This window comes from Streptomyces viridochromogenes (genome assembly GCF_001270495.1).
GTDB lineage: Bacteria > Actinomycetota > Actinomycetes > Streptomycetales > Streptomycetaceae > Streptomyces > Streptomyces viridochromogenes_A.
Map to the genome: position 1 here is coordinate 1 of NZ_LGUR01000196.1, position 228105 is coordinate 228105.

Here is a 228105-nt window from a genome sequence, read left to right on the forward strand (position 1 = left end):
GGGGTGGGGGGTGGGCACTGAACGGATTCCTTCCCACGCGCAAGACACAGAAGTTCCGATCACCGAAAAGGACCGGGCGACTACCTCTTCGGCACCAGCGCGGGGAGCACGAATTCACCAACGCCCATCCGCCCCGGTTTCCCCGGAACGCATGAGCCCCGGCCTTTTCCACCCCCCACGGGTAGTTCACCCTTGCACAGCAAACGGATGGCCAACAAGACACTCGGGCAACATCCGCACCTTTGAAAGAAAGTCAGATGCCGCGGCAACTCTCCACACCTGCGTGAGCTTTCACCATTCACTGCACCCCGTGTGAAACTCACGCACACGCCGGAGCACCACGCACGCTCCCCGGCGCGTCCGCGCGCGTAGTCCACTGGAACCGGCCCTCTCGGAAGGCCCCGCGCGGGAACGGCGGCTCTCCCGCGCGTCATGGGCCGCCGACCCCGTTCCTCCCGCCCTCGGTCGGCGGCCCCGGGGCGGGAGGAACGGGGACCGCCACGGGGGTGGCCGGACCCACCGGGCGGCAGGGCTCAGATCTGCCAGGAGCGCAGCCGGTCGGCCGCGCCGTACACGTCGGTCTTGCCGGAGATCAGGTCGCGCGCGAGGTCGACGAGGGCGCCGTACGGCGGGTCGATGCCGACGTCGCTGACGAACATGTAGGCCACCGCGGACGCGCAGGCGAACCGGGCGTTGGCCGAGGGAAGCGGCTTGAGCAGGGCGAGGGTGTGCAGCAGGGCGGCGGCCCGCCAGGCCGGGTCGGAGTCGACGCCCAGGCGGGGCGGATCCACGCGATGGCGGGCGACGGCGGCGACCAGCGCGGAGAAGTCGTTGATCGTGGGCTGGTCCGGCAGGACTTCTTCGTGACGCTGGAGCAGCCAGGGCACGTCGATATGGATGACGGGTGCCATCGGTCAGGCAGCCCGCCCCTCGCCCTTGGCCGACGGTTCGTCGTCGGGAAAGGCCGCCGCGAACTCGTCGGCATGCGACGCGAAGAACCGGCGGAACGCCTCGGCGCCCTCCTGCAACGCCCGGTGTCGCGCTATGTCGGCCGCTGCGGCCTCGCGCACGAGGGCCTTCATCGACGTACCGCGTTCCTTGGCGATCTGCCGCAGGTCCTCAAGCTCGCGGTCGCTGAACTCCACGTTGAGAGCTGGCATGTCTCTCACGGTACCGCTCGGGTACTTGCTCGTAAATACGCGCAGGTCAAGTGTGACGTACGTCGGTACCAGGAGGCTAAGGAACGACCTGCGCGGCGTGCCGCCACCCGCTGCTGCTCGCTGCCGCACATGCGCTTCACCACCGAGACGTGGGTCACATTCACCCCAGGGATGTCACATTCCGGCCCTCGGCGGGCCTCGCAGTTATGAGCGCGCACTGGGAGGCCACCGCATGTCCGACACCCCCGTACCCGTCACCGACGACGCGACCGGCGTCTTCGTCGAGCATCGCGAGCTGATGTTCGGCGTCGTCTACAACATGCTCGGCAGCGTCGCCGACACCGAGGACGTCCTCCAGGAGACCTGGCTGTCGTGGACGGCCCACAACGCGGGCGCGCCGCTCGACGGGGTCGACAACCCGCGGGCGTATCTCGTGCGGATCGCCGTGAACCACGCGCTGACACGGCGGGCCGCGATCAGCCGCCGACGGGAGACGTACGTCGGCCCGTGGCTGCCGGAGCCGCTGGTCGCGGTCGACGAGGGCGACGGCGCCGAGGACCCCGCCCTGCGCACCGAGTCCGTGTCGCTGGCGATGCTGGTCGTCCTGGAGTCGCTGTCTCCGCTGGAACGCGCGGTGTTCGTGCTGCACGAGGTGTTCGGGTACGCGCACCCGGAGATCGCGGAGATCATCGACCGCAGCCCGGCTGCCGTACGGCAGCTGGCGCATCGCGCGCGGGGGCACGTGCACGCGCGGCGGCCGCTGTACGAGGCGCATCCGCGGGTACGGCGGGAGGCGACCGAGCGGTTCGTGCGGGCCGCGGTGGGCGGGGACATCGCCGCGCTGATGGAGGTCCTGGCACCCGACGTCACGGTGTGGACGGACGCCGGCGGCAAGCGGAAGCCGGCGGCACTGCGGCCCGTCCACGGCCGGGACAAGGCGCTCCGGTTCTTCGGGGCGTACGGGAAGAAGGGTGGTGCGGGCCAGCTGGAGCTGCGCTACCGGCGGGTCAACGGTGACGACGCGGTGGTGCTGTTCCAGGGCGGGGAGCCGTACGCCGTCCTGGTCCTGGATCTCACGCCGGACGGTGACCGGGTGTGCGGTGTCTATGTCGTCAGCAACCCCGACAAGCTGACGCACGTGCGCCGGGAGGAGGCGTGAGCGCCCGGGAGCTGCCCGGGCCCGGCCGGGGCGAGCGGGTCGCGGACTTCTTCGACGGGCGTCTCGGCATCCACTCCCTCGGCCGGAAGTACCTGCGCAAGGTCTTCCCGGACCACTGGTCTTTCCTGCTCGGCGAGATCTGCCTGTACAGCTTCGTCGTCCTGATCCTGACCGGCGTGTACCTCACCTTCTTCTTCCATCCGTCGATGAACGAGGTGACGTACCACGGCAGTTACCTCCCCCTCAACGGCGTCCGCATGTCCGAGGCGTACGCGTCCACGCTGGACATCAGCTTCGACGTGCGGGGCGGGCTGCTGATGCGGCAGCTGCACCACTGGGCGGCACTGGTCTTCGTCGCCGGGATGCTCACGCACATGATGCGGCACTTCTTCACGGGGTCGTTCCGCAAGCCTCGGGAGATCAACTGGCTGTTCGGCTGGTCCCTGCTGTTCCTCGGCCTGTTCGAGGGTCTCTTCGGCTATTCACTGCCGGACGACCTGCTGTCGGGCACGGGCCTGCGGTTCGTGAACGGCGCGCTGCTGTCGGTGCCGATCGTCGGGACGTATCTGTCGATGTTCCTGTTCGGCGGGGAGTTCCCGGGCCATGACATCGTGGCCCGCTTCTACTCCCTGCACATCCTGGTGATTCCCGGCATCATGGCGGCGCTGGTCGTGGCGCACGTCCTGCTGGTCGTCTACCACAAGCACACCCAGTTCGCGGGCCCCGGCCGCACCGAACGCAACGTCGTCGGCGCCCCGTTCATGCCGGTCTACCTGGCGAAGGCCGGCGGCTTCTTCTTCCTGGTCTTCGGCGCGCTCACGCTCATGGCGGCGGTGGCCTCGATCAACCCTGTCTGGTCGTACGGCCCTTACCGCGCCGACCAGGTCTCCACGGGCGCCCAGCCCGACTGGTACCTGGGCTTCGCCGAGGGACTGGTGCGCGTCATGCCGGGCTGGGAGATCACCCTGTGGGGCCACACGCTGGTCCTCGGGGTGCTGATCCCGGTCGTCATCTTCCCGCTGCTGCTGGTCTTCATCGGCGTGTATCCCTTCCTGGAGGCCCGGGTCACGGGCGACAAGAGCGAGCACCACCTCCTCGACCGCCCCCGCAACCGCCCCGTCCGCACGGGGATCGGCGCGGCCTGGATCAGCCTCTATCTGATCCTCCTGGCGGGCGGCGGCAACGACATCGTGGCGACCAGGCTCCATCTGTCGATCAACACGGTGACCTGGGCGATCCGCGTCGCGGCGCTCGTCGTCCCGCTGATCGTGTTCGACGTCACCCGCCGCGTCTGCCTCGGACTCCAGCTCCAGGACAGGGAGCGGGTGTTGCACGGCCGGGAGACCGGTCTGATCAAACGGCTTCCGCACGGCGAGTACGTCGAGGTGCACCAGCCGCTGGACCAGGCCGCGCTGCACACCCTGACCGCTCACGAGCGGCCGGGCCGACTCGTGGAGCACGAACCGCGGAGTGACCAGTAGGTGGCCTGTCACCGAACACCGGGTACACGGGCCGTGTATTCCTGACATGCCCTACAACCTCCGGTGATGTCCCGGGTGTCACACCCATGCCGGACCACCACCACGCGGTCCCGGCACGACAACGGACCTCTTCACCAACGGAGTTCACGTGCGCATGCGCTCACTGGCCGCTCGACCGACCGCCGTCGCCGTCCTCACCCTGCTCACCGGCGCGCTGGTCGCACCGTCCGCCCACGCGGCGGACCGCGACTACACCATGACCCTCACCAGCTCCACCGCCACCACCGACTTCGCCGACCGGACGGTCGACCTGGCCGGGACGCTGACCCGGCCGGACGGAACGCCCGCCGCGGACACCCCGGTCCAGCTCGAACAGTCCGTCCTGTTCGACACCTGGAACCCCTGGGGCGACCCCATCGACCCGACCGAATGGGAGACCCGCAGCCTGGGCACCGTCCGCACCGACGCCGAGGGACGGTTCACGCTCGACGACGTCCCGGCGGACCGCTGGGACGACCGGCCCAGCCCCTACCTCTCCCCCCGCCACGAGGTGCAGTTCCGCGCCATGTACGACACGGACCCCACCGACGGCCAGATGGCCTTCGCGGACACCGCCGTGAGCGTCGAGCCGGTCGCGAGCTCCCTGTCCTACCGGGTCAGCAGGGTCGTCGTGCACCCCGGCGCCGGCCTCACCGTCACCGGCAAGGTCACCTGGCCCGCCGGGCACGGCCCGGTCGCCGGGACCCGGGTCTACCTGCGGCAGTACTTCGAGAGCGAGTACAACGCGCAGACCACCACGGACGCCGACGGCAACTTCACCATCAACACCAGGATCCGGGCGTACGACCACGAGTTCGTGCTCTTCTCGGCCCCCAAGGACTACTACGTTGCGGGCGCGAGCAAGGTGCTCCCGGTGAAGAACATCACCCGGTAGCCGCGGCCGGCCACCGCCGACGAGCCCGCCACCGCTCTCCGCGCCGACGGGCTCGTCAGGGTCTGCCTATCCCTGGCCTGCCACGAAGGAGGCCATCCGGGTCAGCGCGGAGTTCCAGTTGACCGTGTGTTCGTTGGTCGACCAGGACTGGATGTCGTCGATGTAGCAGAACTGACCGACGCAGCCCTGGAGTTTGCTCTGTGCGTAGGGATCCTGAATGCTCGAGTTCGGCCCGCCGGCGAGCGTGCCGACCGGCGGGTTGGGCTGGCTCGGGTCGAGCTGGTGGGCGTACCAACGGGCATGCTGGTTACGGGAGTTGACCTCTCCGTAGCCGGTCACGTACGAGATGTTCAGCGCGTTGCGCCCGAGGAGGTAGTCCATGCTCTGCAACGCGCCGTCACGGTACTTCGAGGCACCCGAGATGTCGTACGCGGTGGCGATGACGACGGCGTTGTGCAGGATCTGGTGGTTGGAACCCCAGTCGTAGAGGTTGCCCTCGGGGGCGTACGGCATCCCGTACGGCTGTGACTTCAGGGTTGCCAGGTAGCGGTCCGCGCCCTTGATCACGGACTGGCGCACCTTGTCCCGGCCGGGCAGCCCGCTCGGCACGGTCGCCAGGTCGAGCCGGGCGGCGGCCGCCGTCCTGGCCCAGTCGTAGCCGAGGGCGCCGAAGATGTCGGCCGTGTGGACGGGCGAGTTGAGGACGTGGTCCGCGAACTCCTTCTCACCTGTGCTGAGATACAGCTCGGCCGCCGCCCAGTAGAACTCGTCGGTGACGTTGTTGTCGGCGTAGGTGCCGCCGCCGATGCCGTCGCTCTCGGAGGCGTAGCGGTCGGGGTGCGCGAGCGCCGCCGACCACGCCGTGCGGGCGGCCGCCAGCGTCTTCGCCGCGAATCCCTTGTCGTACGGCTTGTACAGGCGTGCCGCCTGCGCGGCCGTCGCCGCCAGGTTCAGGGTCGCCGCGGTGGACGGAGGGTGCAGTTCGCGCTTCTGCGGGTCGTCGCTGGGCAGCAGCGGCAAGCCCGTCCACTGCTCGTCGTGGATCTTGTGGTGCGCCATGCCGGCCAGCGGCTGCCCCGCCGGCACCTGCATCTTCAGCAGGAACTCCAGCTCCCAGCGGACCTCGTCCAGGATGTCCGGCACCTTGTTGCCGCTCTCCGGGATGGCGAGGGTGCCGTCGCCCAGCTTCCTCGGTTCCCCGGTGCGGGCGAGCGTCTCACGCTCGTACGTGCTCAGCAGTTCCCACACCGAGATGCCGCCGTTGACGACGTACTTGCCGTGGTCGCCGGCGTCGTACCAGCCGCCCGTCACATCGAGGGTGTAGTCGCACACGCCGGGCTGACACGGCACGTCGCCGTCACCCTGGTTGGGCGCGACGTCGACATGTCCGGCGGGGCGGGCGTAGCCCGGGCGCAGGTCGTCGCGGATCGCGATGCCGCTGCGCTGTGTGTAGTAGTACTTCACGGCGTCCAGGCGCAGCCGCTCATAGGCGGCCGTCCCGATGTCGAAGGGGCGGCTCGCCTCCCCGTCGGCGACCAGCGTGAAGTCCTTGCCCTGCTTGCGGTAGGCGCCGAAGTCGATGGCGTGGACGTTCTGCGCGGAGGACGCGTCGGTGCCGCGCGGCACGGTCCGGCCGTGGGCGACCACGGCGCCGGAGGCGTCCTTCAGCTGCCAGGGCAGCTTCTCGGTGGCGTCGGTGACCAGGGTGGCGTTCTTCGGCCCGGCGGGCAGATAGGCGACCTGGTTCACACGCACCCGCGGCCCGGTGTCGGGCTCGTACACCTCGGGCGGGACCCCGCCCAGCAGCGAGACGTCGTCCATGCAGAAGCGCCACGCGTCCGCGCTGCCGCCGAGCTGGAAGGCGACCTGCCCCTGCGGGGTGTCGACGGGCGAGGTGAAGGTGTACGCGTACGAGTTCCCGGAGACGCTCAGTTCCGGCGTCACCTCGAAGTAGGTGTCGTACGGCGCCGCCGACAGTCCGACGATCGCCCGCACGACGTGCCCTTCGGGCGTGCCGTCCGCGGTGAAGGAGAACCGGTACGACTCCCCCTTCACCAGGGCGATGTCGTTCTGGCCGACGGCGGCGTCCCAGCGGTTGGTGGTGCCGCCGGGCACGTCGGCACAGAGCTGCCCGCCGGACAGGCCCGCGGTGACGTTGCTGCTCGCCCACCACGGGTCGGTGGTGGTGTCGAAGGTGCCGTTCTTCAGCTGCTCGACTTCTTCGGCGCCGGCCGGTGTGGCCGGGAGCGCGGTGAGGCCCGCGGCCAGCAGGGCCGTCAGGGTCAGCAAGGTGGTTCTGCGTCGTTTCACGTCTGGGCTCCTCGGGGGAGGGGCGGGTTACGCTCGGGGTGGGAGCGCTCCCAGAGGCGGACGCAGCCATGGTTGTTGGCGACATGACACTACGTCAACGGTCCGGACGGTCGTGTTCGGCTGCGGCGCCGTTGTGGCTGGTCGCGCCCACGCGGCGGTAGCGCAATATCGAAACAGCCCCGCGCCCCTTCGAGGGCGCGGCCGGACCCGGCGTCCGGACCGTGACGTGGCTCAGGTGGCCGGTGCCTCCAGCTTGCTGATGCGTATCGCCCCTCGGGGCTCCCCCGGGTGGGCACTGGTCAGGGTCAGTCGCAGCCGGGAGCCTCGTACCGCGTCGAAGGTGATGATGGTCGGCGCGTCGGAGGCGGTGGCCCAGCCCACGGACGCGCCCTCTACCGGCACGTACCGTCGGCCGTCCCACACCTCGGCCACGACCGACGCGGGCAGCGTGTGCGTGGCGTCCACGGTGAAGGAGACCTCCGCCCGGTCGATGGTCCGCGCCCGCCCGAAGTCCACGCAGACCCAGTCCTCCACCCTGGCCCCGTCGAAGGCCGGCAGCAGGGCCGTGGCCGACTTGAGGAAGCCGTTCGACCAGCCGGTGGCCGGGTCGCCGTCGAGCATGGCGGCGGGGAGGGTGTCGGGGCGGCCGGAGTAACTGGCGTCCGCATAGGGGTAGTTGGTCGGCGCCGGGTGGTCCGGCTCGAACTCCGCGGCCGGGGTGAGCGCTGCCGAACGGGCGGGAGACGTCCGCACGGTCACGCTGCCCCTCCGCAGGCCCTCGGCCCGTGCGGTCACCTTCAGGGCACCCGCCTTCGTACCGGACCGTACGATCGCCAGTGCCTTGCCGCAGAAGGCCGTACGCGTACTGGCCTGGTAGCGCTCGGCGCTCTCCTCCCGTCCGTTGTCGAGCCCGGCGAGCGAGCCGCCCGTCACCTCGAAGGTGATCAGGTCCTCGGCGTCGGGCACCACCACACCCCGGGCGTCGACGACCTCGGCGGTCACGAAGACCAGTGAACGGCCGTCGGCGGCAAGGGACTCGCGGTCGGCGCTCAGCCGTACGGCCCTCGGCGCACCGGCCGTGCGCAGTACGTCGGTGGCGACCGCCTTGCCGCCCCTGCGGGCCACCGCCTTCAACTCACCTGCCCGGTACGGCACTTTCCAGGTCAGATGAAGCTTGCCCGCGCTGCCGTTCGGGCTGGTGTAGCTGCCGGGGTAGGGGCCGTCGGTGAAGGTCTTGTCGTCGCCGGTCGCCTCGGTCGTCTCCAGGTAGGCCCGGCCGTCGACGGTCTTCTTGGTGTCGAAGGTCCGGGTGCCGAGGGACCTTCCGTTGAGGAACAGCTCGACGGTGTCGACGTTGGAGTACGCCCACACCTCGACCGTGTCGCCCTCCCGGTGGTTCCAGGTCATCGGCAGCAGATGGACCATCGGCTCGCCGACCCACTGGCTCCGGAACAGGTGGTACATGTCCTTCGGGAAGCCGGCCGTGTCGACCGCGCCGAAGAAGGACGCCTTCACCGGGAAGACGTCGTACGGGGTGGGCTCGCCGATGTAGTCGATGCCGGACCACAGGAACTGCCCGGCGAACCACTTCCGGTCCCGGTCCTTCTTGTGCCCGTACTCGCCGCTCATGGTCCAGGAGGCGAGGTTGTTGTCGTACGACGAGGTCGCGCGCTTGCCCGGGGTGTGGTTCTCGCCGGTGTTGAGGCGCTCGGGCTCCTGGTAGGCGCCGCGGGTGGACGTCTCGGAGGACGACTCGGACTCGAAGAGGAACAGGTGGGGATAGCGGGCGTGCAGGGCGTCCACCGACTTGGCGGTGTTGTAGTTGAGGCCGAGGCCGTCGAGTTTGGCCAGGATCAGGTCGCCGGGCGAGCCCGGGGCGGGCACGCTGCGGTGGCGGTGGGAGCCGATGACGACCGGGCGGGTGTCGTCGGAGGCCTTGACGGCGGCGATGAGCCGGTCGGCCATGGCGAGTCCGGAGGTCGAGGTGAACTCGGAGACCTCGTTGCCGATCGACCACACGAGGACGGCGGGCGAGTTGCGGGCCGCCAGCACCATCTCGGTGATGTCCTTGTCGGCCCACTCGTCGAAGAAGCGCCCGTAGTCGTACCGCGTCTTGGGCGAACGCCAGCAGTCGAACGCCTCCACCAGCATCACGATGCCCATCTCCTCGCAGACCTGGATCATCTCCGGCGAGGGCGGGTTGTGGGAGGTGCGGAAGGCGTTGACGCCCATCGACTTCATGATGGCCATCTGCCGCCGGATCGCGTCGATGCTGACGGCGGCGCCGAGGGCACCCAGGTCGTGGTGGAGGTCGACGCCCTTGATCTTGCTGTAGGTGCCGTTGAGGTGGAAGCCGTCGTCCGGGTCGAAGCGGAAGGTGCGGAAGCCGAAGGCGGTGCGGTAGGTGTCGGTGGTCCGGCCGCCGACGCGCAGTTCGGTCTTCAGGGTGTAGCGGTGGTGCGGGGTCTCGAAGTCCCACAACCTGGGCCTCGGGACCGTGAGTTCATGGGTCTCGGTGGCCCGGTCGGTGACGGGGACCGTGGAGGACGTACGGGCGACCGTGCGGCCGTCGGGACCGACGATCCGCGAGACGACCTCGACGTCCGTGCCGCCGCCGGAGGTGTTCACCACCGAGGTCCGGACCCGGACGACGCCCCGCTCCTCGGTGATCTCCGGCGTCGTGACGTACGTACCCCAGCGCTGAACGTGCACCGGCTCGGTGACGACGAGGCGGGCCTCGCGGTAGATGCCGCTGCCCGAGTACCAGCGGCTGCTGGGCAGGCGGTTCTGCACCTTGACCGCGAGCACGTTCTCAGTGCTGCCGTCGGTGTGCACGAGGTCGGTGAGGTCGAGGGCGAAGCCGGTGTAGCCGTAGGGGTGGCGGCCGACCTCCCTGCCGTTGCAGTAGACGTAGGAGTCCATGTAGACGCCGTCGAACTCCACCGATATGCGCTTGCCCGCGAGGGCGGGCGGCAGGGTGAAGGCGAGGCGGTACCAGCCGAGGCCGCCGGGGAAGAAGCCGGTGCCGCTGGTGGTGCCGTGCTCGGTGGTCGGGGCGAACTCGATGCTCCAGTCGTGCGGCACCGCGACCTCGCGCCATCCGGAGTCGTCGTGGCCGGGGTCGGCGGCATCGGCGTACTGCCCGGTCGGGTCGGTGATGCCCCCCGGGTTCACCAGGGCGAAGCGCCAGCCGTCGCGCAACGCGACCGTGCGGCGGCCGGACGCGGCATCGGCCGCCCCGGCGACCTCCGCGGCCCGTGCCGTCGAGGTACTCAGCAGTGCTCCGGCCGCCGGGGCGGCCGTGGAGGCGAGCAGTAACGATCTTCGAGTGACTGTCATGGCGCCGGCTCTCCCTCATCAGGGCCCAGAAGTACTCACAACTGATCGTGAACAAACAGATTCTGACGGTGAGGGATGCGGAGCAGTCAAGAGTGCGCCCGAGAGTTCCGGTACGGATGGGTCGCCGAAGCACTAGGCTGGAGCCCGAGTGTCACGCTTGATCACCGTGAGTGTGCGCGTTGGAGTGGCGAGCATGAGCCCGGAGTATCCGTTCGACGAGGCCGCGACGGCCCGGGCGGTCATCGACGACAGCGGCGAACTCGTCGAGTGGAACGCCGGCGCCGAGCGGCTGCTGGGCCACCGGGCCGCCGAGGTCGTGGGGCGCCCGGCCGTGGATCTGCTGGCCGACGAGGAGGGACGCCCCGCCCCGCGGGGCGACCGCTGGCACGGCATCCTCACGCTGCGCCGCCGCGACGGGGGCACGGTCTCCGTATGGCTGCTCGCCCACCGTCTGCGGCCCCAGGGCGCAGGGCCCCACCACTGGCTCGTGGTCACACCGCTGGAGGGGGACGGCCCACGGCTGCCCGACGATCCGCTGGACAGCGTCGGGCTCCTCGCGTCGCCCTGCGCCATCGCGATCTACGACGAGCGGCTTCGACTGCACAGGATCAACCCGGTCATGGCGGAGGTCCTCCAGCTGTCCGAGGAGCATGTGCGGGGTCTACGGGCATCGGAGCTGACCGGCAGACGGCAGAGCGTCGACATCGAACGGCACCTGCTGCGCGTGCTCACCACGGGCCGCGGCACCGACGTACGGACCTACGTTCCGGTCGGCGGCGACAGAACGCACGCCTGGCTGGCCCGCCTGGCCCCGATCACCGACGCCAGGGGGCGGGTGCGCGGCGTGTCCGTCGCCGCGCACGACTTCACCGAGCAGTACCTCGCCCAGGAGCGGCTGCAACTGGTGAACGAGGCGAGCGTCCGCATCGGCACCACCCTCGATGTCACACGGACGGCACAGGAGCTGGCGGACATCTGTGTCCCCGCGCTCGCCGACTTCGTCAGCGTCGACCTGCTGGACCCCCTGGAGCACGACGGCGAGGCACTCACCGGCCGGCTCACCGCCCCGTTCGGCCTGCGCCAGACCGCCCACCGGTCGGTCAACACCGGCAGCCCCGAAGCCGTGGTCAAGCCGGGACATGTCGATGTGTATCCCACCCCCTCGCCGCAGGCGGACGCGCTGCTGGCCGGCCACACCCTCGTCGCGTCGACCGCGACCGGCGACCTCGCGCAGTGGCTCTCCTGGGATCCGGCACGGGCCGAGCGGATCCAGGAGTACGGCATCCACACCACCATGTCGGTGCCGATCCAGGCCCGCGGCACCACCCTCGGCGTCGCCGTACTCACCCGGTTCGAGAACCCCGAGCCGTTCACGCCCGACGACGTGCTGCTGGCCGAGGAGATCACGGCCCGCGCCGCCGTCTGTATCGACAACGCCCGCCGCTACTCCCGCGAACGCGAGACCGCCCTCGCCCTCCAGCGCAGCCTGCTGCCCCGGTCCCTGCCGCGCACCGCCGCGCTCGAAGCGGCCTCGCGCTATCTCCCGGCGGCGCGCTCCGATGTGGGCGGTGACTGGTTCGACGTGATCCCGCTGTCCGGGATGCGGGTGGCGATGGTCGTCGGGGACGTCGTCGGGCACGGCATCCAGGCCTCGGCCACCATGGGTCGGCTGCGCACCGCCGTGCGCACCCTGGCCGACATCGACCTCGCGCCCGACGAACTGCTCACCCACCTCGACGACCTGGTCGTCAGGCTGTCCGAGGAGGCGGGCACCGACGGCGTCTCGGGGGAGGTCGGCGCCACCTGTCTGTACGCGGTGTACGACCCGGTCTCCCGGCGCTGCACGATGGCCCGGGCCGGACACCCCTCGCCCGTCATGGTGCCGCCCGGCGGCGCCCCGCGGGAGATCGAGCTGCCGGCCGGACCGCCACTGGGCCTGGGCGGGCTGCCCTTCGAGTCGGCCGAGGTCGAGCTGCGCGAGGGCACGGTGCTCGCCCTCTACACCGACGGACTGGTCGAGACCCGCGAGCGGGACGTCGACGCCAGCCACGCGCTGCTGTGCGACGCGCTGTCGGCGTTCTCCGACTCGCTGGACGAGACGTGCGACCGCGTCCTGCACGCCCTGCTCCCGCCGTCCGGCGCCGCGGACGACGTGGCCCTGCTGCTGGCCCGCACCCAGGGGCTGCCGTCCTCCCGGGTGGCGACCTGGGACATCCCGGCGGACCCCGCGCTCGTCGCGCCCATCCGCAAACAGGTCCTGGAGCAGCTCGGCGTATGGAGTCTGACCGAGGCGTCGTTCACCGCCGAGCTGGTGGTCAGCGAGCTGGTCACCAACGCCATCCGCTACGGCATCCACCCCATCCGGCTCCGGCTGATCCATGACACGGCGACGCTGATCTGCGAGGTGTCCGACACCAGCCACACGGCACCGCACCTGCGCCGCGCCAAGACCTTCGACGAGGGTGGCCGCGGACTGCTGCTGGTCGCTCAGCTGACCCAGCGCTGGGGCAGCCGGCACACGGCGGACGGCAAGACGATCTGGGCGGAGATCGGGCTCCTCGACGAGGAGTGAGTACGCGGCGGAAAAGCGGTGAGTAGCCGGCGGAAAAGCGGGGAGTCGTGACAGACATGGGACGTGCACGGACCTTCCACTCCTTACACCGGGTGACTCCCCTCGTGACCGCCGTGGCGCTGCTGGGCCTGCTGGCCGCGTGCGACGGCGGTGCCGACTCCACGGGCGCCGCACGGACACCGGCCGCCACGAGCGGCCGTACGACCGGTTCGGCCACGGCGGACACCGGGAGCCCCACGACCGGGCCGGACACGACCGGACCGGGTACCGCTGACACCGTCGGCACCGAGAGCCCGGTGACCCAGTCGGGCGCCGCCGCCCCGCGCTGTCGTACGTCCGAGCTGCGCGCGTCGATCGGACGCCCCAGTCCGGGGGCCGGACAGCGGAACTTCCCGATCGTGCTGACCAATACGGCCGACCGCGTCTGCACCGTCCGCGGCTATCCGGGTGCCGCCTTCGTCGACGCGTCCGGCAAGCAGCTCGGACCGGATCCGAAGCGCTCCCCCGACACGCCCACGACCGTCACGCTGGCCCCGGGCCGCAGCGCCTGGGCCGGGCTGTCCTTCGCCAGCCCCGAGATCAGCGGTGCTCGTACCGCCCTGCCGACGGCGCTGCTCGTGACGCCGCCCGACGAGCGGGATCCGCTCAAGGTGACCTGGACGGCCGGTGAGGTGCCGGTGGCCGGGAACGAGTCCGCGGTGCGCCTGACGGTTGTCCAGCCCGGCACCGGCGGCTGATCGGTCCGGTCAGCCGCGGCCGCGACCGCCGTATCCGTAACCGCCGTAACCGCCGTAACCGCCGTAACCGTCACCCCCGTACCCGTACCCGCTCCCGTACCCGCCGTCGGACCCGTTCTGGCCGTCCCAGGAGCAGGAGTACGGGTTGGAGTAGCAGGACGCGTCGGTCGGGGACGGGCTCGTGGCCGTCGGCTGCGGCGCCGGGGTGGTGGACGGTGTCGGCGTGCGGGTCGGCGTCTTCGACGGTTCAGGGGTGGGGGTCGGGGTCGGCGTGTTCGCCGCCTCCGCCTTCGAGTCCCAGTTGACGACCTCCAGCTGGAGTTCCGTCTTCGACGTGTCGATAACCCAGTGCTGGGCCTCGGTGTCGTCCTCGCGGCTCTTGAGGACCAGGGCGCCCGAGCCGTCGGTGGCGGCGGGGCTCAGGGCCAGGTCCTGGTTGAAGCGCGGCACCAGGGTGCCCTGGAGGGTGAAGTCGTAGCGGACGTTCTTGGTCTCGGAATCGGCGGCACCCTTGCACGGGGCCAGCCGGACCGAGTACCCGAGGTGGGAGTCGAGGCAGAGATCGGGGTTCGCCGCGCTGCGCACCAGCCCGTCGGTCTCGTACGACCACTGCTGGCCGGGCGCCGAGGAGCACTTGGTGAGTTCGGTCTCGGCGTCCTTGACGGCCTTTGCGCCGACGATGCCGACGCACAGCCCGGACCCGATGTTGTGCAGCCGCCCCCGCAGCTCGCCCTTCGCGGCCTCGGCGGCGCCCGCCCAGGACGGGTTGCTGGTGGCGGATCCCGCGTCGGCGCCAGGGTCGGCGTCGGGTGCCTCGGTGGGGCGGTCGTTCGCGGTCGGAGCGGACCCCTCGTCGGATCCGCCCGCTGACCAGATGACCAGCGGCACCACGACCAGGGCGCTGACGGTCGCCACGGCCGCGGTGAGGTTGCGGCGCCGGGAGGCACGGCGGGCGGCCTTGAGGGCCGCGCGACCGGAGCAGGTGCGGTCGGCGCCGGTGGGTGGGGCCGTGGTGGCGTCGGTCTGCCGGGCGGACCGACGGGCGGCCCGGCGTCCGGCGCGGGGGCCCGTCCCCGCGGGGGAGCCGCCGGACGCCGCGGCGGCGAAGGACTCGCCTGCGGGGGCGAAAGGCGGACCGGCGGGCGCGGGTATCTCCCCGCTGGAGGCGAAGGCCGCCGCCCCAGGGGCGAAGCCATCACTCGCAGGAGCGGGGGCATGTGCCGGAGGGGGCGGGACATCCGCCGGAGGGACGAAGTCGGCGGCGTCGGAGAAGAACGACTCGCCCGCGATCGGCGCGGCGGATTCCGGGGCCGGCGGCGCCTCGGCCGGCGCCTCGGCCTGGCGCGCTCTCGCGTCCAGGTAGGGTCTCGCGCCCCAGCCCAGCACGGCCTCGGCCAGTGCGACGCCGAGCCCTTGGTTGAAGAAGGTCAGCTGGTCGGCGGTGTCACTGCAGTGCCCGCAGCGCTCCAGGTGCTCGCGCAGGTCGGGGTCCACGTCGACGCCGCCGCGGCGGTAGGTGACGTCCAGCATCCGCAGGTACTGCCGGCACTCGTGCTCGGGGGCGAGTTCGCGGTGGACCTGGAGGCACTCCTCGCGCAACCGCTCGCAGGCCCGGCCCAGTTCGACGCGGGCGGACTCCTCGTCGAGGCCGAGGAGCCCGGCCGGTACGGCCAGTGGTTCGGCCTCGACCTCGGTGTGCCACAGCAGACAGCGGGCCGCCTGGGGAAGCCGCTGGAAGGCTCCGGTCAGCAGCCGCCGGTTCGCCGGGGGCAGCAGTCGGGCGGCGACGCGTTCCGCGCCCTCCGTCTCGGACCGCAACTCGGGGTGGAGCAGCTCGCGCCTGTGGTCGGTGTCCCACTCGGCGGCGATCCGGCGCACGGTGACGAGCAGTTGGGGGCGCCACGCGGCCGTCGGACCGGTCTGCCGCAGGGTTTCGCCGAAGAGCCGGGTGAAGGCCGCGGTGGTGAGCATGCCCGCGGACCGGGCATCGGCGGTGCACAGCCGTGCGTAGGCGAAGCCCGCTTCCCAGTGCCGGTCGAGAAGTTCACCGACGGGGTGCAGCGCCGGTGTCACCCCCGTCCACTTCTTCAGTTCGGCGCTCAGTTGAGCGTCCGTCACATCGAAGAGGCGGGCGTCGTCAGGCGAATTCGACAGGCCTGCGTCAGGCACGACGGTATTCCTCCGGAGGGCATTCGGCATTGAAGGTCCATACCAAGGGGTATGCTCCGGGCGCGGCTCTTGTGAAGCCTGGGGCACTGGGGAGCGAGGCACACCTTTTCACAGGTCAGGGGCAGAGAACAAGCGATTCCGGTTTTTGTGCATTGCGTGCGCGACGCTCACCGTTTGACGAATGGTCAATAGCAGTCCGCGGCGATTACGGCATATCAGCGGGGGCAATTGGAAATGGTATCCACTCAGCTCCGCCAGAGCGCGAGCGAAAACCATTGAACGGCCGATCTCCGACTTTCATGCCTGGTCATACGGACGTACGGACCTTCACCCCGCCTTCACAAGTCATGCGCCAACCATTGGACCGCTCCCCCGGTACGCGCCCGGCGGCCTCCCGTACCGCTCACGGAACACACGGTTGAAGTGAAAAGGACTCACGAACCCCGAGGCCGCTGCCACGCGTTCCACGGACAGGTCGGTGCTCTCCAGCAACCGGGCGGCGTGCCGCAGACGTGCCTCGCGCAGCACGCGCATCGGTGACTGCCCGAGCTGCCGGGTGAAGAGGTGGGCGAACCGGGAGGGCGAGAGCGCGACATGCTCGGCGAGCGAGCGCACGGTGTGCGGTGCGGCCGGGTCGGCGGCCATCAGCGCCTCGGCCCGGCGCACCCGGGCGTCGATGCCGGGCCGGGGCGGCTGGGCCCGTGCGGTGCCGGCGGTGAGCAGGACGACCTCCTCCAGTGAGCACAGGGCGAGTTCACGGGCCGCGGTGCCATGGGCCACGGCGACCGCGTCGCCCCCCGGCGCCGTCGCGGGCGGCGCCTCGGTGCCCGTCCAGCGGGCGTCGGCGAGCATCCGGCGAAACGCCGCCTCGACGCGGCCGTGCACCGAGTCCGGCGTCGGCGTGACGACGTACATCCCCTCCCCGGCGTCGTACGGACGCAGCCAGGACCGCCACGAGGTCCGCGCCTGGCAGTGCGCCCACCAGAACCGCCAGTGCCGCGCTCCCGGATCCACTGCGTAGCCGTGCGGAACGCCCGGCGCGAGCACCACCAGGTCCCCCGCCCCGGCCGTCGCCTCGGCGCTCCCGTGCCACAGCCGGCCCCGCCCACCGGTCGTCCACGTGAACAGCCAGCTGTCGGCGCCCCGCGGCCGGCTGATCCCGTACGTCGGCGGCTGGTCGAAATGCCCGACCACGACCAGGCCGGGCGGTGGTGCGGGCACACCGGGCGCAGCAGTCCCGGGCAATCCGTCAGCGCTCACAGTCATCCTCCTGGGACGTGCGTCGGCCTAGCGTGGTCCGGAGAGGACACCTGACCGAGGAGTGGACACATGACAGCCGACATGACAGCCACGGGCATGGGCGCCACCGGCACTCCCATCCTGCCCGAGACCTGGCTCAGCCGGTTCCGCGAGGACGGGTTCACCGTCGCACGCGGGCTGTTCGGGGGCGACGAGATCGACCGGTTGTGCGATCGGTTCGCGGCGCTGCACGCGGCCGGGCCCGTGCCCGGGCACTTCGAGCCGCGCCCGTCGGACAGCGACCCGCTGCACGCGTACCCGAGGGTGATGCAGCCGCACGAGTTCGACGAGCTGTCACTGCGGGTGCTGCTGGACTCCCGGCTGCGCGGCGTGCTGGAGGCGCTGCTCGGGGAGGAGGTGCTGGCCGCGCAGAGCATGTTCTACTTCAAGCCGCCCGGTGCCCGGGGGCAGGCGCTGCACCAGGACAACTTCTATCTGCGGGTCGAGCCGGGCACGTGTGTGGCGGCGTGGATCGCCTGCGATGTGATCGACCGGGACAACGGCGGACTCGAAGTCGTCCCCGGCACCCATGAGATGGACCTGTTCTGCCCGGAACTGGCGGACGCCGAGGTGTCCTTCGCGCGGGAGTTCGTTCCGCCGCCGCCCGGTCTGGTGGCCGTACCCGTGGACATGGAACCGGGAGACGTTCTGTTCTTCAACGGGAGCCTGGTGCACGGGTCGCAGCCGAACCGTACGGTGGATCGTTTTCGGCGGTCGTTCATCGGGCACTACGTGGGGCGTTCGACCGAGCGGATCGGGGCGTACTACCGGACGGTGTCGATGAGCGGTGATCGTGTGCCGTTGGGCGAGAGCGAAGGGGCGGGGCCGTGCGGCAGCGAGTTCGCGCCCTACGGGCCCCACTGAGTTGTCGGCTGCGGGTGCGTCGTGGCCGGTCGCGTGAGGAAGGGGCGTTTCAGTGGCCGATGACCGGGTGGGGGCTGTATGGCTGCTGTAGCTCCTCCAACTCCTTGTCGGTGAGCCGGAGTTCGACCGCCGCCGTCGCGTCCTCGATGTGGTGCGGCTTGGCGGCGCCGATGATCGGGGCCGCCACCGTGTCCTGGTGGAGCAGCCAGGCGAGGGCGACCTGGGCGCGTGAGACGCCGCGTTCCTCGGCGACGCGGGTGACGGCCTCGACGACGACGCGGTCGTTGTCGGCGTAGAGACGGCTGCCGAAGTCGTCGCCGGCGCTGCGGTCGGTGACCGTGCCCCAGTCCCGGGTGAGCCGGCCGCGGGCGAGCGGGCTCCAGGGCAGCACGCCGACGCCCTGGTCGGCGCAGAGCGGGAGCATCTCGCGCTCCTCCTCGCGGTACAGGAGGTTGTAGTGGTTCTGCATCGAGACGAACCTGGTCCAGCCGTGCCGCTCGGCCGTGTACTGCATCTTGGAGAACTGCCAGGCGTACATCGAACTCGCCCCGAGATAGCGGACCTTGCCCGCCTTGACCAGGTCGTGGAGGGCCTCCATGGTCTCCTCGACCGGGGTGTGCGGGTCGAAGCGGTGGATCTGGTAGAGGTCGACGTAGTCGGTGCCGAGGCGGGCGAGGCTGTGGTCGATCTCCGTCATGATGGCCTTGCGGGAGAGTCCGGCGCCGTTGGGGCCGGGCCGCACCCGGCCGTGCACCTTCGTCGCGAGCACGATCTCGTCCCGGCGGGCGAAGTCGCGCAGCGCCTTGCCGACGATCTCCTCACTGGTGCCGTCGGAGTAGACGTTGGCGGTGTCGAAGAAGTTGATCCCGGCGTCCAGGGCCTGCCGGATCAGCGGTCGTGAGGCCTCCTCGTCGAGGGTCCACTCGTGCACGCCACGGTCGGGGAGCCCGTAGGTCATACAGCCCAGACAGATCCGCGACACGTCCAGGCCCGTCGAACCGAGCTTCACGTACTGCATCGTTGCTGCTCCTGCCTTCGGGGTGGGGTACCAGTGGAGCCTACGGCGCTCAGTGGCGGTCCAGCAGGTCGAGCGCGCGCTCCCAGCCGAAGTCCGGCCGGACACCGTCCTCCCCCGCCGCGCCGGTGTACGGCTCGCCGAAGCGCACGCCCATCCCGCGCAGCCGTATCAGGCTGTCCTGGTAGGCGGGATGGGCGGCCAGCGCGTCGGCCACGCAGGGCAGGACGGCGATGGGGACGCCGAGGCCGTACGCCTCGCACAGGGTGCCCAGGGCGAGGGTGTCGGCGATGCCGGCGGCCCACTTGTTGATCGTGTTGAAGGTGGCCGGTGCGACGACGACGGCGTCCGGCGGCGGGAAGGGGCGGGGATCGGCGGGCGTGCGCCAGGCCGAGCGGATCGGGCGGCCGGTGAGGGCCTCGACGGCGGCGGTGTCGAAGAAGCCGTTCATGGCGACCGGTGTCGCGATGACGCCGACCTCCAGGTCCCGCTCCTGCGCGGCCGTGATCAGCTTGCTGACGTCCGCGGCGATCCCGGCGGCGCAGACGACGACGTAGAGGAAGGACTTCCGGGCCTGTTGGGTCACCCGGGAACACTACTCAACGGCTTCAACCGGTCTGACTCAACGGGTTCGACCTGCCTAGCGCACCGGGAAGGACAGCCCGCGCTCGTTCTCCGGGCGCGGCCCGAAGATACGGCGCTCCTTCTCCTCGATCGGTACGTCGTTGATGCTCGCCTCGCGCCGGGTCATCAGCCCGTGCGCGTCGAACTCCCACAACTCGTTGCCGTACGACCGCCACCAACGCCCGTCGGTGTCCTGGCACTCGTACTGGAAGCGGACCGCGATGCGGTTGCCGTCGAAGGCCCACAGGTCCTTGCGCAGCGCGTACTCCTGCTCGCGCGCCCACTTGGCGGTGAGGAACGCGACGATCTCGGCGCGGCCGGTGACGAAGGTGTCGCGGTTGCGCCACACCGAGTCCTCCGAGTAGGCGAGCGCCACCTTGTGCGGGTCGCGGGTGTTCCAGGCGTCCTCGGCGGCCTGCACCTTCCGTGCGGCGCTCTCGCGGGTGAACGGCGGCAGGGGCGGGCGGTCGGTCATGTCATCCTCCGGGGCCGGAACGGCGGTGCGGGCGAGCGGAGAACGTGCGTTCTCCGCCTTGGCTGCTACCGTAGGAGAACGCTCGTTCTCGCGTCAAGGAGTGGTCGTACATGGACAGCGCAACCGCCCGGGAGCAGGCACTGGACGCCGCGGAGAAGCTGTTCTACGGGCGCGGCATCCAGTCCGTCGGCATGGACGACATCCGGGGCGCGTCCGGCGTCTCGCTGAAGCGGCTCTATCAGCTCTTCCCGGCGAAGGAGCAGCTCGTCGTGGCGTATCTGGAGCGGCGCGACGTGCGCTGGCGTGGGCAGCTCGCCGCGTACGCGGAGCGGCAGCCGGACCCCGGGCGGCGGATCCTCGCCGTCTTCGACTGGCTGGAGGAGTGGTTCGCCGAGGAGGACTTCCGCGGGTGCGCCTGGATCAACTCGTACGGCGAGCTCGGCGCCCGGTCGGAGCGGGTGGCCGACCAGGTCCGGGCGCACAAACAGGCGTTCCGCGACTACCTCGCCTCACTGGTGACCGCGGCAGGGCTCCCCGACGCGCTGACCGGGCCGCTGTTCCTGCTGGCCGAGGGCGCGATGGTGACGGCGGGCATAACCGGCGGTACGCGACCGGCGGCGGAGGCAAGGGAGGCGGCGCGGTCGCTGGTGGCGGCGCGCTGAGATCGGGCGGGCGGACCCGGCATCGGATGCGGGCCCGCCCGGCGCTGGGGTGAATCGAGCGAGGTGGTCGAGCGGGGTGTCCGGCGTCAACTCCCCGTTTCCGACACGGTGATGGCGCTGACCGGGCAGGCCCGGACGGCCTCCCGCACCATCGGGTCGCCGCCGCCGTCCTCGCGGCCGGGCAGCAGGGCGCTGAAGCCGTCGTCGTCCTGGGTGAAGACGGACGGGGCGACCAGAGCGCACTGGCCGGCGCCGACGCAGAGGTCGTGGTCGATGTCGATGTGCGTTTCGTGTGATTCGCGCGTTTCGTTGTGCATGACCGGAGCCTCTTACCAGGTCACGGGGAGTTCCAGCATCCCCTGGATCGTGTCGCCGGGTTTGAAGGGGATTTCCTCCGCAGGGACGGCAAGGCGCAGGGTGGGCAGGCGGTCGAAGAGGGTGCGCAGGGCGATCTCCATCTCGGCCCGGGCCAGGTTCTGGCCGAGGCACTGGTGGATGCCGAAGCCGAAGCCGACGTGGTGGCGGGCCGAGCGATGCCAGTCGAGGGTGTCGGGGTCGGGGTAGAGGGACTCGTCGCGGTTGATGACCGAGGTCGAGAAGACCACGCCCTCGCCCGCCCGGATCGTCCCGCCGTCCGTCTCGATGTCCTCGACGGCGACCCGCAGCAGGCCGTCGGCGATCGACAGCATCCGCATGAGCTCCTCGACCGCGGCGGGCAGCAGCGACGGGTCGGCGCGCAACTCGGCCAACCGGTCCGGGTGCTGGAGAAGGGTGTAGGTGCCCAGGGAGATCATGTTGGCGGTCGTCTCGTGGCCGGCGACCAGCAGGATGGTCGCGAGGGCGATGACCTCCTCCTGGTCCAGCTCACCCGCGCGCAGTTGCTGGTGGACGAGTTCGTCCAGGACGCCGTCGCCGGGCTCCGGCTGCTTCCGCTTGCGGTCGATCAACTCGGCGAAGTACGCCTCCAACCGGTCGCGGGCGGCCATGGTGTCGGCGGCCGTCGGGCCGCGCAGCAGGCGCCGCGACTGCTCCTCGAAGAAGTCGTGGTCGGCATAGGGGACGCCCAGCAGGGCGCAGATGACCATCGAGGGAACGGGCAGGGCGAAGTCGTTCACCAGCTCGGCGGGCGCTCCGTGGGCGATCATCGCGTCCAGCCGTTCGTCCACGATCCGCTGGATCTCGGGGCGCAGCTCGACGGCACGCCTCAGCGTGAAGCTGGGAACCATCATCCGGCGCTGGACCCGGTGTTCGGGGTCGTCGACGCTCAGCAGCGCGCCTTTGCGCATGCGGAGACCCGCGAACCGTGCGGTGGTCGCGGGGAAGTCGGGCCGGGTGCGGTCGGAGGACAGCCGTCCGTCGGCCAGCAGGGTGCGGGCGAGAGCATGTCCGGTGACCAGCCAGACCGGTCGGCCGTCGTAGAGGGAGATCCGGGCCAGCGGGCGCGCGTCACGCAGGCGGTCGTAGGCCGTGGGCGGGTGGTAGGGGCAGGTCCGGCTCTGGGGGAAGACGACGGTGTGCGGTTCCGTCATGTCCGTCATGGAAGACCTCGCAGACGAAGAGTGCGTCGTGCCGATCTTCATTAGATGCCTCAGGCATCTAGGGGGCGACGCCAAGTTCGGCCAGATCAGGCGCACGGACAATCTGGCCGGGGATCGTCGCACAGAGCTTCGGTCGCGGGGCGTGCGCCCGGCACTCCGGAGAAATTCCCTTGTCGGCACACCGCCGCCACCCGCAGAATCCGGCCATGTCTACGACCATCGCCTTCCTGCCGCTGACCGACACCGTTCGCCCGGTGGCGCGCCGGCAGCAGCCCGGCCGACCGTGGAGGCCCGCGCTTCCCACGTCGTGACCGCCGCGCTCGTCGCGGGGCTGCTCGCGGGCTACGGCATCGCCGTCCCGGTCGGCGCGGTCGCGACCTACCTCGTCTCCCTCACCGCCCGTACCTCCCTGCGGACGGGGGTCTGCGCCGCGCTGGGCGTCGCGACCGCCGACGGGCTCTACGCGCTGGTGGCCACCCTCGGCGGCTCCGCGCTGGCCACCGCGCTGCGCCCGGTGCTGGTGCCGCTGCGCTGGGCCTCCGCCCTGGTTCTGGCCGCCCTCGCGGTGCGGGGCGCGGTCATCGCCGTACGGCACTACCGCGACCACCGGCAGTCCACCCGCTCCGCTCCCGCCGCCCCTCCCCCGAGTCCGGCGCGCGCCTACCTGGCGCTGCTCGGCATCACTCTGCTCAACCCCACCACCGTGATCTACTTCGTGGCCCTCGTCCTCGGCACGCGCACGACGGACCCGGCAGCGCCCCCGGAACAGGGCGTTTTCGTCCTGGCCGCGTTCGCCGCGTCGGCGAGCTGGCAGGTGCTGCTCGCCGGGGGCGGGGCGCTGCTGGGACGCGTACTGACGGGGTACCGGGGGCGGTTGGTGACGGCGCTGGTGTCGAGCGGTGTGATCCTGGCGCTGGCCGTGGGGATGCTGGTGTAGCCGCGGCAGGATGATTTCCGTCCGTGCCGTTGTTGCAGTAGGGCGTCAGTCAGCATCAGGACACGACGATGGGACCGAGGCCATGCCTCTCGACGGCGAGTACGAGCCGAGCCCGACCAAGTGGGTACGCGACCAGGTGGAGTTGTACGAGAGCTCCGGCGGCACCCAGGGGACGACCCTGCAGAACACGGGGAGGCCGGTGATCCTGCTCACGACCCGGGGTGCCAGGAGCGGCAAGATCCGCAAGACGCCGCTCATGCGCGTCGAGCACGAGGGCCGGTATGCCGCGGTGGCCTCGCTGGGCGGGGCGCCCAAGCACCCGGTCTGGTACCACAACGTCAAGAGCGATCCCCATGTGGAACTCCAGGACGGGCCGGTGAAACGGGACATGCGGGCCCGCGAGATCACCGGCGCGGAGAAGGACGAGTGGTGGGAGCGGGCCGTGGCGGCGTATCCGCCGTACGCCGACTACCAAGAGAAGACCGATCGGGTGATACCGGTCTTCGTGCTGGAGCCGTTCGACGAGGACTGACCGGAGTCTCACCGGGGTCGGAGCCGGGCCCCGGCAGCAGCCGGTCGGCCTCCGGAAACTTTTTCTCTTTCAGGACGCATGAACCCCCGTGTGCCGGGCACACGTGCGTCAGGCCCCGCCGCGCTCCCCCGTCGCGGCGGGGCTTCCCTGTGCCTCGCGCGCGGAGCGTTCGGTCACGTCGAGGAAGATCTGGTCCGCCTCGGCCACGGTCCGGGCGATGGACCGCTTGATACGGACGGCGACCTCCTCCACCTGCTCGCTGTCGAAGCCGGGCATCAGATCGACACGGGCCGCCACCAGGGCCGTTTCGAGCCCGGTCTTCATCGTGAACAGGGCTTCCACACTGTCGATCTCGGGCTGGGCCTCCAGCAGCGCCCGGATCCTGGCGGCCGCCTCGGGGTGGGCGGCCTCTCCGATCAGCTGGTCGCGGGCCTCGCGGCCCAGCCGGTAGGCGACGTAGACGAGCAGCGCGCCGATCGCGAGCGACGCCGACGCCTCCCAGACGACCTGCCCGGTGACCATGTGCAGCGCCATGCCGGCGAAGGCCAGGGTCACGCCGAGCACCGCCGTGCCGTCCTCGGCGACGACCGTGCGCAGGGCCGGGTCACGCAGCCCCTTCGCGACACCGCCCTGCCCGCGCACCTGGTACAGCGCCCGCACCAGCGACAGACCCTCGGCGGCGAAGGCGACACCGAGCACGATCAGGCCGGCCACATAGCCGCCGAACTTCTCCTCGGAGCCGCCGCGCAGCGCCTCGACGCCCTGGAAGAAGGAGAAGCACCCGCCCATCACGAAGATCCCGACGGCCGCGAGCAGGGACCAGAAGAAGCGTTCCTTGCCGTAGCCGAAGGGATGGCGGGCGTCGGCGGGGCGTCGACTGCGGCGCAGGGCGGCCAGGAGGAAGACCTCGTTCACGCTGTCCGCCACGGAGTGCGCGGCTTCCGACAGCAGCGCGGGCGAGTGGGCGACGACTCCGCCGACCGCCTTGGCGATCGCGATGACGAGATTCGCGGTGAGAGCCACCAGGACGGTGACACGGGTCCTGTGGTCGGCCTGCGGCGCGTTGGGCGTACTGCTCATTTTCCCCCGGCTGCCCCGGCCGATCCGGCTCACACCGTGCGGTCGGCGGAAATCGGGGGACTCGGTGAGATCAGGAGACGTCTGGCAGAGAGGAGCCGGGTCATGAGCGGCGGGGGCAACACCGCCTACGGGAGGAAGTCCTTCCAACGGTCGAAGGCCCACTTCGCGGACCGGATCACCGTGGACGGCCGGGAGGGCTGGCCGGTGGCGGCCGGCCGGTACCGTCTGGTGGTCAGCCGCGCCTGTCCGTGGGCGAGCCGGGCGGTGATCTCCCGGCGGCTGCTCGGCCTGGAGGACGCCCTGTCCCTGGCGATCGCCGACCCCATCCAGGACGACCGCAGCTGGCGCTTCACGCTGGACCCCGACGACCGCGACCCGGTGCTCGGCATCCGCTTCCTCAGCGAGGCCTACGACCGGCGGGAGACCGACTACCCGGGCGGCGTCAGCGTGCCCGCGATCGTGGACGTGCCCAGCGGCAGGCTCGTCACCAACGACTACCAGCGGATCACGCTCGACCTCGCCACCGAGTGGGCGGCGCTGCACCGCGAGGGGGCACCCGACCTCTACCCCGAACCGCTGCGGGACGAGATCGACGCCGTGATGGCGGACGTCTTCGAGGACGTCAACAACGGGGTGTACCGGGCGGGCTTCGCCACCGGTCAGGAGGAGTACGAGACGGCCTGCGCGCGTCTCTTCCGGCGGCTGGAGCTGCTGGCCGAGCGGCTGGCCGAGCAGCGCTATCTGGTCGGCGACACGATCACCGAGGCGGACATCCGGCTGTTCACCACCCTGGTCCGCTTCGACGCCGTCTACCACGGCCACTTCAAGTGCAACCGCTGGAAGTTGACGGAGGATCAGGTCCTGTGGGCGTACGCCCGCGACCTCTACCAGACGCCCGGATTCGGTGACACCGTCGACTTCGACCACATCAAGCGGCACTACTACCAGGTACACAGCGGCATCAACCCGACCGGCATCGTGCCCCTCGGGCCGGATCTGCCGGGCTGGCTGACCCCGCACCACCGTGCGGAGCTGGGCGGCAGGCCGTTCGGCGACGGGACGCCGCCCGGGCCGGTTCCGGAGGCCGAGCGGGTCCCGGCGCACGGACGGCCCTGACCGACGAAGGAGGCACAGGCACATGGCCAAGAAGAGCAAGCAGAAGAAGGCGAAGCTCCCTCTCGCCTACAAGCCGCTGGGATTCGCCCTCGGTTGGGCGAGCGGCGCGCTGGCGGGGCTCGCCTTCCGCAAGACCTGGATGGCGATACGGCACGAGGAGGACGCCCCCGACGCCCTGGACCGGGACCGCGGCTGGGGGGAGATCCTGCTGGCGGCCGCGGTCCAGGGCGCCCTCTTCGCGATGGCGCGCAGCCTGGCGGACCGCACCGGCGCGAAGGCGATCGAGCGCTCGACGGGCGTGTGGCCGGTCAGCGAGAAGGGCGGCCGGGACTGAGCGGCCGCCGGGGCCGCCCCGGCGGCCCCGGCGGCCCTGGTGTGGCTCAGCCCTGCTTCGGCGCCGTGGAGGCCCTGCGGTGCAGGGTGAAGGAGTGGCCGGCCGGGTCGGCGTAGCCGCGTTCCTCGTAGGGGCCGGCCGCGTCCTTCGTCTCCACCGGACGGCCGCCCAGCCCGACGATCCTGCGCTCCGCCTCGTCCAGGTCCGCCACGACGAAGTCCAGGTGGGCCTGGAGGGAGTTCTCGGGGCGCGGCCAGCTCGGCGGGGTCGCGTTCATGTCGCGCCGGAATGCCAGCCGCGTGCCGTCGGCGCCCCTGATCTCCACGCGGTTGGCGGTCGCGTCCGTCTGTTCGCCGTCCAGCAGTTCCTTGTAGAACACGGCGAGCTTCTCGGGCTCGGCACAGTCGAGCACCACGAAACCCGCTGTCACCAGTGGCATGACTCCTCCGAAGGGTCAGGGGCGCGGGACGGTCCTGTCCCGCGCCCTGTCCCCCACGGGTGTCCCGGCCAGGGCGTTTCAGTCCGCCACCAGCCACTGCCCGTCCTTCATCAGCTCCCGCCCGGCGATCTCGTCGGCCTCACGCCAGGCCTGCACCCGCTGTGGACGGACACGGAAGTACAGGTAGGGCGTGGCGAGTCGGCGGGGGTCGAAGCCGGTCCTGGACGCGAAGCGGTCGGCCTCCTCCTCGGGGAGCTGAGAAGGGGCGATCGTGTCGGCCGTGCCCTCGATCATGACGACGTCACGGGTCGGCCCGACGCCGAGGCGCGCTCTGCCGGTCAGCCTCAGGTTCCGGCCCGTCGGGCTGTTGGCCGGCGTGGCCAGCAGCAGGGTCGAACCGTTCCAGAGGAAGGACAGCGGGACGAGATACGGCACGCCTCCGTCGACCTCGGCCGTGGCGACCCACACGTCCTCGTCGTGTTCCAGTCGGTTCAGGGTGTCCTGCTTGCGCTGCTTGGCGGGGCGTGCGGGCGGGCGGGTCATCTGCGGACTGCCTCCTGTCGCGGCAACTGTCGACGGACGTTTCCAGTGTGACTGCCCAACTCGCGGCCGGTCCCGGGTTTCCGCTCCTGGTGTTCCGCCAGCCGCACCGCCGCCGCGCTCAGCAGCAGGTCCAGGACCGCCGGATAGGAGCTGTGCGCCATGTCCGCCACGAGATGGCGGGCCGTCGCGGCGATGTGCGGGTGGGTGTCGGCGGACAGACGCGCGTACGTCGCCCGCCAGACGGCCGCCTCCGCCTCCCGCGCGGCCTTCGGCATCGCCGCGCTCGCCGAGTCGAGGGCGCCGTGGGCGAGTGCCTGGTCGACGAAGGCGTGGTAGATCCGCACGGCCTCGCCGTCGGGGAACCCGGCCTCGCGCAGCACGCCGAGGATCGTCTCGACCGCCTGGATCTCGTACGCCCGCCCGGTCACCCGGTACGAGCTGAGCACCGCCGCCCGGGGGTGTGCGAGCGCCCCGGCGTGCATGCGCAGGCCGAGATCCCACAGGTCGGCGCGCCAGTCGCCGGTGGGCCGCCAGGTGCGCAGCGTACGGCCGATGAGTTCGTCGGCGATGGCGAGCATCAGGTCGTCGGTGGTCCGGAAGTAGCGGTACAGCGAGCTGGGGTCGGCGCCGAGCGCCCGGCCGAGGCGGCGCACCGAGAGGGCGTCGGCGCCGTGTTCCTCGATGAGCCTCAGGGCCGTCTCGACGATCAGTCCCTCGGACAGCACGACGCCCTGCTTGGTGGGGCGCCTGCGCCGCCGGGCGGCGGGCGGGACGACACGCTCACTCATGGACTGCCTCCCATGGACTGCCTCCCTCGGTCCGGTGCCCGGCACCTTATGACAACACCGTTGACCTGTTAACCCTCCGGACAGTTTCATGTCCGCTCATCGGGGCCGCCCAGGCCCCCGGTGCGAGCGGAGAGGCCATGTCCGACCAGCCCCACAGCGTCGACCCAGCGGCGCAGCCCGCGCTGCGCAGATCCCTCGGTGTCCTGGACGGCATCGCCATCGCCGCCTCCAGTACGGCCGCGACCACCAGCATCGGCATCGGTCTCGGGGTCACGGCGGGGGTGGTCGGCCTGCATCTGCCGGCGATCATGCTGCTGGCGTTCCTGCCGGTCCTGGGCATCGCGGGCGCGTACTCCCGGCTCAACAAGGTCGAGCCCAACGCGGGCAACGGCTATGTGTGGGTGGGCCGTTCACTCACCCCGTGGCTGGGCTTCATGGTGGGCTGGGTGAACATCGTGGCCGTGGTGGCGTTCCTCGCGTACACCACGGCGGTCACCGGCTCGGCCCTGCTCCAACTGGCCGGGGACGCGGGACTGCACCGGGTGGGCGGCCTCGCGCTGGACCCGGGTTCGACCGCGCAGACGACGGCGGTCGGCATCCTGGTCCTGGTCGCGGTCACGCTGACCGCCGTGACCGGCATCCGCGCCGCCGCCCGTCTCCAGGCCGGGCTGCTGGTCTTCGAGTACGTCGTCCTGCTGGGCTTCTGCGGGTACGGCATCGTGACCGGACCGCACGACTTCAGCCTGAGCTGGTTCGACCCGTTCGCGATCCCCTCGGCGACGGCACTCGCGCAGGGCCTGCTGCTGTCGGTGTTCTGCTACTGGGGTTTCGAGTCGGCGTTCAGCGTCAACGAGGAGGTCCGCGACCCGCGCGACGCCTCCCGGGCCGGGATCACCACCCTGTGCACCATGCTGGGGCTGTTCCTGCTCGGCTCGATCGCCTTCCAACGCGTCCTGTCCGAGGAGGAGTTGGCCGGCCACGGCGCCGAGGGCCTGGCCTTCTTCGGCGAGCGGTTGGCGTCCCAGCCGTGGGCGGCGCTCCCGCTGATCGCCCTGATGTTCTCGGCGGTCGCCTCGCTGCAGGCCGGGGTGATCCCGACGGCCCGGGCGATGTTCGCGATGAGCCGCGACCGTACGCTCGGGCCGGTGTGGTCCAAGGTCAGCCCCCGGTACGGGACTCCGGCCGCCGGCACCGTGCTCATCGGCGTACTGGCGGCGCTGGTCGCGGCGCTCGCGCTGATCATCCCCCGCCTCGCCGACATGATCATGGCGACGGTGAGCGCCGTGGGCATCGTGGTCGCCCTGTCCTACGCCCTCACGGCCGTCGCGGCCGCCGTACGCTTCCGCTCGCTGCTGCGCGAGGACTGGCGGGAGGGCATACGGGCGGTGGTGTTCCCCGCGCTGAGCGCGGCGGCCCTGCTCGGCCTCGGTGGCTATCTGGGCTGGTCGTTCTACACGTCCGCCGACCACTTCGAGGTCAGCGCGGACAACGGATGGTTCCTGCTGTCCACCCCGCTGGCGATGATCGCGTCGGGCTTCGTGGCCGCCGCATGGGCCAAGTGGGTGCGCAGATCGCCGTACTTCCGCACCGGCAAGGGGACCGACGCCGACGCGCCCCGGCTCCTCGCCACGTCCCGATGAACCCCGACCAGGAAACGGAACATGCACGCAGATCTCCTCTTCACAGGCGGCCCCGTCCTCACTCCCGAGGGCCGCACAGCGACGGCCGTGGCCGTCACCGGCGACCGCGTCACGGCCGTAGGACGGGAGGAGGTGCACGATCTCGCCGGGCCGCGGACCGAGGTGGTGGACCTCGCCGGGCGGTTGCTGATGCCCGGGTTCCAGGACGCGCACGTACATCCGGTACCGGCCGGACTGGAGCTCTCCCGGTGCGATCTGACCGGGGCGAGGACGGCGGACGAGACGCTCACCGCGGTGCGCGCCTACGCCGACGCGCACCCCGGGCGGGAGTGGATCACGGGTGGCGGCTGGTCGATGGAGGCCTTCGAGGGCGGTACGCCGACGAAGGAGCTGCTGGACGCGGTGGTGCCGGACCGACCGGTCTATCTGCCCAACCGCGACCATCACGGCGCCTGGGTCAACAGCCGCGCCCTCGCGCTCGCCGGCATCACCCGCGACACGCCCGACCCGGCCGACGGGCGGATCGACCGGGACGTCTCGGGTGAGCCGAGCGGAACCTTGCAGGAGGGGGCGATGCAGCTGGTGGGGCGGCTCACCCCACCGGCGACACCGGCCGACCTGACGGCGGCCCTGCTGCACGCCCAGCGGCATCTGCACGCGCTCGGCATCACCGCCTGGCAGGACGCGCTGGTCGGGGACTTCCTCGGGATGGAGGACCCGGCGCAGGCGTATCTGGCCGCCGCGCGGGACGGCTCGCTCACCGCCCGCGTCGTCGGCGCGCTGTGGTGGGACCGCGAGCGGGGCGCCGAGCAGATTCCCGAACTGGTCGAGCGGCGGGCCGCGTTGAGCCACGGCAGGTTCCGCGCGGGCAGCGTCAAGCTGATGCTGGACGGCGTCGCCGAGACCGGAACGGCGGCGCTGCTGGACCCCTACCTCGACAAGTGCGGCTGCGCCACCGCCAACCGGGGCACCAGCTTCATCGACGCCGGGCAACTGCCCGAGTACGTCACCGAGTTGGACGCGCTCGGCTTCCAGTGCCACTTCCACGCCCTGGGCGACCGGGCCGTACGCGACGCGCTGGACGCGATCGAGGCCGCGCGCGCCGCGAGCGAAGCGCGATGGGGGTCCCCCCGGCCGAAGGCCGGCGGAGGGCCGAGCGACACGCGGCCCCACCTGGCCCATCTCCAGGTCGTCCAGCCCGCCGACGTGCCGCGCTTCGCCCGGCTCGGGGCGACCGCGAACATCCAGCCGCTGTGGGCCGCGCACGAACCGCAGATGGACGAGCTGACCATTCCGTTCCTCGGGCCCGAACGGGCCGCGTGGCAGTACCCGTTCGGCGCGCTGCTGCGCTCCGGCGCCCGGCTCGCGGCGGGCAGCGACTGGCCGGTGAGCAGCCCCGATCCGCTCCAGGGGATCCATGTGGCGGTCAACCGCGTGCCCCCGGACGGCGGCGGCACACCGGTGTTCCTGCCCGGCGAACGCATCGGACTCGCCGAGGCGTTGAGCGCCTACACGGCGGGCTCGGCGTATGTGAACCACCTCGACGACACGGGCGAGGTGCGCGCCGGAGCGCTCGCGGACCTCGTGGTCCTGGACCGCGATCCGTTCGACGGGCCGATGGAGGCGATCGCGGAGACGCGGGTGTCCCTCACTTACGTCGGGGGCACGCGCGTGTACGCCGCCCCAGGGGCGTGAGAAGTCACGCGGACCGCCGTCCGGCTACCGCGAAGCCGCCTGGAACGTACGGCGATACGCCTGCGGTGACACCCCGATGGCGGCGTGCAGATGCTGGCGCAGGGAGGCACCCGTGGCGAAGCCGACCTGGCCGGCGATCCGGTCCACCGACAGATCACTGGACTCCAGCAGATGCCGGGCGCGGGCGACGCGCTGCTGGATCAGCCAGCGGCCGGGGCTGAGGCCGACCTCGTCGTGGAAGCGGCGGGCGAAGGTGCGCAGGCTCATCCGGGCGTGGGCGGCGAGGTCGGTCAGCGTGAGGGGTTCGTCGAGGCGCTCCAGGACCCAGGCGCGGGTGGCGGCGGTGCTCGCGGCGCCGCTCTCCGGGACCGGCTGCTCGATGTACTGGGCCTGGCCGCCGTCCCGGAACGGGGGCACGACGCAGCGCCGGGCCACCGCGTTGGCCAGCTCGTGGCCGTGGTCGACGCGGACGATGTGCAGGCAGACGTCGATGCCGGAGGCGGCGCCGGCCGAGGTGAGGATCCGGCCGTCGTGGACGAAGAGGACGTCCGGGTCCAGGTCGACGTGCGGGTACCGGCGCCGGAACAGGTCGGTCACCTGCCAGTGCGTGGTGGCCCTGCGGCCGTCCAGAAGGCCGGCCGCGGCGAGGACGAAGGCTGCGGTGCAGATCGACACGATGCGTGCGTCCGGGCGGATCAGCGCGAGCGCGGCGGCGACCTCGGCGGACAGCTCCGTGGGGACGTACGGGGGCGCCATGGAGGCGACCACCACGGTGTCGGCCGTGGCGAGGATCTCCGGGCCGTACTGGACTCCGATCGTGAAGTCCGCGTTGCTGTGCACCGGCCGGCCGTCGACGCTGCAGGTCAGCACCTCGTACCGGCCGTCGGCCGCGCCGAAGATCCGGCTGGGGATGCCCAGCTCGAAGGGGTAGACGCCATCCAGGGCCAGCACCACCACCCGCTCGGCCCGTTCCACCTGTCGTTCACCACGCATGGCACGATCCTATCGAAGGTTGGCAATCGTGCCATTCTCCTGCGCTGCGGGCCCCGGCAGGCTGGTCGACCATGAGCACTGTGAACACGATGCGAGCCATCAGCCAGGACGTCCTCGGCGGTCCCGAGGTCCTGAAGGAAGTGGAACTGGAGCGCCCGACGCCGCGCCCGAACGAGGTACTGGTCCGCGTACGCGCCGCCGGCGTCAACCCGACCGACTGGAAGCACCGCGCGACCGGCGGTTTCCTGGGCGAGCCGCCCTTCGTCCTGGGCTGGGACGTCTCCGGCGTGGTCGAGGCGGTCGGCGTCGGCGTCGCCCGGTTCCAGCCCGGCGACGAGGTCTTCGGGATGCTGTCCTACCCGTTCGGCCACGGCTCGCACGCCGAGTACGTCACCGCCCCGGCCCGCGCCTTCGCGCACAAGCCGGCCTCGATCGACCACACGCAGGCGGGCGCTCTTCCGCTGGTGTCCCTCACCGCCTGGCAGGCCCTGGTGGAGTACGCCGACGTGCGTCCGGGGCAGCGGGTGCTGATCCACGCGGCCGCCGGCGGGGTCGGTCACGTGGCCGTGCAGATCGCCAAGGCACGGGGCGCGCATGTGATCGGCACGGCGAGCGCGGGCAAGCACGAGTTCCTGCGGAGCCTCGGCGCGGACGAGGTGGTCGACTACCGGGAGACGGACTTCGCCGAGGCCGTCAAGGACGTCGATGTCGTGCTGGACACGCTCGGCGGTGACACCAGCACGCGTTCACTGCGCGTACTGCGCCCGGGCGGCCTCGTCGTCTCGATCCTGCCGGGCGGTTCGGACGACCTCTACCAGGAGGCCGGGCGGCTGGGTGTGCGGGCGCTTCGGATGCTCGTGGACGCCTCCCACAGCGGCCTGACGGCGATCGCGGAGCTGGTGGAGGCGGGGAAGCTGCGCCCCGCGATCGCCGGCGCCTTCCCGTTGGCCGATGCCGCCGAGGCACACAGGCTCGGCGACACCGGCCGGACCACGGGGAAGCTGGTCCTGGTGGTGGACTGACCTCGGTCAGAAGGTCAGCACGGGCTTGATCGCCTTGCCCGCGCCCATGTCCCGCACCGCCTGGTCGATCTCCGCGAAGGGATACGTGCTGATCAGGCGGTGCAGCGGGAGCCGCCCTTCCTTCACCAGCCGGACCAGGGCGGGGATGAAGGTCTGCGTCTCGGCGTCGCCGAGGGTGAGGCCGACGACCTGCTTGCCGCCGAGCAGACCGTTGACGTCCAGGGCAACTTCGGTACCGAAGGGCGGGGCTCCCACGACGACCAGGGTGCCGCGGGCGGCGAGCGCGTCGACGCCCTGGCGCAGGACGCCGACGTTGCCCGTGGTCTCGACGACGCCGTCGGCGCCCAGTCCGCCGGTGATCCCGGCGAGCGCCTCCCCGAGGTCGGCCTCGGCCGCGTTGACGGTGTGGGTGGCGCCCAACTCCTTTGCCAGGGACAGGCGTTCGCCGACTCGATCGACGGCGACGATGTTGGTGGCGGGGGTCAGGGCGGCGGCCATGACGGCCGACAGGCCGACGGCTCCGGCGCCGAGGACGACGACCGTGCTGCCGGTGAGGGGCTTGAGCACGTTCCAGACGGCGCCGACTCCGGTCTGCACGCCGCAGCCCAGCGGGGCGATCGAGGCGAGCGGCACCTCCGGGTCGACCCTCACCAGGCTGCGCTCGTCCACCAGCGCCCGCTCGGCGAACGAGGACTGCCCGAAGAAGTGACCGCCGAGGTCCTCGCCGCCCCGGCTGATCGTGCTGGTGCCGTCGGCCCGGCGGCCGCCGAGGAGGTTCAGCGGCAGCCAGGTCGCGCAGTACGCCGGGTGCCCGCCGCGGCAGTTGCGGCAGTCGCCGCAGGAGGTGAAGGACAGCACGACGTGGTCGCCCGGTGCGACGCCGGTCACGGCCGGGCCGACGGCCTCGACGACGCCCGCGCCCTCGTGGCCGAGGACGCCGGGCAGGGGGAAGGGCAGTCCGCCACTCGCCACTCCGAGGTCCGTGTGACACAGGCCGGTCGCCACCATGCGGACGACGGCCTCGTGCGGTCCGGGTTCGGCGAGCTCGACGTCGGAGAGGGTGAAGGGTGCTCCGCCGGACTCGACGACGGCGGCGCGGGTGGGGATGGACATCGTACGAACTCCTTGGCAGGGCGCTCAGTCGAGCGAGACGACGACGGACTTGGTGGTGGTGTAGGCGTCGAGCGCCTCGGGCCCGTACTCGCGGCCGAAGCCGGAGTCCTTGACGCCGCCGAAGGGGACCGCGGGGTCGAGCATCGCCCAGTCGTTGACCCAGACGATGCCTGCCTGGAGCCGGTCGGCGACCCGGTGGGCGCGGGCCAGGTTGCCCGTCTGGATGCCGGAGGCCAGGCCGTACGGCGTGGAGTTGGCGAGCTCGACGGCCTCGTCCTCGGAGTCGAAGGGCTGGACGGTGAGAACGGGGCCGAAGATCTCCTCCTGGATCACGCGGGAGTCGTTCGGCAGGTCGGCGATCACGGTGGGCTTGTAGTAGTAGCCGCCGTCGAGGTCGAGGCGCTCTCCGCCGCAGACGATGCGGCCGCCGTCCTTGCGGGCCAGGTCGACGTACTCCTCGACCTTGCGCAGATGCCGCTCCCCCGCCATCGGGCCGACGACGGTCTCGGGCTTGCGGGGGTCGCCGAGCGGAACGCCGGGCACGGCGTCGGCGAGGATGCCGAGCAGCGTGCTGTAGACCGGTCGCGCCACCAGCAGCCGCGGGCCGCCCATGCAGAACTGCCCGGTGTTGAAGACGAAGCCCTTGATGACCGCGCCGACGGCCTTCTCCAGGTAGGCGTCCTCGAAGACGACGTGGGCCGCGTTGCCGCCGAGCTCCATGGTGACCGGCTTGAGCGACTCCCCGGCGATGGCCGCGACCTTCCTGCCGACCCCGGTGGAGCCGGTGAAGGCGACCTTGTCCACCCCGGGGTTGCGCAGCAGCGCCTCGCCGGCCGCGGGGCCGCCGGTGACGACGTTGACCACGCCGTCGGGGACGCCGGCCCGCTTGAAGAGGTCGGCCATGAACAGGGCGCTGAGCGGGGTCTCCTCGGCCGGCTTGTGCACCACCGTGTTGCCCGCCGCGAGCGCCGGGGCGATCTTCGAACCGGCGAGGATCAGCGGGAAGTTGTACGGGGTGATCGCCGCGACCACGCCGAGCGGCCGCCGCCGGACGTAGGCGAGGGCGTTCATGGGGGTGTCGCGGACGGAGCCGTCCAGGGCGTGGGCGAGGGCGGCGAAGTGCTCGTAGTCGTTGGCCGCGTTGGTCATGTCGACGGCGTGGGCGAGCGTGATCGGCTTGCCGACGTCACGGCTCTCCAGTTCGGCGATGGTGTCGGCGTCCTCCCGGATCAGCTGGGCGACCCGGTGCAGCACCCGGCCCCGCTCGCGGCCGCTCAGCCCGGACCAGGCGCCGTCGTCGAAGGCGTCCCGAGCGGCGCGCACGGCCGCGTCCACGTCGGCGGCGCCGGCGTCCGCGACCGTGGTGAGGACCGCACCACGGGACGGGTCGACCACCTCGGTGCGGGCTCCGTCGGCGGCCTCGCGCCACTGGCCCCCGATGAACAACCGACCGGGTTCGATCTCGTAGGTGGTCATCGCCACTCCCCAGCTCCATCGCCAAGATTTCAACCAACAGGATTCCTGTTGGTCCGCAGTCTCATTACAGACAGGTTTCCTGTCAATGCTCTAGGCTGAACCCATGCTCGACACCCAGGTGACCAAGGCAGCTCCGTCGCTTCTCTACATGGTGAAGCAGGTGGAGCTGGTCGTGCGCTCCCACCTCGATGAGCTGGTCAGGCCGTCCGGGATCACCGCACTGCAGTACACGGCGCTCACCGTCCTGGAGCGGCACGACGGACTGTCGGCCGCGCAGCTGGCCCGCGACTCGTTCGTGACGGCCCAGTCGATCGCCGATCTCGTGCGGTCCCTGGAGAGCCGTGGGCTGGTGCGCCGTGAGCGCAATCCCCACAACCGCCGGGAACTGCTCATCCTGCTGACGGACGCCGCCCGTGAGCTACTGGCGCGGCACGCGGGGCCGGTGCGGGAGCTGGAGGAGCGGATGGTGCGGGACCTCACGGCCCACCAGGCCGAGCAGTTCCGCCAGGCGCTCTCCCGGGCCTGGCATGCGCTGTCGTAGCCACGGTCCGCACATCTCGCACATCTCCCGCGAAACCTCTGTCGCAATTCGAAGACATATGTCAATCGAACATGCTCAAATTCGGTCGTTCGAGGGTAACTTGCAGTGCGGGGACTGGATTTGGGCAGCCCGCCGTAAGTGAGCAGGTCGGAGGCGATGTCGTCGTGCAGCAGGATCCTGCGCCGTTCAGCCGGCATCTGCGCGTCCACCGGCACCGAGGGCACACGGTGCTGGAGTTCCGCGGTGAGATCGACATCTCGGCGGCGGTGGAGATAGCCCCGTACCTGGACCGGGTGACGGCCCGCCCCGACGCCAGGCTCGTGATCGACCTCAGGAACGTCGAGTTCTTCGACTGCTCCGGACTGCGACTGCTCTACCGGGCCCGCAGCCGGGTGCTCGACCACGGCGGGCAGTTACACCTGGTCTGCACCCACCCGCTCACCCTGCGCGTCCTGAGGATCACCGGCCTGTCCAGGCTGCTGCCGCCGCATCCGACGCCGGACGCGGCCCTGAACCAGCCGGAGGCCACGTCCGGCACGTTATGAGGCGGTTCCCCGCGCGTCGAACAGGGCGCTGACGGACTCCCCGTTGTGAATGCGGCGCACGGCCTCGGCGAGCGCGGGCGCGATGGACAGGACGCGCAGCTTCTCGGTGCGCTCCTCCGCGGGGACCGGCACGGTGTTGGTGCACACGATCTCCAGTACGTCCGGCTGCTCGCCGATCCGCTTCAGCGCGCCGGCCGCGAACAGCCCGTGCGTACAGGCGACGCGGATCGAGCGCGGCCCCATCTCCCTCAGCCGGTCGAGGAGTTCGAGGACGGTGCTGCCCTTGGCGATCTCGTCGTCCAGGACGATGACGTCCCGCCCGGTCACCTCCCCGATGACGGAGCTGATGCTGACCTGGTCGTCCGCGAACCGCTGTTTGGCCCCGGCGGCCACCTGGGCGCCGATCATCCGGGCGAACGCGGCGGCCTCCTTGGCGTTGCCGAGATCCGGCGAGACGACGGTCGTACGGGAGAGGTCGTACTGCCGGAAGTGCGCGGCGAGCTCCCGCAGCGCGTGCAGGTGGTCGACCGGCACCGTGAAGAAGCCGTGCACCTGCGGGGCGTGCAGGGTCATGGCGAGGACGCGGCTCGCGCCGGCCGCCACCATGAGGTCGGCGACGAGGCGGCCGCCGAGGGAGATGCGGGGCGCGTCCTTCTTGTCGGAGCGGGCGTAGGAGTAGTGCGGCATGACGACGGTGATCCGGCGGGCGGACGCCCCGCGGGCGGCGTCGCACATCAGCAGCAGTTCGACGAGATGCTCCTGGACGGGCCGGACCAGGGGCTGGATCAGGTAGACGTCCCGTTCGCGGCAGTTGGCCTGGAGCTGCACCTCCAGGCAGTCGTTGGCGAACCGGCTCACCCGGGTGGGGCTGAGCGGCACCCCCAGGTGAGCGCAGACCTCCGCCGCCAGTTCGGGATGGGCACTACCGCTGAACACGGCGATCTCTCGCACGAACCGCTCCTCGCATGATCATTCCGGGTGGCGGACCCATGCTACTGACGTCAGCAGAAACGTTGCGGCTCCCCCGCGGGCGAGCACCTGTGGCGATGGCCTCACCACGACACGGGCAACCGGAGCGGGCGATCGAACCGGGCAATCGGTCAACGGGCCGGTCTGGCAAGGGATTTGGGGGTACTTGGTTGAAGAGGGAAGGAGGAACGTCGCCATGACGACCCCCATCAAGCGCGTCAACAAGCGCATGCCCGGCTGGGCGAAGGCGGTGAGCGCCCTGATCCTGGTGCTCGTCGTCTTCTTCGCCGGGATCCGGCTGAGCGTGATCCCCGGCCTCAAGGACCTGTTCGGCACCGAGACCAACGACCGTTCGGGTCCCGCACTGCTCCAGTCCATCCAGGACATGAGCCGCTACGACGCCGCCTCCGGCAACTTCCAGATCGTCGTGGATCTGGAGAAGGACGCCAAGTTCCTGCCCGACGCGATCCGCGGCACCCGCACGCTGTACGTCGGCGCGGGCACCGTGGACGCCTATGTCGACCTCGGCAAGGTCGGCGAGGACGACGTCACGGTCAACGACGACCGTACGTCCGCCACGCTCCGCCTGCCGCACGCCGCCCTCGGCAAGCCGGCCCTCGACCCGGACCGCTCCTACGCCGTCTCCAAGGAGCGCGGCCTCCTCGACCGCCTCGGGGATCTCTTCTCGGACAACCCGAACAGCGAACAGGCCGTGCAGCAGCTGGCGGTCAAGCACATCGGCGACGCGGCCAAGGACAGCCGGCTGACGGCACGCGCCGAGACCAACACCACCGACATGCTCGAAGGGCTGCTGCACTCCCTCGGTTTCAAGGAGGTGGAGGTGACGTACGGGACCTGACTCCGGCGGCCCCGGGCCCGGCTACGACGGCAGGCCCGGCAGGGCCAGCGCGCCGAGCAGCGTGGCGCCCACCAGCACCCAGGCCACGTAGTCCCCGACGTGCCCGGACTGCAGGCGCCGCAGTGGACGTGCCCCCGCCGGGGCCGACAGGAGCCCCGGACGGGTGACGGCCGCGGCCGCGAGGCCCAGGGCCAGCGCGGTCGAGGCGAGATCGAGGAGCACACCGGCCGGGCTCCAGTGCGGTGCGGGCACCACGGCGCCGCCGGACCCGGCCTCGTTGACGGCGTGGGCCACGACCTCGCCGAAGCCGGGGGCCACGCCGACGGCGAGCGCGCCCGCGAGCAGCACGGCGGGGACAGCGGTCATGGTGTCGGGGACGCGGCTGAGCCGGTGCCGGGTCTCGGGACGCTCACCGGCGCCGGTCGTCTCGTAGTCGGTGTCGTCCTCGGGTGTGGGGCCGAGCCCGAGGAACACGCGGGCGGCCACTCGCAGTACGGCCCCGGCGGTGACCGCGCTCGCGGCGACGTACAGCACGACGAGCGGGCCGCCCACGGCCTCCTCCGTGACCGCCTTCCCGAACCCCGTGCCGAAGGGCGGGAGTCCGGCGAGTGCGAGGCCGGCCACGGCGAACAGCGCGGCGACGCCCCGCAGTTCGCGGGCCCGGCCGTGCAGCGCGTGTTCGTCGACGGTGCCGTACCGGTCGAGGAGGATGCCCGTGCAGGCGAACAGGGCGGCCTTCACACCGGCGTGCCCGAGGACGTACAGCGCGACCCCGTCGTCGGCCTCCGGGGTCAGTACGCCGATGCCGATCAGGAACAGCCCGGTGTGGGCGACCGTCGAGTACGCCAGCAGGCGTTTGATGTGCCGCTGGTACCAGCACATGACCGCGCCGAGCACCGCCGTCACCGCGCCGAGCACGAGGAGCACCCGCTCCAGGTCGGCGGCCGGGAGGCCGCCGGGCCCCGCGAAGACGGTGCCGTACACGCGCCAGACGCCGTACACGCCGAGTTCGACCATGACGCCGGACAGCAGCATGCAGACGGGCGTGGGCGCGACGGCATGGGCGTCCGGGAGCCAGAGGTGGAAGGGCACGGCGGCGGCCTTGACCAGCAGGCCGGTCAGCACGAGGACGAAGGCGGCGAGGACCAGAGCGTCCGGCGGCCCGTGCGCGTCGAGGCCGCGGCCGATCTGCGTCATGGCGAGTTCGCCGGTGCGGGCGTAGAGGAGCCCGATGCCCATCAGCATGGCGTACGCGCCGAGCGAGGTGACGACCCCGAAGGTCAGCGCGCCCTGCACGGCCTTGGCCTCCTCGACCCGGGTGCCCGTCAGCGCGTAGGCGACGACGCTCATCAGCTCGAACCAGACGAAGGCGTTGAACAGGTCGCCCGCGATCGCGAACCCGCACATGCCGGCCTGGAAGAGCAGCATCAGCGCGGGGAACGAACCGGCGTGCCGGCGCGGGGGTTCCTCGAAGTAGTGCCAGGAGTACGCCAGGGCCGCGAGGGTCAGCAGGGAGGCGAGGGCCGCCATGCCGAGCCCCGCGCCGTCCCCGACGAGGACGATGCCGACAGTGCGCCCGTCGACGGGCGTCCAGCCGCCCACCCATTCGGTCATCGGCGGCGAGGAGTTCAGCAGCAGCACGATCGCGAGCCCGGCCGTGCCCGCCGAGACGGCACAGCCCACCGACTCGGCCAGGACGCGGGGCACGCGGCGTCCACCGGCGACCAGGAGTGCGGCCCCGAGGAGCGGTACGGCGACGAGCAGCGGCAGCAGGTCGTTCATCAGCCGCGCAGCTCGGACAGTTCGTCGGGGTCGACCGTGCCGTGCCGCTTGGAGACCTGGATGACGAGCGCGAGCAGCAGGGCGGTGACGGTGGCGCCGACGACGACGTCCGTCAGGGCGAGGGCCTGGACGACCGGGTCGACGACGGGGCGTGCGCCGGGTTCGAGGTCGGAGAAGACGGGCGCGGTCGCGCCGTCGCGGTAACCGACGGCCAGCAGCAGGACGTACGTGGCGGACTGGCAGACGGACAGACAGCCGACGGCGTGGATCAGATTGCGGCTGGTGGCGAGGCCGTAGCAGCCGACAAGGAAGATCCATACGGCGACGAGGTACGGCAGGACGTCCGTCACGGCGCTCTCACTTCCCGCTCTCCTCCTCGATCTCGACGGCCTGGTCCAGGAAGCGGGCGAGCAGCACGACGACCGCGCAGGCGACCTCCATGCCGACGGCCGCGTTCAGCAGCGGCACGGTGCCGCCGGAGGACAGCGTGTTGAACGTGCCGTACGGCAGCAGGGTGTTGGCCAGGAAGGCCGTACCGCCGACGAGGCCCGCGAGGCCGGTGACGACGTAGGCGGAGGCCGAGACGGCGTCGCCGACCTCGTACAGGCCGACCGGGCGGATGCGTTCCAGGGCGCGGTAGTCGGCGCCTAGGGAGAGCAGGTGCAGGGCGGTCGCGGCGACGACGCCGCCCTGGAAGCCGCCGCCGGGGCTGAGCTGGCCGTGCGCGATGACGTACAGGCCGGTGGCCAGGGCGATCGGCAGGACGATCAGGGCGTAGCGGCGTACGGGCGGGGCCACGTCGGCGGGTTCGGGGCGGGCGCGGTGCTCGTCGCGGGTCTGCCGCAGCAGGACGACGCAGCCGACGACGGCCGCGAACAGGATGGTCATCTCGCCGAGGGTGTCGAAGGCGCGCTGGTCGAAGTTGACGGAGGCGATGGTGTTGGCGGTGTGCCGGGCGAGGGACTCGCGGACCGCGCGATCGCCGTACGGGTGGCTGTCGCCGCCGAAGTCCGGCAGCCGCAGACTCGCGGCGACGAGGAGCACGGCGAGGCCGGTGCCGCCGACGGCGACGAGCCCGAGCCGGGTGCGCGGGTTCATCGCTCACGCCCCTTGCGCCGCTTGACCTTGCGGACCGCGAGGAGCAGCAGCAGCGGGGTGAGGGCACCGCCGACGGCCAGTTGCGACAGGGCGACGTCCGGCGCCTGCACCGCGGTGAACAGTACGGCGAGGACGACGCCGAGGACGGCCAGTACGAGGGCCTGGCGCACGGGGTCGCGGACCAGTACGGCCACGGTGGCGGAGCCGGCGACCAGCAGCAGCGCGACGACGATGACCGCGTCAGCCACCGCGCACCCCCGCGATGCCGCCGGACAGCGCGCGGGAGGCGATGACGTTCCCGCCGATCAGCAGGGCGCCGACGAGGAGGAGCTTCGCCGTCGCCCGGCTCGGTCCGACCGCCACGCACAGGGCCAGCACCACGGCCGCGGCGAGTGCCGCGGCGGCCCAGGTGACGCCCCGGGCGCGGGGCGGGTCGTCGGCCAGTTCGTCGGTCAGCAGGCGGGCGAAGACCAGGGTGCCGACGGGGCCGAGCAGGGCGAGGACCAGGGCGAGATCGACGTACGCGGGGCGGTCGTATCCCTGGGCGAGCAGGATCAGTCCGGTGCAGGCCGGCGCGGTGGACAGGTTCTGGGCCACGACCCGGCGCCGCAACGGTCCGGTGGCGACGCCCCAGAGGGTGGCCCCCAGTCCCCCGCCGAGCACGACGGTCGCCGCGAGGAGCCAGCCGTTCATCGTCCGGCCACCACCCGGCGGGCGGCGACGGCGGCGAGCGCGGCCACGGCGGCGACGCCCGCGCCGACCACGAGTTCCAGCGTGTCCACGGCGGTGATGAGGACCAGCCACAGCAGGGCGAGCGCGGCCCACCAGGCCAGGAACTCGGCTGCGGCGAGCAGCGTTGTACGCCGGTCCATGCACGCCACCTCCGCGGGTCGAATGTCCGTTACTTCCGTTCCGCGTCATCCAAACACCGCCTCGGACGACAGGGGCGGCGGCGCGCGCGGGCCTCCGCCCGGAGTGCCCCGACAGCGTGAAGGAAAACCGTGGGCGGCCGTGACCGGGAGCCGCACGAGGGGCATCGTGGCGCCGGTCCGGGGTAATCCCCTTACTACGAAGGGAAGTTGAAGACTGGAGGATCGCATGGCCCGTGGAACCCCACGTTCGCGTGCCGCTTTGCACCCCGGCACTCCCAAGTCCGCAGGCGCCACCAAATCGGGGGGCGGTGCCAAGTCGGCGGGCACCAAGTCGGCCGGCAGCGCGAAGTCCCGAGGCACCGCCAAGGCCGCGGTCGGCGCCAAGTCCCGGCGCGCCACCCGGCGCGCCACCAAGTCCGAGCGCACCGCCAAGCCCACGCCGCCCGCGCGATCCGAGCGGCACCCGTTGCGCTTCCTCGCCCGTCTGCTGGCGATGGTGTGCGCCTTCGCGTTCATGGTCGCCTTCGCCGTGGTCCTGGCGAAGCTCACCTTGCAGCCCTCCCCGGCGTCGGAGGCCCTGACGCACACGAACCTGCGGCCGGGCCGCTCGCTGCGGGCGTATCTGGACCAGCCCGAACTGCGTGACGCAGTCCGGCAGATCGGGGGCAATCTGCTGCTGGGCGTTCCGTTCGGCATCCTGGTTCCCGTCGTCGCCCCGAGGACGCGCGGCGTCCTGCGGGTACTCCTGCTGACGGCGACCGTCATGCTCCTCGTCGAGTTCGCCCAGGGCGCCTTGGTCACGGGGCGCGCTTTCGACATCGACGACGTCATCCTCAACACCACCGGGGCCCTGATCGGATACCTCCTGCTGGGACGGCGACTGAGCCGCGCGGTGCACGCGCGGGGGCCGCGCGCCGAGAAGGCGTAGGGCCTGTCCGGCGGGCCCTACCGCAGGACCAACTGGACGATGGCCACCGTGCCGACCACCACGATGAACGTGCGCAGCACGGCAGGGCGCAGGCGGCGCCCTGCCGTGGCCCCGAGATGGCCGCCGGCCGCGGACCCGATCGCGAGGAGGGCCACGGCCGTCCAGTCGAAGTCCGCGACGACGAGGAAGAAGAGGGCGGCGACGGAGTTGACCACGGCGACGAGCACGTTCTTGACCGCGGTGAGGCGTTGCAGCCCGTCGTCGAGGAGCATGCCCATCAGGGCGACGTAGATGATGCCCTGGGCAGCGGAGAAGTAGCCGCCGTAGACGCTGGCCAGGGTCAGTCCGACGAGCAGCAGGGGGCCGCCGTCGGGGCGCGTGGACCTCCCCTTCCGTGCCCGGCGACCGCGCACCCTCTTGCTGATCAGCGGCTGGAGGGCGACCAGCACGAGTGCGAGCCCCACCAGAACCGGCACGATCCGTTCGAACGCCGAGGCGGGCAGGGCGAGGAGCAGCGCGGCCCCGGCGAGCCCGCCGAGTAGGGCGCCGGCGCTCCACTTCAGGACGCGGCGGCGCTGGCCGCGCAGTTCCGCGCGGTACCCGATGGCTCCGCTGATCGAGCCCGGGATCAGACCGAGCGCGTTGGAGACCGTGGCGGTGACCGGCGGCAGGCCCGTGGCGAGCAGGACGGGAAACGAGATCAGCGTCCCCGACCCGACGGCGGCGTTGACGGCTCCGGCGGCCATGCCCGCGCCCAGGATCGCGAGCAGTTCACCGATGTGTGCGGCGTTCATGGCGAGAAGCCTAGGAATTCGACGGTTCGGTGGTGGACGAAGGATGGTGGCGGGCGAGCACACCCGGCCCGATCAACTCCTGGTCCGCACCAAGGTATTGACGCCCTCTTATCTCACTCCTTAAATCAAGTGGCGACATCTTCACCCCCCACCTCGGTCGGCGCACCCGTGTATCGGGGCGCCGTACGGAAGGGAGCACGATGGCCTCCCCACGCCTGCTCCGCACGTGTCTGCTCGCCGCCCTGTCGGCCGTCCTGGTCGCGTCCGCCGAGATCGGGCCCGCGCAGGCGGATCCGCCGGAGGTCGCGGCCGCCGCCGTGACGTTCTCCGACTCCTTCGACGGGCCCGCGGGCGCCGCGGTCGACTCGACGAAGTGGCAGATCGAGACCGGCGACAACGTCAACAACCACGAGCGGCAGTACTACACCTCGGGCAACAAGAACGCGGCGCTGGACGGCCAGGGCCGTCTGGTGATCACGGCGCGCCGCGAGAACCCCGCCAACTACCAGTGCTGGTACGGCACTTGCCAGTACACCTCGGCCCGGCTGAACACCGCCGGGAAGTTCAACGCCCAGTACGGGCATGTCGAGGCGCGGCTGAAGGTGCCGCGCGGGCAGGGCATGTGGCCCGCGTTCTGGATGCTCGGCACACCGGTCGACTGGCCGGATTCGGGTGAGATCGACATCATGGAGAACGTCGGCTTCGAGCCCTCGACCGTGCACGGCACGATCCACGGCCCCGGCTACTCCGGGTCGGGCGGCATAGGGGCCGCCTACTCCCTCCCCAACGGGCAGGCCTTCGCCGACGCCTTCCACACCTTCGCCGTCGACTGGGCGCCCGACTCGATCACCTGGTCCGTGGACGGCAACGTCTACCAGCGCCGTACCCCCGCCGACCTGGGCGGCAGGCAGTGGGTCTTCAACAAGCCGTTCTTCCTGATCCTGAACCTCGCGGTCGGCGGCTACTGGCCCGGCGACCCGGACGGCTCCACGGTCTTTCCGCAGCAACTGGTGGTGGACCACGTCTCGGTGACCACCGGCGACAGCCCCGCCGGGGGCGCGATCCGGGGACTGGCCGGAAAGTGTGTGGACGTGGCCGGGGCGAACTCCGTCAATGGCACACCCGTCCAGCTCCACGACTGCAACGGCAGCGCCGCCCAGCGCTGGACCGTGGGCTCGGACGGCACGCTCCGCGCGCTCGGCAAGTGCCTGGACGCCACCGGCAACGGCACCGCGGACGGCACGCCCGTCCAGCTGTGGGACTGCACGGGCGGCCCCAACCAGAGATGGGCCGTCAGCTCGGCACGCGACATCGTCAACCCGCAAGCCGACAAGTGCCTCGACGTGACCGGCAACAACACGGCCAACGGCACCCGGCTGCAGATCTGGACCTGCACGGGCGGCGGCAACCAGAAATGGACGGTCGGCTGACCCGGCCGGCCGGCTACCGGTGGTGCCAGGTGAACTTGTCTCCGCCGACCCAGCGGACCACCTCCGGGTCGTCCAGGTCGTGCACCGTGATGCCGAAGGCGGCGGCGTACTCCAGGACGTCGGTGATGGTCCTCGCCTGACCGACGACCATGCCGTCGATCTCCATGATGCGGAACGGAGGCGTACCCGGCTGAACCCCGAGCACCATGATCCGCGGGTGTGACATGTGCGGGCTCGCGATTTCGGTCATGCATAGAGCGTAGAGCGCAACCCGCGTCAACGGTTCCTTCAGGCCACGCCCGCCGACGGGAGGGCCCACCCTCCGCCCGCCCGTCGTGCGGCGCCGGTGAGCCTGGGGAACTCTGGAGGAGGAGGTGGCGATGGACCCCGTCGAGGCCCTGGAGCGGATCGCCTTCCTGCTGGAGCGGGCCCTGGCGCCGACCTACCGCGTCCGCGCCTTCCGGACGGCGGCCCGCGTGCTGGCCGGACTGCCCGAGGGCGAGGTGCGCGAGCGGGCGGAGGCCGGGTCGCTGGAGTCGCTCAAGGGCGTCGGCCCGAAGACGGCCCAGGTGGTCCGGGAGGCACTGGCCGGCGCGACGCCGGGCTATCTGGAGAAGCTGGAGGGCGAGGCCGGGGAGTCCGGCGGGCCCGACGCCCGGGTCGGCGGGCGGCTGCGGGCGCTGCTGCGCGGGGACTGCCATCTGCACTCCGACTGGTCGGACGGCGGCAGCCCGATCGAGGAGATGGCCAGGACGGCGGCCGAACTCGGGCACGAGTGGGCGGCGCTGACCGATCACTCGCCGCGGCTGACCGTGGCCCGCGGGCTGTCTCCCGAGCGGCTGCGCGAGCAGCTGGACGTGGTGGCGGGGCTGAACGAGACCTGGGCGCCGTTCCGGCTGCTCACCGGCATCGAGTGCGACATCCTGGAGGACGGCTCGCTGGACCAGGAACCGGAGCTGCTGGACCGGCTGGACGTCGTGGTGGTGTCCGTGCACTCCAAGCTGCGCATGGACGCCCGCGCCATGACCCGGCGCATGGTGGCCGCCGTACGCGATCCGCACGCGGATGTGCTGGGGCACTGCACGGGCAGGCTGGTGACCGGGCGGGGGCGGCCCGAGTCGGAGTTCGACGCGGACGAGGTGTTCACCGCGTGCGCGCAGTCGGGCACGGCCGTGGAGATCAACAGCCGTCCGGAACGGCTGGACCCACCGCGCCGGCTGCTGCGCAGGGCCGTCGAGGCGGGCGTGCTGTTCTCGATCGACACCGACGCGCACGCACCGGGCCAGCTGGACTGGCAGATCCTCGGCTGTGCCCGCGCGGAGGAGTGCGGGGCGCCGGCCGAGCGGGTGGTGAACACCTGGGGCCTGGCGGAACTGCTGGCCTGGACCCACGAGGGCCGTACACCGGCCCGAGTGGCGGGCGTCTGACGTGGTACTCGTGCGGCAGGAGCGGGAACGAGACGCGCGAGGAAGGGGCGGCACATGGAACGGGCGGCCGTGTTCGACGTCGACGGCACCCTCGTCGACACCAACCACCTCCATGTGACGACCTGGTGGGAGGCGTTCCGGCAGGCGGGTCACCAGGTGCCCATGCACGCCGTCCACCGGGCCGTGGGCCTGGGCTCCACCGATCTGATCGCCCACCTCCTCGGAGACGACCGGGACAAGGACCGGGACGCCGAGTTGAGCGCCGCCCACAAGGCCCTGTACGGCCAGTTCTTCGACCGGCTGCCCCCGCTGCGCGACGCGGGCCGGCTGCTGCGGCGTCTCCAGCACCAGGGCTGGCGCGTCGTCCTCGCGACCTCGGCGGGGGGCGCGGAGCTGTCCGCGCTGCGCCGGGCGATCGCCGCGGACGACGCGATCACGGCCACGGCGAGCGCCGACGACGTCGAGGAGGGCAAGCCCGCACCGGAGCCCGTCGAGCACGCCCTGGAACTGGCCGGGGTGCCCGCCGAGCGCGCGGTCTTCGTCGGCGACACCGTGTGGGACATGCGGGCCGGCACCCTGGCCGGGGTGCGTTGTGTGGGCGTCCTGTGCGGCGGCATCCCCCGCGCCGACCTGCTGGACGCGGGCGCGCAGGCGGTCTACGAGGACCCGGCCCACCTGCTGGCGACCCTGGCGGACAGCCCCCTGGCCGACGTGCCCGGCGGCCCGGACACGCACACCGGACGACTCGTGTGACGGTGATACGACGGCGATCGGTACGACAGCCAGAGCCTCGGGGGTGCCCGCGTGATCGACACGCTACGGCGGGAAGGGAACTACGTCGGCCGGGCCGCGGGGGCGGCTTGGCGCGGGCCGGGCCGGGAGCGGGACCTGGTCGTACAGTCGCTCAAGGCGGCGGGCGCGGCACTGCTCGCCTGGCTCGTGGGGAGCGTGTGGCTGGGTGATCCGATGGCCCTGATGGCGTCCTGGGCCGCCCTGCTCCTGGTGCAGGCCACCGTGTACAGCTCACTGCTCCGGGCGGCGCAGCAGTTCGCGGCGATCTGTGCCGGGACCGTGCTGGCGTCGGCCGCGCTGGCGGTCACCGGGAGCACCCTGGGCGCGCTGGCCCTGTCGGTCCCCGTGCTGATGCTGCTGGCCAACTGGCCGCGCTTCGGCGACCAGGGCGTCTTCGGCGCGACCACCGCGCTGTTCACCCTGGCCACGGGGGCCGCCGGGGCGTCCGCCGTCGGGCACCGGGTCGGGCAGGCCGCTCTCGGCGCGGTGATCGGGGTGGCCGTCAACGCGCTCGTGCTGCCGCCGATCCATCTGCGGGACGTGTGGGAGAACCTCGCGGCGCTGGCCCGGGAGGCGGGGGACCTCCTGCACACCGTGGCCGCGGACCTGCGGGCCACCGAGTGGACCGCGCAGAGCGCGGCCGGCTGGTCGAGTGCGGCCGCGCGTCTGGAGCACCGGCTGGAGACACTGCACTGCGCACGGCGCTGGAGCCGGGAGAGCCTGCGGCTGACCTCCGGACCCCTGCGCGGGTTCCGGCGTCCCGCCGCGCCGGCGCCGCCGGAGGCGGAGGACGAACGCTGGAGCCGTGTCACCGGGCACCTCAGGGCGCTCACCCGGACCCTGGTCGTCGCGGCCGACGAGGACCGCACGCCGCTGCCACCCCACGGGCCGGCGCTGCACACGTACGCCCGGCTGCTGGAGCTGATCGGCGACGCGTGTCACGCGGAGAGCCGCCGTCTGCTGGGCACGGTCGATGCCGACGGAACGGACGACGAGGTCGAGGCCGCGATGGCTCGGCTGCACCAGGAGCTGCAGGACGGGCTGCGGGAGCACGCCGGGCAGGGGGCGGCCCGGACCACGGTCCTCGGGACCCTGCTGCTCCAGGCCGAGAACGTGTGGAGCGAGACCGTTCCGGCAGGTCAGCGGGGGTGACACAGATCACCTGGCCTCCGTCCCCCGCGCCGGAACACCACAAGGTCGTTGCCCGTTGAACCACACGTGGGTGCGGATGGGACAGTGTCCCCGGGCCTCACCTTTTGCCCACAGGGACGATCGTTCGGCTGAAGCCCTGTGGAGCCTTTCGCCGAGAGGCGACCGCCATCCGCACCCACCTCTGACCGCCCCGACCGTGATTCCCCCGTCCGGTCGGGGCTTTCTCCTGTCCGGGCGCGCGCTGCCGGGTCGCCTTGACTTCGAGAGCACTCCAATTCGTAGCGTTCCCGGCATGAGCACTGCACAGCACAAGATCGGCTCCGGCTTCGGGGCGACCAGCACCGCCGACGACGTCCTCCACGGCATCGACCTGACCGGGAAGCTCGCGCTCGTGACCGGCGGCTACTCGGGCCTCGGCCTGGAGACCACCCGGGCCCTCACCAAGGCGGGCGCCCGGGTCGTCGTCCCCGCCCGCCGCCGGGCCGCCGCCGAGGAGGCTCTGACCGGCTTCACCGGAGTCGAGGTGGACGAACTGGACCTCGGCGACCTGGAGAGCGTGCGCGGCTTCGCCGAGCGGTTCCTCGACTCGGCACGCACGATCGACATCGTGATCGACAACGCCGGGATCATGGCCTGCCCGGAGACCCGGGTGGGACCCGGCTGGGAGGCCCAGTTCGCGACCAACCACCTCGGTCACTTCGCCCTGGTCAACCGTCTGTGGCCGGCGATCGAGCCCGGGGGCGCCCGCGTCGTCTCGGTGTCCTCGCGCGCCCACCACTTCTCCGGCATGCGCTGGGACGACGTCCACTGGCGGGACGGCTACGACAAGTGGGAGGCGTACGGGCAGGCGAAGACGGCGAACGTCCTGTTCGCCGTCCACCTCGACAAGCTCGGCGCCGACCACGGCGTACGGGCCTTCTCACTCCACCCGGGCGGCATCCTCACCCCCTTGCAGCGCCACCTCCCCAAGGAGGAGATGGTGGAGCGCGGCTGGATCGACGAGCAGGGCAACCCGCTCAACCCCGAGGGCTTCAAGTCCCCGGCGCAGGGCGCCGCCACCCAGGTGTGGGCCGCGACCTCGCCGCAGCTGGACGGCATGGGCGGTGTCTACCTGGAGGACTGCGACATCGCCGAGTCCGCGGCCGACGGCGACGCGCGCGGCGGTGTCAAGGACTGGGCGGTCGACCCGGAGCAGGCGGCGCGGCTGTGGACGCTGTCGGCGGAGCTGAGCGGTGTGAACGCGTTCGCCGCGTAGCTCGCGGGCCCGGAGCGTGCGAGCGCCACGGAGCGGGGTACTCGGACGCTCCCGTCCCCGCTCTTCGGGAGGAGCCGCAGGTGAGCAGCGCAGCGGCCCGCAGGATCGTGGTCACCGGCGCCACGGGCAACGTCGGTACGAGTGTGGTGCGGCTTCTCTCGGCGGACCCGGAGGTCGGCTCCGTAGTGGGGCTGGCCCGCAGGATTCCCGACTGGTCGCCCCCGAAGACGGAGTGGGTGGCCGTCGACCTGGCGTCCGAGGAGGCGGACCCGAGGGCCCTGTTCGAGGGTGCGGACGCCGTCATCCATCTGGCCTGGGCGTTCCAGCCCACGCACGATCCGGCGAGGACCTGGCGGACCAACGTGCTGGGCGGCATTCGGGTCTTCGAGGCGGCGGCCGCGGCCAGGGTGCCGGCGCTGGTGCACGCGTCGTCGGTCGGCGCGTACTCACCGGGTCCCAAGGACCACGCCGTGGACGAGTCGTGGCCGACGCACGGCTGGCCCGACGCCGCGTACTGCCGCGAGAAGGCCTATCTGGAACGCACGCTGGACTCCTTCGACCGCGCCCACCCCCGGATGCGGGTGGTGCGGATGCGGCCCGCCTTCCTGTTCAAACGGGAGTCGGCGAGCGAGCAGCGCCGGATCTTCGGGGGACGCTTCCTGCCGGGGCCGCTGGCCCGACCCGAGCTGCTGCCGTTCCTGCCCGACATTCCGGGACTGCGGGTACAGGCCCTGCACACGGACGACGCGGCGACGGCGTATCAGCTCGCGGTGAAGTCGGATGTGCGCGGCGCGTTCAACCTCGCGGCCGAGCCCGCGGTCGACGCGGCCCTGCTGGGCCAGATGCTCGGTGCCCGCCCGGTCCGCCTCCCGCGCCCGGCGGCCCGCTCGGCGATCGCCGCCGCATGGGGGCTGCACCTGCTGCCCGCTTCGCCGCATCTCTTCGACGCGGTCCTCAGGCTGCCGCTGATGGACTGCACACGGGCCCGTACGGAACTGGGCTGGCGGCCGGAACGTACGGCGACCGAGGTGCTGGAGGAGTTCCTGAAGGGCCTCCAGCACGGTGCGGGCGCGCCGACCGAGCCGATGCGGGGCCGTAAGGTCGGCTGAGCCGCGGGCTCGGTGCGGCGGACCTGCCTCAGCCGGACGGCTCCTCGGGTGCCGGATGCTCCGGATGGACCGCGCCCGACTGGGGCGCACCCTTCCGGCCCGTGCCCGCCTCGTCCGTGTCGGGTACGTCGTCCGCCTCGCCGGTGTCGTCCGCGGGCTCGACCGGCACCTCCCAGGGGTCCTCCCCCTCGTTCGCCTGCTGGTCCGGCAGATCGCGCGGTACCGGCTCGCCGGTGTGTTCCGGCGTCTCGTGACGGTCATCGGCCATGGTGCACCTCCTTCGCGTCGTCCAAGGTCAGGGCCCCGCGAGTACCGCCCCCGCGACCGGCGAAACCTCAGTGCGGGACGCGCGCCGCAGGGGCCGTGTGCCATGCGGGCCGCGGCTGCTCGGACGCCGGCTCGGCGCGTCGGCCGCCGCGCGCGAAGAAGTCGGCGAGCGGCAGGATCGCGGCACCCACGGTGACCGCGTCCGGGCCGAGCCGGCCAACGTCGATGGTGACCTTCTGGGCCGGATGCCGCAGGGCGTACGCGGCCGCGTGCCGGCGTACGGCGGGCAGGAAGCGGGTGCCGAGCCGGAGACCCGCCCAGCCACCGATCAGGATGCGCTCGGGCTGGAAGAGGTTGATCAGGTCGGACAGGCCCGCGCCCACGTACTCGGCCGTCTCCTCCAGGACGGCGACCGCCACCGGGTCGGCCGCGCCGCCCTCGGCCGGATACGCGCCGGCCAGCATCGCCGCCAGCGCCATCTCCTCGTCGGCGCCCTCCGGGACGCTCCCGCCCTCCTCCTGCCAGCGCGCGAGCAGCGACTCGGCGCCCGCGTACGCCTCAAGGCAGCCGAGGGCACCGCAGCGGCAGCGGCGCCCCCTGACCCGTACCGTCAGATGCCCCCACTCGACGGCCCGCCCGTGCTCCACCTCGGGGGTGACGAGGCAGGCGCCGACGCCGGAGCCGAAGAGCACGACGAGCGCGTTGCGGGCGCCGCGTCCGCCGCCGAACCACATCTCGGCTTGGCCGAGGGTCCTGGCGCCGTTGTCGATGAAGTAGGGGACGGTGTCCGGCAGCGGGGAGCCCGCACGCAGAAGCTGTTCCAGCGGTACGGCGTCCCAGCCGATGGTCTGTCCGTGTACGACGGCGCCGAGCCCCGGCGTGTGTTCGACGATGCCGGGGACGCCGATGCCGACGCCTAGGAGCCGGTCCGGTCCGATGCCGGCGCCCGAGAGCACCTCGGCGACACCGTCGCGCACATGGCCGACGATGCCGTCGACCTCGTACCGGGCTTGCGTCAACGGCCGTTCCGCGCGGGCGAGTTCGGTGAGGGTCAGGTCGAAGAGCCCGATCCGCACCCGGGTCTCCCCCACGTCGACGCCGATCATGTGACCGCTGCCGGGGGCGACCCGCAACAGGATGCGGGGGCGGCCGCCGTCGGAGTCGACGCTGCCGGCCTCCTCGACCAGGCCGTCGGCGATCAGCTCGGCGACGACGTTGCTGACGGAGCCGGAGCTGAGCCCCGTCGCCGGGCCGAGTTCGAAGCGGCTGAGGGGACCGTCGAAGTAGAGGCGCTGGAGTACGGCCGTACGGTTGCCCCGCCTGAGGTCCCGTACCGTGCGCCCGTTCCGCCCCGCCATGCGGCTCCCTCCCGACCAGCCCTGTTCCCCACCTGCTCGAACGCTCCCCATTGTGGACCACGAGCCGGTCTACGAGGTCAGGTCCTCGATCTCGGCCAGTGCCGCCACGAGCTCCGGGGCGACCGTGTCCTGGACCCAGCGGTGCTGTGCGGCGTCGACGGCCCGGGGAACCGTCTCCGTGAGCATGATCAGGTAGAGGTAGGAGCGGTAGAGGGCCAGGCGGAGGCGGGCCGCGGCGTCGAAGTCGGCCCGGCCCGCGGCCTCCCGGTATCCGGCCAGGAATGCCTCGTCGCGCTTGATGTCGCCCAGCAGCGCCAGGGAGACGAAGTCGGCCAGCGGGTCGCCCCAGAACATGCGCTCCCCGTCGATAAGGCCGCCGATCCGGGCCTGTCCCGACGCCCGGTCCACCAGGATGTTGCCCGGCCACAGGTCGAAGTGGACCAGGCACGGGACGGTGACCTCGTCGAGCGCGTCGTAGCCGGCCCGGAGGGTGTCCGCGACGGCGTCGGCGGGGCGGGGCAGCCCGGCCCGGTAGCGGCGGGCGTCGTCGAGGACGGCGTCGAGCATGCCGGTGAACGCGGTGCGCCAGTCGGCCACGAGCGGACCGAGGGCACCGGACGGATAGCCGAAGGCCGGTCCGGTCACCCGGTGCAGACGGGCCACCTGACGGCCCAACTCCGTGCGCAGAGTGGTCCGTTCGGCGTCGGTGAGCTCGCCGTTCCAGGGCTCGCCCGGACAGGCCGTCATCAGCAGCTGCTCCCCACCGGCCACCACACGCGGTGCGGGCACGTCCGCCTTGGCGGCGCCCCGGTAGAACTCCGCCTCGGACACCAGCAGCCGCCTCTCGTGGCTCAGTCCCGGGGCGGTGGACGGGGGCGGCACCTTCAGCACATAGCGGCGGCCGTCGGTGAGGAGGAGTTCCTCGACCGTGTTGTAGGTGCCGCCGGACAGCGGGCGGAGGCGGGCGAGGTGTTCCGGCGGTATACCCGCCCCGTCCAGGACCTGCCGGGCCCGTTCCCAGGAGTCCACCACCGTGCGCCCACCCCTCCCCGTCGATTCCCGTTCGCCTCAGCCGGCCGCGTACACGTCCTCGACGTAACGGCCGTCCGCGATCAGTGTGTCGAGCCACTGCCCGGCCGCCGTGTCGTCGGCGCCCGGCGTGCGTTCCCGGTACAGCGTACGGAACGCCTCCCGTACGCCCGGTGCCATGCGCGAACCGTCGCCGCACACGTACACCCGGGCGCCCGCGCCGAGCAGGTCCCAGACCTCGGCGGCCTCGGCGGCGATACGGTGCTGTACGAAGGTCACACCGTCCTGCGGGGCGGCGCTGAAGGCCGGGCGGAGCGAGACGGCACCGGCGGCCTCGGCGGCGCGCAGTTCCTCGGCGTGCAGGAAGTCGGCGTCCGGGGCGTCACAGCCGAAGTAGCAGAGGGCGGGGGCGAGTTCGGCGCCGGTCTCGAGGGCCGCCGTACGGTCGGCGATCGTGCCCCGGAACGGGGCGAGCCCGGTGCCCGCGGCCACCATGACGACCGGGGCGCCGGCGTCGATCCGGAAGGCCTCCCGGCACGGCTGGACGCGGGCGTACACCGTGTCGCCGGGTTCGAGGTCGGTGAGGTGGCCGGAACCGGTGCCCCGGTAGCGGCCCTTGCCCGAGCGGGCGGGGGCTTCCAGCAGGGAGATCATCAGGTCCGCGTGACCGGGGTCGACGGCCGGCGAGGAGGAGATGGAGTAGTGACGGGGGCGCAGCGGGGTGAGGATCTCCAGGAGCCGCGGCCAGTCGAGGGCGCCGCGCAGGGCCGGGTGGTCCTCGATCACCTCGACCAGGGTGCGCGGATCGCCGGTCAGGTTCGCCAGGGCCGTGCGCTCCGGCGGGCACGGGTTGGCGGCGGCGAGGGCGGCGAGCTGGGCGGCGCTCGGGCGCTCCTGCAACTCGACGTGGAGAGTGAGGAGTTGGCGTACGGTCAGCGGCCGGTCGAGCGCGAGGCCGTCCCGGCGGGGGCGGATGGCCCGGATGTCCAGGACGGTGTCGAGGTCGACGCCGAGCGCGGCGGCGGCGCGGTCGACCAGGGCGGGGGCGTTGGCGGGCAGGACGGTGAGGTGGTCGGCGGTGCGGTAGGTGACACCGTCCGGCAGGGCGACGCGGACGAAGCGCTTGCGGCGGGCGTAGCCGGGGGCGGTGAGGTCGTGCGCCTCGGTGACCTGCATGGGGACCACGCCGTGCCGTTCCGCGAGGGCGTCCAGGGGGCCGCCGGTCAGCGTGCGGACCTCGTACGCCGTCGTCGGCTCGTCGTCGGCGGTGGCGGCGGTGGCGTCCGGGTCGCCGTACCGATCGAGCAGCGCCGTACGAAGCCGGGCCGTGAAGTCCCGTACCGCGCCGGTCAGATCGCCTGAGGCGTCGGCGGCGGCGCGGTCGACGAGGCGGGTGGCGCCGAGGTCGGAGAGTCGCTCGTCGAATCGGGTGGGGACGTGCTGGTAGGTGGCGGCCCAGTTGCGGTCGCCCACGCCCAGGACGGCGTACGTGACGTCCGTGGCGTCGGCGGCCTCGTCCAGCCAGGCGGTGAAGGCGGTGGCGTCGTCGGTGGGGCGGCCGTTGTAGGAGGCGGCGGTGATCACGACCGGGCGGTCGGTGGGCAGGCCGCCGGCGTAGTCGTCGAGGGGCGCGACCCGCGTCTCGCAGCCGATCGCGGCGGCCTCGTCGGCGAGCTGGGCGGCGAAGTCGCGGCAGGTGCCGTAGTTGCTGCCGTGCAGGAACAGGGCGCTGGTGCCGGGCCGGACGCGGGCGGTCAGCACGGCAGTGTCGGACACGGCCCGCGTGGCCGCGGGAGCGGCGCCCGGCAGCGGGGTGTGCACGCGGTCGGCGCCGGTGCGGGGAGTCAGGGTGAGGGTGAAGCCCTCCGGCTTGAGGGTGAGGGTCTCCTTGACCGTGAGGCGGTAGTCGGCGTGGTCGTGCAGCCGGTAGCGGTGCACCAGCATCGCCAGCAGCATGGTCGCCTCGTGCAGCGCGAACTGCCGTCCGATGCAGGCCCGTTCACCGGTGCCGAACGGCTTGAAGGCGTGCACCGACCGGGCCTCCTCGGCCTCCGGCGTGAAGCGCGAGGGGTCGAACAGCTCGGGGTTGTCGCCCCAGACCGGCTGCCGGTGCAGCATCGGCGTGAGGACCAGGGCGGCCTGTCCGGCGCGCAGCGCAACGCGGCCGCCGAGCAGGGTGTCCTCGCGGGCCTGCCGGGAGAACACGGCGGCCGTGGGCCACAGCCGGAGCGCCTCGTTGAGGACCTGGCGGGTGTACGCCAGCTTCCCGACCTCGTCGTACGTCGGCTCGGGGTCGGCCTGGTCGCCCCACAGCTCGTCGACCTCGCGCCGCACCAGCTGGAGCGCGGTCGGGTGCTTGGCGAGGTAGTACATGGCGAAGGACATCGCGCCGGAGGTGGTCTCGTGGCCGGCGATCAGGAAGGTGATGACCTGGTTGCGGATGTTCGCGGTGTCGAGGGTGGTGCCGTCCGCCGGGTGCTCGGCGGTGAGCATCAGGCCGAGCAGGTCCTGGGCGGCGCTCTGGTCGGTGCCGGTGCGGGCGGCGATGACGTCGTCGACGACCTGGGCGAGATAGGCGGAGTCGTCACGGAAGGCCGCGTCCGCCGCCGAGTAGTCCTGGCCCGGCACACGGGCGAGCCGGGTCATGCTCCACTCCAGGCAGCGGACCATCGACTCGACGAAGGGGTGCGGCTCGGGCCGCCCGAAGGAGCCGAAGTCGTAGCCGAATCCGGCGAGCCCGATGGTGTCCAGGGTCATCCGGGTCATGTCGTCGGGGACGTTCACCGGCCGCCCGGCGCGGGCGTCGCGGTCCCACGAGTCGATGAGCCGGCGCGCCACCTTCAGCATCACCGGGTGGTAGGTGCGCATCGAGCCGAGCGCGAAGGCGGGCATGAGGATGTCGTGCGCCTTGGCCCAGTTGGGCTCGTCGTTGTACGCGGTGAACAGGCCGTCGGCGGCGAATTCCCGGACGTTCTCCAGCCCGGGCCCGATGTGCTTGGCGAACCGCTGCTCGTCGGCGAGCTCGGCCACGAGGTCAAGGTCGCCCACGAACAGGGTGTCCCGCCCGTACAGCCGCCGCACGAACACGGGCCCGTGCTCGCGCATCAGGTCCATGGCCTGCTGGATCGGGGTGCCGCCGGGTCCGGTGGCGGTGATGTCGGCGACGGGGACACCGGGGAGGGTGCCGGCGGTCCGGGGGTGCAGCGCGGTGGGGGGCATGGCGCGACAACTGCCTTTCGCGGTACGGAGGTCCTGCGATCAAGCGTGATCGACGGGTCCCGGCCGGCCGCTCCCCGGCACTACATGATTGTGTAGTGCCGGGACGGACCTCGCCCTTGCGCCGAGCGATCGGAGGTGCTCGTGGACTGGCTTCACCCGGAGGCCGTGGTGTGGCGCAACCGCGCCCTGATGGTCTTCGACCGCGTCTCGGTGCCGATCGCGGTCTGCGATGTGTACGGCGCCGTCCTGCTGGCCAATCCTGCGATGGCGGCGGAGTGCGGTACGACGCCGGGGCGGCTGCGCGGCCGGGACGTGCTGGAGCTGTTCCGGCCGCAGGAGGCGACCCAGGTGGAGCGGATCGCCGAGGCACTGCGGCTGCGGCACCGCTCGCGGTACCAGGTGTCGGTGCGCTGGACGACTCCCGACGGCGCGGAGCGGTTCGGCGAGCTGACCGCGGACCCGGTGAGCGACACCGTGGAGGAGACTCCGACGCTGCTGGTGATGCTCCGCGTCCTGGGCGACCGCGAGGCATCCGAGCGCAGGCCCGTGCAGGTGGCGCCGGTGGAGGCCCGCATCCTGGCACTCCTCGCCGGGGGCGCCACGACCGCGCGGGCCGCGCGGGAGACCGGGCTCACGGTGGACGGCGTGAACTACCACCTGCGGCGCCTGTCGGCACGGTGGGACGCGGCGAACCGTACGGAGTTGGTGGCCCGGGCCTATGCGCTGGGCGTGCTCGCCTCGGGGGTCTGGCCGCCGACGCCGGCCTCCTCGGACGAGCCGGAGTAGGCCGTGCCTGCGCCCTCCGGGGCGCCGAAGCGGGCGAGGGTGTGCCACACCATCTTGAGGTCCTGGAGCTCGTGGCGGCCCGTGCGGGCGGCGTCCCCGATGACGCGCGGGTCGATGCGGCCGCCCTCGGCGATCCGGGCGCCCAGACGTGCGTACTCCTCGCCCCGGTAGTCCGCGTGGCGGCGCAGTTCCGGCACGGTGAGCCGGTAGCCGGGGTGCCACTCGACGGGGCAGGGCAGCAGGCGGGCACCGGCCTCGACGGGCGTGCCGCGGTAGCAGGCGTCCAGGACCACGGCCTCGATGTCGCGGGCGAGGACGACTCCGCCGTGGACCTGCGCCTCGATGTAGTCGTTGAGGGCGTCCTGCTCGTCGGCCTCGGCGAGCGCGACGAGGTGGGTGCCCGCGGCCACTCCGAAGTCGGTCGGTTCGGCGGCGCTGTCGGGGTAGCAGAAGGTGGCGCGGGCGAGGGCCCCGGCGGTCAGCCGGAAGTGCGAGGAGCCGAACCGCGGGGCGGCGCCCACCACTTGGCGCCGGAAGTTCAGGGCGCCGTAGACGGGCCGCTCGTGCGCGGTCGCGTCGTCGTACACCCCGCCGAAGATCCGGCTCTCCCAGCGCCACCGGTCGCCGCCGGGGTGGGCGGTGAGCCCGCCGTTGCTGGTGCCGGTGACGAACTGCGAGTGGTACGTACCGTCTTCGGCCAGCGCGCGAAGGATCGGCAACCCTCGCACCAGCCGGTCCGGATGGAAGTTGAGGGTGATGCGTACGTCGGGGTCGAGAGCCGGCCCGGTGGAGGCTGCCGCGACGTGCCGTAGCGCGGACCGGGCCCGAGGTGACGCGACATCGCCGTAATTCACTGGCTCCCCCTCATCCAGCCTGTCTAGCCTAGCCGCGAACCTAGAGGCCCTAGGTTTGGTTTCCGCGTCCGCATCGACTCCCACCCAGGAGGCTCCCATGAGGCCACTCACCGACCAGGACATCCGCACCTCTTTTATCAACTGCTCGAAGGGTGAGGCCAAGCGCCTGCCGCTCCCCCGCGATCTCGCCGAACGCCCGTGGGACGACCTGGACTTCCTGGGCTGGCGGGATCCGGGGGCGCCCGATCGCAGCTATCTGGTGACCGAGCGGGAGGGGCGGCCGGTGGGCGTCACCTTCCGCTTCCCGTCCTCGCAGCGCGGCTTTCTGCACCGCAGCATGTGCTCCCTCTGCCTCACGACCCATCCGGGCGGCGGCGTCTCGCTGATGACCGCACGCAAGGCGGGCACCGCCGGCCGCGAGGGCAACTCGGTCGGCGTGTACATGTGCACCGACCTCGCGTGTTCCCTCTACCTCCGTGGCAAGAAGGTCCCTGAGTCCGGGGCCCGCTTCGAGGAGAGTCTGACGCTGGAGGAGCAGATCGCCCGCACCACGGGCAACCTGTCCGCCTTCCTCGACAAGCTGCACGCCTGACGGTCCCTACCGGTCCCGCAGCCGCGCCGCCCCCACCTGGTGGAGGTGGATCAGTACGTCGTAGCTGCGGGCGAGCGCGATGTCGTGCGGGCCGTCCGGGTAGGCGGTGCCGATACTGCGCGTCGGCCGGGCCCGGCGCAGCCAGTCGTGGGCCGGCGCGCCGACGGACCGCAGGTCGAGCACGTAGTCGCGGTGCCGTACCCGGTCGAGGGTCCGCTCGTTGCCGTCGGGGCCCGCGGGTCCGAGCGTCCAGCGGCGGATCACGTCGTCGTCCCGGCCGGGTGGGCGCCGGCCGCGTACGCCTCGACGGCGTCGTACGACTCGGGGCCGCTCCAGGCGATGTCGTCGCCCATGAAGCGGACGGGGTCGCCGGGGTGGCGGACGTTGTACGCGCGCATCCATTCGAGGAGCCGCAGATAGTCCGTGTTGTTCCACCACAGGTAGTCCCGCTGGAACTCCTCGCGCATGATGCGCCGGGGGTCGCCCTTGCCGTGGAGCACGTAGTCGTCGAGGCGCAGGCCGGTGCTCCAGGGGGCCTCCACGGCGAAGGTGCGGAAGCCCTTCTCCACGACGAGATGGCGCAAGACACGGTCCTTGAGCGCGAGGAACTCGTGCGAGCTGTGTGTGGCCTCGCCGAGGCCGACGACCCGGGCGTCGCCGATCATGCGGTCCAGCGGGCGCAGATCGCCGGTGTCGCCGCCCGGTTCGACGGTGCGCAGCGGGTGGGCGGCGCGGTCGAGCGCCTCGACGACCGGTCCGGCAGGTCCGGCCGGAGGTGCCGCCGTGGCCGGGATGCCGGTCGTCAGGGCGGCGAGGATGATGAACAGGGTCAGCACTGATCCGGTCCGTTGCCGATTCATGATCCAAGGCTTGCGCTTCCGGGCGGGCCGGGACCATCCGGCGGTCCTCCGTCCCCGGGTGCGGACAACCACGGGGTGACGGCGGGGGTTTTCCCCAGTCCCGGAGCCGGCCGGGTGCCCGGCCTCGCGTCGTCCGGCCTCGCGTCGCGCGGGTGTCGACGATCACCAGCCCGGCCCCTTGCCCTGGGACGGCCGCTGCGATCAATCTGGGGGTCCTTGCGGACCGTTACGTTCCGCAAGCAGGGTGTGGGAAGCATCGGTGGAAAGGGAACAGCCCGAGGATGCGAGAGGAACGTGAGGGGACGCTGTCCCTGGAGCGGCTCGGGAAGCTGCGCCGGGACCCCGTGGTGGTCCAGACGCTGCGCTCGGCGGCAGCGGCGACGATCGCCTACGTCATCGCGCTGCGCCTGAGCCCCGAGGCCGCGCCGCTGACCGCGCCCCTGACCGCGCTGCTGGTCGTCCAGGTCACGCTGTACGCCACGCTCACCAACGGAATCCGCCGGGTGAACTCCGTAGTGGCCGGCGTCCTCGTCGCCATCGCCTTCAGCCTCCTGGTCGGCCTGACCTGGTGGAGCCTCGCCCTGTTGATCGTGGCCTCACTGGGGGTCGGGCATCTCGTCCGGGTCAACGAGTACGTGCCCGAAGTGGCGATCAGCGCGATGCTGGTCCTCGGGGTCACGACCGTCGGGGACACCGCGTGGGCGCGGATTCTGGAGACGCTGATCGGCGCGGTGGTCGGGCTCGGCTTCAATCTGCTCCTCGCACCGCCGGTGTGGGTGGACGAGGCCGGTGAGTCGCTGGAGGGACTGGCCCGTCGGCTGCGGCAGTTGATGCTGCGCATCGGCGAGGAGGCAGCCGGCCGTACACCGTTCGAGCAGGCCGCGGCCCGGCTGCACGAGGCGCGCCGGCTCGACCACGACATCGTCGAGGTGGACGCGGCACTGCAGCAGGCCGAGGACAGCCTGCGGCTCAATCCGCGCGTGCGCGACAGTCTGCTGCACCGCGTGGTGCTGCGCACCGGGCTGGACACGCTGGAGATCTGCACGGTCGTTCTGAGGGTGCTCGCCCGCACCCTGACGGACCTCGCGAAGGAGCGTGAGCCGGAGCCGCTGTTCGCGAAGGAGACGGGCACGGTCCTGGAGCAGTTGCTGTCCGAGATCGCCGACGCGGTGGTCAGCTTCTCGGTGCTGGTCACCACGCATGTCAGCAGCAACGCCGACGCGGCGGAGTCCCGCCTCGCCGCGGAGTTGCGCACGGCGGCGGGCACCCGCGACAAGCTCGCCCTGCTGCTGCGCGAGGAGGCCGAGCGCGAGGAGGGGCACTGGCAGTTGCTCGGCGCCGTGCTCACGGAGGTCAACCGCATCCTCGACGAGATGGACACCGAGCACCGCTCGCGTCGGCTGCTGGAGGAACTGGACCGCGTCTCGCAGGAGCAGCGGGCCCGGATGCCGCGTCTGACCCGGCTGCGCGAGCGCATGGGCGTGCAGGAGCAGCTGTGGCGGAACCGTACGGGGTTCGGCGGACGTTCTTCGTGAGGGAGTGCCGGGACGGGGCCGGCGCCTGACAGGACGTGGGGGCGGGGCGGATGGCGGACACCACCGTGCGGATCGACGGAAACACGCTGCGGCTGCCGGGCGGAGTGGCGGTGCGGTTCATCCGTACGCTGCGGCTGCCCGAGACCGGCACGCATCCGCTGCCGCCGGGGCTCGGCGAGTTCCCGGTGCGGCGGGTGGCGGACTACGCGGACACCGTTCCGGAGGCATGGCGGGCGCGCGGCGGTGTGATGCTGCCGGTGTATCTGCGCGAGGCGATGTGGCTGAGCTTCGGGGGGACGACGGAACCGGCCGCCCTCCAGGTCGGCGTGGGCAAGGTGTGCGCCGTCTCGGGGAAGCCGTGGAGCGACCGGCTCACCCGCGAACCGCAGAACTACGTCGTACTCCCCCGCCAGCCCTGGCTGGACGGCATCAACTCAGGGAAGGGCACGGTCCGCCAGTTCGTGGCGGTCCCGCTCGGGCTGGGCGCGACCGTCGAGGGCCAGGTCACCGGCGAGGAGGTCTGGGGCGGCGTACAGCTTCAGTCGTTCGCGCTGAAGGAGCCCCAGCTGGCCAGATGGCGTGCGGAGGAGCGGCGTCGGGCGGAGGCGGCACGGGCGATGCCGCAGTACGGCGGCTATGGCGCCGCCATGCCCATGTCGGCACCGCCCGCCCCGGGTGCGGTCCCGGCGCCCGCCGCCGCTCCGGCGGGCCGCCCGGCCAGGGCCGCCGCGGCGATGGGTCTGGGCGTCGGTGGTTCGATGCGCCAGGAGGTCTACGAGGACGACCGTCCGCTGTCGGACTGGGCCGAGCGTCCCGCCGGCCGGGTCTTCGTCCATCTGGTGACGCCTCCGGAGTGGCGCCGCATCACCGGAGAGGCTCCCCCGCCGTCACCGGTGGACCGGGCCGCGTACACCCGGGCGGGGCTGCCCTGGTTCGACTACTACGACCAGGACGCCGAGGATCTCGCCCCCACGGACACCCTGGAGGCGGTGAAGCCGGTCGGTGACTGGCTCGGCGACGACCACGAGCCCTGGCAGGCGCCCGCGCCGGGCCAGGTGACGCCACTCAAGGACGCACAGGGCAAGCCGGTGCAGGACGGTGACTGGTAGGCGGAGCGAGACGCCCCTCCCGTTGCACTCTGCGCAACACCCGTTGCCCCACTTGCGCTCGGCGGGTGATCCACGCCAGGGTGGCTGTCGCGACCACGACGACCGACGACCTGAGGTGTGGACATGGGCAGTGGTGGGCTGAGCAGGCGCCGATTCACCGGAACCCTCGCGGGATCGGCCGTCGGCGTGACACTCCCGGCGACCACGGCGTGCGACGACGCGCCCGCCCCGGCGGACACGGCCGACAGGGCGGCCGAGGCGACCACCCCCGAGAGCCGTCCGAGCGCCCAGACCGAGGGCCGTGAGCCGTCCGGCCCGCACCCGCTCTACCTCGGCACCTACACCTCCGCCGAGGGCGGCGGCAAGGGCATCGGCTACGCCACGTACGACGCCATGACGGGCCGTATCACCGACGGCGGAGTCCTGGCGGAGACCGGCGACCCCTCGTTCCTCGCCCCGCACCCGAACGGCCGGACGCTGTACACCGTCAACGAGCGGGAGGACGGCGGCGTGACCGCCGTGCGGCTCGCCGACCGGAAGGTCCTGGGCACCAGGAGTTCGGGGGGTGCGGGCCCCTGCCACCTCTCCGTGCATCCGAGCGGGCGCTGGCTGCTGAGCGCCAACTACAACTCCGGCAGCGTGTCCGTCCACCCCATCGCCGCCTCGGGCGCCCTCCGCGAGCACACCGACGTGATCAGGCACTCCAGCCCGCCCCCCGGCCCCGATCCCGAGCGCCAGGACGGTCCGCACGCGCACCAGATCGTCACAAGCCCCGACGGCGGCCACGTACTCGCCGTCGACCTGGGCACGGACACCGTCTACACCTACCGCCTCGACCAGGCCAAGGGCACCCTCACCGAGGTGTCCCGGGCGCGCTCCCGCCCAGGCGCCGGGCCGCGCCACCTCACCTTCCACCCGGGAGGGCGGTACGCCTATCTGGCCAACGAGCTCGACAACACCGTCACGGTGTGCGCCTACGACCCGGCCACCGGGCGCGTCACGATCGGCGACCCGCAGCCGACCGGCACGGGCGACGTCACCAGCTATCCGTCGCAGATCCTGGTGACCGCGGACGGCCGGTTCGCCTACTTCGCCAACCGTGGGCACAACAGCCTGACGCGGTACGCCATCGAGGGGAAGGGCGCCCGGCTCCGGTTCCTCGACACGGTGCCGGTGCACGGCGACTGGCCGCGGCACACCGCGTTCTCGCCGGACGGGAGGCTGCTGTTCGTGGCGAACCAGCGCTCCAGCTCGGTCACCGTCTTCCATGTCGACCGCGGGAACGGTGAACTGCGGCTCGCGGGTGAGCCGTTCGCGTCACCCGTCGCCGTCTGTGCGCTGCCGCTGTAGGGCGCGCGGGCAGGAGGCGGCACTGGCCTGGGCGAGCAGGACGTGCATGCGCTCGGTGAGCTGGGCGACGTCGTCGGCGGGCCGGTGGAACGGCAGCCGTACGTCGCCGTCGGTGCGGGCGCGCTCGATGCGCAGCGTCAGTCCGTGCCGGTCGACGGCGAGGGGCTGGACGCGGACGGCGCCGTGCAGGCTGTCGGTGTCGACGAGGCGGGTGAGCCGCTCGACGGCGTCCGGGTGGCAGTCGGCGAGGTGGGTGAGCAGCCGGGCCTCGGCGGTGGCCAGCGGGTCGGGCACGGCGGCGGCGAACTCGTCGAGGTCGACGACCACGGCACCGGACGGCTGCCGCAGCACCACGCGGGTCGCCCGGAAAGCGAGTGCGCCGTCCTCCGGGGTGAACCAGCCGGACATCCAGAGCCGTGTGCGGATCCGCTTACGCACGGGCACGGGGGCGACGTCGGCGAACTCCAGGACGGCGGACGGCTCCCCGCGGGGCGCGCAGATCGCCGCCGTGACGAGCACGCTGTCCTCCGGCACGTCCAGCAGGACACGGCCGTCGTCGGTCACCGTGTGCGCGCCGACGAGTTCCTCCCGGCAGCTCTCCGCGGTCACCCCGCAGGACCACGCACCGGCGAGTACCGACCGGGCTCGTTCCGCCGCGGAAGGTGCCGCCGTCCAGGCTTGGCTGTCACCCATCCCGTACCTCCTTAGGTAAGCCTTGCCTAACCTACCGAAGATCGAGCCGCACGCCAACCAGCCACGCGTTCCTGTGTGATCTCTTTGCGGGGGCTCAGGGTGTGATGACACCCAGCAGGGCGCGGGCGCACAGGTCGCGCACCTGGTCCCGGGAGAGGTCCGAGCCGCGCAGCCACTCCAGGCAGACGGCCGTGGTGAACGCCAGCCAGCCCCGCACGGCGAGCCGGACGTCGGGCCGCCCCTCGAAGACCGGCCCGAACTCGGGGTCCGCCGCCATCGCCGCCAGAATCTGCTTCTCCTGCGCGGCCAGCGCCCGTTGGTAGACCTTGCGTACGGCGCGGTCGCCGGCCGCGTCGGCGCGGTGGAAGGCGCGATAGCCGTGGGCGTGGGCTTCGACGTACTCCAGATACGTGTCGAGGCCCGCGGCGAGCTGCTCGCGGACCGGGACGCCGGGCACGGCGGCCGTCATCCGCAGCATGCGCTCGCTCTCCCGCTCGACGACCGCCGCGAAGAAGTCACGCTTGGTCGGGAAGTAGTGGTAGAGCAGCCCGCGCGAGACGCCGGCGATCTCGGCGACCTGCTCGATCCACACCTCGTCGTACGGGCTCTCCGAGAACAGCCGCGCCCCGACGGTCAGGAGCTGTTCACGGCGCTCCTGGGTGCTGAGCCGGCGGCGTGTGCGCTCGCCCTGGTTGGCGGCCATACCCGCACTTTACTTGACGTCGATTCAGCAGCGGGATGAGACTGAACACGCTATTGAACCCATGTACAACACGCTCAACCTGCCGATGCAGCAAGGGAGATCGCGTCATGACGGAGACGACGACGGCAGCCGGACTGCCGAAGGGATTCCGCAGCGCCGAGCAGGGCTGGCCGGAGCTGCGACGCATACCCCGGCCCCCGTACCGGCTCCCCCTGCTCGGCGACGTGCTCGGAGCCAGCCGGACCAAGCCCCTGCAGGACTCGCTGCGCCATGCCCGCCGACTCGGACCGATCTTCCGGCGCAGGGTCTTCAACAAGGAGATGGTGTTCGTGTGGGGCGCCGCGCTGGCGGCCGACATGGCGGACGAGTCGCGGTTCGCCAAGCACGTGGGGCTCGGCGTCGCCAACCTGCGACCGGTCGTCGGGGACGGACTGTTCACGGCGTACAACCACGAGCCCAACTGGCAGCTGGCCCACGACGTCCTGGCGCCGGGGTTCAGCCGGGAGGCGATGGCGGGCTACCACCCGATGATGCTCGCCGTGGCGGACCGGCTCATGGACCGCTGGGACCGCGAAATGGCTGCGGGCCGGGCAGTGGACGTGCCCGAGGACATGACCAAACTGACCCTGGAGACCATCGCGCGCACGGGATTCGGGCATGACTTCGGCTCCTTCGAGCGGACCCGGCCGCACCCCTTCGTCACGGCGATGGTGGGCACCCTCACCTACGCGCAGCGGCTCAACACCGTGCCGTCGCCGTTCCTGCTACGACGTGCCGCGCGCCGCAACGACGGGGACGTCGCGTACCTCAACCGAACGGTCGACGACCTGGTCCGCGCCCGTACGGCCGGCGGCGGGGCGGGCGACGGCGACCTGCTGGACCGGATGCTGGAGACGGCCCATCCGGAGACGGGCGAGCGGCTGTCGCCCGAGAACGTCCGCCGCCAGGTGATCACCTTCCTGGTCGCCGGGCACGAGACGACGTCGGGGGCACTCTCCTTCGCCCTGCACTACCTCTCCCGGCACCCCGACGTCGCCGCCCGCGCCCGTGCCGAGGTCGACCGGGTCTGGGGCGGCACGGCGGTGCCGGGCTACGACCAGGTGGCCAAGCTGCGCTATGTCCGCCGGGTCCTGGACGAGTCGCAGCGGCTGTGGCCGACGGTGCCGGCCTTCACCCGGGAGGCCCGCGAGGACACCGTGCTCGGCGGGGTCCATCCGATGCGGCGGGGCGGCTGGGCGCTGGTGCTCACGGCGATGCTGCACCGTGATCCCGAGGTGTGGGGCGCGGACGCCGACCGGTTCGATCCGGACCGCTTCGAACCGCAGGCCGTACGGACGCGTCCGCCGCACACCTTCAAGCCGTTCGGGACCGGGGCGCGGGCGTGCATCGGCCGCCAGTTCGCGTTGCACGAGGCCACGCTGGTGCTGGGCCTGCTGCTGCGCCGGTACGAGTTCAGGGACGACCCGGGCTACCGGCTGCGGGTGACGGAGCGGCTGACGCTGATGCCGGAGGGGCTGCGGCTGCGCCTGGAGCGGCGGGCGGGCGGCGCCGCGCACGCGGCCCCCGTCTCGTCCGGGCACACCGAGAGCGCGCCGTCAGACCTTCGCTGTCCAGTGCACCGGGTGGCCGACTGAGCCGGGCAGCCGGGTGCCCGTGCTGCCCCGGGCCGCGTTCAGCTGGGGCTGGGTCACGAAGAACGCGCCCGTCAGATCGGCGTCCGTGAGGTCGGTGTCGCGCAGGTCGGCACCGATGAGGTCGGCCCCGCGCAGATCGGCGCCGGTCAGGTCGGCGGCGATGAGGTAGGCACCGCGCAGGTTCGCGCCGCGCAGGTCGGCGCCCTTGAGCCGGGCACCCATCAGATCCGCGCCCCGGCGGTTCTTCTTACGGCCGCCGAATCCGGCCCGGGCCAGCTCGCTGGCCTTGAGCAGCAGCACGTTGACGTCCTCGCGGTGCGCGGCCACGTCCAGCGCGGCGAGTTCCTCCGGGGTCTGCCGGGTCAGCTCCTCGGTCCTGTCCAGGATCCGGCGCAGATCGGCGTGGAGGGGGCGGGCGGCGGGCAGGGTGAGCGCCTCGGTGAGGTACCAGAGCAGTTCGTGGAGCTGGCGGACGACCGGGAAGACGTCGGACATCTGCCGGGCGTGCGCAGGGGAGCCCGTCCGCCAGTCCTGACCCGCGAAGGTGACCTGCGAGACCTTCTGGCCGGCGCCGAAGCAGTCGTAGACGGTGCAGCCGGTGAAGCCGGTCTGCCGGAGCCGGTCGTGGATGCCGCACCGGTGGTCGTCGCGGAGGTTGTGGCAGGGCTTCCCGGCCGCCTTGTCGACCGCGAAGTCGGCGGAGGCGGCGAAGGGCAGGGCCACACAGCACAGCCCGAAGCAGCTGGCGCAGTCGCCGCGCAGGTCGGTCCGGTCGAACATCTGATCTTGCATACCGTTCAGCATACGGAACCAGGAGGTCACCGGTGAGTGTCATACGCACCTACCGACCCCCGTGCCGGGCTCAGCCGGCGAGGTCCGGCAGATCGAGGCCGGCCAGGCGCGCCGGGTCGGCCAGGATGTACATCTCGGTGATCCGGCCGTCGACGACGGTGACGCCCATGACCGACTGCGGCCGCCCCTCGGGGGCGTTGAGCACCCCGACCGTGCCGTTGACGGACACGAGCCGCATGTACCGTGCGAACTGCCGGAAGAGCATGGCCTGTTCGGCCACCGGCTTCGCACCGCGCACCACCTTGGACGCCGCGGCACCACCGACCAGCGGTCCGGAATCGACCCGCAGCACGATGCCGGGGTCGAGAACGGCGAGCAGCGCCTCGAAGTCCCCCGCGCGGGAGGCGGCCATGAAGGCGTCGAGGACCTGCCGCTGTCTGCCGGGATCGGTTTCGCCGGACGGTGCGGCGCCTTTCACCCGGCGCCGGGCGCGACTGGCGAGCTGCCGGGTGGCGGCCGACGAGCGCTCCACGATCGGCGCGATGTCGTCGAACGGCACCGCGAACATGTCGTGCAGCACGAACGCGATCCGCTCGGCGGGTTCCAGTGCCTCCAGCACCACGAGCAGGGCCAGCCCCACCGAGTCGGCCTGGAGCACCTCCTGCTCCGGGTCGATGGTCGACAGCGGCCTGATCACGGGGTCCGGGACGAAGGTGTCGTCGAGGGGCTCCTCGTGGCGCCGCGTGCGGGAGCGGAGCAGGTCCAGACAGACCCGGCCGACCACCGTGGTCAGCCAGCCACCGAGGTTCCCGATGTCGTCCGCGTCGCTCCGGCTCAGCTTCAGCCAGGCCTCCTGGACGGCGTCCTCCGCCTCGGCCAGGGAGCCCAGCATGCGGTAGGCGACCGCCTTGAGACGGCCACGGTGCTCCTCGAAGCGGTCCGCCAGCAGTTCCGTGTCGTTCACCATGCCCCCGTCACCATGCCCCCCCGTATCCATGCCCTGGCACCATGCCCCCCGTGCTCCTCTGGCCGCCGGTCAGAACTCTCGGCCGAACAGTTCGAACGCCACGGCCGGCTTCCCGCCGAACCGCTCCCCCGTCGCCTCTGCGTTGCCCGTGAGGAAACGGCGGGCGTACGCCTCCGGGTCCTCGTCCGTCAACACCTCGATGTAGGTGCGGTGTTCGAGCAGCGAGCGCACCCCGCGCTCCAGGCCCGCCGACGCGTCCACCGCGTGCGTGGGTGTGCTGGACCCGGCGACGGCGACCCAGCGGACGCCGTCCCAGGGCTCCAGGCCCTGCTCGACGAGCTCGGGGAAGATCCAGCGGTTGCCGGCGTCGCCGGCCGCGTCCAGCGTGGCACGGCCGACCGCCACATGGTCCGGGGTGTTCCAGGCGACGCCGCCCCAGGTGTCCCGGTGGTTGAGCGTGATCACCAGCTCGGGCCGGTGCCGACGGATCGCGGCGGCGATGTCGCGGCGCAGGGCGATGCCGTACTCGATCACGCCGTCCCTGTGGTCGAGGAACTCCACCGCCGACACGCCCACCACCGCGGCGCTCGCCCGCTGCTCGCGCTCCCGCAGCGGGCCGCACTTCTCGGGTTCGAGTGTGTCGATGCCGGCCTCGCCGCGGGTCGCGAGGACGTAGGTGACCTCGCGACCGCCGTCGGTCCAGGCGGCGATCGCCGCCGAGCAGCCGTACTCGAGGTCGTCCGGGTGCGCGACGACGGCGAGCGCACGCTGCCAGTCGTCCGGCATGGGCTTCAGCTGAGTGATCGTCGGCTCCGTCATGGGGGTCAGCCTAGGACACGCTCCGCGGTCTCCCCAGCGCGTTTTGGGCGCTCCCCGCTCTTGTCAAGACACGAATATCCGAGACATGACGTGCGGGCCTTCGATCATGCCTAGTTGATACCAGAACCGCACCACGACACGGACGGAGATCAGCGACAATGAATTCCGGGGACCATTTCGACGGAATCTCCATGGCCCGCGTGGTCACGGAACACGTACGGCAGACCGGGAAGCACTTCCTGTCGGAGCGCATGCTGACCGAGTTGAGCAGTATCCGAAGTCGGCACTCCATGCACTGCTCTTTTCTCGATGCATTTCTCGAATGCCTGCTGGACAAACACGAGGGACGCTACTGGAACCGGACCTATCTCGCGCTGCCACTCCTGGAGCTTCTCCTGGACGACCAGCAATCCGAGCTGAGCCCCGACCGGCTGTCCACCCTGCTCGTGTCCGACGCCATACGATTCGAGGTGGAGACGGCCGGCGGGTCCCCCGAGCCGCCTTCCCGCGGCCGTCCCGATCCGGTGACGCTGCGCAAGCGGCTGCGGCATGCCGTGCGCTTCGTGGGCGACGAGCTCAGCGGACCGGACGCCGCGGACCTGGCGGATCTCGTCGACCGGCTGCCCAGGCCGCCGACCACGGCTGCCTGCCGGTGGTTCGACGTCACCGTCCATCCCGTGTACGTGCTGCATGACGAATACTTCTTCATCCGCCTGCTCCAGACCCACGAAATGCTCTTCACGGCGATCTCGACCGATATACGGACAGCGATCGGGGCACTACGAGACGGGAAACTGGAAGCGGGCCTGGAGCGCATCCATCACGCGACCGCGGTTTTCGAGCGCGCCGCGATACTGTTCCGGATCATCGCAACGATGCGGGCCGATCAATTCTCCACGTTCCGGAAATTCACTCAAGGGGCCAGCGCCATTCAGTCCGAGCAGTACAAGAGGTTCGAGATTCTGTGCGGCCGTCCATCTGCCCCGCGTCTCCACTCGGCTGCCTTCACAAGTGTGCCCGCCGTGCGGGACGAGGTGGAAAAGGCCGCGCGGGACACTGTCACTCAGGCATATCTCGACCTGCGCGGCGCGGGCGCGTTCGGCCAGGCCGAGTGGGATCTGCTCGACGCGGCACTCAGCGGGCTGGAGGCCAGGCACCAGCGCTGGAAATCCACCCACCGCAGTATTGCCGTGCGCATGCTCGGCGATGCGCACGGCTCCGGTTACACCGACGGCGTTCCGTACCTGACCGAATGTGTGGAGAATCGGCTGTTCTGGCAGCTCAGCGCGCGATGAGCCAGGGCCGCGCGCTGATGCCCAGGTGTCCCGCCGTCCGGCCGTCCCGCCGTCCGCCCCCGTCAGGCCTCGTCGCGCGTCAGCGCCAGCAGCCGGTCCAGGACGCGGGGGCCGCCGGCGCGTACGCCGTCGTGCTCGAACTCGTCGGTGACCCAGGTGCGCAGACCGCGGATCGTGCGGGCGGTGGCGAGGGCGTGGGCGGTGTCGACGTACATGTCGTCGTGGTAGACGGCCGCCGCGACCGGCACCTCGTTGGCGGCGAGACGCGCGGGGTCGTACAAGGGCGTCCAGTCCGTGCGGGCGGCGAGGAGTTCGGCGGTCTCACGCAGCGGGCGCAGCGCCGGGTCGCAGTCGAACATCCAGGGGTGGATGGTCTCGCCGGTGAACAGCAGCGGCCCGTCCCCCGCGAGGGTCTTGGCCGCGTCGAACTGCGGGAACTCGGCGCGGACCCGCTCGGCGGACCAGGCGGTGGGGCGGGCGTCCTGACCGTAGATCGCCTCGTGGACGAGGGCGTACAGCGGGTGGGCCGCGTACGACAGCAGTCCCTGGACCTCTTCCTGGAAGGCGTCGGAGAGGGCCGGGCCCTGCGGGGTGCGCACGAAGGCGTCCTCCAGCAGGTAGTGCAGACGGTGGCTGCCCTCGCTGCCGCCGAGGACGATACCGAGGGACTGGAATGCCTCGGCGGTGAGGCGGTATCCGTTCGGCAGGACCACCTCGTTCGTGAGGAGGTGGTCGGCGATACGGCGGGCGCGCTCGACGTCCTGCGGGTAGCGGGCGTAGTGCGCGGCGACCTTGCGCTCGATGCGCGGGTAGGCAGCGCGGTAGACGTCGTCGGCGTGCGCGTCGAGGGAGGGCAGGCCGCCGGTGATGACGGCGGCGGTCAGGCCCTCGGGGGCGGTGGAGAGGTAGTTGACGGTGCAGAAGCCGCCGAAGCTCTGGCCGAGGACGGTCCAGGGGGCGCCGCCTGTCACGTCCCGGCGGATCGCCTCGCAGTCGCGGACGATCGAGTCGGCGCGGAAGTGCGTGAGGTAGTCGGCCTGTTCGGCGGGGCCGCCGCGCAGCGGGAGCGTCTGGCGGTTGGCGGGGGTGGAGTGCCCGGTGCCGCGCTGGTCGAGGAGCAGGACGCGGTAGTCCTTGAGGGCCCGGCCGAGCCAGGCGCCCTTGCCGACGAAGCGGTTCGCCCCGAAGCCGGGGCCGCCCTGGAGGTAGACCAGCCACGGCAGGTCCTGGTTCGCCTTGTCGGTGGCGACGACCTCACGGGCGTAGAGCTCGATCGTCTCGCCCTTCGGGGCGTCGTGGTCGAGAGGCACGGTGAAGTGGCGGTCGGTGAGGACGACGCCGGGCTGGCGGTAGCTGACGCTCAACAGGGCTCCCGGGACGGAGGGTTTTCGGGCCGCGTCCCAGTTGAGCACATGTTCGTCCGGTGACCGAGCCCCAGGATCATGAAATCGTACTGAACGGCGGATCAGTGGGCCGAGAGATCAGCGGGCCGACAGGCTGGACCGCCGTACCACCAGCTCCGGTTGCAGGACGACCCGCCGGTGCTCGTGCTTCTTCGCCCCGGTCTCCTCCTCGGTCTCCTCCAGCAGCATCTCCGCCGCGAGGGTGCCCATGGTGACCGCGGGCTGCCGTACGGAGGTGAGGGGCACGGCCGCGGCGGCCGCGAACTCGATGTCGTCGTAGCCGACGATCGCGAGGTCGTCGGGGACGCCGACGCCCGCGGCGTACATGGCCTGGAGGACGCCGAGGGCGAGCAGGTCGTTGGCGCAGAAGACGGCGGTGGGGCGGTCGGCGAGACCGAGCAGGCGGGCGCCGGCGTCCCGGCCGGCGGCGACGTCGAGCCGCTCGGTGGGCAGTTCACGCAGGGAGTCGGGGCCGAGGCCGGCCTCATCCAGTGCCTTCAGCGCGCCGGTGCGGCGGTCTCGGACCTGGTTGAGGCCGGGCGGACCGCTGACGTACGCGATGGAGCGGTGCCCGGCGTCGACGAGGTGACGCACGGCCAGCGCGCCGCCCGCGACGTCGTCGACGGAGACCGAGCACTCGGTGGTGCCCTCGGCGACGCGGTCGACGAGGACGAAGGGGATGTTGTGCCGCCGGAACGTCTCGATGTTGCGGCCGGTGGCGTCGGCCGGGGTCAGCAGGACGCCACGCACCCGCTGCTCGGCGAAGAGCGACAGATAGTCGGCCTCCTCACTCGCGCTCTGTGCGCTGTTGCAGACCATCACGCCGAGCCCGGCGTCGCGCGCGGTCCGCTCGGCGCCGCGCGCCACGTCGACGAAGAAGGGGTTGCCCATGTCGAGGACGAGCAGCCCCATGATCCTGCTGCGGCCCGCGCGCAGCTGGCGCGCGGACTCGCTGCGGACATATCCCAGCCGGTCTATCGCGGACTGCACCCGCGCCCGGGTCTCGGCCGCGACCGCGTCCGGGCGGTTGATGACGTTCGAGACCGTGCCGACGGACACTCCGGCGGCGCGGGCGACGTCCTTGATACCCACCGACTGGGTCATCGGGCAGGGACCTCCTGGGAGACGAGGGGCGGCGGGAAGGCACATTACCGTCATGCCGCCCACAACGGCTGTGGTCAGGCGGGCAGGCGGAAGTTGAGGTTGCGCAGCGCCGAGGGCGTCGTACCGCTGGACTTCTCCTGGTACATGATCGACAGGAAGTTGTCCTGCGCGATGCGCGTCTCGTCGATCACGACCTCGCCGAAGGCGTTGAGTCCCGCTGTGACGCCGTCGTACAACACCGTCCAGTCCGTGTATCCGGAGGACTTGGAGGCTCCGGCGACCCGGCAGAACGGGAAGATCGCGTACGCGTTGTCGTACTTGTCGAGGATCAGCTTGGTGCGCTGGCTGGAGTTCAGCGGGACCGGGATCTCGGTCTTCTGCCAGGTACCGGAGGCGTTCTTGCGGACGTGGAAGGCGCGGCCGTTGGCGGTGCGGTCGGCGACGTAGTTGGTGGTGCACTGGCCGAAACGGCCGGGGACGTAGCTGATGATCGCGTGCGGCAGGCCGGCGGAGTCGGTGAACTGGCTCTCCTGGTTCATCAGGGAGTGGTCCGCGTTGATCGCGTCGATCACCAGGCCGCTGTCGGTGACGGCGACCTTGTCGGAGCCGCCGGTGGTGCCGACGACGGTGCCGGCGTTGTTGCGCCAGGTGCGGCCGCGGTCGTCGGAGAAGACGTAGCCGGTGTCGTGGTTGCTGATCCCGCCGCCGTTGCACATCACGGCGCCGTTCTGCTCGCGCCAGGTGAAGAAGGCGTGCAGGCGGCCGTTGCGGTCGTAGTCGATGCCGTGCAGGTACATGTTGCGGGCGGTCGAGGAACCGTGCTCGCTGGTGTACGTGCCGGTGGAGCTGGACCACTCGCCGAGGTTGGTCCACCGCGAACCGTCGTACTCGGCCAGGGCGTTGCGGCCGTTGCCGGACACGGCGACGCGGTAGCTGAGCTGGAGCTTGCCGTCCGGCGTGGAGACGAACTGCGGGTAGGTGAACTGCGAGGTGAGCGCGAGGCCGTCCATCGTCGACTGGGGTGCGCCGAAGCGGCTCGCGGTCCAGCTCAGGCCGGCCGGGTTGTCCACGAGACCGGCGACCGACTTGACGTAGGTGAAGCCGTCGCTGTGCGAGTCCATGTTGAGGTGGAGGCGGCCGTCGACCTTCGAGATCCCCATCGAGATGACGTTGTGGGAGTCGTTGTAGCGGAGCGTGTGGCCGACCTTGACCGTGGACCAGGTGCTGGAGCCGAGCGCACGGCGGCCGACGACGGCGTTGCGGTCGGCGGTGTACCAGACCGCGTACTGGTAGCCCTTGTAGGACAGCAGGCCGTTCTTCTGGAAGGCGTTGTTGTTGACCAGGCCGTCGTACGACACGAAGAAGATGGCCTGGGTGTCGAGCGTGGTGGTGCCGGTCAGGGTGAGGGACGGGCCGGGGTCGGCGGCACGGGCGGTGCCCGAGGTCAGGACGGGGGTCATCACGGCTCCGGCGAGGGCGGCGCCCAGCAGCGTACGTCTTTTCATGGTTGCGGCTCCTGAGGGGGGGGGCGTTCAGGCGAGGTGGAACACTTCGGTGAGTGGCTTCATGGCCTCGTCGGGGCGGGCGCCGTCCAGCGACTCGAAGAACGGCGCCATCTCCTTCTGCCAGCGGGCGTTGACCTCCGTGGCCTCCATGCCGGCCTGGGCGGCGGCGAAGTCCTCGGTCTCCAGGTAGCCGACCAAGAGGCCGTCGTCCCGCAGGAAGAGCGAGTAGTTGTGCCAGCCGGTGGCGGAGAGCGCCTGGAGCATCTCCGGCCACACGGCGGCGTGCCGCTCGCGGTACTCGTCCAGGCGGTCCTGGCGGACTTTCAGCAGGAAGCACACGCGTTGCATCAACAACCCTCCAGATCCTAGAAGTTGAACTGGTCGATGTTCTTGGCGTCGAAGACGGTCGGCTTGCCGAGGCTGATCACGCCGTCCTTGCCGATGGTGTACTCGCCCATGTCACCGGCCTTGAAGGTCTCGCCCTCCTTGCCGGTGATCTGCCCGGACGACAGCGCGACGGCGGTACGGGCGGCCAGCTCGCCAAGCTTGGCCGGGTCCCACAGCTCGAACGCCTCGACGGTGCCGTTCTTGACGTACTTGCGCATGTCGTTGGGGGTGCCGAGACCGGTCAGCTTGACCTTGCCCTTGTACTTGGAGCCCGACAGGTACTGGGCGGCGGCCTTGATGCCGACGGTGGTCGGGGAGATGATCCCCTTCAGGTTCGGGTACTCCTGGAGCAGGCCCTGGGTCTGCTGGAAGGACTTCTGGGCGTCGTCGTCACCGTAGGCGACCTTGACGAGCTTGATGTCCTTGTACTTGGGGTCCTTCAGCTCCTCCTTCATGAAGTCGATCCAGACGTTCTGGTTCGTCGCGGTCTGTGCGGCGGACAGGACCGCGATCTCGCCCTTGTAGTCGATCTGCTCGGCGAGCAGCTGCACCTCGGTGCGGCCCAGGTCCTCGGCGGACGCCTGCGAGACGAAGGCGTTGCGGCAGTCGGGGGTGGTGTCGGAGTCGTAGGTGACGACCTTGATGCCGTTCTTCATGGCCTGCTTGAGCGCGGTGCACAGGGCGCCCGGGTCCTGCGCGGAGACGGCCATCGCGTCGACCTGCTGCTGGGTGAGCGTGTTGACGTAGGAGACCTGGCCGGCGGTGTCGGTCGCGCTGGACGGGCCGACCTCCTTGTAGCTGGAGCCCAACTCCTTCAGGGCCGCCTCGCCGCCCTTGTCGGCGGAGGTGAAGTAGGGGTTGTTGACCTGCTTGGGCAGGAAGCCGACGGTCAGGCCCTTCTTCAGCTCGGCGTTCGGGTCGGCCTTGCCGCCGGTGGCGGCCGAGGCGCCCTCGTTCTTGACGTCCTCCTTGGTGGTGCCGCCGCAGGCGGTGGCGGCCAGGGCGAGGGAGGTGACGGCGGCGAGGGCCGCGCAGGTACGGCGGATGGATGCCTTGCGCATGGTGGTTCCTCTTTTACGAAGGTGAGGTGGAGCGCCCCGTAAGGGGCGCGGGGAACTGCGCGACCAGCCACATACGGCCGGAAGAGGGAAGACGGTCTTGCTAGCGGAGCGCTTGCGCTCTGCGCCCGGCCCTGGCGACGGAGATCTGCCGAGCGACCCTGGGGCCGAGCACGGACAGGACCAGCAGTACGCCGGTGACGACGATCTGCGACTGGGCGGAGACGTCCTGGAGGCTCATGACGTTCTGGAGCGCGCCGAGCAGGAACACTCCCGCAATCGCACCGCCCAACGTGCCCTTGCCCCCGTCGAAGTCGATACCGCCGAGCAACACGGCTGCCACGACCGACAGTTCAAGCCCGGTGGCGTTGTCATAGCGAGCGCTCGCGTAATGCAGCGCCCAGAAGATCCCGGTGAGCGAAGCCATCAGCCCCGTCACCGTGAACAGGATCAGCTTCTGCCGCTTGACCCGGATCCCGGCGAACCGGGCGGCCTCCTCACTCGCGCCGGTCGCGAAGATCGACCGGCCGAACGGGGTGGCGTGCAGCGCGACCACGGCGATGGCGAGCAGGACCAGGAAGGGCAGGAAGGCGTACGGGATGAAGGTGTCGCCGATGCGTCCGGCCGCGAAGTCCAGGTACTGGGTGGGGAAGTCGGTCACCGCGTCGGAGCCGAGCACGATCTGCGCGATGCCGCGGTAGGCGGCGAGCGTACCGATGGTGACGGCGAGGGACGGCAGTCCCAGCCTGGTCACCAGCAGACCGTTGATCAGTCCGCAGACCACACCGAGCAGCAGGCAGATCGGGATGATCGTCTCGATCGTCATGCCCTGGTTCCACAGGGCGCCCATCACGGCGCCGGAGAGACCGGCGGTGGAGGCGACCGACAGATCGATCTCGCCCGAGACGACCAGGAGCGTCATCGGCAGGGCGATCATCGCGATCGGAAGGGTGTTTCCGATCAGGAACGACAGGTTGAGAGCGTTCCCGAAACCGTCGACCGTTCCGAAGGACAGCAGGAGCACGACGATCAGAAGAGCGCCGACGACCGTGTCCCACCGGATCGCTCGGCTCAGGGAGAAGTCAGCCATGGCGGGCGTTCCTCTTCTTCAGGGCGTTGGCCACGCGCAGCGCGACGATCCGGTCGACCGCGATGGCGAGGATGAGCAGGATGCCGTTGATGGCGAGGACCCAGACGGAGCTGACGCCGAGGGCGGGCAGCACGCTGTTGATGGAGGTCAGCAGCAGCGCGCCGAGCGCCGCGCCGTAGACGCTGCCGGAGCCGCCGGTGAAGACGACGCCGCCGACGACGACCGCGCTGACGACGGTGAGCTCGTAGCCGTTGCCGGTGCCGGAGTCGACGTTGCCGAACCGGGCCAGGTACATGGCGCCCGCGAGTCCTGCGAGCGCACCGCAGAAGGTGTACGCGGCGAGGATCCGCTTGCGGACGGGGATGCCGGCGAGGCGGGCGGCCTCGGGGTTGGAGCCGAGGGCGTACAGCTCGCGTCCACTGCCGTAGTGCTTGAGGTAGTACGCGGTCGCCACCAGGACGGCGACGGCGATCAGGGCCAGCCACGGCACCGCGGAGATACCGCCGGAGCCGAAGTCGACGAAGCCGTCCGGGAGGTCGGCCGCGGTGATCTGGCGGGAGCCGACCCAGATGGAGTCGATGCCGCGGATGATGTAGAGCGTGCCGAGGGTGACGACGAGCGCGGGCACCTGGCCGAGGCTGACGAGCAGGCCGTTCAGCAGGCCGAAGCCGACGCCCATCACGATCGCCAGCAGCACGGCGACCACCGGGTTGCCGCCACCCTGGAGGTACGTACCGGCGGCGAAGGCGCTGATGCCGAGCGTGGAGCCGACGGAGAGGTCGACGTTCCTCGTGATCACCACCAGGGACTGGCCGGTGGCGACGAGGACGAGGATCGTCGCGTTCAGGAGCAGGTCCTTGATGCCCTGTTCGGTGAGGAACTGGCTGTTGCCCAGCTGGGTGACGACGATCATCACCACGAAGACGGCCAGGATGGCGAGTTCGCGCATCTTGAAGACGCGGTCGACGAGGCGGGTGCCGCTGGACTTGGGTACGTCGGTGACAGGGGCCTCGTCGGGAGCGGTCACCGTCATGCGGCGGCCCTCCCCGTTGCTGCGGCCATCACGGTTTCCTCGGTGGCTTCGGAGCGGGGGATCTCGGCGGTCAGGCGGCCTTCGTGCATCACGAGCACGCGGTCGGCCATGCCGAGGATCTCGGGCAGGTCGGAGGAGATCATCAGGACGGCCACGCCGTCGGCGGCCAGCTCGCTGAGCAGCCGGTGCACCTCGGCCTTGGTGCCGACGTCGATACCGCGGGTGGGCTCGTCGACGATCAGCACCCTCGGGCCGGTGGCGAGCCACTTGGCGAGGACGACCTTCTGCTGGTTTCCGCCGGACAGGGTGTTCACGGTGTCGGCGATCCGCGCGTACTTGACCTGGAGCCTGACGGCCCAGTCGAGGGAGCGGCTGCGTTCGGCGCCCCGGTCCATGAGGCCGGCCTTCACGGTCGTACGAAGGCCCGTGAGGCCGATGTTGCGCTCGATGGACATGTCCATCACCAGGCCCTGGGCCCGCCGGTCCTCGGGGACCAGGGCGAGGCCGGAGGCCATGGCGGTGGACGGGGCGCCGTTGGTGAGCTTGCGACCGTCCACCTCGACCTCGCCGGCGTCCCAGCGGTCGATGCCGAAGACGGCCCGCGCGACTTCCGTACGGCCCGCGCCGACCAGACCGGCGAGGCCGACGATCTCGCCGCGCCGCACGTCGAAGGAGACGTCGGTGAAGACGCCCTCGCGGGTCAGCCGGCGCACACTCAGGGCGACCTCGCCCGGCTTCACGTCCTGCTTCGGGTACAGCTCGTCGAGGTCACGGCCGACCATCCGGCGTACGAGGTCGTCCTCGGTCATGCCGTCCAGCGGCTCGCTGGCGATCCAGGCGCCGTCCCGCAGGGTGGTCACCCGCCGGCAGATCTGGAAGATCTCCTCCAGCCGGTGGGAGATGAAGAGGACGGCGGCGCCCTGTTCACGCAGGGTGCGGACGACTCCGAAGAGCCGGGCGACCTCGCTGCCGGTGAGGGCGGCGGTCGGCTCGTCCATGATCAGGACGCGGGCGTCGAAGGACAGCGCCTTGGCGATCTCGACGATCTGCTGGTCGGCGATGGACAGGCCGCGCGCGGGGCGGTCGGGGTCGAGCTCGACGCCGAGACGCTGCATCAGCGCCAGGGTCGCGGCGTGGGTCGCCCTGTGGTCGATCCGGCCGAGGGCGCGCCGTGGCCGGCGGCCCATGAAGATGTTCTCGGCGATCGAGAGGTCGGGGAAGAGGGTCGGCTCCTGGTAGATCACGGCGATGCCGGCGTCGCGGGCGTCACCGGGGCCGTGGAAGACGACGGGCGCACCGTCGAGCAGCACCTGGCCCGCGTCGGGGCGGTGCACTCCGGCGAGCGTCTTGATCAGGGTCGACTTGCCCGCGCCGTTCTCTCCGGCGAGGGCGTGCACCTCCCCGGGAAACAGCTCCAGGGAGACGTCCCGCAGGGCGCGGACCGCGCCGAAGGACTTCGAGATGTCCCTGAGCGCCAGAACCGGGGCCGGACCCGTGGTGGACGGGTGGGTCATGGGGGCTCCTCGACGACGCCGGCGGGACGGCCCTCTCGGCGTCGTGAAAGGTTTCAACTTGGTTGCCGGGACGTTAGGCACGCAGCGCATGTCACGTCAATGGGTCCGTGTCGAAAAAGTTTCGATGAACAAAGGTCACGGCGAAGTCACGAGAAACAGCCTTGGCCGTGGGGGTTGACACCCCTTCGGGCGGCTCATACGTTCCCGTCTTGAATCGTTTCACAGCGAAGCGGTTCCGATGTCTACCGTCCGACTACCGTCCCGACGTCACAGGAGCCCTCAGTGACCGAGCTCGCCGCGGTGAAGGCCGCACTCAAGACCCAGGCAGTCGAAACGCCGTCGTGGGCGTACGGGAACTCGGGGACGCGGTTCAAGGTGTTCGCCCAGCAGGGCGTTCCGCGGACGCCGTGGGAGAAGCTGGACGACGCGGCTCAGGTGCACGCGTTCACCGGTGTGGCCCCGACCGTGGCGCTGCACATTCCCTGGGACAAGGTCGACGACTACGCGGCGCTGGCCAAGCACGCCGAAGAGCGTGGTGTGAAGCTGGGCGCGATCAACTCCAACACCTTCCAGGACGACGACTACAAGCTGGGCAGCATCTGCCATCCGGACGCGGTGGTGCGGCGCAAGGCCGTCGATCATCTGCTGGAGTGCGTCGACATCATGGATGCGACGGGCTCCGCCGATCTGAAGCTGTGGTTCGCGGACGGCACGAACTATCCGGGGCAGGACGACCTGCGGGCGCGGCAGGACCGGTTGGCCGAGGGCCTCGCCGAGGTGTACGAGCGGCTCGGGGACGGGCAGCGGATGCTGCTGGAGTACAAGTTCTTCGAGCCGGCCTTCTACTCGACGGATGTGCCGGACTGGGGGACGGCGTACGCGCACTGTCTCAAGCTCGGGCCGAAGGCGCAGGTCGTCGTGGACACCGGGCACCATGCGCCGGGGACCAACATCGAGTTCATCGTCGCGACGCTGCTCAGGGAGGGGAAGCTCGGGGGGTTCGACTTCAACTCGCGGTTCTATGCGGACGACGACCTGATGGTGGGGGCCGCGGACCCGTTCCAGTTGTTCCGGATCATGTACGAGGTCGTGCGTGGGGGTGGGTTCTCCCCCGAGGTCGCGTTCATGCTCGACCAGTGCCACAACATCGAGGCGAAGATCCCGGCGATCATCCGGTCGGTGATGAATGTGCAGGAGGCCACCGCGAAGGCGTTGCTGGTCGACCGGGCGGCGTTGGCCGCGGCGCAGACGTCTGGTGATGTGCTTGAGGCGAATGCCGTGCTGATGGATGCGTACAACACGGATGTGCGGCCGTTGCTGGCCGAGGTGCGGGGGGAGATGGGGCTCGATGGCGACCCCATTGCCGCGTACCGCCGGTCCGGGTGGGCCGAGAAGATCGTGGCCGAGCGGGTTGGTGGGGAGCAGGCCGGGTGGGGGGCCTGATTACCGGGTCTCGACTGCCAGGTTCGACCGGTTGCAGGCTGCGGGCCGTGTGTGGCTGGTCGCGCCCACGCGGCGGAGCCGCATATCGATACAGCGCCGCGCCCCTGAAAACAGCTCCCTTCACCCTCTTCTAGATAGGACTGAAAGTCATGGCACCCCATCCCGAAGCCGCCGCCCTTCTTTCCCGCTCTCACCGGCTCGGCTCCGACCCCCGTAACACCAACTACGCCGGCGGAAACGCGTCCGCCAAGGGCACCGATACCGACCCCGTCACCGGTGGTGACGTGGAGCTGATGTGGGTCAAGGGGTCCGGGGGTGATCTCGGGACGCTCACCGAGGGCGGGCTGGCCGTGTTGCGGCTGGACCGGATGCGGGCGCTTGTCGATGTCTATCCGGGCGTCGAGCGTGAGGACGAGATGGTCGCCGCCTTTGACTACTGCCTGCATGGGAAGGGTGGGGCGGCGCCGTCCATCGACACCGCCATGCACGGGCTCGTCGACGCGGCGCATGTCGATCATCTGCATCCCGACTCCGGTATCGCGCTCGCCTGTGCCGCCGACGGGGAGAAGCTGACCGCCGAGTGTTTCGGGGACAGCGTGGTGTGGGTGCCGTGGCGGCGGCCCGGGTTCCAGCTCGGGCTGGACATCGCCGCGGTCAAGGAGGCGAACCCGCAGGCCGTCGGGTGCATCCTCGGCGGGCACGGGATCACCGCGTGGGGTGACACCTCCGAGGAGTGCGAGCGGAACTCGCTGCACATCATCCGGACCGCGGAGGCGTTTCTCGCCGAGCGCGGGAAGCCGGAGCCCTTCGGGCCGGTGATCGAGGGGTACGCGGCGCTCGGCGCCGTCGAGCGGCGGGAACGGGCCGCGGCGCTGGCGCCGGTCATCCGCAGCATCGCTTCCCAGGACCGGCCGCAGGTGGGTCACTTCACCGACTCCGAGGTCGTCCTCGACTTCCTCGCGAGCGCCGAGCACCCGAGGCTGGCGGCCCTGGGCACCTCGTGCCCGGACCACTTCCTGCGGACCAAGGTGCGGCCGCTGGTCCTGGATCTGCCGCCCACCGCCCCCCTCAACGATGCCGTGGCCCGGCTCCGGGAGCTGCACGCCGAGTACCGCGAGGAGTACGCCGCCTACTACCGGCGGCACGCCCTGCCCGACTCCCCCGCCATGCGCGGCGCCGACCCGGCGATCGTGCTGATCCCCGGGGTCGGCATGTTCAGCTTCGGCAAGGACAAGCAGACCGCGCGGGTCGCGGGCGAGTTCTACGTCAACGCCATCAACGTGATGCGCGGGGCCGAGGCCGTCTCCACGTATGCGCCCATCGAGGAGTCCGAGAAGTTCCGGATCGAGTACTGGGCGCTGGAGGAGGCCAAGCTCCAGCGGATGCCGAAGCCCAAGCCGCTCGCGACGCGGGTCGCGCTGGTGACCGGTGCCGGCAGCGGGATCGGGAAGGCGATCGCGCAGCGGCTCGTCGCCGAGGGCGCGTGTGTGGTCGTCGCCGACCTCAACGCCGAGAACGCCCAGGCCGTCGCCGAGGAGCTCGGCGGGCCCGACAAGGCCGTCGCCGTGACGGTCGACGTCACGTCGGAGGAACAGATCACCGCAGCCTTCAAGGCCGCCCTGCTGGCCTTCGGCGGGGTCGATCTGGTGGTCAACAACGCCGGTATCTCCATCTCCAAGCCGCTGCTGGAGACCTCGGCCAAGGACTGGGACCTCCAGCACGACATCATGGCGCGCGGCTCGTTCCTCGTGTCGAGGGAAACGGCGCGGGTGATGATCGCTCAGAAGCTGGGCGGTGACATCGTCTACATCGCCTCCAAGAACGCCGTCTTCGCCGGACCGAACAACATCGCCTACTCGGCCACCAAGGCCGATCAGGCTCATCAAGTGCGGCTGCTGGCCGCCGAGTTGGGTGAGCACGGCATCCGCGTCAACGGGATCAACCCGGACGGCGTCGTGCGCGGGTCGGGCATCTTCGCCGGCGGGTGGGGGGCCAAGCGGGCCGCCGTGTACGGGGTCGAGGAGGAGAAGCTGGGTGAGTTCTACGCCCAGCGGACCATCCTCAAGCGGGAGGTGCTCCCGGACCACGTCGCCAACGCCGTCTTCGCCCTGACCGGCGGGGACCTGACCCACACCACCGGGCTGCACATCCCGGTCGACGCCGGCGTCGCGGCCGCCTTCCTGCGGTGAGCGCGGCCGTGAAGTCGTACGCCGCGGTCGACCTCGGGGCGTCCAGCGGGCGCGTCATGGTGGGCCGCGTCGGCCCGGACTCGCTGGAGCTGAGCGAGGCCCACCGTTTCCCCAACCGGCCGGTGCGCGTGCCGGAGGGGCTGCGCTGGGACGTGCTCGCGCTGTACGCGGGAGTGCTGGACGGGCTGCGGGCGGCCGGGCAGGTCGACTCCGTCGGCATCGACAGCTGGGCCGTGGACTACGGGCTGCTGGACGCCGACGGGGCGCTGCTCGGCAATCCCGTGCACTACCGGGACTCCCGGACGAAGGGGGTCGCGAAAAAGGTGTGGGCGACCGTCCCGGCGGCGGAGCTGTACGCCGCGACCGGGTTGCAGTACGCCCCGTTCAACACCCTGTACCAGCTGACCGCCGCCCGGGAGACCGCTCAACTGGCGTACGCCAAGCGGCTGTTGCTCGTCCCGGACCTGCTGTCGTACTGGCTCACCGGCCGGCAGGGCACCGAGCTCACCAACGCCTCCACGACCCAGCTGATCGATCCCCGGACGCGGGACTGGTCGTACGACGTCGCCTCGCGGCTGGGTGTCGACCTGGGCCTGTTCGCGCCGCTGCGGCAGCCCGGCGACTCCGCGGGGGTGCTGCGCGGGGAGGTGCTGGAGGAGACCGGGCTGAGTGGTCCGGTGCCGGTGACGGCGGTCGGGTCGCACGACACCGCGTCCGCCGTGGCCGCCGTTCCGGCCGACGGGGAGCGGTTCGCGTACATCTGCACCGGCACCTGGTCGCTGGCCGGGCTCGAGCTGGGCGCTCCCGTACTGACCGAGGAGAGCCGGGCCGCCAACTTCACCAATGAGCTGGGGCTGGACGGCACGGTCCGGTATCTGCGGAACATCATGGGGCTGTGGCTGCTCCAGGAGTGCGTACGGGCCTGGGGCGAGCCCGATCTGGGCGCGCTGCTGCTCGACGCGTCCAAGGTGCCGGCGCTGCGGTCGGTCGTGGACGCGGGGGACGCGGCGTTCCTGGCGCCGGGGCGGATGCCCGAGCGGATCGCCGAGGCGTGCCGCGCCTCGGGGCAGCCGGTGCCCGCCTCGCCCGCCGAGATCACGCGCTGCATCCTCGACTCGCTCGCCCTCGCCCACCGGCGGGCCATCAGGGACGCCGAGCGGCTGGCCGACCATCCCGTCGACGTCGTGCACGTCGTCGGGGGCGGCACCCGCAACGCCCTGCTGTGCCAGCTGACCGCCGACGCGTGCGGGCTGCCGGTGGTGGCGGGGCCGACCGAGGCCGCCGCCCTCGGGAACGTCCTGGTCCAGGCACGTACCCACGGGCTGGTCGGGGACCTCGGCGATGGCCGGCGCCTGCTCATCCGTACGCAGCCGCTGACCCGGTACGAGCCGCGGGGGGACGCGGCGCGCTGGAGCGAGGCGGAGGCCCGGCTCACCCGAGGGTGAACCTCATCCCACGGGTGAAACTCACCCGACGGTGAGCGGGGTCTCCCCCGGGCCGCGCGCCCGCACTACCCTGCACTCATCCGATGATCGATCACTAGGAGCCGCGATGCGTGTCGCCCTGTTCCTGACCTGTGTCAACGACACGCTCTATCCGGACACCGGGCGCGCCGTGGTGAAACTGCTGACCAGGCTGGGCGTCGACGTCGACTTCCCGATGGCCCAGACCTGCTGCGGGCAGGCGCACTACAACACCGGCTACCGCCATGAGGCCGAGCCCCTCGCCCGCCATTTCTCCGATGTCTTCGGGGAGTACGAGGCGATCGTCACCCCGTCCGGGTCGTGCGGGGCGATGGTGCGCGAGTTGTATCCGCGGATGGGTGCGCGGGCCCGTGCCGAGGGGCGCGGGGACACCCTCGCGACGACCCTGGCACCGGTGGTGCCGAAGACGTACGAGCTGACGGAGTTCCTGGTGGACGTGGTGGGGGTGACCGACGTGGGCGCCTACTACCCGCACAAGGTGACCTACCACCCGACCTGTCACGGCCTGCGCGGGCTGGGGCTCGCCGACCGGCCCCGGCGCCTCCTCCAGGCCGTCAAGGGACTGGAGTTGGTGGAACTCCCGGGTGCGCAGGAGTGCTGCGGGTTCGGCGGCACCTTCGCGGTGAAGAACTCCGATGTCTCGGCGGCGATGGGCGCGGACAAGGTGCGCAACGCCGAGTCGACGGGCGCCGACGTGCTGTGCGCGGCGGACAACTCCTGTCTGATGCACATCGGCGGGACGATGGCGCGGCTGCGGACGGGCATGCGGCCGGTGCACATCGCGGAGATCCTGGCGAGCACGGAGGAGGAGCCGGCCGTATGAGCGGGACGTTCGTAGGAATGCCGGCGTTTCCGAAGGCCGCGCACGAGGCCGTGCACGACACGACCCTGCGCGGCAATCTGCGCCACGCCACGCACACCATCCGCGGCAAGCGGGCCAAGGCCGTCGCGGAGGTGTCCGACTGGGCGGAGCTGCGGGAGGCCGGGAAGCGGATCAAGGACCATACGCTGCGTCATCTCGACCGCTATCTCGTGCAGTTGGAGGAGTCGGTCACGGCGGCGGGCGGTACGGTCCACTGGGCCGCGGACGCCGACGAGGCCAACCGGATCGTGGCGGACCTCGTCAAGGCGACCGGTGAGTCCGAGGTCGTCAAGGTCAAGTCGATGGCCACGCAGGAGATCGGGCTGAACGAGGCCCTGGAGGCGGAGGGCATCCGCGCCTACGAGACCGATCTCGCCGAGCTGATCGTGCAGTTGGGCAGGGACCGCCCCTCGCACATCCTCGTCCCGGCGATCCACCGCAACCGGGGCGAGATCCGCGACATCTTCCGCAAGGAGATGAGCGAGTGGGGCCGCCCGGCTCCGGACGGCCTGACCGACACGCCCGCCGAACTGGCCGAGGCCGCCCGCCTCCACCTCCGCGAGAAGTTCCTGCGCGCCAAGGTCGGTATCTCCGGCGCCAACTTCATGGTCGCCGAGACCGGCACGCTGGTGGTCGTGGAGTCCGAGGGCAACGGGCGGATGTGCCTGACGCTGCCGGAGACGCTGATCTCGGTGGTCGGCATCGAGAAGATCGTGCCGACCTGGCGGGACCTGGAGGTGTTCCTCCAGACCCTCCCCCGCTCCTCCACCGCCGAGCGCATGAACCCGTACACGTCCATGTGGACCGGTACGACGGACGGTGACGGGCCGAGGACCTTCCACCTGGTCCTCCTCGACAACGGCCGCACCGACACCCTCGCCGACGAGGTCGGCCGCCAGGCCCTGCGCTGCATCCGCTGCTCGGCCTGTCTCAACGTCTGCCCGGTGTACGAGCGGGCGGGCGGGCACGCCTACGGCTCGGTCTACCCGGGCCCGATCGGCGCCATCCTCAGCCCTCAACTCCGGGGCGTGTCCAGTGAGATCGACGCCTCGCTGCCGTACGCGTCGTCGCTGTGCGGCGCCTGCTACGAGGTGTGCCCCGTCGCCATCGACATCCCCGAGGTGCTGGTGCATCTGCGGGAGCGGGTCGTCGAGGGCGGCCAGGTGACCTCGAACGGCAACAAGGTGGTGCTGAAACCCGCGAAGGGCCATGCCGCCGAGCGGGCCGCGATGCGGGCGACACGCTGGGCGTTCAGCCACCCGGGCGCCCTGCGGACGGGACAGCGGCTCGCCTCACGCACCCGCCGGCTGCATCCGCGCACGCTGCCCGGCCCCGGCAAGGCATGGAGCGAGACCCGGGATCTGCCGACCGTGCCCGCGGAGCCGTTCCGGGACTGGTGGCAGCGGACGCAGGGCGGAAAGGACGGTGCCAAGTGAGCAGCAGGGAACGGATCCTGGGCCGGGTGCGGCGCGCGCTGGCCGACGTACCGGACGCGCCCCGGGACGAGCCGCCGTACGAGGAGGCGGTTCCACGGGACTATCTGCGTGAGCACGGGCAGCGCAGTGTCGCGGAGACGGTCGATCTGCTGGCCGAGAACCTGGCGGACTACCGGGCGATCGTGCACCGCTGTATCCCCGCCGATCTCGCGGCGACGATCGCCGGGATACTGGCGGCGCGGGGCGCGAAGACGGTACTCGTGCCGCCGGGGCTGGAGTCGGAGTGGCTCGCGGCGACCGACGCCGAGCGGATCGCGGACCGGGCGGAGAGCACGCCGGACGAACTGGACCGGGTCGACAGCGTGGTCACCGCATGTGCGGTGGCCGCCGCCGAGACCGGCACCATCGTCCTGGACGGCTCCCCCGACCAGGGCCGGCGCCGCATCACGCTCGTTCCCGACCACCACATCTGTGTCGTACGGGTCCCCGAGCAGGTCGTTTCGTCCGTCCCGCAGGCCCTCGAACGCCTCGATCCCGCCCGCCCGTTGACCTGGATCTCCGGCCCGTCGGCGACCAGCGACATCGAGCTGGACCGGGTCGAGGGGGTGCACGGCCCGCGCACCCTGGAGGTCGTGCTGGTCGGCGGCTGAGCGGCGCGGCTCAGATGTCGCGCCGCTCCAACGGCCGTACGGCGGGGCCCTGGACGACCCGGCCGTCCGGGTCGAAGCGGGAGCCGTGGCACGGGCATTCCCAGGCCCGCTCCGCGCGGTTGAACGCGACCAGGCAGCCCAGGTGGGTGCACTTCGCGGAGACGGCGTGGACGGTGCCGTCCTCGTCGCGGTGGACGGCGCAGCGCTTGCCGGAGACGTGGACGACGGCGCCGTCGCCGGGGGCGATGTCGTCCACCGAGCCGGCCGAGGGGCCCGGCAGGTGCTGGAGCCGGTCGCCGACGAAGTGGCGTGCCACGTCGGACTGGTGCTTGACGAAGTCCTTGCCCTCGCGGACGACGGACATCACCCGGCGGGGGTCGTACAGATCGCGCCACGGGTTCTCGCGGCCGGTGATCAGATCGCAGAGCAGACGGCCGGCCATGATGCCGCTGCTCAGGCCCCAGCCGCCGAAGCCGGTGGCCACGTAGCAGTGCCGGCTCGCGGGGTGCAGGGGGCCGACGAGCGGTACGGAGTCGGTGGAGTCGTTGTCCTGGGTGGCCCACCGGTGGGTGAAGGTGAGCTCCCCGAAGCGTTCCGTCGCCCAGTCGGACAGGCCCTTGAAGCGGGCCTCGACGTCGCCGCCCGTGCCCGGGGTGAAGTGCTCGCCGGTGACGATGAGCAGGCGTTTTCCGTCCGCGTAGGGTGCCGTGCGCACCGAGCGGGTGTTCTGCTCGGGGGTGATGTACATGCCGCTCGGGGCGGCGGCCGCGTCGATGGGGGCGGCGACCACCAGTTCCCGCCGCGTCGAGAGGCGGGTGAACAGCAGGGCCCGGTCGAAGATCGGGTAGTGGGTGGCGACCACGACGCTCCCGGCCCTCACCTTCACCCCGTCCTCGGTCGTCAGCACACAGGGTTCGCCCTCGGAGAGACCCACCACGCGCGTGTGCTCGTACACCTGGCCGCCGAGGCGCTTCAGGTCGGCGACCAGTGCCAGCAGGTACTTGCGGGGATGGAACTGGGCCTGCCCCTCGACGCGCACGGCGCCCGCCACCGGATACGGCAGCTCCGTGTCGGACACGTACTCGGCGGCCAGGCCCGCCTCCCGGGCCGCGTCGGCCTCCGCCCGCAGTTCGTCGGTACGGTCGCCGTCCTCGGCGTAGGTGTAGGCCGCCGTCTCCTCCCAGTCGCAGTCGATGCCGAGCTCGTCCGCGACCTCGGCGGCATGCCGGATGGCGTCCGTCTGGGAGGTCGCGTACAGGTGGGCGCCGTCCTTGCCGCGGGTGCGGCGCAGGCGATCGTAGATCAGGGTGTGCTGGGCGGTGAGCTTCGCGGTGGTGTGCCCGGTGACGCCGGTGGCGAGCCGGTCCGCCTCCAGCAGGGCGACGCCGTGTCCGCGCCGGGCCAGTTCCCAGGCGGCGGAGATTCCGGCGATGCCCGCACCCACGACGGCGACGTCGATCGTGAGGTCGCCGTCCGGTGGGGGTGCGGGGTCGCCGGGCGGTGCCGTCTCGATCCAGTACGACGCGTGGGTGCGGGTCGGCTCGTCCATGCCGGCCGAGTTCCCCCGCCCGGCCCCGTCACACGAGGTCACACGAGGGACCGCGGGCCAGGCGAAGGCCCGCAGGTCAGCCGATGGCGGCGGTCACCCGGTAACGGCCGGAAGGCAGCCGGTAGCTCGCGACCCCGCCCTCGAAGCCCAGGTCGTCGACGCCGGGCACCCGGGACAGCGGTGTCCGGGCCTCACGCACCGTGGCCGGGTCGGCCGTGGGGATGCGCAGAGTCGCCGTACTGTTCGCGGGGACCACGGCCCGGTAGGTCAGTTTCCCGCCGTCGGTCCGCCACTCGCTGACGATCTCGCCGTACGGCGAGAGATGCGAGCCGGCGACCCGGGTGACCCGCCCGGTCGGGTCGAGGTGCGGGCGCAGGAAGAAGTGCTGGAAGCCCGGGTGGGCCGGGTCCTTGGCGATGCCCGCCATGCTCTCGTACATCCACTCCATGATCGCGCCGTAGGAGTAGTGGTTGAACGAGTTCATGTCGACCGGGCCGAAGCCGTCCTCCTTGGAGTACGAGTTCCAGCGCTCCCAGACGGTGGTGGCGCCGTTGCGCACCGAGTACAGCCAGGACGGCATGGCGTCCTGGTGCAGCAGCCGGTACGCCAGGTCGACGCGGCCCTCGTCGGTGAGGACGGGGGCGAGGACGTTCACGCCGAGGAAGCCGACGGAGAGGGTGTTCTCGGCGTACTTCACTCGGGTGCTGTCCGGGTGGGCCTCCTTGTACGCCTCGTCGTTGCCGATGTTCTCGGCGAGCAGTTCGACGAGGCGGCGGCGCTGGGCCTCGGTGTCGTAGAGGCGCAGTTTGAGGACCCAGAGCAGGGCTGTCTGGCTGTTGTCCTCGGGCTTGCCGCCGATCCACGGGGGTGCCTCGCCCAGGCTGGAGCGGACGGTGACCTCGCCCGTGGTGGCGTCGGTGACGAGGTACTTGGCGACGAACGCCCGCTTGACGCGGGAGAAGAGCTCCTCGTACGTACGGGCTTCGGCGGTACGGCCGGTGGCGCGGGCCATGTCCGCCATCAGCCGGGCGCTGTGGCCGTAGTAGACGTCGCTGATGAGCTGGGTGCTGGTGTCCTGGAAGGCCAGCCAGTCGCCGAAGATGGCGCCCTGTCCGGCGTAGGCGTCGCCGGTGCGCTGCCGGATCCAGTCCAGGTACTTGGTCATCGCGGGCCAGCTGCGGTCGATGACGGTGGTGTCGCCGGACATCTGCCAGATCGTCCAGGGGACGACCACGCCGCAGTCGGCCCAACCGCTCGCCGGTATGGGCTGGTTGTAGCGGGCGCCGGGCGCGATCCACGTGAACTGGGCGCCGTCCGCGCCGTAGGTGCGCTGCGAGTCGATCAGGGTGTCCTGGAAGTGGCTCAGGAAATTGACCGCGTCGGCGTTGTAGAGGCCGGTGTTGGAGAAGAGCTGGGTGTCGCCGGTCCAGCCGCAGCGCTCGTCACGCTGGGGGCAGTCCGTGGGGACCCACAGGTAGTTGCCGCGCTGACCCCAACGGACGTTGCTGATCAGCTGGTTGACGTCCGTGTCGTCGGTCGTGATGGTGCCGATGTCGCGGAGGGCGGAGGTCGCGACCCGGCCGGTGAAGCGGGTGAGGGTGACGGTCTCGGTCGTGGTGACGGACACGTAGCGGAAGCCGTAGAAGGTCAGGGAGTCCTCGTGGCTCTCGCCGTCGGGGTCGCCCTTGAGGACGTAGGTGCTGGTCGCCTTGGCGGTGCGGAGGTTGGCGCGGTAGACCGAGCCGACCGGGCCGTCCGCGCCCGCGCTGTCGTCGTTGAGCATCTCGCCGGGTTTGAAGGCGACTTGGGCGCCGGCCGGGCCGCGCAGGGTGTAGCGGGGCACACCGACCATGTTCTGGCCGAGGTCGATCACGGCCGTGTCGCCGGGGTGCAGGGTCACGGCGGCGGTGGCCGCCGAGCCCGGGTCGGTGACGGTGCGGGCGGGGTCGACGACGATACGGCCCTTGCCGTTGGGGCTGCCGTCGTGGCCGGTGACGCCCGTGTAGACGGTGACGGAGTACGGCCTGCGATCCCATTGCGGCATGAGACGGGCGCTCTCACCGGGATAGGCGACCAGCTTCGCGTCGGGGAACCTGGTGCGGAGGTCGTGTTCGGTCACGCCTGCCCAGCCGGAGGCGTCGAAGCCGCCCGCCGTCCAGCCCGGGAGCTCCTTGCGGGCGTCGTAGGTCTGGCCGTCGTAGATGTCGTCGGCGCGGTAGGGGCCGGTGTCCGTGGCCTTCCAGTCGTCGCCGGGTGCGGTGACGATCGTCTGCTCGGATCCGTCGGCGTACCGGACGAGGAGCTTCGCCTTGAGGGCCAGGGGGTTGCCGTCGGCGGAGTAGTAGGCGCTGTTCTCGGAGATCCGGCCGTTGTACCAGCCGTTGCCGAGCACGGCGGCGAGGGTGACGTGCCCTGTGTGCCGCTCCCCCGCGACCAGGTCCGTGACGTCGTAGGTGAAGTAGTTGACGGTGCTGTCGTAGTTGGTCCAGCCGGGGGCCAGGAGTTCATGGGTGGTGCCGTCGCCCTGCGGTACGGCGACGCGGTGACCGTTGACATGGGCCTCGTACACGCCGAGGGCGGAGATGTAGAGCCGGGCGGCGCGTACTTGACGCCCGGTCAGGCGGGCCTGGTGGCGCAGGAGCGGTGCGCCGGGGGTGTGGGGCCGCTTGCCCGCCATGGTGATCCACCGGGCGCCGTCCCAGCCGGCGATGCCGTCGCTGCTGAGCAGGCCGGTCTCGAAGTGGGCGGTCGGGGCGGGGACGGCGCGGCCGGTCTCGTCCCAGACCGTCACCGTCCAGTGGTAGCGGGTGGAGGCGTGCAGGTCGGGGCCGTCGTAGCGCACGGCGACCGAGGCGGGTGAGGTGACGCGGCCGCTGTTCCAGACGTCCGCCCGGGCGGGGGTCAGGCGGTCGGGTGCGGTCGCGACGAGGATCCGGTACGCCGACTGGCGGCGACCGCGTACCGGGGACGCCGTGCGCCAGCCGAACCTCGGGTGGGTGGCGTCCACGCCGAGGGGGTTCGCTCTGTGCTCGACCGTCAGGCCCTCGACCGCGGTGCGGTGCGCGGTCGGTGCGGCCGACGCGGGGCCGCCGACGATCCCGCCCGCCATCACCACCGGTGCCGCGCCGAGTGCCGTGGTGAGCACCGTCCTTCGACGCACCCCTTCGCCCTTCGTGCTGTCGACTCCGTCGTTCATGCCGGTAGTCCCTTCGACTGCTCGGAGTTGGAACGATTCAGCTCGATCGACGGTTGAAGCTAGTGGCAGAAGTGACGGGAGTCCATGACGTAAGCAGGACAAGTTCTGTTGCAGATTCCACCAGAAGCACCCAGTCGTCGAGCGTGTGATTGAAACCGTTCAAAACATTGGGGCACTGGCTGCCGCCAACGACGACACGGCCGGGGGGGGTGTCGCCAAGTACACCTGGCGATACGGGTCCTGCGCCCAATGTGGTCAAGTCGCCGTCTCCGTAGCTTCTTCGGCAGGGCACAGGGGGTGCCGGACGGAGAGTGATGACGATGTTTCGGACAGGCTCGCGGCATACGCACGACAAGGGACCCGCCGCCGAGGCGCTCCGGTTGGTCAAGGTCACCAAGACCTTCGGTGCGCGGGACAGTGCCGTCACCGCGCTGGACGGGGTCACCCTCGGCCTGGGGCGGGGCACGTTCACCGCGGTGATGGGGCCGTCGGGTTCCGGCAAGACGACGCTGCTGCACTGCGCGGCGGGTCTCGACCGGCCGGACAGCGGCATCGTGCGCGTGGACGGTACCGAGCTGACCGCCGGCGGCGAGGCCGAGCTGACGAGGTTCCGGCGCGGTCGGATCGGGTTCGTGTTCCAGCAGTACAACCTGCTGGAGACACTGACGGTCGCGCAGAACACGGTGCTGCCGCTCAAGCTGGCCGGGCGGCGCGTCGATCGCGGGCGGGCCCAGGAGGTCCTGACGTCCGTCGGCCTGGGTGACCGGCTCGGGCACCGGCCCGGTCAGCTGTCCGGCGGTCAGCGGCAGCGCGTGGCCATCGCCCGCGCGCTGGTGACCGAACCTCGGGTGATCTTCGCGGACGAGCCGACGGGCGCCCTGGACACCCGCAGCGCCCGCGAAGTGCTGCGGCTGCTCCAGCAGGCGGTGCGGGTGCACGGCCGGACGGTGGTGATGGTGACCCACGACCCGGTCGCCGCCTCCTACGCGGACTCGGTGCTGTTCCTGGCGGACGGCCGGCTGGCGGGCCGGATGGACGCGCCGACGCCGGACGCGGTGGCCGAACGCCTCGCGCACCTGGGCGACAACGTCGCGACGGGGGTGTGAGCGATGTTCCTACTGGCCATGCGGTCGATACGGCACCGCCCCGGACGGTTCCTCGCGACGCTGCTGTCCGCGTTCCTGGGCGCGGCGATCATCATGACGTTCAACTCGATGCACGACACGGCGGCGCAGGACGGCGTCGACCCGACCAGCGCGGACACGCTGTCCACCGCGGCGGGCGTCGTCGGCGGTTACGGCACCCTGCTGGTTTTCTTCGCCGTCGCCTCGACCCTGACGGTCAACGTCCGTCAGCGCGCCGCCGAGTTGGAGCTGTTGCGCTGCTCGGGGGCGACCCCGGCACAGCTCAAGCGGATGCTGGTCGGCGAGGCGGTGGTCGTGGCCCTGGTGGGCGCGGCGCTGGCGATCGGACCGGCCGTGCTGGGCGGCCGGGCGCTGCTGGAGGTGTTCCAGGACAGCGGCCAGGTCGCCGGGTCCGTCGACCACTCCTTCGGCCCGATCGCGTTCATGACGGGCATCGACATCACCCTGCTCGCGTCGGCGGGCGCCACCTTCCTCGCCGTACGGCGGGCGACGCGCGGACGTGAACGGCGGGGCGGGGCACGGAAGTTCCTCGCGTACGCCGCGCTGCTCACCGGAGCGGCGTCGGTCTTCTCCACCTTCGTGTTCTCGGCGACGGACGCGACCCTGATGGCGCCGCCGGCCTATGGGGCGATCCTGCTGTCGGTGGGGTTCGCGCTGATGGCGCCGCGGCTGCTGGAGGCCGTTCTGGACCGGCTGCCGCTGAACGGGGCGAGTGGGTGGCTCGCGGTGCGGAACCTGCGGGAGCGGGCCGGTCAACTCGCCGGGATCCTGATGTCGCTGATCCTGTTCACGGCGGTGGCCACGGCCACGCTCACCATGCAGGCGGTGGAGAGCGACGCCGTGGCGGCCTCGGGTCTGACGAAGTCGATCGAGGCCAAGAACCTCGAGACGCTCAACTTCACGGTCGTCGGCATCATCGTGGTCTTCGTCTGCGTGATGCTGGTCAACTCGCTGTACGCGGCGACGAGTTACCGCGTCCGGGAGTTCGGTCAGCAGCGCCTGGCGGGGGCGACCCCGGGGCAGGTGCTCGGGACGGTGGGCACCGAGGGGATCGTCCTCACGGTCACGGGTGTCCTCTTCGGCACGCTGGCCGCGCTGGCGGGGATCATTCCCTTCACCGTGGTCCGCACCGAAGGGGCGCTGCCGGGCGAGGTCTACGGCATCGGGCTCGCGGTGGCCGTGATCGCGGCGGTGGTGACGCTGGGCACGATCCTGGCCACGACCCGGCGGACGCTGCGCACTCCGGCGGTCGGGGCGGTCGCGGTGGCGAGCTGAGAAACGACCGGGACGGCGGGGGCGGCTGCTGCGGCGGCCGCCCCCTTCCCTCGGCTCATGGGTGACAGATCTGGTGAACAAGCGCTTAGATAGGTACTCGGACAGGCCAGGAAAGACACCCGCCCGCCAAGCTGGAGGCCCCGTTGTTCACATCCGTCGACGATGTCTCCGCACGTCTGGCCGAGACCGGCTATCTCGCCTCGCCCGCGGTCGCCACGACCGTCTTCCTCGCCGACCGCCTCGGCAAGCCGCTCCTGGTGGAGGGCCCGGCCGGGGTCGGCAAGACGGAGCTGGCCAAGGCCGTGGCGGAGGTCGCCGGGGCGCGGCTCGTCCGGCTGCAGTGCTACGAGGGGGTCGACGAGTCCCGGGCGCTGTACGAGTGGAACCACGCCAAGCAGCTCCTGCGCATCAGCGCGGGCCGCGACGAGACATGGGACGAGACGCGCACGGACATCTTCAGCGAGGAGTTCCTGCTCACCCGGCCCCTGCTGACGGCCATCCGCGGGGACGACCCCAAGGTGCTGCTGATCGACGAGACCGACAAGGCGGACGTCGAGGTGGAGGGTCTGCTGCTGGAGGTGCTGAGCGACTTCCAGGTGACCGTTCCCGAGCTGGGCACCATCACCGCGACACGCCGCCCGTTCGTCGTCCTCACCTCCAATGCGAGCCGTGAGCTGTCGGAGGCGCTGCGCCGCCGCTGCCTCTTCCTCCACATCGACTTCCCGGACGAGGAGTTGGAGCGCCGGATCGTACGGCTGAAGGTGCCGGGCCTCGACGAGGCGCTGGCCCGCTCGGTCGTCCGGGTCGTGGGCGCGCTGCGGGCGATGGACCTGCGCAAGGCGCCGTCGGTCGCCGAGACCATCGACTGGGCGCGCACGCTGCTCGCGCTCGGCGCCGACACGCTGGACGAGACGGTCGTGCGGGCCAGCCTCGGCGTGCTCCTCAAGCACCAGGACGACGTCCTCAAGGCGTCGGCCAAGCTCGACCTGGACGCCCTGTGACCACGCCCCCGGGCGTGGGCGTCGGCGTTGGTGTGGCCGAGCGGTTGACGTCCTTCGTCGCGGCGCTGCGCGCGCACGGCGTCCGGATCGGCACCGGCGAGACGGTGGACGCGGCGCGGGCGGTCGAGGCGCTCGGCTTCGCGGACCGGGAGCGGCTGCGCGAAGGGCTGGCGGCGACGCTGCTGCACGGCACCGGTCAACGGCCGGTGTTCGATCCGGTCTTCGACCTCTACTTCCCTCGCGGTGTCGGCGGCCCGGAGCAGCGGACCGCGGGGCGGGAGGACCTGCGCGACCGGCTGGCGGCCGCCCTGACCGCCGACGACCGGGCGATGATGGCGCGGCTGGCGGTCGAGGCCGTCGACGGTTTCGGGGGGTACGGTTCCTCGCCGGAGTCGGACGGCTGGTCCTCGTACCAGACGCTCGAACGGCTGCGCCCGCAGACCCTGTTCGCCCGCGTCCGTGACAACGTCCGTGGGCAGGGCCGGAGTTCGGGGTTCACCGACCGGCTGCTGGAGGACGAGATCCGGCGGCGCATCGAGGCGTTCCGGGCGCTGGTGGCCGCGGAGGCGCGGCGCCGGGTGGCCGAGCGGCGGGGCCGGGACGAGATCGCCCGGCGGGCGGTGACGCCGACCGCCGACCGGGTCGACTTCCTGTTCGCCGGGAAGGCTCAGCTGGCCGAGCTGCGCAGGGCCGTATCGCCGCTCGCCCGCAAGCTCGCGACCCGGCTCGCCGCCCGGCGCCGCCGCGCCTCCCGGGGCTCGATCGACCTACGGCGGACCCTGCGCGGGTCGCTGTCGACCGGTGGGGTGCCGATGAAGCCGGTGCTGCGCAGACGGCGTCCCGTGCGTCCCGAACTGGTGCTGCTGTGCGATGTGTCGGGGTCGGTGTCCGGTTTCTCGGACTTCACGATGCTGCTGGTACAGGCGCTGCACGACCAGTTCAGCAAGGTGCGTGTGTTCGCCTTCGTCAACCGGATCGACGAGGTGACCGGGCTGCTCGAACGCGGCACCGCTGACCCGGAGGGGCTCAGTGCCCGCATCGACGCCGAGGCGAAGCTCACGGGCTATCACGGCAGCAGCGACTACGGCATGGCGCTGGGCGAGTTCGCCGAGCGCTACGGCGACACGGTCGGCCCGCGCGCGACCGTGTTCGTCCTCGGTGACGCCCGTACCAACAGAAGCGACCCGAACCTGCCGGCCGTACGGCAGATCACCGAACGGGCGCGCCGCGTCTACTGGTTGAACCCGGAGCAGCGTTCCCGCTGGGGCACGGGCGACTCCGCCGCCCCCGCCTACGCCGAGCTGGTCGAGATGCACGAGTGCCGCACCGCCCGGCAGCTCAGCGCGCTGGTGGCGCGGCTGCTGCCGGTGTGAACGCAGTGACCGAACCCGGGAAGCCGGTCGGCGTCCTCCGGGCAGGGCCAGGGTCACCCCCGGAGAAAATCAGGGTTCGTCCCCGATATCCGGTTCCGAGCACCTTCCGTAGGCTCGTCGCAGACGGAGGGGGATCCGATGAAGGCATTGATTCAGGACCGGTACGGCTCGGCGGACACACTGGAGTTCGGGGAGACCGACTCCCCGGTGCCGGCCGTCGACGAGGTGCTGGTCCGGGTGCACGCGGCCTCGGTCAACGCCTACGACTGGCACCTGATGCACGGCGACCCGAAGATCGCCCGTCTGGCGTTCGGCCTCGCGAAGCCCAAGGCGAGGATCCGGGGCCGGGACTTCGCCGGCCGCGTGGAAGCGGTGGGCAGCGGGGTCATGGGGTTCAAGCCCGGCGACGAGGTGTACGGCGAGGCCGACGGCGCGTTCGCGGAGTTCGTGTGCGCCAAGGACAGCATGGTGGGCCCGAAGCCGGCCAACCTGACCTTCGAGCAGGCCGCCGCGATACCCCTGGCGGGGAACACCGCCCTCATCGGACTGCGGGACGTGGCCCGACTGCGGCGCGGCCAGTCGGTCCTGGTCAACGGCGCGTCGGGGGGCGTGGGCACATTCGCCGTGCAGCTCGCCAAGGCCTACGGCGCGGAGGTGACCGCGGTGTGCAGCACACGGAACGTGGACCTGGTCCGCTCCCTCGGCGCGGACCACGTCATCGACTACAGGCTGGAGGACTTCACCCGGGGCGGCCGGCGGTACGACGTGGTGCTGGACCTGGTGGGCAACCACTCGCTGGCCGGATTCCGGCGTGCGCTCACTCCCACCGGCACGCTCGTACTGTCCGGCGGCGGCGTGTACGAGGGCGGCAGCGTCGTCGGACCGATGGGTCTCTTCTTCAAGCGGCGGCTGGCGGCGCTCTTCTCGCGCCAACGGCTGCTCGAACTCCCCGCCAGGCAGAGCAGGGCGAACCTCGCGGCGCTGTGCGAACTCGCCGAGTCAGGAAAGATCGCCCCGGTCGTCGAGCGGACGTATCCGCTCAGCGAGGCGGCCGAGGCGATCCGGTACGTGGTCGTGGAGCACGCGCGCGCGAAGGTCGTGGTCACCGTGTGAGGTGCCGGCGGCGCGGGCCGGCCGACGCTACTTCGACTTCGCGTACTCCCTCGCCGTCTGCCCCTGGAAGTCGTAGACCACGACCTGCTCGTCGCCCACGACCCAGGCGTCGTGACCGGGCGAGCAGACGAAGACGTCGCCGGGGCCGACCTCGGCCTCGCCGCCCTCGTCCATCTGGATGTGCATCCGGCCTTGCACCATGTAGCAGTTGTGGTGCATCTGGCAGCTGTCGGTGCCCGCGATCGAGGCCACGGACTCGGTCCAGCGCCAGCCGGGCTCGAAGGTCGCCACGGCGAAGTCGAGATCCGTCATGTGGACGGCTTCGAGGTGGCCGCGGGGGAAATCACGCCGCTCGTCCGGCTTGTCGAGGGGCTTCACTTCCAGCATGACGCGCTCCCTTCCGGCCACGGTCCACCGCGGCCGGGACCGGACTCCCCGGCGGCCCTGGGCACCGCTCGTCGGCGGCCGGCCCTGTACCACTCCATCGTCCGCCGGTCCACCCGGGGCCGCCATTCGGGGTACGCCCGCTCAGACCCTGTTCCCGCAGAGTTCGGCAAAGCGCTCGGCGTCCACGTTGCCACCGGAGATGATCACGCCGACCCGGCGCGGCAGCGGGCCCGCCCGGCCGTTGAGCAGGGCGGCCAGCGGGGTGGCACCGCTCGGCTCGACGACGATCTTCAGGCGTTCGAAGGCGAACCGCATCGCGTCCCGGATCTCGTCGTCGCTGACCAGCGCGATCTCGTCGACGAGCCGTCGGTTGACGGAGAAGGTGAGCTCACCGGGCGTGTGCAGGGCCTGTCCGTCGGCGATGGTGTGCGGCACCGGAATGCTGATGCGCCGCCCCGCCTCCAGGGATCGCTTGGTGTCGTCCCCGGCCTCCGGCTCGACGCCGATCATGCGGATGCCCGGGTGCAGGCCCTTGGCCACCGTGGCGCTCCCGGCGATGAGCCCGCCACCGCCGACCGGCGTCAGCATCGCCCCCAACTCCCCTGTCTCTTCGAGGAGTTCGAGAGCGGCCGTGCCCTGTCCGGCCATGATGTGCGGGTGCTCGTACGGCGGGATGACGGTGAGGCCGCGCTCGGCGGCCAGGGCCTGGGCGATCGCGACACGGTCGCCGGTGTAGCGGTCGTAGGTGACGATCTCGGCGCCGTAGCCGTAGGTGGCGGCCCGCTTGGACGGCGGGGCGTCCTCGGGCATGACGATGACCGCGGTGGTGCCGAGTTCGCGGGCGGCCAGGGCGACGGCCTGGGCGTGGTTCCCGGAGGAGTAGGCGGCGATACCGCGCGCGAGTTGCTCCGGTGTCAGCCGGGAGGCCGCGTTGTAGGCGCCGCGGAACTTGAAGGCGCCGACGCGCTGGAAGTTCTCGCACTTGAGGAAGACCTCGGCACCGACGAGGGCGTCGAGGGTCCGGGAGCGCAGCACCGGGGTGCGGTGCGCGACGCCCTTGAGCCGTGCGGCGGCGTCGCGGACGTCATCGAGGGTGACCGGTGGGGTGGTGGTCGTCACGCGTGTCCTCCAGGGGGTGTCGGGTCGGTCGCGGCCCGGTCCGTCGCCGTCCCGGCCTCGGCGCGCGCCTGCGACAGATAGCTGTAGGCGGACGCGCGGGAGATGCCGAGCCGTGCCGCGACCTGCTCGATGGCCCGCCGCACGGCGAACACGCCCCGCTCGTCCAGACCGCGGAACAGCTCCAGGCGCTGGGCCCGGTCGAGCCCGGCCCAGCTCCCGTTCTGCCGGAGCTGGTGGGCGTCGAGGATGGCGTCGACGACGGAGTCGATGTCGTTGCCGAAGGTGGTGACCGGCACGTCCGCCGAGGTGCGGCCGACGCCACCGGCACCGCCGACGCCGGCGAGGGCGCCGAGCAGCGCGTGGGCGTCGTTGACGGCGGTGACGTCCAGGTTCACGCAGAGGGCGCCGAACACGGTGCCCGTCGAGTCCCGCAGCACCATGGTGGACGCTTTGACCAGTCGGCCGTTCCTGGTCCGGGTGAGGTAGTTCAGCTCGTCGCCCGCCCTGTCACCGCGCGCGACGATCCGCATGCCGATCTCGCTCATCGCCCCGCCCACGGCCCGGCCGGTCACCGAACCGGCCACGGCCACCACGGACTCCTCCGGCCGCCGGTAGTCATGCAGGACCACCTCGCTCATCGGCCCGAACGTCGCCACCAGCCCGTCGACGACCGGCCTCAGTGCGGCGACGATCGCGTCCCGCTCGGCTTGCAGAGCCCGCTCGGCCTCCATCGCCCACTCCCGTCCACCCGGTCGCTTCACTTCTAGACTACACGTCCAGACACTGTACTGACAGTCCAACAAATCGGGGGGTGCACCGCTCGAAACCAGGGGGCGGGTGGGCGTGGGCCGGTCGCGCAGTTCCCCGCGCTCCTCGGGTGGGCCGCAGCGGACACACCTTCAAGAGCGACACGGATCTTGACGGGCTCGGGAATGTTACCGGTAACATTCCCGCCATGACAGTGACGTCGGCGCCGCCGCACCCCCGGGTCTTCAGCCCGGCCGCCGTGGTCGCCTCCTGCGTGGGCTTCATGCTCATCGGTGTCCTCCAGGCTCTGTACGGCCCCGCGATTCCCGCCTTCCGCGCGGAGTTCGGGCTGTCCCCGTCGGCCGCCGGTCTCGGGCTGAGCGCGCACTTCGTCGGCGGGGTGGCCGGCGTGCTCGTCTTCGACCGGCTCTACGGCCGGATCGGCAACCGGCGCATCCTCGGCGCCTCGTATCTGCTGATGGCCGTCGGTGCGGCCGGCTTCGCGCTCGCGCCGAACTGGCCGGCCGCGCTGGCCATGGCCCTGCTGGCCGGGCTCGGCTTCGGCGGTATCGACTACGGCCTCAACCAGCTGTTCGCCGTCGGCTTCGGCCACCGCTCGGCCGCGATGCTGAACATCCTCAACGCCCACTTCGGCATCGGCGCGATCCTCGGCCCGGCACTCATCGGCGTCGTCGGCTCCGTGCACTACCCCGCGGTCTTCCTCGGCTTCGCGCTGGCCAACCTGCCGCTCCTGCTCTGTCTGCGCGGCGTACGCGACCGGGCGCCGCAACCGCCGGAGACGGCCGGGGAGTCGTACGGCGGCCAGGTCCTCGCCCGCAGTCTCGGCTCCGTGCTCGCTGTGTTCGTCACCCTGTACGTCCTGCACGTCGGTATCGAGGCCGGCGTCGGCGGCTGGGAGCCGACCCACCTGGAGACCGTCGGCTACGGAGCCGGGTTCGCCGCCACGGCCACGTCCGTGTACTGGCTGATGATGACCGTCGGCCGCTTTCTGGTCGCCCCGGTCGCGCTGCGTTTCTCGGCCCAGGCCATCATCACGGTGTCGTGCGCGGGCATGACGGTCTGCCTGCTGCTCGCCACGGTCCCGGCGCTGGCCCCGTACGCGTACGCCGGTGTCGGCCTGTTCATCGCGCCGATCTTCCCGACCGGACTGCCCTGGCTCAACCGGGCGGCCCCGCGGGCGCGCAGAGCGGGAGCGGTGGTCATCGCCGCCTCCATGGTCGGCGGCGTGGTCGCGGGCCCGGCCCTGGGCAAGGCCATCGAGTGGTCGGGGATCCGCACGGTCCCGCTTCTGCTGTCCGGGGTTTCGGCTCTGTGCCTGGCCGCCACGCTCTGGCTGATCCGCAGTACCCGAACGCCCTGAATCCGCCGCGTACTTCCCAGCACCCCAAGCCCCCCGACACCTCCCAGCGAAGGGAAGCTTCCGCATGTCCGCTCTGACGACCTCCCCCGACGGTTTCCTGCTGCACGGCGAGCCGTTCCGGATCATCTCCGGCGCGATGCACTACTTCCGGATCCATCCCGACCAGTGGGCCGACCGGCTGCGCAAGGCCCGCCTGATGGGGCTCAACACGGTGGAGACGTATGTGCCGTGGAACCTCCACCAGCCCGACCCCGACGGGCCGCTCGTCCTCGACGGGTTCCTCGACCTGCCCCGCTATCTGAGCCTCGCCCGCGACGAGGGCCTGCACGTCCTGCTGCGCCCGGGTCCGTTCATCTGCGCCGAGTGGGACGACGGCGGGCTGCCGTCCTGGCTCATCGCGGACACGGACATCCGGCTGCGCTCCAGCGACCCGCGCTTCACCGGGGTGATCGACCGCTACCTCGACATCCTGCTGCCCCCGCTGCTGCCGTACATGGCGGCGGCGGGCGGCCCGGTGATCGCCGTCCAGGTGGAGAACGAGTACGGCGCCTACGGTGACGACACCGCGTATCTGCTCCATCTCGAAGAGGCCTTCCGGGCCAGGGGCGTCGAGGAGCTGCTCTTCACCTGCGACCAGGCCAACGCCGAGCATCTGGCGGCCGGCGCCCTGCCCGGCGCTCTGGCGACGGCCACCTTCGGCAGCCGGGTGGACCAGCACCTGGCGGCACTGCGGGCGCACCAGCCCGAGGGCCCTCTGATGTGCATGGAGTTCTGGATCGGCTGGTTCGACCACTGGGGCGGCCCCCACCATGTGCGGGACGCCGCGGATGCCGCCGCCGACCTGGACCGTCTGCTGTCCGCGGGCGCCTCGGTCAACATCTACATGTTCCACGGCGGCACCAACTTCGGCTTCACCAACGGCGCCAACCACAGGCACACCTACGAGCCCACGGTCACGTCCTACGACTACGACGCCCCGCTCACCGAGTACGGCGACCCGGGGCCCAAGTACCACGCCTTCCGCGAGGTCATCGCCCGCCACGCCCCGGTCCCCGACGAGGCCGTGCCCGCCCCGGCGCCCAAACTCCCGGCCACCCCGGTCGAGCTGGGCCGCCGGGCCCCGCTCCTCCCGCACGCGGACACCCTTGCCAAGCCGGTCCGTACCGAGGACCCGGCGACGATGAACGACCTGGGCCTGCACGCCGGTTACGCGCTCTACCGCACGACAGTCGGGGCGGCGGGCGACGGACTGCTGCACTTCGTGGGCGGGGTCGGCGACCGCGCCCAGGTCTTCGTCGACGGCGCCCCCGTCGGCGTACTGGAACACGAACGCCGCGAAGAGACCCTGCCCGTCCGTGTCCCGCGGCCCGGCGCCACGCTGGACGTCCTCGTCGAGAACATGGGCGGCGTCAACTACGGCCCCCACATCGGCGCCCCCAAGGGCCTCCTCGGCCCCGTCACGTTCAACGGCACCCCGCTGCGCGGCTGGGACTGCCACCCCCTCTCCTTCGACACCCTGGACGCGGTGCCCTTCGAGGCGTCCGACGCGACCACGGCCGCCGAACCGGGCTTCCACCACGGCACCTTCGACGTCGAGACCCCGGCCGACGCCTTCCTCGCCCTGCCCGGCTGGACCAAGGGCCAGGCCTGGATCAACGGCTTCCACCTCGGCCGCTACTGGAACCGCGGCCCGCAGCACACGCTGTACGTCCCCGCGCCGATCCTGCGCCCCGGTACCAACGACCTCGTCCTGCTGGAACTGCACGCCACCACCGGCACCCGCGCGCAGCTCACCGACACGGCCGACCTCGGCCCGGAGAACGACTGATGGCCCGCCCGCACCGCCTGCGCGTCACCACGCGCCCCGCTCCCCCGGCGACCGGCCATCTGCCCTTCGCCGACGCCCCGAACGCCCCCGACCCGATCCGGGTGACCAGCCGCTGGCTCACCCGCGGGGGCCGCGCCTGGTTCCCGGTCTCCGGTGAGTTCCACTACTCCCGCTACCCGGCCGCGGAGTGGGAGGAGGAACTGCTGAAGATGAAGGCGGGCGGCGTGACCGCCGTCGCGAGCTATCTCATCTGGATCCACCACGAGGAGGCCGAGGGCCGCGTCCGCTTCGACGGCAACCGCGACCTGCGCCGCTTCGCCGAGCTGTGCGCCCGCCACGGCCTGGACTTCATCCCCCGCATCGGCCCCTGGTCCCACGCGGAGGTACGGGGCGGCGGCCTGCCCGACTGGCTCCTGGCCCGCGACTGCACGCCCCGCACCGACGACCCGGCCTACCTGGAGCCCGTGCGCGGCTGGTTCACGGCGATCGCCGAGCAGCTGCGCGGCCTCGACCGCGCCCACGGCGGCCCGGTCATCGCGATCCAGATCGAGAACGAGTTGTACGACCAGCCGGGCCATCTGCTGACGTTGAAGCGGATGGCCCAGGAGGCCGGACTGAGCGCGCCCCTGTGGACGTCGACCGCGTGGGGCGGCGTCCAGCTCCCGGGCGACGAACTGTTCCCGCTGTACGGCGGCTACCCCGAGGCGTTCTGGACCGAGGCGGACGGCGGCTGGCCCGACACCTGCCGCAAGCACTTCTTCTTCACCCACCAGCGCGACGACGAGGGCATCGGCGCCGACCTGCGCCCGACCACCGTCCGGGGCGGTGACCCGGACGCCTTCGCGGACCGGTTCCCCTGGGCCACCTGCGAGCTGGGCGGCGGCATGGCGGTCGCCTACCACCGGCGGCCGCGCCTGGACGCGGCCGATATCGGCGCGCTCGGCCTCACCAAGATCGGCTGCGGCTCGGTGTGGCAGGGCTACTACATGTTCCACGGCGGCACGAATCCGGCCGGGGAGCTGTCCACGCTCCAGGAGTCCCACGCCACCGGCTACCCCAACGACCTGCCCGTCCTGACGTACGACTTCCAGGCCCCGCTCGGCGAGTACGGCCAGTACCGGCCGTCCTATGACGAACTCCGCCTACAGCACCTGATGCTGGCGGACTTCGGCCATCTCCTCGCGCCGATGGAGTCCGTGCTGCCGGAGGTGGGCCCGCAGGGCCAGCACGATCGGGACACCCTGCGCTGGGCGGTCCGCACGGACGGCGCGTCGGGCTTCCTCTTCGTCAACAACCATCAGCCGCACGAGCCCCTGCCCGACCGTCCGGACACCGCCTTCACGGTCGAATTCCCGGGCGAGGCGGGGGCGTTGACGCTGCCCAGCTCTCCCGTGACGGTGCCCGCCGGAGCCTACTTCTGCTGGCCGCTGCGGCTGGACGTCGCGGGGATACGGCTGGAGTGGGCGACCGCGCAGCCGGTGTGCACGGTCGCCCTGGACGGACGTACGGTCCTGGTGCTCGCCGCCACCGACGGCATCGCGCCCGAGTTCGCCCTGGACGCGGGCACGGTGCGGTCCGTCAGCGCGCCGTCCGGGGAGGTCGCCGACGTCGACGGCCGGATCCTGGTGACCGGGCTGCGGCCCGGCACCGACGCGCTGGTCGAGGTGGACACGGCGGACGGCGGGCGGGTGGGTCTGCTGGTGCTGGACGCGGCGACGGCTCGTACCGTCTACCGGGGTGCGGCGTGGGGTGCCGAGCGGCTGGTGCTGTGTGCGGACGGGGTCGTGTTCGACGGCGGCGACGAGGTGCGGGTGCACAGCACGACCGCACGGTCGTCGTTCGCCGTACTGCCCGCGCCGGCGCGGGAGTTGGCGGTGGACGGTGAGCCGGTGTCAGGCGAGGCGGACGGGATCCTCACCCGCTACAGCGTCGTGAACGAGGTCAGCCAGGCTCTTGAGGCGTCCCTCACCCTCGTCCGGCCCGCCGGTCCGGCACCCGAGCCCTCGATCGGGGTGCTGGAGCGGGCGAGCGTGCCTGCCGACGAGTACTTCGACACGGTGGCCGCCGAGTACCGCGTCGACGTACCGGAGGACCTCCCCGAGGGGGCCGTGCTGCGGCTGCGCTGGACCGGGGACGTGGGGCGGGCGTATGTGGGAGACACGCTGGTCGCCGACCAGTTCTTCGCGGGGCGGGTCTGGGAGATCGGCCGGCTGCCGGCGGGGGCGGCGCTGCGCGTGCGGGTGCTGCCGCTGCACGCGGATGCCGAGGTCCATGTGCCGGGCGGGGCCGGTGACGCGGCGCGGACGGCGGCCGTGACGCATGCCGAGTGGGTCACCGGCCGTGCCTGGGCGGTGCGGTCGGGATGAGGCGGCGCTCGTGGGGGTTCCCGCTCCGTGGCGCTGCCTATGCTGGGGTCCTGCCGGGGAGGGACACCACCGCCGTTTCGATGCCGAGGAAACAGCCATCATGACCCGAAGCTCCGCCGACGACTCCGCTCCGAAGGGGCGCAGCAGACGGAACTTCGCGGGTGCGCGTCCGGTGATGGACGACGTGGCCCGGCTGGCCGGGGTGTCCAAGCAGACCGTCTCCCGCGTCCTCAACGATCACCCGTCGGTGCGGCCCGGTACCCGGGAGACGGTGCTGGCGGCCATGCGGACGCTGGGCTACCGCCCGAGCCGCAGTGCCCGGTCGCTGGCCAGCGGCAGGACCCGGATGCTCGGCGTGATCTCGTTCGACGCCGCGCGTTACGGGCCCGCCGCGATCCTCACCGCGATCAACACGGCGGCGCAGGAGGCGGGTTACCTGCTGAGCTCGATCGCGCTGGACACGGCCGAGCCCGACACGGTCGTGGAGGCGGTGAACCGGCTGTCCGCCGAGGGCGCGGACGGGGTGATCGCCATCGCCCCGCAGCTGTGGGTGGGCAAGGCGCTGGCGGACACCCGCCTCGACACCCCGCTGGTCGTGCTGGAGAACGGGCTCGACGCCGACACCCAGCAGGTCACCGGCGGCTCCCGGGCCGGGGCCCGCAAGGCCACCGAACATCTGCTGGCTCTGGGCCACCGCACCGTGTGGCACATCGCGGGCCCGACCGGCTGGACCTCGGCCGATCACCGGCTGGGCAGCTGGCAGGCCACTCTGGAGGCGGCGGGCGCCGAGGTGCCCGCCCCGCTGATCGGCGACTGGAGCGCCGACTCGGGCTATGAGCTGGGGCGGCAGCTGGCCCGCCGATCGGATGTCACGGCCGTGTTCGCCTCCAACGACCAGATGGCCCTCGGTGTGCTGCACGCGCTGCACGAAGCCGGCCGCTGCGTCCCCGACGAGGTGAGCGTCGTGGGCTACGACGACATCCCCGAGGCCGCGCACTTCCTGCCGCCGCTGACCACCGTACGCACGGACTTCGCCGAGATCGGCACCCGTTCGCTGCGCCTGCTGCTGGACCGGATCGACGGCCCCGCCGAGCCGCCTCCGGTCGACTCGCTGGTCCCGGTCGACCTGGTGGTGCGCCGCAGCAGCGGCCCCGCGTCACCGCTTGTATGACACTCCCAACTCGATGAGGTAGCGCTTGGTCACCCGGCCGCCGTACCGCCCGTCGATCAGGTCGGCGACGGAACCCAGCAGTCCGTTCCTGGCGGCGTCCGGAAGAGCTCGGTGGCCGGAGTAGGTCCGTAACAGCTCCAGGTACCCCGACGTGGTGTAGGTGAGATCCCGCTCGTAACGACGGAAGACCGTGGGGCCGAATCGACCGCTTCGCGCCACCTCCTCCGCATGCTCCGACCCGTCGATGTCGGCGGCCGCGGGAGGCCGCAGTCCCGGCGGCGTCTCCGGGTCGAAGCGCTCGTAGCAGCGCTGGACCTCGACGAAGAAGTCTTCGGTGCCGCCCCTCACATGCTGGGTGCGCACCACGGCGAGCGCCCCGCCCGGACGCACGGCGTCGGCGGCCTTGGGCACCCGCACCGCTGGGTCGATCCAGTGGAACGCGGTGGCCGAGACAACCGCGTCGAACGGCTCCGCCGGCAGCGGCCAGCTCTCGAACTCCGCCGTCACCACCTCCACGGCCGTGGCTGCGGCCAGGTTGCGACGGGCGACCGCGGCCATGCTCGGTCCCGCCTCGACGGCCGTGATCCGACAGCCTCGCGCAGCCAGGGGCACCGTCGCCTGGCCGGTCCCGCAGCCCACCTCCAGTACACGGCTGCCGGGGCCGGCGACCGCAAGCTCCACGAGGTCGTCGTACAGCTCGGAGGGATATCCGGGCCTGGCCCGGTCGTAGAGCTCCGCGTCTTCGTCGAATGTCCGGCTCAGGCGCACCCTCCGGGACTCCTGGGGTCTGTCGTCGCGCTGTGCTCGCGTGGTGTCGTCGGGCATGCGGAGCAGGCTAGGCACAGCGAGCCTCACCCGCGAGGGAATATGCGGGGGCGGCGAGCATCCTCCGCGCACGCTGGTCAACGACGCGGCAGTCAGCCCGTCCCGTCCGCCGCCGCCCGCTCCCACGCCGCGTCCCGCAGCAGCCGCAGCCCGTTCAGGCCGACCAGAACGGTGGAGCCCTCGTGGCCCGCGACGCCCAGCGGCAGCGGCAGTGTGCCCGCCAGGTCCCAGATGACGAGGCCGGTGATGAACACCCCGGCGATGACGAGGTTCTGCACGACCAGCCGCCGGGCGCGGCGGGAGAGGGCGACGGTGGTGGGGACGGCGGCGAGTTCGTCGCGGACGATCACCGCGTCGGCGGTCTCCAGGGCGAGGTCGGAGCCCGCCCGGCCCATGGCGACGCCGATGTGGGCGGCGGCCAGGGCGGGCGCGTCGTTGACGCCGTCCCCGACGACCATCACCTTGCGGCCCGCTGCCTCCCACTCCTTCACCGCGCCCATCTTGTCCTGCGGCAACAGCTCGGCGCGCACGTCCTCGATGCCCGCCTCGGCGGCCAGGCGGGCGGCGGCCCTGGGGTTGTCGCCGGTGAGCAGGGTCGGTGCGGTGCCGGTGAGCACGGTGAGGGCGGCCACGGTGGCTGCGGCGTCGGGACGCAGCCGGTCCGCGATGCCGAGCACGCCGGCCGGGTCGCCGTCGACGACCACGACGACGGCGGTACGGCCGGACTGCTCAAGCTCCTCGGCGAGCGCCACGATCTCGCCGTCAGGGTCGTCGAGCAGGCGGGCCGGGGCGCCCACGCCGACGGTGCGGCCGTCGATGACGGCCCGCACGCCGACCCCGGGCGCGGACGTGAATTCCTGCGCGGCGGGCAGGTCGATACGCCGGTCCCGTGCGGCGTCCACCACCGCGCGGGCCAGCGGATGTTCACTGGCGTGCTCGGCCGCCGCGGCGAGCCTCAGCAACTCGTCCTCGTCCAGGCCGCGGCCGGGCAGCGGCCGTACGTCGACCACGCGCGGTGTGCCCTCGGTGAGGGTGCCGGTCTTGTCCAGCGCCACGGCGTCGACCTGGCCGAGGCGTTCCATCACCACCGCCGACTTCACCAGCACGCCGTGCCGGCCTGCGTTGGCGATGGCCGACAGGAGGGGCGGCATGGTGGCCAGGACCACCGCGCAGGGCGAGGCCACGATCATGAAGGTCATGGCGCGCAGCAGCGCCGCGGAGAACTCCTCGCCGAAGGCGAGCGGGACGCCGAACACGGCGAGTGTCGCGGCCACCATGCCCAGCGAGTAGCGCTGTTCGACCTTCTCGATGAACAGCTGGGTGGGCGCCTTGGTCTCGGACGCCTCTTCCACCATCCGTACGATCCGGGCGATCACGGAGTCGGAGGCGTCGCGCTCGACGCGGACGCGCAGGGCGCCGGTGCCGTTGAGGGTGCCCGCGAACACCTCGTCGCCCGGCTCCTTCGCGGCGGGGAGCGGTTCGCCGGTGATGCTCGCCTGGTCCACCTCGCTGGCTCCGTCCAGGACCCGGCCGTCGGCTCCGACGCGCTCGCCGGGCCGTACGAGGACGGTGTCGCCGACCGTCAACTCCTCGACGGCGACGGTCTGTTCGGTGCCGTCGCGGGCGATGCGGGTGGCCGTGGCGGGGGCCAGGTCGAGCAGGCCGCGCACGGAGTCGGCGGTGCGGGCGGTGGCGAGCGCCTCCAGGGCGCCCGAGGTCGCGAAGATGACGATCAGCAGGGCGCCGTCCATCACCTGCCCGATCGAGGCGGCGCCGAGCGCGGCCACGACCATCAGCAGATCGACGTCGAGGGTCCTGTCCTTGAGCGCCTTGAGCCCTTCCCAGCCGGGCTCCCAGCCACCCGTGGCGTAGGCCAGGGCGTACAGCGGGCCCCATGTCCACGCGGGCGCTCCGGCGAGCTGGAGGGGCAGCGCGAGCAGGAACAGCGCGGTGGCCGCGGCGGCCCAGCGGACCTCCGGGAGCGCGAGCAGCCGGGTGCGCCGCCGGGGCGCGGCCGCGGTCCGCGCGGACGGGGAGGCGTCGACCGACGACGGGGTGAGCGTGGAAGTCATGCCCCCACGATAGAGGAACAAATGAAGACTCATTCATGTCTTCATGTCAGGAGGTGGCTCGCGCGGCACCCCACTTCCGCGTCCGGCGGGTACCGAGCGCCCGGCACACGAGGTAGATCGCGAACGAGATCGTGGTGACGTACGGGCTGATGGGAAGCGAGCCGCCCAGGGCCAGCAGGATGCCGCCCTCGATCGAGACGACCGCGAACACCACGCTCAGGACGGGCAGCAGCACCGGCGAGGCCGTGATCCGGGCCGCGGCGGCCGCAGGTGTGACGACGAGGGTGAGGACCAGCAGCGCGCCGACGATCTGCACGGACAGGGCGACCGCGAGGCCCAGCACGATCATGAAGGCGAACGACAGGCCGCGCACCGGCACGCCCCGCGCCTCGGCCACCTCCGGGTCGGCGCTGGCGAAGGCGAGCGGCCGCCACATGACGGCCAGCGCCACGAGCACCACGGCCGACGTGCCGAGCAGCCAGGACATCTGCGGGGTGTCGACGGCGACGATCTGCCCGGTCAGGATGCCGAACTTGTTCGCCGCCCGGCCCTTGTAGAGGGCGAGGAACAGCACGCCGAGCCCGAGGCCGAACGGCATGATGGTGCCGATCACCGAGTTGCGGTCCCGGGCGCGGGAGCCGAGCAGCCCGATCGTCCCGGCGGCGACGAGCGAGCCGACGATCGAGCCGGCCACGATGTTCACGCCCATCAGCAGCGCGGCCGAGGCGCCGGCGAACGACAGCTCGCTGATCCCGTGCACCGCGAACGGCAGGTCCCGCATGATCACGAACACGCCCACCAGGCCGCCGACCAGACCGAGCGCGGCGCCGGCGATCAGGGAATTGCGGACCAGGGCGAGCAGTTCGCCGTAGTGGTCGAAGGTGAAGATCTGCTGCCAGATCCCGTCGGCGAGGGTCATGGCCGTACTCCGTGCGGCAGTTCGGGGTGGTGCGGCTCCTGTGCCGCCTCGTCGGGTACGGCGACGACCGTCACGCGGTCCCGGACGCGGATGACGTCGACCTGGGTGCCGTACAGCTGCGACAGCGCCTCGGAGGTCAGGACCTCGTCGGGGGTGCCGACCCGGTAGCCGCCGCGGGCGAGGTACAGGACACGGTCCACCAGTCCCAGCACGGGGTTGATCTCGTGGGTCACGAACACCACCGCCGTGCCGTGGGAGCGGCGCCGGGCGTCGACCAGTTCCGTGACGGCCCGCTGGTGGTGCAGGTCGAGGGAGAGCAGCGGTTCGTCACAGAGCAGGATGCGGGGGTCGGTCACCAGGGCCTGTCCGATGCGTACGCGCTGCCGTTCGCCGCCGGAGAGCAGGCCGACGGGGACGTCCGCGTACGCCGTGGCCCCGACCGAGGCCAGGACCTCGTCCACGCGGCGGCGTACGGCGCCCGTGCGCGGCCGGGGTCCGAAGCGGTGCCCGTCGATGCCGAAGCGGACCAGGTCGCGGGCGCGCAGCATCGCCTGCGCGGACAGCGTCGCCTGCTGCGGGACGTAGCCGACATGCCGGCTGCCCTTGCGGGGCGGACGGCCGAGGACCTTCAACGTACCGGCGGACAGCTGCCGTTGGCCCAGCAGGGCGCGCACGAAGCTGGTCTTGCCCGCCCCGTTGGGGCCGAGCACGGCCAGGAACTCGCCCGGCCGCACATCGAGGTCCAGGCCCTGCCACAGCACGCGCTCGCCGTAGGACAGGGCCGCTCCGCGCAGGCTGATCAGCGCGGTGTCGTCGTCGGCCACGGTGTCGTCGGCCACGGTGGACGCCTTCACTTGGCCAGCGCGCTCGCGAGCGCGTCGACGTTGGCGGTCATCCAGCCGAGGTAGTCCTTGCCGTGCGGGAGGGTCTCGGTCACGGGGACCACGGGAATCCCGGCGGCCTTGGCCGCCCGCTCGGCCTTCTCGGTCTGCGGTCCGGACGTCTGCTCGTTGTAGACCAGCGCCTTGACCTTCTTGCCGGAGAACAGCGCCAGGGTTTCCCGCAGGGTCCGGGCCGAGACGTCGTCGCCTTCCTCGATGGCCTCGCTGAACTCCTCGGGTGTCGCGTTCTCAAGCCCGGCGGCCTGAAGCATGTACAGGGGCACGGGCTCGGTGATGGCCACGCGTTCGCCGCCGTGGCCGGCCTTGATCCGGGCTTCCTTCTGCTCCAGCGGCTTGAGCTTCCCCTCGAAGTCCTTGGCGTTCTCGGTGAACGTGGCGGCGTCGGCCGGGTCCGCCTCGGCCAGGGCTGCGGCGATGCGGTCGGCGAGTCTGGCGACCGTGGGGAAGTCGTACCAGACGTGCTCGTTGAGCTCCCCGCCCGCCGGGGCCGTCTTCCCGGAGACCTTGACCGCGTTGATCACGTCGGCGGACGAGTCGCCGCTCTTCAGCATGCGGTCGATGAAGTCGTCGTAACCGCCGCCGTTCTCGATGACGACCTTGGCCTTGGACAGCGCCAACCGGTTCTGCGTACTGGCCTCGTAGGAGTGCGGGTCCTGGTCGGGGTCGCTGATGATCGAGGTGACCTGGACCTTTCCGCCGCCTATCTGCTCGGCCAGGTCGCCGTAGACGTTCGTCGAGGCGACGACCGGGATGACGGACCCCGCGGCGGGACTCTTGGCGGCATCGTTGTCATCGGTTCCGGAACCGGACGAACCGCCGCAGCCCGCAAGGCAGATGAGGCAGGCGCCGGCTATCAGGGGGGCGAGAAGTCGGGTCGAGGGCGCGGGCATGGGTTCCTCCGGGGCAGGGGGAAGGGCGAATGGTCCGCCGAGGTCCGTTCGGCCCGGCGTCGCGCCCACGCTAGATGAAAACGGATGTCAAAAGTGCCTTTCGGTCCTCCGTCGGGGCAACCCTTACCGAGAACTCACCTTCCGCCAGGTCAGGGGGCGGGCACCGCGTCCAGCAGCTGCGGGCCGTTGTTGCGGACGCTGTTCACGGCCGGGGAGACCGGGCGCGCGTCCAATTGGCCGTCCGCCGGTGGCGTGAGCAGGGCGCGCAGGTCGTCGGTCGACCGGTGGTCGGGGTCGAGCCAGGCGTCGTAGTGCTCGGGGGTGAGGGCGAGCGGCATGCGGGGGTGGATGCGGCCGGCGGCGTCGGTGGCCTCGGTGGTAATGATGGTGCAGGTCAGCAGCCAGGCGGCGGGGTCGTCGGCATCCTTGATCTCGGGATCGCGCCAGAACTCGTACAGCCCGGCGAGGGCGAGGACCTGCCCGTCCTGCGGGTGGATGAAGTACGGCTGCTTGCGGACCTTGCCCGACTTGCGGTCCTTGACCTCGTCCCACTCGTAGAAGCCGTCGGCCGGCAGCAGACAGCGGCGTTTGACGAACGCCCGGCGGAACGCGGGTTTCTCGTGCACGGTCTCCACCCGCGCGTTGATCAACCGCGCGCCGATTTTCGCGTCCTTCGCCCACGAGGGCACCAGGCCCCAGCGCAGGGGCCGCAGCCGACGCCGGGCCGGCTCGTTCTCGTCGGCGCCGCGCGGTGTGCGTTCCAGGACGGCCCAGACCTCGTCGGTCGGCGCCACGTTCCAGCTCGGCGCCAGGGTTTCCTCCGGATGCCACTCGGCAACCTGGAACAGCTGGGCGAGGTCCTGGGGGCTGCGGGTGGAGGCGTAGCGGCCGCACATAGGGCCACTGTGCCACGGCGCGGTGGGCCCGTCCTCACAGGCTGGTCAGGATCTGGGGCGAGAGATTCTTGATCATGCTGTTGGTCCAGCGTATCTGCCGCAGTGTCCGCGGATGGCACTCGGAGGCCAGGGCGAGCAGCTTGTCGTCCCTGGGCAGCCTGGGCGAGCATCTCCCAGTCCCTCGTCGGGCTCCTCGTGCGGCGGCAGATACTCAGCCGCCCTGATCACGGCCTTGCCGTCGGGGTTGAGCGAGCGGTACTCGACGACGTCGTCCGTCGCGCCGGTCCCCAGGTCCTTGCCGCAGGACTCGCAGACGTCGGGGTGGGCCCAGCCGATGCCGTCGGTGTAGAGGCGTTGCGTTCCGTGGGGGGCATCCTCGTCGCACGGCCGCTGGATACCGGTCCCGCCGCGCAGTCGGGCGTGGGCGAGGCCGGTGCAGTCGCAGGGCCGGCCGGCGCCGCACCGTTTCCACGCCTCGAACGCGGACTCCGGGACGTGCCAGGTGATCAGCGGGGCGCCGTCCTTGTCGCGGAAGTCCATGCGGGCGGCGTGGTCGAGGAGGATGTCCTTCGGCCGACCGGCTTGTGAGGATGCTCCCCACACAACAGATCCTTTGCCGCTTCCTCTCGGGCCCAGAGGGGTGCACCACTGTTCCAGCCCGGACCGCCTGCCCATGTCGCGTGGGCCCGGCTGCCGTACGGTTTACGCGCGGTCAGTGCTGTGACGGGACGCCGAGGTCGTCGAGGAGCCTGCGCACGCGGCGCTCGTCTTCGTCGCGCATGGGGCGGATGCCATGACGATCTTGTCCGCGGAGTCGTCCAGGATCCAGTCGAGGTACCGCGCCGCGTAGTGGAGTGTGGTCGCGTCGGCACTTCACAGCTTGGTCCTACGACGTGCAGGACGGTGCCCTTGACTGGTGGCAGCTTGGGACGGACAGGGCGTCAGCAGGCCGACCAGCGCCCCTCCGGCTGCTCCCGCACCGAGGCACCAGGCTCCGAGGACGGTGCGCCGGTGCCGCTGTTGCTAAGTCCCGTTGCTGCGCATACGTGCGGATGGTGGAACGGTGCTCGCTGGGATCGCACCTGCCACCGGGCCGCATAAGCTGCCCGGCCTCCTCCTCGTCCGGCCCGATGTTGAGGTAGGGGCACGTCACTTCCTCTACCAGGCCCTGGTTTCTCACCCCTTCAAGCAGCTGGAACGACCCCCACAGCCCCAGAGCCAGAAAGGCGCACACCAGAACACCACGTACCGTCACCCGCATAGGCGTTCCCCCGTCCGATCCTCCGTGCGGTGGCGTCCGCAGCCGGGCCTAGGCGCAGGCGTCAGAGCTTTCGGCCCGCCGTCCGGAAGTCAGTCGGAGCCTTCCTGCTCGCTGTGGGATGCGGGCGGCGCGGCCGTGGTTCCTCGCGGGATCAGGTGGGTGGGCAGGACGATGTGCCGGCCGCGGTCCGACTCGGAGTCGTTGATGAGCTCCAGGGCCAGTTCGGCGGCGACGCGGCCCATGTCGGAGGGGGACTGGGCCACCGTGGACAGGTCGAGCCATTCGGCCATCAGTTGGTCGTCGAAGCCGAGGACGGAGATGCGCTGGGGGACCTCGATCTGCACGGTGCGCAGGGTGGAGATGATGGAGGCCGCCAGTTCATCCTGCTCGGCGAAGATGGCGGTGGGCGGTTCGCGCAGGCTCAGCAGGTTTCCCACCGCCTGGGTGGTGCCGCGTTTGTCGCGGGGCGGGGTGGTGACGATCAGGTCGTCGTCCAGGGGGATGCCCGCCTCGGCGAGTGCCTGCTGGTAGCCGACGAGGCGCTCGCGTGAGCTGAAGGTGAAACCGCGGGCGTTGACGGTGTGCGCGAAGGCGATCCGACGGTGCCCGAGGTTGATCAGGTGGCGGGTCGCCTTGCAGGCACCGGCGACATCGTCGACGTAGATGCTCGGGCGGCCCTCGACATGCTGGCTGATGTAGATGACCGGCATGCCGAGCTCGTCCAGCCGGGCGGTCTCCTCCTTGCTGAGGTCGAAGCTGAACACCAGCAGCGCGTCCGCGTTGCGCCGGGCCGGCAGACGCTCGAAGAATGCGGCCCGTTCGGCAAGGTCGGGCACCACGTAGACGGTCAGTTCCATGCCCGCGCCGCGCAGCAGCGGGCCCAGGCTGGACAGCGCCGCTCCCATGAACCACGAGTCGAGTGTGGGCACGAGCACCGCCATGACGCCGGTGCGGCCGGTGACCAGGCTCGATGCCTGCCGCGAGATCGCGAAGTTGAGCTCGCGGGCAGCCTCCTCGACCCGGGCACGGACCTTCGGTGAGACCGACGTCAGGCCGCGCAGGGTGCGCGAGACGGTCGACGGGGAGACCCCCGCCCGTTCGGCGACGTCGGCCAACGTGGGGTGCCGCTGAGCTGGTGACATGAGCGGAAGTTAACACAGATTGCCCCTCAGGCGGGACCCTTCGTGACAGCGCTGTCACGATCCTTTGCCAGGGAGGCGCCCATGTCGAAGACGGGCATGGAGGGCACCGATCTCCTAAAACATCCGCGCTACTACGAAGTTACGCATTGACTTCCGTCTGGTGCACTCCTACGGTGCAAGCGTTGTCACAACGGAGTCGAAGTCGTCGCCGTGAGTCCACCCTTCACGGCCGTGACCTGCTCTTTTGATCTAGAAGACGCTGTGACAGCACGGTCTCGTATCAGAGCCGTCTCAGAGTCATCTCGGTAGCTGTTCCCTACAGGGCGACCCCGCCGAGACTTCGGTTCCGCACGTCCAGGAGAGACAGTGAACGCCAGAACCAGCAGAGCCCTTCAGTGCTCGGCCGTGCTCGCCGCCGCCGGGCTCGTCCTCACCGCCTGCGGCTCCTCCGACAGCGACAGCTCGTCGGGGCAGTCCAAAAGCCCGTCGTTCTCGGGCCGTGGCCCGATCACGTTCGCGGCCGCCAAGGACAGCTCCGGCGTCGTCCAGAAGGTGATCGACGGCTGGAACGAGCAGCACCCGAAGGAGAAGGTCACCTTCGTCCAACTGCCGTCGGACGTGAACCAGCAGCGCCAGCAGATGATCCAGAACGCCGAGACGAAGTCCGACGCCTACACGGTGCTCTCCCTGGACGCGGTGTGGACCTCGGAGTTCGCCGCCCACCAGTGGATCGACCAACTGCCCGCCGCGCAGTTCCCGCTGGACAAGATGCTCAAGCCCGTGGTGGAGACGACCAAGTACCGCGACAACCTGTACGCGGTCCCGCAGTCCTCCGACGGCGGCCTGCTGTACTACCGCTCCGACCTGCTGAAGAAGGCCGGCGTCAGTGCCGCGCCGACGACGTGGGCGCAGATGCGGGCCGCCTGCGCCAAGGTCGTAAAGCTGCCCGAGGCCAAGGGCATGGACTGCTACGCGGGCCAGTTCCAGAAGTACGAGGGCCTCACCGTCAACTTCTCCGAGGCCGTGAACTCCGCCGGCGGAGTCGTCACCGACGCCGACGGTAAGCCGGACGTCGACACCCCTGCGGCTGAGAAGGGCCTGGACTTCCTGGTCGACTCCTTCAAGGACGGCACCATCCCGAAGGAGGCCATCACCTACCAGGAGGAAGAAGGCCGCCAGGCGTTCCAGTCCGGCAAGCTGATCTTCCTGCGCAACTGGCCCTACGTGTATTCGCTGGCCGAGAAGAGCAAGGTCGCGGGCAAGTTCGCGGTCGCGCCACTGCCCGGCCTGACCGGAGCCGGCTCGTCCACCCTGGGCGGCCACAACGTGGCCGTGTCCTCCTTCGCCAAGAACAAGGCCACGGCGCTGGACTTCATCAAGTACTTCACCAACCACGACAGCGCGACCACGTTCCTCAAGGAGGGCTCGGCCGCCCCGCCGTACGCGGAACTGTACGACGACCAGGCGCTGGTCAAGCAGTACCCGTACCTGCCGGTGCTGAAGAAGTCGATCCTCAACGCCGTGCCCCGCCCCCGGGTGGTCCAGTACGGCGACGTGTCCTCAGCGATCCAGCAGGAGACGTACGCGGCCCTGAACGGCGACAAGTCCAGCACGCAGGCGCTGAAGGACCTGCAGGAAGCCCTGCAGAAGCTCTCGGCGCAGTGAGAAGGAGGCTCGTGGTGGCCACTCGGACCCCACCTGAGACGGCCGCGGACCGGCCGCCCGGCACGGCAACAGGCCGGGCCGGGCGGCCGCCCGCGCCGGAGAAAGCCCGGCGCGGCCGGAAGTCGGCCACGGCGGGTACCGGCCGGATGGCCGCCCTGCTGGTGTCCCCGACCCTGCTGGTGCTGACCGTCGTCGTGCTCTACCCGACGATCATGGCGCTGAGGGAATCGCTGTACGGAACCAAGGGACTGGACCCGAAGACCGGCTTCATCAGCGACACCGAGCCGTTCGTCGGGCTGCAGAACTACACCGACATCTTCGGCGAGGCCGGAGAGCGCTTCTGGAACGCCTTCTGGAACACCACCTTCTTCACCGTGGTCACGGTGGGTCTGGAGACGGTGATCGGTGTCGCGATGGCGCTGATCATGCACAAGGCGTTCAGCGGGCGGGCCCTGATCCGCGCGAGCATCCTTATCCCCTGGGCCGTGCCCACGGCCATCTCCGGCCTGTTGTGGCGGTGGATCTTCAACAGCGACGGCATCGCCAACGCCATGATCGGCCGCCAGATCCTGTGGACCACTGAGGGCTTCCACGCCAAGGTCGCCGTCATCATCGCCGAGGTGTGGAAGACCGCCCCCTTCATCGGGCTACTGGTCCTGGCCGGCCTGCAGGTCATCGGCAAGGAGGTCTACGAGGCGGCCCGCATGGACGGGGCGAGCCCCCAGCGCCAGTTCTGGCACATCACGTTGCCGCTGGTGAAGCCAGCTCTGCTGGTGGCTGTGCTGTTCCGCTGTCTGGACGCGCTGCGGATGTTCGACCTGCCCTACCTCCTCGTCGGTGCGCAGAAGAGCTCGGTGGAGACCCTGTCGATGCTGGCGCAGAACGAGGCGTCCAACGTCCGCTTCGGGCCGGCCGCCGCGTACGCGGTGGTGCTCTTCGTCTACGTCCTTCTCATCGCGCTGGGCTTCGTTCGGCTCCTGGGCGCGGACGTCGTCGGCGAAGCGGGCGGCTCGGGCAGGAAGAAGCGCCGACGGGCCTCGAAGCACAACCGTGTGGAGGTGCCGGCATGACCGCGACCGTGAAATGGCGAACCGGGCTCCTGTATCTGGGAGTTGCCGGGGTGGTGGCCTACTGCCTGGCCCCCTTCTACTGGATGCTGGTCTCCAGCCTGCGCCGCACCTCGGACATCTTCGACACCTCGCTCCTGCCCTCCCCGGTGTCGTTCGAGAACTACGAAGCGGTCTTCGACCCCTCCCAGGGAATCGGCCGCGCCCTGCTCAACAGCCTGATCGTCTCCGGCATCACGACCGTCCTGGCACTGCTGCTGGCCACGTTCACCGCCTACGCCATGGCCCGGCTGGAGTTCCGCTTCAAGCGGCTGATCCTCACCCTGATCATCGCCACCTCGATGTTCCCGGTGGTGTCGATCGTGGTCCCGCTGCTGAAGCTGTTCACGGACATCGGCTGGATCAACACCTACCAGGCGATGATCGTGCCGAGCATGTCCTTCGCCCTGCCCCTGGCGGTGTGGAACCTGACCACGTTCTTCCGGCAGATGCCCGACGAACTGGAGCAGGCCGCGATGATCGACGGCTGCACCAGGGGTCAGGCGTTCCGCAAGGTCATCATCCCGATCGCCGCGCCGGGCATCTTCACCACGGCGATCATCACCTTCATCGCCGCCTGGAACGAGTTCCTCATCGCCCTGTCGATGACGAACCGGCCCAGCATCCAGACCGCGCCGGTCGCCATCTCCAAGTTCGCCGGCGCCACGCAGTTCGACACCCCGTTCGGCAGCCAGATGGCCGCGGGCGTCCTGGTCACCGTCCCACTGGTGATCATGGTGCTGCTCTTCCAGCGCCGCATCGTCGCCGGACTCACCGCGGGCGCAGCCAAGTAGCCGTCCCTTCCAGTGGCGGGTTCCCCCACAGTCCCCTTCTCAAAGGACCCATCAGCACCATGTCCCCCACCACGCCCTGGTGGCGCAGCGCCGTCATCTACCAGGTCTACATCCGCAGCTTCGCCGACGGGAACGGCGACGGCGTCGGCGACATCGCCGGCCTGCGCTCCCGCCTCCCGTACCTCAAGTCGCTCGGCGTGGACGCCCTGTGGATCAACCCCTGGTACAAGTCCCCCATGGCGGACGGCGGCTACGACGTGGCCGACTTCCGCGCCGTCGACCCGCTGTTCGGCACCCTCGCCGACGCCGAGCAACTCATCGCCGAAGCCCACCAGCACGGCATCCGCATCATCCCCGACATCGTCCCGAACCACACGTCCGACGAGCACGCCTGGTTCCAGGAGGCACTGGACGCAGGCCCCGGCAGCCCGGAACGCGAGCGTTACATCTTCCGGCCCGGCCGCGGCCCCGACGGTACCCGACCGCCCAACAACTGGATCTCCGAATTCGGCGGCCCCGCCTGGACCCGCATTCCCGATGGCGAGTGGTACCTCCACCTGTACGCCCCCCAACAGCCCGACCTCAACTGGCAACACCCCGACGTGCACGCCGAATTCGAGTCCATCCTGCGGTTCTGGTTCGACCGGGGCGTCGACGGCTTCCGCATCGACGTCGCCCACGGCCTCGCCAAGGACCCCGAACTGCCCGACCTGACACGCGAACAGATCGTGCACCCGCACTGGGACCGCGACGAGGTCCACGACATCTACCGCACCTGGCGTGCGGTCGCCGACGAGTTCCCCGGTGAGCGGGCCTTCGTCGCCGAAGCCTGGGCGGACACTCCCGAACGCCTCGCCGCCTACGTCCGCCCCGGCGGCCTGCACACCGCGTTCAACTTCGACTTCCTCATGGCCAGCTGGGACGCCAAGGACCTCCGCACGGTCATCGACGACTCCCTCGCCATGCTCAGCGGCGTCGGCGCCCCGGCCACCTGGGTGCTCTCCAACCACGACGTCATGCGCCACACCAGCCGCTACGCCCGCCAGACCGTCGCACGCTGGGTGCCCAACGAGCGTTACCAGCCCCAAGGCCCCGTGGACCTCGAATTGGGCACCCGTCGTGCCCGCGCCGCCGCCCTGCTGATGCTCGCTCTGCCCGGCGGTGCCTACATCTACCAGGGCGACGAACTCGGCCTGCCCGAAGTCGAGGACCTCCCGGTGGACGTCCTTGAGGACCCCATCTGGGAACGCTCCGGCCACACCGACCGCGGCCGCGACGGCTGCCGCGTGCCGATCCCCTGGTCCGGACAGGCGGAGGCGTTCGGCTTCAGCCCCGACGATGCCTACGCCGGTCCCTGGCTGCCCCAGCCCGCCAGCTGGGGTGAGCGCAGTGTGGAGGCACAGACCGGGGATGAGACCTCGATGCTGGAGCTGTACCGCACCGCCCTCGTCATACGCCGCGACCACCCCGCCCTCGGCGACGGCACCATGAGCTGGCTCGACGCCCCCGCAGGCATCCTCGCCTTCCACCGCGAACCCGGCTTCCTCTGCGTCGTCAACCTCTCGGATGAGGCGCACCAGCTGCCCGACCACACCGCGATCCTGCTGGCCAGCGGCCCGGTCACGCACGGGCAGCTGGAACCCGACCGCGCGGTCTGGCTCAAGGTGTAGCAGCCCGCACCAGGGGCCGCGGCCCCCTCGATCTGCCAGGGCCTGTCCGGTGTCACTCCCCGCCGATCGGACAGGCCCTGGCCCCACCCTCGGCACGGCGGGCGCCGGCCGGCCAGTACCACCGCGAGAGGCTCCGCTCCTTTGGACATCACCATCACGTCCCAGACCTCCGACGCTGCAGCCGTGACGCCCGGCCCAATCGTGCAGGGCCTGCAGCCCTTCTCGCACGACGCCGTCGTCTCGGTGTGCACACCGAGCCACGAGCCGACGAATGGGAGACATGGGCCGAGCGACTCGCGGACCGCTTCCGTGACCACTTCTGGGTGACGGACGAACACGGCCCCTACCCGGCCGTCGCACTCGACGGCGACGGCAAGCCCGTCGAATCGGCCACCTCCGGCTTCGGCCACCTCCTCGGCACCGGCCTGCTCAACGCCGAGGAGAGCGCCCTGCTCGCGGCCCGCCTCGCCGGACCCGACCTCGACGCAGGCCACGGCCTGCGCACCCTGAGCAGCAACGCGGTGGGCTTCAACCCCTACGGCTACCACGTCGGCTCGATCTGGCCGCACGACACGGCGATCGCCGTACACGGCCTGGCCAAGGCCGGATTCCCGGACGCCGCCGTCTCACTGGCAGCCGGCCTGCTGACCGCGTCGACGGCCTTCGAGGCCCGCCTCCCCGAGCTCTTCGCCGGCCACGGCAGCCAGCAGAGCCCGTACCCCGCCCCCTACCCGGCGTCCTGCCGACCACAGGCATGGGCGGCCGCCTCCGCGATCCTCGCACTCCAGGCAGCCCTGGGCCTGAACGCGGACGTCCCCGGCGGCACGGTCACCGTCCGCCCAACTTCGCCTCGGCGTACGCACCGCTCACGGTGAAGGGCCTCCAAGTCGGCGGAGGCCAGGTGGACGTCACGGTCGCAGGGGACGGAACGGTAGACATGACCGCTCCGGAAGAGCTGACCGTGATCAGACCCTGATGCCGAGCCACCGGGCCACCCCTCAGCGCCCAATCACGCTGCGAGACGGCCACTGCCAGCGGAAGCCGCGGACAGGATCAAAGGCAAGCTCTGTCCACCCACGACCTGCCTGACGCCGCCCCCTCGTCAGCCCTCCGCCATCAGCCCTCCACGCCCGTCGCGGTGTGGGCGGCGCCGACCGGCTTGGATTCCGGGGAGCCGCGTTGGCGCAGGTAGATCGACAGGACGACCATCGAGGCCACGGCCAGCAACTCGGACTGCCAGTTCTGGAAGGTGCGGTTCCAGAAGTCGGCGGCGGTGATGTACTGGGTCCAGCCGACCGGCGCCTGGAGGTCGCGCAGTTGCTGTTCGTTGTAGGCGGCGGTGCCGGTGACGGACTGGGCCAGCCAGGACAGCAGGAAGATGCCTCCCATCACCAGGGCAAGAGACCTGGAGTACACCGCCTGACGCCAGCCGCCGACGCGTGCCCAGCGGGGGGCGTCGGCCGGGGCGTGCTCCCCGACGAGCTGGTCCTCGTCGGATTCCGGGCCCGCCTTGTCCAGCTCCTTGGACTCCGGTGAGCCGCGCTGGAGCAGCCAGACGGTGACGAAGATGTAGAGGAAGAACTGCAGGTACTCGGACTGCCAGTTCTCCGTCACATCGACGGCGAAGTCCGACGAGGTCAGGTAGGCGCCCAGGCCGATCGGCTCCATTCCGTCGCTGACCAGCGCGTTGTTGAAGTCCGCGTGCCCCGCGATCGCCTGTCCGCACAGGGCCAGCAGGAAGCCGGTCCCGAACGCCAGGCTCAGGCCGTTCTCGCGCAGGAAACGAGGCGTCATCGGTGCATCAGCCCCAGCGTCGTGAAATAGGCGAGGCCGCCGATCACGAGAAGCAGGCACAGGGTGAACATGGTCCGCACGGATCCCTCACCCGCCCTTGATCGTGCAGTCGTACGGCTGCTCCGGACGGGGCGTGCACCCGGCGGCGGTCACCTTCCAGCCGGACGGGAAGTGGGCCAGGAACAGCGTGTCGCCGGTGAGGACCACCCGGGCCTGACCGCCGTACACGTCCACCCTGCGGACCGCGCCCCCGGCGGGCAGCCGCTCCTCGGTCACCGCCTGAGCGCAGGGGGTCTGCTCGGGCTTCTCCAGTTCGTCGAGTGTTCTAGGAGCCAGGAGAGCGCATGCCTGCCTGCCGTCGGCCCGCTGCAAGGCGTACGTGAATCCGGTCGCGGCGGCGGCTGCGGCGTCGCCGCGCTCGCCCGCCGCGGCACCGCAGCCGGTCGTCACGGCGAGCGCGGTCACCAGAAGGCCGCGGCACCCCCTACTGATCGACATCGCGCATCGCATCCGCTCACGTCAGGACCTCTGTGGCGTGGAGGACCAGCATCGGCGAGGGGCCGACCGGCCGCACGGTGAGAGGGGCCCACCGGGTCACGTGGGAGGCGGTCGTTCGACGGGTACTCGGTGGTCGCACGGCGGTGAGAGGCACCGCCCGACGCCACGGAGGGACGTATCCCATGACTCAGCATGTCCGCGACGTCATGACGTCCGACCCGATGACCGTCGAACCGCTGACCTCGGTGCAGACGGTGGCCAGGATGATGCGCGACGAGAACATCGGTGCCGTACTGGTCACCGAGGGCGAGCAGTTGCGCGGGCTGGTCAGCGACCGCGACCTGGTGATCCGCGCGATGGCCGAGGGCGGCGATCCCGGCAGCACGACCGTGGCCGAGGCGTGCAGCGAGGACCTGGTCACGGTAGGGCCCGACGACGACCTGGGGCTCGCGGTGACGGTGATGCGTGAGCATTCCGTCCGGCGTGTACCGGTCGTCGACCAGGAACATCACGCGGTGGGCATCGTCTCCATCGGTGATCTGGCCATCGAGCGCGATCCCGAGTCGGCTCTCGGCGACATCAGCGCTGCGCGCCCCAACAGGTGAAACGGGCTTCGCAGCAACCCATCCCGGAGAGGAGGGGTACGCCATGACGAACCCCGATCCCGAGCCGACACGAACTCCGCATCTCGAACCCGGGAGCCGTGTGCCACCCGGTGAGACCCCACCCGCCGAGGAGAGCAGTACGGCCGGCATCTCCTATCCGCAGTCCGACCTGCGCAGGGGCTGGGGGCCGGGGCCGCTCGTCCTGATCATGCTGGTGGTGGTGCTGGTGGCGATCGGGCTGATCGCCATGGCGGTGGCTTTGTAGCCGGTTCACAGGTGGAGGTGCCGTTCCAGCCAGTCCGCGGCGGCCCGGCGGAACAGGCGCCGGTTCTCGGCGCGCAGGAAGTCGTGGCCCTCGTCGCGCAGGGTCAGCAGTTCGGCGTCGATGCCCCGCTCACGCGCGGCGCGTACGAACTGCTGGGACTCCCCCGGCGGCACGTTGGTGTCGTGTTCGCCGTGGACGGCGAGCAGTGGGACACGCAGCGCGTCGATGCGGCCCATCGGTGACAGGGCGTGCAGGAGTTCACGGTCGCGTTCCGGGTGGCCGTACTTGTGAGCCGCCGATTCCGCGATCCAGGGCTCGGTACCGGCGAAGAAGGTGAGAAAGTCCGACATGCCGCAGACGGCGACCGCGGTACGGAAGAGATCCGGGTGCCAGACGACGGAGGCGAAGGTCAGATAGCCGCCGTAGGAGCGGCCCATGACCGCGAGCCGTGTCGGGTCGGCGGGGCCCGCCATGACCGCGTGGCCCGCGCAGTCGGCGACGTCGTCGAACGCAGCGAAGCGGCCCGCGCCCAGGTCGGCGTCGACGAAGGAGCGGCCGTGCCCCAGGGAGCCCCGGACGTCGGGGGCGAAGACGTCCAGGCCGCGCCCGACCAGCTCGTGGTAGAGCGGGTGGAACACCGGACGTTCCTGTTCCTCGGGACCGCCGTGCAGGTGGATCACGCAGGGCGCCGGGTCGTCCCGGGCCCGCCCCGGCGCCCTGTAGTACCAACCGCTCAGTGGCAGCCCGTCCCTCGCGGTGAGGCGCAAGGGGACGGGGCGTACCGGTGGGCGGCCCGGCGGGACGGCGTCCTCGTCCTGGGAGGACCAGGGGGTGCGCAGCATGGACACGCCCTCGTGGGCCCACCAGACACCCGGCCGGCGTTGCGACCCGGACAAGGCGAGGAGCAGTCGTCCGGTGCCGGCGGCCGTCATGCGTGTGACGACCTCGTGGGGCAGGGGGACGGGCCGTGCCGGACCCGTGGCGTCCGGGCCCTTGAAGGTCGGGAAGGTCTCGACGAGTTCCAGCTCGCTCGCCCCCTGGACGTTCCACGCCAGCGCGGCCGTGCGGCCGTCGTGCGCCAGCACCAGGAGTTCGAGGTCGCTGCCCTCGCGCTCCGCCACGAGGGATACGCCGCGGGAGGCGCCGTCGGCGTCCAGAGCGACCGCGAGGAGCGCCGCGTACTCCCGGGCGGCGTTGCTGCGCAGCCACAGGGTCCGCCCGTCCGGGGAGAAGCGGCCGATCCACGGGTCGCCGTCGGCGACCGGCATGGCGAAGGTGGTCCCCGAGTCGGCGGTGCGCCGGACGACCGCCTCGCGCCGTCCGCGCGGGCCTCGGCGCAGCAGCGCGAGGCGACCGTCGCGGCTGAGGTCGCAGACCCGCAGCGAGGCGGCGTGCGTTTCCGTGGTGAGCAGGACGGGGGAAGCCAGGCCGTCGGGATCGATCAAGTAGACCGACAGGCCGCCGTCGGGCCGGACCGCGGGTGCCGCCGGGGCGTCGATGCCGGTGGGCGTTCCGATGGGTTCCTTCCCCCGCGCCGCGTCGTAGGCGGCCGGCCCGAGGAGCCTCGCGTGCCCGTCCCGGTCCGCCCAGTCGGCGGCCAGGCGGGTGCCGTCGAAGTGGCCGTCAGCCGGGTCCTGGTCCGTGGCGGCGTGCCCGGCGAGGCCCTCGTACCGCGGGGCGGCGGGTGCCGCGAAGGTGACGGCGACGGAGGAGCTGTCGTGCGCCCAGCACCCCAGATAGGCGGAGCTGGCCGGGTCGGACCCCGCCAGGAGGCGCCGTCCGGTGCCGTCGGGCCGCACGCACAGCACCCGGGAGTGCTCACCGCCGCCCGGCGCGGTGGTGTACGCGATCCAGCGGCCGTCGGGTGACCAGAGCACCTCTTTGACGGGGTCCGGTGAGGAGTCGAGGAGCCGCACCTCGTCGCTGTCGACGGAGCCGGCCCACAGTTGCGGCACGCCGCCCCGGTCGCAGATGAAGGCCGTCTCGGTGCCGTCGGCGTTGGCCGAGGGGTACCAGCAGCCGTGCGCGCGCAGCCGGGTCACGGCGTCGCGCGGGCCGCCTGCCTCGGGCAGCGGCACCGGCTCCGGGGCGGGGGTGCGGGCACTCGCGTGCAGGTCCCCCGTCCGGCCCTCCGGGGGCCGGCCTGAGGCCGAGGTGACCGCCCCGGGGCGCGCGTACACGGGCGCCGGGCCTTGCGCCAACCGCGTGCCCCCGTCGTCGGTCACTTGATTCCGTGGGTCTGCAGCCATATCTCCAGCAAAGCTATCTGCCACAGGGCGTTCGCACCGCGCTTGGTCCGGTGCTCGTCGGGTGCCGCGAGGAGCTCGGCCACGTACGACTCCTGGAACAGGCCGCGTCGTTTCGCCTCCGGCGCCTCGAATGCCGCACGCACGCGTTGCAGGACGGGGCCTGCCATGTGCCGGATGGCCGGCACCGGGAAATAGCCCTTGGGGCGGTCGACGACCTCACGGGGCAGGAGCTTGCGGCCCGCCTCCTTCAGCACGCCCTTGCCGCCGTCGGCCAGTTTCAGTTCCGGCGGGCAGGCCGCCGCCAGCTCCACCAGTTCGTGGTCGAGGAAGGGCACGCGGGCCTCCAGGCCCCAGGCCATGGTCATGTTGTCGACCCGCTTGACGGGGTCGTCGACGAGCATGACGTGGGTGTCCAGCCGGAGAGCCGCGTCCAGGGCGGTCTCCGCGCCCGGTGCCGCCATGTGCCTGCGGACGAAGCGGTCCGAGACGTCGTCGCGGGGCACCATGTCCGGCCGCAGGACCCGGGCGAGGTCGGCGTGCGGCCGGTCGAAGTACGTCGCGGCGTACCGCTCCGGTTCGTCCTCCCGGGGGACCTCCGCCAGCTGCGGGTACCAGTGGTATCCGGCGAAGACCTCGTCGGCGCCCTGGCCGCTCTGCACGACCTTCACCTCCTTGGACACCTGCTCGGACAGCAGGTAGAAGGCGACCACGTCGTGGCTGGTCATCGGCTCGCTCATGGCCGCGATCGCCCCGTCCAGGGCAGTCGAGACGCGGTCGGAGGGAACCATCAGCTGCTGGTGGTCGGTGCCGAACTCGCGGGCGACCAGGTCCGAGTACGGGAACTCGTCGCCCTTCTCGCCGCCCTCCGTCTCGAACCCGACGCTGAACGTCCGCAGGTCACGCTGGCCCTCGTCGGCGAGCAGCGCGACGATCAGGCTGGAGTCGAGGCCGCCGGAGAGCAGGACACCGACCTCCACGTCGGACACCATCCTGCGGCGTACGGCCGTGCGCAGCCCGTCCAGCACCGCGTCACGCCATTCGTCCGCGCCCATGTCGGCACACTCGGCACGGCGCGTGTAGGACGGCTGCCAGTAGCGGTGGTCCCGGTGGGCACCGTCCGGCTCGATGACCCGCACGGTGGCGGGCGGGAGCTTGCGCACCCCGTTGAGCATGGTGTGCGGTGCCGGGACGGTGGCGTGCCAGCTCAGGTAGTGGTGGAGGGCCACCGGGTCGAGAGAGGTGTCCACGTCCCCGGCCGCGAGGAGGGCGGGCAGCGTCGAGGCGAACCGCAGCCGGCCGGGGGTCTCCGCCAGGTACAGGGGCTTGATTCCGAGCCGGTCCCGGGCGAGGACGACCCGGCCGGTCCGGTGCTCGACGATCGCGAAGGCGAACATGCCGAGGAAGTGCTCGACGCAGGCCGTGCCCCACTGCTGGTAGGCCTTGAGCACCACTTCCGTGTCCGACGTCGACGCGAAGACGTGCCCGAGGCCGCGCAGCTCCGCGCGCAGCTCCGGATGGTTGTACACACAGCCGTTGAAGACGCCGGTGACTTCGCCCCGGGCGTCGGTCATCGGCTGGGCGCCGCGGTCAGAGAGGTCGATGATCTTCAGCCGCCGGTGTCCCAGCGCGACCGGGCCCCGCGTCCAGGTGCCCTGGCCGTCGGGCCCACGGGCGGCAAGTCTCTCACTCATACGTTCGACTGCGGCCGGGTCGGCTCGCCGGCCGTCGAAGCGGATCTCCCCGGTCAGACCGCACATGACGGCCCGCCTCCCTTCCGCGGCCCGGCATCGACGCCTTGAAGCGGGACTGCCGGCATGCGCCCGTCGGTCGGGATCTGGGAGGTGGTGCGAGACATCACGAAACCCCTTCTGCACACGGAGAAGACCTTCGTCGTACGGCTGCGCGGCCTGCCGAGGGGCTGCTGCCCCTGTCGGCACGATGCTCCGGCGGCCGAGGACCCATGGGCGGCCCGGCGACGTTCACCGGCACGTCAGCGCCCGATGCCGTCTATGCAACCGCGACCGGCGGAGGTGCGCGAATCGCGCGCGACGACGGCCGGGGCGGGCCTGCGGTCGAGCGGTCGCCGCAGCGGCGTGCGGCGTCCGCGTTCGCCGCGGGTCTCGGCGATCAGCATGTCGACACAGCCCAGCAGGTCCTCTTCCTGGGCCGCACGGCGGATGCGCTGGGCGGCGCTTCCGTCCGCGAGGGCCGCCTCGGTCAGCTCACGGACGGTGTGCCAGTCTCCCTGGGCCTCCAGCGCGGGCCGCAGCCGGCCGAGCAGGTTCCGCACGACCTGGTGCGCGGGGGCCTCCTGATGGGTCTCGGGGTCGACCAGTGTGCCTTCGAGCCCGGACCGGGCGGCCCGCCATGACGCACCCCGCAGCCACTCGTGCCGGCCGGCGCAGCCGGGGGCGTCGCGCCGGCTGAGCCGTTCGAGAGCCTCGGTCACCAGGGCGCGGAAGAGTCCGGCGATGAGGACGACGGTCTCCGGATGCGGGCAGGCGTCGCAGATGCGCAGTTCCAGCGTGGGCAGATGGGCGGAGGGGCGGACGTCGTAGTAGATCATCCCCTCGTCGCTGATGATCCCGGCCCGCACGAGGTCCTTCACCGTGGCGTCGTACTCGGCGGCGCCCGGGAAGCAGCCGACCGGCCCCGCGGTGGGCCAGCGCTGCCACAGCAGAGTCCGCCAGCTCGCGTATCCCGTGTCGGCCCCCTGCCAGAGCGGTGAACTGGCGGAGAGGGCCAGAAGGACCGGCAACGAGGGCGAGACCTCGCACATGGCCCGCACGGCGGCGTCGCGGTCGGGCACGTCCACATGGACCTGGGCACCGCAGATGAGCTGCTCGTCGGCGACCCTGCGGTACTCCTCGGCCATGTGGCGGTAGCGCGCCTCCGCGGTGGGGGGCATCAGGCCCGCGGGTTCCAGGGGGGCGGTACCGGCGGCGACGACGGCCAGTCCCAACGAGGAGGCGGCCGTGTCGAGCTGTTGTCGCGTCCTGGCGAGGTCGGCGTACAGGTCGTGCAGGGACGTGTGCACTGCGCTGTTGGACTCCACCGTGCACTGATGCAGTTCGGTCGTGAAAGTTCGTCTGGAAAGCCGCCGCAGAATCGCGTCGGCACGCGAAACGAGCCTGCCGCTCTCCACCTCCAGGACGTGGAACTCCTCCTCCACACCGATGCACATGGTCACGGTCGCTCCTCGGGATCCGAGCGCCTGCCCGCGGGGAGGGGGTGACCCGCCCTGGGCGGATGCGGCGATTGCGGCGTTTTGTGGTGTGCTCTGAGTTCCCCTCTTACGGACGGGTAACCACGGCGCTGTGCTCTGCTCAGCTCTCCAAGGCGATCAGTCCGTCCCGCGACCCGATGACGAGCAAGTTGTCCATGGTCAGGAGCGCATTGATCGGAGCACCGACGGGGAGCGCGTGCACAAGCCCGCCCGTCTCTGGCTCCCAGAGGCGAAGCACGCCATCGTGGCCGCCGGTCCGCGGCCGCCAGCTCCCGCGTGCCTTCGCGTCGAACGCCTCGGGCGCACCGCGATCGGCTCCCGGCGGGCAGGCCGCCGTCAGGGCCTCGCCAAGCCGCTTGAAGCGCCGTCTCTCGCCCCGGCGGCCCAGCGGATGCCGGGGCGGCGCGTTGGTTGGAGTATCAGCGGTCGCGGCCCTCAGCCCCGAAACCTAGCGTCGTGAGCAAAGACCAACCGGCATGAAAGGAGGGCTGACGGATGCCCATCCTTGCGTATCACCACAGCCCTGACTGGACCAAGGAGCTCTACCAGGCGACCATCGACCAGGTCATTCCCGACCCGAACAACCTGCCGAACGGGATGATCGCCCACTACGCCGCGCCGCTGGAGGGAGGCGGTTGGCAGGTCGTCGATGTCTGGGAGTCCGCGGAACATCACGACCGCTTCCTTCGCGAACGGGTGATCCCGGCCGCCCAGGAACTCAACGCACCTCTCTTCGAGACCGAAATGACCGAGCTCTACAACTCGCTGCTCGCTTAGCAGCGCTCGCCGCACTGCGTGGAGCTTCCACTTTGGTCCGGGGCACTACTGGTGCCCCGGAGTACCAGCACCTCGATCACGCAGCGTTCACCGCGGCCCCGCCCCTCGGCCGGAAGCGCCGTCGCCACTGATACGGACCTGCACCCCCGCTCCCAGCCCTGCGCCCGTGCCCAAGTGGCGCCCATACGGGGAGCCGGGCCGTGTGCGGTCGCGGGTGGCGATCATCACCCGGCCCGAGGTCAGGGTTTCCGGGTGCGGAGGAAGGAAGCGATCCGCGTGGCAGTGCAGCGCGAGCTGCTCAGCTCGTGGGCGAGTGCGTTTCAGCTGTTCGCGGGTAGGGCTGACCGGAATTTTCCTGGCCCTGAGATACACGACGGTGACGGCGCAGGCGACGGTGAGGTCGGAGCGCCCCAGCCAGCGGCAGCGGCAGCGGCAGCGGCAGCGGCAGCGGCCCAGGCTGCGTATCAGGGCGGCGGCTCGGGCGTAGGCGCCGTCGTAGACGGGTGTGTCGAGGAGTTCGCCGCGGTGGCGGGCGACGGCGGCGACGGGGACGCCGTAGTCGTCGGCGGCCGGGTCCGCGCCGCCTACACCGCCAGCCGGTCGAGCAGCGCTCCCACGGACCGGCACTCCAGGACGTCCTCCTCGGTCACCGGGCGCCCCAGCTCCCGGCACAGCCGGGTCGCCAGGCGGATCGCCGTCATGGAGGTCGCACCCCCGTCGAACAGGTCCTCGTCCGGGTGGACCGGACGGCCGAGCAGTGCTTCGGCGACGGACAGCGCCGTGTGCAGCGGACCGGCCTGGCCGTCGCCACCACCGCCATGCGCCGGGCCCGCGCCGGTGCCGGGCACGGCCACCGGGGCCGCGGCGGCGGGCAGCAGGGCCCGTACGGCGTCGTAGTCCACCTTGTCGTTGGGCAGTCGGGGAATCCGGTCGACGACCAGCACGTGCCGGGGGACGAAGGCCGGTGGGAAAGTGTGCGCGACCGTCTTGGTCACCGTCTCCGCCGAGGGCCGGGTGCCCCCCTCGGCGCTGACGACGGCGCCCAGACCGGTGGCTCTCCCCGTGGCGTCGGTCAGCGCCACGACGGCCGCCCGGCGCACGCCCTCCATCCGCTCGATCGCCGCCTCGATCTCCGCCGGTTCGATCCGGACTCCGCGGATCTTGACCTGCCGATCGCGGCGGCCGACGAAGACGAGCCGGCCGTGCGCGTCACGTCGGGCCAGGTCCCCGGTCAGGTAGACCCGGCGCGGCCGCTCGTCCAGCCGCAGGACCGGGAAGCACCGTTCGGTCTCCGCGGGCATGCCCAGATAGCCGAGGGCGAGGCCGGCGCCGCCGATCACGATCTCCCCGGTCGCGCCGTCCGGGACGGGCCCGTGTTGCTCGTCGAGCAGCCAGACATCGGTTCCCGCCACCGGGCGGCCGATCGGGATCTCCGCGCCGTCCTCGGCGGTGACCCGGTGCATGGTGGTGTACGTGGAGTTCTCCGCGGGCCCGTATCCATGCTGGAGCCGTATCCCCGGATGGCGCTCGCGGCACCGCGTCAGATGGCTCACGGAGTGCCTTTCCCCGCCGGTGACGAGGAGTTCGACCCCTGCGAAGCAGTCGATGTCGTCGTCGACCAGGGCGTTGAAGACCACGGTGTTGAGGATCATCGCGTTGGCCCCCCGCGCGACCGCCGCCCGCACCCGGGGCCCGGTCGGGCGCGCCCCGCCCGACAGCACACAGGCGCCGCCGCGGACCAACGGCGTCCACAGCTCCCAGGCGAAGGCGTCCCACGCGCTGGAGGCGGCCTGGTAGGTCACCATGCGGCCCGGCACCGTGCAGGCGTCGTCGCCGGCCAGCCGCAGGATGCCCCGGTGCGGCGCCACGACGCCCTTGGGCGTACCGGTACTGCCCGAGGTGAAGAAGACACACAGGGCGTCCGAGCCGTCGGCCTCCTCCCCGACCGGGCGCACGTCGTCCTTGCGCGTCGGCGGCGCGGACCGCCCCAGCGCCTCGTCGAGAGTGATCGTTTCCAGCCCTGGGACGGCGGGCAGGTCCCGGTCGGCGACGCACAGACGCAGGGCGTCCAGTCCGGCGATCCGCTCGAAGCGGCCGGGCGGCCAGTCGGGCGGCACCATCGCGTACGCGGCCCCGCACCAGAGAACGCCCAGCAGCAGCCGCACCGTGTCCGGGACGCAGTCGGCCCGCACCGCGACGACGTCTCCGCGCCGCACGCCGCGGCCTGCCAGGAACCGCGCACTGCGACGGGCCCCGTCGACCAGATCGCCGTAACTGGTGTCGGTGCCCTCGAAGCGCAGCGCCACCGCGTCGGGGGCGCGCCGGGCGTGCACCGCGACCCTTTCATGCACCAGTTCGGGCATCTCCCGTCGTGGTCCGGACCTCACGGGCTCCTGCTTTCGCTGGGGCGGTTGCTGCCTCACCACACTGACCTCCCGGGTGACGGTTCCACAGACGGTGCAGCCTGGCCCGGCCGGTTCGAGCACCCGTCGAGTCGACTCCGGCTGGACCGGGCCTCGAAGGCGGAGCACCACGCTCGTCGGGCCGGAGCGGCAGCGCAGCAACGCCGCTCCACCGTCGTGGGGAGGACCGCAATGGACTTGGGACTGACCGACCGCACCGTGCTGGTGACCGGGGCCACCCGTGGCATCGGCCGCGCGGTCGCACACGCCATGGCCGCCGAGGGCGCGCGCGTGGTGGTCACCTATCGCCGGGCCAAGGAAGCCGCGGACCTTCTGGTCGCCGACCTCGGCGGCCCCGACCGGGCACTGGCCGTGCGGTACGCGCTCGACGAGCCGGACTCCCTCGACGAGGCCGTCAGCGAGGCGGCCCGGTGGCGGGGATCCGTGGACGTTCTGGTCGCCAACGCCCACCAGCGGGCGGCCCGCAGGCCACCCGGCACACGGTTCGAGGATGTCCCGTCCGCCGAGTGGGGCGCGTCCCTGAGCCACAATCTGGCCGGCACGGTACGCACGGCACAGCAGGTGCTGCGCGGCATGCGGGAACGCGGCTGGGGCCGGATCGTCCTGCTGTCCTCCCACCTCGCCACCCACGGACGATCCGGTCAGGAGGTGTACGGCGCGGGCAAGGCCGCCCTGCACGGGCTGGCCCGAAGCCTCGCCTGGGAGACGGGCCCGGACGGCGTGCTCGTGAACGTGGTCGCGCCCGGCCTCACCCTCACCGAGGGCGTGTTGGAGGCGCTGCCCGGGGCGGTGCGCGAGCAAGAGCGGGAGCGGACACCCACGGGTCGGCTGTCGGCGCCCGACGCCGTCGCCGCGGCCGTGGTGTTCCTGGCCTCGGGCGCCAACGCCAACATCAGCGGCCAGGTGCTGCACGTCGACGGCGGGCGCTGAGACCCGCGGACCGGACCGAGCGATCAGGAGAGGGCCATGCAGGTACAAGACATCTACCTCGACTCGGTGGGCATGTACGTGCCCGAGACCGTCAGCGCCGCAGACGCTGTGGCGCAGGGTCTCTACGACCCCGGGATGCACGCCGAGACGGGGCTCACCGGTGTGGCCGTGTCACCGGGCGTCTCAGGGCCCGACATGGCGGTCATCGCCGCCGAGCGTGCCCTGGAGCGGGGCGTGCTCGGGAAGGCCGACATCGACGCCGTGTTCCACGCCTCCTGCTTCCACCAAGGTCCGGACGGGTGGTGTGCCCAGACCTATGTGCAGCTGAAGGCCGTCGGCCGCGGGGTGCCCGCGTTCGAGGTGAGGCACGGCTGCAACGGCATGTTCGACGCCTTCGAACTGGCCGTCTGCTATCTGCGGGCGGACGTGGGCCGGGACACCGCGCTGGTCACCATCGGGGACAACCTGGACTCCCCCTTCATCGACCGGTGGCGGTCGGCGCCGTTCCAGCTCATCGGGGACGCGGGCGCGGCCGCCGTGCTCTCCGCGCGGGGCGGGTTCGCGCGCCTGCGGTCGGTGGGATCGCTGCTGGTCCAGGAACTGGAGGAGCTGCACCGGGGCACCGACCCGCTGTTCCCGCCGCCCGCCACCACCGGACGGGCCCTCGACCTCGGCGCCCGGTCGGCGGACTTCTTCGCCACGTACGACCTCGGCGAGTTCAACCGGCTCAGCATCGGCGGGCTGCGCACCCTCGTGGACCGGCTCGTGGCCGAGGCCGGGGCCGACCTCGGCGACATCGCCCGGGTCTCCTACATGAGCGTGTCACGGGACTTCACCGAGCAGCGGCTGATGGCGCCGCTCGGGCTGCCGATGGAGCGGTCCTGCTGGGAGTACGCCGGGCACGTCGGCCACCTGGGTGCCGCCGACCATCTGGCCGCTCTGGACCACCTTCTGGACACCGGGGATCTGGCCCCGGGCGATCTGATGCTCATGGTCGGTCTGGCTCCCGGCCTGTCGATCGGCGGCGCGGTGATCGAGATCGTCGACGCCCCTGCGTGGCGGCGCTGAGCGGCGCACGAAACGGCGCGCGGGCGTTCGTCACCCGGCCGCATCCGCCGGGACCACCACGCATCTCGTATTCGGGGCGCCGCGATCCGCCGTCCCGGGAAAGGACCCCCATGCCGTACTCCAGGCCGCAAGACAGCACGGCGACGCAGCGCGAACCGTTCCACCGCTGGTTCGGCGAACACGCCGGCGCCACCGCCTACCGGGTCAAGGAGGTGCCGCTGGACCAGCTCGACGGCTGGCTGACGGACCCCGCCACGGGCAACCTGGTCCACCACACGGGCCGCTTCTACCGGGTGGAGGGCCTCACGGTGACCGTCCGGGACGACGACGCTCCGGGGCACACTGCCGACGGGCTGCCGGCCGAGCGCAGCTGGGCGCAGCCCATCATCGTGCAGCCGGAGATCGGCATCCTGGGCATTCTCGTCAAACGGTTCGACGGGGTCCCGCATCTGCTGATGCAGGCCAAGATGGAGCCGGGCAACATCAACACGCTCCAGCTGTCGCCGACGGTGCAGGCCACCCGCAGCAACTACACACGGGTGCACCGTGGCAAGGCGGTGCCGTACCTGGAGTACTTCACCGAGCCCGGGCGCGGGCTGCCGCTCGCCGACGCTCTCCAGTCCGAGCAGGGGTCGTGGTTCCTCGGCAAGCGCAACCGCAACGTCGTCGTCGAGACGCAGGAGGACGTTCCGGTCCGCGAGGGTTTCCGCTGGTTCTCACCGGAGGAAATGCGTTCGCTGCTGCGGCTGGACAACGTCGTCAACATGGACTCGCGCACCGTCCTGGCCGCTTGCTTCCCCGCACCCGCGGACGGGCCCGAGGCCGGTGAGGACTCCTTCCGCGGAGCCCTCGCCCGGTCGCTCGCGGAGCCGGACCGCACCACCGCGCTGCTCAGCCGGCTCACCCGCATCAAGTCGGCCCGCTCCATGACCCGCCGTCGCATACCGCTCGCCGAGGTTCCCGACTGGACCCGCGAACGGGACCGCATCGACCGGCTGGACGGCCGCTATTTCTCGGTCCTCGGGGTCCAGGTCGAGGCGGGCGACCGCGAGGTGCCGCACTGGTCGCAGCCCCTGTTGAAGCCGGCCGGCCGCGGCGTCATCGCCGTGGTGACCCGCCGGGTCGACGGCGTGCTGTGGCTGCTGATGAGGGCGTGCACCCAGGCCGGCACCTTCGACGTGGCCGAGGTCGGTCCCACCGTGCAGTGCCTGCCCCGCAACCACACCGACGCTTCGCCCCCGTTCCTCGACCTCGTGCTGTCCGCCCCGCCGGAACGGATCCGGTTCGACACCGTGCACTCGGAGGAGGGCGGCCGTTTCTACCACGCCGAGAACCGCTACCTCGTCGTGGAGGCCGGGGACGACGTCCCGCTGGAGGCTCCCGACGGTTACCTGTGGGCCACCGCGCGGGACCTGACCGAACTGGTGCGGCACAGCCACTACCTCAACGTCGAGGCCCGGTGCCTGCTCACCTGCCTGCTCAGCCTGCGGTGACGGCGCACGGCCGCGCAGCCACCGGGAGACGACGACGCATGCGTCACAGCCGTACGAGTGACGACCCGACAGCCCGCCACACGCCCAGGAGGAACCAGTGACGACGACCGACACGGCTGCCCGGGAGGAGATTCTGGGCGACGTGCACCAGTGGCTGCTGCGCGAGCACGGCGAGACGGTCGACCCCGACCGGCTGCACCACGTCCGCGCGGAAATCGAGCGGATCGTCCGGGAGGGCGTTCCCGGCGCCCTCGTGGAACTCGGCTGCTTCCGCGGAGCGATGACCCTGTGGATCCGCGTGCTCCTGGACACCCTGGGCGACGACCGCCCGGTGCATGTCTTCGACTCCTTCCAAGGTCTGCCGGACACCACCGAGGAGGACGAGATCGTGATGCCGCTGGGCGCCATGGCCGCGGGCATGGCGGAAGTGGAGGCCACCTTCGCGACCTGGGGGCGCACTCCCCCGCTGATGTGTCCGGGCTGGTTCGAGGACACCCTGGCCGAAGGACTGCCCGAGAGCATCGCGTTCGGATACCTCGACGGCGACCTCTACACGTCCACCCAGGTGTCGCTCGTCGAGTGCGTGCCCCGGCTCGCCCCCGGTGGCGCCCTCATCCTCGACGACTACGCGGATCCCGAGGCCAACCCGAGGACGATCGTCAAGTTCCCGGGCGTGAAACGGGCTTGTGACGAGTACTTCGGCGTGCCCTCGCCGGTCGAGGCGCTGCCGGGCAAGGGCGACCTCGCCTACGGACGGTACGTCAGGCCGCTGCGCTGAATGGACATCATCGGCAACGGATTCCTGGCCCGGCACCTGAGGTCCATCGCGCACGGACACCGCGGAGTCGTGGTCGCGGCGGCCGGTGTCTCGGCCGCCCTGCACACCGCGCCGGAGGCGTTCCGGCGGGAGGCGGACCTCGTCCGCGATCTGGTCCACCGCTGCCGGCGCACCGGCGAGAGACTGGTCTTCTTCTCCACGGCGTCCAGCGGCATCTACTCCACGCCCGGGCGGCCCGGCACCGAGGACGGCGAGGTCCGCCCGGCCACCGCCTACGGGCGGCACAAGCACGCCCTGGAGCAGGAGCTGTCGGCGTCACCGGTGGACTGTCTCGTTCTGCGGCTGGCCCACGTGGTGGGTCCCGCCCAGCCGGCTCACCAGCTGCTGCCCGCGCTGGCCGCGCAGATCCGCTCCGGCAGCGTGCGCATCTTCCCCGGTGCCCGCCGCGACCTGATCGACGTCGCCGACGTGGTCAGCGTCGTCGACGCCCTGCTGACCGCGGGCGTCGGCCGGACGATCGTCAACGTGGCGTCGGGGTGCGCCGAGCCCATCGAGCACATCGTGGATCACATCCAGCTCCGGCTGGGCAGGACGGCACGATGGACCTACGGCACCCCGGTCGTCACCCAGGACATCGACATCACCCGGCTGCGCACCCTGGTGCCGGCCGTGGACGCCATGGGCTTCGCCCCTGGCTACTTCCGGGCGGTTCTCGACGCATACCTGCCGTCCCCGCAGCTTTCTGCGTGACTGACCAGTTGGAGAAAGAATGGTTGATGTGATCGTCGCGGGCGGTGGCCCGGTCGGCGTGTTGCTCGCCTGCGAGCTGCGGCTGCACGGCGTCGACGTGGTGGTGCTGGAGAAGGAGCCCGAACCCAGCCCTCACTCGCGGGCGTTCCGGCTACAGCCGCGCACCATGGAACTACTGGACTACCGGGGCCTCGCCGAGAGGTTCCGGCAGGGGCGCACGCAGTGGCCGAAGGCTCACTTCGCCGGCCTGCGGCCGCTTCTGGACCTCGGCGCTCTGCCCGGGGAACACCCCTACTCGCTCCTGATACCGCAGGCCGACACCGAGCGGCTGCTGGCCGGCCGGGCCGCCGAACTGGGCACCGACCTACGGCGCGGCCACCGGCTGACCGGGCTGGCCGAGGCAGCGGACTCGGTCGTGGCGGAGGTGACCGGCCCCGACGGCCCGTACACCCTGACCGCCTCCTTCCTCGTCGGCTGCGACGGCGGCCGGTCCACCGTGCGCCGCCTGGCCGGCTTCGACTTCCCCGGTACGGCGGCGAGCGTCACCGCGCTGCTCGGCGACGTGCTCCTGGACGATCCGGAGCAGTTGCCGACGGGCGTTCCCGGCACCCTGCGCACCCCCAGCGGTCTGCTGATGGCGGTGGCGCTCGAGGATCCCGTGGTGCGGGTCCTCACCACCGAGTTCACCGCGCCCCGCGGCGACACGTCCGCCCCGGTCACCGAGGACGAACTGCGCGCCGCCGTCGAGCGGGTCACCGGGCACACCGTCGACATCAAGGAGAGCCGCTGGCTGTCACGGTTCAGCGACGCCACCCGGCTGGTGACCGAGTACCGCAGGGGGCGGGTCCTGCTCGCGGGGGACGCCGCGCACATCCACTTCCCGATCGGGGCGCAAGGCCTCAACCTCGGCCTGCAGGAGGCCGTCAACCTCGGCTGGAAACTGGCGGCGACGGTACGGGGCGCGGCACCGAGCGGACTGCTGGACACCTACCACCGGGAACGCCATCCGGTGGCACGCCGCGTGCTGCGGGAGACGAGCGCCCAGCTCGCCCTGATGAACCCCGACCCGCGCACCGACCCGCTGCGCGAGATCGTCGGTGAGCTCCTGGCCCTGCCGGCGGCCAACCTTCATCTGGCGGCCCTGGTCTCCGGGACCGACGTCATCTGCGGGGCACAGGACGGCGCACACCCTTGGGTCGGCCGCCCCGCACCGGCGCTGGCCCTCATGTCGGCGGACGGCCGCACCCGGATCGCCGAGTTGCTGCACGAGGGCCGGGCGGTGCTGGTCGATCTCGCCGGAGACCTCTCGTCCCCGGCGTACGCCGCGGAGCTGCGTGACCGGGGCGTCGACGTGGTGCGCGCCGAGGCGGTGGGCGGAGCCGGCGTAGCGGGGCTGCTGGTGCGGCCCGACGGCCATGTCGCGTGGGCGGGGCCGGTCGGCGATCCGCTGCTGCGGCAGGCGTTGGAGACCTGGTTCGCACCCGCTCCGGACGCAACCACTCGCTCCCGGTTCGAAGACCGAGCAGTAACCGACGACAAGAAAGGAACCATCATGGCGGCATTCACGCTTGACGACGCGCGCCGGGTGATGAAGGCGTCCGCCGGCGAGGACGGGACGACGGCCGTCGAGGGCGACGTCCGCGACGCGTCCTTCTCCGACCTCGGCTACGACTCCCTCGCCCTGTTGGAGGCGGCCTCCCTCATCGAGCGCGAATACGGGGTGAGCCTTCCGGACGAGGGCCTGGCGGAACTCGGAACCCTGGGACGGCTCGTCGAGTTCGTCAACGAGCGCCTGGCGCCGAAGGTATGACGTGCGCCGACGCCCCCGCGCCGTTCCCGGGCGCGGGGGCGTCGGCGGGGCGGCCCGCGGGGACGGTGGCGTCAGGCAGTGGCCGACCGCAGGTCCGCGGCCGTGAGCGCACCGGCGCGGGCGAGCCGCTCCAGCAGCGGCACCAGTCGGGCCAGCGTGGGGCGCGTCTCGCCCTCGGCCCGGATGCGCCCGGCGGCGTCGCGCAGCCGGGCGTCCGTGAGCAGGCGGGCGACGGCCTGCCGGATCTGCGGCTCGGTGGCGGTCAGACCGGGCAGGGAGATCGCCGACCCGCCGAGGGCGAACCGCCGGCCCATCTCCACCTGGTCGTCGGCGAGACCGAGGACGAGCTGCGGCAACCCGGCGGCGGTCATCATCGGATTGACGCTGCCCTGGTGGATCACCGCCTCGCTGGTCGCCAGGAGCAGGCGGAGCGGGAAGTCCGCCAGCACCCGTACCGACGCCGGCAGATCACCTAGCGCACGCACCTGGTCGGGTGCGGCGGTCAGCACCAGCTCCGCACCGTGCGCGGCGACGGCATCGACGGTGTGGCGCAGCGCGGGCACCCCCGTACCGAAGATGCCGGAGGCGGAGTTGCCCCAGATCAGCACGGCGCGGGGACGGGCGGGCGGCTCCAGCAGCCAGAGCGGCACCTCGCCCGGTCCGTTGTAGGGGACGTAGCGGACCGGCAGGCGCAGCGCCCGGCCCGCGTCGGGGGCCACCACGGCCGGTGTGGGGTCGATCATGTAGTCGATCTGCGAGCGGTCCCACTCCGGCAGACCGTGCCGGGCGAAGGCGCCCGTGGGGTCGTGCAGTCCGGTCTCCCGGGCCCCGAACATGCCGGGTGAGTGGTAGACCGAGGGGACCCCGCACGCGCGGGCGGCGACGATGCCCTCCAGTGTCATCAGGTCGTGGACGACCAGGTCCGGTGTCCAGCGGCGGACGAACGCGACGGCCGCGTCGCAGTTGGCGCCCATGGTCCTGTCGTACCGGGCGCGGAACGCCCGCTCGTCGGCCTCCACGTCGTAGTCGCCGCCCAGGTGGTCCACCGGAACGCCGGTGACCGGGTGTACGGCGGGCACCGGACCCGCGTGGACGGGGTCGCGCAGCGCGGCGGCGAACCGCGCCATGCGCTCCACGCTCATCATCTCGAAGCCTTCGAGCACCGGCACGGGCGTCAGCCCCGCCTGACTGATCGCCGTCGTCTGGTCGGGAGCGCACAGAACGCGCACCTCGTGGCCGGCGGCCTGGAGCGCCCAGCCCAGCGGCACCATGCAGAAGTAGATGCCCTTCCAGTTGGTCGCAGTGACCAGCACACGCATCTCGGTCTCCTCGTCTCGGGGCCGGGGCGTCAGGCGATGGCGGCGAGCAGCCCGGCGACGGCCGCAGGCGGCTCGCCCGCGTCCGCCGGGACCACGCGGCAGACGATTCCGTGCGCCGCGTGGCGCCGGCCCAGCTCCGTGACGGCCGCCTCGATGACCGGCCGGGCCAGGGCGTGGACGAAGGCGTCGGGGCCGGCCTCGTCCGGCACATAGACCAGCAGGCCGCCACCACGCTCCGTCATGGCCGGCACGGCCGCCTGGAGTGGACCGAGGACACCGAGCAGCCGGGCGCGGACCGCGTCCGCCAGTGCCTCCGCGTCTTCCGGATCGACCGGTGTGGGCACCGCGTCGGTGGCGACCACCAGGTCCACGTCACCGAACGCGCCGCCGGCCTTCAGATGCAGCAACTCGGTCTGCCCCCGGTCGAGTGGGTCGGCCCTGACGGCGATCGCCGCCCCACCGGCCTCCTCGATGCCCCGCACCACCGCTTTGCCCCGCGCGAAGGAGGCGAGGTACTGCACGGCGACCGCCGCACCCTGCCCCGCCAGCTCCGCGGCCACCGCGGCACCCGTCCCGGTCTCGGCGCCCGTGACGACCGCGACCCTGCCCTGCAACGCCATCTCCGTCATGGCGGCGACCGTAGGGTCGTGTCTTCGAGCGCCGTTGGAGGTCCGAGGGAAGTCCGGACGACAGGACGGCCCCCGGGGATTCGACGTGCTCTCGACGCCCGGTCTAGGAGGCCCACCCACGCTGGGAGCCGATCAGGCCCGACCACGGGGAGGCCCGTATGCGCGTGCTGTTCACGACGTCCGACTGGGGCGGCCACTACTTCTGCATGGTGCCGCTGGGCTGGGCGCTCCAGGCCGCCGGCCATGAGGTGCGGGTCGCCTGCCCGCCGCCGCAGGCCGCTGCCGTCGGCCGTGCCGGGCTGACCGCCGTGCCGGTTCTGGACGGACCGGATCTGACCTACTATTCCCGCCTGGTCCGCTATCAGGAGGCGGTGGACGGCGAGAGCAAGGTGCCCGGCCCGCCGGTCCATCCCGTCACCGGGCAACTGGTGTCGGACCTGGCGGAGTTCGACTGCGCGGCGGCCATGGAGCGCTTCTGGCAGGACACGGGCCGCGCTCTGACGGGCAGTTACGACCGCGCGGTGCGGTTCGGCCGGTCGTTCGCACCGGACATCGTCGTCTACGACCTGATGGCACCGGAGGGCGCGCTGGTGGCCCGGCTGGCGGGTGTGCCGTCGGTCTACCACTCCGCGGGGCTGTTCGGCGTGGCCGAGACCGAGCACGTGCTGGAGGCCGGGCTGGAGGATCCCACCGGCTCCTTCGCCCGGCACGGAGCGAAGCCGTTCCACCGGGACCAGATCGAGTACGTCCTCGACCCGTCGCCGGTGCAGGCGCTCCCGCCGCACGGGCGGGCGCGGCGGGTACCGGTGCGCCCGATCCCGTACAACGGCGTCGGCATCGTGCCGGACTGGCTGCTGGAGCCGCCCGCGGGCCGACGTGTCTGCGTCCTGTGGGGGGTGTCCGCGACCGCGATGTACGGCCCGTACGTCCCCGCGCTGCGGCACGCGGTGGAGGCGGCCGTGGACACCGGCTCCGAGGTGCTGCTGGCCGCGACGCAGGAGCAGGTGGCCGCCCTGGGGCCGGTCTCATCACGGGTACGCGTGCTGACCGGGTTCCCGGTGGACCTGCTGCTGCCCTCCTGCGACGCGTTGATCCACCACGGCGGCGCCAACACGGTGATGAACGGCTTCGTGGCGGGGGCACCGCAGTTGTGCCTGGACCTGTCGATCAACAGCCCCGTGTGGCGCGAGCGTGTCGCCGGCAGCGGCGCCGTCGTGGCGCTGCCCGCCCTCGCCGCCACCCGGGAGGAGATCCGGGCGGGTCTCGCGGCGGTCCTGGAGGACGACACCTGCCACCGTGCGGCCGGCACCGTACGGGCGGGACTGGCCGCCCAGCCGGCACCGGCCGAACTCGTCGGCGGACTCGTCGAGTTGGCGCGCACGGGACGGTTCCCGGACTGACCCGCCGCCCGCCGGAGCGGAACCCACCCGCGCTACGCGGCAGCCGCGAACTCCCGGATGGACGCGGCGACATAGTCGATCATCTCTGTGGTCAGCGAGGGATGGACCCCGACCCAGAACGTGCGCTCGGTGATGATGTCCGAGTTGGCCAGGTCGCCGACGACTCGGTGCGGCTGGTCGAGATAGGCGGGCTGGCGGGTGAGGTTGCCGCCGAAGAAGCGCCGGGTGGAAATGTGCCGGGACTCCAGGAAGTCCGTCAGCCCGCGGCGGGTGAACGACGCCTCGGGCCGTACGGTGATGACGAACCCGAACCAGCTCGGGTCGCTGCCGGGCGTGGGAGAGGGCAGCAGGAGTCCGGGCACCCCGTCCAGCCCCTCACGCAGCCGTTGCCAGTTGCGCCTGCGCTTCTCGCCGAACCCCGCCAGCTTGCGCAACTGGCTCAGCCCCAGGGCGGCCTGAAGGTCCGTCGACTTCAGGTTGTAGCCGACGTGGGAGAAGATGTACTTGTGGTCATAGCCCCTGGGCAGCTTGCCCAGCTGGTAGTCGAACCGCTTGAAGCAGGTGTTGTCGTCGCCCGGCTCGCACCAGCAGTCACGGCCCCAGTCGCGCAGTTGCTCCACGATGCGGGCGAGTGCGAGATTCCCGGTCAGCACGCAACCGCCCTCACCGGTGGTGATGTGATGTGCCGGGTAGAAGCTCGTGGTGGAGATGTCGCCGAAGCTCCCGGTGAGCCGGCCGCGGTAGGTGGATCCGACGGCGTCGCAGTTGTCCTCGACGAGGAAGAGACCGTGCTCCTTGGCGAGCGCGGCGATCTCCTCGGCAGGGTACGGGTTGCCCAGGGGGTGCGCGATCATGACGGCCCTGGTCCTGGGCGTGATCGCCTCGGCGATCCGCTCGGGCGTCGTGTTGTACGTGCCCAGCTCGACGTCGACGAAGACCGGGAGCAGGCCGTTCTGAAGGATCGGGTTGACCGTCGTGGGGAAGCCGGCCGCGACCGTGATCACCTCGTCACCGGGGCGGAGTCGGCGGTCGCCCAGGTCCCGTGAGGTCAGCGCGGTCAGCGCGAGCAGGTTGGCCGACGAGCCGGAGTTGGTCAGGTGCGCCTTGCGCAGCCCGAAGAACCGGGCGAACTCACGCTCGAACTTCACGGAACTCGGGCCGGCGGCGATGCGCATCTCCAGCGCCGCCTCGACCAGTGCCATCCGGTCCTCCTCGTCGAGGGACGCGCCCGACGCCCAGATCTCGGTGACACCGGGGACGAACTCCGGCCGCGTGGCCTCCACGTCCTGGTGGTACTTGCGGACCAGTTCGAGGATCCGCGTTTTGCCCTCACCCATGAAACTTCTCTTCTCTGTGATGGGGGACGGCTTCAGGCTTTTGAGCCGCACACGGCCACCCTGGCCCGTCCCGTTCGAGACCGGGTCGACACCAGGGCGAGGCGGCGGCCGCAGTGCACCGACCGAGCGGAAGCTCAGCCGACCGATGCCTGCCACATGGCCGTCAGTGATTCGTGCAGCGTGTACCGCGGCCGCCAGTTCAGCGACAGGCACGCCGCGGTGGTGGCGACGTCGTCGTATTCGCCGGCCTGTGCGTGCCCGGCAGTGCCGGCGCCGGAGGCGACGCGGGGCACGACGCGTGTGGGCACCCCGCTCACCCTGATGAGCTCGGCCACCAGGTCGGCGACCCGCACCAGTTCGCCGCGCCCGATGTCGAGGATCTCCCCCACCACCTGCGCGGTGGCGGTACGGACGACAGCGGCGGCGACGTCCCGGGCGTCGACGAAGTCCCGCCGTGTCCGCAGGGGCGGCAGCTCCAGCACGCACTCCTCGCCCCGGCGCGCCGCGGCGGCCAGCCTGGCGGTCACGTTCCCGAGCAGACTGCTCGGCGGCGCACCGGGGCCCAGGACGTTGGCCACCCGGGTGATCACCCCGGCGACGGCGGCCTCGGCGGCCGCCGCCGCGACGGCCCGGGTGGCCAGGCTCTTGGTCCGCGCGTACAGCGTGACCCCGGGCCCGGCGCCCTCGTGGGGCGACCCGCCCGGCGGCAGCCCGCGCAGCGCGTGTTCGTGGACCGAGCCGAGGTGGACCAGCCGCACCCCGGTCCCGACCGCCCTGAGCGCGTCCAGCAGTTCCTCCACCAGCGCGACGTTGGACGCGGTCATCTCCGGCTCACTGCCACGCCAGACCGCCCCGGCCGCGTTGACGACCACGTCGGGGCGCCGGCTGCGCAGCACTTGTGCCAGTCCCACCGCCGGGCCGCAGGGAGGACGCAGAGCCAGCGACCGTGTCCCCGGGGGCGCCGAACCTCGCCGGGAGACGGCGAGCACGTCCCAGCCGTCCTCGGCGAACGCGCAGCAGATGTGGCGGCCGAGGAAGCCACCGCCGCCCAGGACGACGACGCGTCGCGGCGCGGTCACCGGCTTCTCCCGGCAGCAGCGCCACGGCCGGGCGACGACGGATTCCGCGGAGGACGCGGTCGGCGTGCCCGAGCGGCCCGGCCGCCCGTTGCGCCGTGGCGGGTGCCCGGGGCGCGGTACTCGCGCGAACGGCGGGCCGCCGCACACTCCTGAGGCCCGGTCAGCTCGACGGACACGGCAGTTCTCCTGTGATGAGGGCGCCCGGCCGGCTCAGCGCACGCCGGAGCCCGGCCGCCACGTCCGCGGGTGAGGGCTGCCGCCGGATCTCGGCGCGGACCGCCGCCAACGCCGCGCGGTGGTCACCGTCACCGAGCATCCGCTCCAGTGCGTCGCGGACGGCGGCGGCTCCGTCGCCGGGATCCACCGTCACTCCGGCGCCCGAGCGCCGGATCCTGTCGGCGATCTCCGCATACGGCGGTGCCTGCGGCACCACGACCTGGGGTACTCCGCTGACCACCGCGGTCAGGGCCGTACCGGCTCCCCCGTGGTGGACGACCGCGTCGCACGCGGGGAGCAGTACGTGGAACGGGACCCCGGTGGCGACCCGGGTGCCCGTCGGCAGCCCGTCCAGCCGGGCCGCCAGATCGGGGCCCGCGGCCACCACCAGGTCCACGCCGGGCAGTGCCACGGATCGCACGAACGAGCGCGTCACCTCCACCGCGGTCGCCGCGTCGTACCGCCCCAGCGCGATGCCGCTGGTCACCACCACACGCGGCCTGCGCGGCCGTTCCGCGAGCCAGGCCGGCCGCCGTCCCGCTCCGTTGTACGGGACGAAGCGCATCGGGATGCGGCGCACCGGCGTCGACTCGGCCACCCGCGTGCTCGGCGGACTGACGTCGACGAGGTCCTCGCACAGGGCACGCGGCTCTAGTCCGTACCGCTCGAAGAGCTCGGCGTAGCCGGGCAGCCACTCCTCCCCGCGGTCGAGCCGCTCCGCCCGCAGCAGGGTCGCCAGCTCCCAGCCCTGAGCCAGGTGAGGGACCCCCACCGCGGCCGCGGCGACCGGGCCGGCGAAGCACAGGGTGTCGCACACGACCAGATCGGGGCGGAACCGCCCGGCCAGCCGTACGAGGTCGTCGGCCATCGCCTGCCCGATCCGCACCTGCTTGGCCGCGGCGAAGGAGAGCGCGGCGGTCTGCTCGGCGTCGAGCAGTTCGGGCCGCACGGTCCACCCCGCGGGCCAGGGCCGCGGGCTCCCCCACGATCTGATCTGCTCGGCGGACGCCTTGGGCGGAGCCGCCGCGTCCTCGCCGACGACCGCGACCGGCAGGCCCGTGGCACCGGTGACGGCCTCGCAGGCGGGCGGCACCGCGACCAGCACGTCCGCTCCGGCGGCGCGGAAGGCCCAGGCCAGCGGCACCATCGGATAGAGGTGCCCCGGTGCGGCCCAGGTGGTGAACAGCACGCGCGGCGGCGTCACCCCCGGCCTCCCACACGGTGAGGGACGCCGTGGTGGCTCGCGGCCATCACGCGGTCGGAAGACTCCAGGTTCACAGTGATCCTCCAGGTACGGGCCGGCCGTCCTCGGGACGCGGATTACCCGGCGGCGCGGCAGCGGGTGCGGGGGGTCGCGGACCGTCCGGGCCTGGACGGCCAACGAGTGAGCGGGGCCGCCTGGGCTCCGTCCGGCGGCGACTCCTCGAAGCAGTCGCGGATGCCGAGCCGGTCGGCGACAGCCAGCGCCCAGGTGATGCCGAGATCACGGGCGAGGAGAGAGAACCGCGTGGGCGCAGCCGGCGCCCCGTCCGCCGTCCGGGTCATGACTGCCGCTCCCCGAGCACATGGCGGGCGTACAACGCGGCATTGGAGTCGAACTGGAGGGCCGCGTGCGAGGCCGCGGCGTGCACGTCCCGCCAGGCCCGCTCCACCGGGCTGCCCTCGGCCTGACCCCGGGCGCCACAGGCCCGCATCAGGGACTCGACCGCCGTGGCCAGCAGGTCGGCGGCGATCGCGTGGTCGCGGTGACTGCGCGGCACGAGGTCCTGTGCGCCGGCCCCCTCGCTGTCCGCCGCTCGGGCGACGCGTTCCAGCAGCAGACCGGCGCTGTCGATCGCGGCGGAGGCGCGAGCCAGTGCCGACTGGACGGTGGGGCGCTCCGCCGCGCGCACCACCGAACCCATCGACACCTCGGTCTTCCGGGCGATCCACCGCGTCCAGGCGGCGAGCGCGCCGCGCGCCGCCCCGAGCGCGGGAGCCACCATGGTGAGCCCGTTGACCAGCCGGAAGGGGACGGCGTGGCAGGGTTCCGACAGGGCGGGATCGGCGCGGCCCGCCAGCAGATCGGCCTGGGCGAAGGTGAGGTGCCCCGGCACGAAGACCGCGTCGACGTGCACGGTCCGGCTTCCCGTGCCCCGCAGGCCCACCGTGTACCACGTGTCCTCCACCGCCCAGGCGTCACGGGGCACGGCGAAGAACCGGATCGCGCCTGTCTCCGGCTCCCGGCACGCCAGCAGCGCCCAGTCGGCGAAGTCCACTCCGCTGACGAACTGCCAGGTGCCGCTGAGCGACCAGCCGTCGCCGGTCCGGGCCGCCTCCCCGGAGGGAACCACGACCGCCGCGATGCGCGCGTCCGGCCCGTCCCGCCACACCCGCGCCTGGCCCTCGGCCGGCAGGAAGCCGGCCATCCGGGCGTGCGCGGCGAACAGCGAGGCGCACCAGCCGGCCGCGGCGCACCCCTCGGAGAGCTCCGCGACCCGCTCCAGGCAGTCGGTGAAGCCGCCCGCCGCGCCGCCGAACGCCCGCGGTACGAAGTGCCGGGGAAACCCGGCTTCGGTGAGGGCCCGTACGGTCGGCGCAGCCAGGCAACGGTCCAGGTCGGCCCGGTGGGCGCCGGCCTCGGCGATCCGGCGGGCTTCGGACACCGGCGGCGCGCAGGCCGTGGCGGCGCTCATGGCCGGTCGGCGATGAAGAGCCGGTGCATCGCCTTTTCACCGGAGTGGGTCTGTACGCCGACGAAGCCGGCGTCCGTCAGCATGCGCCGGTACGTCGGCACCGAGTGGGTCTCGCCGTCGTGCGTCTGGACCAGCATGATCACCGAGAACATGAACGGCAGCGGGTTGGCCGACGGGCTGTCGCCCTCCTCGTAGGTGTGGCCGACCACCGCGATCCGTCCGCCCGGCTTCACCGCCCGCGCCACCCTCCGCAGCAGCGCGGTGGCCTGAGCTTCGGAGAAGTGGTGCAGCACGTTGGTGAGCATCACGACGTCGTACGGCCCGCCCAGGTCCACGCTGAACATGTCGCCGGGAAGTCGGCGGAAGCGGTCGGCCAGCCCGAGCCGTTCGGCGTTGCGGGCGGTGACGTCGAGGATGGTGGGCCAGTCGAGCCCGGTGACGGTGGCGCGCGGCTCGCGCTGGGCGAAGGTCAGTCCGTAGCCGCCGTGGCTGCACGCGATGTCGAGCACGTCCACCGAGTCGCGTTGCGCGGCCCACGGCACCAGATGGTCGGCCATGAGCTCCACGGCGCCGTTGTTGAACCAGGACGTGTGCTGGGCGAAGTCCTCCCAGTAGTCGAACTCCGGTGTCAGGGCGTGGGTCTCGGCGACGGTTCCGCCGTGCCGGACCGCGTCGACGAGCCGCTTCTGGGCGTCCCACTCCCAGTCGCTCGCGCTGAGCCGCATGGCGTTGCCGAAGTACTGGGCGCCACCGGTGACCAGGAGGTCGTGTCCGCCGGGGAGGAGCGCGTAGCCCTCGTCATCGGAGTGCAGCAGGCCGATCGCCGTGAGCGCGTCGAGCAGGATGCGCGCCCCCCGGGGGTGGACGCCCACCCGGTCGGCGATGTCCCGGGCGCCCACCGGGCCGTGGGCGAGCAGGTCGAAGACGCGCAGCTCGAAGGCGGTGCGCAGCAGCGCGGTCTTCACATAGCCACGCGCGATGTCGTGCACCTGTGCGGTGGTGATCATCGGAAGTGCTGTTTCGGTCATGGATACCTTCCGTAGCTCGGTGGCGTCGCCATGCTCACGGCGCGGCCTCGAAGAGGAGTCCAGCCGGAGACGAGGCGCCGCTGACACGTTGGGGCCGGGCCGCACGGCGGCGCTGTCAGTCCCGTGTCAACGGCTGTCAGTCCGATGTCAGGCGTGCGGCTCAGTCTGGTCGCATCCCAACCCCCACGTGCAGAGGTGACGCCATGGCACAAGCACTGCTCGCCGAAGGGCTCGCGAAGCGCTTCGGTTCTGTGACGGCACTCGCCGGCATCGGTCTGGAGGTCGCCGAGGGCGAGGTGCTCGGTCTCCTCGGCCCCAACGGCGCCGGAAAGACCACCACGGTCCGGCTGTTGTCCACCCTGCTGCGTCCGGACGAGGGCCGGGCCGTCGTCTTCGGCTACGACGTGGTGCGCGAGGCAGCGCGGGTGCGCGAGCTGATCGCCCTCACCGGTCAGTACGTCGCGGTCGACGAGGACCTCACCGGCTTCGAGAACCTCCTCCTCATCGCCCGGCTGCTGGAACTGGGCCGGGCCGAGGCCCGCGGCCGGGCCCGCTCGCTGCTGGAGGAGTTCGGCCTGGCCGACGCGGCAGGGCGCACCGTCAGGACGTACTCCGGCGGTATGCGCCGCCGGCTCGACCTGGCGGCGAGCATGGTCAACCGGCCCCGGGTGCTCTTCCTGGACGAACCCACCACGGGCCTCGATCCCAAGAGCCGCCTGGAGTTGTGGGCGGCCGTGCGCCGTCTGGTGGACGGGGGCATGTCCGTGCTGCTCACCACCCAGTACATGGAGGAGGCCGATCACCTCGCCGACAACCTGGTCGTGGTGGACCGCGGAACGGTGGTGGCCCGCGGCACCGCCGACGCGCTCAAGGCGAAGGTCGGCGATCGCACGCTCGTCGTCCGCCCCGAGGCCCCCCACGACCTGGACGTGATCCACGCCGCGACGCGGCAGGTCGCGCCGCACGCCCTGGTCGAGAAGGACGGCACGGTCACCGTGCCCTCGGCCGACGGCGCGTTGATGTCGGCGGTCCTGGAGGTGCTGCGGGAGCGCGCTCTGCCCGTCGACGAGGTCGCGCTGCGCAAGCCCAGCCTCGACGAGGTGTTCCTGGCCATCGTCGGCACCAGCGCCCCGGCGGCACCCCTCACCACGAGCGAAGGAGGCAGCGCATGACACAGACCGTGCCACGCGAGACCTCGGAGACGCGGCACGCACCGCGCGCACAGACCCGGCGGATGGGCCCGCTGCGCATGCTGCGGCACACGGCCACCCTCACCTGGCGCATCCTCACCCAGGTCAGGCACAACCCGGAACCGCTGTTCCTGCTCGGTGCCCAGCCCATCCTCTTCCTGGTGCTGACCACGTACATCTACGGCGGTCAGATGGCCGGATCCACCCATTCCTACCTTCAGTACGTGGTGCCCGGCATCATGGCCTACAACGCGGTCTTCGCCTGCATGAGCAGCGCGCCGGTGCTCTTCACCGACCTCCAGCGGGGCATCTTCGACCGGTTCCGCAGCATGCCGGTCTCCCGGATCGCCCCGCTGTACGCCCGGATCGTCGGCGACATCGTGCTCCAGCTGTGGTCCCTGTTCCTGCTGCTGGCCCTCGCCTTCGCCCTGGGCTTCAGGGTGCACACCCACTGGTGGCACCTGGCGTACGCGGTGGTGCTGCTCGCCGGCTTCTCGCTGGGCATGGCCTGGCTGGGCGTGGCCATCGGCCTGTCGGTGCGGTCCGCGCAGGCCGTGCAGATGCTGTCGTATCTGTTCACCATCCCGCTGACGTTCATCAGCGGTGCCTTCGCCAGACCGGAGACCATGCCCGGCTGGCTCCAGGCGTTCGTCAAGGTCAACCCGGTCACCTGGCTGGCGGCGGCGGAGCGCGGCCTGCTGCTCGGCGGGGCGACGGCCCGGCCGACGTGCTACGCGCTGCTGGCCGCGCTGGCGGTCGCCCTGCTGTCCGCTCCCCTGGCGCTGCGCGGTCTGCGCCGCCGGGGCTGAGTCACCGTGTCCGGCATCGGGGGCCGTCCGGCCTCCGGCCGGGATCTTCTCTGGAGGTGTTGTCGATGCGCGTCCTGTTCACGACGTCCAACTGGGCGGGCCACTACTTCTGCATGATCCCCTTGGGCTGGGCCCTGCAGGCCGCCGGACACGAGGTCCGGGTGGCGTGCCTGCCGACGCAGACGGACACCATCAGCTCGGCCGGGCTGGTGCCGGTTCCGGTGATGGACGGTCCGGACATGATGTACACGGCGCGCCTCAGCCTGTACGCGCGGTACCGCGGCAAGGAGATCGATCTGCCCTCGCTGCCGCTGCACCCGGCCACCGGGGAACGCGTCGGCCATATCGACGAGTTCGACGTCGAGGAGGCACAGGCCCGCTTCCTGCCGGCGTACAACGAGACCGTGCGGCGCAGCTGGGAGGCCGTGCGGCGACTGGCCCGGGCGTGGCGACCCGATCTGGTCTGCCACGATGTGCTCGCCGAGGAAGGGGCACTGGCGGCCCGGGAACTGGGCGTGCCGGGCGTGTTCTGCGCCCCGGGGCTGTTCGGAACCGTCGACGAGGAACTCGACCTCGATCTGTCCACGCGCGACCTGCTCAACTCGGCCGCCCGCGACACCACCGAACCGTGGAACCGCGAGGACATCGAGCACGTCGTCGACCCGTCCCCGCCCTCCGCGGTGCCGCCGCTGAACGGCGCCGACCGGATCCCCATGCAGTACGTGCCCTACAACGGCCCCGGCGCCATGCCGCTGTGGACGCTGGAGTCCGCGGGCCGGCCCAGGATCTGCGTGGTGTGGGGGCGTTCGGCGACCGGGATCTTCGGCCCAGAGGTGCCCGCGCTGCGTGCGGCGGTCGTGGCGGCGGCCGAACACGGCGCCGAGGTGGTGGTCACCGCGAGCGCCGAGCAGGTGGCGGCGCTGGGGGAGCTTCCCGCGCGCGTCCGCACCTTGTGCGATTTCCCGCTGCATCTGCTGCTGGAGGCCAGCGACGCGGTCATCCACCACGGCAGCGACAACTGCCTGATGAACGCGGCCCTCGCGGGCGTGCCCCAGCTCGCGCTAGCCATGGCCGGGGACCAGGTCGTCTTCAGCAGGCGGCTGGCGGCCACCGGCGCGGTCGTCGCGCTGCGCGGGCTGACCGCCGAACCGGAGCAGGTGCGTACGGCCGTGTCGCACCTGCTGGACGAGAGGTACCGCTCGGCTGCGGCGCAACTGCGCGAGGAGATGCTCGCCAACCCCTCCCCCGGCCTGCTCGTCGGCACACTGGAGCAGCTGGCGGTGGCCGGCTGAAGGACTGTCAGGGAAGGTCAGGGGCTGTCTCCCTGACCATCCCGCCGACCGTGGGGCGGGCGGCGCGGCCCCACGGTCGTGGCTGGCGTCAGCGGCGAGCGTGGACGCGGTCGGCGACGGCCCGCTTGGCGTCCCGCAGCGCGCGCAGCCGCTGGTCACCGTAGCCGCCGCCTGCCGGACGCCCGGGCATCTCCAGGGCCTCCAGCAGCCGCCACGACGATCCTCCCTCGATCAGGGACCGGTGTTTGGTGCCGTAGTAGTCGGGGCGGATGTCAACCGCGATCCCTGAGGCGCCGCCCGCGGCGGCCACCAGATGGGGATGGAAACGGGTGCTGATCCAGCACTGGTCCGGTCGCACCGGCAGGCCCCGGGTCAGTACCTCCTCGAGCGAGTACCGCCGGGCGGACGGGAACGTTCGTTCCAGCAGCTCCAGCACCTTGCGGTCCTGGTCGGGCGCGCACTCCAGCAGGCCCACCCGCTCGGCACCCCAGGAGCGCAGCGTGTCGGCAACCGATCCCACCAGCTCATCCGGTTCGGCGCCGGTGAGAAAGCTCTGCACGCTGACCATGGCCTCGGGAACGTCGTCACCCCCGTCCAGCAGATGCGGGCCGAAACCGAGGAACACGTCGTCGCAGGAGTGCCCGGCGGCCCCCGTACCGGCGAACTCCGCGGAACGGGCGTCCCGGAGGTCCACCACGTCGAACCTCTCCACGAGTGAGCGGGTGAGGGCCTCGGCGTGCTGCGCCGGTGGCCACAGCCCCTGCCCGGTCATGGCGGCCAGGCCCCCGGAGTGCGCGCACGCCTCGACGATCCCGGCCAGCAGACCCACGAAGGGCGGCCAGATCGCGTTGATGAATCCGCCGCCGACCAGATGAACCCGGCCCGCCCGGCGCAACTCCTCGATGCCGGCGGCCAGTTCACCGGTACCGGAGGGATCGCGGACCGCCGCCGCGACCGCCTCACAGGTCCGGGACGCCTGACGCGACCAGCCCCGGGTGCATAGCTCCCACAGCGTGTTGGTGAAGCGGACACGCGGATGCAGCTGCGCCATGCGGCGGGCGGCCGCCCCGGGCCGGTGGCAGTCGACGACCACGTCGTCGTCCGGCGCCACCTCGCGCAGATAGCGCAGCCACGTCATGGCGATGAGTTCGTCGCCGTAGTTCGGAATACCGGCCGGCGAGACCAGGTAGCGGAGGGGACGCTCGGCAGTGTTCATGGCCGCATGGTGGTCACAGCCCGGTCGAGCCCGCCTCGAAGTGACGTGCCCGGGCCGCCTTTTCGAGTGGGCGTCGAGAAGCCCCGCGCATACTCGTCGGACGGTCCGCCCCAGGGGGTGGACCGTCCCCTTGGGGCCCGATGTCCCCGACCCGTCCGAGGAGGCCGTATGCGGGTGCTGTTCATGTCGACGCCCTCGCCGAGCCATTTCACGCCGATGATCCCGCTCGCGTGGGCCCTGCGCACCGCGGGCCACGACGTGCTGGTCGCGGGTCAGCCGGACGTCGTCGGTCCCGCGCTCGATGCCGGACTGCCCGCCGCGGAGATCGGCGACACGTACGACGCCCTGGAGGCGATCACCGCCAGGCTGCCCGAGGGCAAGCGGCCCAATCAGGCCGGCCGGGCGCAGGTGACCGACCCCGGTGCGCTCACCCTGGTCATGCCGTGGCTGATGCACACCCGGTACCTGATGAAGGAGTACCTGGCCCTGGCCCGCGAGTGGGGGCCGCATCTCGTGGTCAGCGATCCCATGGAGTTCAGCGCCCTGTTCATCGGCGGCATGCTGGGCGTGCCCGTGGTTCACCAGCGCTGGGACATCGACCGGAGCGGCGACGAGCCGATACGAACGGCCCGCGCACTGCTGGGTGCCCGGTTCGCCCGGCTGGGTCTGCGAGGGGAGCTGCCCGGCCCGTCCCTGGTGCTCGACTGCTGTCCGCCCAGCGTGCGGCGGGCCGGGCCGGAGGGCTCGGGCCCACCCGTGAAGTCGCTGCGGTACGTGCCGTACAACGGCGTCGGCACCGTGCCGGGCGTCCTCGCCGAACCCGCACCGGGCCGGGTCGCGGTCTCCCTGGGCGGGCTGACGGCGGACCTCAACGGTGTGCCCCTGTTCCGTACGGTCGTCGACGCGCTGGAAGGGCTGGAGGACGTCCGACCCGTCGTCACGCTCCCGGCACGCCACCACGCAGCGCTGGGGCCGGTCGGCGCCGCCACCCATGTCACCGGGCCGGTGCCGCTCAGCCTCTTCCTGGACTCCTGCGCGGCGGTCGTCCATCACGGCGGTACGGGCACCACGCTCACCTCGTGCCTGTACGGCCTGCCCCAGCTCGTGCTGCCGCAGCTCGGCAACGAGTCGGTGTGGGGTGCCTGCCTGGTGGACGCCGGTCTCGCTCTGATGCTCGCGGACCCGGCGGAACAGGACGACCCGGCTGTGGTGCGGGCGGCGGCACGCCGGCTGCTCGACGACGAGCGCTTCGCCGTCAGCGCCCGGAAGGTCGCCCAGGAGATGGCGTCGCTGCCGTCCCCCGCCGCCCTCGTCCCGGAACTGGAGGCGCTGTGCGCGTCCTGATCACCGCGCTCGCGCCCAGCCACCTGTTGTGCATGGTCCCGCTCGCCTGGGCGGCCCGGGCAGCGGGCCATGACGTGCTGGTGGCGGGCCGCGTCGAGGTGTGCGCCGTCGCCCGGCAGGCCGGACTGCACACGGCCGACGTCGCGGTCCTGCCGGTCGAGTCGCTCCGCCCGCGTGGCGCACGGCCCTTCCCCGCCCACGGCTGGCGGCACCCGTGGGAGCTGCGCGTGGACCAGGTGCTCGACGGCTGTCTGGCCGCGGCCCTGTCCTTCCGCCCCGATCTGGTGGTGTGCGACCCGATCGAGTTCGCGGGCCTGGTCGTCGCCGGCCTGCTCGGAGTGCCGGCGGTCGTCCAGCGCTGGGGCGGTCCCGGCACCGGGGGCGCGGGGGTGCTGGAGCGGGCCCGCGAGGTGCTCGGTGACTTCTGCGCGGATCTCGGTCTGGGCGCACCCGGTCTGCCCGACCCCGTACTCACGCTCGATCCGTGCCCGCCGAGTCTGCGGTTCGAGGAGGCGGAACCCGGCAGGCCGATGCGATTCGTGCCCTACAACGGCTCGCATCCGGTGCCGGACTGGGCCCGTCGTGCGCCGCGCCGGCCCCGGGTGTGCGTGACTCTCGGGCTGCACGGCAGCACGGTCGCCGCACAGGACGGCGACCCGGCCCAGGCCGAGGAACTCACGGCCCGTCTGGAGGCGGCCGTCGGGGCGCTCGCCCGACGTCCCGACGTGGACGTCGTGCTCACCGCGCCGGCGGCGTTGCACCGGCGGCTGACGGGCCTGCCGGGTTGGTTCAGGGTGGTGGAACGGGCGCCGCTGGACGCGGTGCTGCCCGGCTGCTCGCTCGTGGTGCACCACGGCGGGACCGGCACCGCCATGACCGCGGCGGTGCACGGCGTGCCGCAACTCGTGCTGCCGACGGACCACCCGGCATGGGCCGCCTGCGCGGACGGCCTGGTACGCCGCCGGGTCGCGCGCCGACCGGAGGCCGACGACCGGAAGAACCCGGACGCGCTCGCCCGCGAACTGGACATCCTGCTGGGGCCGAACCCCCACCGCGACCACGCCCGGTCCCTCGCCGGGGAGATCGCCGACCAGCCCTCACCGGCCCGGATGGTGCCGGTGCTGGAAGCGATGGGCTAGGGGCCCGGCCTCCTCAGGCGGCGTTTGTCCGAGCCTCAAGGGCGGCTCTCTAGGCTGCCGCACCATGGAGATCCAGCCGCTGACGGTGCCGGGGAGCTACCTCATGATCCCTCAGGCCATTCCGGACGCCCGCGGAAGCTTCCACGAGGCTTTCAAGGAGAGCGAGGTGTCCCGGGCCCTGGGCAGGCGTTTCACCCCGAGGCAGATCAACTACTCGGTGTCGCGCCGCGGCGTGCTGCGCGGCATCCACAGCGTCCTGCTGCCGCCGGGCCAGGCCAAGATCGTCACATGCCACCGAGGGGCCATCCGGGACATCGTCGTGGACCTGCGGCTCGGCTCGCCCACGTACGGCGCCCATGACGTCAATGTGCTCACCGCCCGGGAGGGCGCCTCGGTCTTCGTCGCGGAGGGGCTCGGGCACGGTTTCGCGGCACTGACCGACGACACGGTGGTCGGTTATCTGTGTTCCACGGAGTACGTCCCCGACACCCCGGTGGAGATCAACCCGCTCGACCCGGATCTGAACCTGCCGTGGGACCTGGAGGAGCCGATCCTCTCCGCGAAGGACGCTGCCGCCCCCACCGCCGCCGAGGCCACCCGGGCGGGGCTGCTGCCGACGTACGAAGAGTGCCTGGCCTGGTACGCGAGGATGTGATGGCCCCAGGAGGTGGCGGCGGTCAGCCGGTGCCGCGTTCCGCCACGTACCCGTCGGGGCGGATCAGGATCCAGTCCCCGGGACCGGCCGCGAGGTCGGCGCGCAGGGCCGGGTCCTCGACGGTGAGTACGCTCTCGGCCCGCTCGTACGACGGTGCCGGCCTGTCCCGGGCCGAGGTGGGGGGGCCGAAGACGAGCAGGGTCCAGCCCGGCTCACGGAGCGCGGCCAGCAACCGGCGCCAGCCCGGGGATTCGGCGAGCCGTTCGGCCGTCACACGGGCCACGCGCTGTCCGAGGCCCTCCGTCGCCGGGGGGTCCGCGTAGCAGAGGTCCAGCGCCGACATGCCGCCCATGATCTTGCGCTGGATCCGCGACTTGAGCGGGGGCACGGAGCGTACGACCGTGAACGCCGCTCGCAGGGCCGCCGCGACGTACCGGTTGCGCAGTTGGATCAGGACCGTGGCCATGGCCGTCGACTTCAGCAGGGCGGCACCGACCGGCACACGCTCGGCGGTGTAGCTGTCCAGGAGTGTCTCATCGGCGTCGCCGCGGATGACCTCGGCCAGTTTCCAGGCCAGGTTGACCGCGTCCTGGACGCCGGTGTTCATGCCCTGCCCGGAGGCGGGGCTGTGCACATGCGCGGCATCGCCGGCCACGAAGCAGCGGCCCGCGCGCATGGTGGGGATCATGCGCTGCTGAATGGTGAACACCGAGACCCAGCTGGGTGGTCGGACCCGCACGCGGTGCCCGCACCCCGCCGTGATCTTGCGGGAGAACCGGTGGGCCAGGGCCTCTTCGCCCGCGTAGGTCGTCTCTGCCGTGTCCAGCAGCCGCCACTTGCCCGGCTCGGGGAAGGGCACCATCATCACCGTGCCGCTGGTGGTGCGCAGCCAGTGGATGCTGTCCCTGGGCAGATCGCAGTCGACGACGGCGTCGGCGATGAGCCAGGTCTCGGCGGAGTCGCCGGCCAGGGGCAGCCCGAGCCGCTTGCGGACGGTGCTGTGACCGCCGTCGCAGCCCACCAGCCAGTCGGCGGTCACCGTCTCGGTCCGGCCGTCGGAGTGCCGCAGCACGGCGTGCACGGCCTCGCCCCGGTCGTCGAAGTCCGCCAGCCGCACGCCCCATTCGGGCTTCACCCCGTGCCGGGCCGCCGCCGAGCGCAGCACCTCCTCGGTGATCGTCTGGTCCACCATGAGGGTGAAGGGGAAACGGGTGGGCAACCGGCTGTAGTCGGTGTCGAAGCGGATCAGCCGGCGTCCGTTCTGGTGGAGGGTGAAGTGCTCCACCCGCCGACCGCGGGCCAGCAGATCGTCCAGGACGCCCATCTGGTCGTAGACCTCCAGGCTCCGGGCATGGGTGGCCAGCGCGCGCGACGTCGTCGCGGGGCCGGGCGCGGAGTCCACCAGCCGTACCCGTACCCCGTGCCGGGCCAGTTCGTGGGCGGCGGTCAGCCCGACCGGGCCCGCACCCACGACCAGCACCTGGGCGTTGGCCGCCGTCATCGCGTCCACGCCCCTTCGAGCACCGGCTTCCACCAGTCCGGGTGGTCGCGGTACCAGGCCACGGTGATCGCGAGACCCTCCTCGAACGTGATCCTGGGTGCGTAACCCAGTTCGTCGCGGATCTTGCTGTCGTCCAGGGAGTACCGCAGGTCGTGGCCCTTGCGGTCGGCGACCTGCTCGACGCTGCTCCAGTCCGCGCCCAACAGGCCGAGGAGGGACTGAGTGACCTGCCGGTTGGTACGTTCCTCGCCGCCGCCCACGTTGTAGATCTCGCCCGCCCGGCCCCGGGTGAGCACCAGGTGCACCGCCCGGCAGTGGTCGTCGACGTGCAGCCATTCGCGTACGTTGCGCCCGTCGCCGTACAGCGGCAGCCGCGAGCCCTGGAGCAGGCCGGTGACGAAACGGGGAATCAGTTTCTCGGGGTGCTGGTACGGGCCGTAGTTGTTGCAGCAGCGGGTCACCGACACATCCAGGCCGTGGGTGCGCCAGACGGCCCGGGCGACCAGGTCGGACGCGGCCTTCGAGGCGGCGTAGGGGGAGTTGGGCAGCAGAGGGCTCTCCTCCGTCCACGAACCCTCGCCGATGGCGCCGTACACCTCGTCCGTGGACACGTGCACGACGCGCTGGACCCCCCTCGCCACACAGGCGTCGAGCAGCGTCTGCGTACCGCCGGCGTTGGTGCGCACGAACGCGGCTGCCGACCGCAGCGACCGGTCCACGTGGGACTCGGCGGCGAAGTGCACCACCGCGTCATGGCCCGGCAGCAGGTCGAGCAGCAGGTCGAGGTCGCAGACGTCTCCCTGGACGAACGTCAGGCGCGGGTCGCCGAGCGGCAGGTTGGCGCGGTTGCCCGCGTAGGTGAGCTTGTCGACCACGGTGACGTCGGCGTGCTCGTAGCCGGGGTAGCCGCCGTCGAGGAGGGTGCGCACATAGTGGGAGCCGATGAAGCCGGCCGCTCCCGTGACCATGAGTCTCATCTCGTCCGTCCTTCACACAGCGCGGAGGGTTACAGGGTGCTGGCCACAGGGCGGCCGACCGCCTGGGCGGTGTCCATCACGTATTGGCCGTAGTCGGAGCCGGCGAGTTGCGATCCGAGCCGGTAGCAGGCGTCCGCGTCGATGAAGCCCATCCGCAGGGCCACCTCCTCCAGGCAGGCGATCCGGATCCCCTGGCGGCGCTCCAGTGTCTGGATGTACTGGCCCGCGTCCATGAGCGAGTCGTGGGTGCCGGTGTCCAGCCAGGCGAAACCGCGCCCCAGGCTGACCAGCCGGGCCAGGCCCGCGTCGAGGTAACGCCGGTTGACATCCGTGATCTCCAGCTCGCCGCGGGCCGAGGGACGCACCTCGCGGGCGATGTCCGCCACATGGCTGTCGTAGAAGTACAGGCCGGTGATGGCGAGGTTGGAGCGCGGCGCCGCCGGCTTCTCCTCGATGGCGACGAGCCGGCCCGCCTCGTCCAGCTCGCCGATGCCGTAGCGCTCGGGGTCCGCCACCGGGTAGCCGAACATCACGCAGCCCTCGGTCAGCGACTTGTGGTCGCACAGCACTTCGGACAGGCGGGAGCCGTGGAAGATGTTGTCGCCGAGGATCAGGGCGGACGGCTGGCCGCCCAGGAACCGGGCGCCGATCAGGAACGCCTCGGCGATCCCCCGGGGCTCCGGCTGCTCGGCGTAGCGCAGGTCCAGGCCGAGCGCGCTGCCGTCGCCCAGCAACCGCTGGAACAACGGCAGGTCGGCGGGTGCCGCGATGAGGAGGATCTCCCGGATGCCGGCGAACATCAGCACGGACAGCGGGTAGTACACCATCGGCTTGTCGTACACCGGCAGCAACTGCTTGGAGACGCCACGGGTGATGGGGTGCAGCCTGCTCCCGGTCCCGCCGGCGAGGATGATGCCACGCATGACCAGTTGACTCCTTCGTGGGTACCGAGGACACGGTGTGGTCCGAGACTGTCCCGGACGCGTCGAATGAGTGCCGAGCCTCGTTGGAGCGCCCGTGCCCGGCCCTGCCGACCGCTCGTTCATCCCAGGGCGAACATCCGGACGTCCTGTCGGCTGGAGAAGAAGTCGAGCAGCATCCGGTTGACGAGGTCCGCCTTCTCCAGGGGCACGGCGTGTGAGGTTCCGGGCACCACGGCGAGCTGCGCGTCGGGCAGCGCCCGGGCCATGGCCGCGCTGTGTTCCACCGGCACGCCGTCCCGGTCGCCCTGCATCACCAGGACGGGGACCCGGATGCGCCCGAGGTCGTCCAGGGCGAGCCCCGGTCCCTCCCGCCACAGGCGGATCAGCTTGTCCAGTACGACGGGGAAGTGGTCCGGCCCGTCCGGGGACAGGGCGGCGTACGGCCCGTGGAACATCTGGGTGAGTATCTGGCGGCTCTCCTCGCTGCCGTCGTAGAGGGCGTCCGCGTATCCGTGCGCCCCCTCCTGCGTGGCCGCGCCGATGACCACCAGTTTGGACACCGACTCCGGTCGGATCAGGGCGAGATGGAGGCCAACCACCCCGCCGTCGCTCCAGCCGGCCACCCGGACCGGTCCGGTGCCCAGCTCGTCGAGGAAGGCGGCCGTGTCCTCGGCCATGTCCGGGTAGGTGACGGGTCCCGCGAGGTCCTGGGTCCGGCCGTGGCCGCGCCGCTCCGGGACCAGCACCCGGTAGTGCTCGGCGAGCGCGGCGATCTGCTGGGACCAGCTCTCGGCCGTGACACCTCCGCCGTGCAGGAGCAGCAGCGGTTCGCCCGTGCCCGCTTCCTCGTAGTACGTACGCAGACCGCGCACCGTCACGTAAGAGCCCATCTCGTCGTGTTCCTTTCCGTCGTGCTGTCGGGCCGGTCCTGTGCCGCCGGCGCTCAGCCGATGTCGTCGCGGGTGACCTTGCGCCGCGAGACCAGCAGCGATCCGTCCTCGGCGCGTACGAGGACGTCCTCGCACACCGTGCTGCGGTGCAGCCGGGACGCGCCGTCCCGTTCCGTCTCGATCACCAGCGCGTACGACCGGGCGCGGATCGTGCGGTCCGGCTGTTCCCCGACCGTGAGCATCCCCAGCCAGTGCCGGTGCACGAGCCCCTCGGCGGTGAGCCGTTCACCGGCGGCCCGCGCGCCGGCCGTGATGGCCTCGCGGCCCTTGGCGGGCGCGGGCAGCCCGTTGGCGTCGAACACCCCGTCCGGGGTGAAGGTCGCGGCCCACTCCTCGCAGGCGCGGCTGTCCAGCAACTGCATCTGCCAGGCGTAGAAGTGTTCCACTTCGGCACGCAGCGTGCTGTCCGTGGTGGTGGGAGCGGAAAGCGGGGTCGTGGTCATGATTCCTCCTCGTCGCGGTGGGGAAGCAGCCGTCGCTCAGGCCGCGACGGCCTCGATGACGTTGTCGTTGGGCAGATGGGGAACGGGAGACACCCGGGTGATGCGCAGGCCCGCCGCGGCGCAGAGCCGCTCGTACTCGGCGAGCGTGCGCTCGCCGTGGCTGGCCGACATCAGCAGCAGATCGCTCAGGACCGCGTAGGTGAACGCCTCCTGGTCGCCGTCGGCGGGGCCCGGTTCGGGCAGCAGCGTCGCCACGATCAGCACCCGGGCGCCCTCGGCCATGGCCGTACGGCAGTTGCCGAGGATCCGTACGCAGTCGTCGTCGCCCCACTCGTGCAACACGTTCTTCAGCAGATAGGTGTCACCGCCGGCCGGCACCTCGGTCAGGAAGTCACCGGGTACTGCGGAGCACCGGCCGTCGACACCGTGCCGGCGGATGTTGGCGGGAAGCCCCTCCAGCGCTTCGGCGCTGTCCTGGACGATGCCGTGGGCGTGCGGATGCGCGGCCAGCAGCGCGGTCAGCAGCGCGCCGTCGCCGCCGCCGATGTCGTGGATACGGCGGCTGTCGCTCCAGTCGCGGCTCATCCCGATCAGGGGAGCCGTCATCTCCGTGCCCCAGTGCAAGCCCTCGTGGTAGCTCTGGGCGAACGACGGGTCCTCGGCGAAGTACTCGAAGAAGCCGTGGCCGGTGACCGCGGTGAAGGCGGGAGTGCCTTCGCGCACCGACCGCTCCAGTGCCCCGAAGGTCCGCCACATCAGCGGATGGCCGAAGAAGGCCACCAGACCGCGGGTGCCGGTCGGGTCGTCCGCGCGCAGGCCGGCGCCGGCCGCGGTGAGGGCGAACCGCCCGTCGTCGGTGTGGCGCAGCACGCCGAGCGCGACGAGGGCTCGCAGCAGCCGGCGCAGCCGGTGCTCGTCCGCCCCGAGCACCGCGGCCAGTTCGTCCGCGCGATGGGACGTGTCCCCCACGGCATCGGGTATGCCCAGGCGCACCGCCGCGGCGTAGGCCCGGAAGGTGAGCGCTCCGAAGAGGAGCTGGGAGAACGATTCGGCGACGGTGTCCGGGGGTGTTCGGGGCTGCATGCTGTCTCCGGAGGGCGATGAGTGTGTGCGGTGTGTGCGGAACGGGGCAGTCCGGTGGCGAGGGCGGGCAGGGAACGCTCAGTCCTCGACGAGAGCGACCGCACGGGCCCATCCCGCGCCCGAGCCGGCCAGCTTCACGGGCAGGCAGGAGATGCGGAAGCCGTGGGCGGCGGGCAGGGCGTCGAGGTTGTGCAGCCGTTCGATCTGGCAGTACGGGCGCCGCCGTCCGGCGAAGTGGGCCGGCCACAGCACCGAACGGTCGCCGCTGTCCTGGTAGCGCCGGATCATGTCGCCGAACGGGGCGTCGAGGCTGAAGGCGTCGGTGCCGATCACTTTGACCCCGATGTCGAGAAGGAAGTCGACGGCCTCCCCGGTGAGCCCGGTGAAGTCGGTGAAGTACCGCTGGGTGCCCGCGTAGTGCCAGGCGCCGGTGTGCAGCACCACGATGTCCATCGGCTGGATGTGGTGTCCGGTCGCCTTGATCGCCCTCTCCAGCACGGGGACGCCGACCGCGCCGGTGCCCTGGTCGCGCAGGTCCAGGACGACGGCGGGGCGCAGGAACCAGTCCAGCGGCAGCTGTTCCGCCGTCAGCGGTTCGCCGTACTCGGTCACGGCGGCGGAGCCGTAGTGGGCCGGTGCGTCCACGTGCGTACCGGTGTGGCTGGTGAGGGTGAACGTGTCCAGCGACAGCAGCTCGCCCCCGGGCAGCACGGCCGGGTCGAAGTCCACGCCGAAGTGCTCCTTCATCTCGGCCGCCATGTGCCGGGCTCCCTCGGCGGGGGTCAGGATCTCGTGGACGACCGGGTCCGGCTCCCACGCCCTGGCATCGACCGGGCTGGACAGATCGATGATGCGCATGGCTTCAGGGCCTCGCCTTCGGGTGGAGCGTCGTCGTGAACAGGTCGGTGCGCACCCGCACCGGTGTACGGCCGTGGGCGATGCGCCGGGTCAGGAAGGTGCCCAGCGGGGTCCGCTGGACCAGCCGGGCGAGCGCCGGACGGACCATGTCGGCCACCGGGCCGGGCCGGCCGAGCATGGCCTTGGACTGGGCGACCTGGAAGCGGAAGACGGCCCCCACGTCGGCGGAGCGCAGGTCGGTGAAGCGCTCCAGGGCCCGGGCGTCGGCAGGGCCGTCGCCCAGCGCGTCGAGGAGCACGGGGTGCAGGACGGCGGCGTCCTGGAGCGCCAGGTTGATGCCCTGCGCGCCCAAGGGGCTGTGCGTGTGGGCGGCGTCTCCGAGCAGCACGAGTCCGTCGCGTACCCAGGTCTCGGCCCGGCCCGCGAACACGTCCAGCAGGGTCAGGTCGCTCATCCTGGCGAGTTGCCCGCGCACGAGCGGGGCGTATCCGGGCAGGGCCCGGGCGACGTCCTCCCGGACGGCGCCGATGCCCCGGGCGGCGATCGCGCCCCAGGTGCCGTGCGGGACGGTCCAGCCGATCTGCACGACGTCCGGGTGGGAGGCGTGCACCAGGAACGCCTGGCCGGCGCTGCGGTGCACCCTCACCCGGTCGACGGCCGCGCCGGGGGCCCGCAGTCTGAACCAGACGACGTCCTGGTCGAAGACGTCCATCCGGTGCTGGTCGATACCGGCGAGTCGGCGTGTCTTCGAGTAGCGGCCGTCGGCACCCACCAGCACGTCGGCGTGCACGGAGCACCGGCGCTCGGTGCCGCTCTGCGCGACCGCGCCGGTGAACCGGTCCCCCTGGCGCAGGAGTCGGACCAGCCGGTGTCCCCCGAGGTGGCGGAAGGAGGGGTACCGGCGGCAGGCGGCCAGCAGCTCCTCGAGGACGAAGCGCTGGTTGACGGCGAGCAGATGGTCGTACGGCGGGCCGAGCCGCCGGTAGTCGATGTCCAGCAGGGTGCGGTCCCCGTCGACGAGCCGGAAGCCCGAGTGGGCACGGGAGCCCCGCTCGCGCACCGAGGCCAGCACGCCCAGCGAGTCGAGGACGGCGAGCCCGCCGGGCTGGAGGATCTCGCCGCGGAACTCGCGCCGGAAGTCGGAGCTCCGCTCGAGCACCGTGACCCGGACGCCGGAGCTCAGCAGCAGCAGTGACAGCGCGAGACCGGCGGGGCCGGCGCCGATGACGCAGACGTCGGTGATGTGGTCGTCCGTCATGGGGACTCCAGGGCGAGATCGGGCGGAGTGCGCCGCCGGCCGGGGCTCACCGGGCGGAGCGGGGGGCCGGGCCGACGGCGCTGACCACGGCCGCCGCGTTGAAGCCGCCGCGGCCGCGGGCCAGGACCAGGACGTGGCGCAACGGCGTCCGCAGGGGCTTGTCCCGCACCAGATCGAGGGTGTGCGCGGGGGCGGCCACGGTGTGCACGGTCGGCGGGACGACACCTTCGCGCACGGCGCACAACGCCGCGGCGAGGTCGAGGGCCGCGCCGCCGGCCGACAGCCGTCCCGTCATGGTCTTGGGAGCGGTCACCAGCACTCCGTACGGGCCGAAGAGCTCGCGCAGGACGGCGGCCTCGGCCCGGTCCGCCTCGGGGGTCCCGAAGGCGTCGGCGAAGACGGCGTCGACCTGGTCCGCGGTGATGCCCGCGTCGCGCAGCGCGCCCTCGGCGGCCCGGGCGAGCCCGTCGCCGTCGGCCGGGTCCGGGTCGAAGGCGGTCGCGCAGCCGCTGACGGCGCCGTACGCCGTGGCGCCACGGTCGCGGGCCGCCACGGCGTCCTCCAGGACCAGCAGTGCTCCGCCCTCGCCTGCGACGTAGCCGCAGGCGTCGGCCGCGAACGGCCGGTAGGCGGCGGTCGGCCGGTCGTCGGTGCTGAGCGTGCCTTCCGCCAGCCGCGCGGTCCAGCCCCAGGGGCACAGCGCGGAGTCGACGCCGCCGGTGAGCACCAGCCGGGTGCCGCGGCGCAGTTGGCGGCGGGCCTGCACCACCGCGTCGATCCCGCCCGTGTCATCGCTGACGACGACGCCGCCGGGCCCGCGCAGCTGGTGCCGGATGGAGATCTGGCCGGTGTTCACGGCGTAGAACCAGGCGAAGGACTGGTAGACGCTGACGTATTCGCTTCCCTGGCTCCACAGCGCCTGCAGTTCCCGCTGTCCGAACTCGAATCCGCCGGTCGAACTCGCCGTGACCACTCCGGCCGTGTGCTCGGGCAGCGTCCGGGGGTCGATGCCCGCGTCGGAGAAGGCCTCGGCCGCCGCGTACAGGGCCAGCCGGGTCATCCGGTCGGTCTGGGGCAGCAGCCTGCCGGGCAGGTGCGCGGCGGCGTCGAACCCGGGGACCTCCCCGGCCAGCCGCGCCGGATAGCCGGACGCGTCGAAGAGGGTGATCGGCCCGATGCCGCTCTCGCCGCCCAGCACCGACTGCCACCAGGTCCTGGTTCCCAGCCCGTTGGGGGCCGCCACCCCGATGCCGGTGACGACAGCTCTCGCCACCGGGGTCGCCGGGTCCGCGACGGGGAGTGCCGCCGGGTCCGCGGCGACGGCTGCCTTCGTAGCGGTCACGGCATGTCCTTTCCGGGCGCGGTGAGCACCATGGCGCTCTGGAACCCGCCGAAACCGCTGCCGACCGACAGGACGGTGTCGACGCGCTGCGGGCGCGCGACCAGCGGTGTGTAGTCGAGGTCCAGCTCGGGGTCGGCATGGTGGAGGTTGGCGGTCGGGGGGATCAGGTCGTTCTCGATGGCCAGTGCGCTGGCCGCGATCTCCAGGGCGCCGATCGCCCCCAGGGAGTGGCCGATCATGGACTTGATGGAGCTCACCGGCGTCTCGTAGGCGTGGGCCGCGAGGCTGAGCTTGAAGGCCGCGGTCTCATGGCGGTCGTTCTGCCGGGTGCCGGAGCCGTGCGCGTTGACGTAGTCGACGTCGGCCGGTTCGGCACCCGCCATGCGCAAGGCCTGTGTGATGGCTTCGGCCATCTCCCGGCCGTCGGGGCGCAGCCCGGTCATGTGGAAGGAGTTGCACCGGGAGGCGAAGCCTGCGATCTCCGCATAGGCGTGCGCGCCGCGCCGGCGGGCGTGGTCGAGCTCCTCCAGGACGAACACGGCCGCGCCCTCGCCCAGGACGAAGCCGTTGCGCGTGCGGTCGAAGGGCCGTGAGGCCGACTCCGGATCGTCGTTGTACGAGGACGTGGCGCGGATCGCGTCGAAGCACGCCACCGTGATGGGGGAGATCGGCGCCTCGGTGGCGCCCGCGACCATGACGTCCGCGGACCCTTCGCGGATCACTTCGGCGGCGTGCCCCACCGAGTCCAGGCCCGAGGTGCAGCCGGTGGAGACCAGGGACACGGGGCCCCGCGCGCCTGCCCGCCGGGCCACCTCGGCGGCCATGGAGCTGGGCACGAAGTAGTCGTACAGCCAGGGCACCGCCCGGGTGTGGTCCACCGTCCAGTCCCGGCCCGACCTGCTGACGTGCGCGTATTCGCGATCGAGCCCGATGGTGCAGCCGACGGCGCTGCCCAGTGTGACGCCGGTGCGCGAAGGGTCGAGTGCGCCGGCCGGACCGCTGCTTCGCAGCGCCTCGTCGGTGGCGACGAGGGCGAACTGCACGGCCCTGTCGAGCCGTCGGGCCTCCTCGGGCGTGAATCCGTGGTCCTCGGGAACGAAGTCGCACTCGGCGGCGATGCGGGAACGGAAGGCGGAGGCGTCGAACAGGGAGATGGACCGCGTCGCGGTCCGCCCGGCGCTGATCAGTGACCAGAACTCCTTGACGCCCGTGCCGCCCGGCGCGACCACGCCCATGCCGGTGATGACGACCCGTCTGTTCATCGTGAGGTCTCCAAACTGAGTCTCCTGCTCCACGGCTCCGACAGCCGTCGTCGCGTGCCGCCGCGCCAGGCGAGCCCGGCGCGCCGACCTCACGGTGCCCTCGGGTCATCGAGTGCCGTTCGAGCAGTGGGCGCGGCCGGGTGGAAGCAGGGCATGCGCAATGGGAAAGGCCACGGAATTGCACGCTGCATATTCCGTGGCCTTTATCTCCGCAGGCTGACGCCTGCCCACCGGAGGGAATTCTTATCTATTCCTTACGCTTGAGCACCCAGGGCGAGGACGTCGCGCTGGAGACTCTGTAGTTCCGGGGAAGGAGCGAGTCCGAGTTCCCGGTCCAGGATGTGACGCAGCGCCTGGTAGGCCTGGAGGGACTCTCCGCGACGACCGGCGCGACTCAGTGCCAGAATGAGCTTTCCGTGAAACCATTCGTTCAGCGGATAGCGGGCGACAAGGGAGCGGAGCTCGGCGATCAGATCATGATGGTGACCGAGTTGCATGTCCGCTTCGATGCGGAGCTGGGTCACCTGGATGCGCTGTTCCTCGAGGTGGGCGATGCTGCTTTCCAGCAGCGGCCCGGGCGAGACGTTGGCGAGCGCGGGGCCTCGCCACAGATCCAGTGCCCGGCGCAGAACCAGGACGGCCTCGGCGAGCCGCTTCTCGGACAGCAGCCGACGGCCCCGGCGGGTCAGCTCCTCGAACTCCTCCAGGTCGAGCTGCCCCGGCGCGAGGCGCAGGGTGTAGCCGGGCGGCCTGGTGAGGAACAGTTCGTCGGCCCGCTTGCCCACGTCGCGCAGGAAGAGCCGGCGCAGGTGGTAGATGTAGGTCTGGGCCGTGGTCACGGCGCTGCGGGGCGGGTTCTCGCCCCAGAGTTCCTCGATGATCGACCCGGTGTCCACCACGTGGTTGGCCCTCAGCACCAGCAGGGCGAGCACGCTGCGGACCTTGGGCGCGGTCGGAGTGCAGGACGCACCGTGATGGACGACCTCCAGAGGCCCCAGCACTCTGAAACCGAGCTGGTGCGTCTGGGATATTTCCCGGGCAGGCGACTTCACTAGCAACTTGATTCCCCCATCTTCGAGAGCCGCTGCGACACTGCCGTGTTGGCGTCTTCTGGTCAGGAATGACGGATGAATAGACCCGGCCATGAAACCGCTTTCTCGGTATGACCGTTTCGTCCCTTTTCGGGCACTGGCTTCTGCTTTGATTCGTCAGAATAGCTGCGCACTAAAGCTACATGACGTGCCGCCCGAGGCGAAGGACATGCGAGGGCGGCTATAACGAGCCTCAAAGAGCTTGAGCAATTCGATAAAATGCTTGAGTAATTCCATGAGTCGCCTTTACTGCGGCGGGATTGCAGCGAAGCTGCAGGCTGTGCTAGCGCCTGCTCCGCACGGTGTACGCACGAGCGCCTCGGCCGGGATTCCAGCCGGGTTCGAAGCGGCACCCGCAGGCTCCTTCCCATGACTAGCGAACAGCGTCGTGCCGCCCTGGTCACGGGCGCCACGAAAGGGATCGGGCTGGCCGTGGCCCGCCACCTCGGCCGCGGTGGAGCCCGGGTGTTCCTGTGCGCCCGTGACGGCGACGCCGTGGCCGCCACGGTCAAGGAACTCCAGGCCGAGGGGGTCGAGGCGGCAGGGGCCGGTTGCGACGTACGGTCGCGGGAGGAGGTGGCCGATCTGGTCCGGGCCGCGGTGGACCGCTTCGGCCCGGTCGAGATCCTGGTGAACAACGCGGGCCGCAGCGGCGGCGGCGTCACCGCCGACCTGACCGACGAGCTCTGGCACGACGTCATCGACACGAACCTCAACAGCGTCTTCCTGGTGACCCGCGAGGTCCTGAACGCCGGGCAGCTGCGTACCAGGTCCTGGGGACGCGTCATCAACATCGCCTCCACCGCGGGCAAGCAGGGCGTGGTGCTCGGCGCCCCCTACTCGGCCTCCAAGCACGCCGTCGTCGGCTTCACCAAGGCCCTGGGCAACGAACTGGCCGCCACCGGAGTGACCGTCAACGCCGTGTGCCCGGGCTACGTCGAGACGCCGATGGCCCAACGGGTGCGCAGCGGATACGCCGAGCACTGGGGCGTCACCGAAGAGGAAGTGCTCCGCCGCTTCCAGGCCAGGATCCCGCTCGGCCGGTACGCCACGCCCGAGGAGGTGGCCGGACTGGTGGGCTACCTGACCACCGACGCCGCCGCGTCCATCACCGCACAGGCCCTCAACGTCTGTGGCGGGCTGGGCAATTACTGAGACCACCGCCAGCAACGCGAAGGAGACGAACGTGCCCCAGGTCTCGCAGCCGACGACGCACGTCATGCAGCACACGGTCGGCGTCGCCGCGTCGGCCGACATCGTCTGCGACCTGCTCGCCGACGTCACGGGCTGGCCGCGGATGTTCGGGCCGACCGTGCATGCCGAGCAGGTGTCCGAAGACGCCACGCAGGAACGGATACGGTTGTGGGCGCTGGCCAATGGGGAGGTGCGCAGCTGGACCTCCCGGCGGCACATCGACCGGCGGGCCCGCCGTATCACCTTCCGTCAGGAGCTCTCGCAGCCCCCCGTGGCCGCCATGGGCGGTGAGTGGCGGATCGCGCCGGAGCCCGGCGGAACCTGTTCGGTCACCCTCCTGCACGACTTCGCGGCCATCGACGACGACCCCGACGGCCTGGACTGGATCGAGCGGGCCGTCGACCGCAACAGCGCGGCGGAACTCGCCGCGCTCAAAGCCACCGCGGAGGCTCACGAGCAGAGCCCGGACCTGTTCCTGACGTTCGAGGACGGTGTCACGGTCAACGGCCCGCTGGAGGCGGTCCACGCCTTCATCGCCCGCTGTGACCTGTGGCCCGAGCGGCTGCCCCACGTCACCCGGCTGCGGCTCACCGAGGCCGGTCCCGGCGTGCAGCTGATGTCGATGGACACCAAGGCCCCCGACGGATCCGTGCACACGACGGAGTCGGTCCGGATCGTCCTGGAGACCGGCCGGATCGTCTACAAGCAGACCCGGGTTCCGCCGATCATGACCGCGCACACCGGCGAGTGGGTGCTGCGCGCCACCCCCGAGGGGGTGCGGGCGATCTCCCGGCACACGGTCGTCGTCAACCCGGTCACCGTCCCCGAAGTGCTCGGTGCCGGCGCCACGCTCGCCGACGCACGCGACGCGGTCCGCACGGCCTTGGGCACCAACAGCCTGGCCACCCTCCGCCTCGCCAAGGCCCATACCGAGGGCGGCAGCAGTGACTGAGGCGAAACCGGCGGCCGAGCCGCGGCTCGACGGCCTGCTGTCGGAGGCGGCGCGACGACACGGAGACCGGACGGCGATCCGCGCGGGCTCCGCCGAGCCGACCTTCGCCGAACTGGACGCGGCGGCAACCCGATGGGCCGCCGCCGTCCGCAGGCTCGTCGGCACCACCGACACCGTGGTGGCCCTGGTGTCACCGCTGAGCCCCGACTTCGCGGCCGCCTTTCACGGGATCGTCCGCAGCGGGAACGTCGTCGCACCCCTCAACCCGCTGCAACGGGCCGACGAACTACGCCATCTCCTCGGGGTCACCCGGGCCCGCCTCGCCGTCGTGACGCCTCCCGTGCGCGCCGAACTCGCCGCCATACGCCCGTCGTTGCCGCACCTGACCGAGATCGTCGGCCTGGACGAGGAATGGCCGTGGGACGAACCGCCCGAGGACGTGCCCCTCGGTGACGTCGCCTGCCTGCACTTCACCAGTGGTACGACCGGGCCGGCGAAGGCTGCCGTCCTCACCCACCGCAACCTGCTGGTGAACGCGGCCCAGGTGGCCGAGGCACACCGGCTCGGCCCGGAGTCGGTGGTCCTGAACCACCTGCCCAAGTACCACCTGATGCATCTCAACTCCGCGCTGTACGCGGCCGCGACCCAGGTGCTGTGCACGGACCCCGACCCTGTGGAGGCCGTCGGCACGGCGAACCGCCACCGGGCCACCCACTTCTACAGCATTCCCATGCGCCTGGTCCGCCTCGCGGCCGACGAGCGGCTGCCGGAGCTGAGCCTGCGCACGGCCCGGATGATCGCCTCCGGCGGATCGGCGCTGCCCGCGCCGGCCGCCGAGACGTTGCGCAGCCGGCTGGGCGTGCCCGTCATCCAGGGGTACGGGCTCGCCGAGGCGTCACCGCTCACCCACTCCGACGGCCCGGACCGCCCCCGGCCCGGATCGGTCGGCCCCCCGTTGCGCGACACGGAATGCCGGATCGTCGCACCGGACACCGGCGCGGTCCTGCCGCCGGGAGAGGCGGGCGAGGTCCAGGTGCGCGGCCCGCAGGTGATGCGCGGCTACCTGCACGACCCCGCACCGGTCGACGCCGAGGGCTGGCTGTCCACCGGGGACATCGGCCGCCTCGACGAGGGCGGTCGGCTGTACCTCGTCGACCGGATCAAGGACGTCTTCAAGTGCGACAACTATCTGGTCTCGCCGTCGGAGGTCGAGCGGGCGCTGCGCGCACACCCGGACGTGGCCGACTGCGCCGTGTTCGACCATCCCGATCCCGTCGGCGGGGCTGTCTGCGCGGCCTTCCTGGTAGCGGCCGAGACCGCTCAGGACGTCCCCGGAGCCTTCGCCCGGCGGGTGCTCGCCGAGGTGAACGCGAGGCTCCCGTACTACCAGCACATCCGGCTCGCCGACGTGGTGGACGCCGTCCCGCGTTCGGCCAACGGAAAGCTCCAGCGCAGAAGCCTGCGCGACGCATTCATCCGACGGCGGGCATCGGCCCCGCCCCGACACGGAGGTACCGCAGTGTCCGGAACCGGTCAGTCAGCACCCGAAGTGAGCCGACAGGTGGTCGCCATCACCAAGTTCACGGTCAAGGGGGATGCCGCGGAATTCGAGCAGGCCTTCAGGGAACACGCCGAGTTCATGCGGGCGCGGCCCGGCTTCCAGCGAGCGCAGATGGTCCGCTCCGCGCGCACGCCCGAGGTGTACATCAACCTCGGTTGGTGGCGGGACGCGCCGTCCTACCTCGCCGTGCTGGAGTCCGGCGAGTTCCGCGGTCATCTGGGCCGGTTCGCCGAACTGGCCGACGTGGAACCGCAGATGGGGCCGGTGCTGTTCGGTCTCGACCCGGAGCAGCCATGAGCGGCCAGGGTGACCCGGTGGCCGGCAGCACCCTGGGGCTCGAGGGGAGGATCGCGCTGATCACCGGCGGTACCCGAGGGCTCGGGCTCGCCATCGCGCGCAAGCTGTGCGCGTGCGGTGGTGACGTCGTGCTCAACTACGGCCACAGCGACGAGGACGCCGAGCGGGCCACGCGTTCCCTCGCGGGCCTCAAGGGCACCGCCACCGCCGTACGCGCCGACCTGGCCGATCCGCGGGCCGTGCCCCAGCTCCTGGAGAAGGTCCGGGCCCGTTATGGCCGGCTCGACGTGTTCGTGCACAACGCGGCCGGCTGGACGCCGATGCAGGCTCTGCACGCCGACCTCGGGGCGCTGCGCGAGGACACGGCGGCCGCGCTGCACCCGTTGCTGGCTGCGGCCCCGTTGCTGCCGGGGCTGATGCGGGGCGGCCGGGGCCGCGTGGTCGCCGTCTCCAGCACAGGTGCGCACCGGGTCGTACCTGGCTATGTGAGCCTGGGCGTGGCCAAGGCGGCGCTGGAGTCCCTCGTCCGGTATCTGGCCGTCGACCTGAGCCCGCACGGCATCGCGGTCAACGCCGTGTCGACCGCCAAGCTCGACAAGGGCACCACCACGGTGAACCGGGAAGCCTCGGCGGCTCTCGCGCAGCGCACCCCGGCCGGGCGGCTGACCACGCCGGCCGATGTCGCCGACGTGGTGGCCCTGCTGTGCACGGACGAGGCGGCCTGGCTGCGGGGCCAGGTGGTCACCGCCGACGGCGGCCTCGGCTTGCGTCCTTGACAGCGACGCCCAGGTCACCGTCTTGCGGGCCTCGTCCCCTTCGCACGCGGGAGGGGAACGAGGCCCGGCGGTCTTCGAGGGCAGTTCGAAGCGCGGGGTGCGACATCCCAGGTGCCCTGCTGCGAAGGAGACGGGAGGAGAGACGATGACGCATCGCGAGGGCAAGCTCCGGGCGGCACCCGACGCGGACGAGGAGGCCGATCCTCCGGAACCCGGGCAGCCAGGACTCCGGCTGGGCGTCATCGGCTGCGCGGGGATCGCCTGGCGGCGCACCCTGCCGGCCGCCGTCGCCGAGCCGTCGGTACGGCTGGTCGCGGTGGCCAGCCGGGACGGTGACAAGGCCGCCCGGTTCGCCCGCGAGTTCGGCTGCTCCGCCGTACACGGTTACGAGGAGCTGCTGCGGCGGGACGACATCGAGGCCGTCTACATTCCGCTGCCCGTGGCCCTGCACGCCGAGTGGATCGAGGCGGCCCTGCGCGCCGGCAAGCATGTGCTGGCCGAGAAGCCGCTGGCCCCGGACGCGGCCACGGCGGCGCGCCTGGTGGACCTCGCACACGCCTCGCGGCTGCTGCTCGTGGAGAACTACATGTTCACCCACCACTCCCAGCACCGGGCGGTACGCCGGCTGCTCACCGAAGGCGTCGTCGGCGAACCGCGGTCCTTCGCAGCCGCGTTCACCATTCCCCGGCTGCCGCCCCACGACATCCGCAACCGGCGCGAACTGGGCGGCGGGGCGCTGCTCGACGTGGCCGGATACCCCATCCGCGCCGCCGAGCTGTTCCTCGGCGACGGCCTGGAGGTCGTTGGCTCCGTGCTGCGCCACGACCCGGACACCGTGGTGGACACGGGGGGCGCGGCCCTGCTGCGCTCCCCCTCGGGCGTCATCGCCCAGCTCACCTTCGGCATCGACGACGCCTACCACTCGTCGTACGAGATCCGGGGCAGCACCGGCAGGCTGAGTCTCGGCCGGGCCTTCACACCGCCCCCGGACCACCGGCCGCTCGTCCGCGTCGAGGGACCGGACGGTGCCCGGGACCATCTGCTGGCCGCCGACGACCAGTTCGCCCGAGTGCTCGGCGCCTTTGCCCGGGGTGTCCGGGCGGGGACCGGCGAGCTGCCCTCCGGCACCGGCCACCGGGTGGCCGACATCGTGCCGCACGCCCGGCTGGTCGACGCCGTACGGCGGTCGGCGCGCTGAGCACCGTTGCCACGACCCACCTCTGGAGACCCCACCATGCGCATCCTGTTCACCACCTATGCCGCGCGGCCGCACTTCTACCCGATGGTGCCGCTCGCCTGGTCCTGTCTGCTGGCCGGGCACGAGGTGCGCTTCGCCAGCACACCGTCGCTGATGGACACCGTCCGCGAGTCGGGCCTTCCGGGTGTGTCGGTGGGCCGGGACATCGACGCCGAGTCCTGGTATCGCAGCGGCACGTTCGTGCCCGAACCGGCCGGCGCGGACGAGCCGGAGCACGCGGTGTGGCTGCGGGTCACCGACCGGCTCGCGGAGAAGCAGTTCAGCGTCTGTGAGCACATGGTGGACGGGCTCGTCGAGTTCGCCCGCGACTGGCGCCCCGACCTGATCGTCCACGACCCGGTGACCTTCGCCGGCCCGGTCGCCGGGCAGGTGCTCGGCATCCCCACCGTCAGCCACCTGTACGGCCTGGCCCGGCTGCTGCGTCTCGACATCGAGGACTGGCTCGGCACCGAGCACCGCGCGGGCTACCTGGACCTGTTCACGCGCTGGGGCGTCGAGCCGCTGCTGGACCCCGACGCCTGGATCGACCCGTGCCCGCCCGGTCTGCGCTGGCCGGGACAGCGCGAGATCAACCGGGTGCAGATGCGCTACCTGCCCTACAACGGCCCGGGCATCGAACCGGAGTGGCTGCGCGAGGAGCCCGAACGGCCCCGGGTGCTGGTCAGCTGGGGCACCTCACAGCAGAAGAAGCTGGGCACCGGGATCATCGAACTGTTCGGCCGGATCGCACGCAGTGCGGCATCGCTCGACGCCGAGGTCGTCCTGACCGTGGGCGCGATGGAACCCGAGCACCGGCGTCACCTCGGCGAGCTCCCCGCCAATGTGCGCGCCGTCGACTGGGTTCCGCTCAGCAGCCTCGTGCCGAGCTGCCGGGCGATCGTCCACACGGGCGGTACGGGGGTGATGATGACCGCGGCCGCCTACGGGGTGCCGCAGTTGGGTGTCACCAAGATCCCCGAGGGGCGGTTCAACGTGGAGCGTCTCGTGGCCGTCGGCGCCGGACGGCATCTGCCCCAGGACGAGGTGACGGACGACGCCGTACGCACCCATGTGGCCGCGTTGCTCGCCGACGACGCCTGCCGGGACGGCGCGCACGCCCTGCGGCGGGAGATCGAGGAGCAGCCGTCCCCGGCCTCCGTCGTGCCCGCGCTGGAAGAGATCGCCGCGAAGGCGACCGTCCGCTGAACCCGCTCCGGCCGCCGGCGCGGCACCCCGAGCGGGGTGCCGCGCCAGGGGCCGCGGGCGTGCCGTTCAACGCCTCGGCGCCGGCCCGGCGCCGAAGTGGCGGTGCGCGGGCGCGTCGGCGCACGTGCCGAACAGCGCCGAGCAGACCTCACCGAGCACGAGCGACGGCGTGCCGACGCCGTCGTCCACAGCGCGCCAGCACACATATCCGTCGGGCCGCACCAGGACCGCCCCGCTCTCGGTGACCCCGTGTGCGGCGGCCCAGCCGCCGGACGCGTCCCGCAGCCCGGCGCCGAGCCGGTGCACCCGCAGCTCCGACGCCCCGGCGAGGTCGCGGCCGGCCCGCTCCCACCGCTCGGCGTCCGGTCCGCACAGCAGGACGAACCGATCGCGGTAGAGGTCGAGCGCGGATATTTGCCGGGTGCCGCTCAGCAGCCAGTGGTGCGGCGCCCGGCTGCCCGGTTCGCCGGTGAACTCGACCGCGGGCGACGGCGGGCGGGCGAGGCCGTCCTCGTCCAGGATCGCGGCGGAGCGGTAGCGGTGCCCGAGCACCACGGCCGGCGGATGCGGCTCGGGAGCACCGGTCGGCGGACCGGACTCGGCTGAACGCCGGGCGAGTTGCTGCCGTACCGAGTGCTCGCACGCCGCGAGCGCGACGGGTCTGCGCTCCGCCTCGTAGGTGTCCAGCAGCCGGTCGGAGGCCGCTCCGCGAACCACCGCCGCCAGCTTCCACGCCAGGTTGTGGGCGTCCTGCACCCCGGTGTTCCCGCCCAGGCCGCCCGCGGGTGCCATCACGTGCGCGGCGTCCCCGGTGAGCAGAACGCGGCCCGAGCGGTAGCGATCCGCCGTCCACGACGCCAGCTCCCAGGTCTGTACACCGGGCCGGTCCCCCTCCGGGAGCAGGACCGGCACCACATCCGGTATCCCGGTGGCGGCCCGGATCAGCTCCGTGCACCGGTGGGGGGTGAAGTGCCGCGGTCGCTCCCCGGCCCGGGGCCGGTAGGGCACCATCAGCACCCAACGTTCGGGGCTGTCCAGCCGGGTCAGCATGGTGTGCGGCACCGGACGGTCGAGGTAGGCCAGTGCCAGTCCGCGTCCCCGCAGCGGCTCCGCCAGATCCGCTTGGAAGGGGATGTTGACGTAGTGGTCGAGAACGCCCGCGCCGTCGGTGCCGATGGCGAGCGCGGCGCGGATGGCCGACCGGTGGCCGTCGGCCGCCACCAGGTAACGGGCGCGCACGTCCGCCTCGCTTCCCCGGGCCAGGTCGCGGAGCCGGACCGTGACGCCGTCGGCGTCCTGCGCGAAGGACTCCAGGCGGGTGCCGAATCGCAGCCTCGCCCCCAGCCGCGCGGCCTCGGCGCGCAGCACCGGCTCGACGACGTTCTGGTCGATCACCAGCGGGGCGGTGGGGCTGAGTTCCGCGTGCGACCGTGCTGCCGGGCGCACGGCGCGGAAGTGGGGCTCGCTCACGAGGGTGGCCGCGCCCACGATCTCCGGCAGGTCCCGAAGGACCGAGGCCGGTGCGGCTTGCAACGCCGCTTCGGCACCGGCCGCGCGCAGCACTTCCATCGTGCGCAGATTCAGTCCGCGTCCGCGCGGTTGCGTCGAGGTGCCCGCGTGCTGCTCCACCAGCAGGACCGGTACATCCTGACCGGCGAGGAACAGCGCCAGCGACAGGCCGACCAGTCCGCCGCCCGCGATCACCACCGGGAGTTCGCTCTCCATGCCGACTTCCCGTCACGTCAGGGGTTGGGAACCCCAGGCTGGCCGCAGCCCTTCGAACGTCTCTCGAAGGCGCGGCGCGACCATGAAGGCCGATCAGCGGCGGGGTCCGGAACGAGCACCGCAACCCGGAGGAATACATCACATGGCTGACACGACCGAGGCACCGCTGCGGCTGCACGCGCTCGCCTACAGTCTGGGCATCAGCGCGGCCGTGACCGCGGCCGCCCGTCTCGACCTGGCCGACGCGCTGGGCGACCGGCCCATGCCGGTCGCCGAACTGGCCGCGGCTGTCGGCGCGTCCGAGGAGGCCCTCGGGCAGTTGTTGCGGGCACTCGCCTGCCACGGCGTGTTCCGGGAGACGGCGGAGGACGTCTACGCCCACACCGAGTTGTCCCGGCTGCTGCGGGGTGACGCGCCCGGTGGCCGCAAGGCCATGGCGCTGCTCGCGGGCGCGCCGTTCGCGTGGCGCATCTGGTCCCGTCTGGACGAGGCGGTACGGACCGGCCGGAGCGTCTTCGCCGAGGAGTACGGCACCACGCTGTTCGAGCATCTGCACGGGTCGGAACCGGAGCTGGGGCTGCTCTTCGACCAGGCGATGGCCAGGTCGGGGGAGATCACGGCGGCGGCCGTGGCGGACGCGCTCGGCCTCGAGGACACCGGCACCGTGGCCGACATCGGCGGCGGCCGGGGCATCCTGCTGCGGCTCCTGCTGGAACGCCACCCGGGCGTCAGCGGTGTCCTGTTCGACCTGGAGCGGGTGATCGCCGGCGCCGATCCCGCGCTGTGCGAGGGCGGCGCGCTGGCCGGGCGGTGCGCGCTGGTGGCCGGAGACTGTCACGTCGGCGTGCCCGTGAAGGCCGACACCTACCTGCTCAAGGGTGTCGTTCACATGTGGAACGACGACCTCGCCGTCGCCGTCCTGCGCAACCTGGCGCGGGCAGCGCCTCCCGGAGCGCGGATCATCCTGATCGAGCAGGTGCTGGACGCGACCGCCACACCGGAGATCGCGACGGTGATGAACCTGTTGATGCTGGTCAGCCAGGGCGGGCGGGAACGCACCCGGAAGGAGTTCGCGGCCCTGTTCGCCCGAGCGGGGCTGGAGTTCGGCGGGATCAGGGCAACGCGGAGCGCCGTACACCTTGTCGAAGGTGCCGTTCCGGGGCACTGAGCCCGCCCCGGGCGGGGGAGCCGTCCGGCGCGGGGCCCGCTCCCCCGGCCGGTGTCCCGCCGGATTCCAGCCGCTCGAACACCCGTGCAAGGCCGGAGTGGGAGATCTCCCTGGCGCAGGACACGCCCGCGTCGTACGCCGCGGACAGCTCCGGTTCCGGCAGCAGCGGCGCGCAGCGGGAGCGAATGCGCCGCGCGTCGGGATGACCGGACACGGTCGTACCGGTCAGGGCGTCGGCGGCGCCCAGCAGCCGCAGGGCGAGTGCGGCCTCCCCCCGCTCCGCGGCGATGGCCCCGCCCAGCAGGAGCACCCCGCCTGCCACCCGTGCGTCACCGAGCGCGAGGGCATGCGCGAGGGCCTCCTCGTAGCGCTGCGCGGCCAGGCCCGGGCGGTGCCGAACCACCTCGACGTGCCCCGACTCGCACAGCAGCAGCACCAGCTGGCCCACGTCGGGCCGCCGCGCGGTGCGCAGCGCCGCGACACCGCGGTCCACAACGGCGGCCGCCTCGTCCAGGTCGCCGGACCAGCGGGCCACCTCGGCGAACGCCGCGCGGACGCGGGGCAGGCAGCGGGTGGTTCCCAGCCGCCGGGCCGAGCGCAGTCCGGCCTCCGCCAGCTCGCGCGCCCGGCGCAGGTCGCCCGCTCTGGCCAGCTCGCCGCCGAGCCGGGCGAGCAGCAGCACCTGGTCCTCCGTGGCCCCGAGCTCCGCGGCAAGGCGCAGCGCCTCGTCGAGCAGTTCGGCCGCCTCTTCCGGGCCGGACGTGGCGGCCGAGATCTCGGCCAGGGCGCACAGCGCCTGGATCTGCCCCCACCGCTCACCGACGGCCCGCGCCTCGTGCAGCGCGGCCCTAAAGTGCCGGGCGGCCCGCGGCACGTCCCGGCGCGCGGAGTGCAGATGGCCGGCGTTGAGGTGACCGCAGCAGCGCACCCAGGGGTGCGGGTCCTCGGTCAGCCGCTCCATCGCCTCCAGGGCCGCGTCCGGGTCATGGTCGAGCATGCTCAGGGTGCCCCGGAAAGCGGTCAGTTCGGGCCGCTGACGATGCCCCGGCAGCGCGTCCCGGCCGGCCGACTCGAGCCAGGACCGGACCCCGGCCAGCGCCGTGGCCGTGACCTCGGGGGCGGTCGTGGGCGCCAGCGCCGACATGATCATGACGAGTGCACGGGCGTCGTCAGATTCCTCCCCCGGCAGTGCCAGCACCCGGTCCGCCCAGTCCGCGGCCTCCAGCTGACGGCCACGCAGCGACCAGTACCAACCGAGCGCCGCCACCATCCGGACCGCGAGCTCCGTCCTGCCTCCGGCGACCAGCCGTCCCAGCGCCGCCTGAAGGTTTTCGTGATCGGCGGTCAGCCGACCCAGCCAGAGCACCTGGTCGGCCTCCATCAGGCGGGGCGCGGCGGTCTCCGCCAGACGCAGGAAGTAGCGGGCGTGCGCCTCGCGCAGCGTGTTCTCCTCGTCCGCGTCGAGCCGTTCGGCCAGGTGACGCCGGATCGTGTCCAGCATCCGGTAGCGGGTCTGTCCGCCGACGTCGGCGACCTGCACCAGCGACTTGTCCACGAGGGCGGTCAGCAGGTCGACCACGTCCCGCTCCGACGTTCCGGCGCACACCTGCTCCACCGCGCCCAGCGTCGCCCCGGCGGGGAACACGGCCAGCCTGCGGGCCAGGGCCCGTTCCCCGGGGTGCAGCAGCTCCCAGCTCCAGTCGACGACGGCGGCCAGTGTGCGGTGCCGGGGCGGGCGGCCGCGGCCGCCGTCCGACAGGATCCGCAGGTGGTCCTCGATCCGTTCGGCGACCTCGCGCGCAGACAGCGCGCGCAATCGCGCGGCGGCCAGTTCCAGCGCGAGGGGCAGGCCGTCGAGCCGGCGGCAGACACGCGCCACGTCGCAGGCGTTGGTCTCGTCCACCGTGAACGCCGCCCGTACCGCCCTGGTGCGTTCCGTGAGCAGTTGTACCGCGGGACTCGCCAGCACCTGGTCCAACGTGGCGTCCTCGGGCGGAGGCGCCAAGGGGCCGAGCGGCAGTGTCCGTTCGCCGGACGCGGCGAGCTGCTCGCGGCTGGTGGCCAGCACCCGTAGCCCGGGGCACCAGCGCAGCAGCCGTTCGACCAGCTCCGCCACCGGGTCGACCACGTGCTCGCAGTTGTCGAGGACCAGGAGCATCCGCCGGTCGCCGACCGCGTCGGCCAGCCGCTCGTGGCCGCCGCCGACGGGCGGATCCGTCGCGCCCAGCACGGCCGGACCGGCTGCGAAGAGCGCGGCCAGCACCTGCTCCGGGACGCGAACGGGATCCCGCACCGTCGTCAGGTCCACCCACCGGGCCCCGTCCTCGAACCGATCGGCCAACGTCCGGGCCGCCTCGGCCGCGAGGCGGGTCTTGCCGACACCACCGGGCCCGGTCAGGGTCACCAGACGAGCCGTCCCGAGCAGCCGCCCCAGCGTGCCGAGCTCGTCGTCCCGCCCGAGCACGCCGGTGAGCGGCACCGACACCCCGGGACCGGCCGGGGCACCCCGCACCCGCTCGCGGAGACGGCCCGGCCTTCCTCCTGCCGGACCGACGGACTCCGGAGAGCCGCCGGCCGTAGGCGGCGGGCCGGCGACCGGCCTCTCCCCCGGCGCGCCCGAGCCTGCCGGGACGCGCCCGGCGGCGGCTCCGTCCACACCGGTGGAGCCGGCGCCGCCGCGCAGCACCGCCAGGTGGGCCCGCCGGAGCTCCGGGGACGGATCCAGGCCCAGTTCCTCCGTGAGGCGGGCGCGTACGCGGGCGTAGACGTCCAGGGCGTCGGCACCGCGGCCCACGGCGTGGAGCGCGTGCATCAGGCGGGCCTGCCACCGTTCGTCCGCCGGCGCCGCCGCGGCCAGGTGCTCCAGTTCCGGCAGGACCTCCGCTGCCCGGCCCAGCGCCAGGTCCGCGTCGATCCGGTCGGCGAGGGCGGCGCGGCGCAGTTCCCGCAGCCGTACCGCTGCGGCCTCGGCGAAGAGGGCGCCCTGAGCCTCCGTGAACTCCTCGCCGCGCCACAGGTCCAGCGCCTTGCGCAGCGTCCCGGCCGCGAGATCGGGCCGGTGCGCCAGTTCGGCGTGCCCGCGTGCCGCGAGGTCCTCGAACCGCCACAGATCGACCGCGTCGGACGGCAACGCCAGCGTGTACCCCCCGGAGCCCGAGACGACGGGAAGTCCGGAGGCTGTCCGGCGCAGCCGGGAGACCAGGGCCTGTACGGCACCGCGCGGCTGGGCGGGCGGTTCGGCGCTCCAGAGGTCCTCGACGAGGCGTTCCACGGACACCGGGCGTCCACGGGCCAGGACCAGCCGGATCACCAGCGAACCGATCCGGGACCCGGCGATCGTGACCGACTCGCCGTGCGGACCACGGATCTCCAGCGGCCCGAGGACCGCCACCCGAATCCCCTGCGCTGCGCTGGTCACGTCGCTGCTCCGCTTCTCGCCGGGCCCTGACGGTAACAGGATCACACGAAGGGCGGCCGAGCCCTCGGCCCGGCCTCGAACTCTCCTCCGGCCGGGCTCGTTAGCGTGCGCTCCGCCAACAACCGAGGAGAAGGCGCGACATGCCCGTTTCTTCAGCGGAGTCCGCACAGCGCACCATGTCCCTGTCCGCACTGGCGGCGGACAGCCCCGTGACCCCGAACACCCGATTCGACGGCTGGTTCGACGCGCGCCGACGGGACAGCGGGTTCAAGGTGACCCGGATACCCTTCGAGCGGCTCGCCGGCTGGGCGTTCGACCGGGACACCGGGACCCTGTCGCACGACAGCGGCCGCTTCTTCTCCGTCGAGGGCCTGCGCATCGAAGCCGAACCGCCGTACAGCACCTGGGAGCAACCCATACTGGTGCAGCGCGAGATCGGCATACTCGGTCTGCTCGTCAGGGAGTTCGACGGCGTTCCGCACTTCCTGATGCAGGCCAAGCTGGAGCCCGGTAACAGCGGGGCGGTGCGGCTGTCGCCGACGGTGCAGGCCACCCGCAGCAACTACACCGGCGTGCACCGGGGCCGGGCCATCCCGTACCTGGAGCACTTCGTGGCGCCGAGCACCGGGACCGTGCTGGTCGACACCCTTCAGTCCGAGCGCGGCTCCTGGTTCCTGCGCAAGCGCAACCGGCACATGGTGGTGGCCGTCGACGGCCCGGTCGAGGAGCACCAGGACTTCCGGTGGCTCACCCTCGGGCAGTTGCGCCGGCTGATGCGGCGGGACAACACGCTGAGCATGGAGGCGTGTTCGGTGCTCGCCTGTCTGCCGGGCACGGCGCCGGAGGACGGCGGGCGCCCGCGGCACGCGCTCCGTGAGGTGACCGGCTCGCTCGTGGAGGTGAAGGCGCGTTGCGAGGTGGGGCAGCACCGGATCCCCCTGAGAGAGGTGGCGTCCTGGCGGCGTCTGGACGACGAGATCTCCCGCCCTGACCGCAGGTACTTCAAAGTCATCGCCGCCGAAGTGCACGCGGCCACCCGGGAGATCCTCCACTGGACCCAGCCGCTCATCGCACCCGTTCCCGGCGGCCTGGCCGTGCTGCTGACCCGTACCTTCGACGGCGTCCGGCACGTCCTGCTGCACGCCCGGGTGGAGGCCGGTTCGCTGGACGTCGCGGAGTTCGGGCCCACCGTTCAGTGCACTCCGTCCAACTACCGTGACACGCCGCCCGCCCGGCGTCCCCGCTTCCTGGACCTCTCGCTCGCCCCGGCGCCGGGGCGGCTGCTCTACGACACTGTGCTGTCGGAGGAGGGCGCGCGGTTCCACCACGCCGAGAGCCGTTACCGCATCATCGACGTGGGCGACGAACTCACCGACGTCCCACCGGACTTCGTCTGGGTGACGCCGGGGCAGTCCGAGCGGCTGCTGCGGCACGGCTACTACCTGAACATGCAGGCACGCACGCTGCTGGCCGCACTGCGGTCGGTCGTCTAGGGCCTGTTGCGAAAGTGGATCTTGGTCGTGGATGATCACGTTCCGTGGGGCGTAGTGATCTGACGAATGGCCAGTGGGCCCGGCTGGAGCCGTTGTTGCCGCGGGCCATCAAGCCGGTCCGTCCGCCGGAATGGACTCGGCGGCAGCTGATAGACGGCATACGGTGGCGGACCCGGACCGGTGCTCCCTGGCGTGATGTGCCAGGACGCTACGGGCCGCGGGACCGGGTCTACGACCTGTTCCGGCGCTGGCAGCGCGATGGCACCTGGGCCCGGATCGTCACTCAGCTCCAGGCTGAGGCCGACGTGAAGGGCCTGATCACCTGGGATGTGAATGTCGACTCCTCCCTGTGTCGGGCCCACCAGCACGCCGTCGGAGCGTCGAAAAGGGGGGCCTGCAAAAGGAGCCGCCTGGCGGCATCGCCGTCGAGCCGACCGACCACGCCCTCGGACGTTCCCGGGGCGGGCTGACCACAATCCGCGCCGTGAGAGGGGCGAACGTCACGCCCTTCTCAGCTCAGCGACCGTATCGGACGTTGGGGACCCGGCAGGATTCGTGCCGCGTCGACGAGCGCAGGTTCAGATCCACGGTGATGCGCCGATGAATTCATCATTGATCCACCCTGCCGAGTTCACCAAGCCCCAGCGGACGCTTTCCCCGAAGCACACCGACCACGAGTTCGCCCCGACCCCTGAGGACTCGCATGCCCACCTGCCCACCACGATGTCTTCGTTCTCCAGATTCATCTTTGCCCGGAGGGAGTAGAGGGTGGACCGGTTGTTACGCACAATCACCGCGCCCTGTACGTAGTCGCCGCTTGGCGACCTGATCGCGCAGACCTGCGCGACCACGGCGGGGTAGATCTCGTTGCTGCTGTCGCACTTCCACGTACTGGAGCTGGCGGTGATCGGGTTTGTGTTGCCGTAAGCACGCCAGGTGCCTTTGCTGATGGCGCCGGCTGCGGCGGCAGGTGTCGTGGTGACCAGCAGGCTGCCGCCGACGATGGCGCCGGTCATGGCCAGGGCGGCCAGTTTCTTCATGGTGCGTTCCCCCTCCATGGTTTTTGCCATCACGACTCGTAAGGGCTCCACCATGTTCGAGTGCCGCGCTGAAGCGGAGTACCTCCAATTGTTCAGGTTGAACGTACGACCCGAATGTGGGGGTTCTCGACCTTGATCCGTGCACGTAGTGACGCGACCGCCGAGCTCATGCGGGGGCGGCGGCTCTTGGACCCGTAAATCCACCCAAAGGGCCACGTCGGACACGCGGAGCGTCACTGATCAGGGGATATGACACAGCTTCTGACCAGCACTTTCCCAACAGAACCTAACCGACACGCCCGGGCGAGTGCCCCGGCAGCTGCCCCGCGCCCTGGATCAGGCACTCGATCAGGTAGTCGCCCGTATCCTCGTCGAGGGTCACGCCGTGGGTCTCGCTGCGGAAGCCGGGGAAGCGGCGGTCGAAGGACTCCAGGGCGGTGAGATAGCGCAGCAGCGGGCCGTCGGGTGCGCCGATGGACTCGCCCGGCATCAGGACCGGGATGCCAGGCGGGGTGACCGTCACCATGGCGGCCGCCACCCGGCCCGCCGCCTCCGAGATCCGGACCCGCTCGGTGTCACCGCGCACCAGCCGCTGGTAACAGTGCTGAGGTGGCGCCACGGGCTGCGGGAGCTGCTGGAAGGCCGTGTCCAGAAGCTCCACCAGGCGCACCGAGCGCAGTTGCTCGTGCATCTCCTGGCACAGCCCGCGCAGGGTCAGGCCCGCGTACCGGCGGGGATGCGCGGCGACGGCCTCCGGCAGGACCCGCTCCAGTGGGGCGTCGGCATCGTAGAGGGCCTTGAAATCCGTCAAGGCGTCCAGCAGGGTGCCCCACTTGCCCTTGGTGATGCCCATGGAGAACAGGATCAGCGTGGTGTAACTATCGGTCTTCTCCACCACAACCTTCCGGGTGGCCAGATAGGCCGTGAGCACCCGGGCCGGGATGCCCTCCTCGGCCATCTCGCCGGTGGCGCTGATCCCCGGACAGGTCAGCGTGACCTTGACGGGGTCCAACATGCAGTGGCCCTCGGTCAGCCCGGGGAAACCGTGCCAGTCGGCGCCGGGCTCCAGCAGCCAGCAGGACTGCTCGGTGCGCAGCACCTCCGGCGGGGCTTCCTCGAACGACAGCCGGTCGCCGGTCGCCGGGTCGGTGACCGTGTCCGGCTGCCACACCCCGAAAAACCACGGCGGCCGGTCCCCGGCGCTCTCGATCCGCCGTCGCAGGCGCACCATCTCCTGACGGAAGCGGATCGCCTCGGTCACCGCCTCGTCGATCAGCCACTCACCCTGCGGGCCGTCCATCATCGCCGTCGCCACGTCGAGCGAGGCAATCATCGGGTAGAGGGGCGAGGTGGTGCCGTGCATCATCAGCGCCTCGTTGAACCGGTCATGCTCCACCGGTGCCCGCGGTGCGGATCGCATGTGCACCATCGCGCTCTGCGACAGCGCCGCCAGCAGCTTGTGCGTGGACTGGGTGGCGAACACGGTCGGGCGGTCCGGGCCGGGGAAGGCATCCTCGTCCACCGACATGCCGTAACGGCCGGCGTAGAGCGGGTGGAAACGGGCGTACGCGAACCACGCCTCGTCGAAGTGCACCCGGGGCGTACTGGCGGCGAACGCGCGAGCGGTGGCTACGGCGTCGTAACTCAGGCCGTCGTAAGTGGAGTTGGTGAACACCGCGTACTGCGGGTGCCGGGACACCGCGCCCTCGGTGAGCGGATGCGCGGTGATCCGGGCCGCCACCGCGTCCGCGGCGATCTCGGCCGGGGGCAGCGGTCCCGCCAGGCCGTAGCCGTTGCGGGTGGGGACCAGGTAGACCGGCCGGGCACCCGAGACGACCAGGCCGTGCAGCACCGACTTGTGGCAGTTTCGGTCCACCAGCGCGATCTCGTCGCGGGTGACGCTGAAATGGCCGACCAGGCGATTGCACGTCGAGTCGCCGTGCAGCACGAAGTAGGTGAGGTCGGAGCCGAACACACGGGCCGCGTTGCGCTCCGCCTCGCCGATCGGGCCGGTGTGCTCGAACAGCGAGCCCAGTTCCTCGACCGAGATCGACAGGTCGCTGCGCAGCAGCCGCTCTCCGAAGTAGTCGTGGAAGGCGCGTCCCGCCGGCGACTTGAGGAAGGCGACACCGCCGGAGTGGGCCGGGGTGTGCCAGGAGTATTCATGGGCGTCGTCGAAGCGGCGCAGTGCCCGGAAGAACGGCGGCAGCACGGATTCCCGGTAGGAGCGGGCGGCGGTGGTGATGCGGCCCGCGATGAAGCCCGGGGTGTCCTCCAGCGGCCAGACGTAGCCCACGACCGACTCGGACACCCACAGCGGCAGGTCCCCCAGGCCCTCGTCGGCCATCACCAAGAAGACCGGCAGGTCCCGGAATCGGCGGCCGATCCGGCGCAGCACAGCGCCGCCGCCCGGGGTCCCGTCGAGGGTGCTGCCCGGCCGGGCGAGTGTGCCTCCCGGCGCGGCGAGCGCGGCGCCGGGCCCGTCACCGACGGCCCTGGGAAGGTCCCAGGCCACCAGCGCCGCCGCCAGACCAGCCTCGGTGCGCAGTACCGCGTCCGCGTCCTCCGCCGTTACCGCCCACCGGACTTCGAAGCCGCCCGCCTCGATCGCGTCCCGGATCTTCCGTAACTGCTGGGGCCCGGCGCCCTCGCCCCGAGGGTGTTCCGGTACCGCGACCAGGATCCTGCTGTCGGCCATGCGCTCTCCCGTCCTCCACGGCGGCGCCCCGGCCGCCCCGGCCAGTGTCCTGGCGGCGCACCGGGCAGAAACGGCGGCCGGGACGGCAAACCACCGCTATGGCGGAAACCCGCCGTCCCGACGTTGACTTTCGCAACACGCCCCCGTCCCGTACTTCACAGGTCGCCCCGGACGGCATCACGGCCGCGCAGCTTCACCAGGCCATGCCCGGCGGCGGCTTCTCCATCGCCCAGCTCGCTCACACCCTGCAAACGTCCCCCGCCCACGTCGTCTACCTGCTGTCCCAGCACCCCGTCGACTGGAGCGGGCCGCGCTTCCGGCGTACCCAGCACACCGCCACCCGCGTACCGCAATGGCGCGCCTGGTACGAACAAGGCGATGTCTCCCTGCAAGACATCGCCGACCGCGAAGGAACCAGCTTGGCCACCGTCCGCCTCGCCCTACGCAGGAACGGCGTTGCCATGCGCTTCTCAAAGGCCCACACGACGACCCAACGGGGCGCCCCCCCGCTCCCGCCGATCACTGACTCTTTCAGCGTTGCCCCCGCTGGACAGGAGCCGCCCCTCTCTCACCGTTGCAGCCCTAGGTACGGGGTCAGTGTGGCGGCGGTGGCTTTGCAAGACAGGTAGTTCTTCGCGTGGTGGAATCCGAAAGTCGGGTGAATGGGATCGGTGAGGTCCTCGCCAATCCCGGTGAAGGCTCGGGCAAGCCGGGGCGGGATGGCCACCGGGTCTCCGGGATCGGCGATGTTCACCCACCGGGCCACACCGGCCGGCCGCACGCCGAGGCGGGCGGGCGGGGCACCGGCGGGAGCGGGGACAAGGCGGCTGAAGACGCCGTGTGGCAGGGCGAGGGGCGAGCCCATCGTCACCAATAGCTCCACCTGGAGTTCGGGGTGTGCGTGGAGGGCTTCGTACGTCACCACGGTGCCCAGCGAGTGGGCGAGGACGACCCGGGGGCGGTGTTGGGCGATGCGCGCAGCGACCTCCTCGCGTACTGCAGCGCGCACTGGGGAGTCGACGTCGGCCAGGTAGATGGCCACCTCACGGAAGAAGACCCGGATGAAGAGCTGGGTCAGCCGACCGTCCAGGCTGAACCTTTCCGCCACCCATGAAGCGGCATACCGAAGCGGCATCGTCAGCGCCCCCTGGGCGACAGGCCGGGGCGCCCCCAGACACAGCAACCAAGCCGCCATCAACTCCTTGGCCACCGGATCCTGCAACTCCTCCGTATCTTCCGAGCCCTGAACGGTGGGACCTGGGTGGAGGAGGTGTGCGTAGTAGGCGAAGTCGAGGGCCAGGCGGGCTGTTTCGATCCCCATCCCGTCGGCGAGGTGGCGCGTCCAACTCTGGATGTGTCCCGCGCGTACGTCCTCGGCCGTGGCGCGGGCATCGCGATATCCCACACCATGAACGGCCACAACGGTCAACGGCTCTCCGCTGCTCCTGCTCATCGAAGTCTCCTGAGGACCGGTTCCAGGGTGAGGGCAATGACTTCAGCTCCCATACCGAGCACGACCGTGCCGTCCGCGGCGATCTCCGCGCACTTCGCGGCGCTGGGGAGCGTGAGGACCGTCAGACAAGACCCGCTGCTGAGGTCCCAGACCCTCACCGTGGTGTCGTCACTGCCTGTGATGGCGATGGGGCGACCTTCCACCACCGCCGCCGCCACGGCGTCCACCTGGCCGGCATGGCCGGTGAGAGTGTGGATGACGCGACCGGTGACCAGGTCCCACACCCGCACCGTGGAGTCGCCGCCGCCTGTGATGGCGACGGGGCGACCTTCCACCACCACCGCCGCCACGGCGTCCACCTGGCCGGCATGGCCGGTGAGAGTGTGGATGACGCGACCGGTGACCAGGTCCGACACCCGCACTGTGGACTCGCGTATGTGGGTGAGGGCGTTGGTGACGGGGGCGATTGCGACAGTTCGGCCGTCCACCACCGCCGTTGCCACCACCTTCGCCACACGGCCGAGGGTGTTGAGGGGGTGGGTGGTACGGCCGGTGGCCCGGTCCGACACCCGCACGACGCGGTCGCCATCGGTGGTGATTGACACGGTTCGACCGTCCGCCACCGCCGTTGCCACCGCTTCCGCCAACTCGGTCCGACCGGTGAGAGGGGTGGCACGGCCGGTGGCCAGGTCCCACACCCGCACTGACTCATCGATGGCGCGTCTGAACGGTCTGTCATCGGAGCTGACTGTGATGACGACGGGCCGGCCGTCCAGCATCGCCGTCGCGATCGCCTGCACCCTGCCACCGGGGTTGAGGGTGTGGATGGTTCGGCCGGTGGCCAGGTCCCGCACCCGCACAGCACGGTCACCGCCGGTGGTGACGGCGACAGGCCGGCCGTCCACCACCGCCGCCAGCACCGCCGTCACGTTGTAGCTGTGACCGGTGACAGTGGGGATGCCAGCGTCGGTGGTCAAATCCCACACGCGCACCCTGGAGTCGTGGCCGCCGACGCTATCCCAGCCGGTGGTGATTGCGACGAGCCGGTCGTCCACTGCCGCCGTTGCGATCGCGTCCACGCTGCCAGAGAGGCCGGTGAGGGTGCGGATGGCACGGCCGGTAGCCAGGTCCCACACCCGGATCGTGCGGTTCCGGCCACTGGTGACAGCGACGGGCCGGCCGTCCAATACCGCCGTCGCCACCACGAGCACCGGGCTGGTGTCGCCGGTGAGGGTGTGGACAGCACGGCCGGTCGCCAGGTCCCACACCCACACCGCGTTGGTGCCGCTGCCCGTGACGGCGACGGGTCGGCCGTCCAACACTGCCGTCGCTACCACCGGGTTCGGTACCGGGCTGGTGTCGCCGGTGAGGGTGTGGACAGCACGGCCGGTCGCCAGGTCCCACACCCACACCGCCCCGTCGTAGTTAATGCCGGCAACTACGACGGGACGGTCGTCGACCACCGTAGTCGCCATCGCTCGTACATCACCGGTATGGCCGGTGATGGTGTGGATGGCACGGTTGGTGGCCAGGTCCCACACGCGCACCGTGCGGTCGTAGGTGCCGGGGCCGGCGACCTGCCGGTCACCCTCCCACACCCGCACCGTGCCGGTGTCACCTGTGAGAGTGTGGGTGGCACGGCCGGTCGCCAGGTCCCACACCTGCACCGTGCGGAATTCTCCGGCGGTGATGACGACGTGTCGGCCGTCCACCACCGCCATCGCCACCGGGCCATGGCCATTGATGACGGCGACGGGTCGGCCGTCCACCACGGCTGTCACCACCGCGGCCGCCCGAACGCTCAGGGTGTGAGTGGTGCGGCCGGTGGCCAGGTCCCACACCCGCACCCCGTCGCCGCTGGCGCTGACGACGACGGGACGACCGTCCACCACCGCCGTCGCCATCGCGTCCACCCCCGACAGTTCCACCCCGCGCACCCTGTAGGTGTGGTCGGTGAACGTAGTAACGAGTGCGCTCGACACCTCGGTACCGGTCGCCCACACCGGCCTCCAGTCGGTGTTGCGGGCGAAGTCGTAGCTGAGGTCTGCGGCCTGGAATCGGGCGGCGTCGAGGGCGAGAATCTGCCGGCGTTCATCGGCGCCCAGATCTCGGTGGACGTCCTGAGATGCACGGTAGACCGCGGCTGCAATGCGCGCGTCAGGGGTGGTTGCCTGGCGCAGAGCGGCGGTCACCGTCTCGGGGTCGGCATGGACGAGGAAGCCTGGATCCTGGAGGAGTTCGTCCGCCAGTCCGGCACTGGCGGCGTGTTGGGCGGCGTGGCGCACCAGGTATGGTTCGGCGACGTGCCAGGCGGGCCGTTCGTTGGCCGTGCGAGGCAGTGAGGCGATGAGCTGCCGGAAGATGGCGTCGGCGAATGGCTCCGGGCGAAGTGCTGTGGTCATGGGAGCTGCCCCTGTTCCTGTGGGCCGAAGGGGTCTGCCCGTAGGTGTTCGGCGAGACCTTCGTGGAAGAGCCGGTACAAGGTGGTGCCGTCGGTGTCGATGTCCTGGCGCAGGTAGAAGCGCACATGCTCCAGTACTTCCTGGACCCGCCACGAGGGCAGGGCATCTGTGCCGTGGGTGAACACGGCGGCGGCGTTGGCGATGATGCGCTCGGGCATACCGGAGCCCCTGGCGTGGGCCACAGCGGCCAGCACTGCGCGGACATCGGGCTGATCAGCGCGACGGGCAAGGTCGAGTTCAAGGAGATCAGGCAGATCTCGGGGTACTTGGAGGCCGAGGTCCCGGGCGCGGCCAGGGTCGCGTTCGGTGGGCAAGGTCAGTACGTGATGCAGGTAGAGTCCTGCGACCAGGAACTCACCCCAGCCCAAAGGCTTCGGCTCATCCGGTGAGACCTCGCACAGCGTCGGATCGCCCTTGCCGGTCAGGCGTTCCGCGATGCCTTCGGCGAGCGCGTTGGCGGCGTTCACGGTGTCGCGCGCGGCGTAGGGGGTGTCGTCGGCGAGCAGGTCGCCGACGTACCGCCGGACCGCCTGGTAGATCTCGTCCGGTTGGGTGTGGTCGAGGTTGATCAGCCCGTCGGCCTCCTGTGCCAGTTGCAGCAGGGCGGTGAACGGCGGCTCGGAGCGAGTGCCGACCAGAAGTCGTATCCCGATATGGCCGGCGAGGGCGGCGCGGGCCAGGGGTAACAGCAGGGCCTGGGTGATGTCGTCGGGGCGTTCGGCTTCGTCAAGCCCGTCGATCACCAGCGTGTATCCCCCAGGGCCAGCGAGTCGGAGGAGCTGCTCTGCCTCCCAGCCGTCGGCTGGCCGGTCCTTGTCCCTCGCCCCCATCTGGCGCGCGACGGAGTCAGCTATCTGGTCCAGATCACGGCGCCGCGCATGCACCACGGCGAGCCGGTCATTGCACGCCGGTTTGACCGGCAACCGGAACCACAAATTCCGCGCCGATTCGCGCAGCTGGGGATGCGCCGCGCACACCAAAACCCCGAGCAGACCCGATTTACCGACCCCCGGTTTCCCGGTGACAACCCGGAAGCCACTGCCCTCACCGTTGAGCCAGTCAGTCAGAAGACTGACCTCCCGCTCCCGGCCGTGAAAATATCCCTGCCCCAGGCCGCGGTCCAGCGGTTCACTACCAGCACCCCGCAGCATGAAATGACGGGCGTCGAACGCCTCGTCCACCAGGGAGGCGATTCCAGGGTCGACCTCGGACAAAACACTGGACGAGCGGCCGTTGTAGAGGGGGTTAGGGAAGAACGGCAGTTCCTCCAGATCCTCAACACGCTCGATGAAAGCCACGCGACTACCGTCAACCAGTTGCTCGAAGCCTTCCTGAGCGCTGAGACTTGCCACCTCACGGGCGATCTCACGCCCCACCGTGGGAAGCGGAATGTACGGGTAGGACCGGTCCACCGTTGATGTGCCGTCACGGTAGTTCCCCAACACGGTGCGCGTTGCCCGGCTCAACCGGTAGTCGAACGCCCGGTCCTGGGACCCAGTCGCGGCGATGACCCAGGCACGGCGACGGCCGGCGGGCATCTCCTGATGCCAGGGCAGTGTCGCAGCCACCCCGGAATGACACAGATCCAGGATGAACAGCGTCAGCGGCCGCGGTTTGTCGGGATGGGATTCGATCAGGCTGATCCACGACGACACCGGATCATCCAGGTTGCTGCCGTCCACGCCCACCACGTGCAGGCCTCGCTCGCCGGTGTCGGCCAGCCGGCCATGCGCGACGAGATGGACGATCAGCACCTCGGCCGGGCTCTTCAGGGCACTGCGGATCTCCTCGCCAAGATCGATCTCGGAGTCCGCCGGATGGTGCTGGCGGTAGCCGAACTCGCGCACGACCTCGGACACGTACGCGGCATGCTGCGGAGCTTTGAGGAGGGGATCCAGTGCATCCAGAGGCGGCGGGCCCTCATGATTCGGCCCCTCCAGCGAGACACCCAGGGCCAGCACTCTTCTGTCCGTAGCACCACTGCGACTGCCGCCCTCATCCATACCCCCTGGCCCACTCCTCCAAGAATCACGCATGACCCGGGACATCGACGCAGCCCTGCGGGGACTCTCTGTGAAGTGCCCTCTCAGTCCCGGCACTTGTCGCAATGATCCAACCTCACGGGCTTATACGGCAATCGCTTATACCAGAGCACCCTCCAACCTCCCCTCATCGACTCCCGCTATTGCGATCCGGAAGATTCGGTCACGATCGTGAGGCCGTGTGGCCCGGCAAAGGGCAAGACACCCTGTCCGTCCGCTCCGAGTTGCCGGTCATCCCCTACGGTCAGCCCGAGGACTCGGACACGACCGTGAGACTGAAGGCTTGGGACACAGCGTGTGACACCGGATGCAGGCGCAGGTCACAGCGCCGCCGTAGGACGTGAGCCGCGAGAACCTACAGTTGTGGGATCTCAATTCCCGTGTCATTTTCTCCGCCGCAGTCTCACGCCAATGGCATGCCGCAGGTCAGCGGCTTGCATCGTGTCCCGTCTCATCGGAACTGGCAGGTTCTCAAGGAACCGGGTCGGATTCTCAAAGGGAGTGTCGCTGAGGGCTCGATTCTCACGACACCTGTCAGTTCCGCCACTCGGGAGGGTGAGGATCTCCGCTGCTGCCCGGTCGATGTCCATCGAGGAGCCGCGATCGATTGAGACGCCGCGCCCCGGCCGTCTCAGTCAAGTTGGCAACGCCGCAGCTCCCAACAAGATCAGTCGAACGCACCCAATCAGCACCGAGCCGACGTGTATCCATTCGTGTCCTGTGGGCTGCCGTGATCGTTGCAGGACTGGGCCCGGTCCGGGCATCGCCGATCCTTGAGTGAGCTGTAGGACCGATGGAAGCCGAGAACGTGACTGCGTTCGGTCGGACAGAGGGCTCGAGAACTTCTGGGCCGGGGGCGCAGCTATGTGGAGGGTGCAGTGGTGAGCTCGCTTGACCCGGTGCTGCGGGTGCGAGGTGTGCGGAAGGGCTACCGGCAGCGTCCTGTCCTGCGCGGAGTGTCGCTTGACCTTCCTGCGGGTCAACTGGTGGGCATCGTCGGTGAGAACGGCGCCGGTAAGAGCACCCTGCTGCGCATCCTGGCCGGAGATCTCGTCGCTGATGGCGGTGTAGTGGAGCGGGCGGGCCTGCTGGGCTGCTGCCCGCAGGACACCGTGCTCCACCAGGCTTTCACCGTCGAGCAGCACTTGCAGTTCTTCCAGGCCGCCTACGGCATCAGCAGCCTGACCAGGTCCTTAGAGCTGTTGGAGCGGTTGAACTTCAGCGACTACCGGCACGAACGGGTGGGCGCGCTCAGCGGCGGCACACGCCAGAAGCTCAACCTGGTCCTTGCCCTGATGCACGACCCTCAGGTGCTGCTCTTGGACGAGCCGTATCAGGGCTTCGACTGGGAGACCTACCTACGGTTCTGGGATGTGGCAGCCGACTTGCGGGACCGGGGCTGCGCGGTACTGGTGGTCTCCCACCTTGCCTACGACGCCTCCCGCCTGGACACCCTGTACCGCCTTGAGGCTGGCGTACTGCAGGAGACGGAGCAGACCGAACCGGGGAGGGTAGCGGTATGACGCGGTGGTGGTCCTGCTTCCGTACGGCCTTGCGGTTCGCGCTGATCGAGCAGGCCCGTAACCGGCTGGCGCTGCTCATTGTGGTCTTGTTCGTGCCGCTGTGGACCACGCTGGCGTTCACGGTGGTGGCGTCTGCCCCCTTGCGGTTTCGAATCCGTCCGGTCGGCCGCACGGTGGTCATGGACGGCAATATCCTGCTCCAGATCAACGGCGCGCTGCAGGCCCTGTCGCTGGTCATCGCGTTCATGATGTTCGTCGCCACAGTCCGCTCCGCACCGTTCGATCAGCGCCTGGTGCGTGCCGGCTTTCCCCGGTCGTGTCTCGCGCTCGCCAAGTGCAGTGCGCTCCTTCTGGTCGCGGCCGTGGTCGCTGCCTACACCACCGCGTGGATGCATTTGTTCTGGCGGCCTGAGCAGCCCATGGTGCTCGCCGCGGGCATGTTCACCGGCGCCCTGGTCTACGGCGGTATCGGGATGGTGCTGGCGGCCGTGGTGCGCAGCGAGCTGGCCGGCATGTTCCTCGCCATCATGATCAGTTCTATTGATCTGGTACTGCAGAACCCGCTGATCAACCCGGACGCGGACAGTCTCGTGGTGCGTTTGCTGCCGGCCTACGCCGCGGTGCAGACCTCGGTGGCTGCCGCCGGTCTGCGGGTGGTGCCGGCCAGTTGCCTGCTGCTGGGGGGAGGCTGGGCGGTGGGCATGGCCGCGCTGGGCATTACCGCCTTCGCCGCCCGGACCCGCACCCGCCTCCCGCGCGCGGGGGCCAGGGCAGCGTCGACGGGCGTCGAGCATGCTGCGCCGGTGTCGTGACCGGCCCGGTGCGAGTGTCGTTTGGACGATGAACGCCGCGCACGGCGACAGCGTGACCATGTGAGGGACGGGGGGCTTCAGGGTGCCGGACGACGAGGCTGCGGCTGCTACACCGCTCGCATCAGCCGCGCCGCCCGACCAAGGGAGCTTGGCGGTGCAGGAGTTGGTGCCTCGAACGGAGGCGCGCTGGGCGTGGCTGCTCAGTGACGGCGGCGAGCCCCGGAACTGGATGCTGCTCGTGGCCCCGCTGCTGGGCTGGCACGCCGATGGCTGGGCCGGCATCGGCTGGGGCGTGGTCGCGGCGGTGTTCACAGCGGTGCTGCCTACGTTGATCCTTCGGTTCGGCGAGCACCGCCAGTACTGGGGAGACCGGCATGTGCGGCGGCGGCAGGACCGCATTGTGGCGGCCCCAGGGGTGATGGCCTCGGTCATCACCGGCACCGCACTGCTGTATGGGCTGGATGCTCCCGTCGAGGTGACGGCGCTGGTGGCGGCGATGGTCGCCGTTCTGCTCGCCCTGCTGGTGATCACCTTCTTCTGGAAGGTGTCGGTGCACTCCGCCGTCGCCTCCGGCGCCCTCGCCATTCTCGCAACGGTCTTCGGCCCCTGGTTGCTCGTGCTGGCTCCCGTGGTGGTGCTGATCGGCTGGTCCCGCATCCGGCTGCGCTGCCACACCGCCGGCCAGGTCAGCGTCGGGTTCCTCATCGGCGCGGCCGTCAGCTCACCCGTCTTCGACCTCGTGAGGTGATGGGCATGAACCCATTTCCGGCTCCCAGTCCCGCCGATCTCGTCCTGGTCGAGGCTGAAGAGCTTGCAGAGCATCCGGATGCCAACGCGAGGATCGGGGCGGTACTGCACCTGACCGGCGCTGTGCCCGATCTCGCCGGCCTGCGCGAGTACGTCACCGTCCGTCTGGGCGGCCTGCCCTGTCTGACGCACGTCCTGACCGGCAACGGACCGACCGCACGGTGGATGCCGGCGGACCCGGACATGACCCGGCACATCCGCGCCCAGCACGTCGGCGGCGATCCGGAGGCTCTTGAGACGGCAGTGCGTAGTGCGCTGCGAGAGCCGTGGCCGGAGGGAGCCCCGGCCTGGCGCATGATCCTTCTGCACGGTCACGTGCCCGACGGGTTCGCTCTGCTGTATCTCAGCCACCACGCCGTTCAGGACGGCGCCAACATCGTCGCGGTGATGGATGCGCTGTTCGGTCCGCGGGCGCTGCCTGAACAACTCCCCGCGCCCGCCCGGGACGCCTCCCGGACCCCGCGGGCCGACCTGCGCCAAACCGCCCGCAGCACCGTGAGCCTGCTGCGCCACGCGCGCCGGCACCGCCTGTGGCAATCGGCCTCGCATCCGCTGTCGAGCCGCCGCCACCTGCTGTGGGCCCAGGCTCCCTCCGCCGGTCTGCGCGCCGCGGCCCGCGCCGGCGGGGCCAGCATCAACGATGTCTACCTCACCGCTGTGGTCCACGCGATCACCCAGTGGGCCAAGGACGCTTGGCCCCGCGCCGCCGGCACGGCGATCCCTGTCATGATTCCCGTCAACGTGCGCACGCCCGACGAAGTCGCGGCGCCCGGCAACCGGCTGTTCCTGACCCGGATCGATCTGCCCGGCGGCACCATGCCGGTGGACCGGCGCCTGGCACGCACGCGGGCCGTCACCTCTGTGCTGAAGTCCGCCGGACACAAGACGGTGCTGAGAGCGGCCCTCACCCGGCTTCCCCGGCGACTGCTCCAGCTTCTCGTGGACGCGAGCACCGTCCCGGGCCGGCTCACCATCTGCGCCTCCTACCTCGTGGTGCGCCAGCCTCTGCACTACGGCGACGCGGCAGTGCACCGCATCGACCCCATCATGTGCTGCCCGCCCGGCGTCCCCCTGGCCGTCGTGGCGGCGACGTACGAAGACACCACCAGCGTCTCCTTCCGCATCGACACCGCCCTTCCCGGCGCCGACAGCCTTCCCGAACGCTGGCGCCAAGCTGTCACGGAGCTGACGCGCTCGACCCCGCCACCCCAGGGCAGCACCCCGTAGGCGCCTGAACGGGCCCGTCACCGGGTGCGGTTGACGCTCCACAGCGGCACGTGTTCGAAGAAGGTGACCGCCTCCTCCCGCCACCGTGACCGCCAGCCGGCGGCCACCTCGGTGGCCTGCTCCGCACAGCGGCGCATGTCCGCCTGCATCCTGCCCGGCACACCGCGGCGCTCCCCGATCTCCCGGACGGCGGCGATGGTCTCCGGCGGGCAGGACGGGTCGCCGAGCCCGGCCTCCACCACGCGACGCTCGGCGTCATCGACGGCCGCCAGCAGGGCGCTGACGGTGTAGCTGTGCTTGCCGTCGCGGATGTCGGTGCCGGTCGGCTTGCCCATGACGGACGCGTCCCCGAACAGATCCAGGTAGTCGTCGCGCATCTGCCCGCAGATTCCCACCAGCCGCGCATACTCCCGCAGCTCCTTGTCGAAGAGCGCCGGCTGCTCGCCCACGGCCAGGAGCCCGAGTTGCATGGGCGCGAGAATCGAGTAGCGGGCGGACTTGTAGTCGGCCACGCAGTGCAGGACCTCCTCGCCCGGCGCGGCGGCGAAGTCGCGTTCCAGATCCACGATCTGGCCCACGAACGTGTCTGCCGCCGCCCGCGTCTGCACCTCGACCATCGCCTGCCGCACCGCCACAGGCGCCTTCGCCTCCAGCAGCACCTGCAGCGACAGAGCTAGGGCGAGGTCCCCCGCGAGCACGGTCAGACCAAGGGCCGCCTGCGGCTGGCCGGGAAACCGCTCACGGTAGGCGTAGTAGGTGGACGGGCCGCCGCGGCGGGTGGGGCTGTCATCGATGAGATCGTCGTGCACCAGGCCGTGAGTCTGCAGCAGCTCAACACTCAGCGCCGCAGCCTCCAGCCCCTCGACCGGCTCCTCCGTCACCAGACGCGCCGCCTCATGCAGCAAAACCACCCGCATCCGCTTCCCGCCCCGCAAGGACAACTCCCGCAGCAACCGCAGGCACTCCGGAGTGAAACGGCTGAACGACGGCGCACCCAGCCCGACGCTCAACGTGTCGAAGTACTCCTCGAAGAGCGTGTTGAACCAGCGCTCATATCCAGAGACACGATCGAGAACCTGCTCGGTCATCACGAGTTCTTCCTGCTCGGGAGTCGGGTGACACCGCTGTAGACGTGCGACGGTTGACGTTGGGTGCCCTAGGGCCGCGGTCGCAGCAGGGGTCAGGAGGTGTACTGGGTCGCCTTGACCGCCAGCCCACGCAGAGCACGATCCGCGGCCGGCGGGAAGCCGGCCCCGTCCAGGACGCGCAGGACGTGTTCGTAGCGGGAAGTGATCATCCGCTCGGTCTCCTCGCGTGCCCCCGTCGCGAACAGGATGTCCCGGATCTCCGCCGCGTCACGCTCCTCCAGGTCGGCACAGCCCACCAGCCGGTCAAGCCGCGCCCGCTGGACCAGGTCAGCATTCTGCAGGCCCAGGGCCAGCAGAACGGTCCGCTTGCCCTCCCGCAGGTCGCTCAGGCCCGGAGCGCATGCGCCGTCCGGGCTTCCGAAGACGTCCAGCAGGTCATCCCTCAGCTGGAACGCCTCCCCCAGCGGCAAACCCAGCCCGGTGAAGACCTCCATCGTGGCCTCATCGGCCCCGGCGACAGCAGCCCCCAATTGCAGGGGCCGCTCGATCGTCGCGGTGGCGGTCTTGTAGCGGATGATCCGCAAGGCCGCCTCGACGTCATCGGCGCTACGGCCGGTACCCATGACGTCCAGGTACTGCCCGTACATCACCTCTTCCAGCATCGCGTCATACAACCCATGGACAAGCCGCTGCCGGCCGGCCTCGATCGGAGCGGTGTGCAGCAGCTCCTGCGCCCACGTCAGGGCCAGGTTGCCCACCAGCAACGCGCCGCCCGCACCCAGCCGCTCGGCCCGCTCGCCAGCTCCCAGCCGGGCACGCATCACACGGTGGACCGCGGGCCGCCCGCGGCGGCTGGCCGAGTCGTCCATGATGTCGTCGTGGATGAGCGCGAAGGCCACGAACAATTCCAGCGACGCCGCCACCCGAACCGCCGATGTCACATCGTCATGGCCACCGGCGGCGTGCCAGCCCACCACGCACAAAAGCGCCCGGATCCGCTTCCCGCCAGCCGCCAGGAAGTCGCGCACGGTCTCCACCACCTCCGGCGGATGCCCCCGGCCGGCCGCCGCACGAGCCTTCTCGGCCAAGAAGCTTTCAAGCACCGCATCAACCTGGCGCTGCACCGCGCGCAGGTCGATCGCTTGCGCGTCGACCACACCCGACGTCACGACTCACCACTCCCAACAAGGGGAGCCAGCTTCATGAGGGCGGACGAGAATGGGCGATAGCCGTCCCCTGACTCAGGGTTCTGACGACAGCCGAGGCCACTGTCTGGCCGCGTCACCCATTTGGTCTGCATGATCCGTCCAACGACCCACACCGCTGAAGAGCACGCCCGGCGTGGCCACCTCCCTGACTTCGACCATGGGCGGGGTCTCTGGCCTGTACGGGGTGGTGGCCCGACTTCCAGAGCGACGACAACCTCGACCGGATCCTCGCGGCGTCCGGCACCGCCGCGAGCAGTACACCGCATCTGCACGGCGCCCCAGTACTCCGCCTCCGGGGGCTCGCGTGCATGGCACCGCGGAGACCGTGCGGAAATGCCACGTTCGTGAGACTGAGCAGCTGTGCAGTCGACGTGAGACAGCGACAGAACCAGTGGCCGGCGGGCATGGCCTATGCCAAGAGCCGCGAGGTCCTACACCAATTGTGGAATCTCAGACTCCGTGGCCGAATCTCACGACCGATGGCCACTTGGCGGCCGATTGGCCACGAATCAGAGACCGGCTGGTCAGCCTGTTGTTCGTTCTCACTGCAGTCATTGTTGTCAACCGGTCGAAGGTTCCTGGAGTTGGTCCCACCGCTCTTCCACCGTGACGTGAGAGGGGAGCAGCCTCACGAGCGCTTGCCCCAACGTGGGATCGTGGTCGCAGACGAATGATCGGCTTCCATTACGCCAGTCCAGCCGCAGCGATGTCTCCACGTAGCCGCTTGCCGTGTCGCCGGAGTGTGCAACCCCCACCGCCGTCACGTCTGCGATGCGCACCGTCCGCACGTCCGCGCGGCTTTCCAGCCGGACCTGCGCCTTGGTGAACTCGACCACGCGCACGACGTACCGGCTCCTGAGCAGGCCGGTGCAGACGGTCAGCGCCAACAGCCCGCCGAGGATGAGGAACTCCCCGGGATGCGTGGGATCGTGGCGCAGCCACCGGAAACCCGCCACCCCCAGCCCGCCGAGCCACACCAGGCCGGTTCCCACCACGACGGGTGCGAAGTAGGGGACTTCGCACCGCAGCGACTGCTCCGCTTCCACCCCTTCACCATGACCGGCCCCGTCGAAGGATCGCAACCACTGGCGAGGCTGGGACGACCAGGTCAGCACGCCCCTGCGAGAACGGTAGGACAAGCTCGGCGACGACGGATCGCGACAGCGCCGAGAGCGACCACACCAGCCACGACGGGCAGTCCCAAAAACAGGGCCACAGGGTGGAGCAGTGTATCGGCGAGGGGGTTCGGGTCGGGGTCGAGGTTCTGCGCGATAGCAAAAATCGCCCACCCCGCCCAGAATGCGAAGAACGCCGCGAGAAACGCGATCGGCAACAGCGAGGCAATCTGCTGGTACCTGCCTTCCACTTGAGCATTTTCGGTTTCGATCCAGCGGGCTCTCCGGACTGGTCGCCAGTAGGTCCGGTGGAGGAACAACAGGACTAGCAGCAGACATAGCAAGGCAACTGATACGAGCATTCCATAGAACTGGGCGTCGTCGTTGGGCTCGTTATTTTCCCAGGCTATGGAAGCGATGATCGGCCCGAGGAAGGAAGCCGGGACAGCGATCCAGAAGTACAGGTAGGTCCGGATGACCTCGACCAAGCGGAGGCGAGACCTGCCGACGAACTCTTACTCGATTGTCGTGTGGATAGAAGAGAACCCACCCTCTTCGGTGTTCTTGCCTTGCCGCACGTAGTAGCGGCCCAGCGGGACGACCGGCAGGATGAACACGATCCAACAAGTGGCGAAGAAGCAACCGCTGCCGTCCGGACGAGAGTTGTGCAGCAGTGTGGTCCCCATAGCGTTGTAGGTCCCTAGCGAGGGCAACCTATCGCCTGAGGGCAGCGGATACACGGGATCGGGCATGGCCGAAATGATATTCACGCCGTTGGGGACGGGTCCCGACATCGGCCTGTCTGCCGGCCGAAGGTTCGCCTGCAACACGCGTTTCAAGCGAAATCCTCATGGGCGTCGGCCGTCACAGGCCGGGGCGCTGGACGCTGCGCGGAACGCTTGGCGTAGGCGTCTTCAGCCTCAACGACGCAGCGCAGGAAGGGACCGAAGGCCGCATCGCCCATCTGAATACGAACGGCCTCCAGAACGATGGCAGCACAGTCGAGGTACGCCACGTCTTGCCCATCACCGAACGCTTCGCGCAGGGCGGTGTCCCGGCACAGGGCGTAGCAGGACGTGTCACTGCTGAGGTATCGCTGGTCGGCGGTCACTGCGCTGCGGGCGATCTGCGCGAAGACGCCATGGCCTGTCAGGGCGCTGACCGTGCCCAGCAGGGCTCGGCACCTCCGCATCCTGAGGGAGCGTCACCCAGGCGTCCTCGCCCGCCGCGGGGTCTGCATAGGGCCTGACAAGCCGGTGATCGAGTTCGTGTCGGTAGAGGAAGTCATGGAGGTCCATGGCGGATGGCTACCGGCTCCCACGCCGAACGGCGCTCACCCGACACCATCGCCGCAGGCGCCGGTTCACCTCTTCAGCCGACGCGATCCGCATGTGGGTCACACCGGCAGAACGACCGACACTGCCGCAGCGACGATCGTGACGGCAGCGCCGCAAACTCGGCCCACCATCCGGGCTCCACACCATGCGCGGCGCCGGCTATCTGCTCCGCTGACGCCGGAGCGTGATCATCCGGGATCGGGGCCGGCGACGCCGACGTAGTACCCAACCGCCAAGGCCCGATACCCGGGGGGTCCGCTGGTCGAGGACGGTGAGATCCGGTCGACGGCGACGGGCCTGCGCCACGATGACCTCGGCGGTCGCGGACAACCACAGCAAGTGGATGGTGGCCTGCGGCGGATCGCCGAACTGCAGGAAGTCCCACGGCACCAACGTTGGTCCCGGCCCGGTATCGGCGGGATCGATGTCGGTGTGATCGAGGGTGTACACGCGAACGGGGTTGGCGTCGCGCCATGGCACCAGGCGCGGGACGGACCACCATTTCGCCGACTCGTAGATCCACACGCCCTCGCCGTCCATGGCTAGCACGCGTCGGCGTAGCGCGGCGTTGCCCGGGCGGATCCCGGCGAGCACCGCGACCATCCCGGGCAGGCCCACCAACAGGACCGCGGCGAACAGCGCCCCCAGAAACGAGCCAAGGTCGTCCACGGGCCGGAACACCTCGGTGATCCACCATGGGCTGGTCGGCACCAGGAACCCCAGCCAGCCCAGGCTGGCGATCAACAACACGCCGCTGAGGAGACCACCGATCCGCAGCCGCCACCGAACCACGAACGTCCCGCGCCGGGCCGGACCGCGCGCAGCAGCGCCCGCCGCCCGCCGCCGTCTCCCTCGCTGCTTCACGCTGCCCAAGCATCTACGGCGGGACCGGGACCGGTCCCGGGTTCGGAACAACGCACCCATCCGAGAACCCGACTATGTGAATTGCGATGGTGGCTGAACTTCATGACGCTCGGCCACGGTGGTTGTGGCTGAGCCACTCAGTCACAGGTGTGGACTGGGCCCTTCAGTTGGCCGCTGGGCGTCCCACCGTCACACGGCCTGGAGCCACTCCGGCGGCTGATCAGTCGAGAAGGTTTCCGCGGAGTCTGGTGCGTCTTCGAGCGGCCACGCCAGCACTCGTCCATCGGGTAGGTGAATCTTGAGGTCGTAGTGCGATACGCCGCCGACTGCAGCTCGTGCGCGGGCGCGTATATGGGCGAAGTCGAGCGTCAGCTCGTTGGATGGCTCGGGCACACCCAGGACGATGACGGTGGGAATCAGGCCCGTTGCGGACGGGGCACCGAACGATGGAAGTTCGTGGTGCAAGGCGAGTTGGTCCAGTAGCCAACCGGATCGACACGCAGCTCCCGATGTACAACCGTGTGCCGGAGCTCCGTGGTCGAGGCATACGTCTTCATCGAGCGCCGTCGTAGCGCGCAGACAACCGCTCCTCACCCCATGTGGCGTAATCCGGTCGCCGCCCGACCGTCCCCAAGGTTCCGTGGGAGGGCGGGCATGAGGGCAGGAGCACACACGTGAGCGAACTGGACGAAGACGCGACAGCGCAGCGCTGGCTCACTTACGCAGTCCACGTGGTTGTGACCGCGCTTCCGTTGCGACTACGACCGATGAACCGTCGGCCGCACCTCGTTGGGGCGTGCTCACTGGGGTGTCACGGCATCGAAGCCGAGCGGGGAACCGACGGAATTCGCCGACCTGCTGAAACGCAGCCCTGGGGTGGTGGGCATCCCGTGAAGGACTGTGGAATCTCCCACTGAACTGCGGTACGCCTGATCGCGATGTGGTGCGGTCCACCGACGCACAGACGAGCTGTCTACGGCATGGGCAACTCCACCTGCTGACCGATACTCACCGCCTTGAGGGACCCCAGCCGCGCGTCGGCTGGGGTCCCTCTCTTTCGTGGACTCTCTTCGTGGGTACGGACCGAAGCCCTATGACGCCACCGGGGATCCGCTTGCCGGGCGTGGTGTGCCGTGAATTCCGCAAGCTTCATCCGGGTCACCGGTCCCTGTCGCCCTCTCCGTCGCCCTCCTCGACCCGTCGCCTTCCTGCTGCGACTACGCGAGCGCACCCTGACCATGAGCGAACGACCCGGACACACACGGAACTTGACCAAGCCTGCCGCCAGGCAGATTGGAGAAGGCTCAGTTGCGGATGCTGATGAGGGCGGACGTATAGAAGACCCGTCGCAGGCCGCGGTGGTATCGCTTCGGCCGGTGGAGGTTGCCACTGACGCGTCCGGAGTCCCGAGGCGCTGGAGCAAGGCCGGCGAAGCCTGCCAGACGGTCGGACGTGGCAAAGAAGGCCAGGTCGCCGTGAGTTGCTGCCAGAAACTCGGCTCCCGGCAGAGGGCCGATCCCGGGCAAGCTGGTGATCACCGGTGCAAGTTCGTGCTGACGAAAACGGCTTTCGATGAGCATGTCGACCTCGGCGATCTTCCCGTTGAGGGACATCACTTCCTTTGCCATGGTGTGCACCAGCTGGGCGATCGCCTTCTCGCCGACAACTGCGGTGTGCTGCCGTTCGGCCGCCTCGGCGGCGGCCCGCGCTAGCGTGGCAGCGCCGCGGACCCTGCGGTTGCGCAGCCAGGTCTCCAGCCGGCGGGCACCCGTACGGCGGATCGCGGCAGGCGTCTGGTAGCCGGTCAGCAGCATCAAGGGACCGGTGTTGGTCACCTCCAGGGGACGTTCGAGTGCGGGGAAGATACCGGTCAGGCTCCACGCAGCCGCTTGACAGCGCGGGTGCGGTCGCACACCAGATCAGTGCGGCGGGCCGTGAACAGTTTCAGCTCCACCGTGGCCTCGTCGCCGGGGCGCACTGGGTTCAGATCACGACGCATACGTGCCTGATCAGCGATGACCAACGCATCGCGCGCATCGGTTTTGCCTTCCCCGCGATAGCTGCCGGAGGCTCGGTTGACGACACGGCCGGGGATGTACGGCAGATGCTGGCCATGGTTGACGAGCACGGCGACGAGCAGGGCCGCACCGCCGTCGGCCAGGTCGACGGCCCAGGTTGTCTCGTCCCCCAGAGCCGGTACGTCGGCGAGAAGTTGCACCAGTTCAGGCTCGTCGTTGGCCACCCGGCGCGACAGGGGCTTGGCACCTTCGGCATCGAGGACTACGCAGTGGTGGTGAGTCTTGCCGGCGTCGACACAGTCCCATATCCGGCTCATCGTGCTCCCGAGCGTCGTCGTGTCAGCGCAACCCCGCAGACGACCTCGCCGACGTTGTCCTACTCAGCGATCTCCTCGCACATCCCAATCAGCGGCCGAGTCGTCGCGGGGTGTCGAGCGGCCAAGTGTCCCTAGCCACCGAGGGCAACGCTTCGGTGAGGATTACGGCCAGGCCATCGGTGGTCCGTACTTCGTCGAGGCGATCCTTCACGCAACCATGGTCGGGACCAATCGAGTCGTCGGCTGATTTCTTGAGGGGCAGAGGGCGCGTATGGACATTCGGCAGCTGGAGTACTTCCTTGCGATTGTTGATCGCGGGGGGTTCAACCGTGCGGCGTCCGCTCTGTACGTGTCGCAGCCGTCGCTGTCGCAGGCCGTGCGGGCACTGGAGCGTGATCTCGGCTCCGAGCTGTTCCATCGCATCGGGCGTAGGGCAGTCCTGACGGAGGCCGGAAGGGCCCTGATCGAGCCTGCCCGGGAGGCCGTGCGGAGTCTGGAGACGGCGCGGGCGAGTGTCGCGGCGGTGCATGAACTGCGTGAGGGGCGCCTGGATGTGGCGTCGACGCCGTCGCAGGCGGTGGAGCCGCTGACGACCTTGGTGAGTGCCTTCAGCCACCGGTATCCCGGCGTCTCCGTGGCCATCAAAGCGGCGTTCACCTCGCGCGATGTGATCGACATGGTGCGCACGGGGGCCGTGGAGTTGGGGCTCCTGGCGTCCGCCGGGCCGGTCTCCGGCAAGGAGGTCGTCTCACATGCGCTGGGGCGGCAGCGTTTTGTGCTGGTGGTGCCTGCCGACGGCCCGTTCGCTGATCGGACGGCGGTGGAGTGCCGGGAGCTTGCGGGACAGCGGCTGATCGTCGGGCAGCCGGGTACCGGGATGCGCGCCTACGTCGACGCGCTGCGGGAACAGGGCATCGAGTTCACCGTCGCCGCCGAGAGCGAGCACCGCGTGTCGCTCATGCCCCTGGTACTGGCCGGGGTCGGGCTCATGGTCGTCACGGATGCCTGGCGGGACGTCGCCCGGCGACTGGGCGCCCGCGTCCTGGACATCGAGCCGGAGACAACACTGGATATCGCCCTCGTCAGCCGCCGCGGCAGCCTGTCGCCCGCGGCCGCCGCGTTCGTCACGGCCGCCACCTCGGCCGCCGCCCGCTGATAGGCACCCCTTATAAGGGAGATCCGCTTTGCGTCTTGGACGCCCCACGGACCGCCTTGCTGCAATCGACGGCATGACGACGAACCACCGCATTGCCCTGATCCCCGGCGACGGCATCGGCGCCGAGGTACTGCCCCCGGCACAGCAGGTGCTCGATGTTCTCGGCCGCCGCCACGGCTTCAGCCTGTCCTACACGTCGTACGACGACTGGTCGTGCGAGCGGTACCTGCGGGAGGGCGCCATGATGCCCGCCGACGGGATCGACCAACTGCGCGACAAGGACGCGATCCTGCTGGGCGCGGTGGGATACCCGGGGGTGCCCGACCATGTCTCGCTGTGGGGGCTGCTGATCCCGATCCGGCGCAGCTTCCGCCAGTACGTCAACCTCCGGCCCGTCCGCGTCTTCGACGGCATCGACAGTCCGGTGCGCGGCGCGCGGCCGGGCAAGGTCGATTTCGTCGTCGTGCGGGAGAACATGGAAGGCGAGTACAGCGAGGTCGGCGGCCGGCTCAACAGGGGCTTCCCGGACGAGATCGCCGTGCAGGAGGCCGTGTTCACTCGGGCCGGCGTCACACGCGTGCTGGACTACGCCTTCACGCTCGCCTCCCAGCGCGGCGGCCGCCTGACCTCCGCGACCAAGTCGAACGGCATCGTGCACACCATGCCGTTCTGGGACCAGCTCGTCACCGAGCGGGCCGCCTCGTTCCCGCAGGTCGCCTGGGACCAGGAGCACATCGACGCGCTCGCGGCCAAGTTCGTCCTCGAACCGGCCCGCTTCGACGTCGTCGTCGCCTCCAACCTCTTCGGCGACATCCTCAGCGACCTCGCCGCCGCGGTCGCCGGATCCATCGGCATCGCCCCGGCGGCCAACCTCAACCCCGAGCGGGACTTCCCGTCGATGTTCGAGCCGGTGCACGGCTCCGCGCCCGACATCGCGGGCCAGGGCGTCGCCAACCCGCTGGGCGCGATCTGGTCCGCGGCCATGATGCTCGACCACCTCGGCCATCCCGCCGCGGCCAGGGACATCACGGACGCGATCGCCTCGGTCCTGTCCAAGACCGATATCCGCACCCGTGACCTGGGCGGAACCGCGAACACCGCCGAGTTCACAGACAAGCTGATCGAGCTCCTTTGAGCCATCTCCCCTCGGTGGGCGGGAGGGACGACGCCGCCCACCGCTCACCGTGCACTCCCGCGCCCTCTCCCCTTTCCCGAGCCGCTCCCCCTCCCGAGCCGAACCCGCCAAGCGCGCTGGTACAAGCAACTCTGCTTCTGGGTCCTGACCGCCATCGTCGCCGGCATCCTCACCTGCTGGCTGTGGCCCTCGGTCGGCACGGCGGGAGGAGTTCGTCCTCGTCCTGGGCACCTCCTCCTCCGAAAGCGCCCTGCCCCGGCTGATGATGAAGTCGGCACCGTCCCTGCCGCCGGCATCATGCTCAAGTCGGCACCGTCCCGGCCCCCGGCGTCATGCTCATCTTCGGCATCGACGAGTTCATGTCCGAGTGCCGTGCCCTGACCAACCTCGCCGGCAACAGCGTGGCCACCCTCGCCGTCGCCCGCTGGGCAAACGTCCTTGACACCGAACGCGTCAACCGCGCCCTGCGCACCGGCAAGCCCCGCCCCGAACCGCTCGGCACCCACCCACGTCCCGGGTCCTCGTCGCGCCATGCCCGGGAGGAGCGTAGGCCGGATGCGTACGCGCGCTTGGGCGCGGCCGCAACAGGCCGGGCCCAAGCTCGCCACGGCATGAGCCGCCGTGCTGAGGTGGGAGGTTGACGACAGCGTGACCGGGCTGGATTCTGCGTGCTGGGCAAGGTGACACGCGTACATCACAAGGCGTCTCCCTCTGGCACCGGTCGCCGCAGGCTACTCCGCGTGACGACCGGCGTGCCGGTCATGCGCCGGGAACAGCTGTTTCTTGCGCGTCCAGGACCAGCACCGCGACGTGCAGGGACGTGCGCTGCAGCCCTGATTCCAGGTCGCAGCCGAGGAGCCGTTCGATGGTGTGGAGGCGCTGGTAGTACGCCTGCCGGGACATGCCCCCGGCTGCGTGAGCAGGCCGCTGTCTGGGAGGAGCAGTTGTGCAAGGACGCCGAGGAGCTGCCGCATGCGCTGCCGCGTCAGGTGCTGGATGCCGCCGTGGGGACCGTTCGGGAACTGGGCCGGGCCCAGCCGGACACCCTCATCCATGGCGACCTGCATGCCCGGAACATCCTGCGTGCCGGCCGAGAGCCGCGGCTGGCTGTCGACCCCAAGGGGTACGTGGGAGATCCCGCCTACGACGGCGGCACACTGCTGAAGTCCCGCGCGCTGACGCTCCTGGAAGCGGATGACCTGCGCAAGCTGTCCACCGCGTCTTGGACGTCTTCGCAGAGGCCGCGGAACTCGACCGCGGACGCGTCCAGCGGTGGGCCCAGTTCCATGCCGTCCAGGCTGCGTTCTGGGGTCGCCGTCACGGATTTCGTATCGCCCGCAGTGGACCACGACGGGACTGGCTCACCGAATTCGCCGACCGCCTGGCGGAGTTGCTCACCGAACGCTCGTAGAGCGTGATCATGCCAACCGGGTCCGGTGGGTGGCCGAGTGCGGCCACCGTTGATCATCGTGAGCCGTGTGGACCGACGATGAGATGGTGGCCGCAGGTCACAGCATAGATCTCGCCCGATGGCGGGAGGCGTTCGCGGCGGCCATGGGCCGCATCGCGGGCCGGTTCGCCCGATACGAACCCCGCGTGCGAGCCGGGCGGCTGCTGCTGGGCCTGCCGTCGGACCTGCCCCGCAAGAACTGCTGGACGATCGCGGAGTGGGCCGGGGAGGCCGGCCCGCACGGTATGCAGCCATCTGTTGGGCCGGGCCGTCTGGGATGCCGATGCCGTCCGCGACGACGTTCGCGAATACGTCGTCGAGCACCTCCACGACGAGGCCGCGGTGCTCGTCGTCGACGAGACCGGCGACGTGAAGAAGGGTTTGCACACCGTCGAGGTCCAGCGCCAGTACACCGACACAGCCGGACGGATCGAGAACTCCCAGGTCGCGATCTACCTCGTCTATGCCGGCGCCCTGGGACACGCGGCCGTGGACCGGGAGTTGTACATCCCGCGTTCCTGGACGGGTGATCCGGATCGCTGCCGGGCGGCGGGGCTCGGCGAGGACACCGTCCTCGCGACCAGGCCGGACCTGGCCCTCAGGATGCTCGAACGGTTCTGGGAGGCTGGACACCGCGTCGGCTGGGTCACGGGTGACGAGGTCCACGGCGGCAACCCGAGACTGCGCGCGGCGCTGGAGGGGCGCGGCATCGGCTGTGTCCTTGCCGTGGCCTGCTCGGCCGAAATGGCCACGGGCGCAGGGAGGTTCCGCGCCGATGCCCTGGTAAAGAAGGTGCCGAAGCGGGCCTGGCAAAAGGTCTCCGTCGGACGCGGCGCGAAGGGACAACGGTTCTACGACTGGGCCGTCGTCGACCTCGTCGCCCCGACGCCGGGCAGCCACCAGCTCCTGATCCGCCGCAGCCGCACCACCGGCGAACTCGCCTATCACCGCTGCCACTCCACCGAGCCAGTCCCGCTGACTGTGCTGGTCAAAACCGCTGGTTCGAGGTGGCGTGTGGAAGAGACCTTCCAGGCCGAGAAAGGGCTGGCGGGACTCGACGAGCACCAGGTCCGCCGCTACCGCTCTTGGACCCGCTGGGTCACCCTCTCGATGCTCGCCCACGCCTTCCTCGCGGTAGTCCGTGCCGACGAACACGCCCGCAGCCCCACCCCGGACGGCCTGGTCCCGCTGTCCTGCAACGAGATCCAGCGCCTGTTCATCACGCTCACCGTGCAGCCTCGCCACGACATGGCCTACCGGCTCGGCTGGTCGCACTGGCGGCGGCTCCATCAGCAGCGATCCCTCACCAGCCCTCCGCAACGCCTGACTCGACCGCCGGCCAGGTCAGCATCGGTCCGGACACCACCGAACCTGCACACGCCTCCGCAAGCCCGGAAGCTGGGAAAAGAGCCGCTCACCCGAGCCTGACGAGGCGTCAGCAAAGTCAGCATCAGGTCAGCAAGAGTCCTGCCAAAGCCGCCCACAGACAGCCACACCGCGGAATCGCCAACCGCACGGGCCTGAGCCAGCCGGCTGCCTGGACGCCTTCCGGCAAGCAGGTGGAAGACAGCGAGAATGGCCCGATCGTCTTCCGACCCGCGGCCACCAACGCTGACGCGTTCCCGCAGGTCAGCGCACCCTGCCCCGCGGCTTCAACGGCACGCCCGGCAGGTCCGGAGCAGGCAGCGGATCACCGTCGTACCCCTTCACCTCCCCGAACCGCCGCCCTTCCATCCAGTCCTGACGGGCCTGGACGATCTCTTCCTGCGTCCGTCCGATCCAGTTCCAGAACATGATCAGCTCCTCGTCGAACGGCTCACCGCCGAGGAGCATCAGGCCGGCGTCCGACTCGGCGCGCAGCGGGAGCTCGGTGCGGCCGCAGCCGAGGTAGAGCATGGAGCCGGGCAGTATCGGCACGCCGTCCACGTGGGCCTCGCCGGACATGGACAGGACGGCGTACTCGAAGTCCGGCTCCAGCGGGAGGCGTACGTCGGCGCCGCGGGTGAGGGACAGGTCGGCGCCGACGATCGGGGTGAACGTCGTGCCGGGTGAGGCGGCGCCGTCCAGGCCGCCCAGGATCAGCGTGGCCCGCAGGCCCGGCGCGGTGACGACCGGCAGTTCGGCGTGGTGCTCGAAGTGCGGGTCGGTGTGGCGGTGGCTGTCCGGGAGGGCGACCCACAGCTGGGCGCCGTGGAGGAAGCGGGCGTGCGACTTCGGGCTCTCCTCGGAGTGGCTGATCGCCCGGCCGGAGGTCATCAGGCCCAGCTCGCGCGGGCGGATCGTCTGGAGGCTGCCGGTGGAGTCCCGGTGCAGGACCTCGCCCTGGTGCAGCCAGCTCACCGTCTGCAGGCCCATGTGCGGGTGCGGCGGCACCTGCATGCCGGTCTCGTCCGCGATGTCGTCGGGGCCGTAGTGATCGACGAAGCACCAGGCGCCGACCATGCGCCGGCCCAGGTTGGGCAGCAGGCGACGGACTTCGGTGGATTCGCCGAGCTTGACGCGGCGAGGACTGAGGAGTTCGCGCACGGGCTCCGCCACGACGAAACCACGGCCGCCGCAGACGGCGGGCACCGCCTCGCGATCAAGATTGCTCATGCCGCCCAAACTAGCCCCGCCGGGGCCGCCACGTCAGTCCGTCACTCGGGGCTGTCTCGATGCGCACCAAAAAATAGTAGCCATGTATATAGTAGCCATGTACGGTATTCATCATGAGCAAGGGTTCCGAAAACGCCTCGCCCGGCTTTCTGGTGTGGCGTCTGTCGACGAAGTGGCGGGTCGCGGTCGACCGAGCCGTGGCCCCGCTGGGGCTCACCCACGCGCAGTACGCCCTGGTGGCCTCGCTGTACGGCATGCAGCGCCACGGCGAGCGGCCCAGTCAGCGGCGCCTCGCCGACCACACCGGGCTCGAACCGCTGTATGTCTCCAAGTTGGCGCGTTCCCTGGAAACCGCCGGCCTCCTCGAACGCACCCGGGATCCCCGGGACCCGCGCGCGGTGCAGCTGGCGCTGAGCGAGCCGGGCCAGGACCGGACCCGGCAGGCGATCGAGGTCGTCCAGGGGCTTCTGGAGCAGTTGTTGGCACCGCTCGGCGGCCTGGACAGCGCGCGCACCCGGGAGTTCAGGCGCGAGTTGGCCGTCTTGCTCGACGCACCTCTCGATCCGTCCACCACGGACCACGAGTCCACCAAGGAGCAGTCATGACCACCGCCACTCCCCTGCTCAACCCGCGAGTCATAGCCCTGGCCCACTACGCGAGCCGCGCGCTCCTGGAGAACGTACTGACCCGCCACGGCGCGACCTTCCAGCAGTCCGTCACCCTGCGGCTCGTCGCCATCGCCGATGAACCGGTGGCGCGGGACCATCTCGTCGGCGGTGTCGTGGGCGCGCTCAAGATCGACGCCGCGGCGGCGCACGCCGTGGTCGACGAGCTGATCACCGCGGGGCTGCTGGCGCCGCAGGAGCCGTCCCGGGTGCGGATCACGGAGGCCGGACGGGAGCTGCACGCCACGACCACCGCCGGGACCGCCCCGATCACCGCCCGGATCTACGCCGGCATCCCGACGGAGGAACTGGCCGCCGCCGGACGTGTACTGAGCCTCATCACCGAGCGGGCCGACGCCGAGCTCGCGGCCCTGACCAAGTAGCGACCCTGGCCAATTTGCGGCCCTGACCAGCGGAACACCGGCACGGGAACGTAGTGGAATATTGAACCGACCTTCTCGGTTGACGGCGCCGAAGGAGGTACGAGTGGACATGACGTACTACGGCTACGGAACACCGGCCGAGCGCTGGGAGCGCGCGCAGCTGTTCTTCGACGCCAAGGACTACGCCGCCGCCGCGCGCGTCCTGGGCACGCTGGTCGAGGAGGTGCCGGAGCAGACCGGACCGCGGTTGCTGCTGGCGCGCGCCTACTACCACTCGGCCCAACTGCGGCGCGCGGAGACCGAGTTGCGGGTCATCGTCGAGCGCGACCCGGTCGAGCAGTACGCCCGGCTGATGCTGGGCCGCACCCTTCAGCGGCAGGGACGGAGCGAGGAGGCGGAGCCGCACCTGCGCCTCGCCTCGGCGCTGGCGGGTGACTTCGAGCAGCTCTGAGCCATGGCCGGGCAACGCCCGAGCGACGCCCCTGACCATGCCCGGGGCCCGGTTCCCCCCGGAACCGGGCCCCAAGTCCTTCACCCCCGCGACTGGTTCACTTCCGCGGGCGTCCGCTTCCCCCGCCGATGGGCCATCTCGCCCAGTACCCCATCCACGACGATGAACGCGGCCAGCGAGATGCCGAGGAGCGGTACGAAGTAGCCGACCACGGCGACGACCGCCACCAGCGGGACCAGGATCTGCGGGGGCACTTGCTGCCATGCGCCGCGTGGGACGGGCCGACCGAAGGCGGAACCCCGGCCGCGCTGCCACCACATCCGGTAGCCCCACACGATCAGCACGATCAGCGAGAGCGCCAGCAGCATCAGGGCGATCTGGTTGACCAGGCCGAAGAGGACACCCGTGTGCAGGTCGATGCCCCAGCGGGTCAGCTTGGCCAGCACCGGGTAGTCGTCGAACCGCAGCACGTCGGCGACCTCGCCCGTGGACGGGTCGATCGCGACCGAGTCCTGCTTCGTCGGCCAGCTGCGCTGCACCTGCCTCACCACATACGCGGACGAGGCGTCGGCGGGCGGCACGATCTCGACGGGGTCGCCCAGGCCCTCGGCGCGCGCGGCCGCCAGGACCTTGTCGAGGCCGACGCCGTGCTCCCCGCTCCCACCCGTGCCGGCGGCGCCGCCGTGACCTCCGTGGTCGCCGCCCGCCGAGGCCGAGACGGACGGGGTGGCCTGGCCGAGGGAGGTGCGCAGTTCGTCGATGTTGGCGCCGGCGTAGGCCGACCAGGTCAGGCCGGTCGCCGAGAGGAAGACGAAGCCGACGGCGGCCCAGACGCCTACGGTGCCGTGCAGGCCGAGCGTACGGCGGCGGCCGGTGGTGCCCCGTACCCTGCGCAGGGCGCGGCGCCGGGAGAACCACAGCACCAGGCCGCCGCCCGCGATCACCCACAGCCAGCTGGCCGCCAACTCGCTGTAGAGGCGCCCGTTCTCGCCGAGGTGCAGGTCGCGGTGGAACTCGTCGATCCAGGTGCGCAGGGGCAGTGCGCCGGTCGAGCCGTACTGTTCGAGGGCGCCCCGCACCTCGGCGGTGTACGGGTCGACGAACACGGCCAGCGTGTGGTCGGCGTCGACGCCCTTGACGCCGGACAGCATGACGCGAGTCGTCGCGTCGTCCTCCGGGGAGGGCCGTACGGCCGAGACCGTGCCCTCGGGGTGGGCCTTGCGCGCGGCGGCGACCTGCTCGGATATCGGCAACTTCTCGTCGCCGACCGGGACGGTCAGCTCGTGGGAGTACACGATCTTCTCGGCCTGGAACGCTCCGGCGTACAGGAAGCCGGTGGCCGCGGCGACGAGCAGGAACGGCGCGACGAGCACTCCGGCGTAGAAGTGCAGACGCAGGATCAGCGGGCGCAGCGGTGCCCATCTACGGGGCGACGAGGCCGGGGTATCGGGCTGCGTCGCCTCCTCCGCGGTGGTCGAGGGAGCGGTGGACATCGGCGGCATCTCCGGGGAGTCGGACGGGGAGCGGGGACGTTTCTGTCTCTGCCTGGCGGTCCAGTAGTCGGGGGAAGGGGCCGTCGAGTTCCCGCCCGGTTAAGTGGCGTACATCACACAGGAGTCGGTGGGTCGCTCGGCTGCCATGGCATGCTGGCGCGATGGCACTTCCGAGTGATCGCGCACCCCTTGCCGAACAGGTCGAGCAACTCCTGGCCACCGAGGGCCCGTTGCCCATCGTGGCGGCCGGCGACCCGGTGCTCCGGCGCGCCACGGAGCGCTTCGACGGCCAGCTGGACCCCGCGCTGCTGGCCCGCTTCGTCGAGGCCCTCCGGATCACCATGCACGCGACACCGGGCGTCGGCCTCGCCGCACCGCAGGTCGGCGTGGGGCTGCGGATCGCGGTGATCGAGGACCCGGCGCCGGTGCCGGAGGAGGTACGGCTGACGCGCGGCCGGGTGCCGCAGCCGTTCCGGGTGCTGGTGAACCCGTCGTACGAAGCGGTCGGCGCCGACCGTGCCGCGTTCTTCGAGGGCTGTCTGAGCGTCTCCGGCTATCAGGCGGTGGTGGCCCGGCACGCCGAGGTGCGGCTGACCGGCGAGGACGAGCACGGGCTTGCGGTGGACGAGGTGTTCACGGGGTGGCCCGCCCGTATCGTGCAGCACGAGACGGACCACCTCGACGGCGTGCTCTACCTGGACCGGGCCGAGCCGCGCTCCCTCTCCTCGAACCAGGCGATGGCCGAGCGCTGGGCCCAGCCGACCCCGGCCGAGGCGGCGAAGGCCCTCGGCTTCGAACTGCCGGGCTGAGTACGCCGGTCGGTGCCGTACGTCAGTTGTCGCGGTACGACTCCAGCAGCCGCAGCCACACCTCACTGATCGTCGGATACGACGGAACGGCGTGCCACAGCCTGCTGATCGGCACCTGTCCGGCGACCGCGATCGTCGCCGAGTGGATGAGTTCGCCGACGCCGGGGCCGACGAAGGTGACGCCGAGGAGGGTCTCGCGCTCCAGGTCGACGACCATGCGGGCGCGGCCGCGGTAGCCGTCGCCGTACAGGGACGCCCCCGAGACCGAGGCGAGGTCGTAGTCGACGGCGCGGACGCGGTGGCCTGCCTGTTCCGCCTCCGCCAGGGAGAGGCCGACGGCGGCGGCCTCGGGGTCGGTGAAGACGACCTGGGGAACGGCGGCGTGGTCGGCGGTGGCGACGTGGGCGCTCCACGGGTCCGACTCCAGGAGGGGGACTCCCGAGGCGCGGGCGGCGATGGCCGCGCCCGCGATGCGGGCCTGGTACTTGCCCTGGTGGGTGAGGAGGGCACGGTGATTGACGTCGCCCACCGCGTACAGCCACTCGCTGCCGGTGACCCGCAGGCTGTCGTCGACCTCCAGCCAGGAGCCGGGTTCCAGGCCGACCGCGTCCAGGCCGATGTCGTCGGTGCGCGGGGCCCGGCCGGTCGCGAAGAGGATCTCGTCGGCCTCGATCCGGTCGCCGTGGTCGGTGACGACCACGACCGAGCCGTTCTGCCTGGTCACCGACTCGACCGAGGTCCCGGTGCGGACATCGGTGCCGGCTTCGGTGAGCGCCTCGGCGATCAGTTCGCCGGCGAAGGGCTCCATGCGGTTCAGCAGGCCCTTGCCGCGGACGAGGAGGGTGACCTGGGAACCGAGGGCCTGCCAGGCGGTGGCCATCTCGGTGGCGACCACTCCCCCGCCGACCACGACCAGCCGGCCGGGCACGGACTGCGCGCCGGTGGCCTCGCGGCTGGTCCAGGGCTCGACCTCGGCGAGTCCGGGCAGGTCGGGCAGGACGGCCCGGCTGCCGGTGCAGACGGCGACGGCCTGCCGGGCGGTCAGTACGTGCCGTACGCCGTCGGGGCCGGTCACCTCCAGGGTGCGGGGCCCGGCGAGGCGGCCGTGGCCGCGGTAGAGGTCGGCGCCGATGCCGGTCAGCCACTGGACCTGGCCGTCGTCGTGCCAGTTCGAGGTGAAGTCGTTGCGCCGGGCGAGGACAGCGGCCGCGTCGAGGGGGCCCTGGACCGATTGACCGAGGCCGGGCAGGCGGCGGGCGTCGGCCTGGGCGATGACCGGGCGCAGGAGCGCCTTGCTGGGCATGCACGCCCAGTACGAGCATTCGCCGCCGACCAACTCGCTCTCCACGACCGCGGTGGAGAGGCCGGCCGCACGAGTGCGGTCCGCGACGTTCTCCCCGACCGGTCCGGCCCCGAGTACCACGACGTCGTACGCGATGGAATCCGTTTCCGTCATGGGGTCAGTCTTACGGGTGGTGTGCGGCGTGGCCACACGGGTACGCGCGCGGAGATACGACGGAATACACAGCCGTACGGTCGCGTTGTCGCCGACGGCCTCGCCCCGACACCAGGAAGAGGGATTCGCCATGAGCAGCACCATGGAGCTCACCAAGGAGAACTTCGATGAGACGGTCACGGACAACGAGTTCGTCCTGATCGACTTCTGGGCAGCCTGGTGCGGGCCGTGCCGTCAGTTCGCCCCGGTGTACGAGAAGGCGGCCGAGGAGAACCCTGATCTCGTGTTCGGCAAGGTCGACACGGAGGCGCAGCCGGAGCTGGCCCAGGCCTTCGGTATTCAGTCGATCCCGACGCTGATGATCGTCCGGGACCGGGTCGCCGTGTTCGCGCAGCCGGGTGCCCTGCCCGAGGCCGCCCTGGCGGACGTCATCGGGCAGGCCCGCAAGCTCGACATGGACGAGGTCCACAAGGCCGTGGCCGCTCAGCAGGCGCAGGCCGAGCAGGACGGCCAGTAGGGCCAGGACCGCGATCCGGAAGATCTAGAAGGGGTACGCCGCCACGTCACCGCGCACCGTCGTCCAGCGCACGTCGGTGAACGCCTCCAGGTTGGACTCGCCGCCGAACCGGGCGCCGGTACCGGAGGCGGCGATACCGCCGAAGGGCGCGACGGCCTCGTCGTTCACGGTCTGGTCGTTGATGTGCACGATGCCGGTGGGGATGCGCTCGGCCAGGTCGAGGCCCCGCGCGGCGTCCCCGGTGACGATCCCCAGGGAGAGGCCGTAGGAGCTCGCGGCGGCGAGTGCGGCGGCCTCGTCGGCGGTGGCGAAGGGGCGTACCGGCGCTACGGGACCGAAGACCTCCTCGGCATACGCGGGGGTCTGGTCGTCGACGCCGGCGAGCACGGTCGGCCGGTAGAACAGCTGCTCGTGGGTGCCGCCCGCGGCGAGCTTGGCTCCCCGGGACGTGCTGGCCTCCACCAGGCCGTGCACCTTGCCCAGCTGGCCCGCGTCGATGAGCGGGCCGAGGTGGACCTCGGCGCGGTGCGGGTCGCCGACGGCGAGGGCGTCGGCCTTGGCCGCGAGCCGCTCGACGTACTCCTCGTACAGCGACTGGTGGACCAGGTGCCGGCCGGTCGTCATGCAGATCTGGCCCTGGTGGAAGAAGGAGCCCCAGGCGGCCGTGGAGATCACCGCGTCGATGTCGGCGTCCTCCAGCACGATCAGGGCGGAGTTGCCGCCCAACTCCAGGTGTGCGCGCTTGAGATGACGCCCGGCGGCCTCGCCGACGGCCCGGCCCGCGCCCGTGGACCCGGTGAAGGAGATGACGGGCACACGCGGGTCGGCGACCAGGGCCTGGCCGGCCTCCGGCCCGCCCGGCAGGACATGCAGGAGCCCCTCGGGGAGGCCCGCCTCGGCGAAGACCGCCGCCAGGGACAGACCGCCGCAGACAGCCGTGCGCGGGTCCGGCTTCAGGACGACCGCGTTGCCGAGCGCGAGGGCCGGGGCGACGGAGCGGATGGAGAGGATCAGCGGGGCGTTGAACGGGGCGATCACACCGACGACGCCGACGGGGACCCGGCGCGTGTACGACAGCCGGGGCGCCTCGCTCGGGAGGACGTGCCCGGCCGGGCGGGAGGCGAGTGCGGCGGCCTCGTAGCACTCCTGGGAGGCGACGTGCAGCTCGAAGTCGGCCTTGCCGGGGATCGAACCGGACTCCCGGACCAGCCATTCGCGCAGCTCGTCGGCGTGCGCGGCGAACAGGTCACCGGCCTTGCGCAGCACCGCGGCGCGTACGAAGTGCGGGACGCGCGCCCACTCGGTCTGGGCGGCGCGGGCGGCCTCGGCGGCCGTACCGACGTCCTCGGCGCCGGCCAGGGTGACGGTACCGAGCGTGTCGCCGGTGGCGGGCTCGGTGACGGCGTACTCATCTCCCGACAGGGAGGTGGACTGCCAGGCCTTCGGGTCGAGCAACGGCATTGCGACTCTCCGTTCGATCACCGGCGGGACTCACACGGGGAGCGGAAGTCCCGAGTAGTTCGCCGCCAGTTCGGCGGCCGCGTGACGGGATGCGGTGATCCGGCGCAGACGTGCGAGCTGCATCCGGTCGTCGAACGCATCCCCGTCTGGTTGAGCGTGCAACATCTTAGTCATGTCATCCGAGAAACGGCTCACCTGCCACACACGTTGAAGGCACAACTCGGAGTATTCGTCGAGAAGTTGTGTGCTCCCGGTGCGGTGCAGCTCGACGAAGCCGCGCGCCAGGGCCCGTACGTCCGACACGGCGAGGTTGAGACCCTTGGCACCCGTCGGGGGGACGATGTGGGCGGCGTCCCCGGCCAGGAGCAGCCGGCCGTGGCGCATCGGTTCGTGGATGTAACCGCGCATCGTCGTCACGGACTTGGCGGTGACGGGTCCGCGGTTCAGGGTCCAGTCGGCGTCGATCGCGAAGCGGGCCGCGAGTTCGTCCCAGATGCGGTCGTCGGGCCAGTCGTCCGGGTCGGTGCCGTTCGGGACCTGGAGGTAGAGCCGGGACACGGACGGTGAGCGCATGCTGTGCAGCGCGAAGCCGCGTTCGCCCCGTGCGTAGATCAACTCGTCGCACGACGGAGGCACCTCGGCCATGATGCCGAGCCAGGAGTAGGGGTACTCGTGCGCGTAGGAGCGGCTGGCCCCGGCCGGGAAGGCGTCACGGGAGACGCCGTGGAAGCCGTCGCAGCCCGCGACCCAGTCACAGGTCAGCGTCCGCTCGCGACCCTCGTGCCGGAACCGTACGACGGGCCTGTCGCTGTCCGGCTTCCCGACGGCGAGCGCCTGCGCCCCGAACAGCAGCGGTGGGCCCTCGGCGAGTTGCAGCGCGACGAGGTCCTTCACGATCTCGGTCTGGGCATAGATCGTCACCGTACGCCCGCCGGTGAGGGCCGGGAAGTCGATGTGGTGGCGCTCCCGGTCGAAGCGCAGCTCGATGCCCTGGTGCACCAGCCCCTCGGCCGTCAGCCGCTCGGCGGCGCCGGCCTCGCGCAACGCGTCGACCGTGCCCTGCTCCAGCATCCCGGCCCGCTGGCGCCGCTCGACGTACTCCCGCGTCCGCGCCTCCAGGACCACGCAGTCGACGCCCGCGCGGTGCAGCAGGCGCGCGAGGAGCAGTCCGGCGGGGCCGCCGCCGATGATGCCGACCGTGGTGCGCATGTCCGACACCTCCCTGGCTTCGACGGTACGTCGGGCGGAGTCCCGCCGCCTCAAACGGCCTCGCGACACCTCAGCTGGAGTCGCGGTGCACCACCGTCGCGCCCAGCACCTTGTGCGCCTCGGGCGCGGCGCCGGGGTTGCGGACCGCGCGGTCGACCAGCTCCGCGAGGTCGCGGCCGGACGGCAGCTCGATGTGGACCGTGCTCAGCCTGGGCCGCAGCAGCCGTCCGAGCATCAGGTCGTCGGCGCCGATGAGGGCCGTGTCGTCGGGGACGCGGACGCCCTCGTCCTGGAGGGCGCGCATCAGCAGCATCGCGTACTCGTCGTTGTAGGCGAACACGGCGTCGAGGCCGAGGTCGCGCCAGCGGGCGGCGAGCCGCGCGGCGGACTCCTCCTCGTAGGCGAGGGGCAGCTCGGTCAGGGTGGCGTCGGTGCCGTGCAGGGCGCGGCGCACACCTTCGAGGCGGGGCGTGGAGAAGGCGTCCAGTCGGTCCTCCTCGGGCACGACGACGCCGATCCGGCGCCGGCCGCGGGCGTACAGGTGGCTGCCCGCGCAGTGCCCCACCGCCTCGTAGTCCATCAGCAGGGCGTGGGCACCCTCGACGGACTCGGGGCCGAGCGAGACCACGGCCCGGGCGCCGGAGCGCTTGAGCACCGTCACGCCCTTGGGGCCGAGGCCGGAGCCGGACACCAGGACGGCGACGGGACGCAGCTCGGCCCAGGCGCGGGCGGCCTCGTCGCCGTGCAGGCCGACGCTGCCATGCTGCACGACGGTGTAGTCGAGGCGGCCGAGCGCCAGCTGGAGGTCGCCGAGGAACCGGCTGTAGAGCGGGCCGACGGGGAAGCTCGGGGCGGGCATCAGGACCATGCGGCTGTGCCCGGCGCGCAGGCTGCGGGCCGCCGCGTGCGGGACGTACCCGAGTTCCTTCGCGGCCTCGTGGACGCGGCGGCGGGTGGGCTCGCTGATCCGGACGGCGCTGGTCTTGTTGAGGACGTAGGAGACGGTCGCGCGCGAGACGCCGGCCAGGCGGGCCACATCGGCGCTCGTAGGTACCGAGCGCGGTGCGGAGGAAGCGGGCGCGGGCGTTTTCGGTATCTGCACCATGACGTACGGCATCTTTGCAGAACCTGTGAGTTGGGCTCAGGTTAGGGTCCTCGCCCGGTCACGCCCCGGCTCGGGCCACCGCTCAGGTCTCCGCGCGCGTCACGCGGTCGACGAGGTCGAGCCAGCCCTTCTCCAGCCGCTCCATGGGCATGCCGCACTGCCTGGTCAGGTGGTTGATCAGGGCGGGGTCCAGGTACGCCATGAGCGTCTGGGCGAGGAGTTCGCAGTCGGCGTCCGGCAGGGTCTGCCGCAGCAGCACCGTGACGTGCGTGCGCAGGGCCCGGACCGAGGGGTGGGCGTACCGCCGGGCCGCGTCGGGCTGGGCGGCGAGTTGCAGGTCCAGCTGCTCGGCCGTGCGGTACAGCACCGCCACGCCGAACGCCCGCAGCCGGTCGACCGGGGGCGCCCCGGGACCCAGCGGCGGGGGCCCGCCCAGGAAGTCGGCCTGGAGATTCCTCGCGGAGTGGTCCAGCAGTGCCGTCAGCAGGCCGGTGCGGTCACCGAAGCGGCGGAAGACCGTCCCCTTGCCCACCCCGGCCTCAGCGGCCACCGCCTCCATGGTGACCCCGGCCGCGCCGTGCTCCGCGATCAGCCGGGTGGCGGCCTCCAGCAGCCGGGCCCGGTTGCGGGCCGCGTCGGCGCGCAGGCAGGGCTCGCCGGCGCCGGAACCGACCTCCAGCAGCTGAGGCTTGTCGACGGGCTCCTGGGGCTGGGGGAAGGGCGGCAGAAGGGTGGACATGAAGCCAGCGTAAAGCATCGGGAATGAAACTGGACCGCGGTCCGGTTAAGGTGCTAGAAATTAAACGGACCCCGGTCCGGATTGCCTGTGGCAGTGTTTCAGCATCTTGGAGTTCGCATGTCTGTTCGCATCCTCGCGCTCGTCGGCAGCCTTCGTGCCGGTTCGCACAACCGTCAGCTGGCCGAGGCAGCCGTCAAGCTCGCTCCCGAGGGCGCCGAGGTCGTGCTCTTCGAGGGCCTGGCCGACATCCCCTTCTACAACGAGGACATCGACGTCGAGGGCGGCGTCCCCGCCGCCGCCACCGCGCTGCGCGAGGCCGCGCAGGCCGCCGACGGGTTCCTCTTCTTCTCCCCCGAGTACAACGGCACCATCCCGGCCGTGCTGAAGAACGCCATCGACTGGCTGTCCCGCCCGTACGGCGCCGGGGCCTTCGGCGGCAAGCCGGTCGCCGTGGTCGGTACCGCCTTCGGCCAGTACGGCGGCGTGTGGGCGCAGGACGAGACCCGCAAGGCCGTGGGCATCGCCGGCGGCAAGGTGCTGGAGGATGTCAAGCTGTCCATCCCCGGCTCGCTGACCCGTTTCGCCGAGACCCACCCGTCCGACGACGCCGAGGTCTCCGCGCAGCTGGCCGAGGTCATCGCGCGCGTCCACGGACACGCGGGCGAGGCCGTCGCGGCCTGACCCGACCCAGGGCCCTCAGGAGGGGCCGGAGCCGAGCGCTCCGGCCCCTCTTCGCGCGGCGGTCCACCGCCGCTTCTCTCCCGGCGGGCCAGGCCGTCCCCGTTCCCCGCCGGTCACGCCACCGCCGTCGGCGCCAGCTCCCGCAGCTCCTCCAGCGCCGCCGCCACCGCGGGGCGCTCCCGGCAGCCCCGGCGCGTGCAGGTGAGCACCTTGCGGTGCGGTTCGCCCGCGCAGCGAACTCGGGTGATGGGAAGGTCCGGGGTCACCTGGGCCAGCCTCGGGATCAGGGCGACGCCGAGCCGGTGGGCGACCAGATGGGCGGTGACGTTCCAGTCGAGGGCGTGATGGATCACGTCGGGAGTGAACCCGGCCGCCCCGCACGCCGACATCACATGCGTGCGGCAGGGGCTCTCCGGCACCGGCGCGATCCAGTCCTCGTGCGCCGCCTCCGCGAGGTCGACGCGCCCGCGTCCCGCCAGCGGATGGCCGTCGGGGACGACGAGGTCGTACGGGTCGTCCAGCAGTGGCTGCTGGTCGAAGCGCGCGTCGCTCAGCGGCGGGTTGTGCGGCGCGACCTCCACCACGGCCAGGTCGGCCTCCCCCTCGAAGAGCCGGTCGAAGCTCTCCGGCACCCCCGTCTCCTGGAGCCGTACGGTCAGCCGCGGATACCGCTCCCGCAGCCGTACGGCCATGGGCGCCAGCAGTACCGAGACGGCCATCGGAAAGCCGCTCACGCGCAGTTGCCCGGCGGGGGCGCTGTACTCGGCGCGCAGGTCGAGCTCGGCCGCCTCCCAGCGCTCCGCGATCGCGTCGGCGTGCGCGAGCAGGCTCTCGGCGGCCGCGGTCAGACGTACCCCGCGGCCTTGCGGTTCGAGGAGGTCGACGCCCAGGTCGCGGGCCAGTTGGCGGATCTGCTGGGAGGCGGCGGACGGGGTGAAGTGCAGGGCGCGGGCGGCCGCGGTGACCGTGCCGTAGTGCGCCACGGCCCTCAGCACGTGCAGTCGGCGCAGGTCAATCATGAAGCCCACGCTTCAAGGTGGTGTCCGGAAAGTCAACCTGGACGTGCCAGGAAGGCGCACCGCACCCTTGGTGGTGTCGCGACGATCAACCGGCACGACCAGCCACCGAGGTACGAGGAGTCGCCATGACCAGCACGACCGGCACCGTCTGCCCGCACTGCGGGTGGCCCGACGGGGCCGAGCCCTACCAGGTGGTGTCCCGGCACACCACGGCGACGGGCAGCACGGTGTGGACGCGGTGCGCGTGTGGTTCGTTACAGGTCCGCAGCGTGGACGACCGCGGTATGCGCGTCGTCTCCCGCAGCCGGCCCTCCGGGACGCCCGCGGGGAGTCCGGCGGACTCGCCCTGCCGATGACGCGGCGATCCGGCCGTCACACCGGCGGGGACGAGCCCCTGCTCGCTATGCCACGTCTTCGGCCTCTGCCTGCTCCTGCTTCTGCTGCTCCTGCTTCTTCGAAGCGCGCAAGCTCGTCAGCGTCGTGACCGCCAGGACCAGCACGATGAAGCCGAGCGAGAACGGGATGCTGATCTCGGGGACGTGGACGCCGGACTCGTGCAGTGCGTGCAGCACGAGCTTGACGCCGATGAAGCCGAGGATGATCGACAGGCCGTAGCTGAGGTGGACCAGCTTCTTCAGCAGGCCGCCGATGAGGAAGTACAGCTGGCGAAGGCCCATCAGGGCGAAGGCGTTGGCGGTGAAGACGATGTACGGGTCCTGGGTCAGCCCGTAGATGGCGGGGATGGAGTCGAGCGCGAACAGGACGTCCGTGGAGCCGATCGCGAGCATCACGACGAGCATCGGCGTCATGATCCGCTTGCCGTTCTCGGTGATGAACAGCTTGGTGCCGTGGTAGCGGTCGGCCACGCCGAAGCGCTCCTCGGCCATCTTCAGCAGCTTGTTCTCCTGGTACTCCTCCTCGTGCTCCTCCTTGCGGGCGTCCTGGACGAGCTTCCAGGCGGTCCAGATCAGGAAGGCCCCGAAGAGGTAGAACACCCAGGAGAACGTGGAGATGATCGCCGCACCGGCCGCGATGAAGCCGGCGCGCAGCACGAGGGCCATGATCACGCCGACCATCAGGACGCGCTGCTGGTACTGCGAGGGCACCGCGAACTTCGCCATGATCAGAACGAAGACGAAGAGGTTGTCGACGCTGAGCGACTTCTCGGTGATGTACCCCGCGAAGAACTCGCCCGTGGGCCCGCCGCCACCGTAGAAGTACAGGCCGACGCCGAACAGACACGCCAGGACGACCCAGACGACCGTCCACGTCCCCGCTTCCCGGATGGATACGTCGTGGGGTTTGCGGCCGATGAAGAAGTCCACGGCGACGAGCGCGCACAGGGCCACGACGGTCAGCAGCCAGACAGAGAGGGAGACGTTCACGGGGAGTACTCCTGGTGCAGGTGGGACCTTGAAAGAGTTGTCGCCGCCGGTCATCTCTTCCACCCACAACTGGTGAACAACCGGCCATGTCCTGGCAAACTCCAGGTCATCTGCCTCACCCGCCGGACGGCGGGCAGGTTCCGCCGAACGGCGGCCCTCGGGCCGGGGCCGGCACGCAGATCATGGCCACAGAGCCGCCGGGCACGCAGGTGCCCCCGTGTGAGGAGAAGCCATGACCCAGGTCCCGCCGCAGGTCCCGCCACCGTTCGATCCCGAGCTCGCCGGCGCCCTGGAACTCATCAAGGACGTGATCTCGCCCGGCCTCACGATGGACGAGATAGCCGACGTCCGGCAGGGTGCGGGAATCCAGATGCTGGCCGAACTGGATCTGACCCTGGACGGTTTCTTCGAGGTCGAGGACCGGGCGGTGCCGGGCCCGGCGGGTGCCCCCGAGATCTCCCTGCTGATCTGCCGGCCCGCCGCCCCCGCGGCAGTCGGCCCTCGGCCCGTGATCTACCACGTCCACGGCGGCGGGATGATCCTCGGCAACAACCGCGTCGGCGTCGACGCCGCCCTGGACTGGGCGAAGGAACTGGACGCGGTCGTGGTGTCCGTGGAGTACCGGCTCGCGCCGGAGCACCCGCACCCGGCGCCGATCGAGGACGTGTACGCCGGCCTGGAGTGGACGGCGAAGCACGCCGCCGAGCTCGGTGGCGACCCGCAGCGGATCGTCGTCGCCGGTGCCAGCGCCGGCGGCGGGCTGTCCGCGGCCCTGGCCCTGCTGACCCGGGACCGCGGGGGCCCTGAGCTGATCGGCCAGCTGCTGATGTGCCCGATGCTGGACGACCGCAACGACAGCCCGTCCACGTACCAGATGGCGGGCCTGGGCGTCTGGGACCGTACGGCGAACGAGACGGGCTGGACGGCGTTGCTCGGTGAGCGCCGCGGTGGGCCCGACGTCCCCGCGTACGCGGCGCCCGCCCGCGCCGAGGACCTGTCCGGGCTGCCCCCCGCCTTCCTGGACGTCGGCTCCGCGGAGACCTTCCGGGACGAGGTCGTCGCCTACGCCTCCCGGATCTGGCAGGCGGGCGGGGTGGCCGAGCTGCATGTGTGGCCCGGCGGCTTCCACGGGTTCGACGGCTTTGCTCCGCAGGCGGCGCTCTCGCAGGCCTGTCGGCGGGCGCATCTGGCGTGGCTGAGGCGGCTGTTGGGCCAGTGAGGCACGCCTGAGGGACCGCCCACTCGTCCGCCGGGTTACGCGGCG

The 228105-nt window shown here is 71.4% G+C and carries 201 protein-coding genes and 5 pseudogenes; 93 read left to right on the plus strand and 113 right to left on the minus strand.

Features of this window, described 5'->3' with window-relative positions; genetic code table 11:
- Window positions 1–533 precede the first annotated feature (533 nt).
- Both ADK36_RS19840 and ADK36_RS19845 read right to left on the minus strand, forming a co-directional pair.
- A complete protein-coding gene (locus ADK36_RS19840) occupies window positions 534–911 on the minus strand; it encodes a hypothetical protein (RefSeq protein WP_030046047.1) in 378 nt (125 codons plus the stop codon).
- A 3-nt stretch (window positions 912–914) separates the two neighbouring features.
- A complete protein-coding gene (locus tag ADK36_RS19845; protein ID WP_048578995.1) occupies window positions 915–1160 on the minus strand; it encodes a hypothetical protein in 246 nt (81 codons plus the stop codon).
- Window positions 1161–1392: 232 nt separating this feature from the next.
- Here ADK36_RS19845 and sigJ point away from each other — a divergent pair, with 232 nt between their 5' ends.
- The 3 genes from sigJ to ADK36_RS19860 all read left to right on the plus strand — a co-directional run bounded on the left by sigJ (window position 1393) and on the right by ADK36_RS19860 (window position 4734).
- The gene (gene sigJ, locus ADK36_RS19850; RefSeq protein ID WP_053198484.1) at window positions 1393–2319 is read left to right on the plus strand and encodes an RNA polymerase sigma factor SigJ; all 927 of its coding nucleotides are present in this window, start codon (window positions 1393–1395) and stop codon (window positions 2317–2319) included.
- Window positions 2316–3800 carry a cytochrome b gene (locus ADK36_RS19855; protein WP_048578997.1) on the plus strand — a complete coding sequence of 495 codons (1485 nt, stop codon included), beginning with the start codon at window positions 2316–2318 and terminating at the stop codon, window positions 3798–3800. The genes sigJ and ADK36_RS19855 overlap by 4 nt, the downstream gene beginning before the upstream one ends.
- A 154-nt stretch (window positions 3801–3954) precedes the next feature.
- Window positions 3955–4734, plus strand: coding sequence for a hypothetical protein (locus ADK36_RS19860; RefSeq protein ID WP_048578998.1), 780 nt, complete (start codon window positions 3955–3957; stop codon window positions 4732–4734).
- Between the two features lie 66 nt (window positions 4735–4800).
- Here ADK36_RS19860 and ADK36_RS19865 read toward each other — a convergent pair whose 3' ends face one another.
- Both ADK36_RS19865 and ADK36_RS19870 read right to left on the minus strand, forming a co-directional pair.
- The gene (locus tag ADK36_RS19865) at window positions 4801–7044 is read right to left on the minus strand and encodes a glycoside hydrolase family 9 protein (RefSeq protein WP_053198486.1); all 2244 of its coding nucleotides are present in this window, start codon (window positions 7042–7044) and stop codon (window positions 4801–4803) included.
- Window positions 7045–7275: 231 nt separating this feature from the next.
- A complete protein-coding gene (locus ADK36_RS19870; RefSeq protein ID WP_053198488.1) occupies window positions 7276–10383 on the minus strand; it encodes a glycoside hydrolase family 2 TIM barrel-domain containing protein in 3108 nt (1035 codons plus the stop codon).
- A 193-nt stretch (window positions 10384–10576) separates the two neighbouring features.
- Between ADK36_RS19870 and ADK36_RS19875 the strand changes: the two genes are divergently transcribed.
- Together ADK36_RS19875 and ADK36_RS19880 are read left to right on the plus strand one after the other, a co-directional pair.
- Window positions 10577–12955: a SpoIIE family protein phosphatase gene (locus ADK36_RS19875; RefSeq protein WP_053198490.1), complete on the plus strand. Its 2379-nt coding sequence runs from the start codon at window positions 10577–10579 to the stop codon at window positions 12953–12955.
- Window positions 12956–13011: 56 nt separating this feature from the next.
- Window positions 13012–13692 (plus strand): DUF4232 domain-containing protein, encoded by a 681-nt coding sequence (locus ADK36_RS19880; RefSeq protein ID WP_053198491.1) that lies wholly within the window; start codon window positions 13012–13014, stop codon window positions 13690–13692.
- Window positions 13693–13701: 9 nt separating this feature from the next.
- Here the strand turns inward: ADK36_RS19880 and ADK36_RS19885 are convergent, their stop codons facing one another.
- Both ADK36_RS19885 and ADK36_RS19890 read right to left on the minus strand, forming a co-directional pair.
- A complete protein-coding gene (locus tag ADK36_RS19885) occupies window positions 13702–15861 on the minus strand; it encodes an RICIN domain-containing protein (protein ID WP_053198494.1) in 2160 nt (719 codons plus the stop codon).
- 345 nt (window positions 15862–16206) lie between these two features.
- The gene (locus tag ADK36_RS19890) at window positions 16207–17127 is read right to left on the minus strand and encodes a helix-turn-helix domain-containing protein (RefSeq protein ID WP_048579003.1); all 921 of its coding nucleotides are present in this window, start codon (window positions 17125–17127) and stop codon (window positions 16207–16209) included.
- Window positions 17128–17202: 75 nt separating this feature from the next.
- Here ADK36_RS19890 and ADK36_RS19895 point away from each other — a divergent pair, with 75 nt between their 5' ends.
- On the plus strand, window positions 17203–18024 hold the full coding sequence (locus ADK36_RS19895; RefSeq protein ID WP_078916003.1) for a phytanoyl-CoA dioxygenase family protein: 822 nt from the start codon (window positions 17203–17205) through the stop codon (window positions 18022–18024).
- A gap of 49 nt (window positions 18025–18073) precedes the next feature.
- Here the strand turns inward: ADK36_RS19895 and ADK36_RS19900 are convergent, their stop codons facing one another.
- From ADK36_RS19900 to ADK36_RS19910, 3 genes are read right to left on the minus strand one after another with little or no spacing between them, the layout of a single operon-like run.
- Window positions 18074–19042, minus strand: coding sequence for an aldo/keto reductase (locus ADK36_RS19900; protein ID WP_048579004.1), 969 nt, complete (start codon window positions 19040–19042; stop codon window positions 18074–18076).
- 49 nt (window positions 19043–19091) lie between these two features.
- Window positions 19092–19625, minus strand: coding sequence for a flavoprotein (locus tag ADK36_RS19905; protein WP_048579005.1), 534 nt, complete (start codon window positions 19623–19625; stop codon window positions 19092–19094).
- A 54-nt stretch (window positions 19626–19679) separates the two neighbouring features.
- Complete coding sequence (locus tag ADK36_RS19910; protein ID WP_053198496.1) at window positions 19680–20138, minus strand: DUF1348 family protein; 459 nt, start codon at window positions 20136–20138, stop codon at window positions 19680–19682.
- Between the two features lie 110 nt (window positions 20139–20248).
- On the opposite strand from ADK36_RS19910, the gene ADK36_RS19915 reads away from it, so the two are divergent.
- Window positions 20249–20800: a TetR/AcrR family transcriptional regulator gene (locus tag ADK36_RS19915; RefSeq protein WP_053198497.1), complete on the plus strand. Its 552-nt coding sequence runs from the start codon at window positions 20249–20251 to the stop codon at window positions 20798–20800.
- An 86-nt stretch (window positions 20801–20886) separates the two neighbouring features.
- Here the strand turns inward: ADK36_RS19915 and ADK36_RS19920 are convergent, their stop codons facing one another.
- Both ADK36_RS19920 and ADK36_RS19925 read right to left on the minus strand, forming a co-directional pair.
- Window positions 20887–21117: a ferredoxin gene (locus tag ADK36_RS19920; protein WP_048579008.1), complete on the minus strand. Its 231-nt coding sequence runs from the start codon at window positions 21115–21117 to the stop codon at window positions 20887–20889.
- Window positions 21118–21129: 12 nt separating this feature from the next.
- Window positions 21130–22338 carry a cytochrome P450 gene (locus ADK36_RS19925; RefSeq protein ID WP_053198500.1) on the minus strand — a complete coding sequence of 403 codons (1209 nt, stop codon included), beginning with the start codon at window positions 22336–22338 and terminating at the stop codon, window positions 21130–21132.
- Between the two features lie 307 nt (window positions 22339–22645).
- Between ADK36_RS19925 and ADK36_RS19930 the strand changes: the two genes are divergently transcribed.
- Entirely contained in the window at window positions 22646–23275 is a 630-nt protein-coding gene (locus ADK36_RS19930) for a LysE family transporter (protein WP_048579010.1), read from the plus strand.
- Window positions 23276–23357: 82 nt separating this feature from the next.
- Entirely contained in the window at window positions 23358–23807 is a 450-nt protein-coding gene (locus ADK36_RS19935) for a nitroreductase family deazaflavin-dependent oxidoreductase (RefSeq protein ID WP_048579011.1), read from the plus strand.
- Between the two features lie 108 nt (window positions 23808–23915).
- Here ADK36_RS19935 and ADK36_RS19940 read toward each other — a convergent pair whose 3' ends face one another.
- Complete coding sequence (locus tag ADK36_RS19940; RefSeq protein ID WP_048579012.1) at window positions 23916–24887, minus strand: cation diffusion facilitator family transporter; 972 nt, start codon at window positions 24885–24887, stop codon at window positions 23916–23918.
- A gap of 102 nt (window positions 24888–24989) precedes the next feature.
- Here ADK36_RS19940 and ADK36_RS19945 point away from each other — a divergent pair, with 102 nt between their 5' ends.
- Window positions 24990–26003: a glutathione S-transferase family protein gene (locus ADK36_RS19945; RefSeq protein WP_053198501.1), complete on the plus strand. Its 1014-nt coding sequence runs from the start codon at window positions 24990–24992 to the stop codon at window positions 26001–26003.
- Between the two features lie 22 nt (window positions 26004–26025).
- Window positions 26026–26337, plus strand: a complete 312-nt coding sequence (locus tag ADK36_RS19950) for a DUF4235 domain-containing protein (RefSeq protein ID WP_048579014.1) — start codon at window positions 26026–26028, stop codon at window positions 26335–26337.
- A 46-nt stretch (window positions 26338–26383) separates the two neighbouring features.
- Here the strand turns inward: ADK36_RS19950 and ADK36_RS19955 are convergent, their stop codons facing one another.
- The 3 genes from ADK36_RS19955 to ADK36_RS19965 form a co-directional block, all read right to left on the minus strand.
- Window positions 26384–26776, minus strand: a complete 393-nt coding sequence (locus tag ADK36_RS19955; RefSeq protein ID WP_048579015.1) for a VOC family protein — start codon at window positions 26774–26776, stop codon at window positions 26384–26386.
- Between the two features lie 78 nt (window positions 26777–26854).
- Window positions 26855–27319: a pyridoxamine 5'-phosphate oxidase family protein gene (locus ADK36_RS19960; protein WP_053198503.1), complete on the minus strand. Its 465-nt coding sequence runs from the start codon at window positions 27317–27319 to the stop codon at window positions 26855–26857.
- Window positions 27316–28107, minus strand: a complete 792-nt coding sequence (locus tag ADK36_RS19965; RefSeq protein WP_234329811.1) for a TetR/AcrR family transcriptional regulator — start codon at window positions 28105–28107, stop codon at window positions 27316–27318. Before ADK36_RS19965 ends, ADK36_RS19960 begins: the two co-directional genes overlap by 4 nt.
- Before the next feature lie 137 nt (window positions 28108–28244).
- Between ADK36_RS19965 and ADK36_RS19970 the strand changes: the two genes are divergently transcribed.
- A complete protein-coding gene (locus ADK36_RS19970; RefSeq protein ID WP_048579017.1) occupies window positions 28245–29747 on the plus strand; it encodes an APC family permease in 1503 nt (500 codons plus the stop codon).
- 21 nt (window positions 29748–29768) lie between these two features.
- Complete coding sequence (locus ADK36_RS19975) at window positions 29769–31442, plus strand: amidohydrolase (protein ID WP_053198505.1); 1674 nt, start codon at window positions 29769–29771, stop codon at window positions 31440–31442.
- Window positions 31443–31466: 24 nt separating this feature from the next.
- Here ADK36_RS19975 and ADK36_RS19980 read toward each other — a convergent pair whose 3' ends face one another.
- Window positions 31467–32435 carry a GlxA family transcriptional regulator gene (locus ADK36_RS19980; protein WP_053198507.1) on the minus strand — a complete coding sequence of 323 codons (969 nt, stop codon included), beginning with the start codon at window positions 32433–32435 and terminating at the stop codon, window positions 31467–31469.
- A 71-nt stretch (window positions 32436–32506) separates the two neighbouring features.
- Between ADK36_RS19980 and ADK36_RS19985 the strand changes: the two genes are divergently transcribed.
- Window positions 32507–33457 carry an NADP-dependent oxidoreductase gene (locus ADK36_RS19985; protein ID WP_053198509.1) on the plus strand — a complete coding sequence of 317 codons (951 nt, stop codon included), beginning with the start codon at window positions 32507–32509 and terminating at the stop codon, window positions 33455–33457.
- 6 nt (window positions 33458–33463) lie between these two features.
- Here ADK36_RS19985 and ADK36_RS19990 read toward each other — a convergent pair whose 3' ends face one another.
- Together ADK36_RS19990 and ADK36_RS19995 are read right to left on the minus strand one after the other, a co-directional pair.
- Entirely contained in the window at window positions 33464–34570 is a 1107-nt protein-coding gene (locus ADK36_RS19990) for an NAD(P)-dependent alcohol dehydrogenase (protein ID WP_048579021.1), read from the minus strand.
- Between the two features lie 24 nt (window positions 34571–34594).
- Window positions 34595–36046, minus strand: coding sequence for an aldehyde dehydrogenase family protein (locus ADK36_RS19995; RefSeq protein ID WP_053198598.1), 1452 nt, complete (start codon window positions 36044–36046; stop codon window positions 34595–34597).
- Between the two features lie 103 nt (window positions 36047–36149).
- Between ADK36_RS19995 and ADK36_RS20000 the strand changes: the two genes are divergently transcribed.
- Together ADK36_RS20000 and ADK36_RS20005 are read left to right on the plus strand one after the other, a co-directional pair.
- The gene (locus ADK36_RS20000) at window positions 36150–36587 is read left to right on the plus strand and encodes a MarR family winged helix-turn-helix transcriptional regulator (RefSeq protein WP_048579022.1); all 438 of its coding nucleotides are present in this window, start codon (window positions 36150–36152) and stop codon (window positions 36585–36587) included.
- A gap of 164 nt (window positions 36588–36751) precedes the next feature.
- Entirely contained in the window at window positions 36752–37132 is a 381-nt protein-coding gene (locus tag ADK36_RS20005; RefSeq protein ID WP_048579023.1) for an anti-sigma factor antagonist, read from the plus strand.
- Here ADK36_RS20005 and ADK36_RS20010 read toward each other — a convergent pair.
- A complete protein-coding gene (locus tag ADK36_RS20010; RefSeq protein WP_048579024.1) occupies window positions 37127–38083 on the minus strand; it encodes a ribose-phosphate diphosphokinase in 957 nt (318 codons plus the stop codon). The genes ADK36_RS20005 and ADK36_RS20010 overlap by 6 nt on opposite strands.
- A gap of 214 nt (window positions 38084–38297) precedes the next feature.
- Here ADK36_RS20010 and ADK36_RS20015 point away from each other — a divergent pair, with 214 nt between their 5' ends.
- Window positions 38298–38960, plus strand: coding sequence for a DUF4230 domain-containing protein (locus ADK36_RS20015; RefSeq protein WP_048579025.1), 663 nt, complete (start codon window positions 38298–38300; stop codon window positions 38958–38960).
- A gap of 21 nt (window positions 38961–38981) precedes the next feature.
- Here the strand turns inward: ADK36_RS20015 and ADK36_RS20020 are convergent, their stop codons facing one another.
- The 6 genes from ADK36_RS20020 to ADK36_RS20045 are packed head-to-tail and all read right to left on the minus strand — an operon-like array spanning window position 38982 to window position 42712.
- A complete protein-coding gene (locus tag ADK36_RS20020; protein ID WP_048579026.1) occupies window positions 38982–40742 on the minus strand; it encodes a complex I subunit 5 family protein in 1761 nt (586 codons plus the stop codon).
- Complete coding sequence (locus tag ADK36_RS20025; protein ID WP_053198512.1) at window positions 40742–41092, minus strand: sodium:proton antiporter; 351 nt, start codon at window positions 41090–41092, stop codon at window positions 40742–40744. The genes ADK36_RS20020 and ADK36_RS20025 overlap by 1 nt, the downstream gene beginning before the upstream one ends.
- Before the next feature lie 7 nt (window positions 41093–41099).
- Window positions 41100–41840 carry an MnhB domain-containing protein gene (locus tag ADK36_RS20030; RefSeq protein ID WP_053198514.1) on the minus strand — a complete coding sequence of 247 codons (741 nt, stop codon included), beginning with the start codon at window positions 41838–41840 and terminating at the stop codon, window positions 41100–41102.
- A complete protein-coding gene (locus ADK36_RS20035; protein WP_048579029.1) occupies window positions 41837–42088 on the minus strand; it encodes a Na(+)/H(+) antiporter subunit B in 252 nt (83 codons plus the stop codon). Before ADK36_RS20035 ends, ADK36_RS20030 begins: the two co-directional genes overlap by 4 nt.
- A complete protein-coding gene (locus ADK36_RS20040) occupies window positions 42081–42533 on the minus strand; it encodes a monovalent cation/H+ antiporter complex subunit F (RefSeq protein ID WP_053198516.1) in 453 nt (150 codons plus the stop codon). Before ADK36_RS20040 ends, ADK36_RS20035 begins: the two co-directional genes overlap by 8 nt.
- Window positions 42530–42712 carry a hypothetical protein gene (locus tag ADK36_RS20045; RefSeq protein WP_048579031.1) on the minus strand — a complete coding sequence of 61 codons (183 nt, stop codon included), beginning with the start codon at window positions 42710–42712 and terminating at the stop codon, window positions 42530–42532. Before ADK36_RS20045 ends, ADK36_RS20040 begins: the two co-directional genes overlap by 4 nt.
- A gap of 466 nt (window positions 42713–43178) precedes the next feature.
- On the opposite strand from ADK36_RS20045, the gene ADK36_RS20050 reads away from it, so the two are divergent.
- Window positions 43179–43640, plus strand: a complete 462-nt coding sequence (locus ADK36_RS20050; protein ID WP_048579236.1) for a VanZ family protein — start codon at window positions 43179–43181, stop codon at window positions 43638–43640.
- Between the two features lie 17 nt (window positions 43641–43657).
- Here ADK36_RS20050 and ADK36_RS20055 read toward each other — a convergent pair whose 3' ends face one another.
- Window positions 43658–44434 (minus strand): sulfite exporter TauE/SafE family protein, encoded by a 777-nt coding sequence (locus ADK36_RS20055; RefSeq protein WP_053198518.1) that lies wholly within the window; start codon window positions 44432–44434, stop codon window positions 43658–43660.
- A gap of 200 nt (window positions 44435–44634) precedes the next feature.
- Here ADK36_RS20055 and ADK36_RS20060 point away from each other — a divergent pair, with 200 nt between their 5' ends.
- A complete protein-coding gene (locus ADK36_RS20060) occupies window positions 44635–45864 on the plus strand; it encodes a ricin-type beta-trefoil lectin domain protein (protein ID WP_048579033.1) in 1230 nt (409 codons plus the stop codon).
- A 13-nt stretch (window positions 45865–45877) separates the two neighbouring features.
- Here the strand turns inward: ADK36_RS20060 and ADK36_RS20065 are convergent, their stop codons facing one another.
- On the minus strand, window positions 45878–46114 hold the full coding sequence (locus ADK36_RS20065) for a hypothetical protein (protein ID WP_030053812.1): 237 nt from the start codon (window positions 46112–46114) through the stop codon (window positions 45878–45880).
- A 130-nt stretch (window positions 46115–46244) separates the two neighbouring features.
- Here ADK36_RS20065 and ADK36_RS20070 point away from each other — a divergent pair, with 130 nt between their 5' ends.
- The 5 genes from ADK36_RS20070 to ADK36_RS20090 all read left to right on the plus strand — a co-directional run bounded on the left by ADK36_RS20070 (window position 46245) and on the right by ADK36_RS20090 (window position 51599).
- Entirely contained in the window at window positions 46245–47291 is a 1047-nt protein-coding gene (locus tag ADK36_RS20070) for a PHP domain-containing protein (RefSeq protein ID WP_053198520.1), read from the plus strand.
- A 54-nt stretch (window positions 47292–47345) separates the two neighbouring features.
- Entirely contained in the window at window positions 47346–48044 is a 699-nt protein-coding gene (locus ADK36_RS20075; RefSeq protein WP_048579035.1) for an HAD family hydrolase, read from the plus strand.
- Window positions 48045–48095: 51 nt separating this feature from the next.
- Window positions 48096–49235 carry an FUSC family protein gene (locus ADK36_RS20080; protein WP_048579036.1) on the plus strand — a complete coding sequence of 380 codons (1140 nt, stop codon included), beginning with the start codon at window positions 48096–48098 and terminating at the stop codon, window positions 49233–49235.
- Window positions 49236–49527: 292 nt separating this feature from the next.
- Window positions 49528–50490 carry an SDR family NAD(P)-dependent oxidoreductase gene (locus ADK36_RS20085; protein WP_048579037.1) on the plus strand — a complete coding sequence of 321 codons (963 nt, stop codon included), beginning with the start codon at window positions 49528–49530 and terminating at the stop codon, window positions 50488–50490.
- A gap of 80 nt (window positions 50491–50570) precedes the next feature.
- The gene (locus ADK36_RS20090; protein WP_048579038.1) at window positions 50571–51599 is read left to right on the plus strand and encodes an SDR family oxidoreductase; all 1029 of its coding nucleotides are present in this window, start codon (window positions 50571–50573) and stop codon (window positions 51597–51599) included.
- Window positions 51600–51627: 28 nt separating this feature from the next.
- Here the strand turns inward: ADK36_RS20090 and ADK36_RS20095 are convergent, their stop codons facing one another.
- The 4 genes from ADK36_RS20095 to ADK36_RS20110 form a co-directional block, all read right to left on the minus strand.
- Window positions 51628–51867 (minus strand): hypothetical protein, encoded by a 240-nt coding sequence (locus ADK36_RS20095; protein ID WP_048579039.1) that lies wholly within the window; start codon window positions 51865–51867, stop codon window positions 51628–51630.
- Window positions 51868–51934: 67 nt separating this feature from the next.
- A complete protein-coding gene (locus tag ADK36_RS20100) occupies window positions 51935–53224 on the minus strand; it encodes an ROK family transcriptional regulator (protein ID WP_048579040.1) in 1290 nt (429 codons plus the stop codon).
- 69 nt (window positions 53225–53293) lie between these two features.
- The gene (locus tag ADK36_RS20105) at window positions 53294–54256 is read right to left on the minus strand and encodes a phosphotransferase family protein (protein WP_048579041.1); all 963 of its coding nucleotides are present in this window, start codon (window positions 54254–54256) and stop codon (window positions 53294–53296) included.
- A gap of 36 nt (window positions 54257–54292) precedes the next feature.
- On the minus strand, window positions 54293–57472 hold the full coding sequence (locus tag ADK36_RS20110; RefSeq protein WP_048579042.1) for a cytochrome P450: 3180 nt from the start codon (window positions 57470–57472) through the stop codon (window positions 54293–54295).
- 189 nt (window positions 57473–57661) lie between these two features.
- Here ADK36_RS20110 and ADK36_RS20115 point away from each other — a divergent pair, with 189 nt between their 5' ends.
- Window positions 57662–58258: a PAS domain S-box protein gene (locus ADK36_RS20115; protein WP_048579237.1), complete on the plus strand. Its 597-nt coding sequence runs from the start codon at window positions 57662–57664 to the stop codon at window positions 58256–58258.
- Here ADK36_RS20115 and ADK36_RS20120 read toward each other — a convergent pair.
- A complete protein-coding gene (locus ADK36_RS20120) occupies window positions 58189–59112 on the minus strand; it encodes a DUF3626 domain-containing protein (RefSeq protein WP_048579043.1) in 924 nt (307 codons plus the stop codon). The genes ADK36_RS20115 and ADK36_RS20120 overlap by 70 nt on opposite strands.
- A gap of 97 nt (window positions 59113–59209) precedes the next feature.
- Here ADK36_RS20120 and ADK36_RS20125 point away from each other — a divergent pair, with 97 nt between their 5' ends.
- Window positions 59210–59704 carry an FBP domain-containing protein gene (locus ADK36_RS20125; RefSeq protein ID WP_048579044.1) on the plus strand — a complete coding sequence of 165 codons (495 nt, stop codon included), beginning with the start codon at window positions 59210–59212 and terminating at the stop codon, window positions 59702–59704.
- A gap of 6 nt (window positions 59705–59710) precedes the next feature.
- Here the strand turns inward: ADK36_RS20125 and ADK36_RS51465 are convergent, their stop codons facing one another.
- Both ADK36_RS51465 and ADK36_RS20135 read right to left on the minus strand, forming a co-directional pair.
- Entirely contained in the window at window positions 59711–59968 is a 258-nt protein-coding gene (locus tag ADK36_RS51465) for an erythromycin esterase family protein (protein WP_048579045.1), read from the minus strand.
- Window positions 59965–60564, minus strand: a complete 600-nt coding sequence (locus ADK36_RS20135) for an erythromycin esterase family protein (protein ID WP_425315273.1) — start codon at window positions 60562–60564, stop codon at window positions 59965–59967. Before ADK36_RS20135 ends, ADK36_RS51465 begins: the two co-directional genes overlap by 4 nt.
- A 281-nt stretch (window positions 60565–60845) precedes the next feature.
- Between ADK36_RS20135 and ADK36_RS20140 the strand changes: the two genes are divergently transcribed.
- The 3 genes from ADK36_RS20140 to ADK36_RS20150 all read left to right on the plus strand — a co-directional run bounded on the left by ADK36_RS20140 (window position 60846) and on the right by ADK36_RS20150 (window position 64558).
- Window positions 60846–62099 (plus strand): FUSC family protein, encoded by a 1254-nt coding sequence (locus tag ADK36_RS20140; RefSeq protein WP_048579047.1) that lies wholly within the window; start codon window positions 60846–60848, stop codon window positions 62097–62099.
- Window positions 62100–62149: 50 nt separating this feature from the next.
- Window positions 62150–63208 (plus strand): hypothetical protein, encoded by a 1059-nt coding sequence (locus ADK36_RS20145; RefSeq protein WP_048579048.1) that lies wholly within the window; start codon window positions 62150–62152, stop codon window positions 63206–63208.
- 123 nt (window positions 63209–63331) lie between these two features.
- The gene (locus tag ADK36_RS20150; protein WP_048579049.1) at window positions 63332–64558 is read left to right on the plus strand and encodes a lactonase family protein; all 1227 of its coding nucleotides are present in this window, start codon (window positions 63332–63334) and stop codon (window positions 64556–64558) included.
- Here ADK36_RS20150 and ADK36_RS20155 read toward each other — a convergent pair.
- Together ADK36_RS20155 and ADK36_RS20160 are read right to left on the minus strand one after the other, a co-directional pair.
- A complete protein-coding gene (locus ADK36_RS20155; protein WP_048579050.1) occupies window positions 64526–65251 on the minus strand; it encodes a DUF2470 domain-containing protein in 726 nt (241 codons plus the stop codon). The genes ADK36_RS20150 and ADK36_RS20155 overlap by 33 nt on opposite strands.
- A 94-nt stretch (window positions 65252–65345) precedes the next feature.
- A complete protein-coding gene (locus ADK36_RS20160) occupies window positions 65346–65954 on the minus strand; it encodes a TetR/AcrR family transcriptional regulator (protein ID WP_048579051.1) in 609 nt (202 codons plus the stop codon).
- Between the two features lie 107 nt (window positions 65955–66061).
- On the opposite strand from ADK36_RS20160, the gene ADK36_RS20165 reads away from it, so the two are divergent.
- A complete protein-coding gene (locus tag ADK36_RS20165; RefSeq protein ID WP_048579052.1) occupies window positions 66062–67588 on the plus strand; it encodes a cytochrome P450 in 1527 nt (508 codons plus the stop codon).
- Here the strand turns inward: ADK36_RS20165 and ADK36_RS20170 are convergent.
- From ADK36_RS20170 to ADK36_RS20180, 3 genes are all read right to left on the minus strand, one after another.
- Window positions 67550–68380 (minus strand): pentapeptide repeat-containing protein, encoded by an 831-nt coding sequence (locus ADK36_RS20170; protein WP_048579238.1) that lies wholly within the window; start codon window positions 68378–68380, stop codon window positions 67550–67552. The two genes, ADK36_RS20165 and ADK36_RS20170, sit on opposite strands and share 39 nt — an antisense overlap.
- Before the next feature lie 70 nt (window positions 68381–68450).
- Window positions 68451–69347 (minus strand): sigma-70 family RNA polymerase sigma factor, encoded by an 897-nt coding sequence (locus ADK36_RS20175; RefSeq protein WP_048579053.1) that lies wholly within the window; start codon window positions 69345–69347, stop codon window positions 68451–68453.
- A gap of 69 nt (window positions 69348–69416) precedes the next feature.
- Window positions 69417–70166 (minus strand): PIG-L deacetylase family protein, encoded by a 750-nt coding sequence (locus ADK36_RS20180; RefSeq protein ID WP_048579054.1) that lies wholly within the window; start codon window positions 70164–70166, stop codon window positions 69417–69419.
- Window positions 70167–70357: 191 nt separating this feature from the next.
- Between ADK36_RS20180 and ADK36_RS20185 the strand changes: the two genes are divergently transcribed.
- Entirely contained in the window at window positions 70358–71461 is a 1104-nt protein-coding gene (locus ADK36_RS20185; RefSeq protein WP_159029066.1) for a tryptophan 2,3-dioxygenase family protein, read from the plus strand.
- A 62-nt stretch (window positions 71462–71523) separates the two neighbouring features.
- Here ADK36_RS20185 and ADK36_RS20190 read toward each other — a convergent pair whose 3' ends face one another.
- The 8 genes from ADK36_RS20190 to ADK36_RS20225 form a co-directional block, all read right to left on the minus strand.
- Window positions 71524–72825, minus strand: a complete 1302-nt coding sequence (locus ADK36_RS20190) for an alpha/beta fold hydrolase (RefSeq protein ID WP_048579239.1) — start codon at window positions 72823–72825, stop codon at window positions 71524–71526.
- Between the two features lie 117 nt (window positions 72826–72942).
- On the minus strand, window positions 72943–73968 hold the full coding sequence (locus ADK36_RS20195; RefSeq protein WP_048579056.1) for a LacI family DNA-binding transcriptional regulator: 1026 nt from the start codon (window positions 73966–73968) through the stop codon (window positions 72943–72945).
- Window positions 73969–74042: 74 nt separating this feature from the next.
- Entirely contained in the window at window positions 74043–75473 is a 1431-nt protein-coding gene (locus tag ADK36_RS20200; RefSeq protein WP_048579057.1) for a BNR repeat-containing protein, read from the minus strand.
- Window positions 75474–75500: 27 nt separating this feature from the next.
- Window positions 75501–75821, minus strand: coding sequence for an L-rhamnose mutarotase (locus tag ADK36_RS20205; RefSeq protein WP_048579058.1), 321 nt, complete (start codon window positions 75819–75821; stop codon window positions 75501–75503).
- A 17-nt stretch (window positions 75822–75838) separates the two neighbouring features.
- On the minus strand, window positions 75839–76921 hold the full coding sequence (gene rhaS / locus ADK36_RS20210; RefSeq protein WP_048579059.1) for a rhamnose ABC transporter substrate-binding protein: 1083 nt from the start codon (window positions 76919–76921) through the stop codon (window positions 75839–75841).
- A 100-nt stretch (window positions 76922–77021) separates the two neighbouring features.
- Complete coding sequence (locus tag ADK36_RS20215) at window positions 77022–78008, minus strand: ABC transporter permease (RefSeq protein WP_048579060.1); 987 nt, start codon at window positions 78006–78008, stop codon at window positions 77022–77024.
- Window positions 78001–79041 (minus strand): ABC transporter permease, encoded by a 1041-nt coding sequence (locus ADK36_RS20220; protein ID WP_048579061.1) that lies wholly within the window; start codon window positions 79039–79041, stop codon window positions 78001–78003. The genes ADK36_RS20215 and ADK36_RS20220 overlap by 8 nt, the downstream gene beginning before the upstream one ends.
- Window positions 79038–80555 carry a sugar ABC transporter ATP-binding protein gene (locus tag ADK36_RS20225; RefSeq protein WP_048579062.1) on the minus strand — a complete coding sequence of 506 codons (1518 nt, stop codon included), beginning with the start codon at window positions 80553–80555 and terminating at the stop codon, window positions 79038–79040. Before ADK36_RS20225 ends, ADK36_RS20220 begins: the two co-directional genes overlap by 4 nt.
- Window positions 80556–80837: 282 nt before the next feature.
- Between ADK36_RS20225 and rhaI the strand changes: the two genes are divergently transcribed.
- The 6 genes from rhaI to ADK36_RS20255 all read left to right on the plus strand — a co-directional run bounded on the left by rhaI (window position 80838) and on the right by ADK36_RS20255 (window position 88619).
- Window positions 80838–81998, plus strand: coding sequence for an L-rhamnose isomerase (gene rhaI / locus ADK36_RS20230; protein ID WP_048579063.1), 1161 nt, complete (start codon window positions 80838–80840; stop codon window positions 81996–81998).
- A 149-nt stretch (window positions 81999–82147) separates the two neighbouring features.
- Window positions 82148–84187: a bifunctional rhamnulose-1-phosphate aldolase/short-chain dehydrogenase gene (locus ADK36_RS20235; protein WP_048579064.1), complete on the plus strand. Its 2040-nt coding sequence runs from the start codon at window positions 82148–82150 to the stop codon at window positions 84185–84187.
- 8 nt (window positions 84188–84195) lie between these two features.
- Entirely contained in the window at window positions 84196–85632 is a 1437-nt protein-coding gene (locus ADK36_RS20240; protein WP_048579065.1) for a rhamnulokinase, read from the plus strand.
- Window positions 85633–85738: 106 nt separating this feature from the next.
- The gene (locus ADK36_RS20245; protein ID WP_048579066.1) at window positions 85739–86494 is read left to right on the plus strand and encodes a (Fe-S)-binding protein; all 756 of its coding nucleotides are present in this window, start codon (window positions 85739–85741) and stop codon (window positions 86492–86494) included.
- Window positions 86491–87969, plus strand: a complete 1479-nt coding sequence (locus ADK36_RS20250) for a LutB/LldF family L-lactate oxidation iron-sulfur protein (protein WP_048579067.1) — start codon at window positions 86491–86493, stop codon at window positions 87967–87969. Before ADK36_RS20245 ends, ADK36_RS20250 begins: the two co-directional genes overlap by 4 nt.
- On the plus strand, window positions 87966–88619 hold the full coding sequence (locus ADK36_RS20255; RefSeq protein ID WP_048579068.1) for a LutC/YkgG family protein: 654 nt from the start codon (window positions 87966–87968) through the stop codon (window positions 88617–88619). Before ADK36_RS20250 ends, ADK36_RS20255 begins: the two co-directional genes overlap by 4 nt.
- A gap of 10 nt (window positions 88620–88629) precedes the next feature.
- Here ADK36_RS20255 and ADK36_RS20260 read toward each other — a convergent pair whose 3' ends face one another.
- Window positions 88630–90168 (minus strand): FAD-dependent oxidoreductase, encoded by a 1539-nt coding sequence (locus tag ADK36_RS20260; RefSeq protein WP_053198522.1) that lies wholly within the window; start codon window positions 90166–90168, stop codon window positions 88630–88632.
- A 76-nt stretch (window positions 90169–90244) separates the two neighbouring features.
- The gene (locus tag ADK36_RS20265; RefSeq protein ID WP_078942679.1) at window positions 90245–93364 is read right to left on the minus strand and encodes an alpha-L-rhamnosidase; all 3120 of its coding nucleotides are present in this window, start codon (window positions 93362–93364) and stop codon (window positions 90245–90247) included.
- Between the two features lie 320 nt (window positions 93365–93684).
- On the opposite strand from ADK36_RS20265, the gene ADK36_RS20270 reads away from it, so the two are divergent.
- The 5 genes from ADK36_RS20270 (at window position 93685) to ADK36_RS20290 (ending at window position 99271) form a co-directional block, all read left to right on the plus strand.
- On the plus strand, window positions 93685–94470 hold the full coding sequence (locus tag ADK36_RS20270; protein ID WP_199830218.1) for an ABC transporter ATP-binding protein: 786 nt from the start codon (window positions 93685–93687) through the stop codon (window positions 94468–94470).
- A 3-nt stretch (window positions 94471–94473) separates the two neighbouring features.
- Window positions 94474–95784 carry an FtsX-like permease family protein gene (locus ADK36_RS20275; protein ID WP_053198524.1) on the plus strand — a complete coding sequence of 437 codons (1311 nt, stop codon included), beginning with the start codon at window positions 94474–94476 and terminating at the stop codon, window positions 95782–95784.
- 143 nt (window positions 95785–95927) lie between these two features.
- Entirely contained in the window at window positions 95928–96785 is an 858-nt protein-coding gene (locus tag ADK36_RS20280; RefSeq protein WP_048579072.1) for an AAA family ATPase, read from the plus strand.
- The gene (locus ADK36_RS20285; RefSeq protein ID WP_234329812.1) at window positions 96782–98158 is read left to right on the plus strand and encodes a vWA domain-containing protein; all 1377 of its coding nucleotides are present in this window, start codon (window positions 96782–96784) and stop codon (window positions 98156–98158) included. The genes ADK36_RS20280 and ADK36_RS20285 overlap by 4 nt, the downstream gene beginning before the upstream one ends.
- A 138-nt stretch (window positions 98159–98296) precedes the next feature.
- Window positions 98297–99271: an NAD(P)-dependent alcohol dehydrogenase gene (locus ADK36_RS20290; RefSeq protein ID WP_048579073.1), complete on the plus strand. Its 975-nt coding sequence runs from the start codon at window positions 98297–98299 to the stop codon at window positions 99269–99271.
- A gap of 27 nt (window positions 99272–99298) precedes the next feature.
- Here ADK36_RS20290 and ADK36_RS20295 read toward each other — a convergent pair whose 3' ends face one another.
- From ADK36_RS20295 to ADK36_RS20305, 3 genes are all read right to left on the minus strand, one after another.
- Window positions 99299–99658, minus strand: a complete 360-nt coding sequence (locus ADK36_RS20295) for a cupin domain-containing protein (protein WP_048579074.1) — start codon at window positions 99656–99658, stop codon at window positions 99299–99301.
- A 141-nt stretch (window positions 99659–99799) separates the two neighbouring features.
- On the minus strand, window positions 99800–100777 hold the full coding sequence (locus ADK36_RS20300) for a threo-3-hydroxy-L-aspartate ammonia-lyase (protein WP_048579075.1): 978 nt from the start codon (window positions 100775–100777) through the stop codon (window positions 99800–99802).
- Window positions 100774–101508: a helix-turn-helix transcriptional regulator gene (locus tag ADK36_RS20305; RefSeq protein ID WP_048579076.1), complete on the minus strand. Its 735-nt coding sequence runs from the start codon at window positions 101506–101508 to the stop codon at window positions 100774–100776. The genes ADK36_RS20300 and ADK36_RS20305 overlap by 4 nt, the downstream gene beginning before the upstream one ends.
- Window positions 101509–101732: 224 nt before the next feature.
- Between ADK36_RS20305 and ADK36_RS20310 the strand changes: the two genes are divergently transcribed.
- The 4 genes from ADK36_RS20310 to ADK36_RS20325 all read left to right on the plus strand — a co-directional run bounded on the left by ADK36_RS20310 (window position 101733) and on the right by ADK36_RS20325 (window position 108270).
- A complete protein-coding gene (locus tag ADK36_RS20310; protein WP_048579077.1) occupies window positions 101733–102905 on the plus strand; it encodes an MFS transporter in 1173 nt (390 codons plus the stop codon).
- Window positions 102906–102969: 64 nt separating this feature from the next.
- Window positions 102970–104733 (plus strand): beta-galactosidase, encoded by a 1764-nt coding sequence (locus ADK36_RS20315; protein WP_048579078.1) that lies wholly within the window; start codon window positions 102970–102972, stop codon window positions 104731–104733.
- On the plus strand, window positions 104733–107099 hold the full coding sequence (locus tag ADK36_RS20320; RefSeq protein WP_048579079.1) for a beta-galactosidase: 2367 nt from the start codon (window positions 104733–104735) through the stop codon (window positions 107097–107099). The genes ADK36_RS20315 and ADK36_RS20320 overlap by 1 nt, the downstream gene beginning before the upstream one ends.
- A gap of 100 nt (window positions 107100–107199) precedes the next feature.
- The gene (locus ADK36_RS20325; protein WP_048579080.1) at window positions 107200–108270 is read left to right on the plus strand and encodes a LacI family DNA-binding transcriptional regulator; all 1071 of its coding nucleotides are present in this window, start codon (window positions 107200–107202) and stop codon (window positions 108268–108270) included.
- Here the strand turns inward: ADK36_RS20325 and ADK36_RS20330 are convergent.
- From ADK36_RS20330 to ADK36_RS20365, 8 genes and pseudogenes are all read right to left on the minus strand, one after another.
- Complete coding sequence (locus tag ADK36_RS20330; RefSeq protein ID WP_048579081.1) at window positions 108256–109095, minus strand: class I SAM-dependent methyltransferase; 840 nt, start codon at window positions 109093–109095, stop codon at window positions 108256–108258. The genes ADK36_RS20325 and ADK36_RS20330 overlap by 15 nt on opposite strands.
- Before the next feature lie 92 nt (window positions 109096–109187).
- Window positions 109188–111167: a heavy metal translocating P-type ATPase gene (locus tag ADK36_RS20335; RefSeq protein ID WP_048579082.1), complete on the minus strand. Its 1980-nt coding sequence runs from the start codon at window positions 111165–111167 to the stop codon at window positions 109188–109190.
- A 46-nt stretch (window positions 111168–111213) separates the two neighbouring features.
- Complete coding sequence (locus ADK36_RS20340) at window positions 111214–112086, minus strand: metal ABC transporter permease (protein WP_048579083.1); 873 nt, start codon at window positions 112084–112086, stop codon at window positions 111214–111216.
- Window positions 112083–112925: a metal ABC transporter ATP-binding protein gene (locus ADK36_RS20345; protein ID WP_425315274.1), complete on the minus strand. Its 843-nt coding sequence runs from the start codon at window positions 112923–112925 to the stop codon at window positions 112083–112085. Before ADK36_RS20345 ends, ADK36_RS20340 begins: the two co-directional genes overlap by 4 nt.
- Before the next feature lie 11 nt (window positions 112926–112936).
- On the minus strand, window positions 112937–113878 hold the full coding sequence (locus ADK36_RS20350) for a metal ABC transporter solute-binding protein, Zn/Mn family (protein WP_048579084.1): 942 nt from the start codon (window positions 113876–113878) through the stop codon (window positions 112937–112939).
- A 149-nt stretch (window positions 113879–114027) separates the two neighbouring features.
- Window positions 114028–114774: an SOS response-associated peptidase gene (locus ADK36_RS20355; RefSeq protein WP_048579085.1), complete on the minus strand. Its 747-nt coding sequence runs from the start codon at window positions 114772–114774 to the stop codon at window positions 114028–114030.
- 180 nt (window positions 114775–114954) lie between these two features.
- A pseudogene (locus tag ADK36_RS20360) lies at window positions 114955–115341 on the minus strand (nitrate reductase); the annotation flags it as partial.
- Between the two features lie 783 nt (window positions 115342–116124).
- Window positions 116125–117177: a LacI family DNA-binding transcriptional regulator gene (locus tag ADK36_RS20365; RefSeq protein ID WP_338060784.1), complete on the minus strand. Its 1053-nt coding sequence runs from the start codon at window positions 117175–117177 to the stop codon at window positions 116125–116127.
- A 366-nt stretch (window positions 117178–117543) separates the two neighbouring features.
- On the opposite strand from ADK36_RS20365, the gene ADK36_RS20370 reads away from it, so the two are divergent.
- From ADK36_RS20370 to ADK36_RS20390, 5 genes are all read left to right on the plus strand, one after another.
- On the plus strand, window positions 117544–118842 hold the full coding sequence (locus tag ADK36_RS20370) for an ABC transporter substrate-binding protein (protein ID WP_048579088.1): 1299 nt from the start codon (window positions 117544–117546) through the stop codon (window positions 118840–118842).
- Window positions 118843–118856: 14 nt separating this feature from the next.
- The gene (locus ADK36_RS20375; protein ID WP_053198602.1) at window positions 118857–119912 is read left to right on the plus strand and encodes a carbohydrate ABC transporter permease; all 1056 of its coding nucleotides are present in this window, start codon (window positions 118857–118859) and stop codon (window positions 119910–119912) included.
- Window positions 119909–120742, plus strand: a complete 834-nt coding sequence (locus ADK36_RS20380) for a carbohydrate ABC transporter permease (RefSeq protein WP_053198526.1) — start codon at window positions 119909–119911, stop codon at window positions 120740–120742. Before ADK36_RS20375 ends, ADK36_RS20380 begins: the two co-directional genes overlap by 4 nt.
- Window positions 120743–120801: 59 nt before the next feature.
- On the plus strand, window positions 120802–122412 hold the full coding sequence (locus tag ADK36_RS20385) for a glycoside hydrolase family 13 protein (RefSeq protein ID WP_048579090.1): 1611 nt from the start codon (window positions 120802–120804) through the stop codon (window positions 122410–122412).
- A gap of 245 nt (window positions 122413–122657) precedes the next feature.
- Window positions 122658–123287, plus strand: coding sequence for an amylo-alpha-1,6-glucosidase (locus tag ADK36_RS20390; protein ID WP_053198528.1), 630 nt, complete (start codon window positions 122658–122660; stop codon window positions 123285–123287).
- Between the two features lie 241 nt (window positions 123288–123528).
- Here the strand turns inward: ADK36_RS20390 and ADK36_RS20395 are convergent, their stop codons facing one another.
- Together ADK36_RS20395 and ADK36_RS20400 are read right to left on the minus strand one after the other, a co-directional pair.
- Window positions 123529–124206, minus strand: a complete 678-nt coding sequence (locus ADK36_RS20395) for a DUF6766 family protein (RefSeq protein ID WP_048579091.1) — start codon at window positions 124204–124206, stop codon at window positions 123529–123531.
- An 87-nt stretch (window positions 124207–124293) separates the two neighbouring features.
- The gene (locus tag ADK36_RS20400; RefSeq protein ID WP_048579092.1) at window positions 124294–124704 is read right to left on the minus strand and encodes a hypothetical protein; all 411 of its coding nucleotides are present in this window, start codon (window positions 124702–124704) and stop codon (window positions 124294–124296) included.
- A 182-nt stretch (window positions 124705–124886) separates the two neighbouring features.
- On the opposite strand from ADK36_RS20400, the gene ADK36_RS20405 reads away from it, so the two are divergent.
- Window positions 124887–125309: a CBS domain-containing protein gene (locus ADK36_RS20405; RefSeq protein ID WP_048579093.1), complete on the plus strand. Its 423-nt coding sequence runs from the start codon at window positions 124887–124889 to the stop codon at window positions 125307–125309.
- Window positions 125310–125352: 43 nt separating this feature from the next.
- Window positions 125353–125574: a DUF6480 family protein gene (locus tag ADK36_RS20410; RefSeq protein ID WP_048579094.1), complete on the plus strand. Its 222-nt coding sequence runs from the start codon at window positions 125353–125355 to the stop codon at window positions 125572–125574.
- A gap of 5 nt (window positions 125575–125579) precedes the next feature.
- On the opposite strand, the gene ADK36_RS20415 is transcribed toward ADK36_RS20410, so the two are convergent.
- From ADK36_RS20415 to ADK36_RS20425, 3 genes are all read right to left on the minus strand, one after another.
- Window positions 125580–127823 carry a prolyl oligopeptidase family serine peptidase gene (locus tag ADK36_RS20415; RefSeq protein WP_199830216.1) on the minus strand — a complete coding sequence of 748 codons (2244 nt, stop codon included), beginning with the start codon at window positions 127821–127823 and terminating at the stop codon, window positions 125580–125582.
- Window positions 127796–129580, minus strand: a complete 1785-nt coding sequence (locus tag ADK36_RS20420; protein WP_048579096.1) for an N-acetylglutaminylglutamine amidotransferase — start codon at window positions 129578–129580, stop codon at window positions 127796–127798. The genes ADK36_RS20415 and ADK36_RS20420 overlap by 28 nt, the downstream gene beginning before the upstream one ends.
- A gap of 233 nt (window positions 129581–129813) precedes the next feature.
- Window positions 129814–131007 (minus strand): carboxylate-amine ligase, encoded by a 1194-nt coding sequence (locus ADK36_RS20425; RefSeq protein ID WP_048579245.1) that lies wholly within the window; start codon window positions 131005–131007, stop codon window positions 129814–129816.
- 537 nt (window positions 131008–131544) lie between these two features.
- On the opposite strand from ADK36_RS20425, the gene ADK36_RS20430 reads away from it, so the two are divergent.
- The gene (locus tag ADK36_RS20430) at window positions 131545–131826 is read left to right on the plus strand and encodes a hypothetical protein (protein WP_053198530.1); all 282 of its coding nucleotides are present in this window, start codon (window positions 131545–131547) and stop codon (window positions 131824–131826) included.
- An 87-nt stretch (window positions 131827–131913) separates the two neighbouring features.
- Here ADK36_RS20430 and ADK36_RS46385 read toward each other — a convergent pair whose 3' ends face one another.
- Window positions 131914–132453, minus strand: coding sequence for a hypothetical protein (locus ADK36_RS46385; protein WP_338060785.1), 540 nt, complete (start codon window positions 132451–132453; stop codon window positions 131914–131916).
- Entirely contained in the window at window positions 132411–134189 is a 1779-nt protein-coding gene (locus ADK36_RS20435; protein ID WP_048579098.1) for a non-ribosomal peptide synthetase, read from the minus strand. The genes ADK36_RS46385 and ADK36_RS20435 overlap by 43 nt, the downstream gene beginning before the upstream one ends.
- A 231-nt stretch (window positions 134190–134420) precedes the next feature.
- On the opposite strand from ADK36_RS20435, the gene ADK36_RS20440 reads away from it, so the two are divergent.
- The 6 genes from ADK36_RS20440 to ADK36_RS20465 all read left to right on the plus strand — a co-directional run bounded on the left by ADK36_RS20440 (window position 134421) and on the right by ADK36_RS20465 (window position 141078).
- On the plus strand, window positions 134421–135179 hold the full coding sequence (locus ADK36_RS20440) for an SDR family NAD(P)-dependent oxidoreductase (protein WP_048579099.1): 759 nt from the start codon (window positions 134421–134423) through the stop codon (window positions 135177–135179).
- A 36-nt stretch (window positions 135180–135215) separates the two neighbouring features.
- Window positions 135216–136247 carry a ketoacyl-ACP synthase III family protein gene (locus tag ADK36_RS20445; RefSeq protein ID WP_048579100.1) on the plus strand — a complete coding sequence of 344 codons (1032 nt, stop codon included), beginning with the start codon at window positions 135216–135218 and terminating at the stop codon, window positions 136245–136247.
- 110 nt (window positions 136248–136357) lie between these two features.
- On the plus strand, window positions 136358–137740 hold the full coding sequence (locus ADK36_RS20450; RefSeq protein WP_048579101.1) for an NDP-hexose 2,3-dehydratase family protein: 1383 nt from the start codon (window positions 136358–136360) through the stop codon (window positions 137738–137740).
- Between the two features lie 97 nt (window positions 137741–137837).
- On the plus strand, window positions 137838–138518 hold the full coding sequence (locus ADK36_RS20455) for a TylF/MycF/NovP-related O-methyltransferase (RefSeq protein WP_234329813.1): 681 nt from the start codon (window positions 137838–137840) through the stop codon (window positions 138516–138518).
- Window positions 138519–139268: an NAD-dependent epimerase/dehydratase family protein gene (locus tag ADK36_RS20460; RefSeq protein WP_048579102.1), complete on the plus strand. Its 750-nt coding sequence runs from the start codon at window positions 138519–138521 to the stop codon at window positions 139266–139268. It abuts the gene before it with no gap.
- Between the two features lie 19 nt (window positions 139269–139287).
- Window positions 139288–141078 carry an FAD-dependent monooxygenase gene (locus ADK36_RS20465; RefSeq protein WP_048579103.1) on the plus strand — a complete coding sequence of 597 codons (1791 nt, stop codon included), beginning with the start codon at window positions 139288–139290 and terminating at the stop codon, window positions 141076–141078.
- 71 nt (window positions 141079–141149) lie between these two features.
- Here ADK36_RS20465 and ADK36_RS20470 read toward each other — a convergent pair whose 3' ends face one another.
- Window positions 141150–142397 (minus strand): nucleotide disphospho-sugar-binding domain-containing protein, encoded by a 1248-nt coding sequence (locus ADK36_RS20470; RefSeq protein WP_048579104.1) that lies wholly within the window; start codon window positions 142395–142397, stop codon window positions 141150–141152.
- A 29-nt stretch (window positions 142398–142426) separates the two neighbouring features.
- Complete coding sequence (locus ADK36_RS20475) at window positions 142427–143026, minus strand: SDR family NAD(P)-dependent oxidoreductase (protein ID WP_053084608.1); 600 nt, start codon at window positions 143024–143026, stop codon at window positions 142427–142429.
- A 158-nt stretch (window positions 143027–143184) separates the two neighbouring features.
- On the opposite strand from ADK36_RS20475, the gene ADK36_RS20480 reads away from it, so the two are divergent.
- Entirely contained in the window at window positions 143185–144426 is a 1242-nt protein-coding gene (locus tag ADK36_RS20480) for a nucleotide disphospho-sugar-binding domain-containing protein (RefSeq protein ID WP_048579105.1), read from the plus strand.
- Between the two features lie 32 nt (window positions 144427–144458).
- On the opposite strand, the gene rfbH is transcribed toward ADK36_RS20480, so the two are convergent.
- The 6 genes from rfbH to ADK36_RS20510 form a co-directional block, all read right to left on the minus strand.
- Window positions 144459–145763, minus strand: a complete 1305-nt coding sequence (rfbH, locus tag ADK36_RS20485; protein WP_048579106.1) for a lipopolysaccharide biosynthesis protein RfbH — start codon at window positions 145761–145763, stop codon at window positions 144459–144461.
- 134 nt (window positions 145764–145897) lie between these two features.
- Window positions 145898–146842 carry an NAD-dependent epimerase/dehydratase family protein gene (locus ADK36_RS20490; RefSeq protein ID WP_048579107.1) on the minus strand — a complete coding sequence of 315 codons (945 nt, stop codon included), beginning with the start codon at window positions 146840–146842 and terminating at the stop codon, window positions 145898–145900.
- Window positions 146843–147002: 160 nt separating this feature from the next.
- Entirely contained in the window at window positions 147003–148262 is a 1260-nt protein-coding gene (locus tag ADK36_RS20495) for a nucleotide disphospho-sugar-binding domain-containing protein (RefSeq protein WP_048579108.1), read from the minus strand.
- A 116-nt stretch (window positions 148263–148378) separates the two neighbouring features.
- Window positions 148379–148603: a hypothetical protein gene (locus ADK36_RS20500; protein WP_048579109.1), complete on the minus strand. Its 225-nt coding sequence runs from the start codon at window positions 148601–148603 to the stop codon at window positions 148379–148381.
- Window positions 148600–149733 (minus strand): acyl-CoA dehydrogenase family protein, encoded by a 1134-nt coding sequence (locus ADK36_RS20505; RefSeq protein WP_048579110.1) that lies wholly within the window; start codon window positions 149731–149733, stop codon window positions 148600–148602. The genes ADK36_RS20500 and ADK36_RS20505 overlap by 4 nt, the downstream gene beginning before the upstream one ends.
- Window positions 149730–150761, minus strand: coding sequence for a methyltransferase (locus ADK36_RS20510; RefSeq protein ID WP_053198534.1), 1032 nt, complete (start codon window positions 150759–150761; stop codon window positions 149730–149732). Before ADK36_RS20510 ends, ADK36_RS20505 begins: the two co-directional genes overlap by 4 nt.
- Before the next feature lie 203 nt (window positions 150762–150964).
- Between ADK36_RS20510 and ADK36_RS20515 the strand changes: the two genes are divergently transcribed.
- The 3 genes from ADK36_RS20515 (at window position 150965) to ADK36_RS20525 (ending at window position 154052) form a co-directional block, all read left to right on the plus strand.
- Window positions 150965–151933, plus strand: coding sequence for an ATP-binding cassette domain-containing protein (locus tag ADK36_RS20515; protein WP_048579112.1), 969 nt, complete (start codon window positions 150965–150967; stop codon window positions 151931–151933).
- The gene (locus ADK36_RS20520) at window positions 151930–152760 is read left to right on the plus strand and encodes an ABC transporter permease (protein ID WP_048579113.1); all 831 of its coding nucleotides are present in this window, start codon (window positions 151930–151932) and stop codon (window positions 152758–152760) included. Before ADK36_RS20515 ends, ADK36_RS20520 begins: the two co-directional genes overlap by 4 nt.
- A 65-nt stretch (window positions 152761–152825) precedes the next feature.
- Window positions 152826–154052 (plus strand): nucleotide disphospho-sugar-binding domain-containing protein, encoded by a 1227-nt coding sequence (locus ADK36_RS20525; RefSeq protein ID WP_063776788.1) that lies wholly within the window; start codon window positions 152826–152828, stop codon window positions 154050–154052.
- An 88-nt stretch (window positions 154053–154140) separates the two neighbouring features.
- Here the strand turns inward: ADK36_RS20525 and ADK36_RS20530 are convergent, their stop codons facing one another.
- Entirely contained in the window at window positions 154141–155268 is a 1128-nt protein-coding gene (locus ADK36_RS20530) for a polysaccharide pyruvyl transferase family protein (RefSeq protein ID WP_053198536.1), read from the minus strand.
- Window positions 155269–155436: 168 nt separating this feature from the next.
- Between ADK36_RS20530 and ADK36_RS20535 the strand changes: the two genes are divergently transcribed.
- The 3 genes from ADK36_RS20535 to ADK36_RS20545 all read left to right on the plus strand — a co-directional run bounded on the left by ADK36_RS20535 (window position 155437) and on the right by ADK36_RS20545 (window position 158406).
- Window positions 155437–156612: a nucleotide disphospho-sugar-binding domain-containing protein gene (locus tag ADK36_RS20535; RefSeq protein ID WP_053198538.1), complete on the plus strand. Its 1176-nt coding sequence runs from the start codon at window positions 155437–155439 to the stop codon at window positions 156610–156612.
- The gene (locus tag ADK36_RS20540) at window positions 156600–157751 is read left to right on the plus strand and encodes a nucleotide disphospho-sugar-binding domain-containing protein (protein ID WP_048579116.1); all 1152 of its coding nucleotides are present in this window, start codon (window positions 156600–156602) and stop codon (window positions 157749–157751) included. The genes ADK36_RS20535 and ADK36_RS20540 overlap by 13 nt, the downstream gene beginning before the upstream one ends.
- Before the next feature lie 64 nt (window positions 157752–157815).
- Window positions 157816–158406, plus strand: a complete 591-nt coding sequence (locus ADK36_RS20545; RefSeq protein WP_048579117.1) for a dTDP-4-dehydrorhamnose 3,5-epimerase family protein — start codon at window positions 157816–157818, stop codon at window positions 158404–158406.
- Window positions 158407–158428: 22 nt separating this feature from the next.
- Here ADK36_RS20545 and ADK36_RS20550 read toward each other — a convergent pair whose 3' ends face one another.
- From ADK36_RS20550 to ADK36_RS20600, 11 genes are all read right to left on the minus strand, one after another.
- A complete protein-coding gene (locus ADK36_RS20550) occupies window positions 158429–159907 on the minus strand; it encodes an FAD-dependent oxidoreductase (RefSeq protein WP_078916005.1) in 1479 nt (492 codons plus the stop codon).
- Window positions 159904–160884, minus strand: coding sequence for a dTDP-glucose 4,6-dehydratase (gene rfbB / locus ADK36_RS20555; protein ID WP_048579118.1), 981 nt, complete (start codon window positions 160882–160884; stop codon window positions 159904–159906). Before rfbB ends, ADK36_RS20550 begins: the two co-directional genes overlap by 4 nt.
- Window positions 160885–160913: 29 nt before the next feature.
- Window positions 160914–161807 carry a glucose-1-phosphate thymidylyltransferase RfbA gene (gene rfbA, locus ADK36_RS20560; RefSeq protein WP_048579119.1) on the minus strand — a complete coding sequence of 298 codons (894 nt, stop codon included), beginning with the start codon at window positions 161805–161807 and terminating at the stop codon, window positions 160914–160916.
- Between the two features lie 119 nt (window positions 161808–161926).
- Window positions 161927–162697, minus strand: coding sequence for an alpha/beta fold hydrolase (locus tag ADK36_RS20565; protein WP_048579120.1), 771 nt, complete (start codon window positions 162695–162697; stop codon window positions 161927–161929).
- A gap of 53 nt (window positions 162698–162750) precedes the next feature.
- Window positions 162751–163200, minus strand: a complete 450-nt coding sequence (locus tag ADK36_RS20570) for a nuclear transport factor 2 family protein (protein WP_048579121.1) — start codon at window positions 163198–163200, stop codon at window positions 162751–162753.
- A gap of 36 nt (window positions 163201–163236) precedes the next feature.
- Window positions 163237–164283, minus strand: coding sequence for a methyltransferase (locus ADK36_RS20575; protein WP_053198540.1), 1047 nt, complete (start codon window positions 164281–164283; stop codon window positions 163237–163239).
- Between the two features lie 78 nt (window positions 164284–164361).
- Window positions 164362–165141 (minus strand): cyclase family protein, encoded by a 780-nt coding sequence (locus tag ADK36_RS20580; protein ID WP_048579123.1) that lies wholly within the window; start codon window positions 165139–165141, stop codon window positions 164362–164364.
- 4 nt (window positions 165142–165145) lie between these two features.
- On the minus strand, window positions 165146–166399 hold the full coding sequence (locus ADK36_RS20585; RefSeq protein ID WP_048579124.1) for an FAD-dependent monooxygenase: 1254 nt from the start codon (window positions 166397–166399) through the stop codon (window positions 165146–165148).
- Between the two features lie 46 nt (window positions 166400–166445).
- A complete protein-coding gene (locus ADK36_RS20590) occupies window positions 166446–167672 on the minus strand; it encodes a ketosynthase chain-length factor (RefSeq protein ID WP_053198604.1) in 1227 nt (408 codons plus the stop codon).
- Window positions 167673–167737: 65 nt separating this feature from the next.
- On the minus strand, window positions 167738–169003 hold the full coding sequence (locus ADK36_RS20595) for a beta-ketoacyl-[acyl-carrier-protein] synthase family protein (RefSeq protein ID WP_048579125.1): 1266 nt from the start codon (window positions 169001–169003) through the stop codon (window positions 167738–167740).
- A gap of 254 nt (window positions 169004–169257) precedes the next feature.
- Window positions 169258–170004 carry an AfsR/SARP family transcriptional regulator gene (locus ADK36_RS20600; RefSeq protein WP_234329814.1) on the minus strand — a complete coding sequence of 249 codons (747 nt, stop codon included), beginning with the start codon at window positions 170002–170004 and terminating at the stop codon, window positions 169258–169260.
- A 459-nt stretch (window positions 170005–170463) separates the two neighbouring features.
- On the opposite strand from ADK36_RS20600, the gene fabG reads away from it, so the two are divergent.
- The 6 genes from fabG (at window position 170464) to ADK36_RS20630 (ending at window position 177317) form a co-directional block, all read left to right on the plus strand.
- Entirely contained in the window at window positions 170464–171249 is a 786-nt protein-coding gene (gene fabG, locus ADK36_RS20605) for a 3-oxoacyl-ACP reductase FabG (protein WP_048579126.1), read from the plus strand.
- A gap of 31 nt (window positions 171250–171280) precedes the next feature.
- Window positions 171281–172240: an aromatase/cyclase gene (locus tag ADK36_RS20610; RefSeq protein WP_276525838.1), complete on the plus strand. Its 960-nt coding sequence runs from the start codon at window positions 171281–171283 to the stop codon at window positions 172238–172240.
- Complete coding sequence (locus tag ADK36_RS20615) at window positions 172233–174098, plus strand: AMP-binding protein (RefSeq protein WP_053198541.1); 1866 nt, start codon at window positions 172233–172235, stop codon at window positions 174096–174098. The genes ADK36_RS20610 and ADK36_RS20615 overlap by 8 nt, the downstream gene beginning before the upstream one ends.
- A complete protein-coding gene (locus tag ADK36_RS20620; protein WP_048579128.1) occupies window positions 174095–174874 on the plus strand; it encodes an SDR family oxidoreductase in 780 nt (259 codons plus the stop codon). The genes ADK36_RS20615 and ADK36_RS20620 overlap by 4 nt, the downstream gene beginning before the upstream one ends.
- Window positions 174875–175019: 145 nt before the next feature.
- Window positions 175020–176072, plus strand: coding sequence for a Gfo/Idh/MocA family protein (locus ADK36_RS20625; RefSeq protein ID WP_078916000.1), 1053 nt, complete (start codon window positions 175020–175022; stop codon window positions 176070–176072).
- Between the two features lie 36 nt (window positions 176073–176108).
- On the plus strand, window positions 176109–177317 hold the full coding sequence (locus tag ADK36_RS20630) for a nucleotide disphospho-sugar-binding domain-containing protein (protein ID WP_053198543.1): 1209 nt from the start codon (window positions 176109–176111) through the stop codon (window positions 177315–177317).
- Window positions 177318–177383: 66 nt separating this feature from the next.
- On the opposite strand, the gene ADK36_RS20635 is transcribed toward ADK36_RS20630, so the two are convergent.
- Window positions 177384–179042: an FAD-dependent monooxygenase gene (locus ADK36_RS20635; RefSeq protein WP_053198545.1), complete on the minus strand. Its 1659-nt coding sequence runs from the start codon at window positions 179040–179042 to the stop codon at window positions 177384–177386.
- Between the two features lie 142 nt (window positions 179043–179184).
- Here ADK36_RS20635 and ADK36_RS20640 point away from each other — a divergent pair, with 142 nt between their 5' ends.
- The gene (locus ADK36_RS20640; RefSeq protein ID WP_048579131.1) at window positions 179185–180210 is read left to right on the plus strand and encodes a methyltransferase; all 1026 of its coding nucleotides are present in this window, start codon (window positions 179185–179187) and stop codon (window positions 180208–180210) included.
- Here the strand turns inward: ADK36_RS20640 and ADK36_RS20645 are convergent.
- Window positions 180155–183628 carry an AfsR/SARP family transcriptional regulator gene (locus tag ADK36_RS20645; RefSeq protein WP_159391173.1) on the minus strand — a complete coding sequence of 1158 codons (3474 nt, stop codon included), beginning with the start codon at window positions 183626–183628 and terminating at the stop codon, window positions 180155–180157. The two genes, ADK36_RS20640 and ADK36_RS20645, sit on opposite strands and share 56 nt — an antisense overlap.
- A 140-nt stretch (window positions 183629–183768) precedes the next feature.
- Here ADK36_RS20645 and ADK36_RS20650 point away from each other — a divergent pair, with 140 nt between their 5' ends.
- Window positions 183769–185121, plus strand: coding sequence for an NDP-hexose 2,3-dehydratase family protein (locus tag ADK36_RS20650; RefSeq protein ID WP_053198549.1), 1353 nt, complete (start codon window positions 183769–183771; stop codon window positions 185119–185121).
- A 44-nt stretch (window positions 185122–185165) separates the two neighbouring features.
- Window positions 185166–185591 carry an IS5 family transposase gene (locus ADK36_RS46390; protein ID WP_234329816.1) on the plus strand — a complete coding sequence of 142 codons (426 nt, stop codon included), beginning with the start codon at window positions 185166–185168 and terminating at the stop codon, window positions 185589–185591.
- A 108-nt stretch (window positions 185592–185699) separates the two neighbouring features.
- Here the strand turns inward: ADK36_RS46390 and ADK36_RS20655 are convergent, their stop codons facing one another.
- The 5 genes from ADK36_RS20655 to ADK36_RS20675 form a co-directional block, all read right to left on the minus strand.
- Entirely contained in the window at window positions 185700–186191 is a 492-nt protein-coding gene (locus ADK36_RS20655) for a hypothetical protein (protein ID WP_159029068.1), read from the minus strand.
- Window positions 186192–186447: 256 nt separating this feature from the next.
- Window positions 186448–188859 carry an Orn/Lys/Arg decarboxylase N-terminal domain-containing protein gene (locus ADK36_RS20660; RefSeq protein ID WP_048579134.1) on the minus strand — a complete coding sequence of 804 codons (2412 nt, stop codon included), beginning with the start codon at window positions 188857–188859 and terminating at the stop codon, window positions 186448–186450.
- Window positions 188860–189427: 568 nt separating this feature from the next.
- Window positions 189428–190312, minus strand: coding sequence for a hypothetical protein (locus ADK36_RS20665; RefSeq protein WP_053198551.1), 885 nt, complete (start codon window positions 190310–190312; stop codon window positions 189428–189430).
- Window positions 190309–192714: a WD40 repeat domain-containing protein gene (locus ADK36_RS20670; RefSeq protein WP_048579137.1), complete on the minus strand. Its 2406-nt coding sequence runs from the start codon at window positions 192712–192714 to the stop codon at window positions 190309–190311. Before ADK36_RS20670 ends, ADK36_RS20665 begins: the two co-directional genes overlap by 4 nt.
- The gene (locus ADK36_RS20675; protein WP_053198553.1) at window positions 192711–194735 is read right to left on the minus strand and encodes an ATP-binding protein; all 2025 of its coding nucleotides are present in this window, start codon (window positions 194733–194735) and stop codon (window positions 192711–192713) included. The genes ADK36_RS20670 and ADK36_RS20675 overlap by 4 nt, the downstream gene beginning before the upstream one ends.
- Window positions 194736–195697: 962 nt before the next feature.
- Here ADK36_RS20675 and ADK36_RS20680 point away from each other — a divergent pair.
- From ADK36_RS20680 to ADK36_RS20695, 4 genes are all read left to right on the plus strand, one after another.
- Entirely contained in the window at window positions 195698–196339 is a 642-nt protein-coding gene (locus ADK36_RS20680) for an ABC transporter ATP-binding protein (RefSeq protein WP_078916006.1), read from the plus strand.
- Between the two features lie 29 nt (window positions 196340–196368).
- A complete protein-coding gene (locus tag ADK36_RS20685) occupies window positions 196369–197151 on the plus strand; it encodes an ABC transporter permease (RefSeq protein WP_159029069.1) in 783 nt (260 codons plus the stop codon).
- Between the two features lie 154 nt (window positions 197152–197305).
- Window positions 197306–197899 carry a hypothetical protein gene (locus ADK36_RS20690; RefSeq protein WP_048579139.1) on the plus strand — a complete coding sequence of 198 codons (594 nt, stop codon included), beginning with the start codon at window positions 197306–197308 and terminating at the stop codon, window positions 197897–197899.
- Between the two features lie 5 nt (window positions 197900–197904).
- A complete protein-coding gene (locus ADK36_RS20695) occupies window positions 197905–199185 on the plus strand; it encodes a wax ester/triacylglycerol synthase domain-containing protein (RefSeq protein WP_159391174.1) in 1281 nt (426 codons plus the stop codon).
- A 17-nt stretch (window positions 199186–199202) separates the two neighbouring features.
- Here the strand turns inward: ADK36_RS20695 and ADK36_RS20700 are convergent, their stop codons facing one another.
- From ADK36_RS20700 to ADK36_RS46395, 9 genes and pseudogenes are all read right to left on the minus strand, one after another.
- The gene (locus tag ADK36_RS20700; protein ID WP_053198557.1) at window positions 199203–200273 is read right to left on the minus strand and encodes a polyprenyl synthetase family protein; all 1071 of its coding nucleotides are present in this window, start codon (window positions 200271–200273) and stop codon (window positions 199203–199205) included.
- Between the two features lie 92 nt (window positions 200274–200365).
- A complete protein-coding gene (locus ADK36_RS20705) occupies window positions 200366–201442 on the minus strand; it encodes a polyprenyl synthetase family protein (protein ID WP_053198559.1) in 1077 nt (358 codons plus the stop codon).
- A gap of 599 nt (window positions 201443–202041) precedes the next feature.
- Window positions 202042–202596 (minus strand): hypothetical protein, encoded by a 555-nt coding sequence (locus ADK36_RS20710; protein ID WP_159391175.1) that lies wholly within the window; start codon window positions 202594–202596, stop codon window positions 202042–202044.
- Window positions 202590–203084 carry a hypothetical protein gene (locus tag ADK36_RS20715; RefSeq protein ID WP_053198560.1) on the minus strand — a complete coding sequence of 165 codons (495 nt, stop codon included), beginning with the start codon at window positions 203082–203084 and terminating at the stop codon, window positions 202590–202592. The genes ADK36_RS20710 and ADK36_RS20715 overlap by 7 nt, the downstream gene beginning before the upstream one ends.
- A gap of 27 nt (window positions 203085–203111) precedes the next feature.
- Complete coding sequence (locus ADK36_RS48905; protein ID WP_159029071.1) at window positions 203112–203348, minus strand: hypothetical protein; 237 nt, start codon at window positions 203346–203348, stop codon at window positions 203112–203114.
- A gap of 83 nt (window positions 203349–203431) precedes the next feature.
- Window positions 203432–203707, minus strand: a complete 276-nt coding sequence (locus ADK36_RS20720; RefSeq protein WP_159391176.1) for a hypothetical protein — start codon at window positions 203705–203707, stop codon at window positions 203432–203434.
- Window positions 203708–204092: 385 nt separating this feature from the next.
- The gene (locus ADK36_RS20725) at window positions 204093–204683 is read right to left on the minus strand and encodes a hypothetical protein (RefSeq protein ID WP_159029072.1); all 591 of its coding nucleotides are present in this window, start codon (window positions 204681–204683) and stop codon (window positions 204093–204095) included.
- A 303-nt stretch (window positions 204684–204986) separates the two neighbouring features.
- The gene (locus ADK36_RS48910; protein WP_159029073.1) at window positions 204987–205262 is read right to left on the minus strand and encodes a hypothetical protein; all 276 of its coding nucleotides are present in this window, start codon (window positions 205260–205262) and stop codon (window positions 204987–204989) included.
- An 845-nt stretch (window positions 205263–206107) separates the two neighbouring features.
- Window positions 206108–207132: pseudogene (locus tag ADK36_RS46395) on the minus strand (IS110 family transposase); the annotation flags it as partial.
- Window positions 207133–207403: 271 nt separating this feature from the next.
- On the opposite strand from ADK36_RS46395, the gene ADK36_RS20740 reads away from it, so the two are divergent.
- From ADK36_RS20740 to ADK36_RS50270, 3 genes are all read left to right on the plus strand, one after another.
- A complete protein-coding gene (locus tag ADK36_RS20740; protein WP_048579147.1) occupies window positions 207404–208288 on the plus strand; it encodes a LysR family transcriptional regulator in 885 nt (294 codons plus the stop codon).
- Window positions 208289–208361: 73 nt separating this feature from the next.
- A complete protein-coding gene (locus ADK36_RS20745) occupies window positions 208362–209423 on the plus strand; it encodes a tartrate dehydrogenase (protein WP_048579148.1) in 1062 nt (353 codons plus the stop codon).
- A 332-nt stretch (window positions 209424–209755) separates the two neighbouring features.
- Window positions 209756–210064 carry a hypothetical protein gene (locus tag ADK36_RS50270; RefSeq protein ID WP_048579149.1) on the plus strand — a complete coding sequence of 103 codons (309 nt, stop codon included), beginning with the start codon at window positions 209756–209758 and terminating at the stop codon, window positions 210062–210064.
- A 118-nt stretch (window positions 210065–210182) separates the two neighbouring features.
- Here the strand turns inward: ADK36_RS50270 and ADK36_RS51225 are convergent.
- Window positions 210183–210329, minus strand: a pseudogene (locus tag ADK36_RS51225) (helix-turn-helix domain-containing protein); the annotation flags it as partial.
- On the opposite strand from ADK36_RS51225, the pseudogene ADK36_RS46405 reads away from it, so the two are divergent.
- A pseudogene (locus tag ADK36_RS46405) lies at window positions 210329–210834 on the plus strand (aminoglycoside phosphotransferase family protein); the annotation flags it as partial. The pseudogenes ADK36_RS51225 and ADK36_RS46405 overlap by 1 nt on opposite strands.
- 143 nt (window positions 210835–210977) lie before the next feature.
- Window positions 210978–212022: pseudogene (locus ADK36_RS20755) on the plus strand (IS701 family transposase); the annotation flags it as partial.
- Window positions 212023–212502: 480 nt separating this feature from the next.
- Here the strand turns inward: ADK36_RS20755 and ADK36_RS20760 are convergent.
- Window positions 212503–213468, minus strand: coding sequence for a pirin family protein (locus ADK36_RS20760; RefSeq protein ID WP_048579150.1), 966 nt, complete (start codon window positions 213466–213468; stop codon window positions 212503–212505).
- Window positions 213469–213581: 113 nt separating this feature from the next.
- Here ADK36_RS20760 and ADK36_RS20765 point away from each other — a divergent pair, with 113 nt between their 5' ends.
- The 3 genes from ADK36_RS20765 to ADK36_RS20775 all read left to right on the plus strand — a co-directional run bounded on the left by ADK36_RS20765 (window position 213582) and on the right by ADK36_RS20775 (window position 214967).
- Window positions 213582–214073 (plus strand): MarR family winged helix-turn-helix transcriptional regulator, encoded by a 492-nt coding sequence (locus tag ADK36_RS20765; protein WP_048579151.1) that lies wholly within the window; start codon window positions 213582–213584, stop codon window positions 214071–214073.
- On the plus strand, window positions 214070–214516 hold the full coding sequence (locus ADK36_RS20770; protein ID WP_048579152.1) for a winged helix DNA-binding protein: 447 nt from the start codon (window positions 214070–214072) through the stop codon (window positions 214514–214516). The genes ADK36_RS20765 and ADK36_RS20770 overlap by 4 nt, the downstream gene beginning before the upstream one ends.
- 103 nt (window positions 214517–214619) lie before the next feature.
- The gene (locus tag ADK36_RS20775; RefSeq protein WP_048579153.1) at window positions 214620–214967 is read left to right on the plus strand and encodes a tetratricopeptide repeat protein; all 348 of its coding nucleotides are present in this window, start codon (window positions 214620–214622) and stop codon (window positions 214965–214967) included.
- A gap of 80 nt (window positions 214968–215047) precedes the next feature.
- Here ADK36_RS20775 and ADK36_RS20780 read toward each other — a convergent pair whose 3' ends face one another.
- Entirely contained in the window at window positions 215048–216460 is a 1413-nt protein-coding gene (locus tag ADK36_RS20780) for a PepSY-associated TM helix domain-containing protein (RefSeq protein ID WP_048579154.1), read from the minus strand.
- A gap of 161 nt (window positions 216461–216621) precedes the next feature.
- Between ADK36_RS20780 and ADK36_RS20785 the strand changes: the two genes are divergently transcribed.
- Window positions 216622–217269: a peptide deformylase gene (locus ADK36_RS20785; protein WP_048579155.1), complete on the plus strand. Its 648-nt coding sequence runs from the start codon at window positions 216622–216624 to the stop codon at window positions 217267–217269.
- Window positions 217270–217291: 22 nt separating this feature from the next.
- Here the strand turns inward: ADK36_RS20785 and ADK36_RS20790 are convergent, their stop codons facing one another.
- A complete protein-coding gene (locus ADK36_RS20790) occupies window positions 217292–218725 on the minus strand; it encodes a dihydrolipoyl dehydrogenase family protein (RefSeq protein WP_048579156.1) in 1434 nt (477 codons plus the stop codon).
- Between the two features lie 130 nt (window positions 218726–218855).
- Here ADK36_RS20790 and trxA point away from each other — a divergent pair, with 130 nt between their 5' ends.
- On the plus strand, window positions 218856–219242 hold the full coding sequence (trxA, locus tag ADK36_RS20795; protein ID WP_048579157.1) for a thioredoxin: 387 nt from the start codon (window positions 218856–218858) through the stop codon (window positions 219240–219242).
- Between the two features lie 24 nt (window positions 219243–219266).
- Here the strand turns inward: trxA and ADK36_RS20800 are convergent, their stop codons facing one another.
- The 4 genes from ADK36_RS20800 to ADK36_RS20815 all read right to left on the minus strand — a co-directional run bounded on the left by ADK36_RS20800 (window position 219267) and on the right by ADK36_RS20815 (window position 223774).
- Window positions 219267–220703: an aldehyde dehydrogenase family protein gene (locus ADK36_RS20800; RefSeq protein WP_053198565.1), complete on the minus strand. Its 1437-nt coding sequence runs from the start codon at window positions 220701–220703 to the stop codon at window positions 219267–219269.
- A 30-nt stretch (window positions 220704–220733) separates the two neighbouring features.
- A complete protein-coding gene (locus ADK36_RS20805; protein ID WP_053198567.1) occupies window positions 220734–221912 on the minus strand; it encodes a 4-hydroxybenzoate 3-monooxygenase in 1179 nt (392 codons plus the stop codon).
- 70 nt (window positions 221913–221982) lie between these two features.
- On the minus strand, window positions 221983–223029 hold the full coding sequence (locus tag ADK36_RS20810; RefSeq protein WP_107083586.1) for a LacI family DNA-binding transcriptional regulator: 1047 nt from the start codon (window positions 223027–223029) through the stop codon (window positions 221983–221985).
- 70 nt (window positions 223030–223099) lie between these two features.
- A complete protein-coding gene (locus ADK36_RS20815; protein ID WP_053198568.1) occupies window positions 223100–223774 on the minus strand; it encodes a TetR/AcrR family transcriptional regulator in 675 nt (224 codons plus the stop codon).
- A gap of 99 nt (window positions 223775–223873) precedes the next feature.
- On the opposite strand from ADK36_RS20815, the gene ADK36_RS20820 reads away from it, so the two are divergent.
- A complete protein-coding gene (locus ADK36_RS20820) occupies window positions 223874–224437 on the plus strand; it encodes an NAD(P)H-dependent oxidoreductase (RefSeq protein ID WP_048579162.1) in 564 nt (187 codons plus the stop codon).
- 113 nt (window positions 224438–224550) lie between these two features.
- Here the strand turns inward: ADK36_RS20820 and ADK36_RS20825 are convergent, their stop codons facing one another.
- Entirely contained in the window at window positions 224551–225456 is a 906-nt protein-coding gene (locus ADK36_RS20825) for a LysR family transcriptional regulator (protein WP_053198610.1), read from the minus strand.
- 125 nt (window positions 225457–225581) lie between these two features.
- On the opposite strand from ADK36_RS20825, the gene ADK36_RS20830 reads away from it, so the two are divergent.
- A complete protein-coding gene (locus tag ADK36_RS20830; protein WP_048579163.1) occupies window positions 225582–225812 on the plus strand; it encodes a hypothetical protein in 231 nt (76 codons plus the stop codon).
- Between the two features lie 45 nt (window positions 225813–225857).
- On the opposite strand, the gene ADK36_RS20835 is transcribed toward ADK36_RS20830, so the two are convergent.
- On the minus strand, window positions 225858–226841 hold the full coding sequence (locus ADK36_RS20835) for a TerC family protein (protein WP_048579164.1): 984 nt from the start codon (window positions 226839–226841) through the stop codon (window positions 225858–225860).
- Window positions 226842–227073: 232 nt separating this feature from the next.
- On the opposite strand from ADK36_RS20835, the gene ADK36_RS20840 reads away from it, so the two are divergent.
- Window positions 227074–228060, plus strand: a complete 987-nt coding sequence (locus tag ADK36_RS20840; RefSeq protein WP_048579165.1) for an alpha/beta hydrolase — start codon at window positions 227074–227076, stop codon at window positions 228058–228060.
- The last annotated feature ends 45 nt before the right edge of the window (window positions 228061–228105 follow it).

Bases quoted from the DNA above. Each gene is read 5' to 3' on its own strand.
- ADK36_RS20650 (WP_053198549.1), top strand. From the start codon at position 183,769: ATGCCCGTTTCTTCAGCGGAGTCCGCACAGCGCACCATGTCCCTGTCC.
- ADK36_RS20340 (WP_048579083.1), bottom strand. From the start codon at position 112,086: ATGACCCTCGCCGACGGGATCTGGCAGCAGATCTTCACCTTCGACCAC.
- ADK36_RS19950 (WP_048579014.1), top strand. From the start codon at position 26,026: ATGGCCAAGAAGAGCAAGCAGAAGAAGGCGAAGCTCCCTCTCGCCTAC.
- ADK36_RS20550 (WP_078916005.1), bottom strand. From the start codon at position 159,907: ATGACGGCGGCCAACGCCCAGGTGCTGGTCGTGGGTGCGGGCCCGGTC.
- ADK36_RS19990 (WP_048579021.1), bottom strand. From the start codon at position 34,570: ATGTCCATCCCCACCCGCGCCGCCGTCGTCGAGTCCGGCGGAGCACCC.
- ADK36_RS20325 (WP_048579080.1), top strand. From the start codon at position 107,200: ATGACCCGAAGCTCCGCCGACGACTCCGCTCCGAAGGGGCGCAGCAGA.
- ADK36_RS20155 (WP_048579050.1), bottom strand. From the start codon at position 65,251: ATGGGTGACAGCCAAGCCTGGACGGCGGCACCTTCCGCGGCGGAACGA.
- sigJ (WP_053198484.1), top strand. From the start codon at position 1,393: ATGTCCGACACCCCCGTACCCGTCACCGACGACGCGACCGGCGTCTTC.
- ADK36_RS20045 (WP_048579031.1), bottom strand. From the start codon at position 42,712: ATGGACCGGCGTACAACGCTGCTCGCCGCAGCCGAGTTCCTGGCCTGG.
- ADK36_RS20095 (WP_048579039.1), bottom strand. From the start codon at position 51,867: ATGGCCGATGACCGTCACGAGACGCCGGAACACACCGGCGAGCCGGTA.
- ADK36_RS19940 (WP_048579012.1), bottom strand. From the start codon at position 24,887: ATGAGCAGTACGCCCAACGCGCCGCAGGCCGACCACAGGACCCGTGTC.
- ADK36_RS20435 (WP_048579098.1), bottom strand. From the start codon at position 134,189: ATGCCCGAACTGGTGCATGAAAGGGTCGCGGTGCACGCCCGGCGCGCC.
- ADK36_RS19910 (WP_053198496.1), bottom strand. From the start codon at position 20,138: ATGACCGACCGCCCGCCCCTGCCGCCGTTCACCCGCGAGAGCGCCGCA.
- ADK36_RS20830 (WP_048579163.1), top strand. From the start codon at position 225,582: ATGACCAGCACGACCGGCACCGTCTGCCCGCACTGCGGGTGGCCCGAC.
- ADK36_RS20415 (WP_199830216.1), bottom strand. From the start codon at position 127,823: ATGGCTGCAGACCCACGGAATCAAGTGACCGACGACGGGGGCACGCGG.
- ADK36_RS20295 (WP_048579074.1), bottom strand. From the start codon at position 99,658: ATGCTGGAAGTGAAGCCCCTCGACAAGCCGGACGAGCGGCGTGATTTC.
- ADK36_RS20525 (WP_063776788.1), top strand. From the start codon at position 152,826: ATGCGCGTCCTGTTCACGACGTCCAACTGGGCGGGCCACTACTTCTGC.
- ADK36_RS20165 (WP_048579052.1), top strand. From the start codon at position 66,062: ATGACGGAGACGACGACGGCAGCCGGACTGCCGAAGGGATTCCGCAGC.
- ADK36_RS20465 (WP_048579103.1), top strand. From the start codon at position 139,288: ATGGTTGATGTGATCGTCGCGGGCGGTGGCCCGGTCGGCGTGTTGCTC.
- ADK36_RS20640 (WP_048579131.1), top strand. From the start codon at position 179,185: ATGGCTGACACGACCGAGGCACCGCTGCGGCTGCACGCGCTCGCCTAC.
- ADK36_RS19870 (WP_053198488.1), bottom strand. From the start codon at position 10,383: ATGACAGTCACTCGAAGATCGTTACTGCTCGCCTCCACGGCCGCCCCG.
- ADK36_RS20405 (WP_048579093.1), top strand. From the start codon at position 124,887: ATGACTCAGCATGTCCGCGACGTCATGACGTCCGACCCGATGACCGTC.
- ADK36_RS20655 (WP_159029068.1), bottom strand. From the start codon at position 186,191: ATGGCAAAAACCATGGAGGGGGAACGCACCATGAAGAAACTGGCCGCC.
- ADK36_RS20425 (WP_048579245.1), bottom strand. From the start codon at position 131,007: ATGTGCATCGGTGTGGAGGAGGAGTTCCACGTCCTGGAGGTGGAGAGC.
- ADK36_RS19995 (WP_053198598.1), bottom strand. From the start codon at position 36,046: ATGACCACCTACGAGATCGAACCCGGTCGGTTGTTCATCGGGGGCCAG.
- ADK36_RS20140 (WP_048579047.1), top strand. From the start codon at position 60,846: ATGCGAGAGGAACGTGAGGGGACGCTGTCCCTGGAGCGGCTCGGGAAG.
- ADK36_RS20800 (WP_053198565.1), bottom strand. From the start codon at position 220,703: ATGCCGTTGCTCGACCCGAAGGCCTGGCAGTCCACCTCCCTGTCGGGA.
- ADK36_RS20500 (WP_048579109.1), bottom strand. From the start codon at position 148,603: ATGACCCGGACGGCGGACGGGGCGCCGGCTGCGCCCACGCGGTTCTCT.
- ADK36_RS20760 (WP_048579150.1), bottom strand. From the start codon at position 213,468: ATGAGCAATCTTGATCGCGAGGCGGTGCCCGCCGTCTGCGGCGGCCGT.
- ADK36_RS20440 (WP_048579099.1), top strand. From the start codon at position 134,421: ATGGACTTGGGACTGACCGACCGCACCGTGCTGGTGACCGGGGCCACC.
- ADK36_RS20015 (WP_048579025.1), top strand. From the start codon at position 38,298: ATGACGACCCCCATCAAGCGCGTCAACAAGCGCATGCCCGGCTGGGCG.
- ADK36_RS20385 (WP_048579090.1), top strand. From the start codon at position 120,802: ATGTCCCCCACCACGCCCTGGTGGCGCAGCGCCGTCATCTACCAGGTC.
- ADK36_RS20765 (WP_048579151.1), top strand. From the start codon at position 213,582: ATGAGCAAGGGTTCCGAAAACGCCTCGCCCGGCTTTCTGGTGTGGCGT.
- ADK36_RS20790 (WP_048579156.1), bottom strand. From the start codon at position 218,725: ATGACGGAAACGGATTCCATCGCGTACGACGTCGTGGTACTCGGGGCC.
- ADK36_RS20840 (WP_048579165.1), top strand. From the start codon at position 227,074: ATGACCCAGGTCCCGCCGCAGGTCCCGCCACCGTTCGATCCCGAGCTC.
- ADK36_RS19875 (WP_053198490.1), top strand. From the start codon at position 10,577: ATGAGCCCGGAGTATCCGTTCGACGAGGCCGCGACGGCCCGGGCGGTC.
- rfbA (WP_048579119.1), bottom strand. From the start codon at position 161,807: ATGCGTGGCATCATCCTCGCCGGCGGGACCGGGAGCAGGCTGCACCCC.
- ADK36_RS20225 (WP_048579062.1), bottom strand. From the start codon at position 80,555: ATGACCCACCCGTCCACCACGGGTCCGGCCCCGGTTCTGGCGCTCAGG.
- ADK36_RS20745 (WP_048579148.1), top strand. From the start codon at position 208,362: ATGACGACGAACCACCGCATTGCCCTGATCCCCGGCGACGGCATCGGC.
- ADK36_RS20565 (WP_048579120.1), bottom strand. From the start codon at position 162,697: ATGGGCTCTTACGTGACGGTGCGCGGTCTGCGTACGTACTACGAGGAA.
- ADK36_RS20535 (WP_053198538.1), top strand. From the start codon at position 155,437: ATGCGGGTGCTGTTCATGTCGACGCCCTCGCCGAGCCATTTCACGCCG.
- rhaS (WP_048579059.1), bottom strand. From the start codon at position 76,921: ATGCGCAAGGCATCCATCCGCCGTACCTGCGCGGCCCTCGCCGCCGTC.
- ADK36_RS20185 (WP_159029066.1), top strand. From the start codon at position 70,358: ATGGCCCGCGTGGTCACGGAACACGTACGGCAGACCGGGAAGCACTTC.
- ADK36_RS20625 (WP_078916000.1), top strand. From the start codon at position 175,020: ATGACGCATCGCGAGGGCAAGCTCCGGGCGGCACCCGACGCGGACGAG.
- ADK36_RS20205 (WP_048579058.1), bottom strand. From the start codon at position 75,821: ATGCAACGCGTGTGCTTCCTGCTGAAAGTCCGCCAGGACCGCCTGGAC.
- ADK36_RS20150 (WP_048579049.1), top strand. From the start codon at position 63,332: ATGGGCAGTGGTGGGCTGAGCAGGCGCCGATTCACCGGAACCCTCGCG.
- ADK36_RS20265 (WP_078942679.1), bottom strand. From the start codon at position 93,364: ATGAACGACGGAGTCGACAGCACGAAGGGCGAAGGGGTGCGTCGAAGG.
- ADK36_RS20115 (WP_048579237.1), top strand. From the start codon at position 57,662: ATGGTCTTCGACCGCGTCTCGGTGCCGATCGCGGTCTGCGATGTGTAC.
- ADK36_RS19970 (WP_048579017.1), top strand. From the start codon at position 28,245: ATGTCCGACCAGCCCCACAGCGTCGACCCAGCGGCGCAGCCCGCGCTG.
- ADK36_RS19840 (WP_030046047.1), bottom strand. From the start codon at position 911: ATGGCACCCGTCATCCATATCGACGTGCCCTGGCTGCTCCAGCGTCAC.
- ADK36_RS20620 (WP_048579128.1), top strand. From the start codon at position 174,095: ATGAGCGGCCAGGGTGACCCGGTGGCCGGCAGCACCCTGGGGCTCGAG.
- ADK36_RS20175 (WP_048579053.1), bottom strand. From the start codon at position 69,347: ATGGTGAACGACACGGAACTGCTGGCGGACCGCTTCGAGGAGCACCGT.
- ADK36_RS19980 (WP_053198507.1), bottom strand. From the start codon at position 32,435: ATGCGTGGTGAACGACAGGTGGAACGGGCCGAGCGGGTGGTGGTGCTG.
- ADK36_RS20330 (WP_048579081.1), bottom strand. From the start codon at position 109,095: ATGCCCGACGACACCACGCGAGCACAGCGCGACGACAGACCCCAGGAG.
- ADK36_RS20315 (WP_048579078.1), top strand. From the start codon at position 102,970: ATGTCCGCTCTGACGACCTCCCCCGACGGTTTCCTGCTGCACGGCGAG.
- rfbB (WP_048579118.1), bottom strand. From the start codon at position 160,884: ATGAGACTCATGGTCACGGGAGCGGCCGGCTTCATCGGCTCCCACTAT.
- ADK36_RS20635 (WP_053198545.1), bottom strand. From the start codon at position 179,042: ATGGAGAGCGAACTCCCGGTGGTGATCGCGGGCGGCGGACTGGTCGGC.
- ADK36_RS19920 (WP_048579008.1), bottom strand. From the start codon at position 21,117: ATGCACAACGAAACGCGCGAATCACACGAAACGCACATCGACATCGAC.
- ADK36_RS20480 (WP_048579105.1), top strand. From the start codon at position 143,185: ATGCGCGTGCTGTTCACGACGTCCGACTGGGGCGGCCACTACTTCTGC.
- ADK36_RS20145 (WP_048579048.1), top strand. From the start codon at position 62,150: ATGGCGGACACCACCGTGCGGATCGACGGAAACACGCTGCGGCTGCCG.
- ADK36_RS20070 (WP_053198520.1), top strand. From the start codon at position 46,245: ATGGACCCCGTCGAGGCCCTGGAGCGGATCGCCTTCCTGCTGGAGCGG.
- ADK36_RS20320 (WP_048579079.1), top strand. From the start codon at position 104,733: ATGGCCCGCCCGCACCGCCTGCGCGTCACCACGCGCCCCGCTCCCCCG.
- ADK36_RS20335 (WP_048579082.1), bottom strand. From the start codon at position 111,167: ATGACTTCCACGCTCACCCCGTCGTCGGTCGACGCCTCCCCGTCCGCG.
- ADK36_RS20820 (WP_048579162.1), top strand. From the start codon at position 223,874: ATGTCTGTTCGCATCCTCGCGCTCGTCGGCAGCCTTCGTGCCGGTTCG.
- ADK36_RS19900 (WP_048579004.1), bottom strand. From the start codon at position 19,042: ATGCAGTACGTGAAGCTCGGTTCGACGGGCCTGGACGTGTCGCGGATC.
- ADK36_RS20660 (WP_048579134.1), bottom strand. From the start codon at position 188,859: ATGGCCGACAGCAGGATCCTGGTCGCGGTACCGGAACACCCTCGGGGC.
- ADK36_RS19955 (WP_048579015.1), bottom strand. From the start codon at position 26,776: ATGCCACTGGTGACAGCGGGTTTCGTGGTGCTCGACTGTGCCGAGCCC.
- ADK36_RS20355 (WP_048579085.1), bottom strand. From the start codon at position 114,774: ATGTGCGGCCGCTACGCCTCCACCCGCAGCCCCCAGGACCTCGCCCAG.
- ADK36_RS20235 (WP_048579064.1), top strand. From the start codon at position 82,148: ATGGCACCCCATCCCGAAGCCGCCGCCCTTCTTTCCCGCTCTCACCGG.
- ADK36_RS20180 (WP_048579054.1), bottom strand. From the start codon at position 70,166: ATGACGGAGCCGACGATCACTCAGCTGAAGCCCATGCCGGACGACTGG.
- ADK36_RS20135 (WP_425315273.1), bottom strand. From the start codon at position 60,564: ATGAATCGGCAACGGACCGGATCAGTGCTGACCCTGTTCATCATCCTC.
- ADK36_RS20585 (WP_048579124.1), bottom strand. From the start codon at position 166,399: ATGACGGACGACCACATCACCGACGTCTGCGTCATCGGCGCCGGCCCC.
- ADK36_RS20110 (WP_048579042.1), bottom strand. From the start codon at position 57,472: ATGCCCCCCACCGCGCTGCACCCCCGGACCGCCGGCACCCTCCCCGGT.
- ADK36_RS20530 (WP_053198536.1), bottom strand. From the start codon at position 155,268: ATGAACACTGCCGAGCGTCCCCTCCGCTACCTGGTCTCGCCGGCCGGT.
- ADK36_RS20805 (WP_053198567.1), bottom strand. From the start codon at position 221,912: ATGCGCACCACGGTCGGCATCATCGGCGGCGGCCCCGCCGGACTGCTC.
- ADK36_RS20785 (WP_048579155.1), top strand. From the start codon at position 216,622: ATGGCACTTCCGAGTGATCGCGCACCCCTTGCCGAACAGGTCGAGCAA.
- ADK36_RS20200 (WP_048579057.1), bottom strand. From the start codon at position 75,473: ATGAAAAGACGTACGCTGCTGGGCGCCGCCCTCGCCGGAGCCGTGATG.
- ADK36_RS20395 (WP_048579091.1), bottom strand. From the start codon at position 124,206: ATGACGCCTCGTTTCCTGCGCGAGAACGGCCTGAGCCTGGCGTTCGGG.
- ADK36_RS20695 (WP_159391174.1), top strand. From the start codon at position 197,905: ATGAACCCATTTCCGGCTCCCAGTCCCGCCGATCTCGTCCTGGTCGAG.
- ADK36_RS20030 (WP_053198514.1), bottom strand. From the start codon at position 41,840: ATGAACCCGCGCACCCGGCTCGGGCTCGTCGCCGTCGGCGGCACCGGC.
- ADK36_RS19935 (WP_048579011.1), top strand. From the start codon at position 23,358: ATGCCTCTCGACGGCGAGTACGAGCCGAGCCCGACCAAGTGGGTACGC.
- ADK36_RS20505 (WP_048579110.1), bottom strand. From the start codon at position 149,733: ATGAGCGCCGCCACGGCCTGCGCGCCGCCGGTGTCCGAAGCCCGCCGG.
- ADK36_RS20215 (WP_048579060.1), bottom strand. From the start codon at position 78,008: ATGGCTGACTTCTCCCTGAGCCGAGCGATCCGGTGGGACACGGTCGTC.
- ADK36_RS20810 (WP_107083586.1), bottom strand. From the start codon at position 223,029: ATGCCGTACGTCATGGTGCAGATACCGAAAACGCCCGCGCCCGCTTCC.
- ADK36_RS19925 (WP_053198500.1), bottom strand. From the start codon at position 22,338: ATGACGGACATGACGGAACCGCACACCGTCGTCTTCCCCCAGAGCCGG.
- ADK36_RS20580 (WP_048579123.1), bottom strand. From the start codon at position 165,141: ATGCGCATCATCGATCTGTCCAGCCCGGTCGATGCCAGGGCGTGGGAG.
- ADK36_RS20275 (WP_053198524.1), top strand. From the start codon at position 94,474: ATGTTCCTACTGGCCATGCGGTCGATACGGCACCGCCCCGGACGGTTC.
- ADK36_RS20060 (WP_048579033.1), top strand. From the start codon at position 44,635: ATGGCCTCCCCACGCCTGCTCCGCACGTGTCTGCTCGCCGCCCTGTCG.
- ADK36_RS19985 (WP_053198509.1), top strand. From the start codon at position 32,507: ATGAGCACTGTGAACACGATGCGAGCCATCAGCCAGGACGTCCTCGGC.
- ADK36_RS20595 (WP_048579125.1), bottom strand. From the start codon at position 169,003: ATGAACAGACGGGTCGTCATCACCGGCATGGGCGTGGTCGCGCCGGGC.
- ADK36_RS20260 (WP_053198522.1), bottom strand. From the start codon at position 90,168: ATGGACGAGCCGACCCGCACCCACGCGTCGTACTGGATCGAGACGGCA.
- ADK36_RS19860 (WP_048578998.1), top strand. From the start codon at position 3,955: ATGCGCTCACTGGCCGCTCGACCGACCGCCGTCGCCGTCCTCACCCTG.
- ADK36_RS20220 (WP_048579061.1), bottom strand. From the start codon at position 79,041: ATGACGGTGACCGCTCCCGACGAGGCCCCTGTCACCGACGTACCCAAG.
- ADK36_RS20100 (WP_048579040.1), bottom strand. From the start codon at position 53,224: ATGGCGGGGCGGAACGGGCGCACGGTACGGGACCTCAGGCGGGGCAAC.
- ADK36_RS19880 (WP_053198491.1), top strand. From the start codon at position 13,012: ATGGGACGTGCACGGACCTTCCACTCCTTACACCGGGTGACTCCCCTC.
- ADK36_RS20740 (WP_048579147.1), top strand. From the start codon at position 207,404: ATGGACATTCGGCAGCTGGAGTACTTCCTTGCGATTGTTGATCGCGGG.
- ADK36_RS20065 (WP_030053812.1), bottom strand. From the start codon at position 46,114: ATGACCGAAATCGCGAGCCCGCACATGTCACACCCGCGGATCATGGTG.
- ADK36_RS20410 (WP_048579094.1), top strand. From the start codon at position 125,353: ATGACGAACCCCGATCCCGAGCCGACACGAACTCCGCATCTCGAACCC.
- ADK36_RS20545 (WP_048579117.1), top strand. From the start codon at position 157,816: ATGGAGATCCAGCCGCTGACGGTGCCGGGGAGCTACCTCATGATCCCT.
- ADK36_RS19975 (WP_053198505.1), top strand. From the start codon at position 29,769: ATGCACGCAGATCTCCTCTTCACAGGCGGCCCCGTCCTCACTCCCGAG.
- ADK36_RS19845 (WP_048578995.1), bottom strand. From the start codon at position 1,160: ATGCCAGCTCTCAACGTGGAGTTCAGCGACCGCGAGCTTGAGGACCTG.
- ADK36_RS20825 (WP_053198610.1), bottom strand. From the start codon at position 225,456: ATGATTGACCTGCGCCGACTGCACGTGCTGAGGGCCGTGGCGCACTAC.
- fabG (WP_048579126.1), top strand. From the start codon at position 170,464: ATGACTAGCGAACAGCGTCGTGCCGCCCTGGTCACGGGCGCCACGAAA.
- ADK36_RS20630 (WP_053198543.1), top strand. From the start codon at position 176,109: ATGCGCATCCTGTTCACCACCTATGCCGCGCGGCCGCACTTCTACCCG.
- ADK36_RS20020 (WP_048579026.1), bottom strand. From the start codon at position 40,742: ATGAACGACCTGCTGCCGCTGCTCGTCGCCGTACCGCTCCTCGGGGCC.
- ADK36_RS19945 (WP_053198501.1), top strand. From the start codon at position 24,990: ATGAGCGGCGGGGGCAACACCGCCTACGGGAGGAAGTCCTTCCAACGG.
- ADK36_RS19915 (WP_053198497.1), top strand. From the start codon at position 20,249: ATGGACAGCGCAACCGCCCGGGAGCAGGCACTGGACGCCGCGGAGAAG.
- ADK36_RS20075 (WP_048579035.1), top strand. From the start codon at position 47,346: ATGGAACGGGCGGCCGTGTTCGACGTCGACGGCACCCTCGTCGACACC.
- ADK36_RS19965 (WP_234329811.1), bottom strand. From the start codon at position 28,107: ATGAGTGAGCGTGTCGTCCCGCCCGCCGCCCGGCGGCGCAGGCGCCCC.
- ADK36_RS20770 (WP_048579152.1), top strand. From the start codon at position 214,070: ATGACCACCGCCACTCCCCTGCTCAACCCGCGAGTCATAGCCCTGGCC.
- ADK36_RS20420 (WP_048579096.1), bottom strand. From the start codon at position 129,580: ATGTGCGGTCTGACCGGGGAGATCCGCTTCGACGGCCGGCGAGCCGAC.
- ADK36_RS20815 (WP_053198568.1), bottom strand. From the start codon at position 223,774: ATGCTTTACGCTGGCTTCATGTCCACCCTTCTGCCGCCCTTCCCCCAG.
- ADK36_RS20085 (WP_048579037.1), top strand. From the start codon at position 49,528: ATGAGCACTGCACAGCACAAGATCGGCTCCGGCTTCGGGGCGACCAGC.
- ADK36_RS20195 (WP_048579056.1), bottom strand. From the start codon at position 73,968: ATGACCCAGTCGGTGGGTATCAAGGACGTCGCCCGCGCCGCCGGAGTG.
- ADK36_RS20160 (WP_048579051.1), bottom strand. From the start codon at position 65,954: ATGGCCGCCAACCAGGGCGAGCGCACACGCCGCCGGCTCAGCACCCAG.
- ADK36_RS20000 (WP_048579022.1), top strand. From the start codon at position 36,150: ATGCTCGACACCCAGGTGACCAAGGCAGCTCCGTCGCTTCTCTACATG.
- ADK36_RS20305 (WP_048579076.1), bottom strand. From the start codon at position 101,508: ATGGAGGCCGAGCGGGCTCTGCAAGCCGAGCGGGACGCGATCGTCGCC.
- ADK36_RS20475 (WP_053084608.1), bottom strand. From the start codon at position 143,026: ATGACGGAGATGGCGTTGCAGGGCAGGGTCGCGGTCGTCACGGGCGCC.
- ADK36_RS20670 (WP_048579137.1), bottom strand. From the start codon at position 192,714: ATGACCACAGCACTTCGCCCGGAGCCATTCGCCGACGCCATCTTCCGG.
- ADK36_RS20450 (WP_048579101.1), top strand. From the start codon at position 136,358: ATGCCGTACTCCAGGCCGCAAGACAGCACGGCGACGCAGCGCGAACCG.
- ADK36_RS20380 (WP_053198526.1), top strand. From the start codon at position 119,909: ATGACCGCGACCGTGAAATGGCGAACCGGGCTCCTGTATCTGGGAGTT.
- ADK36_RS20250 (WP_048579067.1), top strand. From the start codon at position 86,491: ATGAGCGGGACGTTCGTAGGAATGCCGGCGTTTCCGAAGGCCGCGCAC.
- ADK36_RS20170 (WP_048579238.1), bottom strand. From the start codon at position 68,380: ATGCAAGATCAGATGTTCGACCGGACCGACCTGCGCGGCGACTGCGCC.
- ADK36_RS20700 (WP_053198557.1), bottom strand. From the start codon at position 200,273: ATGACCGAGCAGGTTCTCGATCGTGTCTCTGGATATGAGCGCTGGTTC.
- ADK36_RS20470 (WP_048579104.1), bottom strand. From the start codon at position 142,397: ATGCGTGTGCTGGTCACTGCGACCAACTGGAAGGGCATCTACTTCTGC.
- ADK36_RS20665 (WP_053198551.1), bottom strand. From the start codon at position 190,312: ATGAGCAGGAGCAGCGGAGAGCCGTTGACCGTTGTGGCCGTTCATGGT.
- ADK36_RS20350 (WP_048579084.1), bottom strand. From the start codon at position 113,878: ATGCCCGCGCCCTCGACCCGACTTCTCGCCCCCCTGATAGCCGGCGCC.
- ADK36_RS20515 (WP_048579112.1), top strand. From the start codon at position 150,965: ATGGCACAAGCACTGCTCGCCGAAGGGCTCGCGAAGCGCTTCGGTTCT.
- ADK36_RS20430 (WP_053198530.1), top strand. From the start codon at position 131,545: ATGCCCATCCTTGCGTATCACCACAGCCCTGACTGGACCAAGGAGCTC.
- rfbH (WP_048579106.1), bottom strand. From the start codon at position 145,763: ATGGGTGAGGGCAAAACGCGGATCCTCGAACTGGTCCGCAAGTACCAC.
- ADK36_RS20780 (WP_048579154.1), bottom strand. From the start codon at position 216,460: ATGTCCACCGCTCCCTCGACCACCGCGGAGGAGGCGACGCAGCCCGAT.
- ADK36_RS20310 (WP_048579077.1), top strand. From the start codon at position 101,733: ATGACAGTGACGTCGGCGCCGCCGCACCCCCGGGTCTTCAGCCCGGCC.
- ADK36_RS19895 (WP_078916003.1), top strand. From the start codon at position 17,203: ATGACAGCCACGGGCATGGGCGCCACCGGCACTCCCATCCTGCCCGAG.
- ADK36_RS20510 (WP_053198534.1), bottom strand. From the start codon at position 150,761: ATGACCGAAACAGCACTTCCGATGATCACCACCGCACAGGTGCACGAC.
- ADK36_RS20245 (WP_048579066.1), top strand. From the start codon at position 85,739: ATGCGTGTCGCCCTGTTCCTGACCTGTGTCAACGACACGCTCTATCCG.
- ADK36_RS20125 (WP_048579044.1), top strand. From the start codon at position 59,210: ATGAGGCCACTCACCGACCAGGACATCCGCACCTCTTTTATCAACTGC.
- ADK36_RS20460 (WP_048579102.1), top strand. From the start codon at position 138,519: ATGGACATCATCGGCAACGGATTCCTGGCCCGGCACCTGAGGTCCATC.
- ADK36_RS50270 (WP_048579149.1), top strand. From the start codon at position 209,756: ATGCTCATCTTCGGCATCGACGAGTTCATGTCCGAGTGCCGTGCCCTG.
- ADK36_RS20520 (WP_048579113.1), top strand. From the start codon at position 151,930: ATGACACAGACCGTGCCACGCGAGACCTCGGAGACGCGGCACGCACCG.
- ADK36_RS19890 (WP_048579003.1), bottom strand. From the start codon at position 17,127: ATGACTGTGAGCGCTGACGGATTGCCCGGGACTGCTGCGCCCGGTGTG.
- ADK36_RS20365 (WP_338060784.1), bottom strand. From the start codon at position 117,177: ATGTCACCAGCTCAGCGGCACCCCACGTTGGCCGACGTCGCCGAACGG.
- ADK36_RS20270 (WP_199830218.1), top strand. From the start codon at position 93,685: ATGTTTCGGACAGGCTCGCGGCATACGCACGACAAGGGACCCGCCGCC.
- ADK36_RS20400 (WP_048579092.1), bottom strand. From the start codon at position 124,704: ATGTCGATCAGTAGGGGGTGCCGCGGCCTTCTGGTGACCGCGCTCGCC.
- ADK36_RS20040 (WP_053198516.1), bottom strand. From the start codon at position 42,533: ATGAACGGCTGGCTCCTCGCGGCGACCGTCGTGCTCGGCGGGGGACTG.
- ADK36_RS19960 (WP_053198503.1), bottom strand. From the start codon at position 27,319: ATGACCCGCCCGCCCGCACGCCCCGCCAAGCAGCGCAAGCAGGACACC.
- ADK36_RS20575 (WP_053198540.1), bottom strand. From the start codon at position 164,283: ATGCAGCCCCGAACACCCCCGGACACCGTCGCCGAATCGTTCTCCCAG.
- ADK36_RS20290 (WP_048579073.1), top strand. From the start codon at position 98,297: ATGAAGGCATTGATTCAGGACCGGTACGGCTCGGCGGACACACTGGAG.
- ADK36_RS48905 (WP_159029071.1), bottom strand. From the start codon at position 203,348: ATGCCCGATCCCGTGTATCCGCTGCCCTCAGGCGATAGGTTGCCCTCG.
- ADK36_RS20570 (WP_048579121.1), bottom strand. From the start codon at position 163,200: ATGACCACGACCCCGCTTTCCGCTCCCACCACCACGGACAGCACGCTG.
- ADK36_RS20055 (WP_053198518.1), bottom strand. From the start codon at position 44,434: ATGAACGCCGCACACATCGGTGAACTGCTCGCGATCCTGGGCGCGGGC.
- ADK36_RS20445 (WP_048579100.1), top strand. From the start codon at position 135,216: ATGCAGGTACAAGACATCTACCTCGACTCGGTGGGCATGTACGTGCCC.
- trxA (WP_048579157.1), top strand. From the start codon at position 218,856: ATGAGCAGCACCATGGAGCTCACCAAGGAGAACTTCGATGAGACGGTC.